Annotated in this window: 199 protein-coding genes and 1 other RNA gene (2 of these 200 only partly in view); 76 read left to right on the top strand and 124 right to left on the bottom strand. The window is 66.7% G+C overall.

Annotated features, from left to right (window positions below; translation table 11 throughout):
* The 3 genes in view from ACOQPE_RS13220 to ACOQPE_RS13230 are tightly spaced (at most 10 nt apart) and all read left to right on the top strand, a layout consistent with a single transcriptional unit that may run on beyond the window.
* A protein-coding gene (locus ACOQPE_RS13220; protein WP_420609357.1) for a dihydropteroate synthase crosses the window boundary here: on the top strand, positions 1 to 785 show its 3' portion. It extends 145 nt beyond the left edge of the window; the window shows 785 of its 930 coding nt (coding positions 146-930); its start codon lies off the left edge, out of view; it ends in the stop codon at positions 783 to 785.
* Between the two features lie 10 nt (positions 786 to 795).
* On the top strand, positions 796 to 2,937 hold the full coding sequence (locus tag ACOQPE_RS13225; RefSeq protein ID WP_420609358.1) for an ASKHA domain-containing protein: 2,142 nt from the start codon (positions 796 to 798) through the stop codon (positions 2,935 to 2,937).
* Entirely contained in the window at positions 2,934 to 4,466 is a 1,533-nt protein-coding gene (locus ACOQPE_RS13230; protein WP_420609359.1) for a trimethylamine methyltransferase family protein, read from the top strand. Before ACOQPE_RS13225 ends, ACOQPE_RS13230 begins: the two co-directional genes overlap by 4 nt.
* 34 nt (positions 4,467 to 4,500) lie before the next feature.
* Here ACOQPE_RS13230 and ACOQPE_RS13235 read toward each other — a convergent pair whose 3' ends face one another.
* From ACOQPE_RS13235 to ACOQPE_RS13260, 6 genes are all read right to left on the bottom strand, one after another.
* On the bottom strand, positions 4,501 to 7,680 hold the full coding sequence (locus ACOQPE_RS13235) for a cell wall-binding repeat-containing protein (RefSeq protein ID WP_420609360.1): 3,180 nt from the start codon (positions 7,678 to 7,680) through the stop codon (positions 4,501 to 4,503).
* Positions 7,681 to 7,745: 65 nt separating this feature from the next.
* Positions 7,746 to 8,570 carry an EamA family transporter gene (locus tag ACOQPE_RS13240; RefSeq protein WP_420609361.1) on the bottom strand — a complete coding sequence of 275 codons (825 nt, stop codon included), beginning with the start codon at positions 8,568 to 8,570 and terminating at the stop codon, positions 7,746 to 7,748.
* Between the two features lie 28 nt (positions 8,571 to 8,598).
* Positions 8,599 to 9,915 carry an MFS transporter gene (locus ACOQPE_RS13245; protein ID WP_420609362.1) on the bottom strand — a complete coding sequence of 439 codons (1,317 nt, stop codon included), beginning with the start codon at positions 9,913 to 9,915 and terminating at the stop codon, positions 8,599 to 8,601.
* A 93-nt stretch (positions 9,916 to 10,008) separates the two neighbouring features.
* Positions 10,009 to 10,950, bottom strand: coding sequence for a 2Fe-2S iron-sulfur cluster-binding protein (locus ACOQPE_RS13250; protein ID WP_420609363.1), 942 nt, complete (start codon positions 10,948 to 10,950; stop codon positions 10,009 to 10,011).
* Positions 10,947 to 12,731 carry an NADH-ubiquinone oxidoreductase-F iron-sulfur binding region domain-containing protein gene (locus ACOQPE_RS13255; protein WP_420609364.1) on the bottom strand — a complete coding sequence of 595 codons (1,785 nt, stop codon included), beginning with the start codon at positions 12,729 to 12,731 and terminating at the stop codon, positions 10,947 to 10,949. The genes ACOQPE_RS13250 and ACOQPE_RS13255 overlap by 4 nt, the downstream gene beginning before the upstream one ends.
* Complete coding sequence (locus tag ACOQPE_RS13260) at positions 12,724 to 14,739, bottom strand: molybdopterin oxidoreductase family protein (RefSeq protein WP_420609365.1); 2,016 nt, start codon at positions 14,737 to 14,739, stop codon at positions 12,724 to 12,726. Before ACOQPE_RS13260 ends, ACOQPE_RS13255 begins: the two co-directional genes overlap by 8 nt.
* A gap of 211 nt (positions 14,740 to 14,950) precedes the next feature.
* On the opposite strand from ACOQPE_RS13260, the gene ACOQPE_RS13265 reads away from it, so the two are divergent.
* Positions 14,951 to 15,706: an IclR family transcriptional regulator gene (locus ACOQPE_RS13265; protein WP_420609366.1), complete on the top strand. Its 756-nt coding sequence runs from the start codon at positions 14,951 to 14,953 to the stop codon at positions 15,704 to 15,706.
* 5 nt (positions 15,707 to 15,711) lie between these two features.
* Here the strand turns inward: ACOQPE_RS13265 and ACOQPE_RS13270 are convergent, their stop codons facing one another.
* Genes ACOQPE_RS13270 through ACOQPE_RS13280 form a run of 3 tightly spaced genes read right to left on the bottom strand, consistent with a single transcriptional unit; the run spans position 15,712 to position 20,073 of the window.
* Positions 15,712 to 16,761 carry an electron transfer flavoprotein subunit alpha/FixB family protein gene (locus tag ACOQPE_RS13270; protein ID WP_420609367.1) on the bottom strand — a complete coding sequence of 350 codons (1,050 nt, stop codon included), beginning with the start codon at positions 16,759 to 16,761 and terminating at the stop codon, positions 15,712 to 15,714.
* Entirely contained in the window at positions 16,758 to 17,522 is a 765-nt protein-coding gene (locus tag ACOQPE_RS13275) for an electron transfer flavoprotein subunit beta/FixA family protein (protein ID WP_420609368.1), read from the bottom strand. Before ACOQPE_RS13275 ends, ACOQPE_RS13270 begins: the two co-directional genes overlap by 4 nt.
* Before the next feature lie 28 nt (positions 17,523 to 17,550).
* Positions 17,551 to 20,073: an FAD-dependent oxidoreductase gene (locus ACOQPE_RS13280; protein ID WP_420609369.1), complete on the bottom strand. Its 2,523-nt coding sequence runs from the start codon at positions 20,071 to 20,073 to the stop codon at positions 17,551 to 17,553.
* 233 nt (positions 20,074 to 20,306) lie between these two features.
* On the opposite strand from ACOQPE_RS13280, the gene ACOQPE_RS13285 reads away from it, so the two are divergent.
* The 3 genes from ACOQPE_RS13285 to ACOQPE_RS13295 are packed head-to-tail and all read left to right on the top strand — an operon-like array spanning position 20,307 to position 23,578.
* Complete coding sequence (locus ACOQPE_RS13285; RefSeq protein WP_420609370.1) at positions 20,307 to 22,016, top strand: formate--tetrahydrofolate ligase; 1,710 nt, start codon at positions 20,307 to 20,309, stop codon at positions 22,014 to 22,016.
* Positions 22,017 to 22,028: 12 nt separating this feature from the next.
* Positions 22,029 to 22,889, top strand: a complete 861-nt coding sequence (locus ACOQPE_RS13290; protein ID WP_420609371.1) for a methylenetetrahydrofolate reductase — start codon at positions 22,029 to 22,031, stop codon at positions 22,887 to 22,889.
* On the top strand, positions 22,886 to 23,578 hold the full coding sequence (locus ACOQPE_RS13295; protein WP_420609372.1) for a hypothetical protein: 693 nt from the start codon (positions 22,886 to 22,888) through the stop codon (positions 23,576 to 23,578). Before ACOQPE_RS13290 ends, ACOQPE_RS13295 begins: the two co-directional genes overlap by 4 nt.
* On the opposite strand, the gene ACOQPE_RS13300 is transcribed toward ACOQPE_RS13295, so the two are convergent.
* The 4 genes from ACOQPE_RS13300 to ACOQPE_RS13315 all read right to left on the bottom strand — a co-directional run bounded on the left by ACOQPE_RS13300 (position 23,540) and on the right by ACOQPE_RS13315 (position 27,581).
* The gene (locus tag ACOQPE_RS13300; RefSeq protein WP_420609374.1) at positions 23,540 to 24,814 is read right to left on the bottom strand and encodes an MFS transporter; all 1,275 of its coding nucleotides are present in this window, start codon (positions 24,812 to 24,814) and stop codon (positions 23,540 to 23,542) included. The genes ACOQPE_RS13295 and ACOQPE_RS13300 overlap by 39 nt on opposite strands.
* A gap of 33 nt (positions 24,815 to 24,847) precedes the next feature.
* Positions 24,848 to 26,062 (bottom strand): NAD(P)-dependent oxidoreductase, encoded by a 1,215-nt coding sequence (locus tag ACOQPE_RS13305; protein ID WP_420609375.1) that lies wholly within the window; start codon positions 26,060 to 26,062, stop codon positions 24,848 to 24,850.
* 177 nt (positions 26,063 to 26,239) lie between these two features.
* Positions 26,240 to 27,199, bottom strand: a complete 960-nt coding sequence (gene denD, locus ACOQPE_RS13310; RefSeq protein ID WP_420609376.1) for a D-erythronate dehydrogenase — start codon at positions 27,197 to 27,199, stop codon at positions 26,240 to 26,242.
* Positions 27,200 to 27,257: 58 nt separating this feature from the next.
* Complete coding sequence (locus ACOQPE_RS13315; RefSeq protein ID WP_420609377.1) at positions 27,258 to 27,581, bottom strand: hypothetical protein; 324 nt, start codon at positions 27,579 to 27,581, stop codon at positions 27,258 to 27,260.
* A 139-nt stretch (positions 27,582 to 27,720) separates the two neighbouring features.
* On the opposite strand from ACOQPE_RS13315, the gene ACOQPE_RS13320 reads away from it, so the two are divergent.
* Positions 27,721 to 28,911 (top strand): CaiB/BaiF CoA transferase family protein, encoded by a 1,191-nt coding sequence (locus ACOQPE_RS13320; protein WP_420609378.1) that lies wholly within the window; start codon positions 27,721 to 27,723, stop codon positions 28,909 to 28,911.
* A 51-nt stretch (positions 28,912 to 28,962) separates the two neighbouring features.
* On the opposite strand, the gene ACOQPE_RS13325 is transcribed toward ACOQPE_RS13320, so the two are convergent.
* Positions 28,963 to 30,276: a dihydroorotase gene (locus tag ACOQPE_RS13325; RefSeq protein ID WP_420609379.1), complete on the bottom strand. Its 1,314-nt coding sequence runs from the start codon at positions 30,274 to 30,276 to the stop codon at positions 28,963 to 28,965.
* Positions 30,277 to 30,377: 101 nt separating this feature from the next.
* On the opposite strand from ACOQPE_RS13325, the gene ACOQPE_RS13330 reads away from it, so the two are divergent.
* Both ACOQPE_RS13330 and ACOQPE_RS13335 read left to right on the top strand, forming a co-directional pair.
* The gene (locus ACOQPE_RS13330) at positions 30,378 to 31,280 is read left to right on the top strand and encodes a phytanoyl-CoA dioxygenase family protein (RefSeq protein ID WP_420609380.1); all 903 of its coding nucleotides are present in this window, start codon (positions 30,378 to 30,380) and stop codon (positions 31,278 to 31,280) included.
* A gap of 42 nt (positions 31,281 to 31,322) precedes the next feature.
* Positions 31,323 to 32,897, top strand: coding sequence for a phosphotransferase family protein (locus ACOQPE_RS13335; RefSeq protein ID WP_420609381.1), 1,575 nt, complete (start codon positions 31,323 to 31,325; stop codon positions 32,895 to 32,897).
* Positions 32,898 to 32,919: 22 nt separating this feature from the next.
* Here ACOQPE_RS13335 and ACOQPE_RS13340 read toward each other — a convergent pair whose 3' ends face one another.
* From ACOQPE_RS13340 to ACOQPE_RS13355, 4 genes are all read right to left on the bottom strand, one after another.
* A complete protein-coding gene (locus ACOQPE_RS13340) occupies positions 32,920 to 33,345 on the bottom strand; it encodes a DUF1761 domain-containing protein (protein ID WP_420609382.1) in 426 nt (141 codons plus the stop codon).
* A 132-nt stretch (positions 33,346 to 33,477) separates the two neighbouring features.
* Entirely contained in the window at positions 33,478 to 34,413 is a 936-nt protein-coding gene (locus ACOQPE_RS13345) for a cache domain-containing protein (RefSeq protein WP_420609383.1), read from the bottom strand.
* A 63-nt stretch (positions 34,414 to 34,476) separates the two neighbouring features.
* Positions 34,477 to 35,199, bottom strand: coding sequence for a hypothetical protein (locus ACOQPE_RS13350; protein WP_420609384.1), 723 nt, complete (start codon positions 35,197 to 35,199; stop codon positions 34,477 to 34,479).
* A gap of 152 nt (positions 35,200 to 35,351) precedes the next feature.
* Positions 35,352 to 35,822, bottom strand: coding sequence for an SRPBCC family protein (locus tag ACOQPE_RS13355; RefSeq protein ID WP_420609385.1), 471 nt, complete (start codon positions 35,820 to 35,822; stop codon positions 35,352 to 35,354).
* Positions 35,823 to 35,987: 165 nt separating this feature from the next.
* Here ACOQPE_RS13355 and ACOQPE_RS13360 point away from each other — a divergent pair, with 165 nt between their 5' ends.
* Genes ACOQPE_RS13360 through ACOQPE_RS13375 form a run of 4 tightly spaced genes read left to right on the top strand, consistent with a single transcriptional unit; the run spans position 35,988 to position 40,318 of the window.
* Positions 35,988 to 36,887, top strand: a complete 900-nt coding sequence (locus tag ACOQPE_RS13360) for an SCO6745 family protein (RefSeq protein WP_420609386.1) — start codon at positions 35,988 to 35,990, stop codon at positions 36,885 to 36,887.
* A 45-nt stretch (positions 36,888 to 36,932) separates the two neighbouring features.
* Positions 36,933 to 38,666 carry a glutamine--tRNA ligase/YqeY domain fusion protein gene (locus tag ACOQPE_RS13365; protein WP_420609387.1) on the top strand — a complete coding sequence of 578 codons (1,734 nt, stop codon included), beginning with the start codon at positions 36,933 to 36,935 and terminating at the stop codon, positions 38,664 to 38,666.
* Positions 38,663 to 39,406 carry an SDR family oxidoreductase gene (locus ACOQPE_RS13370; protein ID WP_420609388.1) on the top strand — a complete coding sequence of 248 codons (744 nt, stop codon included), beginning with the start codon at positions 38,663 to 38,665 and terminating at the stop codon, positions 39,404 to 39,406. Before ACOQPE_RS13365 ends, ACOQPE_RS13370 begins: the two co-directional genes overlap by 4 nt.
* A gap of 24 nt (positions 39,407 to 39,430) precedes the next feature.
* On the top strand, positions 39,431 to 40,318 hold the full coding sequence (locus ACOQPE_RS13375; protein WP_420609389.1) for a TIGR03619 family F420-dependent LLM class oxidoreductase: 888 nt from the start codon (positions 39,431 to 39,433) through the stop codon (positions 40,316 to 40,318).
* Between the two features lie 184 nt (positions 40,319 to 40,502).
* Here ACOQPE_RS13375 and ACOQPE_RS13380 read toward each other — a convergent pair whose 3' ends face one another.
* From ACOQPE_RS13380 to ACOQPE_RS13405, 6 genes are all read right to left on the bottom strand, one after another.
* A complete protein-coding gene (locus tag ACOQPE_RS13380) occupies positions 40,503 to 41,714 on the bottom strand; it encodes a thiolase family protein (RefSeq protein WP_420609390.1) in 1,212 nt (403 codons plus the stop codon).
* A 72-nt stretch (positions 41,715 to 41,786) separates the two neighbouring features.
* Positions 41,787 to 42,176, bottom strand: a complete 390-nt coding sequence (locus ACOQPE_RS13385; RefSeq protein WP_420611396.1) for a Zn-ribbon domain-containing OB-fold protein — start codon at positions 42,174 to 42,176, stop codon at positions 41,787 to 41,789.
* A 165-nt stretch (positions 42,177 to 42,341) separates the two neighbouring features.
* A complete protein-coding gene (locus tag ACOQPE_RS13390) occupies positions 42,342 to 43,010 on the bottom strand; it encodes a nitroreductase family protein (RefSeq protein WP_420609391.1) in 669 nt (222 codons plus the stop codon).
* A gap of 46 nt (positions 43,011 to 43,056) precedes the next feature.
* Positions 43,057 to 43,722, bottom strand: coding sequence for a hypothetical protein (locus ACOQPE_RS13395; protein WP_420609392.1), 666 nt, complete (start codon positions 43,720 to 43,722; stop codon positions 43,057 to 43,059).
* Between the two features lie 97 nt (positions 43,723 to 43,819).
* The gene (locus tag ACOQPE_RS13400) at positions 43,820 to 44,344 is read right to left on the bottom strand and encodes a proteasome activator (RefSeq protein ID WP_420609393.1); all 525 of its coding nucleotides are present in this window, start codon (positions 44,342 to 44,344) and stop codon (positions 43,820 to 43,822) included.
* A gap of 74 nt (positions 44,345 to 44,418) precedes the next feature.
* Positions 44,419 to 45,555, bottom strand: a complete 1,137-nt coding sequence (locus ACOQPE_RS13405) for an alkaline phosphatase family protein (protein WP_420609394.1) — start codon at positions 45,553 to 45,555, stop codon at positions 44,419 to 44,421.
* A 48-nt stretch (positions 45,556 to 45,603) separates the two neighbouring features.
* Between ACOQPE_RS13405 and ACOQPE_RS13410 the strand changes: the two genes are divergently transcribed.
* Entirely contained in the window at positions 45,604 to 46,056 is a 453-nt protein-coding gene (locus ACOQPE_RS13410) for an RrF2 family transcriptional regulator (RefSeq protein WP_420609395.1), read from the top strand.
* A gap of 4 nt (positions 46,057 to 46,060) precedes the next feature.
* Here the strand turns inward: ACOQPE_RS13410 and ACOQPE_RS13415 are convergent, their stop codons facing one another.
* From ACOQPE_RS13415 to ACOQPE_RS13425, 3 genes are read right to left on the bottom strand one after another with little or no spacing between them, the layout of a single operon-like run.
* On the bottom strand, positions 46,061 to 47,011 hold the full coding sequence (locus ACOQPE_RS13415) for an RluA family pseudouridine synthase (protein WP_420609396.1): 951 nt from the start codon (positions 47,009 to 47,011) through the stop codon (positions 46,061 to 46,063).
* Positions 47,008 to 47,493 (bottom strand): signal peptidase II, encoded by a 486-nt coding sequence (gene lspA / locus ACOQPE_RS13420; RefSeq protein WP_420609397.1) that lies wholly within the window; start codon positions 47,491 to 47,493, stop codon positions 47,008 to 47,010. The genes ACOQPE_RS13415 and lspA overlap by 4 nt, the downstream gene beginning before the upstream one ends.
* Positions 47,494 to 47,539: 46 nt before the next feature.
* Complete coding sequence (locus tag ACOQPE_RS13425; RefSeq protein ID WP_420609398.1) at positions 47,540 to 48,136, bottom strand: TraR/DksA family transcriptional regulator; 597 nt, start codon at positions 48,134 to 48,136, stop codon at positions 47,540 to 47,542.
* Between the two features lie 109 nt (positions 48,137 to 48,245).
* Between ACOQPE_RS13425 and ileS the strand changes: the two genes are divergently transcribed.
* Positions 48,246 to 51,461: an isoleucine--tRNA ligase gene (gene ileS, locus ACOQPE_RS13430; RefSeq protein ID WP_420609399.1), complete on the top strand. Its 3,216-nt coding sequence runs from the start codon at positions 48,246 to 48,248 to the stop codon at positions 51,459 to 51,461.
* Here the strand turns inward: ileS and ACOQPE_RS13435 are convergent.
* The 21 genes from ACOQPE_RS13435 to ACOQPE_RS13535 all read right to left on the bottom strand — a co-directional run bounded on the left by ACOQPE_RS13435 (position 51,458) and on the right by ACOQPE_RS13535 (position 70,722).
* A complete protein-coding gene (locus ACOQPE_RS13435; RefSeq protein WP_420609400.1) occupies positions 51,458 to 52,162 on the bottom strand; it encodes a hypothetical protein in 705 nt (234 codons plus the stop codon). The two genes, ileS and ACOQPE_RS13435, sit on opposite strands and share 4 nt — an antisense overlap.
* Positions 52,163 to 52,183: 21 nt before the next feature.
* On the bottom strand, positions 52,184 to 52,438 hold the full coding sequence (locus tag ACOQPE_RS13440; RefSeq protein WP_323673199.1) for a YggT family protein: 255 nt from the start codon (positions 52,436 to 52,438) through the stop codon (positions 52,184 to 52,186).
* Between the two features lie 36 nt (positions 52,439 to 52,474).
* Positions 52,475 to 52,987: a cell division protein SepF gene (locus ACOQPE_RS13445; protein WP_420609401.1), complete on the bottom strand. Its 513-nt coding sequence runs from the start codon at positions 52,985 to 52,987 to the stop codon at positions 52,475 to 52,477.
* A 75-nt stretch (positions 52,988 to 53,062) separates the two neighbouring features.
* Positions 53,063 to 53,746 carry a YggS family pyridoxal phosphate-dependent enzyme gene (locus ACOQPE_RS13450; RefSeq protein ID WP_420609402.1) on the bottom strand — a complete coding sequence of 228 codons (684 nt, stop codon included), beginning with the start codon at positions 53,744 to 53,746 and terminating at the stop codon, positions 53,063 to 53,065.
* Positions 53,739 to 54,602 (bottom strand): laccase domain-containing protein, encoded by an 864-nt coding sequence (locus tag ACOQPE_RS13455; protein WP_420609403.1) that lies wholly within the window; start codon positions 54,600 to 54,602, stop codon positions 53,739 to 53,741. The genes ACOQPE_RS13450 and ACOQPE_RS13455 overlap by 8 nt, the downstream gene beginning before the upstream one ends.
* The gene (ftsZ, locus tag ACOQPE_RS13460; protein ID WP_323673195.1) at positions 54,532 to 55,608 is read right to left on the bottom strand and encodes a cell division protein FtsZ; all 1,077 of its coding nucleotides are present in this window, start codon (positions 55,606 to 55,608) and stop codon (positions 54,532 to 54,534) included. Before ftsZ ends, ACOQPE_RS13455 begins: the two co-directional genes overlap by 71 nt.
* Positions 55,609 to 55,739: 131 nt before the next feature.
* Positions 55,740 to 56,492 carry a cell division protein FtsQ/DivIB gene (locus ACOQPE_RS13465; RefSeq protein ID WP_420609404.1) on the bottom strand — a complete coding sequence of 251 codons (753 nt, stop codon included), beginning with the start codon at positions 56,490 to 56,492 and terminating at the stop codon, positions 55,740 to 55,742.
* A 3-nt stretch (positions 56,493 to 56,495) separates the two neighbouring features.
* Positions 56,496 to 57,443, bottom strand: a complete 948-nt coding sequence (gene murB, locus ACOQPE_RS13470; RefSeq protein ID WP_420609405.1) for a UDP-N-acetylmuramate dehydrogenase — start codon at positions 57,441 to 57,443, stop codon at positions 56,496 to 56,498.
* Positions 57,433 to 58,857, bottom strand: a complete 1,425-nt coding sequence (murC, locus tag ACOQPE_RS13475) for a UDP-N-acetylmuramate--L-alanine ligase (RefSeq protein WP_420609406.1) — start codon at positions 58,855 to 58,857, stop codon at positions 57,433 to 57,435. The genes murB and murC overlap by 11 nt, the downstream gene beginning before the upstream one ends.
* Complete coding sequence (locus ACOQPE_RS13480) at positions 58,854 to 60,044, bottom strand: UDP-N-acetylglucosamine--N-acetylmuramyl-(pentapeptide) pyrophosphoryl-undecaprenol N-acetylglucosamine transferase (protein ID WP_420609407.1); 1,191 nt, start codon at positions 60,042 to 60,044, stop codon at positions 58,854 to 58,856. The genes murC and ACOQPE_RS13480 overlap by 4 nt, the downstream gene beginning before the upstream one ends.
* A 3-nt stretch (positions 60,045 to 60,047) precedes the next feature.
* Positions 60,048 to 61,178, bottom strand: a complete 1,131-nt coding sequence (gene ftsW / locus ACOQPE_RS13485) for a putative lipid II flippase FtsW (protein ID WP_420609408.1) — start codon at positions 61,176 to 61,178, stop codon at positions 60,048 to 60,050.
* Positions 61,175 to 62,578 carry a UDP-N-acetylmuramoyl-L-alanine--D-glutamate ligase gene (gene murD / locus ACOQPE_RS13490; RefSeq protein ID WP_420609409.1) on the bottom strand — a complete coding sequence of 468 codons (1,404 nt, stop codon included), beginning with the start codon at positions 62,576 to 62,578 and terminating at the stop codon, positions 61,175 to 61,177. The genes ftsW and murD overlap by 4 nt, the downstream gene beginning before the upstream one ends.
* Positions 62,575 to 63,627: a phospho-N-acetylmuramoyl-pentapeptide-transferase gene (gene mraY, locus ACOQPE_RS13495; RefSeq protein ID WP_420609410.1), complete on the bottom strand. Its 1,053-nt coding sequence runs from the start codon at positions 63,625 to 63,627 to the stop codon at positions 62,575 to 62,577. The genes murD and mraY overlap by 4 nt, the downstream gene beginning before the upstream one ends.
* Positions 63,624 to 65,114: a UDP-N-acetylmuramoyl-L-alanyl-D-glutamate--2,6-diaminopimelate ligase gene (locus tag ACOQPE_RS13500; protein ID WP_420609411.1), complete on the bottom strand. Its 1,491-nt coding sequence runs from the start codon at positions 65,112 to 65,114 to the stop codon at positions 63,624 to 63,626. The genes mraY and ACOQPE_RS13500 overlap by 4 nt, the downstream gene beginning before the upstream one ends.
* Positions 65,107 to 66,738 carry a peptidoglycan D,D-transpeptidase FtsI family protein gene (locus tag ACOQPE_RS13505; protein ID WP_420609412.1) on the bottom strand — a complete coding sequence of 544 codons (1,632 nt, stop codon included), beginning with the start codon at positions 66,736 to 66,738 and terminating at the stop codon, positions 65,107 to 65,109. Before ACOQPE_RS13505 ends, ACOQPE_RS13500 begins: the two co-directional genes overlap by 8 nt.
* A gap of 268 nt (positions 66,739 to 67,006) precedes the next feature.
* Positions 67,007 to 67,459: a hypothetical protein gene (locus tag ACOQPE_RS13510; protein WP_420609413.1), complete on the bottom strand. Its 453-nt coding sequence runs from the start codon at positions 67,457 to 67,459 to the stop codon at positions 67,007 to 67,009.
* Between the two features lie 33 nt (positions 67,460 to 67,492).
* Entirely contained in the window at positions 67,493 to 68,443 is a 951-nt protein-coding gene (gene rsmH, locus ACOQPE_RS13515) for a 16S rRNA (cytosine(1402)-N(4))-methyltransferase RsmH (RefSeq protein WP_420609414.1), read from the bottom strand.
* Between the two features lie 2 nt (positions 68,444 to 68,445).
* The gene (locus ACOQPE_RS13520) at positions 68,446 to 68,892 is read right to left on the bottom strand and encodes a division/cell wall cluster transcriptional repressor MraZ (RefSeq protein ID WP_420609415.1); all 447 of its coding nucleotides are present in this window, start codon (positions 68,890 to 68,892) and stop codon (positions 68,446 to 68,448) included.
* A 160-nt stretch (positions 68,893 to 69,052) separates the two neighbouring features.
* Positions 69,053 to 69,649, bottom strand: a complete 597-nt coding sequence (locus tag ACOQPE_RS13525; RefSeq protein ID WP_420609416.1) for a lipoyl protein ligase domain-containing protein — start codon at positions 69,647 to 69,649, stop codon at positions 69,053 to 69,055.
* A 106-nt stretch (positions 69,650 to 69,755) separates the two neighbouring features.
* Positions 69,756 to 70,391, bottom strand: coding sequence for an HNH endonuclease (locus ACOQPE_RS13530; protein WP_420609417.1), 636 nt, complete (start codon positions 70,389 to 70,391; stop codon positions 69,756 to 69,758).
* A gap of 1 nt (position 70,392) precedes the next feature.
* Positions 70,393 to 70,722 carry a hypothetical protein gene (locus ACOQPE_RS13535; RefSeq protein ID WP_420609418.1) on the bottom strand — a complete coding sequence of 110 codons (330 nt, stop codon included), beginning with the start codon at positions 70,720 to 70,722 and terminating at the stop codon, positions 70,393 to 70,395.
* A gap of 269 nt (positions 70,723 to 70,991) precedes the next feature.
* Between ACOQPE_RS13535 and ACOQPE_RS13540 the strand changes: the two genes are divergently transcribed.
* From ACOQPE_RS13540 to ACOQPE_RS13550, 3 genes are read left to right on the top strand one after another with little or no spacing between them, the layout of a single operon-like run.
* Positions 70,992 to 71,972, top strand: a complete 981-nt coding sequence (locus ACOQPE_RS13540; protein ID WP_420609419.1) for an AAA family ATPase — start codon at positions 70,992 to 70,994, stop codon at positions 71,970 to 71,972.
* 13 nt (positions 71,973 to 71,985) lie between these two features.
* Positions 71,986 to 73,179: a DUF58 domain-containing protein gene (locus tag ACOQPE_RS13545; protein WP_420609420.1), complete on the top strand. Its 1,194-nt coding sequence runs from the start codon at positions 71,986 to 71,988 to the stop codon at positions 73,177 to 73,179.
* A 20-nt stretch (positions 73,180 to 73,199) separates the two neighbouring features.
* Positions 73,200 to 75,440 (top strand): transglutaminaseTgpA domain-containing protein, encoded by a 2,241-nt coding sequence (locus tag ACOQPE_RS13550; protein ID WP_420609421.1) that lies wholly within the window; start codon positions 73,200 to 73,202, stop codon positions 75,438 to 75,440.
* Here ACOQPE_RS13550 and ACOQPE_RS13555 read toward each other — a convergent pair.
* The 3 genes from ACOQPE_RS13555 to ACOQPE_RS13565 form a co-directional block, all read right to left on the bottom strand.
* Positions 75,437 to 75,814, bottom strand: a complete 378-nt coding sequence (locus tag ACOQPE_RS13555; protein ID WP_420609422.1) for a DUF3040 domain-containing protein — start codon at positions 75,812 to 75,814, stop codon at positions 75,437 to 75,439. The genes ACOQPE_RS13550 and ACOQPE_RS13555 overlap by 4 nt on opposite strands.
* 88 nt (positions 75,815 to 75,902) lie before the next feature.
* Positions 75,903 to 77,267 carry a DNA polymerase IV gene (dinB, locus tag ACOQPE_RS13560; RefSeq protein ID WP_420609423.1) on the bottom strand — a complete coding sequence of 455 codons (1,365 nt, stop codon included), beginning with the start codon at positions 77,265 to 77,267 and terminating at the stop codon, positions 75,903 to 75,905.
* Positions 77,264 to 77,770, bottom strand: a complete 507-nt coding sequence (locus ACOQPE_RS13565; RefSeq protein WP_420609424.1) for an NUDIX hydrolase — start codon at positions 77,768 to 77,770, stop codon at positions 77,264 to 77,266. Before ACOQPE_RS13565 ends, dinB begins: the two co-directional genes overlap by 4 nt.
* 150 nt (positions 77,771 to 77,920) lie before the next feature.
* Here ACOQPE_RS13565 and ACOQPE_RS13570 point away from each other — a divergent pair, with 150 nt between their 5' ends.
* From ACOQPE_RS13570 to ACOQPE_RS13585, 4 genes are all read left to right on the top strand, one after another.
* The gene (locus ACOQPE_RS13570; protein ID WP_420609425.1) at positions 77,921 to 78,232 is read left to right on the top strand and encodes a hypothetical protein; all 312 of its coding nucleotides are present in this window, start codon (positions 77,921 to 77,923) and stop codon (positions 78,230 to 78,232) included.
* Positions 78,229 to 78,909: a response regulator gene (locus tag ACOQPE_RS13575; RefSeq protein WP_420609426.1), complete on the top strand. Its 681-nt coding sequence runs from the start codon at positions 78,229 to 78,231 to the stop codon at positions 78,907 to 78,909. Before ACOQPE_RS13570 ends, ACOQPE_RS13575 begins: the two co-directional genes overlap by 4 nt.
* Before the next feature lie 120 nt (positions 78,910 to 79,029).
* Positions 79,030 to 80,445, top strand: a complete 1,416-nt coding sequence (locus tag ACOQPE_RS13580; RefSeq protein ID WP_420609427.1) for a sensor histidine kinase — start codon at positions 79,030 to 79,032, stop codon at positions 80,443 to 80,445.
* A gap of 44 nt (positions 80,446 to 80,489) precedes the next feature.
* Complete coding sequence (locus ACOQPE_RS13585; protein ID WP_420609428.1) at positions 80,490 to 81,107, top strand: GerMN domain-containing protein; 618 nt, start codon at positions 80,490 to 80,492, stop codon at positions 81,105 to 81,107.
* On the opposite strand, the gene ACOQPE_RS13590 is transcribed toward ACOQPE_RS13585, so the two are convergent.
* From ACOQPE_RS13590 to trkA, 3 genes are read right to left on the bottom strand one after another with little or no spacing between them, the layout of a single operon-like run.
* Positions 81,104 to 82,645 carry a TrkH family potassium uptake protein gene (locus ACOQPE_RS13590; RefSeq protein ID WP_420609429.1) on the bottom strand — a complete coding sequence of 514 codons (1,542 nt, stop codon included), beginning with the start codon at positions 82,643 to 82,645 and terminating at the stop codon, positions 81,104 to 81,106. The two genes, ACOQPE_RS13585 and ACOQPE_RS13590, sit on opposite strands and share 4 nt — an antisense overlap.
* Positions 82,642 to 84,318: a TrkH family potassium uptake protein gene (locus ACOQPE_RS13595; RefSeq protein ID WP_420609430.1), complete on the bottom strand. Its 1,677-nt coding sequence runs from the start codon at positions 84,316 to 84,318 to the stop codon at positions 82,642 to 82,644. The genes ACOQPE_RS13590 and ACOQPE_RS13595 overlap by 4 nt, the downstream gene beginning before the upstream one ends.
* Positions 84,315 to 85,658: a Trk system potassium transporter TrkA gene (trkA, locus tag ACOQPE_RS13600; protein ID WP_420609431.1), complete on the bottom strand. Its 1,344-nt coding sequence runs from the start codon at positions 85,656 to 85,658 to the stop codon at positions 84,315 to 84,317. Before trkA ends, ACOQPE_RS13595 begins: the two co-directional genes overlap by 4 nt.
* Before the next feature lie 59 nt (positions 85,659 to 85,717).
* Between trkA and ACOQPE_RS13605 the strand changes: the two genes are divergently transcribed.
* The gene (locus ACOQPE_RS13605) at positions 85,718 to 87,223 is read left to right on the top strand and encodes an FGGY family carbohydrate kinase (protein ID WP_420609432.1); all 1,506 of its coding nucleotides are present in this window, start codon (positions 85,718 to 85,720) and stop codon (positions 87,221 to 87,223) included.
* Between the two features lie 3 nt (positions 87,224 to 87,226).
* Here ACOQPE_RS13605 and ACOQPE_RS13610 read toward each other — a convergent pair whose 3' ends face one another.
* From ACOQPE_RS13610 to queG, 4 genes are all read right to left on the bottom strand, one after another.
* On the bottom strand, positions 87,227 to 88,411 hold the full coding sequence (locus ACOQPE_RS13610) for an aminotransferase class I/II-fold pyridoxal phosphate-dependent enzyme (RefSeq protein ID WP_420609433.1): 1,185 nt from the start codon (positions 88,409 to 88,411) through the stop codon (positions 87,227 to 87,229).
* 25 nt (positions 88,412 to 88,436) lie between these two features.
* Positions 88,437 to 88,889: an SRPBCC family protein gene (locus tag ACOQPE_RS13615; protein ID WP_420609434.1), complete on the bottom strand. Its 453-nt coding sequence runs from the start codon at positions 88,887 to 88,889 to the stop codon at positions 88,437 to 88,439.
* Between the two features lie 139 nt (positions 88,890 to 89,028).
* Positions 89,029 to 90,141 carry a glycosyltransferase family 4 protein gene (locus ACOQPE_RS13620; protein WP_420609435.1) on the bottom strand — a complete coding sequence of 371 codons (1,113 nt, stop codon included), beginning with the start codon at positions 90,139 to 90,141 and terminating at the stop codon, positions 89,029 to 89,031.
* On the bottom strand, positions 90,141 to 91,328 hold the full coding sequence (gene queG / locus ACOQPE_RS13625; RefSeq protein ID WP_420609436.1) for a tRNA epoxyqueuosine(34) reductase QueG: 1,188 nt from the start codon (positions 91,326 to 91,328) through the stop codon (positions 90,141 to 90,143). Before queG ends, ACOQPE_RS13620 begins: the two co-directional genes overlap by 1 nt.
* A 180-nt stretch (positions 91,329 to 91,508) precedes the next feature.
* Here queG and ACOQPE_RS13630 point away from each other — a divergent pair, with 180 nt between their 5' ends.
* Entirely contained in the window at positions 91,509 to 92,399 is an 891-nt protein-coding gene (locus tag ACOQPE_RS13630; RefSeq protein WP_420609437.1) for a serine/threonine-protein kinase, read from the top strand.
* Between the two features lie 3 nt (positions 92,400 to 92,402).
* Here ACOQPE_RS13630 and ACOQPE_RS13635 read toward each other — a convergent pair whose 3' ends face one another.
* Genes ACOQPE_RS13635 through ACOQPE_RS13645 form a run of 3 tightly spaced genes read right to left on the bottom strand, consistent with a single transcriptional unit; the run spans position 92,403 to position 94,054 of the window.
* A complete protein-coding gene (locus tag ACOQPE_RS13635; protein WP_420609438.1) occupies positions 92,403 to 92,636 on the bottom strand; it encodes a hypothetical protein in 234 nt (77 codons plus the stop codon).
* A gap of 1 nt (position 92,637) precedes the next feature.
* Positions 92,638 to 93,729 (bottom strand): anthranilate phosphoribosyltransferase, encoded by a 1,092-nt coding sequence (gene trpD, locus ACOQPE_RS13640; RefSeq protein ID WP_420609439.1) that lies wholly within the window; start codon positions 93,727 to 93,729, stop codon positions 92,638 to 92,640.
* 16 nt (positions 93,730 to 93,745) lie between these two features.
* On the bottom strand, positions 93,746 to 94,054 hold the full coding sequence (locus tag ACOQPE_RS13645) for a WhiB family transcriptional regulator (RefSeq protein WP_419915692.1): 309 nt from the start codon (positions 94,052 to 94,054) through the stop codon (positions 93,746 to 93,748).
* A gap of 170 nt (positions 94,055 to 94,224) precedes the next feature.
* On the opposite strand from ACOQPE_RS13645, the gene ACOQPE_RS13650 reads away from it, so the two are divergent.
* A complete protein-coding gene (locus tag ACOQPE_RS13650) occupies positions 94,225 to 94,647 on the top strand; it encodes a hypothetical protein (RefSeq protein WP_420609440.1) in 423 nt (140 codons plus the stop codon).
* Between the two features lie 46 nt (positions 94,648 to 94,693).
* An RNA gene (rnpB, locus tag ACOQPE_RS13655) (RNase P RNA component class A) lies at positions 94,694 to 95,081 on the top strand.
* Between the two features lie 11 nt (positions 95,082 to 95,092).
* Here the strand turns inward: rnpB and ACOQPE_RS13660 are convergent.
* From ACOQPE_RS13660 to ACOQPE_RS13675, 4 genes are read right to left on the bottom strand one after another with little or no spacing between them, the layout of a single operon-like run.
* Entirely contained in the window at positions 95,093 to 95,689 is a 597-nt protein-coding gene (locus ACOQPE_RS13660; RefSeq protein WP_420609441.1) for a histidine phosphatase family protein, read from the bottom strand.
* A 51-nt stretch (positions 95,690 to 95,740) separates the two neighbouring features.
* Entirely contained in the window at positions 95,741 to 96,265 is a 525-nt protein-coding gene (locus ACOQPE_RS13665) for a hypothetical protein (RefSeq protein ID WP_420609442.1), read from the bottom strand.
* A gap of 42 nt (positions 96,266 to 96,307) precedes the next feature.
* On the bottom strand, positions 96,308 to 97,093 hold the full coding sequence (locus ACOQPE_RS13670) for a zinc ribbon domain-containing protein (protein WP_420609443.1): 786 nt from the start codon (positions 97,091 to 97,093) through the stop codon (positions 96,308 to 96,310).
* A 34-nt stretch (positions 97,094 to 97,127) separates the two neighbouring features.
* Entirely contained in the window at positions 97,128 to 99,395 is a 2,268-nt protein-coding gene (locus ACOQPE_RS13675; protein WP_420609444.1) for a transglycosylase domain-containing protein, read from the bottom strand.
* Between the two features lie 89 nt (positions 99,396 to 99,484).
* On the opposite strand from ACOQPE_RS13675, the gene ACOQPE_RS13680 reads away from it, so the two are divergent.
* From ACOQPE_RS13680 to ACOQPE_RS13690, 3 genes are all read left to right on the top strand, one after another.
* On the top strand, positions 99,485 to 100,165 hold the full coding sequence (locus ACOQPE_RS13680; RefSeq protein WP_420609445.1) for a thiamine diphosphokinase: 681 nt from the start codon (positions 99,485 to 99,487) through the stop codon (positions 100,163 to 100,165).
* Positions 100,146 to 101,387 (top strand): hypothetical protein, encoded by a 1,242-nt coding sequence (locus ACOQPE_RS13685; RefSeq protein ID WP_420609446.1) that lies wholly within the window; start codon positions 100,146 to 100,148, stop codon positions 101,385 to 101,387. The genes ACOQPE_RS13680 and ACOQPE_RS13685 overlap by 20 nt, the downstream gene beginning before the upstream one ends.
* A gap of 367 nt (positions 101,388 to 101,754) precedes the next feature.
* On the top strand, positions 101,755 to 102,054 hold the full coding sequence (locus ACOQPE_RS13690) for a hypothetical protein (protein ID WP_420609448.1): 300 nt from the start codon (positions 101,755 to 101,757) through the stop codon (positions 102,052 to 102,054).
* 211 nt (positions 102,055 to 102,265) lie between these two features.
* Here the strand turns inward: ACOQPE_RS13690 and ACOQPE_RS13695 are convergent, their stop codons facing one another.
* The 7 genes from ACOQPE_RS13695 to ACOQPE_RS13725 form a co-directional block, all read right to left on the bottom strand.
* Positions 102,266 to 103,240 (bottom strand): hypothetical protein, encoded by a 975-nt coding sequence (locus tag ACOQPE_RS13695; RefSeq protein ID WP_420609449.1) that lies wholly within the window; start codon positions 103,238 to 103,240, stop codon positions 102,266 to 102,268.
* Positions 103,241 to 104,266: 1,026 nt separating this feature from the next.
* Positions 104,267 to 107,392, bottom strand: a complete 3,126-nt coding sequence (locus ACOQPE_RS13700; protein ID WP_420609450.1) for a type I restriction endonuclease subunit R — start codon at positions 107,390 to 107,392, stop codon at positions 104,267 to 104,269.
* The gene (locus ACOQPE_RS13705; RefSeq protein ID WP_420609451.1) at positions 107,392 to 108,528 is read right to left on the bottom strand and encodes a restriction endonuclease subunit S; all 1,137 of its coding nucleotides are present in this window, start codon (positions 108,526 to 108,528) and stop codon (positions 107,392 to 107,394) included. The genes ACOQPE_RS13700 and ACOQPE_RS13705 overlap by 1 nt, the downstream gene beginning before the upstream one ends.
* 235 nt (positions 108,529 to 108,763) lie before the next feature.
* Positions 108,764 to 109,117: a type II toxin-antitoxin system HicB family antitoxin gene (locus ACOQPE_RS13710; protein WP_420611397.1), complete on the bottom strand. Its 354-nt coding sequence runs from the start codon at positions 109,115 to 109,117 to the stop codon at positions 108,764 to 108,766.
* 15 nt (positions 109,118 to 109,132) lie between these two features.
* Positions 109,133 to 109,750 carry a DUF3226 domain-containing protein gene (locus ACOQPE_RS13715; RefSeq protein WP_420609452.1) on the bottom strand — a complete coding sequence of 206 codons (618 nt, stop codon included), beginning with the start codon at positions 109,748 to 109,750 and terminating at the stop codon, positions 109,133 to 109,135.
* An 8-nt stretch (positions 109,751 to 109,758) separates the two neighbouring features.
* On the bottom strand, positions 109,759 to 110,895 hold the full coding sequence (locus ACOQPE_RS13720; RefSeq protein WP_420609453.1) for an AAA family ATPase: 1,137 nt from the start codon (positions 110,893 to 110,895) through the stop codon (positions 109,759 to 109,761).
* Between the two features lie 168 nt (positions 110,896 to 111,063).
* Positions 111,064 to 113,172, bottom strand: a complete 2,109-nt coding sequence (locus tag ACOQPE_RS13725; RefSeq protein WP_420609454.1) for a type I restriction-modification system subunit M — start codon at positions 113,170 to 113,172, stop codon at positions 111,064 to 111,066.
* 180 nt (positions 113,173 to 113,352) lie between these two features.
* Between ACOQPE_RS13725 and ACOQPE_RS13730 the strand changes: the two genes are divergently transcribed.
* From ACOQPE_RS13730 to ACOQPE_RS13745, 4 genes are all read left to right on the top strand, one after another.
* Positions 113,353 to 113,598 (top strand): hypothetical protein, encoded by a 246-nt coding sequence (locus tag ACOQPE_RS13730; protein ID WP_420609455.1) that lies wholly within the window; start codon positions 113,353 to 113,355, stop codon positions 113,596 to 113,598.
* A 167-nt stretch (positions 113,599 to 113,765) separates the two neighbouring features.
* Complete coding sequence (locus ACOQPE_RS13735) at positions 113,766 to 114,569, top strand: hypothetical protein (RefSeq protein ID WP_420609456.1); 804 nt, start codon at positions 113,766 to 113,768, stop codon at positions 114,567 to 114,569.
* Positions 114,570 to 114,845: 276 nt separating this feature from the next.
* Entirely contained in the window at positions 114,846 to 116,894 is a 2,049-nt protein-coding gene (locus ACOQPE_RS13740; protein WP_420609457.1) for a GNAT family N-acetyltransferase, read from the top strand.
* Positions 116,887 to 117,324, top strand: coding sequence for an ASCH domain-containing protein (locus ACOQPE_RS13745; RefSeq protein WP_420609458.1), 438 nt, complete (start codon positions 116,887 to 116,889; stop codon positions 117,322 to 117,324). Before ACOQPE_RS13740 ends, ACOQPE_RS13745 begins: the two co-directional genes overlap by 8 nt.
* 43 nt (positions 117,325 to 117,367) lie before the next feature.
* On the opposite strand, the gene ACOQPE_RS13750 is transcribed toward ACOQPE_RS13745, so the two are convergent.
* The 5 genes from ACOQPE_RS13750 to ACOQPE_RS13770 form a co-directional block, all read right to left on the bottom strand.
* Positions 117,368 to 118,864, bottom strand: coding sequence for a glycoside hydrolase family 3 protein (locus ACOQPE_RS13750; protein ID WP_420609459.1), 1,497 nt, complete (start codon positions 118,862 to 118,864; stop codon positions 117,368 to 117,370).
* Between the two features lie 89 nt (positions 118,865 to 118,953).
* Entirely contained in the window at positions 118,954 to 121,032 is a 2,079-nt protein-coding gene (locus tag ACOQPE_RS13755) for a thioredoxin-like domain-containing protein (protein WP_420609460.1), read from the bottom strand.
* Between the two features lie 128 nt (positions 121,033 to 121,160).
* Positions 121,161 to 121,670 carry a CoA-binding protein gene (locus ACOQPE_RS13760; RefSeq protein ID WP_420609461.1) on the bottom strand — a complete coding sequence of 170 codons (510 nt, stop codon included), beginning with the start codon at positions 121,668 to 121,670 and terminating at the stop codon, positions 121,161 to 121,163.
* Complete coding sequence (locus ACOQPE_RS13765) at positions 121,667 to 122,956, bottom strand: O-acetylhomoserine aminocarboxypropyltransferase/cysteine synthase family protein (protein WP_420609462.1); 1,290 nt, start codon at positions 122,954 to 122,956, stop codon at positions 121,667 to 121,669. The genes ACOQPE_RS13760 and ACOQPE_RS13765 overlap by 4 nt, the downstream gene beginning before the upstream one ends.
* A gap of 180 nt (positions 122,957 to 123,136) precedes the next feature.
* Complete coding sequence (locus ACOQPE_RS13770) at positions 123,137 to 123,391, bottom strand: DUF6457 domain-containing protein (protein WP_420609463.1); 255 nt, start codon at positions 123,389 to 123,391, stop codon at positions 123,137 to 123,139.
* Positions 123,392 to 123,512: 121 nt separating this feature from the next.
* On the opposite strand from ACOQPE_RS13770, the gene ACOQPE_RS13775 reads away from it, so the two are divergent.
* Positions 123,513 to 124,202, top strand: coding sequence for a TIGR02453 family protein (locus ACOQPE_RS13775; protein ID WP_420609464.1), 690 nt, complete (start codon positions 123,513 to 123,515; stop codon positions 124,200 to 124,202).
* A gap of 25 nt (positions 124,203 to 124,227) precedes the next feature.
* Here the strand turns inward: ACOQPE_RS13775 and ACOQPE_RS13780 are convergent, their stop codons facing one another.
* The 3 genes from ACOQPE_RS13780 to ACOQPE_RS13790 all read right to left on the bottom strand — a co-directional run bounded on the left by ACOQPE_RS13780 (position 124,228) and on the right by ACOQPE_RS13790 (position 130,318).
* Positions 124,228 to 126,612 carry a molybdopterin-dependent oxidoreductase gene (locus ACOQPE_RS13780; protein ID WP_420609465.1) on the bottom strand — a complete coding sequence of 795 codons (2,385 nt, stop codon included), beginning with the start codon at positions 126,610 to 126,612 and terminating at the stop codon, positions 124,228 to 124,230.
* Positions 126,609 to 127,709 (bottom strand): LLM class flavin-dependent oxidoreductase, encoded by a 1,101-nt coding sequence (locus ACOQPE_RS13785; protein ID WP_420609466.1) that lies wholly within the window; start codon positions 127,707 to 127,709, stop codon positions 126,609 to 126,611. Before ACOQPE_RS13785 ends, ACOQPE_RS13780 begins: the two co-directional genes overlap by 4 nt.
* Before the next feature lie 95 nt (positions 127,710 to 127,804).
* Positions 127,805 to 130,318 (bottom strand): CoA transferase, encoded by a 2,514-nt coding sequence (locus ACOQPE_RS13790; RefSeq protein WP_420609467.1) that lies wholly within the window; start codon positions 130,316 to 130,318, stop codon positions 127,805 to 127,807.
* Positions 130,319 to 130,421: 103 nt separating this feature from the next.
* On the opposite strand from ACOQPE_RS13790, the gene ACOQPE_RS13795 reads away from it, so the two are divergent.
* The 3 genes from ACOQPE_RS13795 (at position 130,422) to ACOQPE_RS13805 (ending at position 135,236) form a co-directional block, all read left to right on the top strand.
* Positions 130,422 to 131,588, top strand: a complete 1,167-nt coding sequence (locus ACOQPE_RS13795; protein WP_420609468.1) for a hypothetical protein — start codon at positions 130,422 to 130,424, stop codon at positions 131,586 to 131,588.
* Between the two features lie 78 nt (positions 131,589 to 131,666).
* Entirely contained in the window at positions 131,667 to 133,289 is a 1,623-nt protein-coding gene (locus ACOQPE_RS13800; RefSeq protein WP_420609469.1) for a carboxyl transferase domain-containing protein, read from the top strand.
* A gap of 30 nt (positions 133,290 to 133,319) precedes the next feature.
* The gene (locus tag ACOQPE_RS13805; protein ID WP_420609470.1) at positions 133,320 to 135,236 is read left to right on the top strand and encodes an acetyl/propionyl/methylcrotonyl-CoA carboxylase subunit alpha; all 1,917 of its coding nucleotides are present in this window, start codon (positions 133,320 to 133,322) and stop codon (positions 135,234 to 135,236) included.
* Between the two features lie 40 nt (positions 135,237 to 135,276).
* On the opposite strand, the gene ACOQPE_RS13810 is transcribed toward ACOQPE_RS13805, so the two are convergent.
* Complete coding sequence (locus ACOQPE_RS13810) at positions 135,277 to 136,599, bottom strand: M24 family metallopeptidase (RefSeq protein WP_420609471.1); 1,323 nt, start codon at positions 136,597 to 136,599, stop codon at positions 135,277 to 135,279.
* Between the two features lie 179 nt (positions 136,600 to 136,778).
* Between ACOQPE_RS13810 and ACOQPE_RS13815 the strand changes: the two genes are divergently transcribed.
* Positions 136,779 to 137,684, top strand: coding sequence for an MOSC domain-containing protein (locus ACOQPE_RS13815; protein WP_420609472.1), 906 nt, complete (start codon positions 136,779 to 136,781; stop codon positions 137,682 to 137,684).
* An 18-nt stretch (positions 137,685 to 137,702) separates the two neighbouring features.
* Here ACOQPE_RS13815 and ACOQPE_RS13820 read toward each other — a convergent pair whose 3' ends face one another.
* On the bottom strand, positions 137,703 to 138,929 hold the full coding sequence (locus ACOQPE_RS13820) for a CaiB/BaiF CoA transferase family protein (protein WP_420609473.1): 1,227 nt from the start codon (positions 138,927 to 138,929) through the stop codon (positions 137,703 to 137,705).
* Positions 138,926 to 140,314, bottom strand: coding sequence for a CaiB/BaiF CoA transferase family protein (locus ACOQPE_RS13825; protein ID WP_420609474.1), 1,389 nt, complete (start codon positions 140,312 to 140,314; stop codon positions 138,926 to 138,928). The genes ACOQPE_RS13820 and ACOQPE_RS13825 overlap by 4 nt, the downstream gene beginning before the upstream one ends.
* Positions 140,315 to 140,568: 254 nt before the next feature.
* Between ACOQPE_RS13825 and ACOQPE_RS13830 the strand changes: the two genes are divergently transcribed.
* From ACOQPE_RS13830 to ACOQPE_RS13840, 3 genes are all read left to right on the top strand, one after another.
* Complete coding sequence (locus tag ACOQPE_RS13830; RefSeq protein ID WP_419915726.1) at positions 140,569 to 140,955, top strand: limonene-1,2-epoxide hydrolase family protein; 387 nt, start codon at positions 140,569 to 140,571, stop codon at positions 140,953 to 140,955.
* A 6-nt stretch (positions 140,956 to 140,961) separates the two neighbouring features.
* On the top strand, positions 140,962 to 141,741 hold the full coding sequence (locus ACOQPE_RS13835; RefSeq protein ID WP_420609475.1) for an SDR family NAD(P)-dependent oxidoreductase: 780 nt from the start codon (positions 140,962 to 140,964) through the stop codon (positions 141,739 to 141,741).
* Between the two features lie 171 nt (positions 141,742 to 141,912).
* Positions 141,913 to 143,661, top strand: coding sequence for an N-acyl-D-amino-acid deacylase family protein (locus tag ACOQPE_RS13840; protein ID WP_420609476.1), 1,749 nt, complete (start codon positions 141,913 to 141,915; stop codon positions 143,659 to 143,661).
* Between the two features lie 158 nt (positions 143,662 to 143,819).
* On the opposite strand, the gene ACOQPE_RS13845 is transcribed toward ACOQPE_RS13840, so the two are convergent.
* The gene (locus tag ACOQPE_RS13845; protein ID WP_420609477.1) at positions 143,820 to 145,091 is read right to left on the bottom strand and encodes a PLP-dependent aminotransferase family protein; all 1,272 of its coding nucleotides are present in this window, start codon (positions 145,089 to 145,091) and stop codon (positions 143,820 to 143,822) included.
* 39 nt (positions 145,092 to 145,130) lie between these two features.
* Positions 145,131 to 145,535 (bottom strand): nuclear transport factor 2 family protein, encoded by a 405-nt coding sequence (locus ACOQPE_RS13850; RefSeq protein WP_420609478.1) that lies wholly within the window; start codon positions 145,533 to 145,535, stop codon positions 145,131 to 145,133.
* Between the two features lie 188 nt (positions 145,536 to 145,723).
* Between ACOQPE_RS13850 and ACOQPE_RS13855 the strand changes: the two genes are divergently transcribed.
* Entirely contained in the window at positions 145,724 to 146,941 is a 1,218-nt protein-coding gene (locus ACOQPE_RS13855; RefSeq protein ID WP_420609479.1) for an ABC transporter ATP-binding protein, read from the top strand.
* Here ACOQPE_RS13855 and ACOQPE_RS13860 read toward each other — a convergent pair.
* On the bottom strand, positions 146,938 to 147,831 hold the full coding sequence (locus ACOQPE_RS13860; protein WP_420609480.1) for an LLM class flavin-dependent oxidoreductase: 894 nt from the start codon (positions 147,829 to 147,831) through the stop codon (positions 146,938 to 146,940). The genes ACOQPE_RS13855 and ACOQPE_RS13860 overlap by 4 nt on opposite strands.
* 135 nt (positions 147,832 to 147,966) lie before the next feature.
* On the opposite strand from ACOQPE_RS13860, the gene ACOQPE_RS13865 reads away from it, so the two are divergent.
* A complete protein-coding gene (locus ACOQPE_RS13865) occupies positions 147,967 to 148,161 on the top strand; it encodes a type II toxin-antitoxin system VapB family antitoxin (protein WP_419853587.1) in 195 nt (64 codons plus the stop codon).
* Entirely contained in the window at positions 148,158 to 148,547 is a 390-nt protein-coding gene (gene vapC, locus ACOQPE_RS13870) for a type II toxin-antitoxin system VapC family toxin (RefSeq protein WP_420609481.1), read from the top strand. Before ACOQPE_RS13865 ends, vapC begins: the two co-directional genes overlap by 4 nt.
* Positions 148,548 to 148,578: 31 nt before the next feature.
* Here the strand turns inward: vapC and ACOQPE_RS13875 are convergent, their stop codons facing one another.
* Both ACOQPE_RS13875 and ACOQPE_RS13880 read right to left on the bottom strand, forming a co-directional pair.
* The gene (locus ACOQPE_RS13875; protein ID WP_420609482.1) at positions 148,579 to 150,144 is read right to left on the bottom strand and encodes an acyl-CoA carboxylase subunit beta; all 1,566 of its coding nucleotides are present in this window, start codon (positions 150,142 to 150,144) and stop codon (positions 148,579 to 148,581) included.
* A gap of 106 nt (positions 150,145 to 150,250) precedes the next feature.
* The gene (locus ACOQPE_RS13880; RefSeq protein ID WP_420609483.1) at positions 150,251 to 150,691 is read right to left on the bottom strand and encodes a hypothetical protein; all 441 of its coding nucleotides are present in this window, start codon (positions 150,689 to 150,691) and stop codon (positions 150,251 to 150,253) included.
* 903 nt (positions 150,692 to 151,594) lie between these two features.
* On the opposite strand from ACOQPE_RS13880, the gene ACOQPE_RS13885 reads away from it, so the two are divergent.
* The 8 genes from ACOQPE_RS13885 to ACOQPE_RS13920 all read left to right on the top strand — a co-directional run bounded on the left by ACOQPE_RS13885 (position 151,595) and on the right by ACOQPE_RS13920 (position 161,879).
* A complete protein-coding gene (locus ACOQPE_RS13885; protein ID WP_420611398.1) occupies positions 151,595 to 152,686 on the top strand; it encodes an LLM class flavin-dependent oxidoreductase in 1,092 nt (363 codons plus the stop codon).
* 163 nt (positions 152,687 to 152,849) lie between these two features.
* Complete coding sequence (locus ACOQPE_RS13890) at positions 152,850 to 154,049, top strand: Rieske 2Fe-2S domain-containing protein (protein WP_420609484.1); 1,200 nt, start codon at positions 152,850 to 152,852, stop codon at positions 154,047 to 154,049.
* Positions 154,050 to 154,099: 50 nt separating this feature from the next.
* Entirely contained in the window at positions 154,100 to 154,609 is a 510-nt protein-coding gene (locus ACOQPE_RS13895; protein ID WP_420609485.1) for a cupin domain-containing protein, read from the top strand.
* Positions 154,610 to 154,633: 24 nt separating this feature from the next.
* Entirely contained in the window at positions 154,634 to 155,383 is a 750-nt protein-coding gene (locus tag ACOQPE_RS13900; protein ID WP_420609486.1) for a 3-oxoacyl-ACP reductase family protein, read from the top strand.
* Positions 155,380 to 157,050, top strand: a complete 1,671-nt coding sequence (locus ACOQPE_RS13905) for a thiamine pyrophosphate-binding protein (protein WP_420609487.1) — start codon at positions 155,380 to 155,382, stop codon at positions 157,048 to 157,050. Before ACOQPE_RS13900 ends, ACOQPE_RS13905 begins: the two co-directional genes overlap by 4 nt.
* Before the next feature lie 37 nt (positions 157,051 to 157,087).
* Positions 157,088 to 158,605, top strand: coding sequence for an FAD binding domain-containing protein (locus tag ACOQPE_RS13910; protein WP_420609488.1), 1,518 nt, complete (start codon positions 157,088 to 157,090; stop codon positions 158,603 to 158,605).
* Entirely contained in the window at positions 158,602 to 160,992 is a 2,391-nt protein-coding gene (locus tag ACOQPE_RS13915) for a xanthine dehydrogenase family protein molybdopterin-binding subunit (RefSeq protein ID WP_420609489.1), read from the top strand. Before ACOQPE_RS13910 ends, ACOQPE_RS13915 begins: the two co-directional genes overlap by 4 nt.
* Positions 160,989 to 161,879, top strand: a complete 891-nt coding sequence (locus ACOQPE_RS13920) for a VOC family protein (protein WP_420609490.1) — start codon at positions 160,989 to 160,991, stop codon at positions 161,877 to 161,879. Before ACOQPE_RS13915 ends, ACOQPE_RS13920 begins: the two co-directional genes overlap by 4 nt.
* A 29-nt stretch (positions 161,880 to 161,908) precedes the next feature.
* Here ACOQPE_RS13920 and ACOQPE_RS13925 read toward each other — a convergent pair whose 3' ends face one another.
* From ACOQPE_RS13925 to ACOQPE_RS13950, 6 genes are read right to left on the bottom strand one after another with little or no spacing between them, the layout of a single operon-like run.
* Positions 161,909 to 162,952 (bottom strand): CobW family GTP-binding protein, encoded by a 1,044-nt coding sequence (locus ACOQPE_RS13925; RefSeq protein ID WP_420609491.1) that lies wholly within the window; start codon positions 162,950 to 162,952, stop codon positions 161,909 to 161,911.
* A 5-nt stretch (positions 162,953 to 162,957) separates the two neighbouring features.
* A complete protein-coding gene (locus ACOQPE_RS13930; RefSeq protein WP_420609492.1) occupies positions 162,958 to 164,040 on the bottom strand; it encodes a DUF1295 domain-containing protein in 1,083 nt (360 codons plus the stop codon).
* On the bottom strand, positions 164,037 to 164,780 hold the full coding sequence (locus ACOQPE_RS13935) for an SDR family NAD(P)-dependent oxidoreductase (protein WP_420609493.1): 744 nt from the start codon (positions 164,778 to 164,780) through the stop codon (positions 164,037 to 164,039). Before ACOQPE_RS13935 ends, ACOQPE_RS13930 begins: the two co-directional genes overlap by 4 nt.
* 47 nt (positions 164,781 to 164,827) lie before the next feature.
* A complete protein-coding gene (locus ACOQPE_RS13940; RefSeq protein ID WP_420609494.1) occupies positions 164,828 to 166,489 on the bottom strand; it encodes an amidohydrolase in 1,662 nt (553 codons plus the stop codon).
* 43 nt (positions 166,490 to 166,532) lie between these two features.
* The gene (locus ACOQPE_RS13945) at positions 166,533 to 167,420 is read right to left on the bottom strand and encodes an LLM class F420-dependent oxidoreductase (protein WP_420609495.1); all 888 of its coding nucleotides are present in this window, start codon (positions 167,418 to 167,420) and stop codon (positions 166,533 to 166,535) included.
* 34 nt (positions 167,421 to 167,454) lie between these two features.
* Complete coding sequence (locus ACOQPE_RS13950; RefSeq protein ID WP_420609496.1) at positions 167,455 to 168,675, bottom strand: cytochrome P450; 1,221 nt, start codon at positions 168,673 to 168,675, stop codon at positions 167,455 to 167,457.
* Between the two features lie 238 nt (positions 168,676 to 168,913).
* On the opposite strand from ACOQPE_RS13950, the gene ACOQPE_RS13955 reads away from it, so the two are divergent.
* The 3 genes from ACOQPE_RS13955 (at position 168,914) to ACOQPE_RS13965 (ending at position 172,374) form a co-directional block, all read left to right on the top strand.
* A complete protein-coding gene (locus ACOQPE_RS13955; protein ID WP_420609497.1) occupies positions 168,914 to 170,086 on the top strand; it encodes an LLM class flavin-dependent oxidoreductase in 1,173 nt (390 codons plus the stop codon).
* Between the two features lie 76 nt (positions 170,087 to 170,162).
* Entirely contained in the window at positions 170,163 to 170,954 is a 792-nt protein-coding gene (locus tag ACOQPE_RS13960; protein ID WP_420609498.1) for an SDR family NAD(P)-dependent oxidoreductase, read from the top strand.
* A 181-nt stretch (positions 170,955 to 171,135) separates the two neighbouring features.
* The gene (locus ACOQPE_RS13965) at positions 171,136 to 172,374 is read left to right on the top strand and encodes an acyl-CoA dehydrogenase family protein (protein ID WP_419853607.1); all 1,239 of its coding nucleotides are present in this window, start codon (positions 171,136 to 171,138) and stop codon (positions 172,372 to 172,374) included.
* A 103-nt stretch (positions 172,375 to 172,477) separates the two neighbouring features.
* Here the strand turns inward: ACOQPE_RS13965 and ACOQPE_RS13970 are convergent, their stop codons facing one another.
* Positions 172,478 to 173,383, bottom strand: coding sequence for a nitroreductase family protein (locus tag ACOQPE_RS13970; RefSeq protein WP_420609499.1), 906 nt, complete (start codon positions 173,381 to 173,383; stop codon positions 172,478 to 172,480).
* Between the two features lie 67 nt (positions 173,384 to 173,450).
* Between ACOQPE_RS13970 and ACOQPE_RS13975 the strand changes: the two genes are divergently transcribed.
* From ACOQPE_RS13975 to ACOQPE_RS13985, 3 genes are all read left to right on the top strand, one after another.
* The gene (locus ACOQPE_RS13975) at positions 173,451 to 174,287 is read left to right on the top strand and encodes a phytanoyl-CoA dioxygenase family protein (RefSeq protein ID WP_420609500.1); all 837 of its coding nucleotides are present in this window, start codon (positions 173,451 to 173,453) and stop codon (positions 174,285 to 174,287) included.
* Between the two features lie 62 nt (positions 174,288 to 174,349).
* The gene (locus ACOQPE_RS13980) at positions 174,350 to 175,657 is read left to right on the top strand and encodes an aromatic ring-hydroxylating oxygenase subunit alpha (protein WP_420609501.1); all 1,308 of its coding nucleotides are present in this window, start codon (positions 174,350 to 174,352) and stop codon (positions 175,655 to 175,657) included.
* Between the two features lie 9 nt (positions 175,658 to 175,666).
* Positions 175,667 to 176,161 carry an aromatic-ring-hydroxylating dioxygenase subunit beta gene (locus ACOQPE_RS13985; RefSeq protein ID WP_420609502.1) on the top strand — a complete coding sequence of 165 codons (495 nt, stop codon included), beginning with the start codon at positions 175,667 to 175,669 and terminating at the stop codon, positions 176,159 to 176,161.
* A gap of 16 nt (positions 176,162 to 176,177) precedes the next feature.
* Here the strand turns inward: ACOQPE_RS13985 and ACOQPE_RS13990 are convergent, their stop codons facing one another.
* The 4 genes from ACOQPE_RS13990 to ACOQPE_RS14005 form a co-directional block, all read right to left on the bottom strand.
* Positions 176,178 to 176,954 (bottom strand): enoyl-CoA hydratase/isomerase family protein, encoded by a 777-nt coding sequence (locus ACOQPE_RS13990; protein WP_420609503.1) that lies wholly within the window; start codon positions 176,952 to 176,954, stop codon positions 176,178 to 176,180.
* 39 nt (positions 176,955 to 176,993) lie between these two features.
* Positions 176,994 to 178,160, bottom strand: a complete 1,167-nt coding sequence (locus ACOQPE_RS13995) for a diaminopropionate ammonia-lyase (RefSeq protein WP_420609504.1) — start codon at positions 178,158 to 178,160, stop codon at positions 176,994 to 176,996.
* Positions 178,161 to 178,200: 40 nt separating this feature from the next.
* Positions 178,201 to 179,250 carry an amidohydrolase family protein gene (locus tag ACOQPE_RS14000; protein ID WP_420609505.1) on the bottom strand — a complete coding sequence of 350 codons (1,050 nt, stop codon included), beginning with the start codon at positions 179,248 to 179,250 and terminating at the stop codon, positions 178,201 to 178,203.
* A gap of 89 nt (positions 179,251 to 179,339) precedes the next feature.
* Positions 179,340 to 180,275 (bottom strand): LLM class flavin-dependent oxidoreductase, encoded by a 936-nt coding sequence (locus tag ACOQPE_RS14005; RefSeq protein WP_420609506.1) that lies wholly within the window; start codon positions 180,273 to 180,275, stop codon positions 179,340 to 179,342.
* A 167-nt stretch (positions 180,276 to 180,442) separates the two neighbouring features.
* On the opposite strand from ACOQPE_RS14005, the gene ACOQPE_RS14010 reads away from it, so the two are divergent.
* From ACOQPE_RS14010 to ACOQPE_RS14020, 3 genes are all read left to right on the top strand, one after another.
* Positions 180,443 to 181,915 (top strand): 3-hydroxyacyl-CoA dehydrogenase NAD-binding domain-containing protein, encoded by a 1,473-nt coding sequence (locus ACOQPE_RS14010; RefSeq protein WP_420609507.1) that lies wholly within the window; start codon positions 180,443 to 180,445, stop codon positions 181,913 to 181,915.
* A gap of 66 nt (positions 181,916 to 181,981) precedes the next feature.
* Complete coding sequence (locus ACOQPE_RS14015; RefSeq protein WP_420609508.1) at positions 181,982 to 183,157, top strand: acyl-CoA dehydrogenase family protein; 1,176 nt, start codon at positions 181,982 to 181,984, stop codon at positions 183,155 to 183,157.
* A 6-nt stretch (positions 183,158 to 183,163) separates the two neighbouring features.
* Positions 183,164 to 185,230: an acetate--CoA ligase family protein gene (locus ACOQPE_RS14020; protein ID WP_420609509.1), complete on the top strand. Its 2,067-nt coding sequence runs from the start codon at positions 183,164 to 183,166 to the stop codon at positions 185,228 to 185,230.
* Between the two features lie 101 nt (positions 185,231 to 185,331).
* Here the strand turns inward: ACOQPE_RS14020 and ACOQPE_RS14025 are convergent, their stop codons facing one another.
* The 5 genes from ACOQPE_RS14025 to ACOQPE_RS14045 all read right to left on the bottom strand — a co-directional run bounded on the left by ACOQPE_RS14025 (position 185,332) and on the right by ACOQPE_RS14045 (position 191,609).
* Positions 185,332 to 187,923, bottom strand: a complete 2,592-nt coding sequence (locus ACOQPE_RS14025) for a molybdopterin cofactor-binding domain-containing protein (RefSeq protein WP_420609510.1) — start codon at positions 187,921 to 187,923, stop codon at positions 185,332 to 185,334.
* An 85-nt stretch (positions 187,924 to 188,008) separates the two neighbouring features.
* Entirely contained in the window at positions 188,009 to 188,935 is a 927-nt protein-coding gene (locus ACOQPE_RS14030; RefSeq protein ID WP_420609511.1) for an N-carbamoyl-D-amino-acid hydrolase, read from the bottom strand.
* Entirely contained in the window at positions 188,932 to 190,218 is a 1,287-nt protein-coding gene (locus tag ACOQPE_RS14035) for a Zn-dependent hydrolase (protein ID WP_420609512.1), read from the bottom strand. Before ACOQPE_RS14035 ends, ACOQPE_RS14030 begins: the two co-directional genes overlap by 4 nt.
* 237 nt (positions 190,219 to 190,455) lie before the next feature.
* Positions 190,456 to 191,346, bottom strand: a complete 891-nt coding sequence (locus ACOQPE_RS14040) for an IS3 family transposase (protein WP_420609513.1) — start codon at positions 191,344 to 191,346, stop codon at positions 190,456 to 190,458.
* Complete coding sequence (locus ACOQPE_RS14045; RefSeq protein ID WP_420609514.1) at positions 191,322 to 191,609, bottom strand: transposase; 288 nt, start codon at positions 191,607 to 191,609, stop codon at positions 191,322 to 191,324. The genes ACOQPE_RS14040 and ACOQPE_RS14045 overlap by 25 nt, the downstream gene beginning before the upstream one ends.
* Positions 191,610 to 191,685: 76 nt before the next feature.
* Between ACOQPE_RS14045 and ACOQPE_RS14050 the strand changes: the two genes are divergently transcribed.
* From ACOQPE_RS14050 to ACOQPE_RS14060, 3 genes are all read left to right on the top strand, one after another.
* A complete protein-coding gene (locus ACOQPE_RS14050; protein WP_420609515.1) occupies positions 191,686 to 196,086 on the top strand; it encodes a cell wall-binding repeat-containing protein in 4,401 nt (1,466 codons plus the stop codon).
* Between the two features lie 163 nt (positions 196,087 to 196,249).
* Positions 196,250 to 196,789: a hypothetical protein gene (locus tag ACOQPE_RS14055; RefSeq protein WP_420609516.1), complete on the top strand. Its 540-nt coding sequence runs from the start codon at positions 196,250 to 196,252 to the stop codon at positions 196,787 to 196,789.
* The gene (locus ACOQPE_RS14060) at positions 196,746 to 197,240 is read left to right on the top strand and encodes a nucleic acid-binding protein (RefSeq protein ID WP_420609517.1); all 495 of its coding nucleotides are present in this window, start codon (positions 196,746 to 196,748) and stop codon (positions 197,238 to 197,240) included. Before ACOQPE_RS14055 ends, ACOQPE_RS14060 begins: the two co-directional genes overlap by 44 nt.
* Before the next feature lie 15 nt (positions 197,241 to 197,255).
* Here the strand turns inward: ACOQPE_RS14060 and ACOQPE_RS14065 are convergent, their stop codons facing one another.
* Positions 197,256 to 198,827: a pyridoxal-phosphate dependent enzyme gene (locus ACOQPE_RS14065; RefSeq protein ID WP_420609518.1), complete on the bottom strand. Its 1,572-nt coding sequence runs from the start codon at positions 198,825 to 198,827 to the stop codon at positions 197,256 to 197,258.
* An 83-nt stretch (positions 198,828 to 198,910) separates the two neighbouring features.
* Between ACOQPE_RS14065 and ACOQPE_RS14070 the strand changes: the two genes are divergently transcribed.
* A complete protein-coding gene (locus tag ACOQPE_RS14070) occupies positions 198,911 to 199,906 on the top strand; it encodes an LLM class flavin-dependent oxidoreductase (protein ID WP_420609519.1) in 996 nt (331 codons plus the stop codon).
* A 12-nt stretch (positions 199,907 to 199,918) separates the two neighbouring features.
* On the opposite strand, the gene ACOQPE_RS14075 is transcribed toward ACOQPE_RS14070, so the two are convergent.
* Genes ACOQPE_RS14075 through ACOQPE_RS14085 form a run of 3 tightly spaced genes read right to left on the bottom strand, consistent with a single transcriptional unit; the run spans position 199,919 to position 202,367 of the window.
* A complete protein-coding gene (locus ACOQPE_RS14075) occupies positions 199,919 to 200,974 on the bottom strand; it encodes a phosphotransferase family protein (RefSeq protein ID WP_420609520.1) in 1,056 nt (351 codons plus the stop codon).
* Positions 200,971 to 201,399, bottom strand: a complete 429-nt coding sequence (locus ACOQPE_RS14080; RefSeq protein WP_420609521.1) for a hypothetical protein — start codon at positions 201,397 to 201,399, stop codon at positions 200,971 to 200,973. The genes ACOQPE_RS14075 and ACOQPE_RS14080 overlap by 4 nt, the downstream gene beginning before the upstream one ends.
* Entirely contained in the window at positions 201,396 to 202,367 is a 972-nt protein-coding gene (locus tag ACOQPE_RS14085) for a DUF7065 domain-containing protein (protein ID WP_420609522.1), read from the bottom strand. The genes ACOQPE_RS14080 and ACOQPE_RS14085 overlap by 4 nt, the downstream gene beginning before the upstream one ends.
* A gap of 93 nt (positions 202,368 to 202,460) precedes the next feature.
* Here ACOQPE_RS14085 and ACOQPE_RS14090 point away from each other — a divergent pair, with 93 nt between their 5' ends.
* The 4 genes from ACOQPE_RS14090 to ACOQPE_RS14105 are packed head-to-tail and all read left to right on the top strand — an operon-like array spanning position 202,461 to position 206,786.
* The gene (locus ACOQPE_RS14090; protein WP_419915787.1) at positions 202,461 to 203,333 is read left to right on the top strand and encodes a phytanoyl-CoA dioxygenase family protein; all 873 of its coding nucleotides are present in this window, start codon (positions 202,461 to 202,463) and stop codon (positions 203,331 to 203,333) included.
* Between the two features lie 53 nt (positions 203,334 to 203,386).
* A complete protein-coding gene (locus tag ACOQPE_RS14095; RefSeq protein ID WP_420609523.1) occupies positions 203,387 to 204,679 on the top strand; it encodes an aspartate aminotransferase family protein in 1,293 nt (430 codons plus the stop codon).
* A complete protein-coding gene (locus tag ACOQPE_RS14100; RefSeq protein WP_420609524.1) occupies positions 204,672 to 205,670 on the top strand; it encodes a phosphotransferase enzyme family protein in 999 nt (332 codons plus the stop codon). The genes ACOQPE_RS14095 and ACOQPE_RS14100 overlap by 8 nt, the downstream gene beginning before the upstream one ends.
* 45 nt (positions 205,671 to 205,715) lie before the next feature.
* On the top strand, positions 205,716 to 206,786 hold the full coding sequence (locus ACOQPE_RS14105) for a DUF917 domain-containing protein (RefSeq protein ID WP_420609525.1): 1,071 nt from the start codon (positions 205,716 to 205,718) through the stop codon (positions 206,784 to 206,786).
* A 48-nt stretch (positions 206,787 to 206,834) separates the two neighbouring features.
* Here the strand turns inward: ACOQPE_RS14105 and ACOQPE_RS14110 are convergent, their stop codons facing one another.
* From ACOQPE_RS14110 to ACOQPE_RS14160, 11 genes are all read right to left on the bottom strand, one after another.
* Positions 206,835 to 207,824 (bottom strand): LLM class flavin-dependent oxidoreductase, encoded by a 990-nt coding sequence (locus ACOQPE_RS14110; protein WP_420609526.1) that lies wholly within the window; start codon positions 207,822 to 207,824, stop codon positions 206,835 to 206,837.
* Positions 207,821 to 209,416: a hydantoinase/oxoprolinase N-terminal domain-containing protein gene (locus tag ACOQPE_RS14115; RefSeq protein ID WP_420611399.1), complete on the bottom strand. Its 1,596-nt coding sequence runs from the start codon at positions 209,414 to 209,416 to the stop codon at positions 207,821 to 207,823. The genes ACOQPE_RS14110 and ACOQPE_RS14115 overlap by 4 nt, the downstream gene beginning before the upstream one ends.
* A 29-nt stretch (positions 209,417 to 209,445) precedes the next feature.
* Entirely contained in the window at positions 209,446 to 211,722 is a 2,277-nt protein-coding gene (locus ACOQPE_RS14120) for a xanthine dehydrogenase family protein molybdopterin-binding subunit (protein WP_420609527.1), read from the bottom strand.
* On the bottom strand, positions 211,719 to 212,222 hold the full coding sequence (locus tag ACOQPE_RS14125) for a (2Fe-2S)-binding protein (protein ID WP_420609528.1): 504 nt from the start codon (positions 212,220 to 212,222) through the stop codon (positions 211,719 to 211,721). The genes ACOQPE_RS14120 and ACOQPE_RS14125 overlap by 4 nt, the downstream gene beginning before the upstream one ends.
* A complete protein-coding gene (locus tag ACOQPE_RS14130; protein WP_420609529.1) occupies positions 212,222 to 213,088 on the bottom strand; it encodes an FAD binding domain-containing protein in 867 nt (288 codons plus the stop codon). The genes ACOQPE_RS14125 and ACOQPE_RS14130 overlap by 1 nt, the downstream gene beginning before the upstream one ends.
* A complete protein-coding gene (locus tag ACOQPE_RS14135; RefSeq protein ID WP_420609530.1) occupies positions 213,085 to 215,166 on the bottom strand; it encodes a 4Fe-4S dicluster domain-containing protein in 2,082 nt (693 codons plus the stop codon). The genes ACOQPE_RS14130 and ACOQPE_RS14135 overlap by 4 nt, the downstream gene beginning before the upstream one ends.
* A gap of 116 nt (positions 215,167 to 215,282) precedes the next feature.
* Positions 215,283 to 215,966 (bottom strand): VOC family protein, encoded by a 684-nt coding sequence (locus ACOQPE_RS14140; RefSeq protein WP_420609531.1) that lies wholly within the window; start codon positions 215,964 to 215,966, stop codon positions 215,283 to 215,285.
* 90 nt (positions 215,967 to 216,056) lie between these two features.
* Positions 216,057 to 216,539 (bottom strand): nuclear transport factor 2 family protein, encoded by a 483-nt coding sequence (locus ACOQPE_RS14145; RefSeq protein ID WP_420609532.1) that lies wholly within the window; start codon positions 216,537 to 216,539, stop codon positions 216,057 to 216,059.
* A gap of 56 nt (positions 216,540 to 216,595) precedes the next feature.
* Positions 216,596 to 217,606, bottom strand: a complete 1,011-nt coding sequence (locus tag ACOQPE_RS14150; protein WP_420609533.1) for an LLM class flavin-dependent oxidoreductase — start codon at positions 217,604 to 217,606, stop codon at positions 216,596 to 216,598.
* Positions 217,607 to 217,660: 54 nt separating this feature from the next.
* Positions 217,661 to 218,845, bottom strand: a complete 1,185-nt coding sequence (locus ACOQPE_RS14155) for an NAD(P)/FAD-dependent oxidoreductase (protein WP_420611400.1) — start codon at positions 218,843 to 218,845, stop codon at positions 217,661 to 217,663.
* A 19-nt stretch (positions 218,846 to 218,864) separates the two neighbouring features.
* Positions 218,865 to 219,983: a zinc-binding dehydrogenase gene (locus ACOQPE_RS14160; RefSeq protein ID WP_420609534.1), complete on the bottom strand. Its 1,119-nt coding sequence runs from the start codon at positions 219,981 to 219,983 to the stop codon at positions 218,865 to 218,867.
* Positions 219,984 to 220,131: 148 nt separating this feature from the next.
* Here ACOQPE_RS14160 and ACOQPE_RS14165 point away from each other — a divergent pair, with 148 nt between their 5' ends.
* The 6 genes from ACOQPE_RS14165 (at position 220,132) to ACOQPE_RS14190 (ending at position 226,902) form a co-directional block, all read left to right on the top strand.
* Entirely contained in the window at positions 220,132 to 220,902 is a 771-nt protein-coding gene (locus ACOQPE_RS14165; protein WP_420609535.1) for a glucose 1-dehydrogenase, read from the top strand.
* A 115-nt stretch (positions 220,903 to 221,017) separates the two neighbouring features.
* Positions 221,018 to 223,369, top strand: coding sequence for a CoA transferase (locus ACOQPE_RS14170; RefSeq protein WP_420609536.1), 2,352 nt, complete (start codon positions 221,018 to 221,020; stop codon positions 223,367 to 223,369).
* The gene (locus tag ACOQPE_RS14175) at positions 223,366 to 223,881 is read left to right on the top strand and encodes an O-acetyl-ADP-ribose deacetylase (RefSeq protein WP_420609537.1); all 516 of its coding nucleotides are present in this window, start codon (positions 223,366 to 223,368) and stop codon (positions 223,879 to 223,881) included. The genes ACOQPE_RS14170 and ACOQPE_RS14175 overlap by 4 nt, the downstream gene beginning before the upstream one ends.
* Positions 223,882 to 223,952: 71 nt before the next feature.
* Positions 223,953 to 225,533, top strand: coding sequence for a copper resistance CopC/CopD family protein (locus tag ACOQPE_RS14180; protein WP_420609538.1), 1,581 nt, complete (start codon positions 223,953 to 223,955; stop codon positions 225,531 to 225,533).
* A gap of 44 nt (positions 225,534 to 225,577) precedes the next feature.
* Positions 225,578 to 225,979 (top strand): c-type cytochrome, encoded by a 402-nt coding sequence (locus tag ACOQPE_RS14185; protein ID WP_420609539.1) that lies wholly within the window; start codon positions 225,578 to 225,580, stop codon positions 225,977 to 225,979.
* Positions 225,980 to 226,089: 110 nt separating this feature from the next.
* On the top strand, positions 226,090 to 226,902 hold the full coding sequence (locus tag ACOQPE_RS14190) for an SDR family oxidoreductase (RefSeq protein WP_420609540.1): 813 nt from the start codon (positions 226,090 to 226,092) through the stop codon (positions 226,900 to 226,902).
* 125 nt (positions 226,903 to 227,027) lie between these two features.
* On the opposite strand, the gene ACOQPE_RS14195 is transcribed toward ACOQPE_RS14190, so the two are convergent.
* The 5 genes in view from ACOQPE_RS14195 to ACOQPE_RS14215 are tightly spaced (at most 18 nt apart) and all read right to left on the bottom strand, a layout consistent with a single transcriptional unit that may run on beyond the window.
* A complete protein-coding gene (locus tag ACOQPE_RS14195) occupies positions 227,028 to 228,071 on the bottom strand; it encodes an ester cyclase (protein ID WP_420609541.1) in 1,044 nt (347 codons plus the stop codon).
* Positions 228,068 to 228,208, bottom strand: coding sequence for a hypothetical protein (locus ACOQPE_RS14200; protein ID WP_420609542.1), 141 nt, complete (start codon positions 228,206 to 228,208; stop codon positions 228,068 to 228,070). The genes ACOQPE_RS14195 and ACOQPE_RS14200 overlap by 4 nt, the downstream gene beginning before the upstream one ends.
* Before the next feature lie 2 nt (positions 228,209 to 228,210).
* The gene (locus ACOQPE_RS14205) at positions 228,211 to 229,275 is read right to left on the bottom strand and encodes a nuclear transport factor 2 family protein (protein ID WP_420609543.1); all 1,065 of its coding nucleotides are present in this window, start codon (positions 229,273 to 229,275) and stop codon (positions 228,211 to 228,213) included.
* A gap of 3 nt (positions 229,276 to 229,278) precedes the next feature.
* A complete protein-coding gene (locus ACOQPE_RS14210) occupies positions 229,279 to 229,533 on the bottom strand; it encodes a trimethylamine methyltransferase family protein (RefSeq protein ID WP_420609544.1) in 255 nt (84 codons plus the stop codon).
* Between the two features lie 18 nt (positions 229,534 to 229,551).
* Positions 229,552 to 230,686, bottom strand: the final stretch of a protein-coding gene (locus ACOQPE_RS14215; RefSeq protein WP_420609545.1) for a bifunctional proline dehydrogenase/L-glutamate gamma-semialdehyde dehydrogenase. Its footprint extends 2,201 nt past the window's final position; only the last 1,135 of its 3,336 coding nucleotides appear in the window; the start codon falls outside the window, past its right edge; the stop codon is at positions 229,552 to 229,554.

Raw genomic sequence — 230,686 nt, forward strand, 5'->3', positions numbered from 1 at the left:
AAGCTGACGCACTGGCACAAGTGACGGCCGGCGCCCACATGCTCGATGTCAATGCCGGCGTGCCGCTCGCCGACGAGCCTGCACTGCTCGCAGCGGCGGTGAAGCTGGTGCAGTCGGTCACCGATGTTCCGCTCAGCATCGACTCGTCGATCATCGAGGCGCTCGAAGCTGGCGTAGACGCCTACGTGGGCAAGCCCCTCATCAACTCCGTGACCGGAGAGCCGGAGGTGATGGAGCGGGTGCTCCCGCTGGTGGCGCGGGCCGGGGCGGCAGTGGTCGCCATCTCCAACGACGAGACCGGCATCAGCGAGGACCCCGACGTCCGCTTCGACGTAGCGAAGCGGATTGTGAGCGCCGCAGCCGACTACGGCATTCCCACGGCAGACGTGGTGGTGGACCCGCTCGTGATGCCGATAGGCGCCATGGCCACGGCAGGACGGCAGGTATTCCACCTCGTGCGCCGGCTGCGTGACGAACTGGGCGTCAACACCACTTGCGGGGCCTCCAATGTGAGCTTCGGGCTGCCCAACCGGCACATCATCACCGGCACCTTCCTGGCTATGGCGATCGGTGCCGGGATGACATCGGCCATCATGAACCCGCTCCACGCCGATGTGAAGGCAGCAGTCATGGCTGGCGATGTCCTCGCTGGCAACGACGAGAACTGTGCGGCGTGGATCTCCGAGCACCGCGACCGCAGCGCAATGGGGGCCGACAGTGCTGCCAGCGCAGGGTCCGGCGAACGTCCCCGTCGACGGGGCGGACGTCGCGCGCGCACTGGTTAGGGGAGCCCCGATGCCGACGGGCTCGCTCACGTCCGCCGATGACCCGGAGCCGGTCAGGGTGGTGTTCACCCCCAGCGGGCGGGCGGGCGCAGTGAAGGCCGGTACCACTGTGCTGGATGCCGCTCGGGAGTTCGGCGTCGATCTCGACAGCGTGTGCGGCGGGCGTGGCATCTGCGGCCGGTGCCAGATCGTGCCCTCGGTGGGTTCGTTTCCCAAGTGGGCCATCACCGCTGGCCCCGAAGCGCTCAGCTCGCCAGGCGGCACCGAAGCCGCATACGAAGGCCGACGCCCGCTGGGTCCTTCCGCACGACTGGGCTGCCAAGCGCGTGTGCAGGCCGACGTCGTACTGGATGTGCCGCCGGAGAGCCAGCTGCACGGCCCCGTTGTGCGCAAGACAGTCGACGTGGGCGACATCGCGCTCGACCCGCTGGCGACGCTGCATGCCGTCACCGTGCCGCCGCCGACGCTCGACGAGCGTCGCGGGCTCGCCCAGGTCGTGATCGACTGCGTGGCCGACGAATGGGGCGTTCACCTGGCCGGCATCCTGCCGGGCGCACTCGCGGGGCTCCACGCATCGGTCGCTGCCGGCTCCCCCGACGACGCCGGCGGCCGGCTGGTGACGGTTGCCGTTCGCTGGAGCGGGCCAGAGCGGAGCGAGCGCACCGGCATGGTGGCAGCGGTCTGGCCGGGTGTCGCGACAGCGGCACTCGGCGTTGCGGTCGACATCGGCTCGACGACCATTGCTGGCCACCTGGTCGACCTGCACAGCGGTGACGTACTGGCTTCCGCTGGACGTATGAACTCGCAGATCCGACTGGGCGAGGACCTGATGAGCCGGGTGTCGTACGTGATGATGAACCCCGGCGGCGCCCAGGAACTCACTGCGCTCGTCCGAGACTCGCTCGCAGCGCTGATCACCGAGCTGTGCGCTGATGCCGGTGCTGAGCCAGACGCTGTGCTGGAGGTGGTGCTGGTCGGCAACCCGATCATGATCCACATCGCCCTCGGCATCGACCCGACCCCGCTCGGGCAGGCACCGTTCACCTTGGCGACCGACGCGGCCGTCGAGGTTGACGGGCCGGAGATGGACCTGCCGTGCCCATCGGCTCGCGTCTACGTTGCGCCAGCGATCGCCGGTCATGTGGGCGCGGACACTGCGGCGGCAGTGCTCGCTGGAGGGCCGTATCGCGACCAAGCCATCACCCTCCTGGTGGACGTGGGCACCAATGCCGAGATCGTGCTGGGCAACTCGGATGGCCTGTGGGCAGCGTCCAGCCCGACCGGGCCCGCATTCGAGGGCGCGCAGATCAGCTGCGGTCAGCGCGCAACGCCGGGAGCGATCGAGCGCGTGCGCATCGATCCGGCAACCTGGGCTCCCCGGGTGCGCGTCATCGGCTGCGACCTGTGGTCCGATGAGCCCGGCTTCGCGGAAGCAGTCGAACGGCGAGTCGCCGTAGGCGCTCGCAGTGCTGCCGCAGGTGTCACGGGGATCTGCGGCTCTGGGATCATCGAGGTCGTCGCCGAGATGTACCTCGCCGGGGTGCTGTCGTCCGATGGGGTCATCGCAGCGCCGCCGGGCGAGGGCGAGCGGGCGTCCCGTGTGACCTCCGATGGCAGGACGTCGTCGTTCGTGCTGTACGAGCCCCCCGAAGGTGCCGACGGACCCACCATCACCATCTCCCAGAACGATGTGCGGGCCATCCAGCTGGCAAAGGCGGCGCTGCGCGCCGGCATCGACCTGCTGTGCGAGCACGCTGCCATCGAGGCCCCCGACCGTGTGCTGCTCGCTGGAGCCTTCGGGGCGCACATCGATCCGGTACGGGCGATGGTGCTCGGGCTCATCGGCGACTGCGACCCGGATGAGGTGCGGTCGGTCGGCAACGCAGCAGGCACCGGCGCTGTACGTGCACTGCTGTCAGGGAGCCAGCGGGCCGAGATGGAGCGAGTGGTCCGCAGCATCCGCAAGATCGAGACTGCCACCGAGCCGAGGTTTCAGGAGCTCTTCGTGGCAGCCATGGCACTCCCCCATGCCACCGCACCCAGCCCGCTGCTCGCGACGGTGGTGGACCTGCCCCGCCCATCCCGTAGAACTTCGAGTCCCCACCACCGCAGCAGACGACGGCGAGCGGTCCCGATGAGCGAGGAAGCATGAGCGAGCGACGACGGCGAGGAGGCGGTCGAGCTGCCCGCCAGGCCCAACGAACGGCAGCCGACGTGGCTTTCAACACCCACGTGCAGCGGAGGCTGCCGCCGGTCAACGTGCTCGACGCCGAGGGCCTGGCCCAGATCGAGGAGAACGCCGAGACGATCCTGTCCGAGGTGGGGGTTGCCTTCCAGGGCTTCCCCCGGGCGCTCGAGCTCTGGCGTGACGCCGGCGCCGATGTTGATGGCGAGCTGGTTCGGTTCCCGCGCGGCATGTGCCGCGAGATCGTCCAGGCCACCGCGCCGGCCACCTATGTCCAGCACGCCCGTAACCCGGCTCGGTCGGTTCCGATCGGCGGTGACGCCACCGTGTTCGCCCCCAACTACGGCTCGCCGTTCGTCACTGACCTCGATGCCGGACGCCGGTATGCCACCCTCGGCGACTTCGAGCAGGTGGTGAAGCTGACCTGGATGCTCCCCCACCTTCACCACAGCGGCGGCACGGTCTGCGAGCCGGTGGACGTCCCGGTCAACAAGCGCCACCTCGACATGGTGTACGCGCACCTGCGCTACAGCGACAAGCCGCTGATGGGCTCGGTGACGGCAGCCCAGCGCGCAGCCGATTCGGTGGAACTCTGCCGCATCGCCTTCGGCGGCGATCTGAGCGATCGCACCGTGCTGACGAGCCTCATCAACGCCTCGTCACCGCTGCGCTGGGACGCCACCATGCTCGGCGCAGCCGAGGTGTACGCGCAGCACAACCAGGCGTGCGTGATCTCACCGTTCATCCTGGCCGGCGCCATGTCGCCGGTCACGGTGGCGGCGTTGGCCGCCCAGGCGCTGGCAGAGGCGCTGTCGGGCATGGCGTTCTGCCAGCTCGTGCGGCCAGGGGCCCCGGTGATCTTCGGCACGTTCGCATCCTCGATGTCGATGGCCACCGGTGCGCCTACGTTCGGCACGCCCGAGGCAGGTCTGGCGATCTACGTCATGGCCGAGCTGGCACGGCGTGTTGGGGTGCCGTTCCGCTCGGGCGGGCAGTTCACGTCGTCCAAGGCACCCGATGCACAAGCGGCCTACGAATCGGCATCCACGCTGCTGCCGACGATCGCTGCGGGGGTGAACTTTGTGCTCCACGCAGCGGGCTGGCTCGAAGGCGGCTTGACGTTGAGTTACGAGAAGCTGCTGATGGACGCCGACCAACTCGGGATGATGGAGGTGTACGCCCGGGGCGTGGACATGTCCGACAACGGCCAGGCTGTCGAGGCATTCACGACGAACCCCCACGGCGACCACTTCCTGGGCCACCCGCACACCCTGGCCAATTTCGAGACCGCCTTCTACCAATCATCCATCGCCGACAACAACAGCTTCGAGCAGTGGTCCGATGAGGGTTCGCTCGATGCGGCCCAGCGAGCCAACCGGTTGATGAAGCAGATGCTCGCCGACTACGAGCCGCCGCCCATCGACGATGCGATCGACGCCGAGCTGCGCGACTACATCGCCCGCCGCAAAGCTGAAGAGCCAGACGCCATCGTCTGAGAAAACTGGCGCCTCAGCTTGGAGAAATGACTGCTCAGCCGAGCTGCTGGATTCGCACCACGTAGTTGTCGCCGACTTCGGCCAACACTGCGATCCGGTATCCCCAGACGAACAGCTCGTCGCCGACGCCCAGCAAGGGCAACCGATCGATCTGATGACGCCCGTCGTCGTCGCCGATCTTGATGGGACGGTCAAATCTGGCGCCGTCGACGGTGTAGGCGAGCACGCCTTCGTTGGCGATTCGCGCCCACCGGTCGCGGTTTGCGCCGCGGCGGACCTCTAGGGCGATCACCCGAGTAGGGCCGACCGGCACGGCGACGAGGCGCACGTCATCCTCGTTCTGGCTCACCGGGCCGATGGAGTGCAGCGAGTCCTGCTCTTCGACGCACTCTGTCTGATCCGCGCCGAGCCAGCCCAGCTGGAAGCGACTCCACGCCAGCATCTCGTGGAAACGGATCCAGTCATCCACGAGGTAATGGTCGGAGGACAGCGCGGAGGTGCCGCTGAGGATCGGGTCGTGCTCGTCGAAGAAGTGGTACACGTCCAGGCCCATGATCCCGAAATCGAACGCGGCGAGCCGGTATCCGGACTTGCGGTCCGGTCGGGTCGGGGTCCCTGCCTGGCTGTACAGATCCGCGAGTCCGAACACGTGCAGGAGCTCATGCGCTGCGGCCCAGCCATTGGAGGTGATGGCCCGCCGCTGGGTCCGGCGCAAGACGTTCATGCGGAATGTCGGGATGCTCTCCCCGTCGACATCGATGATGCCGCCGGCTGTGGCTATAGAGAACTGATCGCTGGGGAACACCGTCATAACGGCATCGATGTTTGAGAAGTCCAATTTGCCTGCGGCCAGGTCAGCCGACAACTGGCTCGCCTCGACGCCGAGATATGTGTGGTGAACATGAGCAGCGTGGTTCTGGGGTGCCCGTAGCCATTCGTGCAAGACCTCGAATCGCAGGTCCAGACGGCCGCCGCTGGCCTCTTCGAGATACTCCTCCATGTAGGGCAGGCTCTCTGCTACCTCGCTGTGGGTGGAATGCATCGCTACAGCATCGGGAAAATCCACGAACAGCACGGCAACCCGCACGGTTCCCACTGCGGAAGGCGACCATGCTGGCAGCGGGAACCCTGCGGTGACGCCATTGCGACCATGGGGCTTGCAGTCGTGGGTCGTAGCGATCGACGTGCCTGCCGACCCGACCACGAAGACCTCATAGTGATGGGCGTCGCGCGTGTAGAAGGCGATGAGCTCGCCGTCCGGCGACCACGCGGGCGAATGCACGGTGCCGGGAATCTCGGCGACGGCCTGCTGGCCAGTTCCGTTGAGGCGAACTGTGCTGATGGTGCTGCTGTCGGCGTTGTGGGAAACGAAGACGAGGCGGTCTCCCCCAGGCGACCAGCTGATGCTGCTGTTGACCGTGCCGCCCAAGGTGCGCACATCGGATCCGTCGGCCGCCATGAGTGCAATCTCGCCTGAACGCACGAAGGCGATCGTGGTGCCGTCAGGCGACCAGGTCGGCGAGTAGTCCGACTGTGCGTAGTCGGTGAGCTCTCGGAGGTCGCCGCCGTCGGGGTCCATCGCCAGAATGGCCATGGAGTGCTCGCTGTCCTTGAAGCGCCGGAAGGCGATCGTGCGCCCGTCGGGCGACCATGCGGGGCTCCGATCGTGGTACGTGGCATCAGTGAGCTGCTTCTTACCGCTGCCGTCGACGTCGATCACCCAGATGCCTGCATCCCAAGCTGTGGTGGCGGAGGGCTCAAGCATGTAGGCGATCTTCGAGCCGTCGGCTGACCATGCTGGGTCATAGGCGCCGCCTGCGCTGTCGGTCACCAGTGCGCGAGGCTCGCTGCCGTCGACGCGAGCGATCCAGATGTGACCGCCACTGGAATAGGCGATGTGCTTACAGTCGGGCGACCATGCCGGATAGGAAGCGGGGTCAACGTTCAGAAGTCGCCGGGCGGGATCGTCGGCGTCGCCGCCGCAGGTACCGGGTGGCACTGCCGGCGCGCCGGTGCCGAAGACGGGTGCTCTTGGGTAGGAGATCTCGCTATCGGCCCTGGCGGCAGTGTCGACGGCGCGGCCGAGATAGGCCGACAGGGCTGCATCCGATATGGCCGCTTGGCCGCCGAACATCTGCAGGTCGACCGAGCGGATTCGCGCCTCCAGCGCGCCTGCGCGGGCAACGTCGAGGTAGCCGGCAGTCTCCGCGGGGATTCGGGCAGGTTCACCAAGCACCAGCGGCGCGCACAGCCGTGCCAGCAGGGGTCCGGCGCTGAAGGCATCGAACGGGACACGGGCACGAGCAATGCCGATGCTGCGGTAGCCGAAGCACTCGTTCGTTCCACTTGAGTACCGGCCGTGAGCCAATTCGGCCGCCTCGACGGCCGTGTCGAAGCCAGTCGCGCCGGCCAAGCGGGTCACATCGACGCCCAGATCGCGGATTGATGCTTCGACGGACTCGCTGAGGGCCGCCGTGCCGCCCATCAGCACAACGTGCTCCACCGGTGCCTGTCGCAGATACGACGCGACGCCGGGGTGCAGTTCGCCGGGCGTAGTGAGCAGCACCGGATGGTGTCCCCGTGCAGCTATAGGGCCGGCCACTAGGGCATCTGCGAACACCTCCCCGCTGGCCACAAACGCGGTCCGACCCTTGCCGGGCATCACACCGGCCCATCTGGAATCACCGTGGCGGCGTTGAAGGATGCCGCGGAGCTCGGTGGCCGTCGCGGTGGCCGCACCGTAGCGGTCGTCGCCGCTGATTCGTTTGACACTGATGCCGATGGCGCGGAGTCCATCAACGACCGCATCCCCTACACGCGCATCGGGACCGGCCGTGGGATCCCGTGAATCGATGACCAGGACATCGGACACGCCGTTTCGGGCGAGGAATTCCGCAGTGTCGGGCCGAAGCCGATCCGGTGGCGTCATGATGACCGGTGCATCGAGGGAGCCAGCCACTGACGCTGCGACGACGGCTTCGGGCCAACTGCGGCCAGATACCACGACGGCCCACTCCAAGGAGCCCCCTGCGTCGGCAGAGACCGCCTCAGCGACCTGCGACGACGTTGAATAACGATCGGCACCGCCGTGGCGGTCGATTGCCACAGTCGCCAACTCGGCATCGGCAGCCTGGGATGCTGCGACGGTGGGAAATCCGGCAATAGCGACCACGCAGGCCGCCACCGAAGCCAAGATCGACTGCGCTGCCCTCACGGCGCGACCGTAGCGTTGATTCTCGGTGCCGCCGATTGGCAGCGGTAACGGGCGACAACCTGCGCTTAGGTGGCGACGACGGCGGTGACACCCGCGACCGCGGCGACGATGCCGATGGACTGTCGCGCGTTGAGGGAATCCTGATAGGCGATCCGGCCGACGATGACGCTCATCACCGGGAACATCGATGCCCCAACCACGGTCGTAGGCGGGTCGAACCAGATGCCGACGATGTAGAAAATCGTCGCCGCGGCACTGGCCACACCCGTCAGCAACGCGAAGCCCATCACGTCGGGCGGGGGCAGTGCCGGGAGACCCCGCAGCGCGACCACAGCGGCCATGAGCCCCACTGAGGTCAGCCGCTGACCGAACCCAGGCCAAGCCCCCGAGCTTTCGGACAGGTCGACCAGCACGCTGAGCCCCACGCCGTACCCGAGGCCGGACAACGTTGCCCAGACCGTTCCGGCCCCGACGTGTTTGCCCCGAGTGCCTCCTGCTGTCACCAGGCCGAGCCCTCCGAAGGCAACGGCGGCGCCGATGATGCCGATGAGCGGCGGATCGTGGCCTCGCACCGCCGTGTAGGCGAACGGGATGACGGCTGACAGCGTTGCCACAATCGGTGCAGCGATCGCAGAGCCAGCCCGGTCGAGTGATGTGTAGTACAGCGCCAGGCCAGCGCCGAGCCCGAGGCCCGACACCAAGCCCCGCGTGAAGTCGTCTCCGGCGAACGCACTCGGAATGAACGGCAGGATCCCGAGCGATACGAGCGCTGCGGCGCCCTGGAACACGATCATCGCTGACAACACGTGACAACGGGTCACCACCCGGCGCCCGAACAGGTCGCTCGTGCCGATGCTCAACGACGTGAGCAGGCCGAACAGCGCTCCCATCAGCAGGCCCTTGCGCGCAAACGAGGTTTCACCGGCGGAGTCTCAGCAGGGCCGCCACGGCCGCTGAGGCTCGAGCAGGAATGGGCAGGAAGTTGCCTTGAGCATCGACGCTCGGTCCAGCCACCAGGACGATGCGTGCGGTCACGAGCAGCGCGATCAGCACATGCGCCGCAGCCATCACGAGGTAGAACGCATTCAGCGTCACCGACATCGCGAGCGCGGCCACCGTCGGTCCGATCAGGGCACCGACGCCGTTCATGCGCACGAGCACGGCGCTGGCGCTGGCGCGCTGCTCATCTCGCAGCCAGTCGTTGGTCTGCGCCACGGCCATGGAGTAGATGGGGTAGGCGAATGCTCCCATCAGAGCCATCACGGCGAGGCCTGCAACTGTGCGCTCGTCGAGTGCGAGCATCGCCAGACAGCCCGATGCCGCTGCAAGCGCAGCCAGCAGGATCACCAAGCGCCGAGGCACGCTGTCGGACAGGCGGCCAAGCGGGATCTGCCCGAACAGGCTGCCGATCATCGGCGCACCCACGAACAGCGCGACTTCGAAGGGCGTGAGCCCCCGGTTGGCGGCGTACACCGCTCCGAGACCCGAGATGGAGCCCAGCGCTCCGCCGACCAGGAATGCCACGATCACCCCGGTCGGCGCTGTTTGCAGCATCGCCCTCAGGCTGAGCGGCTCGGGCACGACCACTGGCGGGTTGGCCGAAGCCGACAGCGACATCGGAACCAGTGCCAGCGATACCAGCACCGAGGAGACGGCGAACAGGGTGAAACCGTTTACGTCGGCAGCCGTGACCAGGAACTGGCCGGTCGCGATCGAGCCCATGGTGACGACCATGTAGGTAGCGATCATCTGGCCGCGGTTGCGATTGGTGGCCAGCTCGTTCAGCCATGTCTCGGCTACCACCACCAGCGCTGCGAGGCACATGCCCCACACCAGCCGGCATGCGCCCCAGACCAACGGGGTCACGAAGACGGCCTGCACCAGCGTGACGCTGCTGCCCAGCGAGGCGAGTGCGGCGAAGACGCGCACATGACCCACTTGACGCAGCAGCCGCGGCGCCAGCGCTGCGCCCACCAGGAAGCCGGCAAAGTTCATGGCCATGACCAGCCCAGCCACTGTCGAGCTGAAGCCTTCGCTTTCGGCCCGTACGCCCAGCAGTGTGTTCTGGAGCCCATGGCCGGCCATGAGCAGCGTGATGCCGCCGAACAGCGCTGCGCTCCGGCTGAACCGGCCGGCGAGCGCCGGACCGCCGACGACCGGTGCGGCCTGATCGAGGTCGCTCGACTGCTGCTGTTGCTGCTGCTCGACGGCCAGTGTGCGTGCACGCCGCCGCACCCGTGCTCGCCGTGTCTGGCGTGCAGTGCTCGTTGCTCCGTCCTCGGAGGTCGGGGTCGGTTCAGGTGCTGGTGTCTGCGCCGACACCTGCGGCTAGTGCTCCGCTGCCGATGTTGTGGGGGGCTCGAACGCCGGCGCGTGCACGTACTGCCAGCCGAACCGGCCCTTGATGCACAGATGGCCGCTGGTCACCGAATGATCGGCAGGCGACGTGACCTTCACGATGCGCTCGTCCTGGACATGCAGTTCGAGATTGCACCCCACACCGCAGTAGGAGCACACCGTGCGGGTGACGGCTTGATCGTCGGGGCGCCACTCCCCCACGGCGCGCAAGTCGAACTCGGTGCGGAACTGCAAGGCGCCGGTGGGGCACACCGCCACGCAGTTGCCGCAGTACACGCACGCACTGTCGGGGAGCTCGGCGTCGTATTCGGTGCGGATGCGGGCATCGAAACCGCGTCCTGCCACTGCGATGGCGAAGGTGTGCTGGGCATCGTCGCCGCAGGCCTCGACGCACTTGTAGCAGAGCACGCAGCGGTCGTACGCACGGATGTACAGATCGTCCTGGATGCGCACAGGTTCGTCGACGCGCTCGGGCTCGGGGCGCAAGGGCAGATCACCGCCGCCGTCCGCCGAGCCCTCGTAGCGGGCAGGGTCGGCGCCGTAGGTTCGTGACCAGTCGGCAATCTCCGACGCCTGCGAGAGGTCATTTGCCGAACCGAGGAATTCCAGCACCATGCGCCGGCTGTGGCGCACTCGCTCGGAATCGGTGCTGATCTGCATCCCCGCCTCAGCCGGTCGTGAGCACGCCGGCACCAGCGTGCGAGACCCTTCGAGCTCCACGACACAGACACGGCAGACGTTCACCGGTGTGAGGTTGGGCGCCCAGCAGATGGTGGGCGTCTCGACGTCGGCTGCCGTGCAGGCCGCCAGGATCGTCTCCCCCTCGGGCACCGTCACCTCGCGCCCGTCGATGCTCAGCGTCACCAGTGCTGTCTCGGCTTCGGGACGGGGGTTCTCACCGGAACGAGTCATGACGCAGTGTCTCCTAGCAGACCCAACTGCATGGCGGAGAGCACTGCTGAGGCCGCTGTATGGCCGAGCCCGCAGATGGAAGCGTCGCCCATGGCGTCCGCGATGTCTCCGAGCAGCTCACGCTGAGGTTCCGTCGACCGTCCTGTGCGACGGATCTGCGTCACCAGCTCGTGCTGGCGGACCGTGCCCACGCGGCAGGGAACGCACTGGCCGCACGACTCGTCGCGGAAGAACTTGGCCAGTCGCTCGACTACGGCGCTCATGTCGGCAGTGTCGTTGAAGACCATCACCGGGCCTGAGCCGAGTGTCGTGCCCGCAGCCCGTGTGTCCTCCAGCGAGAGCTGCAGCTCCCCGGCGTCGGGCCCGACAAAGCTGCCCGCAGCACCGCCCAGCAGCACTGCGGCCAGCGTGCCCTGCGCACCCCCGGCCAGGCCCAGCAGCTCGCCCAGCGTCATCCCGAAGGGAGCTTCGTACAGCCCTGGCCGGCCGACGTGACCGGAGAGGCAGAACAGCTTTGTGCCCGGCGAGCCCTCGGTTCCCACGCTGCGGTACGCCTCAGGACCGATGCGCAGGATTTCGTTCACGTTGAGCAGCGTCTCAGGGTTGTTCACCACCGTGGGGCGGCCGAACAGCCCATGGGTAGTGGGGAATGGCGGCTTGTTGCGCGGCTCTCCCCGGAATCCTTCGAGCGAGTTGAACAGGGCCGTCTCCTCGCCGCAGATATAGGCGCCCGCACCCCTGCGTAGCTCGATGTCGAACGGTTGCCCGGATCCGGCCGCGTCATCGCCGAGCCAGCCGGCGCTGTGGGCCTGCGCGATGGCATACCGGAGGCGTTGGGTGGCCAGCGGGTACTCACCGCGTATGTAGATCCAGCCGTGCTCGGCGCCCACGGTCAGGCCGGCCACAGCGATGGACTCGATGATGGCCAAGGGCTCCAGCTCGCAGAGCAGCCGGTCTTTGAACGTTCCGGGCTCGGATTCGTCGATGTTGGCGACGACGTGCTTGGGACCTTCGCCGTCGGCCACCGCTCGCCACTTGATGCCTGTGGGAAAGGCGGCCCCGCCGCGCCCCGACAGCCCGGCTGCGGTCACCTGGGAGATGACTTCGTCGGTTCCGAGGCTCAGTGCTGCGTCGAGGGCTGCTCCCCCACCTCGCTCCCGGTACGCCTCCATCGACATGCTCTCGCTGTGGCCGGGGTCCCGTCCGATCATGTGCCGCAGCAGGCTGGGTGCTTCGGGCGCCGACGCCGTGACGCTCACGAGCAGCGAATCAGGACCGCTGCCGTCTGCGGGGACGCGATCAGGCTCGCGGCGGCCCTGGATGAACACCGCCGGCGCCCGTTCGCACTGCCCGAGGCAGGGACCTTCGTGCACGGCATGACCCTGTGAGCGCAAGTGTTCCGCCAGGGGTGCGGCACCTGCCAGCGCGCAGATGGGATCGACGCAGACATGGCGGACGCTGAGCTCGTGAGCGGGGGCTTCGGTGCGGAACATCTCGTAGAACGTGGCCACGCCGTAGGCCTCCGCCGGTGGCACGCCCAGCGTCCGGCCGACGAAGTTGAGGCCGCCCGGCGAGATCCACCCGGCCTCGCGCTGGAGAGCATGCAGCGCAGGCAGCAACTGGTGCCGCATCTGCTTTCGCCGTTGCATCCCTGCGCGCACGACACGCGGATGGGAGACGACAACGGCGCCGTCGCTCGCCTCGTCGACGCTGAGTGCAGCCAGCACCGCTCGTCGCTCCGATGCGGTGGGCTCCGCATCGGAGAAGTGCAGGTCAGCCACCAGCGCCACCTGCCGCTGCGGTGCCAGATGCGCGGTCGGCGACGGCTGGGCCGGATGTACCGCCAGCGGCAGCAGTGAGAGGCGGCAGCGGGTCGATGCGAACGGCGGCGGCCTTGAATTCCGCCGTGCCGCTGCGGGCATCCCAAGCGTCGTTCGTGAGCAGGTTCGCATCCACCAGCTCCGGGAAATGGAACGTCGTGAAGACCAAGCCTGTGGGAAGGCGATCGGTGACATGCACGTCCATGTCCACCGAGCCCCGGGGTGAGCTCACACGCACCGTGTCGCCTTCGACGATCCCGATATCCGACGCGTCGGCAGGGCTGATCTCGATGGCATCACCGGAGCGGATGGGCGAGGAATAGCCCGCAGACTGCGCGCCCGTGTTGTAGGAATCGAGCACCCGGCCAGTCGTCAGGCGCAGTGGGAACTGCTTGCTCAGTGCCTCTGCGGGAGGAAGATGCGTGACGGTCGAAAATGGTGCCGGCGCATGGCCGTCGAGGTCGGGTTCCCAGAGCCAGCCGTGCAGGAACTCGGTGCCGGGATGGTCGTCGTCTGGACAGGGCCACTGCAGGCCGCCGCTCGCCTCGAGACGCTCCCAGCTCATGCCGCCATGCAACGGCGACAGCGATCGCATCTCGTCCCATAACTCCTGCGCGGACGTGGCCGTCCACCGCGCGCCCATGTGCTGTGCCAACTCGCTGATGATGTGCACATCGTCGCGTGCGTCACCCTGGGGAGGCACCGCAGCACGCACCCGCTGGACACGGCGTTCGGAGGAGGTGACCGTTCCCTCGCTGGAGGACCAGCCCGCAGCCGCAGGCAGCACCACGTCAGCCATCCGTGCGGTACGCGTCAGCGAGATGTCCTGCACGACCAGCAGGTCCAGCCCTTCGAGCAGCTTGCGGGCGTGAGCCACGTTGGCTTCGGAATCGGCCGGGTTCTCCCCGATGACATAGAGGGCCCCTAGCTCGCCGTCTTCCATGGCTTCGAACATCGCGGTGAGGTGCTTTCCCGGGACGGGATTCAGCTCACAGCCCCAGGTGCTCTCGTAGCGAGCCCGGACCTGGGGGTCAGTGAGGAGCTGGAACCCGGGCAGTCGATCGGGCAGAGCACCCATGTCGCCGCCGCCCTGCACGTTGTTCTGGCCTCGCAGGGGCACCAGGCCCGAGCCGCGCCGGCCGACATGGCCGGTCAGCAGCGCCAGGTTGCACAGCGAGAGCACGTTCTCGACCGCCGTGTGGTGCTCGGTGATGCCCAGCGTCCACAGGATCTGCGCTCGGTCGGCCGTGGCATAACGGTGGGCCATCTCCGCGATGGCCTCTGCTGGCACGCCGGTCAGCCGCTCGCCCTCGGGGAGCGTGAACGGCTCTACCGATGCTGCGTAGGCATCGAACCCCGTCGTCGCATGATCGATGAACGACCGGTTGTGCATGCCCTGGGCGATGATCTCGCGAGCCACGGTGTTGGACAGCGCGATGTCTGTGCCCACGTCGAGGCCGAGCCACACGTCGGCAAACTCGGCCGAGGAGGTTCGGCGGGGATCCACTGCGTACATGGCAGCGCCGTTGTCAAGGCCACGCAGCAGGTGATGGAAGAAGATCGGATGGGCCTCACGGGCATTCGATCCCCACAGCAGGATGACATCAGTCTCGGTAATTTCCTGGTACGAGCACGTTCCGCCCCCGAGTCCGAACACTGTCGCCAGACCGACGACCGACGGAGCGTGTCAGGTGCGGTTACAGGAATCGATGTTGTTGGACTTCAGCACCGTCCGCATGAACTTCTGGGCTGCGTAGTTCATCTCGTTCGTACTCTTCGAGCACGAGAACATGCCGACGCCGCCGGCGCCATGCTGCTGGGTGGCCGCCCGCAGCCCCGATGCCGCACGGTCGAGCGCATCGTCCCAGCTCGCGGGGCGCAGGACGCCGCCGTCACGCACGAGAGGCGTGTCGAGCCGCGCGAGAGGTGCTTGGCGCCCCCCCGATCGTGCACTGTTCCCCCGCGGCATCGCCCCTCCTCGGTACGCCTGAGTGCCGTGATCCAGAATTCTATGCTGTCCTCGGACTCTTTACCGTGACTACAACAGTTTTACCCTGACTACAGATTTGCTGCCCCGTATTGGCAGTGTGGCGTTCCGTAGAGCAGAACAGTTCCACAATACGGCACAAAAATACCGTCAACCGACAGGTCCATGCTGCCCGCGGGCTACCGTGGAGCCGGTGCAGTCGATCTCTCGCGCGTTCGCTGTCTTGCGGGCATTGGCCGTGGGTCCACAGGGTGTCACCGACGTAGCCGATCACGTTGGGCTGCCGAAGAGCACGGTGGCCCGGCTGCTGACATCGCTCGAAGCAGTCGACGCCGTCGTCCAGGACGACGCAGGCGGCGATTACCGGCTCGGACAGGGACTCATCGACATCATCGGGGCTGCTGGTGCAGATCGGAGCCTGCTGGCCGCGGCACGCCCGCACCTGCACAGCCTGGTCAACCAGGTCGGCGAGACGGCCGGCGTGAGCGTTCGTGCAGATCGGACGGTGTACTACCTCGACCAGGTCGAGCCCGAGTCCGAAGTGCAAGTGCGCTCGTGGACGGGCGAGTACTGCCCGATGCACTTGGTGCCTTCGGGGCTCGTGTACTTGGCCCATCTCAGCCCCGAGGCACTCGATGAGTACGTGCGCGCTGGTCTTGAGGCGACGACTGCGAACAGCATGGTCGATGCCGATGCGCTGAAGACGCGGCTGAGCCAGGTTGCCAACGCCGGATACGTCTGGGTGTACGAGGAGTTCGCCATCGGGATCAACTCGGTAGCCGCGCCGGTATTGAACGAGGAGGGTGCAGTGGTAGCGGCCCTGCATGTTCACGGGCCCGCGTACCGATTCCCCGATCCGAACAGCACCCACGACATCGGCCTCGTGCTCATCGAGGCCGCATCGAACCTGGCGGAGCACCTGGCAGGACGGGCGCCCCTGCCGGTGTAGCCGGCTCAGCTCGAGCTGGGGCGGTCGCGGCGGCGCCGGATCTCGTCGCAGATCGCGGGCACGACTTCGTGCAGGTCAGCAATGACTGCGTAGCCCGCCTTGGTGACCATGTTGGCCTCAGGGTCGATGTTGATCGCCAGGATGTTCTTCGAACCCATGGCGCCGACCCAATGCTGGATCGCTCCCGAAATGCCGCAGGCAATGTAGATCTCTGGGGCGATCCGGGTGCCCGTCTGGCCGACTTGGTCTGCGTGCGAGCGCCAGCCGTTGTTCGTGACCGCTCGTGAGCATCCGACGCGGCCGCCGAGCAGGTCCGCTAGCTCTTCGAGCGGGGCGAATCCGTCTGCTGAGCCGACGCCTCGGCCGCCCGACACCACGACCGGCGCGGTGGACAGCGTGACGCCCTCGGCCAGCGTCACCCGATCGCGGACCAGGGTCTGCTGCACTTCAGGCCCAAGGTCGGGCTCGAAATCGGCAACAGCCGCTGGGACGGGACCGCCCTCGCACGGCTCGGCCTCGATGGAGTGCTGCGCAATAGTCAGCAGCGGCAAGGTCGAGGTGAGGGTCACGTCCTCGAGCAGCGAACCGCCCCACTGGATGCGAGTGATGTGCCACGCATCGCCGCCTGCGGGGCCGGACGGCGCATCGGCCAGCGAGCTTGCTGGCGACACGTTCACGCAGTTGGCCACAAGCGGCAGGTCGGTGCGGGCGGCGAGCTGGGCCATGGCCTCGGCACCACGATCGGTTCCCGCCGCCACGACGGCCACAGGCCCTGCAGCCTCGACGAACATCGCGAGCGCAGTGCCCCAGGCATCGGGTCCGTAGTCGGCCAGGAATGAATGGCGTCCGCAGTGCACCACAGCGGCGCCATAGTCGGCGCAGGCGGCAACGAGATCGGCGCCGTGCGCATCGAACAGGTCGCCGTCGCCCAGGATGACGGCTACGAGATCCGTGTTCAGGTCCGAGGCGAGCGAGCGGGCCGCAGTCAGGGCTTCCAGGGCACCGCCTGAGGGGACACCACGGTCGTGGTCGATCAGGACAGCGACGGCGCTCACAGCACCCCCAACTCGTCCAGCAGGTCCACCACAGCGGGTGCTGCAGCGGCACTGTCGCCGAGTTGCACGGTGGTGCTGGCACGCTCGGGCGGCCGGTGCAGCCGAACCCGTGACTGCCCGCCCGCATCAACATCGGCGGCGCAGTCGAGCACCTGGATCTGGGCCTTGCGCGAGGCGAGACGCCCTTTCATGGTCGGGTAGCGGGGCAGGTTGATGCCTTCCTTGACACCGAGCGCGCAGGGGGCCTCGAGCTCGTACACCTCGTAGCCGGCATCGGTCTCGCGGCGCGCGGTGAACCCTCGCTCATGGGGGTCGATGCCCTTGATGCCGTTCACGATCGGCCTCCCGAGCGCGTGCGCCACCCGGATGCCGACCTGGAAGTTGCCCCCGTCGGCAGATTCGTTGCCGAACAGGATCAGGTCGAACTGCCCACCGGCGGCCTCGAGCTCCCGCACAGCGGACGTGATGGCGACGGCCGTTCGCTGGGGATCCCAGTCGAGGCCGCCCTCGGCCATCACCAGGGCGAACTCGTTGCCGCCGACGCTGGCTGCATAGCGCAGCTGCTCAGTGGACGCCTCGGGACCCAGCGTGAGCACCACGACGGCATGGTCATCGCCGTCGAGCTGCTCCACGATCTGGGCGGCCTCCTCCACCGCGCATTCCTCGTGCGGGCTGGTGGTGAAGCCCAAATGGGCAGTATCGACCTGCTGGCCGTCATCGGTGACATTGATGCGTGAGCCGACGGCAGGCACTCGCTTCACGCACACCAGGATGCGCATCAGCGCGCCCTCAGGCCTTCATGCGGCTGTCGTGGGGATCGAACAGCGCGAGATTCGCACCCGTCGCCTCCACCGTCACCGGGTACTGCTCATGTTGATACATGACCGACAGCTCAGTGCCCGCTGCAGCCAACTCGGGCGGCAGGTAGGCCATTGCCAGGTAGGCACCGAGCGATGGTGCGTTGCCCGCGGTGGTGACGCGGCTGACCCTGCCATGCGAGTCGACAATCCGCTTCCCCGCCGGCGTTAGCACAGGCTCGTTGCCGGCCCCCATCGGGAAGCGGTCGTAGCCCTCGGCACAACGCAGGCTCTCGAAGCGCAGCACACAGAGCTGGGCTGCCAGCGGCGCCTCCCGGGCCGCCAGGTACGCCTCCTTGCCGATGAAATCGGCAGCTTTCACCCGGGGCCGGGCCAAGCCTGCCTCGACCGGGTTGTAATCGCTCTCGAGCTCGGCGCCCATGAGGCGGTAGCCCTTCTCGAGCCGTCCGGTGGTGCCATACACCCCCGCACCGACCGGCCGCAGGCTGTATTCCCGCCCGGCCTCGGCAATGGCGTCCCACAGCGCCAGCCCTGCGCTCGTAGGGCAGTAGATCTCGAAGCCCGCATCGCCGACGTAGGAGATGCGAAACATCTGCACCGGGATGCCCGAGAGCAACGCATCGCGCACCTGGCCGTAGCCGAAAGCCTCCTGGGACAGGTCGGTTTCGGTCAGCGTCTGCAGCAGCGCGATCGCATTGGGGCCCCACACGCCATAGGTAGCCAAGGCCTCGGTGCGGTTCTCGAAGTGCACGCCGTCGGCGGGCAGGTTGTGGCGGAACCAGTACTCGTCACGACCGCCGTCGAATGCACCGGTGGCAATGCGGAAGCGGTCCTCGGACAGGCGCACGATCGTGAGGTCGGACCGGAAGCCGCCGTCGGCGGTGAGCACCGGGGTATAGATCGAGCGGCCGACCGGCAGGTCGCACTTGTTGACCACCATCTTCTCGATATAGGGCACCACGCTTGGGCCCGACACCTCGAACACCTGGAACGGCGAGATGTCCACCAGCCCGCAGTGCTCCCGCAGGTGCAAGTGCTCGGCATCGGTGATGGGACTCCACCAGCGAGCATCCCACTCGTGGGTACGGCCCTCGATGCCGTAGCGGTCGACGAGGTCGGCATTCGATTCGTACCAGTGCGGTCGCTCCCAGCCGCCGGCCTCGAAGTAGAAGGCTCCGAGGTCATCGGTGCGGGCCTTGGCGGGTCCGCAGGTGAAGTTGCGGCGCGTCGCCCACTGCTCGCGTGGATGCACGATGCCGTAGGTCTTGTTGAAGTGCTCGTCGGCCCGGGTCTCGATGTGGATGACGTTGCGATCCTGGGGGTAGAAGCGCGTGACGTCCGAGCCGTGGGGATCGGTCATGCGGGGATAGCCGTAGGTCATCCATTCGGCCATCAGGCGCCCCACACCAGGACCTTCTTTGACCCACACCGCCGCCACCGACCACAGGTTCTCGACCTCCGGTGTCGGGCCCAAGACCGGGGAAGCATCGGGCGTCAGCGAGAGCAGGCCGTTGATGGCGTACTTGATCTCACCGTCGCCCAGGAACTCCATCAGCTCGATGGCCTGCTCGAGTTGTTCGTCGAAGTCATCGGGCGTGAACGGCATCTCGGTCGGGCTGAGAGCTGCTTCCTCGTTGGAAGGGATGTCCTCGACACGGTGCAGGATTGGCCGGTGGGCGTAGCTGCCCACCTCCATGGAGCCGGCCGACTGGCGCTCGTAGCAGAAGGTGTCCATGTCGCGCACGATCGGGTATGCCAGCTCCTGATTTGTCTCGACCAGCACGTCGAACGGGCCCACATCGACCATCTGGTGGACGGCGGGTGTGAGCGGGATGGTGGCTCCGGCCATCTGGGCGAGCTTGGGGCTCCATACGCCGCAGGCGATCGCCACGGTGTCGCATTCGATGCGGCCCCGATCGGTCACCACTGCGGAGACGCGGGGGCGGTTCGCTCCGGCCATGGTCTCGATGTCGAGCACTTCGGTGTTGGCGAAGGTCTGCAGGTGGCCGGCCTCGGTGGCCCGGCGGCGCATCTGCGTCCCCGTCTCCAGCGAGTCCACAGCCGAGACGCTGGGGGTATAGAAGCCGCCCAAGATGACATCGGAGTCGATGAACGGCACCATTTCGACGACCTCGTCCACCGTGAGCAGCTTCGACTCGATGCCCCAGCACGTCGCCGAGGTCATGCGGCGGCGAAACTCCTCCATGCGCTCGGGGCTGCGTGCCACTTCGATTCCGCCGCACGTGTTCTGCAGACCCAGTGCCTCGTACTGATGCTGGCTGTCAACCGTGAGATCGACGATTTCCTTGGAGTGATCGACGGGGAAGATGAAGTTCGATGCGTGGCCGGTGGATCCGCCCGGATTGGGCAGCGGGCCCTTGTCGAGGAGCACGATGTCGGTCCAGCCGAGATCGCTGAGATGGCCGACCAGGCAGTTGCCGACGATGCCTGCACCAATGACGACACAATCTGCCCGCGCCGGAAAGTCACTCATAACTCTCATCCCCCGCCATTGCTGGTCAACAGCATGCCGCAGCACCGCTGCCGCATATCGCTGCTATGGATCGATGCTGTTCTGTATGATGGAACAGTTCCGCTCAGCGGAACAGCAACTAGGGGAACAGTAGCCGAACGACCCGGCAATTGACGACATCGAACCAGTGGCGCAGCGAGGCCGCGAGGTTCTGGCAGGGTGTAGAGGGCTCAATTCGTGTGGGGGTGCACGGCATGGCAACGACAGGCGGATTTCCAAGTGATCTCGAGATTGCATCGGCTGCACAGATCCGGCCGCTGACCGAGATCGCGGACGAGGCGGGCATCCCGCTGGAATACCTCGAGCTGTACGGCTCCGGCGTGGCCAAGGTCAAGCTGGAGGCCGTCGAAGCGATGGCTGACCGGCCCCGCGGGCGCTACGTGGTGGTGACGGCCATCACCCCGACGCCGCTCGGCGAGGGCAAGACGACCACCACGGTTGGGCTCGGGCAGGCGTTCGGACACATCGGGCGAACCGCCACCATCGCCATCCGGCAGCCGTCGATGGGTCCCACCTTCGGCATCAAGGGCGGAGCGGCCGGCGGCGGCTACAGCCAGGTGGTGCCGATGGACCTGTTCAACCTGCATCTCACCGGCGACATGCACGCCGTCACCGCAGCGCACAATCTCTGCGCTGCCATGCTGGATGCGCACCTGTACCACGGCAATGAGGCCGGCTTCGATATTCACAACATCACCTGGCGCCGGGTGCTGGATGTCAACGACCGGGCCTTGCGGAACATCACCATCGGATTGGGCGGCCGCCTCGACGGCATCCCCCGCGAGTCGGGCTTCGACATCACCGCTGCCTCGGAGGTGATGGCGACACTTGCGCTGTGCACCTCCATGTCAGATCTGCGTGCTCGGCTCGGCCGCATCGTGCTCGGCTACACCAAAGGCGGCGAGCCGGTGACCGCCGAGGACATCGGCGCCGCCGGGTCGATGGCGGTGCTGCTGCGCGAAGCCATCAAACCCAACCTCATGCAGACCTTGGAAGGATCCCCGGCACTCGTGCACACGGGTCCCTTCGGCAACATCGCGACCGGGAATTCCTCGATCGTTGCCGACCAGATCGGTATCGGCACGTCCGACTTCCTGCTCACCGAGGCGGGCTTCGGTGCCGACATGGGTGCGGAGCGGTTCTTCAACATCAAGTGCAGGTACTCGGGTGTCTCGCCCGACGCGGCAGTGATCGTGGCGACCGTGCGTGGCCTCAAAGCTCATTCGGGCAAGCACCGGATCGTGGCCGGGCGACCGTTGCCGCCTGCCCTGCTCGAGGCCAACCCCGATGAGGTGCACGCCGGCGGCGACAACCTCCGCAAACAGCTCGAGAACGTGCGGATGCACGGTGTCTCGCCGGTGGTGGCGGTCAACCAGTTCCCTGGCGACCATGAGGCCGACCTTGCCGCCATCGCCGAGATCGCCGCCGAGTACGGGGCCCGCTCGGCCCGCTGCACTCACTTCGCCGACGGCGGCTCCGGCGCGGCTGGCCTTGCCGAAGCCGTGGCCGAGGCTGCCGAGGAGCCGACGGACTTCTCGGTGCTGTACCCCGATGACATGTCGCTGCGCGACAAGATCCGCGCCGTCGCGACCAACGTGTACGGCGCAGACGATGTGAGCTACACCGCCCGGGCGAACCGCGAGATCGACGGCTATGAGCGCAACGGCTTCGGCAACCTCCCGGTGTGCATCGCCAAGACCCACCTGTCCATCTCGTCGGATGCCTCGCTCAAAGGCGCCCCGACCGGCTGGACTCTGCCGGTGCGCGAAGTGCGGGCGTCGGTTGGTGCCGGGTTTGTGTATCCGATCTGCGGCGACATGCGCACGATGCCCGGGCTCGGACGTGACCCGGCAGCCCGTCACATCGACCTGGATGCCGACGGCGACATCGTCGGCCTGAGCTGAACGGAGCCGTTGTTGTTGAAAGATGCTTCTGGTCGCCGTCGACTGCTGCAGCACGCTCAGTGGGAGCTCATCCCGCTGCGCAATCTGGCAGAGCAGCTCCCGGACCTGCCTCCCCAGTCGCCGGTATCGGTGACGGCGTCGGCGTCCAAGACGCTCGAGGACACATTGGACCTCACTGCCGAGCTGTGTGCACTGGGCCATCGCCCGGTGCCCCATGTCGCAGCTCGCATGGTCGCCAGCCGTGATCACCTGGAGGAGCTGCTGGGTCGCATCGAAGCGATGGGCCTCAGCGAGATATTCCTGGTAGGCGGCGACGTCGCTTCCCCTGCCGGCCCATTCGACAGTGCCGTCGGGCTGCTCGAAGCGCTGCGCGAGGTCAATCACTCCCTCGTTCACATCGGCGTCACGTCCTACCCCGAAGGGCATGCGCTCATCACCGACGCCGTGCTGCATGAAGCGCTGCACGTCAAGCAGGTGCTGCTGGCCGAGGCGGGTATCGAGGGCCACGCAGCTACCCAGATGTGCTTTCACCCCAAGGCCATCCTGGAATGGCTGGCCGCCGAGCGCGACAGCGGATTCAACCTTCCCGTGCATCTCGGCATTCCCGGAGCGGTCGATCCGGCACGGCTGCTGCGGATCGGCACCCGGCTGGGAGTCGGCGCGTCCCTGCGCTACCTGCGCAAGAACACCGGGGCTGTGGCTCGCATGCTGCGCCCCGGGGGCTATGACCCGAGCGGGCTGGTCGATCGGATCGCCCCCCACGCGGAGCGGCTCGACATAGCCGGCCTGCACGTCTTCACCTTCAACGCGATCGCCGACACCGTCGCTTGGCGCGAGACAGCGCTCGCCGAGACCTCCTCACGCCGGAGGTGAGCACGAGCCGTCTGACGCTGCCGGCGGGGCTGCTCGCCGGGTTCGAGATAGCGCTGCTCGCAGCATTGGGCATCGCGCATCGCGTGTACTGGCAGGGTGGAGTCGGGGTCACGTATGTGGTCTTTGCCCTGTTCCTCTCGACCAATCTCGTGATCTGCTACTGGGAGATCTGCCTCTTCTTCCGGCGCGACTACATCGAGTCTCGGTCTGCCTACTGGCAGCAGCAACGGCTGCACACCGGCAAGAGCCCGGCACTCACGTTCCTCACGTCCAAGGTTCCGCTGCGGTCAGCGTTCTCTCCGACTGTCTGGGCCGACGTGTGGGCCAGCTATTCCGTGTACGACGGTTCGTATGCCGATCGCCGTACCTACGGATTCAACGTGGACGTGGGCAATGGCTTCATCACGGCCATACCCACGCTGATCTTGTATGCAGCGTTCACGACGGAATTCCTTTCGCCGCTTGCGGCAGGAATCCTCGGGATCATGTTCTTCTGGCAGTGGACGTATGCGACGTCGATCTATCTGGTGAGCTTCTTCATCGCGAAGCGCCACCGAGACATCAGCAGGCGCGAGGTGTACGGCATGATCCTGGCGTTGAATGCCACCTGGATCGTGGTCCCGCTGCTGGGGCTGTACGTCTCCATCCGCCTAGTTGTCGACGGCAGCTACGGCGCCATCGGCGGCTGACGGCGACTCCCCCCGTCGCGGTACCGGGCGGGAGGGGGCAGGCTCTTCGGAAATGCTGAAGTGGATTGCGGCTGCCGCGATACCGAGCGCGGCCGCCAGCCACCACCACAGGTCGTATGAGCCGGTGAGCTCGCGAATCTCGCCACCGCCCCAGGAACCGAGGAATGCGCCAACCTGGTGGGACAGGAAGACGAAGCCGAACAGGGTTCCGGCCCTGCGCACGCCGAATTGTCCCAGCACGATGCCCGAGGTCAAAGGCACGCTGGCCAGCCACACGATCCCCATCACGACGCCGAACCCGAGGGCCACCACGGGGGTCGGCGGCAGCAGCACCAAGCCGGCGAAGGCGAGCGCCCGGGTGCTGTACATGATGCTCAGCAGCCGGCTCTTCGCGAACCGCATGCCCAGCGCGCCGGCGGCAAACGCTCCCACGATGTTGAACAGGCCCACGAGCGACCACGACATGTTGGCGATTGCGGTCTCGAGGCCGGCATCGGTGAGCGTCTTGGGCAGGTGCACACCGATGAACGTGACGTGGAAGCCGCAGACGAAGAACGTGCAGTTCACCAGCAGGTAATCGCGATGGCGAGCGGCCCTCGCCAACGTCGTCCGGAGCGATTCGTCGTCGTCTGGCACCGCTTCGACGGCTTCGGCAGGTCCGGACTGGGTGCGCAGCGGCCGGACGAACAATCCGATGGACACCGTCACGACGGCCAGGACAGTCAGCGCACTGCGCCAGCCGAATGCGCTGATGACAGCACCGGTCAGCGGTACCAGCACGAAGTGCCCGAGCGAGCCGCAGGCCGTGGCCACGCCCAGCGCCATCGAGCGTCGTTGGGGGTCCACGAGCCGGCTCATCGACGACAGCACCACTGCAAACGACGCTGCTGACATGCCGAGCCCGACGATCACCCCGCCCCCGAGATGCAGCCCAGCGGGCCCGTTGGCTGCACCCATCACCAGCAGGCCGCCCGCATAGGCGATGGCCCCCACAACCAGCGTCCGCGCCGCGCCGAACCGGTCGGCGATGGCACCCGCGAGCGGTTGGCCCAGGCCCCACACGAGGTTCTGCAGGGCAACGGTCAGCCCGACCGTGCCGATGCCCACATCCAGCGCTTGGTCGATGGCGTCGGGGAACAGCCCCATCGTGGCCCGTACGCCCAGCGTCAGCGCAGTGATGATGCTGCCGGTGATCAGGATCGGCGCGATCGAAGTCTTGCCGGTCTCGGGGCGCACCGGATCAGGGTATGACTGGGGCCGAGTGCTCGCTCAGCGGGAGTTGATCAGCCGGACGCCGTATACCGCTTCCATCTCGCCTAGCTCGCCCAGCACCTTGCGTGACGGTCGGCGAGACACCCGGATGGTGGCCACCGCGGCGTGATGCTTGGGACCGGCCAGGATCTCATTGCGCATCTGCAGCACGTTGATGCCGCTGGCCCGCAAGGCCATGAGGATCCCCGCCAGCACGCCCACCTGATCGCGGTGACGGACCACGATGGTGCTGCGACCCAGCGGCCGCTCTGCACGGTTGACGCAATTGAGCACGTCGCCTGCCGTGAATGCCTCGAGCACCTCGACGACACCGTCGGCAATGTCCTCGGAGGCCTGGACCGTGGATGCGCCGACGTGATGGGTGCCGGTGACCCGAGGGTGCGACGCGAGCGGCGAGTGCCAGTCTGGGTCGGCACCGGGCGGTTCCCCACAGAACACATCGAGTCCTGCCCGCATCCCTCGCTCGTCGAGGGCGCGCAGCAACGCCCTCTCGTCCACGATCTCGCCGCGGGAGGTGTTGAGCAGGATCGCCCCGTCTGGCATCTTCGCCAGGAAGTCGGCATCGACGAGGCCGCACGTCTCAGGTGTGGCGGGCAAGTGCACCGAGACGATGTCGGCGCCTGCGAGCAGGCTGTCCCAATCGGGATGGATCTCGATCTCGAGCTGCTTCATCTCAGCCAGCAGGCCCGCAGAGCGATCCGAGCGATACAGCGCTGAGAGCTCGATGCCGAACGCCGCGGCGCGATGAGCGACCTCGATGCCAATGGCGCCCATGCCCACGATCGCCATCCGGCGGCCCTTCAGACCTGTGGCGCCCATGTACTGGGACTTGTTCCAGCGGCCTTCGTGCAGGTCAGAGGTGGCATCGGGGATCTGCCGGTCCACCGCCAGCAGCAAGCCCATGGTCAATTCGGCGACGGCTACGGCGTTCCGGCCCGGCACATTGCAGACGTAGATACCGTGCTTGCTGGCGCCGTCGCAGTCGATCGTGTCGGTGCCGGCGCCGGCGCGCAGCACCATGCTGAGCCGATCGGCGGCTTTGAACACCTTGCGCTTCACTTCGGTGCTGCGCACCACGACCACCTCGATGCCCTCGATGTGATCGGCCAGATCATCTGCCGTCAGCTCGGGCTTGACGATGCATTCGTGGCCCGCGGCCTCGAGCCGGCCCAAGCGTCCGGTGTCGATCTTGTCGGCAAACAGAATGCGCATCGGCGTCACCGCTAGGACAGAGTGTGCGGTCACAGCGCCGCCGCAGCAGCGGCCGGGACATATACCCGCATGTTCAGCCAGTGTGCCAAACACGCGACCCTGCGCGGTGCCACTGTTTCTCCCGCTCTTGTTCCCCATTCTCATGTGATGGGGCTCACGGGCCGCTCGGGCCCTGGCTCAGCCGGAGGCGACGTCGTCTTCGAGATAGGCGTGGATGATGGCGTCGTAGCTCTCATCGGGCGTGAAGCCCAGATCCAGAGCTCTCCGGGTATCGAATCGCTCCGGCCATCCAGAGACGATGTGCGCGATCGTCGGATCAGGCGACTCAACGATCAACGTTGCCGCTTCGGCGCCAGCGACACGAGTGAGGGCTTCGATCTGTTCGCCGACGGTCACCGACACCCCCGGCATGGTGAGGTTGCGCCGTGCTCCCAACGCCGCGCTGTCGAGTTCTGCGGCGTGGAGCATGTACCCGACTGCAGCACGGGGGCTGGCATGGCTATGGCGCACTTCCCTCGAAACGGGCAGCACCGCCGGGGTGCCAGCGAGCGGCTCGCGGATGATGCCGCTGAAGAATCCGGATGCGGCGGCATTGGGCAAACCCGGACGAACGCTGATGGTGGGAAGCCGGATGCCGATGCCATCGAAGAAGCCGCGGCGGGTGTAGTCGGCCAGCAGCGCCTCGGCGACCATCTTCTCCATGCCATAGGAGGTGAGCGGCGTCAGGTGGAAGTCATCGGGGATCGGATCGGGGAACGGTGCGCCGAACACCGCAATCGACGACGTGAACACGACCCGTGGCATCCCCTCGGCGAGGCGCAGCGCATCGAACAGCGCCCGGGTGCCGTCGACGTTGACCGCCATGCCCTTGTCAAAATCGGCCTCTGCTTCACCGGAGACGATGCCGGCAAGATGGAAGATCACATCCGGCACAGGTCGCAGCAACTCAGCGGCGACGCCGGGTTCGCAGATATCGGCGACGTGCGCGCTACAGATGCCGTCCTCGGTGGATGTCTCGACGATGTCGACGAGATCGATCCGGTCAATGGGGCTCCCACGCAGCGCGCCAACGTCCACCAGCCGCCCGGTCAGCTTCCGGCCCAGCATCCCTGCGGCCCCGGTGATCAGCACGTGCATCTGGCAAACCTCACTTTGGGCGTGTCTGAGACACTGCCGCCGTGCCGAACGTCGCGTGCTACAGCAGCTGCCCGATGTCGAGCACGAGCAGGATCACCAGCAGCACGATGATCCCGACGTTGAGGACGCTGACCGGCCACTTCCAGCGGTGATCGGAGTGCCAGTGCCGCTTGATGCTGGCGATGTTCGCCCACAGTGCAATCAGCGAGATCGGTATGCCCACCGCAGGCCCGACACCCGGCGCCAGCCCGATGAATGGCGCCACGAAGGGCAGGAGCACATATGCCAGCGTGCAGCGAATGGCCGAGATCAAGATGGAGAACCGCAGCGTGCGGGCGGATGCTTCGTCGAGCTCCGGAGCTGCAGCGGCGGCGTCGGTCACGGTCGCCCATTCTCGCAGCAGCGACCTGTGTTAGTGCACTGCGAACGGCCGGCGCGCCCGCCGACGTGCGGGTGCAACGGTGAGTGCTCAGTACGATCTTGGCCACTTGCTGGGAAGGCACTGAGATCAAGGGGAAACCATGGCCGGCGCACTCGATGGAGTAAGAGTTCTGGATCTGTCCACGCTGGTGCAAGGACCGCAGGCGGCAGCCATGCTGCACGGTCTCGGCGCCGAAGTGATCAAGATCGAGCTGCCCCAGGTCGGCGATGTGGGCCGCCACGTCGACGTCCTCGAGGACTACGGCCATTCGTCGGTCTATATCGCGTGCAACCGGGGCAAACGCTCGGTGACGCTCGACTTGCGTGTCGACGCGGGCAAGGAGGCCTTTCTGAAGCTGGTGGAAACCTCCGACGTGGTGCTGTCAAATTTCAAGCCCGGCACGCTCGACGAATGGGGCCTGGGCTATGACGACCTCGCAGCCGTGAACCCAGGCATCATCTGGGCGGCGGGGAGCTTCCTGGGTCCCTACGGGCCGGAGGCCGACCGCGAGGGTGCCGATATCGCTGGGCAAGCCTCCGGCGGAGTCATCGCCTCGAGCGGTTTCGACGGCGGACCGCTGTCCACCTATGGAGCGCTCGTCGCCGACCACTGCGGCGCGCAGAACCTGCAGACAGGCATCTTGGCGGCCCTGTACGCACGCGAGCGGACCGGCCGGGGCCAGCGGGTCGATGTGAGCCTTCTTGGCGGGCAGATCTGGCTGCAAGCCGTGGAATACACCCACTTGCTGCTGACCGGTGAGGAAGCAGGGCGGTCCAACGGCGGTCACCCCTTGGTGCACGCGTTGTATGGCGTGTTCCCCACGTCCGATGGCGCCATCGCCATGGCAGGTTGCCCGGAGCATCTGTGGCCGGGAATGTGCCGAGCCATTGAGCGACCCGACCTCGAAGACCATCCGCAATGGAATGCCTACTTCGTGCCACGGGAGGTGGCGCTGGAGCTGCGGGCGTTCTTCGTAGAGGTGTTTGCCACCCGCTCCACCGAGGAGTGGTCGAAGCGGCTCGAAGCCGAGGAGCAGCGGTTCTGTGCCGTCCGCAGCCATTCAGAGGTTGTGGCCAATGAGCAGCCGTACGTCAACGGCTACCTGGTCGAGGCCGACCATGACGAGTGGGGCACCCAGACCTGGGTGGGCTGCCCCATCACCATGTCGGACACGCCCACGCGACCTGGCATCGACGTGGCCGAGTTGGGCCAGCACACCGAAGAAGTACTGCTCGAAGCCGGCGTCGAATGGGACGATCTTGAGCGCTGGCGAGAAGCGGGCGCCTGGTAGCTGCAGAGTCCCCTGCCGCCTCCGTCGCTGGGGCATCTGTGCCCTATGCGGTCACGCGCAGAGGTCGTTGTTGGCTACGACGGGACGGCCAGCGAGCACCGTGTGACGAACGCGGCCGGTCAGTGTGCGGCCCGCCCAGGGCGAGTTGAGGCTGCGCGACTGGAGGTCGGCGGCGCGCACGATCCATGACTCGGTGGGGTCGAACACGGTGACGTTGGCGGGCGATCCCACTGCGATCGGCTGGCCGTGGTCGATGATGCCGGCGATGCGGGCGGGTGCGGTGGAGACCACCTCGACGAAACGCGCTGGTGTCATCTGGCCGGAGGCAACGAGCTCCGACCACACCACCGATGCCATCGTCTCCACCCCGATCATTCCTGGAGGGGCGTCGACCAGTGGCCGCTCCTTGAGCGACGGATGGTGGGGGGCGTGGTCGGTCGCAACAGCGTCGAGCGAGCCGTCGACGATGCCCCGGCGCAGTGCCGCAACATCGTTGGCCAGCCGCAGCGGCGGGTTCATCTTGCCCGTCGTGCCGAGCCGCTCGACGTCGTCCTCGCTGAGCACCAAGTGTTGAGGGGTGACCTCTGCTGTCACCGCCACGCCATCTCGTTTGGCCCGGGCCACCAGATACATGGCCGCGGCGACCGAGAGATGCAACACGTGGTAGCGACCTCCTGTCCGCCGGGCGAGCTCGATGTCCCGGTGGACCACCGAGACCTCTGCCTCGGCAGGCCGGCCGCGTAACCCAAGTCGCTCGGCCACAGCGCCGGCGTTGATGACTCCCCCGGCGACCATCGCAGGATTCTCCGCATGCTGGCTGATCACTGCACCGGGCAGCCGCACGGTCGCGGCCAAGGCGGCTTCCATCAGCGCGTCGTCAGCCACGCAGTCGCCGTCGTCGGTGAAGACGCGCACGCCTGCGTCATACAGTGCCGCCAGATCAGCGAGCCGCTCCCCCGCCCGCCCCTGGGTGATAGCCGCTGATGTCCGGATATCGCACGGCACACCGGCGGCCAGAGCGAGCACCTCGTTGACCATGTCGGGTGTGTCGATCGGCGGGTTGGTGTTGGGCATGATCACGCAGGCCGTCACACCGCCCATCGCTGCACCTGCTGCACCCGAATCCATGTCCTCGCTGTCGGTGGCGCCCGGCGTACGGAAGTGGACCTGGATGTCGACAAACCCGGGCATGATCCACGCATCCGACGCGTCCAGCGTTCGCCGCGCCGCCGGGGCCTGCCCGGCAGGCACTACCGCAGCGATGTGGCCTCCCTCAATGACCACATCGACGGATGCAGCGCCTGCGTCCTCGGATCCGGCCGGAGCGATCAGCCGACCCCCGGTGATCACCAGCTCTGCAGTCATCTGCTCACCCTAAGCAACCAGTCGTGACGGCGGGCGTTCCGCGATCACGCGTTCAGCTCTGCACACAGAATGGCGAGCGGATCGCCCGGTACGGTTTGGGCATGACTCTTGCCGATGTTGCTCCGCCTGCCAGCGATTTCATCTCGGACAGTCAGCGTGCCAGCTACGAGGCGAACGGCTACCTGTGCCTGCCGGGCTTCGTTGGGCCGGAATGGCTCGGCGAGCTGCGTGCTGTGACGGCGGAGTTCATCGACGCCAGCCGCTCAGAAACTGCCTCAGGCAAGGTCTTCGATCTCGAACCCACGCACACGTCCGATGCGCCCCGGCTGCGGCGGCTCATCTCACCGGTCGATCAGCACCCGACCTATGCGCGGTTCACCTTTGAAGGCCCCCCGGCGCAGCTTGCCTCGGCCCTGCTCGGCGGCCCGGTGCGCTACCACCACTCCAAGCTCAACTTCAAGTGGTCTGGCGGCGGCGAGGAAGTGAAGTGGCACCAGGACATCCAGTTCTGGCCGCACACTGACTTCACCCCGCTCACGATCGGCGTCTATCTCGAAGATGTCGATCCTGAGATGTCGCCGATGGGCGTGCTGCCCGGCAGCCACCGGGGTCCGCTGTTCGACCAGTACGCGCCCGACGGGAGCTGGGCGGGGTCGATGGCCGATGCCGATGTGGCAACCCTGGATCTGGACCAGATGGTGTACCTCGGCGGGCCGGCCGGCTCGGTCACCGTTCACAACTGCTGCATGATCCACGGCTCGCTGCCGAACAATTCGCCGCGGCCCCGGCCGTTGCTGCTGCAGACCTACTCGGCGGTCGACTCCTACCCGATCAGCCATATCGGCGCGAACGGCGTGCTGGGATCAAGCGGCGGCCGTATCTGCGGCGGCGAGGCGTCCCAGATGCTCACGATCGGCGGTCGCCAGATGCACGGTGCCCCCGACTGGTCCCGCAAGGGTCCGCCGACCATCTTCGGTTCCCAGCAGAAAGACGCTGACGGCTGAGCAGCGGAGTTTGCGCAGGCGAGATCACGAAGCTGGCAATCCGTGACGAGTGGCGAGCAACAGCACCCGGTGCCTGAGTTCTACTCGGCGCTCGATATCGCAGTACGTCGGGAGATAGCTGATTGCGCCGGCCTGGTCGAGGCCGAGCGGCTCAGCGGCGGGGCCAGCATGGAGACGTACCGGCTGCACTGCCGGCGCGCTTCGGACCCCCAGGCGACGTTCCAGATCTGCCTGCGCCGGGGACCTGGCGGCGAGGACCGCGAAGGAGACAACGTCACCGGAGTGGCCGCAGAGGCGCAGTGCATGACTGTCGCCCGCGCGGCCGGGGTGCCCGAGCCCGAGGTGCTGTACGTGCTGACGCCCGATGACGGCGTCGGCGCGGGGTTCCTGATGGAGTGGCTGGACGGCGTGACGCTCGGAGCCCGCATTGCCCGGCTGCCCGAGCTCGAGAACGCCCGCTCAATGTTGGCGTTCCAGTGCGGTCAGGAGATGGCGCGCATTCACCGCGTCGACGTGCACGCGACGGGACTCGCCCCGGTGCTTCGCCGTTTCGATCCGGCCGACTACTTGGCCGAGACATGGGATCGCTGCAAAGAGATGCCCACGCCGCAGCCGATGATCGACTTCGCCGCTCGCTGGCTGTCCGAGCAGCTCGCAGGGCGCGGAGCCGTCGATTTGACCCTGGTGCACAACGACTTCCGCAACGGCAACATCATGGTGGACGCCGATGTCGGCCTGATCGCTGTGCTCGACTGGGAGACCGCTCACATCGGCGACCCCATGCGCGACCTGGGGTGGATGTGCACCAACTCGTGGCGCTTCGGCCAGCGGCACCTGCCGGTCGGCGGCTTCGGACACTACGAGGACCTGTTTGCCGGCTATGAGAGCGTGGTCGGCCACCCCGTCGATCGGGATCGTGTGCAGTTCTGGGAGGTGTTCGGCTCGTTCTGGTGGGCGGTCGGCTGCCTGTCCATGGCGGATCGTTACCGGATGGGTTCCGACGCCACCGTCGAACGGCCAGGAATCGGCCGCCGCAGCTCGGAGTGCCAGCTCGACTGCGTCAACCTGATCATCCCGGGGTCGGTGGAGTTCCAGCCGTCCGTGCATGAATTGGGTTTGTTGGATCCTGACTTCGGCCGGCGGCCTCAAGGAACGTCGCCGCTCGGCGGTAGTCACACCAGTGCTCACGCGCACGCTGCCGCGGGAGATATGCCCCGCGTGGACGAGCTGCTCGAGAGCGTGCGCGACTTTCTGCACGGCGAGGTCCGTCAGGCCACCGAGGGACGCACGAACTTCCTGGCGCTCGTGGCAGGCAACTCGCTCGACATCGTGTTGCGAGAACGCCTGATCGGGCCGCAGCTGCACCGCTACGAGCTGGAGCGGCTCACTGCGCTGGTCGGCGACAGCGATTCGATGGCCAGCGGCCGCGCCGCTCCGGATGCACAGATCGCCGAGCAGGTCACGGCGTTGCGGTGGCGTCTCGTGCACGCACTGCGCGACGGCTCCATGCCGCTCAACGAGCCCGGGCTCGCCGACTACCTGCGCACCTCAGTCGCCCACCAGGTGGCGATCGACCAACCCAAGTACTCAGCGTTCCGCCACATCGCCACCCTGTGACGGCAGCGGGCGATGCCGGCGGTCAGCGCCAGAGGGCCAGCAGCACACCGATGACGCAATAGGAAATCAGCGGGTAGCCGGCGTTGATCGCCCACAGCCGCAGGCTGCGGCCCTCGAAGGCGTAGTTCACCGCGTGGGAGGTGAGCACGAAACCCACGCCTGCCAGCAGGCCGAGACCAAGCCCCTCGCCGAAGGTATCGGTATCGAGGCCTTGGCCCAGCAGCGCCAGCGCCAAGGTGAAGATGAACGCCAGCACGATCGCCAGCACGTAGGGGTACCACTGGCGTGGCGTGCCCTTCATTGCTTCCATGTCGTCGTCGGTCAGCCCGACTTCGGCCATCCACGGCTTGGCCAGCGTGCCGTACCACGCCGCACCGAGCACCTGGTTGAACACGATCGCCACGATGATCGCCCACCAGTTCAGGCTTCCCAGATCCATTGCGTCCATGTGCGTCCCCTCACGTCCTGGTTGCCGGCGACCGGCTCCCGCGCTGAGCCTAGGTCTCGGCATCTGCCCGCTCGTCCGACGGGGCCGGCGGCCGGGGCCTGTGAAGCGAGGCCGCAGCGAAGCAGCAGATTCTCAGCCGGTCGAGGCGTTCTGGTACCAGCCGCCGCCGATGAGCGTGCCGTCTACGTCGATGAGCCACATGCGCATGGTTTGGGGGCCCTTGGCGTTGACCGGGTTGTCTTTGGCGGTGATCCAGCCGCCTTCGGCCGTAGCCCTGTGCACTGCGGGCCCCAGCAGGTCCTCGATGTCGGTGCCGATGAGGCTGGGGTCGATATGGGCCAGGATCTCGCCATCGGGCGCTGCGAGGATCCCCGTGAAGAACCCGCCGAGTGCACCGGTCGCGTTGTAGTACTCCGCAGTAGGTGTGAGACCAGCGGCGATGCCCTCCGGATCGTTGGAGAACTCGAGGAAAGCTGCCAGGCCGCCGCTGCGAAAATGCTCGGCCGCTTCGGAGAAGAGCCGCGGCGCTAGCTCCTCGGTGTCGACGTACCAGCCCGAGCCGAACAGCAACCCGTCATGGCGGACCACCCAGGCGTTCTTGAACTCGAACACGTCTTCGTCGCCCAGCGTTTGCGTGGCTGGGTTGACATACACGTAGGGCACCCAGCGTCCTGCCTCGGTGGCGGCCAGCATCTCGGGGCCGAAGTTGTAGCCGTTGATGTCGGTGCCCATGGCACCCTTGACGTCCTGCCCGCGCCGGCCGGGGTCGTAGTGGCCGACCACGACATCGTTGCGGTCGATGACGAACACGTACCACTCGTTGTCGATGCTGGCCGGGTCGTTGTAATGGGTAAGCACGGCACCGAGTCCGTCGGTCTCGTAGCGGGCGATGGCCTGGTCGACGACGAACTGCGTGTAGGCCACTGGATCGGACTTCGACGGTGCCACAGTCTCATCGCCAGCGCTGCTGCCGTCACTGCCGGTGCAGCCGGCGATCAGCAACATCCCGGCGACTGCGACGGCGGCCACGGCCCGTGCGAGCCCGCTGGTCTTCAGATCAGCGCGCATCAACAGGGTGGTTCGGCGTTCCCATCGTTGTGCAGCGCCGCGTCCCACTCAAGCCGCGGAGCCCTACAAGCCGCCGGCCACGGTGCAGCTGGTGCTTGTGAGTTCGGGACGTGGGGACGTGTCAGGGACGTTCACAAACCCGGTGATGTTCCAGCTGCCCTGGGCGAGATCCGAAAACGTGGTCGAGAGCCCGCCTGCCGGCGAGTCGATCACACCGTCACCGTCGAAATCGATGTCTTGGAGCGAGGTGAGTTGCCCGACCCTCGGGTAGCCCGTCGAATGCTCCACGAATGTCTCCCAAGCGGTAGCGGTCGATGCTGCTGGCTCGTTCAGCGACGCCGTCACCGTGATCGAGGAGGCAGTCGTCGAACACGAGAGGCTTCCAGGCGAGTCCTCCTCGGGAGTCGTCGTCGTGGTCGTCGGCGTAGTGGCGACTGTGGTCGTTGGCGCAGCCGCTTGGGTAACTGTGCAAGTCGTTTCTCCGAACTTGATCCACGACCCATCGGTGGTCTGCTTCACCACCCACACGGTGTAGGTGCCCGTTGACAGCGACGAGAACGTCACTGAAGCGGTTCCAGAAGCGCTCCTCCACGCCACGATCTGTGATGAGCTGTCGCCCGCGGAGTTCTGCACGAAGGCCTCGTACTGGAAAACGTGGGTCTCGCCGGTCCACGACATCCCGAGCGAGCCCGCGCCCGCCGTACACGTCACGCTGCCGGATGCCTGCGCGCTCGTTGTCAAGAGCGTGCCGGTCACCAGTGCCACGAGAAGCGCAGAAGCCGCCACGCCTCGAAGAGCTCTCCGGGGCTGTGCTCGTGCAGCTCTGCTCATATGAACAGAGCATATGTGTTGTCACCCAGATACAGAGCCCACGTTGACCGGTCAGATGGCTGTCACATACTCGCGACCTCCCGGGCCATCCGGCCGCTCTCAGGAAGTTACGACTCGGCGGCTGCCTTGATGGCTGCGAGGGTTGCAGCCATGCCGGAACGTACGACATCAGCCCTCGCCGCCAACTGTTCGGCACTCAATGGCTGGAGCGTAGGCGGCAGGCTGAGCACATCCCAGATCTCCGTCAGCGATGTGCCGCCCGTGCCATTGGGCGCCATGCGGTAGGTCCAGCGCACATAGGGACCTTCAGGGTCCTGCGGGCGGGTCACCCACTCGAAGCACTCCGACGGCTGGGCCACGGTGACCGTGCAGGGCACACTCCACTCGCGGTCGCCGATTCGGTTGTGCCCTTCGAAGGTCGAGCCTTCAGCAGCAGGCGTATCGCTGGTCCAATCCGCCCCGACATTCTCCGGGCTCCACTCCCCCATCCGAGGCACGTCGGACACCAGGGCATAGACGGCATCGGGAGTGGCCGCGATGTCGACGCTTGCTTCGTGCTGCATTCCATGAACGGTCATGGGCGAAACCGTAGTTTCATCCGTCTGTATGGGCGCAGGAGTCGGCTACGGCCCCGACGAGGCACCGCGATGCAGCCCGCCGCGCCATACCATTGCGGCGACCGCGGCGGGCCGTATTGCCACCCGCTGCCGCCGATGCCGAGAGCTACGGAACGAGGAGCACAGATGGGCGAGATCCCCCGAACCGAGGACCGTCGCAGCCCGATCCGGCGGCTCGGGCGAACGGTTGAGCCGATTCACACCGTCGCTTACTACTCGCCTGAGATCTACGGCTTCAACGACGACGGTTTCAAGGGCTGGTGGCATGCGTACTTCGCGTACCGCTCGGCCCCCATGGGCAGGGTGAGCGCTGCGACCGTGACGTCGGTGTTCTACAACTTCGCCCCACGCATGGTGGAACGGGCGGTGCCGAGCTGCTGGGACATCATGGACCCCGACGCTGTCCGGGCTCGCCAGCTCGAACTCACGACGGCGGCGATGCAACGGGCCTTGGGCGAGTACCCGGATCAGGGCGAGATTGCCGCAGCCGCGTCTGCGCTGCGCAGCTTCGCAGGAGATCTGCCGACCGGGGCTCGACCGCTCTATGCAGGATGGGCAGCGGAGCCGTGGCCGGCCGACAGCACAGGCGGCGGCGATGTGATGGACCTTTGGCACGGCTGCACGCTGCTGCGAGAGTTCCGTTTCGACGGCCACAACATCGCGCTCGCCGCCGGCGATCTGGATCCCGTTGAATGCCACGTGATGATGACCACCGGCGGGCATGGCAACGGGGCCACGATCCAGAAGATCCGGGGCTGGAACGCCGACGAATGGGATGCCGCCTGCCAACGACTCATCGATCGCGGCTGGACCACGGCTGACGGCGAGCAGACTCCCGAAGGCAACGCTGCTCGCCGGGCGGTCGAGCACGACACTGACCGGCTGTCATTGGCCGCGGCCGATGCCTTGCCTCCGGATGATCTCGAGGCCCTGCTGGGACAGCTTGAGCGCATCATGGGCTACCTGGTCGAGACTGGCATCGTGGCGGGCGTCTGGCCGCCGCCGCACGTCACCGTTGCCGCCTGAGGACCTGTGTCTGACCGAGTCGGGACCTCCAGCGGGGCTGCCTCGTTGAGCGAGTCCTCCAACGGCGGTCGCGACTTCATTCGAGACCAAGTCGAGACGGACGTGGGTTCGCAGCGTTTCGCAGGCAGGGTTCAGACCCGCTTTCCGCCGGAACCGAACGGGTATCTCCACGTTGGCCACGCCAAGGCGATCTGCTTGGACTTCACGGTGGCCTCCGAATTCGGAGGCCGCTGCTTTCTGCGCTTTGACGACACGAACCCCGCAACCGAGAGTCCTGAGTACGTCGAGGCCATCGTCGACGACGTGAGGTGGCTGGGCTTCGAACCTGACGAGGTTCGCTTTGCCTCGGACTACTTCGAACAGCTCTACGCATGGGCGGAATACCTGATCGAGCGAGGCCTGGCCTACGTCGACGACCAGGACGCGGAAACCATTTCAGAGGGGCGCGGGGGCTTCGGACAGCCAGGCATCGAAAGCCCCTACCGGGATCGGGAAGCCCCCGAGAACCTGCGCCTGTTCCGGGAGATGGCCGCCGGTCAGCATCCCGAAGGCAGCAGGGTGCTGCGAGCCCGTGTCGACATGCAGCACGAGAACATGCAGATGCGTGACCCGGTGATGTACCGCATCCGCCACGAGCATCACTACCGCAGCGGTGACCGCTGGTGCATCTATCCCACCTACGACTGGGCACACGGCCAGAGCGACGCCATCGAAGGCGTCACACATTCGCTGTGCACGCTGGAATTCAGGGACAACCGGGCGCTGTACGACTGGTACTTGGAACACCTGCCCCTCGCCGAGCTGGGTCATCGGGGCGACCGCCCGCATCAGACTGAATTCGCCCGCCTCGAGTTGACCCACACGATCACCTCCAAGCGAATCCTTCGCCGTCTCGTGGAAGACAGTCATGTGGACGGCTGGGACGATCCCCGGCTGCCCACGCTGCGGGCCCTGCGCAGGCGCGGCTATCCCCCCTCGGCCATCCGGGACTTCTGCGGCTTCATCGGCGTGGCGCGTACCAACAGCCGGCACGCACCCGAGCTGCTCGAATCATTCGTGCGCACCGAGCTGAACGCCACCGCGCCTCGACGGATGGCCGTGCTGCGCCCGCTGAAGCTGGTGATCACCAACTGGCCGACCGACGATGACGGGGAGCCTCTCGTCGAGTACCGGGAAGCTGTCAACAACCCTGAGGATCCGTCGGCGGGCACCCGGCAGGTGCCCTTCAGCGGCACATTGTGGATCGAGCAGGACGATTTCCGGCTGGAACCACCGCCCAAGTACTTCCGACTGACGCCTGGGCGCGAGGTGCGACTGCGCGCCGGCTATTTCGTTCGCTGTACCGACGTGGTGACCGACCCCGATGGAAACGTCACCGAGGTTCGCTGCACCTATGACCCCGAGACCTCTGGCGGTCAGGCTCCAGACGGTCGCAAGGTCAAGGCGACGATCCACTGGGTCAGTGCCGACCACGCCGTGCCCATCGAGGCGGCACTGTACGAACGGCTCTTCCACACCGAGCTGCCAGGTGAGCGAACTGGTGATCCGCTCGACGACCTGCACCCGAACTCACGCGAACTCTGTGCCGGGGTCGCCGAACCCGCGATCGGCGACATCACGCCCGGCCACGTGGTGCAGTTCGAACGCCTCGGCTACTTCTGTGCCGACAGCTCAGGGCCGGACTGTCCCGGCGCACCGCTCTTCCACCGCACCGTCGGCCTGCGCGATGAGTGGGCCAATATCCAGAAGCGCCAACAACAGCAAGGAATACGACGATGAACAACGGCGTGGCCATCATCACCGGCGGCGGTACCGGCATCGGCCGGGCGTGTGCTCTCGCACTCTCGGACGCCGGCTGGAAGACAGTCGTGTGCGGCCGCCGCCGAGAACTGCTCGACGAGGTGGCGGCTCAATGCGCTGCTGACGCACTCGCCGTGACAGCGGATGTGTCGAATCCCTCTGACGTGGACGCCTTGTTCGCCGCCGCCGTCGAACAGTTCGGTCGTGTGGACCTGCTGTTCAACAACGCCGGCATGGGTACCCGCCCGGTGCCGGTGGACGAGCTGCCGATCGACGACTGGATCGCCACGGTCGGGGTGAACCTGACCGGTTCGTGGCTGTGCGCCCGCGCCGCGTTCGCGCAGATGAAGCGCCAGCAGCCCTCCGGCGGTCGCATCATCAACAACGGATCAGTGTCGGCACAGACGCCACGGCCGAACTCGTCGCCGTACACGGCAACGAAACATGCGATCACTGGGCTCACCAAGGCCCTGTCGCTGGAGGGACGGGATCACGGCATCACCGTCGGCCAGATCGACATCGGCAATGCCGAGTCGCCCCTGACGGCCCCGATGGCCACGGGCGTCCCCCAAGCCGACGGCAGCATCCGTGCCGAACCGCTCATGGACGTCGACGACGTAGCCCGTGCAGTGCTGTACATGGCGGAACTGCCCGCCGACACCAACGTGCTCACCATGACCGTGATGGCCAACAACATGCCCCTCGTCGGCCGCGGCTAACTCCTTTTTCCTAGGCTGCGCGGCATGAAGTTCGGATACCTGACAGGCAATCACCACGGCGGCATCGACCCAGGCGACCTGGCGCAAGAACTCGAAGAACGGGGCTTCGCATCGGTGTGGTACCCCGAGCACACCCACATCCCGACCTCCCGCGAGAGCCCTTATCCGAACGGCGGCCAGCTCCCCGGCACCTACTTCCACATGATGGACCCGTTCGTCTCCATCGGCGTCGCCGCTGCACGGACCAGCCAGATCACGCTCGGCACCGGCATCTGCCTCATCCTTCAGCACGACCTCATCGACCTCGCACGCACCGTCGCCAGCGCCGACGCTCTGGCCAGCGGCCGTGTGGTGCTGGGCGTCGGCGTCGGATGGAACAAGGAGGAACTAGCCGACCATCGCCCCGACATGCCCTTCAGCCGCCGCTACGGCGCCATGCGCGAGCGCATCGCTGCAATGCGCTCGATCTGGGCCGACGATCCCGTGCCTGCCTTCGAGGGCGAGTGGGACAGCTACAGCGAGTCGTGGATCTACCCAAAACCCACCAACGGCACCGTGCCCATCGCACTCGGCAACGCCGGCCCGCTGGGCATCCAGCATGCGGCGGAATACGCCGACGAATGGGCGCCCATCGACGTGGGGGTCATGAACACCACTGGCAAGCCCGACGTGCTCGGCGGCATCGAACGATTCCGCCGTCTCGCTGCCGAAGCGGGGCGCGAGAACGCCGACGACATCCCGATCACGCTCTACATCTGGGGCCGGCCCCGCATGGACCGGCTGGAGTCCTACGCCGAAGCCGGCGTCAGCCAGTTCATTCTCACGCCCGTCAACTTCGACCTGCCCTCAGCCGACGAAACCCTGCAGTACCTCGACGAACTCGCCCCCACCCTCGCCGCGTTCAAAAACTAGGTCTTGCTGGGGTGCTCGCCGGAGTACAGTGACCGAAGAGGCCAGCCTCAACCGGGTGGCCGAGTCTGAGATGGCGCTTCACCCGGAGAGGCTGGCCCTCTCGCGAGCGTAATGACGCCCTCACGCTGACACCCAGTGAATTTCGCTGGATTTCGCACAGGCCAGTGGGTCTGCTCGCATGGGGCTAGAGGCCGGAGCGCTCCAGGATGTGCACGCCGCAGCTGGAGCCGAGGCCGATCACGTGCGCCAGGCCGACCTTGGCGTCGGGCACCTGGCGGTCACCGGCCTCGCCACGGACGTGCGTGGCAACCTCGAACAGGTTGGCTACGCCGGTGGCGCCGATGGGGTGCCCCTTCGACAGCAGACCGCCCGACACGTTCACCGGGATCTCCCCGTCGCGCCACGGGCCGCCCTTGTCGATCCACTCGCCGGCGCCGCCGGGTTCGCACAGCCGCAGGTTGTCGTAGTGCCGCAACTCGGCGGTTGCGAAGCAGTCATGCAGCTCCACCAAGTCGAGATCGGCAGGATCCACGCCCGAATCCTCGTATGCCGCGTCAGCGGCGTTGCGAGTGAGCGTGTTGACATCAGGCTGCACCTGGCAACCCTCGGTCCAAGGATCTGAGGTGAGCACCGAAGCTGACACCTTGACCGCACGCCGCTGCTGTTCACGCGGCAGCGTCTTCAGCTTCTCGTCGGAGACCAGCACGACTGCTGCCGAGCCATCGCCGGTCGGGCAGCACATCAGCAGGGTGTTCGGGTAGGCGATCACCTCGGAACTCATGACCTCGTCGAGCGTGAACGCCTTGCGATATTGCGCCAGCGGGTTCAGCGTGGAGTGCTCGTGATTCTTCTGCGCCACTTTGGCGAACTGCTCGAAACCCACGCCGTCGTTCTCGTAGGCGTACTCCATGCCAGCCTGGGCAAACACGCCGGGCATCATGTTGGTGCCGAGACGCCCCTCGACGCCGACGACGGAGCCGAAGCGGCCCTTGCGCTCGAAGACCTGCTTGTCGGAGCGGGCAGCGCGATCGGCACCGAGCATGCCCATCTTGCCCATCTGCTCGACGCCGACCGCCAGGCCCATCTGGGCCTCGCCGGCCTTGATCGCCATCATCACCGTGCGGACCGCCGTCGCCCCCGTTGCGCAGGCGTTGGCCACGTTGTACACGGGAATGCCGGTCTGGCCGAGCTGCTTCTGGAGACGCTGGCCGACGCCGCCGTTGGCCTCGTACAGGCATCCGGCGGCGAGCACGTCCATCTCGGCCATGGTCACCCCGCCATCGTCGAGTGCACCGAGCGAGGCCTCAGCAGCTAGGTCGATGAGGTCTTTGTCGGCATAACGGCCGAACTTGGTCATGGAGGTGCCGAGAATCCACACCGGGTCTTGGTTGCTCATGGGTGCTCCCTATTCATGAGGCGGGTCTGTCGCTTGTCGGTTGGCAGGGTCGGGCGGGTGGGGAATGCAGGCTCAGGCCGCCTCGGGCTCGTAGCCGAAGGCGACGGCTTCGTTGCCGTCGTCGTCGGTGGCAGTGACGTAGGTGGCAAGGCGCACACGCATGCCGAGACTCACGTTGGAAGGCGTGGGTTCGATATTGATGATGTTGCTCTTGACTCGGCCGCCCCCGTCCAGATCGACGACAGCGGAGATATAGGGCGCCGGCACGCCCCGGGCAGCACGATGCACGATGGTGAAGGTCCGCACTGCGCCGGTGTTGGCGAGCCGCCCAGTCGAGAAGTCGCGTGCCCCGCAGGCGGCGCAGGCATTTCGCCGGTCGAAGTAGGTGGCCCCGCATGCATCGCAGACATAGGCGACCAGGTGCGGGTCGTCGCCGAGCTTGAGGTATTCCACCATCGCCATCTGCTTCGGCCCGATCTCATCTGGCGCAGTCTCATCGCCCACGTCAGTGTTCCTCCCGGGTCGGGATCGGCGCGGCCGACCGGTGTTCGATGACCGTTCCCGCAGCAACTTACCAGCGGCTCACCGGCAGACGCCTGTTCCTGAGGCTGAGCGGCAAGGCGGCACTCAACCGCCGGTCCAGCGGCCCCAGTGCACCAACGGGCGGTGGTCCGCTGCCGCCGCTTCGCCCGGCTCGTCGATGATCAGCGGGCGGCGGGGCCTGTCCTGACTCGCCGCCGGACCGCTGGACGCCTCGGCCACCCGATCGGGCCAGCCCAGTGCCACGACGCCGATCGGCTCGTGCGCCGGCGGCACACCGAGAGCCGCTGCCACGGCTGCAGCGTGTTCGAACATGCCGAAGAACAGCACCCCGAGACCTTCGTCGAGCGCGGCATACTGCAGCGCGAGCGCCGCGAACGCCGCATCCACAGTCCAGTACGGCGTCGACCAGGCCTCCGTGCCCGAGCCCAGTCCGGAGCGCTCCTTGTCGGGTTCGCCGTAGCGGTCGATGTACGCGTGCGGGTCGGCCCACAGCGTGATGAGAGCCGGGCAGGCCAGCAACCCGTCCCAGCGAAAGCGCTCGCGACGGTCCGGGGGCAGGGTGGTGTCCCAGTAACGAGCCGTCTCGCCAGGGCCGCGGAGCACAACAAAGTCGAAGCCCTGCGTGTTGCCGGCTGAAGGGACACGGCGGGCGGTATCGAGGATCCGCTCGAGCAGGCCGTCATCGATCCGATCCGGCAGGAAGTGCCGGGTCATCCTGCGGCGACGGGCGAGTTCGCTGAATCCAGAGTTCACCAGCGCACACTCCCCCCGCAGAGGCTGAGCCGATGAGCTGCGAGTGCTACAGCAGCTTCGCGAGATCTTCCCGGCTGGCCCAGCCGAAAGCGATCAGTGCATCGCCGTTGGCCGTATCGAAGCCGTCAAACAGGCCGATCATCGCCGGATCAAGCTTCTCAGGCCGCGGTGCCGTGTGGTTCAGCACGAATGAGGGCCCGCCGTCGCCATACACCTTGAACTCTCGCGCCTTGTATTCGCCCTGCACGTCGAAACGCTTGGCCAGGCGCCGCCCCCAGGCACGGTCCTCGCCGTTGGGCTCGTAGCCGGGGCGGGGCACCACCCGATCAAGCGGTTTGAAGGCCGTGAACGCGGCTGCGTCGGCCATCTGGCAGGCCACCAGCACGTCCTCGTCGGGGAAAGCCAGCACGGCGCGCCGCAGCTGGTCGGTCATCATCGCCCGCAGCGCACTGTCGCGGCGAGCCGAACGCCGTGTGGCGCCGGCGCCCATCAGCACCGTCGGGTCTCCGCCAACCCGCTCAAGCGTGCAGAAGCCGTACGCAGAGAGCTTGGCGCCATCTCGCACATGGGTGATGAGCACCCATGCATCGCGTTGCTTGGACAGGTGGCCGACGTCGAAGTGAACATTCTCGCCGGTAACCAGCTCGGCCATCTCGGAGATCTCAGCATCGCTGAGTGCCGTGCAGTCCTTTGTCTCAACCTCGAGCGCCATGTGATTCTCGCTCCCTGCGATGCTCGCTGGCCGATCCCCCGGTGCCGGCCAGCTGATTCCTTTGGCTATTGCATTGGTTATTGCATGCGGTGATTGCTCACAGATAGACACCGCCCCGACCCGCCGCAGGCGAGCTTTGGGGCTGCCCGCCGGCTTCGAGTGCATTGCTGCGCATCGTGCGCAACTGCCGCTCCGCCATCATCTGCTGCGCTGAGACAGCTGCTTGGATGCCGTGGAAGAGCCCTTCGAGCCATCCCACCAGCTGAGCCTGGGCGACCCGCAGCTCAGGACCCGACGGGATGTCCTCGTCGAACGGCTGCGCAATCCGATTCAGCTCGTCAGCGAGCGGTTCGGACAGTGCTGTTGCCAGTTCGTCAACCGACAGGTGATACACGTCGCGCATGCGATCGCGACCCGCTTCGTCGAGCTCCGCGTGGCGGACTTCTTCGAGCAGCTTGCGAATCATGCCGCCGATGCGCATGAGCTTCGCCGGTTCGGGAACGAAGGCCTCGTCGTCGATGTCGTCTTCCGTGAGTGGTCCGCTCTCCAGCAACTCGCCCTGTTCTGGGTCTGGAACTGGATGGCCGACCACCAGCAAAATGCTATCTGGCGAGAATTCCATCCCCGCCGGGCCGCAGTGCTCCCGGCCGCATAAATGCTGGGCACACGTTGACCCTGCACTGCCGCCTGGATTGTTTAGAGCTGCGCGAACGGCACCAGCATTTCCTCTGCGGTGAGGCCCCCGTGACGGCCGATGAGTGCGTGGTGGGGCTGGTCCTCGTCGGGCATGGTGAAAGCCTGCAGACCTCTGGGCACGAGCGCGACATCACCGAGCCGGCCCCTGGCGGTCTCGGTGACATGACGACCCAGCCACTGTTCGTCGAGTACCTGCTCGACAGGCGCGATCTCTGCAAAACCGGCGTAGCGCTCGCAGGCGGATGCGAGCTCGGATTCGGCCCCGGCACGGGCGTGCAGCCACAGCAGCCTGGCCTCGCCTGACCAGCCGTCGGTGAGTGCTACGACCTCGGGATCGACCATCACCGGAGGTTCGAGCACCTCGACGATGCCGTGATCGGCAGTGACGATAAGCGGCACCTCGGTGGGCAGGTCACTCCGCAAGGCGACAGCCAGACGCTCCGCCTCCGCGAGCGCGGAGTGGTAACGCTCGCCGAGGCCGAACTCGTGAGCGATCTTGTCGACGGTGTCGTAATAGGCGAAGACGAACCGGAGTCCCTCGTCGACGGCACCCCGCACCGCGGCGACAAATCCGGGCAGGTCGTGCCATCCCCAGAACGTTCCTCCTCGCAGGTGGGCACCGGTGAAGCCACTGTGGCGGAATTCGGCGCGCGTCACGACGGCCGTGGGCTGGCCGCAGAAGGGTGCGACGGGCTGTAGCTCGTCAGGCGGCAGCGCATCTCGCACATCCCGACCGCCGGCCCGCCAGCGAAGCGCATTGAGCAGCCCGAGAGGAGTCGCAATGCGGTAACCGACGAGTCCATGCTCACCTGGCGCTGCCCCGGTGGTCAGCGAGGTCATCGCCGTTGCGGTGGTACTGGGAGCAACAGTGGTGATCGGCGGCGCCGCGTCGCTGGCCGCAGCAAGCGACGGTGCGAGCGATCGATGGCGGCGCAACTGGTGCCAGCCGAGACCATCCACGACCAGCAGCACCACCGTGCGTGCTGCTGCAGCAGCATCGCTGACGAGGTCTGCTTCTACGCCGGCGCACAGAGCCGGAGCCGCAGCAGTGACGCAGCGGCCGTCATACGTCGGCAGCATGCGGTCGAGCGCTAATGGCTCGCTGTCGCCGCTGTGCTCGACGGCGTCGCTCTCCACGGTGCTGACCCTAGGAGGCTGAGCCGGTGCCGGGGCTACGCTGCCACCGTGGCGGTCTCGACGCGGGGAGACTACGCGAGCCGCGCGTTGCTGTCCCTAGCCCTCAACGACAACGGCCGGCCGACATCGGTGCGCGATATTGCGGAGCGCACAGGTCTGCCCCAGCCCTACCTGGAGCAGATCCTGCTGGCGCTCAAAGGGGCCGGTCTGGTTCGGTCCAAACGAGGTGTCGGCGGCGGCTACGTCATGGCTCGCGATCCAGCCGAGATCACGATCGGGATGATCATTCGGGCAGTCGACGGCCCGATCGCACTCGGCGATTTCGGCCAGCCTCATCAAGATGGTGCGTGCGACCACGAGGGACAGTGCGTCTTGCTGGCGATCTGGGACTCGGTCGGCCATCGCATGCGTGCCGAATTGGACTCCTACAGCCTCGCTGCAGTGGCCGAGGTCGCCCGGGGCCGCGCGCCGTGGCCCGGGACCACCGACTCAGCCTCTTGACGCTTCACTCCGCCGGGAAAGCCGACGGACCGGTACCGAAGCGCGTCAGCGCCTCGACGAAATCTTCGGGCATCGGGGCCTCGAAGCTCATGTCCGCACCGGTGACCGGGTGCTGGAAGGCCAACCGGATCGCGTGCAGCAGCGGGCGGCCGATGCCGAATGGATCCGGCACGCCGTAGGTCAGATCGCCGAGCAGCGGCAGCCCGATGCTGGCCAGATGCACGCGGATCTGGTGCGTCCGCCCCGTCTCGAGCCGGCAGCGGAGCAGCGAAGCCTCCGTCGGATGCACATAGGTCTCCACGACGCTGTAATGCGTCCGAGCCTCACGACCCTCGGAGGTCACGGCCATGAGCGTTCGATGCTCCCGATCCCGACCGATCGGCGCGTCGATCGTGCCCGTCGGCGAGGAAGGGTGGCCTCGTACGAGGCCTGCATAGGTCCTGCGAACCTGCCGATTCGAAAGTTGCTCGACGAGCACGTCATACGCCCGGGAAGTGCGTGCGCACACCAGGACCCCGCTGGTTCCCCGGTCGAGCCGGTGCACAATGCCAGGACGGCCGGGCTGGCCCACATCGGCCATGTCCGGATACCGCTCAACCAATGCGTCCGCGAGCGTGCCCGCCGCATGTCCGCTGCCGGGATGGGTGATTACTCCTGGCGGCTTGTCCACGACCACAACGTCGGCATCGTCGTACACGACATCAAACCGGACGATCTCACGACGTTGCCCCCGGATCGCTTCCGGCGCCTGCACTTCAGCCATTTCGACCGTCGAACCCGCGGCGACTCGTGCCGAGCTGGCCCGGGCCGGCTGCCCGTCAATCAGAACGGTCCCCTGCGCGACCATCCTGGCCGTGTCTGATCGAGAACGACCGGTGAGCAGCGAGAGCACTCGATCGATGCGCTCACCGGACAGCGACTCCGGTATCTCGAAGCGCTGGGGCCGATCGCTCACCCAGATGCCTCTCGGGCAGCCCTGGCCCGACGCCGGTCGCTTCGATACAGGTGGAACAGCACGATGACCAGCCCGACGGTAATGGAGGCATCAGCCACGTTGAATATCGGCCACCACTGCAGATCGATGAAGTCGACTACTGCGCCCCGTCCCCAGGCCGCGCCGCGAAAGACACGATCGGCGAGATTGCCCAGTGCTCCCCCGATGATCCCGCCAAGGGCCACCGTGGCCCAGCGTCCCTGCACACGACGGCGAGACGACCACAGCACGCCCACGATCACGATGGCCACAATCGCCAGCACCGGGCCGAGACCGCTCCCTGTCGAGAAGGCGAATCCGGTGTTGTGCACGAGTCGCAGGCGCAGCGTCCACACGAGATCGATGATCTGGTCGTCGAGCGCGGCAACGGCCCATGCCTTGGTGATCTGATCCAGGCACACAACCGCGCCGGAGGCGACGGCGATGTTGAGGTTGCGCGTCACACGGTCTCGCGGGGCTGACGGGCGGTTTGCAAACACCTGCTGCCGGTCAGGGCCGACGCCACGCCGGTCCGCTGCTCTTGACCTCCACGCGCATGGAAGCGTGCGGGATCGCTTCCAGGCGCTCCTTGGGGATCGGCTTGCCTGAGACGACGCAGATGCCATAGGTGCCGTCTTCGATTCGCGCCAAAGCCGCATCGATCTCGGCGATCTCCTCACGCTCACGAGCCGAGATCTGCAGCGCCCGATCGCGCTCCACGGCAATGGAGTCTCCCTCACCCGACTCCTCATCGAACTGAACATCGCCCGGCTCGCGTTCGCTCACAAGCTGCTCGGCCTCGGCCTCATATCGCTCAGCATGCTCGGTGTAGCGACGGCGCTCAGCCAGCAACGCTTGCCGTTGCTTTTCGAGAAATACGTCGCCGAAACGGGGCTTTGGAGCCTTGCGCCGGGGTGCGGCCTTCTTCGCAGGTGCCTTCTTGGCCGCGCTCGCCTTCTTCGCAGTGCTCTTCTTTGCTGCGGCCTTCTTCGCAGTGCCTGTCTTCCCTGCGGCAGTCTTGGCCTTTGAGGAATTCGCTGCCCGCTTCCGTGCGGGAGCCTTCTTCGCAGCAGCCTTACGGGCGGAAGCCTTCTTCGCAGTGGCCATGGCTCCTCCCCACAGAAGCGACGCGGCAGTCTAGGTCGCCGATTTCGACTGCGTTTGGCAGTTCGCAACTCCGTTGATTTCCCTGCCTCAGGGGTACCCTCGCTGTCTCGTGGGCTCAGGCGAGGCCCAGGAGGCGCTGGTGAAGCGAGAGCCGACCGACACCGTGTACCCACGTGTACCTGCCCAAGCAGACTTCCCGCAGATCGAGGAACGGATCCTCGCGCGCTGGCACGAGCAAGGCACCTTTGAGACGTCGATCGCGAACAGGTCCGCGGATGACGAGTTTGTCTTCTACGACGGTCCGCCCTTTGCGAACGGGCTGCCGCACCACGGCCACCTACTGACTGGCTACGTCAAGGACGTGGTCCCTCGGTACCAGACGATGCGTGGCCACCGCGTCAACCGGCGCTTTGGCTGGGACTGCCATGGCCTGCCTGCCGAGATGGAGACCGAGCGCGAGCTCGGCGTGAGCGGACGGGCTGCGATCACGGAATTCGGCATCGAACGCTTCAACGCCCAATGTCGTGATTCAGTGCTGCGATATACGGCGGAGTGGCGCAAGACCGTCACCCGCCAAGCACGATGGGTCGACTTCGACGACGACTACAAGACGATGGACCTGCCCTACATGGAATCGGTCATGTGGGCGTTCAAGCAGCTCTGGGACCGCGGTCTCGTCTATCAGGCGTTCCGGGTCATGCCCTACTCGTGGGGAGCGGAGACTCCGTTGTCAAATTTTGAAATCAGACTCGACGACGCCACGAGACCTCGCCAGGATCCTGCCATCACGGTCTGGTTCGAACTCGCCGACACCGATGAGCCGACCGGCGCAAGCAGCACAGCCGGCACAGGCGGTCCGTTGCGACTGCTCGCTTGGACGACAACGCCATGGACGCTGCCATCCAATCTCGCGGTTGCCGTCGGCGAGGAGATCGCCTATGCCGTGGTGCAATCGGAGGCGCTCGGTGCTGGCCGTTACGTCCTCGCGGCGGACTGCCTCGAGCAGTACGCCGCAGACCTCGAGCCGTGCACCGTCGTAGGCACGATGAGCGGCGCTGAGCTCGCTGGCCGCCGCTACTCGCCGATGTTCGAGTTCTTCGCTCATCGCACCGAGGCGTTCCGGGTGCTCGCCGGCGATTTTGTCGACACCACCGAAGGCACCGGCGTGGTTCACCTGGCGCCCGGCTTCGGCGAGGAGGATCAGCTTCTCTGCGAGGCCCACGGCATCGAGATCGCGGATGCAGTACCGGTGGATGACCGGGGCTGTTTCACCCAACCGGTCACGCCGTGGGCCGACCTCAACGTCTTCGAGGCAAACCCGCAGATCATCGCCGAGCTGAAGCGACGCGACAGGGTGCTGCGTCACGACAGCTACGAGCACAACTACCCGCACTGCTGGCGCACGGACACGCCGATCATCTACAAGGCCATCAGCTCGTGGTACGTGAGGGTCACCGAGATCTCCGATCTCCTGGCCGAGACCAACCAGCAGATCAACTGGGTGCCCGGCCATGTACGCGACGGCCGGTTCGGCCAATGGCTGGCAGGTGCCCGTGACTGGTCCATCAGTCGCAACCGATTCTGGGGCTCGCCCATCCCGATCTGGATGAGCGACGACCCTGACTGCCCCCGGATTGACGTCTACGGCAGTCTCGACGAGATCGAGGCCGACTTCGGCATTCGCCCGACGGATCTGCACCGGCCGTTCATCGACGAGCTGACACGCCCGAACCCCGACGACCCCACTGGCCGCTCGACCATGCGACGTGTGCCCGAGGTGCTCGACTGCTGGTTCGAATCGGGATCCATGCCCTTCGCCCAGGTGCACTACCCGTTCGAGAACAAGGAGTGGTTCGAGAGGAACTTCCCGGCTGACTTCATCGTGGAGTACATCAACCAGACCCGCGGGTGGTTCTACACGCTCCACGTTCTGGCGGGAGCGCTGTTCTCCCAGCCGGCGTTCCAGAACGTGATCTGCCATGGCGTGCTGCTGGCCGCCGACGGCAACAAGCTGTCCAAGCGGCTGCGGAACTACACCGAGCCCACCGACATCTTCGCCAACCAGGGCTCCGATGCGCTGCGGTGGTACCTCATGGCGACGAACATTGTCCGGGGCGGCGATACGCGCATTTCCGACAGCGGCATCGACGAGGTCGCCCGGCAGGTGCTGATCCCGATCTGGAACTCATACGCATTCTTCACGCTGTACGCGAATGCCGATGGCTACGAGGCCAAGGTACGAGCCGACTCTCCGCATGTGCTCGATCGCTACTTGCTGGCCAAGACCAGGGCCACGCTGGAATCAGTGACGAGAAGTTTCGACGCATACGATTTGCCGGGGGCCGCCGCCGAGCTGCAGTCATTCATCGACGCGCTCAACAACTGGTACATCCGCCGCAGCCGGACACGCTTTTGGGGCGAATTCACCCGCGTCCTGTCCGCCGAGGGCGGGACCACGGGCGAACCTGACGCCTTCGACACGCTGTACACGGTGCTGCGAATCTTTGCGGCCATGGCGGCCCCGCTGCTGCCAATGATCACCGAAGAGATCTACAGCGGGCTGACCGGCGGTGACAGCGTGCACCTGAGCGACTGGCCCGACCCTGAGACGCTCCCGCTGGATCCTGATCTTGTTGAGCGGATGGATGCCGTGCGCGCTGCGGCCTCCGCAGCGCTGCGAGTGCGCGAGGACGCCGGCTTGCGCGTCCGGCTGCCGCTGCACAGCGTGACCGTGGCTGGCGCCGGTGCCGAGCTGCTCGAACCGTTCGCGCAGCTTCTGGCCGAGGAGATCAACGTGCGGGAGGTGAAGCTCCGCAATGAGCTCGGCGACCTCGCAACCCATGTGCTGCGCCCAGACGGCTCGGTGCTGGGGCCGCGGTTGGGTGCCGCTGTTCAGGATGTCTTCGTGGCCGCTCGAACGGGCGACTGGAGCGTCACCGCCGAAGGCGGGGTGGCTGCCGGAAGCCACGAGCTGCGAGACGGCGAGTACCAGCTCGCTCTGCAACCTTCGGACCCGGCCACGACCTCGGTGCTGGAAGACCAGCAGCTGGTCGTGACGCTGGACGCCACGGTCACACCGGAGCTGGAGGCCGAAGGTGCAGCTCGCGATCTGATTCGCCACATCCAGCAAACGCGCAAGGAGCACGGTCTCGAAGTCACCGACCGCGTCAGTCTGACGATCCGCTGGAGTCCGCCGAATCTAGATGCGATCCGTGAGCATGAGCCATTGGTGGAAGCCGCCGTGTTGGCGGAGGAGATCCACTGGCTCGATGGCAGCGACGAGCCTGATCTCGATCTGGCGGTCTGCTCGCGGGCGGCTGTCTAAGCGGACAGGGGTTCCTTGCGGATCAGCGCATCGAGGAAGGGATCATCGAGTTCGTCGAGCTGGAGCGGTGCCCTATCCGCGTCGATCAGATCGCCGTCGGCTTCATCGGTGTCGTCGTCATCAGCGTCGTCCTGCGAGCCGGAACCGATCGATTCGTATGCGGCGTCAACCCGTTCGGCTGCGGCCAGCGGCGCGACGATCGACGGCATGGCCGCAGTATCCGGCCCGGAGCGCACAGAATCCGCACTCGGCTCCGGTTCGTGCAGCACATCCACATCGCTCGCGGCGCCAGCGTCGGAGCCGGTGCCGTCCTCGAACGGTTCATCGTCGATGTCCGGCTCTGCGACCTCGGTGACCTCGACGGTGTAACCCGCGTCAGCCAGCGTCCTCGATATCTCGGACCGTACGAGACCCGACAGCGCCTCGGTGAGGTCGTCGCTCGCCGTTTTGAACGCTTCGTCCAGTGCCTGGCTGCCTGCCGCCTGCAATGCGGCAAGTGCATCGGCAATCTGCGCCACCGTCTCGGGTGACAGCCGCACTTCCACGGGCTGTGCAGGCCCTCCCGATTCGACGCTGCTCATGCGCTGGTCGATCTCGGATACTTGCGCTGCGAGCGTCGCTAGCTGCGCACCGATCGTCTCGAGCAAGCCCTCGCCCTCGGTATCGGAGGGTTCGACGGGGGGAGAATCAGGGCTCGCCATGGCGCGGAATGTACCAGCGTCTCAGCATCCCAGCAGCATGCCCGCCACGAAGACCTGCAACCCGATGATCAGCACGATCGGTGACAGGTCGAGCGCCACCCGGCCGAGTCGCACTGCGGGCAGTGCTCGCCGCAGTGGACCCATGACAGGCTCAGTAATGCGCACCAGCCAAGTTCGCACCACCATGACTGGGCTCTCGGGAGCAAGCGGGATCCAGCTGAACAGCACACGCGCAAAGATGGCGAACACGTAGAGCGATATCAGCGTGCACAGCATCTCATCGCTCCGCTTGGTGGTCCGCGCCGGAGCGTCTCAGCGGCCGACGTCCTGCACGGAGGCGTCCTGTGCAGCAACTGCATGATGCTCGCTGTCGCTGACGACGACATTTGCCGGCACGAGCATGTACACGGCGTTTGCGACCTTGCGCATCTCGCCGTCGCGGGCGTAGCACAACCCGCTGGCGAAATCGAGGAGCCGGCGAGCGGTATCACGATCGAGCCCCTGCAAGTTCAAGATGATCGGTTGATCGCGCTTGAAGCGATCTCCGATCTGCTGTGCATCATCGAACATCCGCGGCATCAGCACGAACGGCTGTGCTGTCGATGTGGCGACGCTACGCACGGCCGACGTCGGTGCGGCCGGTGCAGCTTGTGGCGTCGCCGCCGCTGGTCGCTCAACCACGGTGACGCCGCTCTGGCCGGTCTGATCGGCGAACGCCTCAGCCGCGGGCATGTCGCCCGGCATAGCGCGTTCGGGAGGCGACGCATAGCTGTCATCCGGGCCCAAGCCCAGATAGCTCATTGCCTGCTTCATGAACGATGCCATGCAGAACCTCGGTGACAACAGTCCCGATCAGAAGACTGCCTCAGTCGGACAGGGTACCGACTTGTCAAGTTGCGGTCAGGCACCCCGCGCTGAGATATTTCGCGGCGGACGATTGCCGAACAGGGCAGTCCCGATGCGCACCATCGTCGAGCCGGCTCTGACCGCCGCCTCGAGATCCGCACTCATCCCCATGCAGCGGTGCTCGAGCTCATAGCGATCGGCGAACCGGGCCACCTCGCCGAAAGCCTTTTCGATCTCAGGCGGCGAACCCTGCGGACCAATGGCCATGCAACCCGCCACATCGAGCCCCTCCCGACGGGCGGCAGCCACCAGCGACGAGGCCTCGCCGGGCGGGCAACCGCCCTGCGTGGCACTGCCGCTGACGTCAAGCTGCACGAAGATGGCAGCACCCGGATCGTGGCGCGCTATTTCGGACACCAACCGCGCCCGGTCCACGCTCTGCCACACGTCTACCACTCCGGCCAGTTGCCGGACCTTGTTCGACTGCAACCGCCCAATGAAGTGGATCTCCAGTGCCGCCTTGGTCGCTGCGTCCACCTCGTTCCACTTGCCGTGCAGTTCCTGGGCGTAGTTCTCACCGATCATCGCCAAACCGGCATGAGCTGCAGCTTCGATTGCCGCGCTGTCGAAGCCCTTGGTCACCGCCATGATGCCGACGTGAGCAACATCGCCGCCGGCATCGGTTATCCGCTGCTTGACGCGCTCGGTGCGACGGCGGACCTCCTCGGCCTCAATCATCGATCAGCTCGCCTGCCGGCTCAGCCTCGAGGCCTACCAGCATCGCCGTCCGGCCCTGTTCGGCACGGGCTCGATGCGAAAAATAGCGCTCATCCGAAGCGGTGCAACGGCCGATCTCGCTGTCGATGACGGCCCCGTGCCGTCGCAGCTCCAGTCGCGTGGCCTCGCCGAGATCGAGCGACGGGGTGCCCCAGTGCGTCGTGCTCGACACCGAGGGCCCGAGTGCCGCGCTGGCAGCCTCCAGTTGATCGACGCCGAATTCGTACTGCAGCGGGCCGATGTGGGGCCCGACAATGGCTCGGGGGTGACGGATCCCGTGACGGCCGAGTTCGGCGAGGGTTGCCGAGATGACGCCGTCGAGCAGGCCTCGCCATCCTGCGTGGATGGCTGCGACCGCCGCACAGCCTGCTCTGTCGGTGCCGTACAGGGCAATCGGCACACAGTCGGCGGTTCTCACAGCCAGTGTCGCTCGTGGTATCGATGTCCACGCGGCGTCCGCGCAGGCACCCTGGTGCTCTCCTGGTCGTCCGACCTCAACAACTCGCGTGCCATGGACCTGCCGCAGGACGGTCACGTTGCCGGGGGCGGATCCGTCGATGGGAGCGCAGTCACCGTCGGAGCGCTCAGTGACCGAAATCCGCACCATGCTGTTACCACAGCGGCGGCGCAGCGTCAGCATCCGAAGTGCCCGCCGGTGTGGCGCGTCGAGCCGCGCAGCCTCGCTGGGAGGCCGCGACCGGCGTCGATGTACAGCAGTCTGGAGTGGTTGCGACGTAACCCAGGCGTCACCGCAGGAAGCTGGGCACGTCGAACGACTCGTCGTCCTCGTCGAGGTCACCGAATGGGTCAGCCACATCGCCGGACTCCTCCGAGGCTGCGTAGTCGCCCAGCGCAGCACCTCCAGAGCGACCCGGTCCGTATCGGTCGAAACCTGCAGCGATGACCGTTACACGGATCTCTTCCCCGAGTGAATCGTCGATGACCGTGCCGAAGATGATGTTGGCCTCGGCGTGCGCCACTTCGCGGATGACTTCTGCCGCTTCGTTGACTTCGAACAGCCCGAGCTCCGGCCCCGCGGCAATGTTCAGCAAGATGCCGCGAGCACCGTCGATGGATTCCTCGAGCAACGACGACGAGACGGCCTGTCGAGCCGCATTCTTGGAGCGGTTCTCGCCATGGGCACGGCCGATCCCCATCAGGGCGGTGCCGGCGCTCGACATGATTGCCTTGACGTCGGCGAAATCGGTATTGATGAGGCCCGGCGTGGTGATCAGCCCCGAGATGCCGGAAACGCCCTCGCGCAGCACGTCGTCGGCCATGCGGAAGGCATCGATGATCGACGTGTGCTCGCTTGCCACGGTCAGCAGCCGATCATTCGGGATCACGATCAGCGTGTCGACGCGCTCCTTCAGCCGCTCGATGCCCTGTTCGGCCTGGATCTGCCGACGTTTGCCTTCGAAGGCAAACGGGCGCGTGACCACCCCGATCGTCAGCGCTCCTACTTCCTTGGAGACCTCTGCCACCACCGGAGCGCCTCCGGTGCCGGTGCCGCCGCCTTCCCCGGCCGTGATGAACACCATGTCCGCACCCTGCAACGCTTCGGCGATCTCGTCACGGTGCTCTTCAGCAGCTCGCGTGCCGATTTCGGGATCGCTGCCGGCGCCGAGTCCGCGCGTCAGCTGACGGCCGATGTCCAGCTTGACGTCGGCGTCGCTCAACAGCAGGGCTTGGGCATCGGTATTGACGGCGATGAACTCGACCCCGCCCAAACCGAAATCGATCATGCGGTTGACGGCATTTGAGCCGCCGCCCCCGACGCCCACCACCTTGATGACTGCCACGTAGTTCTGTGGTGAGGCCACAGGGCTCCTTGCGTTCACTGGCCGGCCGCGACATCAGACGTGCCGCCGACGGGCACCTTCTACGGGAAAATAGCGCAATTGACGACAGTACTGATGCCTCTGTCGATCGGCAAGACCCTGCGCTCAGCCTCTTAGCCCGACGGGCGGAGCACCGGCAGGTGCGGAACCGACACATCCAAGATGGCATCGGAGGCCGTCATCTCTCCGATGATCGCAGCAATCGCGGCCGTTTTGGCCCCGATTGCCGACTCGTCTCCCAGCGCGACCTCCAGCACGAGATCTCCTGGCTGTTGCCGTACACGAGCGCGAATGTCCCCGCGCCTATCCCGCCACAGTGCGGCAATCTCGAACTCCGGCTGCCCGTGCGCTGCACCCAATGCGGCGAGCAGCGCATCCGCATCGCTTGCGAGGAAGGCACCCGGTTCGGGCGCAGCAGCAATGCCTGACAAGCGCGGAAGTTCGGGCACCACGGCGAGCGGTGATGTGAGGACGCGACCTTCGATGTCGATGAGTACCCAACTGCCGGGAGCGGCGAGTGCAATCGCCGCCGGGGTGCGCTCGATGACATCGACATCCACCGTTGCAGGCCATCGCCTTTGGACTCGGGCGTCGGCGACCCAGGGCAAGCTCTCAAGTGACCGTTCTGCTTCGCCGGCGTCGAGTGTTCCCATAAAATCTCCCGGACGGATATCGGCGGCTTCGTATGCCTCGTCATAACTCACGCGATGCAAACCGCTGAAATGGATCCGATCGACTTGGAAGGTGCCGGCCGCGAGAAAGATCGTCGCGACTGCTGCGGCAACCGCAGCAAGCGCCGCCACGATCAGCCACCGGCGCCGGCGCCGTCGTTGCTGCTCGGCAGGCTTCGTATCCTCCTCCGACATCGTTCAAGACGGTGTCGGGGCCGTCTCGAAGCCGACCATGCGGACTTCGGGTTGCAGCACGATGCCGGTCGACTCGGCGACACGGCGCCTGATTTCGGCCATGAGTGCGACGACATCTGCCGCCGTGCCGTCGGGATCCGACACAATGAAATTGGCGTGCAGGCGCGACACCTCGGCAGTGCCGATGCGCAGTCCCCGAAGACCCGTCTGGTCGATGTGAGCTCCTGCGGACTCGGCGGGCGGGTTCATGAAGACCGAACCGGAGTTCTGTCCGCCAGGCTGGTGCTCTCTGCGCCAGCGGACGATGTCCGCGATCTGATCGGTCACCTTCGACGAGGGAGCTCGCCGCCCACTCAGCCGGGCACGAACCACGACGTGACGGTTCTGGAGACCGCTGCTGCGGTAGTTCAGGTCGAGCGTGCTGACATCGCGGGTCGCTCCGGTCCCGGCTTCCAGATCGACGATGTCAGCGTCGATCAAGCACGACGCCATATCGCTGCCGTGCCCTCCCGCATTCATGCGCACGGCCCCGCCCACAGAACCCGGCACACCAACGGCCCATTCCAGGCCGCCGATGCCTGGCACAGCACACTGCCGCGCGAGCACCGGCAATGCCGCCGCTGCGCCAGCAGTGACCGTGGCGTTCGCACGATCGAATTCGATTTGGGCATAGGCATCGCCGAGAAAGAGTGCGATGCCCTCGAATCCCCGGTCTGCGACAAGCAGGTTCGATCCGCGTCCGACGATGAGTATCTCCAGCCCGGACGTTGCTGCGGCCTCTGCCGCGCGTTGCAGGTCGGACAGGCCATTTGCCACATAGGCCACCGCTGCCGGACCGCCGACTCTCGAAGTGGTCAATGCGCCCAGCGGGGCATTCACGCGAGCATCGTCGCCGAGCACGGTCGCAGCACGTCGAACTGCATCGGGATCTGACCACTGCTCAGGAAACATGCAGCATCTCATCTGCGAGCGTCGTCAGGTCGCCGGCGCCCAAGGTGAGGCACAGGTCGCCCGAACGCAGGCTGGTGCGTAGGTAGGAACGCAGTTCGGCCCGTCCCGGGAGGTAGGCCACCGACGCGTACGGATGGGAATCGAGCACGGCACCGAGCACCAGCTCGGTGGACACACCAGGCCGAGGCACCTCGCCGGCGGCGTAAATGTCGGTGAGGACCAGCTGGTCGGCATCAGCGAAGGAATCCGCAAAGTCCTGCCAGAGCGCTGCTGTCCGCGAGTAGCGATGCGGCTGGAACACGGCGACAATCCGCTTCCAGCCTCCGCTGCGGGCTGCGGCGATCGCAGCGGTTACCTCGGTGGGCAAGTGCGCATAGTCATCGATGAACGACACCCCATCACGCTCGCCGCGTCGCTCGAATCGTCTGGCCACGCCGGCAAATCGACCGAGGGCGTCGATCATCGGTGACGCCGCGGCTCCAAGCTCAAGTGCCGCCGCAAGAGCGCCGGCCGCATTCGCCACGTTGTGCAGCCCAGGCAGCGGCAGCTCGCAACGGCCGATCGACGTCGTGCCGCTGACCAATTCGAAGCCCGCACCGGTACGAGAGCTGTGCGCGCTGGTGATCCGGTAGTCGGCACCCGGAGCGCTTCCGTAGGTCACACAGCCGCCGACGCGCTCGGCTAGCGCGGCAGCCTGCTGGTCATCGGCACACACGATGCGTGGCCCTCCAGCACGGCTGACGAACTTCTCGAATGCAGCAGCGAGGTCGTCAAAACTGCCGTAATGGTCGAGGTGGTCAGGCTCAACGTTCGTCACGACCACCGCATCGGCACCCAGCTCCAGAAATGTCCCGTCAGACTCGTCTGCTTCGACAACGAACCACTCCCCCGCTGTGTCCCAGACGGCACCGGAGCCAATTTCGTTCACCTCGCCGCCCACGAGGAATGACGGGTGTTCACCGGCTGCGACCAGGCACAGTGCCAGCATTGACGAGGTGGTCGTCTTGCCATGGGTTCCGCCGACCGCCAGCGTCTGCTTGCACCGGCAGATCCCTGAGAGCAGCTCAGCTCGGCTGAGCACCGGAATGCCCCGGCGGCGGGCCTCGACGAGCTCTACATTGCCTTGGGGCACCGCACTCGAATGGGCCACGATGTCCGCCGAGCCGATGTTGGCGGCATCATGACCGATCACGACCCGGGCACCGTGAGCTGCGAGCCGCGTCATGCCGGGGCCTGCTCTCAGGTCGCTGCCGCTGACGGCGTGGCCCATCTCGGCGAGGACCAACCCGATGGCGTTCATGCCGGCGCCGCCGGCTCCCACCAGATGGATGGTGCGAGGCTCCCCAAGGTCGGGAGACTGACCCGACGGCTCCTGGGTCAGGGGCGCTGGTTCGACGGATGGCGACGTGGTCACGTTGTGTGCTTTCTCGGCCAACGATCCTCGTGTGCCACTGAGCCAGGAACCGCTGAACTGTGCTGTATCACGAGCTGCGCGACCCGCTGTGCCGAGTCTCGACGACCGAAGGTCGCCTCGGGGGGACGCTCCGGTCTGAGGGGATGCTGCAATTCCAGCATCTGCTCGAGCTCTGCGAGCATTCGCTGCCCGTCGAACTCGGCGTCGGCAACGACGCGTGCCGCGCCCGTGGCGGCCAGTTCCTCGGCGTTGCGACGTTGGTGGTCGTTGGTCGCTATCGGCAAAGGAACGAGCACCGCCGGCGTGCCGATGACCGACAGCTCCGCCACCGTCGATGCCCCGGCTCGGCAGATCGCGACGTCAGCCGCAGCCAGGGCGACAGGCAACTGTTCATCGAACGGCACGGCTCGGTACCAGTCCCGTACCCGCGAGCCATCGGGTCGCCGTGGCGGTGGCGGCGGACGCTCAGCCCAGTCGCGCTTGCCCACCACGTGATAGATGAACACGCCGTCGCGGTCCTGCAGTGACGCCAACGCTGTCCAGGTGGCCGTGTTGATCCGGAGCGAGCCCAGCGAACCGCCGAACACCACCACGACGGTTGCATCTGCGGGCCAGCCGAGCTGGGCGCGGGCCTCACCCGCTCCAAGCGCGGCTTCGACGACAGCCGGGCGCACGGGATTGCCGGTCACGACCTCCCTGTGCAACCCCGTCCCGCGTACGGGTACCGCCGCGGCGCGTGCGAACCGGCCCAGCAGGCGATTCGTTGCCGATGCAACTGCATTCTGCTCGGCGATCACCAATGGCACGCGCCAGATCACCGCTCCCACCGTCGCGGGAAGCGCGGCGTAGCCGCCCAGCGACAGCACCGCGGCTGGACGCCGCCGCCTCACGAGAGCGATGCCGCGCACCGTGGCCCATGCCAAGCTCGCTGCAGCACGCGCGTTCGTCAGGTTCACCCGGCGTGCAGTAAGGCCCCGACCTCCGAGCAAGGTCACACCGAAGCCGGCATCCGGCACGATCTGTGCATCGATGCCCCGGGCGCTGCCGACGAAATGGATTCCTTCCGCGGGCCAGCCGCGCTCGGTCAGCGCGGATGCCACCGCCAAGCCGGGCATCAGGTGCCCCGCGGTGCCGCCCCCTGCGATCAGGACGCTGGGGGCGTTCGGGGCGCTGCCGGGTGTGGCCACGGCTCAACCGGATCGCCGCGTCACATTCAGCAGCAGACCTGCGGCTGCTGCCGTCACCACCAGTGACGACCCGCCGAAGGACAGGAATGGCAGCGTCACACCGGTCACCGGCAGCAATCCAACCACACCGCCGACGTTCACCAGCGTCTGGAGCACGAACCAGATGGCAATGCCGGCTGCGAGCAGGGAACCGAACAGGTCGGGTGCCTTCTGGCTCGTCCGGAGCCCCCCGATGCCGACGACACCGAGCAGCGTCAGGAGCCCGAGGGCGCCCAGGAGGCCCATCTCCTCTCCGACGATGACAAATATGAAGTCTGTGGGGGCATTGGGCACCCAGCCCCATTTGGCCTGGCCTGCCCCCAGCCCGGTGCCGCGCAGCCCTCCCTGCGCCAGACCCACCAGGCTCTGGAATGTCTGGTAGCCGCTCTCGGAGCGTTCTGCGATCGGGTCCAGGAAGCCCGCGAGCCGCGCACGGCGGTACGGCGCCGCATACGCCAGCAACGGCGCCGCCACAGCGACCATGGCCGCGATTTTCGCTAGATCGCGGCCCGGCAGGCCGGCGACGAAGAGCATGCCGACCCCGATGCCCGCCAGGATGAGAGTGGTTCCCAAGTCAGGCTGCAGCAGTACCAGCGAGCATCCGGCGGTGAGCAGGAGCATCGCGGGCCGCAGGATCCGGTCGGGCCGCTCGATCTGGTCCTTGCGGGCGTCCAGAAAGGCGGCTAACGCCACGATGAGCGCCAGTTTCGCTATCTCCGATGGCTGAACGCTGAACTGGCCGATTTCAATCCAGCGCCGGGCACCGCCGGTGCGTTGGCCCACCGCCAGCACGATGACCAACAAGCTCACGCTCGCAGCTGCGAGGGGCAGTGCCATGCGGCGCCAGCGCCGGTAATCGACGCCAAGTGTGACGAGCAGCACGGCAACAGCAATCCCGACCGACCACAGGTGCCGGGTGAAGTATTGCAATGGACGGTCGGACGAATCGATTCCAGTCGCCGACGTGGCCGACAGCACCAGCACGACACCGGTGAGCAGCAACAGGAATACCGCAGACAGGAGGACGGCATAGCGCACCGACGGGCCTGAGTGGGCCCGTCCCGGTGAAGTGCGCGGAAGATCCAGCTTGCTCATTGCTTGTCTCCCGTCGGAGCGCATGGGTGCATGCGCTCGGCGAGGTCCGCCACGGCCGTGCTGAAGTGCTCACCCCGCTGGCCATAGCTCGAGTACCAGTCGAACGAAGCGCATCCGGGCGACAGCACCACGTCGCGGTCGGGTTGCGCCATCCGGTGGGCAGCCTCCACAGCCTCGGGCATCGACTCGGCGCGGACGAGTTCGATGTGGCCGCATGCAGGCCGGCTGAAGCAGTCGGCAACCTCGCCAGCGGCCTCACCGATCGCCACCACGCCGCGAACGTGTGCGGCAACGGCGGCAAGCTCCCCGAGATCGACGCCCTTGTTCCGGCCGCCCGCGATCAGCACCGCATCGGAGAAGCCGCGCAGCGCCGCCACCGTCGCGTGCGGTGCTGTGGCCTTGCTGTCATCGTAGAAGCTCACCTCTCCGATGCGCCCTGCGAATGCGAGCCGGTGAGGCAGGCCATCGAATGACCTCAACTCCGTCGCCACCGCCTCGGCGGATGCACCCATCTCCAGCGCAACAGCCGTTGCTGCCGCGGCATTCGACAAGTCATGGGGACGCCGTCGGGGCAAGTCCGCCGCCGTCACGATGCTGTCTCCATGCGCGACCAAGACACCGCGCTCGTAGTGCACATCGCACGGTGCCTCAAGTTGCTGGGGCGTCGCGAACGTCACACGCCGTGAACTGATCCCGGACGTCCACGGCTCAACATCGGCGTCGCCGAAGGGCACCACTGCGACGTCGTCGGGACCCTGCGCCGCCCAGATCCGGGCTTTGGACGCGGCGTAATCGCGCAGGTCAGGATGCCAGTCGAGATGATCGGGGGCCAGATTCAGCCATGCAGCGACAGCGGGAGCGAATCTGCGCGCTCGGTGCAGCCTGAAGGACGATGCCTCCACCACAAACGTGGAGACCTCACGGTCAATGGCGTCCACCAGGGCGATATCTGTATTGCCGGCACCGACAGCGGAGATTCCACTCCGGTTCAGCATTCGTTCTGTGAGCACCGTGACCGTCGTCTTGCCATTGGTGCCCGTAATCGCTGCGAGGGGTCGACTGTCCCACTGCGCAGCCAGATCCAGCTCGCTCAGCACCGGCACCCCGGCCGCATCGGCCAGCGTGTAGCTGAGGTGTCGCGGCGGCACCCCCGGAGCGGGCACCACGGCCGCGGCGCCCGAGACCAGGTTCTCGAGCAGGGTCGCATCGGTGGAGTCGTGGATCTCGCCGAATGCAGCATCTGCCTCGGTTCCCCGGGCCGCCGCCTCGCCTGGTCGGTCGTCCGCCGCGATCACCTCATGACCGCGCGCCGCGAGCGCAGAGACGACCGCTCGTCCGGTCACTCCCATGCCCACCACGACGACCGGCCCGTCTGCGGGCGTCAAGTCGGAGGCGCTCACAACGAACCTGCCGGGATTTCGACGAGGTCCAGGCTCAGAAAGTCTGCGTAGTACATGCCCAATGCCAGCGCGACGAGCAGGCTGTTCACCACCCAGAGACGGATGAGCACGGTGGTTTCCGGCCAACCGCCCAGCTCGAGGTGGTGGTGCATCGGCGCCATCCGGAACAAGCGGCGGCCGAAGAGCCGGAATGAACCCACCTGGATGATCACCGATGCGGTCTCGATGACGTAGAGGCCACCGATCACGGGGAGCAGGAGATCGACGTGCAACAGCATTGCGAGGCCCGCCATCGCAGTGCCGATGGCCAGCGAACCGGTATCGCCCATGAAGATCCGTGCCGGGGGCGCGTTCCACCAGAGGAATCCTGCACAGGCACCGGCCATGGCGGCGGCGACAATGGCGAGGTCCAGCGGGTGCTTGACGTCGTAGGAGATGGGATGACGGAATGCCCAGTACCCGACAACCACGAATGCCGCGAACGCCACTGCGGCAGCTCCGGCGGCGAGGCCGTCCAGGCCGTCTGTCAAGTTCACCGCGTTTGACGTACCGAGGACGATGATGACCGCCCACAGAACCCACACTGCGGCGGGAACCCGCAGCGCGTTGCCGTCCAGCCGTGTGAAGGCCACAGCGGTATCGAGGTTGACCCACCACGCCGATGCGACGGCGAAGCCGATGCCTACCGCGATCAGCCCGATCAGCTTGGCCCGCTTGTTCAATCCCAGATTGCGCTCGCGGCTCACCTTGATCCAGTCGTCGGCCAAGCCCACGAGGCCTGCGGCGCAGACGGCTGCCAGCAGCACGATGCCCGACCGCGTGATCACGGTCTCCGCCCGCAGATGGCTGACGACATACCCCACGACTGCCGCCACAACGACTGCGACACCACCCATCGTCGGCGTGCCCGCCTTGGTGATATGGCCACGGGGGCCATCGAGGCGGATGGGCTGGCCCACCCCGCGGGACTGCAGCCAGGGAATGAGGTAGCGAGTTCCTACGAGCGACACGAACATGGCAGAGCTGGCAGCGATCAGGAGCGCAATCATCGCTGTGCGCTCCCGCGCCGCCTCAGGTGTTCGGCAGCGACATCTGCGTCATCGAACGGTACGGAATGCCCTGCGCTCACCTGCGCGGTCTCGTGGCCCTTTCCGGCGACCACGATGACATCGCCGGCCTGAGCCTTCCTGACGGCGTACGAGATGGCGCTCGACCTGTCCAATTCGATGTGCAAGCCGTCCTTCGCATCATGCCGGCCGGCCGCGCCTGCGGCGATGTCGGCTGCGATCCGAGCAGGATCCTCGCTGCGAGGGTTGTCGGACGTCAGGACGAGCACATCGGCGTGGCGGTCCGCGGCAGCGCCCATGAGCGCCCGCTTCGACTGGTCCCTGTCGCCGCCCGCGCCGAACACCGCCCACAGGCGGCCGCCAGCGGCACCCAGCTCACGCGCGCTGGTCAATGCGGCAGCGAGTGCGTCCGGCTTGTGGGCGTAGTCGACCAAGACCGTGATGTCATCATCCGCGCCACTGACGGGCCACAGACGCCCCCGCACCGGGGGCACGGCAGCGACCGCTCCGGCAATCGCGTCATCATCGAAACCGAGGGCGCTGGCCGTTGCTGCTGCGGCCGCCACGTTCGCGACATTGAACCGGCCCAGCAGGCCGCAGTGCACGGATCGGCCGCGCCATCGGCCGCTGATTCCCGCTGTGTCCACCACGATTCGGTCGATATCGGAAGGCTGCCACTCGACGACTTCGGCGGTTGTGCCAGCGGCCATCGATGCCAGGCGGCGACCCCACGAATCGGCAACGTTCAGCACCGCTATCTCGCTGCGACCGTCGAAGAGGCGCGCCTTGGCGTCGAAGTAGTCCTCCATCGTCGCGTGGAAGTCGAGATGCTCGTGGCCGAGATTGGTGAACACACCCGCAGCGAAGCTGGCGCCATCGACCCTGCCCTGGGCGAGCGCATGAGATGACACCTCGAGCACGACCATCCCGGCTCCCGCATCAGCGGCCCGGCTGAGACGTCGGCACAGGTCCGGTGCCTCGGGCGTGGTGTGCGTTCCGTCCAGCGTGCCCATGACCTCACAAGTGGTACCGCATGCGCTCGCAATGGCGGCGATTGCGTGCGTGACCGTCGTCTTGCCCGCTGTCCCGGTGACGCCCACAACCGGGCAGCGGTGCCATGGCTGCCCCCACACCGCAGCTGACGCCAGCCCGAGTACCGCTCGCACGTCGGGCACGACGATCTGGGGCACGTCGACATCGAGGACCTGCGACACCAGCAACGCCGCAGCACCTGCATCCAACGCCTCAGCGGCGAAGCGATGACCGTCGTGGCGCTGCCCTACGACGCAGCCGAACAGCGCACCGGGCGTGACTGAGCGGCTGTCGTGTGTGATGCCGCGCACGAGTACCGCCAGTGCCGCCGCCTCGTCGCTGCGCTGGCGTGGAGGCAGCACACAGGTACCGCCGACCGCCGCAGCCAATTCCTCCAGCGGTATCGGCTCTGCCGGCGCGCTGCGCTGCTCAGGCATCGGGCGACACCTGAAGCATGCGCAAGGCATATTCGGCGACTTCCGCGAAGACTGGCGCGGCCACGATGGCGGCCCGGTATTCGTCCGGCTCGTCGAGTACGACGACGACGGTGAGCTCGGGACGATCAGCAGGGAGGAACCCTGCGAAGGAACTGGTGTACGCCTCGGCGGAGTAGCCGCCATCAGGGCTGGGCTTTTGCGCTGTGCCAGTCTTGCCGGCCACCTGGTAGCCGTCGATGGCGGCTCGCTTGCCGGTTCCCGAGCGGACGACTTCGGCCAGGATGGCCTGCATCTGCTGCGCGGTCTGCTCGGACAGGACCCGGCGTGTCGGGACTCGATCAGCCGGTCGCAGTGCACCGTTGCTGCCCACGCTGCCCAGCACGAGGCGCGGCGTGACGTACACACCGTCGTTGGCGATGGCGTTGTACGCAGCGGCGAGCTGTATCGCAGTGATCGCGATGCCTTGGCCGAACGCGATCGTGGCAAGGTCGGTGCCGCGCCACTGGTTCGCTGCACGCAAGATGCCACGGCTCTCGCCGGGCAGCGCCGGAGCCTCGTCGGCACCAGTCAGGCGGCCGAAGCCGAATGATCGCAGCGAACGCTGCATTTCGGAAGCGCCGATCCGCTCCGCAAGCCTGATCGTGCCGATGTTCGACGAATGAACGAGGATCTCCGAGGTCGTCATCTGGTCGCTGGGCTTGGAGTAGGGCTCGATGAACTCCTTGTCAGCGAACGTGTACCTCGCCGGTGTCGAGTGCAACTCGACCGGCGTGGTGAGCCCTGCTTCCAGCGCTGTGGCGATGGTGAAGCTCTTCGCGACCGATCCGGGCTCGAAGGCATCGGTGTACGCGGGGTTGTAGGCCACTGGCCTGACCTCGCCGGTCTCGGGGTCGCGGGCGACCGCCGCCAGCGCCAGCACGTCGCCGGTATCGGTCTGCATCACCACCACCATGCCGCCCTCGGCGCTGGTCGCACGGACCGCTTCGCTGACGGACCGCTCCGCCACCCATTGCATCTGGGTATGCAGCGTGAGCACCACATCGTCGCCATGGCTGACGGGCTCGAACAGCTCGGTTCCTCTCGGCAGCGGCATGCCGCTCTGGGCGATCCGGGCGACCTCACGTCCATCGGTGCCGTCGAGCACTTCGGTGAATTGCTTCTCGGCGCCCCCCAGCGGGTTCTGATCGATGTCGGTGGCGCCGAGCAACCCGCGGGCGAAATCCTCGCCGTTGGGCCGCAGTCTCGACGACTCCCCGCGTACGCCGACACCGGCAAGCTGCAGCTCCTGCACCGCCAGCCCGTCTTCGGGGCTCACTTGGCGCGCCACGTACACGAAATGCCGGTCGCTCGCCAGCCGTTCCGCGATGACGTCGGCATCGACATCCAGCACCGACGCCAATATGGCAGCCGTCTGGTACGGATCGGTCACCAGACGGGGGTCGGCCCAGATCGTGGGCAGGTTGTCCGACACCGCGAGCAGGTTCAGGTTCCGGTCGAGGATCGCCCCGCGCACCGATTCGAGCTCCCACTGTGCCGTGCCCTGACGTTCGCCCAAGGCGGCGTAGGTCTCGCGGTCGAGCACCTGCACTTGCACCAGGCGAGCACCCAGGACGGCCAGCGCCACCGTGCTCGCAATGATCAGCAGCAGCGCCCGCCGGCGCGGCGGCCCGGCGCGAGCCGTGCGCTGGCGCGGTCGTCGGTCGGACTGCTCTGCAGCAGGCTTCGACCTCGGTCCTCCAGGCGTTGTCTTCGGTCCTGACGAGGGGTGCCACCGGCGCGGGGTCGCCGCATCAGAGCGTCGGGTTGCCGTTCGTGGCGTCGGCGATCGCAGCCCCGGCGGGGCACCCATCGACGGGTGCCATGGCGCCGGAGCTGTATGGCGCTCGGAGTGCTCAAGAACGTCGGTCATGCGCTGTGGACGCGTCGGTCAGCAGCGTCTTGATCGAGAGCCAGTCTCCGCCTTCATGGATGCTTCGCTGCGGCGGGTCGACGGCGGCAATATGCCGCGGCTCGATCCGCACATCGATCGGATCCGTCGCGCTCACCAGGCCGAGCGCCCCCACCCCCATCAGTTCGATCTCAGCAGGACCATGGAGCGTCTGGAGTTCGTAGCGAAGGTCGATCAAGCGCTCCCGTTCCGCAGCAATCTCCGCTTCCAGCTCTGACAGCCGGTACTGGCCCGCAGCCAGCATCGAATGGAACACCGCAAGCCCGGCGAGCACGGTGATCGCAGCAACCGCCAGCAGCGCTGTGACGCCGACGAGACGCAGCCCTACGGCGCGCCGCGCCGATACCAATGCCGGCGGTGCATCCGCGACAGTGAAGTGGGCAGTGGCGAGGGCCATCGGGCGATGTCTCGTTCTCTGGCGCCGCCGAGATCAGCGACGCGCAGGCTCGAGGCGCTCCGCAGCGCGCATCACGGCACTGGCGGCGCGCGAGTTCCGCTCGATCTCAGCGGCGCTGGGCCGGGTGACCTTGCGACGCAGCAGGCGAACCGTGGGTGCCGCTCCGCAGATGCACGGCAATGTCGATGGGCATTCGCACACCCCGTCGGCTGCTTCTCGCAGAATGATCTTCACGATGCTGTCTTCTCCTGAGTGATAGGCGAGCGTTGCGAGGCGCCCACGTGGTTGCAGGCGCGCGAGCGCCGCTCGCATTGCGGGTTCGATGAGGTTCAGTTCGTCGTTCACTTCGATGCGGATCGCCGCGAACGTGCGCATCGCCGGATGGCGACGGCCGCGCCGCGCTGCGGCCGGCACGGCAGCCTTGACGACGTCGGCCAGTTGGCCGGTGGTGTGCAGCGGTCTGGCGGCCACAATCGCTGCGGCGATGCGCTGGGCGTAACGCTCGTCTGCGTGGCGCCTCAACAGATCTCGCAGTTCAACGAGCTCATAGGTATTGACGACATATGCGGCATCGAGATCCGAGCGGGAGTCCATGCGCATGTCCAGCGGGGCGTCGTGGCGGTGGGAGAAACCGCGCTCACCCGAATCCAGTTGATGGCTGCTGACGCCGAAGTCGAACAGAACACCGGTGAGCGGGACTCCAGCAGCCGCGTCGACCAGCTCGCCGAGGCGGTCAAACCGCTCGCAGCGCAGCGTGACTCGATCCCCGAAGTCCGCGAGCCGTTCCTGTGCTGCTGCGATTGCCTCGGGATCGCGATCGATGCCGAGCAGCTGCCGCTCCGGATGCTGCCGCAGGAGCATCTCGGCGTGACCGCCTCCCCCCAAGGTCGCGTCGACGAATAATCCGCCGGCGACGGGTGCGAAGACTTCGGCGATCTCGTCAACCATGACGGGTTCGTGGAAGGAACGGGCAGCGGTGGACACGCTCACGCCTGCTCCGCTGCCTCGATGCCGCTCTCGGGTGCCGCCAGGAGCGATTCGCCCTGGGCGTTCATCTCGTGCCAGCGCCCCGCGTCCCAGATCTCGACTTCATCGATCGCGCCGATCACGATGCACTCGCGCTGCAGGCCGGCAAAGCGGCGCAGCTCCTCGGGAACCGCTATCCGGCCCTGCTTGTCCGGCAAGACCCGGGCAGCGCCAGCTCCGAATGAGCGCTTGGCTGCGCGCCCGTGCGGACCCCCAGATTGGGACCGCTCCGACATCTGGCCGGCGATCTCGCCGAATCGGTCTGGCGTCATCAGTGCGAGGCAGCCCTCGCTGTGCTTGATCAGGAAGCCGGACGGCTCAAATGCGCTGCGGAAGCTCGCCGGGAGCACGATGCGGCCCTTCGCATCGAGCGAGTGCTCGTGCTGACCGACGAACAGACTCTCCACCGCAGGGCCTCCGCAGCTTCGGAATGGGTACCTGGCCTGCGTGGGCATCTCTGCCCCTGCACACCACTTTGCACCACTTTATGGGGAAAACACCCACCCTGTCCACCCCCGATGTGTTGCGCGCACCCGCTGCTCTGTCCCGCGGGACGCTTGGCTGGCGCTAGTCAGCGTCGTGTGCGGCGATGAAACTCACCATTTGCTTGGCGATTTCGTCGGATGAGGCTGTGATGCCGAGGTCGGCCCAGCCGACTGCTCGGCTGTGGACGCGGGTGGCGGCAGCGGAATCCAGGACAGTCTCGAGGGGGCCGAGCTCGAAGCGGTTGTAGGCAATGCACTGGAAACGGCTGCCTTCACGGGAGCGGCGCTGGGAGATGCCGATGAGCTTCCGGCCGTTCACCAGCACCTCACCTGGGCCGAGCGACGCAAAACACACCAGACCGTCGGACGGCCCCGCTTCATATGGGCCGGGATGCACGCTGGCTGGTATGCCGACATCGGCGAAAGCCGTGGCGAGTGTGCGACCCAGCCAGTGAAAGGCCTTGCTGATATCTGCATGCCAGAGCGGATCACCAGCGGGCACGAACACATCCACCCACGCGCTTGTCTCAGGATCCAGCCACACCAGGCCCCCACCGCTGCGCCGCCGGACGAGATCAGTCCGTATGCCGCCGAAGGGGTCGGCGCTTGCAGAACCCAGGATCAGTGCAGGTGCGACCGGGCGCAACCACGAGATGCGGCGTCGGCCGTCGCGCGGCATCGGGCGTGCGTGCAGCAGTTCAGCGCTTGCGTGCCATTCTTCGCGTACCCACGCGGCCACAGGCACACGATGGCAGACAGCCGTCTGCTCCTTCGCACCGCGCGGTTCAGACGAGCTGAGGCCGTAGATCGCTGAGGTAGTCGGTCCACTCGGTGGGAGTATCGCTGCGCATTGCCGCCACGACGGCCAGAGGCTCGGGGGCATAGGGAGTCTGGCGCAGCCTGTACCGGCCCTCTGACAGCAACGAGTCTCCCTTGCCCACGTTGCAAGCCCGGCAGCAGGCCACCACGTTCTCCCACGTGTGTTCCCCACCGCGGCTGCGCGGGTGGACATGGTCGATGCATTCGGCCCGGTTCCCGCAGTACTGGCAGCGGTAAGCATCGCGCGCGAACACGGCCCGCCGGTGGAGCGGGGCACGCCTCCGGTAGGGCGCTCGTGCGTGATACGTCAACCGCACGACTGAGGGCACAGACATCGTCAAGCGAGGCGAGCGAATGCTGCCGGGCCTGGTGTGAACGACATCGGCCTTGCCCGCCAGCACCAGCAGCAGGGCGCGCCGCACGGTCGTGATCGACAGGGGCTGGTAGGTGACATTGAGCACCAGTGTCCGTTCCGACAGCACGCCGCGGGGCCGCGAGACCTTCCCATCACGAATGACCGCATGGCCGTTGGCCGCACCATTCCCGTTGACGGCATCGGCGACTGCATGGGGCGCGTACGCGACCGTTCGAACGGAAGTCATGTCACGGCCTCAGCGGCGCCGGCTCAGGATCACGGGCTTCATGCGATGGGTGCACCGCAGTGGCGGCAGGCCAGTGTCGGCACCATTCCAGCCATTGGATCAGATCAGTGGGTTCGGCGGCCGCACGGCTGTCAGAACCGACGGCGGTCAACAGCCGGAATCGCACATAGTCGCGGTGAGGCACTGGCAGGAACGGCGGGCGAATCCACCAGCGCGATGGGATCAGCCGCAGCATGGCTCGCCCAGCGGTGAGCCACAGCCGCGGGCGCATTGCCACGGCCGCGAGCGCTGCCCCGATGCGGGGGCCGCGTGGAGTCCGTGAACTGCGCACCGGGCCACCCTAGAGGCTGAGCACCGGGCCTCAGCGGCCCGTGAGCCCAATCACATGAGCATGCGAACAAGAGCGGAAAGTGCAGTGCGAAGCCGTGGCCCGAGCGGCCCGTGAGCCCAATCGCATGAGTATGGGGAACAAGAGCGGGAAGCAATCGGTGACGCAGCGGGGACGACGGTGAAGTGATGCTGAGTAGCCTCACAGCGTTCTCCGAGTCCCGGCCGAGATGCCAGCTACACGGAATCTTCTAGCCCCGAAAGCCAGACACCGTGCGCAATCACACTCCCCCGCAAACGCACGTGGCCGATGCCGAGACATTCCGGCAGACGTTCGAGCGCATCACTGCGAACGTGGAGCGGGTCATTCGAGGCAAGCCCGACGCGGTTGGGCTCTCGCTGCTGTGCTTGCTGTGCGATGGACACCTGCTGATCGAAGACGTGCCGGGGGTCGGCAAGACCAGCCTCGCCAAATCGCTCGCAGCCTCGATTGACGCACCGTTCGGCCGTATCCAATTCACCCCGGACGTGCTGCCATCGGACGTCATCGGCGTCAATGTCTGGGATGAGCGCGAGCGCACATTCGAATTCCGTCCCGGAGCGCTCTTCTCCAGCATCGTGCTGGTCGACGAGATCAACCGGGCGTCGCCAAAGACGCAGGCGGCACTGCTCGAAGCAATGCAGGAACGCCAGGTCACGACCGACCGCACGACACGGCCGCTCGGTCAGCCGTTCATGGTGATCGCCACACAGAATCCGATCGAGCACGAGGGCACCTACCCGTTGCCCGAGTCTCAGCTCGACCGGTTCCTGATGCGCGTGAGCATCGGCTACCCGGATGCGGATTCTGCCGTCGAGGTGCTCGATCTCCACGACGGCACCACGGAGATCACGCTTGAGCCGGTTGCCACTGCCAGCGAGGTGTTGGCGATGGCCCGTACCGTCACCGAAGTCCACGTAGCTCCCGTGCTGCGCCGCTACATCGTCGCCGTCGCCGATGCTTCTCGACAGCGCGGCACGATCACGCTGGGCATCAGCCCGCGAGCCACGCTCGACCTGCAGCGAGTGGCACAAGCGCGCGCACTCGCCGCCGGCCGCAACTACGTGGTGCCCGACGATGTGAAGGCCGTCGCTGAACCAGTGCTCGGTCACAGGATCCGCTTGAGCGCCGATGCGCAACTGCAGGGCTTGACCGCCCAGACAGCCCTGCGCGACGTCTTCGACGCTGTCGCTGTCCCCACCGCCGCCGGCTAAGGGGCTGAGCCGAGTGCTGACGCGGCGGGGCTGGTCCGTCGGGATCGGCGCAGCAGCCGCTGCCGGAGCCGGTCGGCTGTTCGGCATGGGCGAGCTCTTGGTGCTCGCATTGGCGGGGATCGCACTGATCTCGGGGTCGGTGGTGTGGACCCGGACGCGCCGGATCCGCCTCAGGATCCAGCGTTCGGTCCAGCCTGCGCGCGTCCATGCCGGTGGCAAGGCACGAGTGCAACTCGTCCTCACCAACTTGGGCGGCCACGCCCCCGTGCTCCAGCTCACCGATCCGGTGACCGGCACGCTCGGCGCACGCTTGGGGGTCGGCCCGCTGCTCGCCGCCGAGCGTCTGAGCACGTCGTACCTCCTGCCGACTCAACGCCGGGGCCGCTTGGAGATCGGACCAGCGGAGGTCGATGTCGTCGATCCGCTCGGCTTGGCCCGCACCTCCATCGGCGAAGGCCCGCGGACGATGCTGGTCGTCTATCCGGCAACGCAGACGCTGGTGCCGCCTCGCCTGGCTCGCGGGCCTGAACCGTTGGGACTTGCAGCGGACGTTCACACCTTGCAGCGCATCGGCGAGGATTTCTACGCCCTGCGCGACTACACCGCCGGCGACGATGTCCGCCGCATCCATTGGCCCTCGACAGCGCGTCTCGGCCGTCCCATGGTGCGCGAAGACGAAGTGCCCCGCCGGAGCCGGGTCACGGTGGTGCTTGACACTCGCAGCACCGCTTTTAACGCTGAACCGCTCGCCGACGGGCACTTCGAGCTGGCTGTATCTGCTGCCGCGAGCGTCGTGCTCGCCAGCGCCACCCGGCATGACCCGCTGCGACTGCTGACGGTGGCGGGCGCAGACACCGGCTTCGTGACCTCGGGGGAAGGCTTGGCGCAGCTGTTCGATCATCTCGCCGACGTCTCCACATCGGCGCAGGGATCGCTGCGCAGCACGCTTGCGGCAGCCGCGGCGACGGCCGTCGGCGCAGTGGTCGTGGTGCTTGGGGGCACCGCATTCGATGCGGCGCGAGATGCAGAAGCAATCTCGGCGGCGGGGTCGCGCACTTCGTCCATGACCGTCATCCGGGTGTGCAGACCCGGTGATCCCCTGCCGGCGGGCGGCCCGGGAGTTGTCGACATCAGCACGCTCGCCGAGCTGGGACCCAAGTGGGCCGCTGCGCAGACGTCGTCCCAGGCGAACGCGGTGCGCACATGAGAGGGCGCAGCCTGTGGCAGGTGGAGGTCTCGCTCTGGTTGCTCACGCTGCTCTCGGTTCTCACCGCTCGCCGCCTGTTCGACGCTTGGGATTATGCGCCGCTGTGGCTCATCATGGCGTTGGGCGGCCACGCCTCGGCTGCGGTCACACGTCGGCAGCGCTGGCCCCTTGCGGCAGCTGCGACGGCATCAGCGGTAATGCTGATCATCGTCGAGGGACTGGCCCTGTACTCCAACACGCTCTGGCTGCGCTTGCTGCCCACCGCCGAGACGCTGCGGCAAGCGGCAGCCGACGTGGCCGCTGCCTGGGACGCCTTCGGCATCGTAGAAGCGCCGACGCCGGCCACCGCAGGCTTCCTGCTGGTCGGCGGTGCCGTCATCTGGCTCGCGGCCTTTGCCGCCGATGCACTGGCACTGCGTGCGCGCTCGGTAGGCCAAGGGTTGCTTCCCGCCTTCTGCGTGCTCGCCTTCGTGGGGGCATTGGGCACCGATGCATGGCGAGTCCGCAGTGCCGCCGCGATGGTCGTCGGTGCGGCAGCGTTCGTGGCCGCACACGGCATCCAGCACACCGGGGACCGGACATCGGTGGGCGCGTCCGAACGGCGGCGTGCAACCGTGCCCATGCGCACGGCACTGCGCTTGGGCATCCCCGCCGCGCTCGTTGCTGCGCTGCTGGTGCCCTTGCTGCCAGGCAGCGACGCTCCGGCGATCGTCTCCTGGAAGGACCTCGATGGCAGCGCCCCTGCGTCGAGGGTGACGATCAGCCCTCTGGTCAATGCCCAAGGCCGCCTGGTGGGCACCTCGGGTGCCGAGTTGTTCCGGGTTGAGGCAGATGCGCCTGCGTACTGGCGGGTTTCGGGCCTCAGCCGTTTCGACGGGACCTTCTGGGGATCCGAGCAGCTCTACGGGGATGCGTCCCGGCACTTGGACGGGCGAACCAGCGACGAGTTGCTCACTCAGCAGTTCACGATCGGGGCGCTCGACAGCATCTGGCTGCCGGCCGCATACGAACCGGTCGCCTACGACGGCCCCGAGGCACTGTACGACCCGGAGACGGGCACCCTAGTCACCGAGCACAGCAGCGAGTTGGAATCGGGCATGACCTACACGGTCAGCTCGAGCGTCGACGTTCCCTCGATCGCAGGGCTCGTGGCCGCCAGCGGAGACGTGCCCGCGGACATCGCCGAGAAGTACTTGGCCTTGCCAGACGGCTTCAACCGGCGCGTGAGTGGCCTCGCTGCAGACATCACAGCCGACGCTTCCGGCCCGTACGCGAAGGCCCTGGCGCTGCAGAACTTCTTTCTCGAGAACTTCGTCTACGCCTTGAGAGTGCCCAGCGGGCACGACACCGAACGCATGGAACAGTTCCTGTTCGAAGAACGGCGCGGCTATTGCGAGCAATTCGCTGGTACCTATGCCGCGATGGCCCGGGCCATCGGCTTGCCGTCGCGCGTCGCGGTCGGTTTCACGCCCGGCGAACTGATCGACGGCGTCTACGTGGTCAGGGGCGAGCACTATCACGCGTGGCCCGAGGTCTGGATTGCAGGACGCTGGGTGTACTTCGAGCCAACCCCGGGGCGGGGTGCCCCCGGAGCTGTCGTCTATACCGGTGTGGCGCCCCAGCAAGTGGTGCCAGGCGATCCTGAGGCGGCCGGCGAAGCGGGCTCGGGGTTCATCGGCGAACTGGGCCTCGAAGATCTGGAAGGCCTGTCAGGCGATCTCGAAGGCTTCGTTGACGTCCTCGACTTCGAGGGCTCGCAGGCGCCGACAGGAAGCTGGTCGGAGTGGCTCGTCGTTCCGTTCTATGCGGTGCTGGCAGTCGGAATCGGCTGGCTCATCATCGTGCCGTCGGCCGTGCGAGTTCGCCGGGCGCTGCACCATCGCCGCGCCCGTCACAATGCACGCGCCGCAATCGGTGCCGCATGGGATGACGTAGCTGAGACGCTCTTCAACCTCGGCATCGACCGGCGTGCGGTCGAGACGCACGCCGAATTCGCCGATCGCGTCGATCGCCGGCTGCGCATCGATTCGGGCGAGCTGCGCTCGTTGGCGACTGCCGCTCAGGAGGCGGCGTACGCGGCTGAGCCCCCGCCTCCGCAGACGGTCGCCGAGGCCAGGCTGGACGCACAGCATCTCGAAGCGCGCATCCGATCTGCACGCAGCCGCTGGGATCGCATCGGGACTGCATGCCGACCTTCCGCGCTGACAGCAGGGCCCCGTTCGCGCCGCCGGCACCGAGCAGCCGTCAACGGCAGGGTTTAGCTGGGGTCGTTGCGGAAGCGGCGCCGCATGCGGTCGCCGAAGGAATCCGGATTGGAGGGCCGCGACCGCTTGGCGATCGAATCCGAGACTTTCTCGAGTCCCAGCCTGCCCATCTTGCGCACGTTGCGCTCAATCACCACTGCGCTGGCAAACACCACCAGGAAGGCGACGAACGACAGCGCGAAGTGCACCTGCAGACCCAAGCCGATGCCGACCAGCCCCAAGATGCCTCCGAGCACTGCCCAGCGGATGTTGCGCAGCGCGTGGCGAGTCAGCGTGGTTTCCGACACCTCCCGCGCGAACTCGGGATCGGTGTCGTAGAAGTCCTTCTCGATCTCGAGCAGGATGCGTTGTTCGTCTTCCGAAAGCGGCACGCACAGGCTCCAAATGCTGTATTGCCGATGTTGCTGCCAGTGTAGGACCGCGCTTGGCCCTACTTCCACGCACCCCCAGGGAATGTGTTCAGCGGCCCCAGCGACGCTCGCCTGGCGTGCCGTCACGCAGAGCTGCTGAGCCATGGGCGATCACAGTGCGGCCGAAACGGTTTCGGATGGCATCAAGGGCAACTGCCAGCCGGAGATCGAGCTCGGTGTCGCCCGTCGGTCCCCGAATTGTCTCGTCGCCGCACTCAGTCTGGGCATCGGGCGGAAGGTTCAAGTCGAGTGCCATCTGATGAGGCTGCGCCGGGGCCGCCTCGCGCTCGTCGGCTGACCTTGTCGCAGACTCCGTTTCTGCAGACGCCGTTTCTTCCAGGTTCGATACGGCAACTCCCAGCAAGCGGATTCCGCCGTGAAGATCCAGCGAGCCAATTAGCTCCTGCGCAACGTGGGCAAGCGCATGTCCGGTCTGGATCGGCTCGGGGAGCGTGTGTGCTCGCGTCCGCAACGAGAAGTCGGGATGCTTGACCTTTACGGTCACGGTCCGCCCCGACAGCCCGTTGGCGCGCAGGCGTGATGCGACGGCGTCCGCGAGGCGCACCGCTTCGCTGCGGACGCGATCGGCACCGGTCAGATCGGTCTCGAACGTCTGCTCGTGGCTCACCGAACGCGGGAGTCCGCCCCGATGGACCGGCCGGTCGTCGATTCCCCGCGCCAGCGCTGCGAGATGCGCTCCGTGCGCGGCACCGACAGTCGAAACCAGCCGCTCCAGCGGCACAGCCGCCAGGTCGCCCACGGTAGAGACGTTGATCTCATTCAGCCGGCGGAGCGTCACGGGGCCGACCCCCCACAGCGCCTCCACACGATGAGCCTGAAGGAAATCCAATTCATCCGCAACACTGACCACACAGACGCCGAGCCCCGGCCGGGGTCCATCAGGGTGCACGGCCGGCTTGGCCGCGACCGACGCGAGCTTTGCCAGCGTCTTGTTCGACGCAACGCCGACAGAACATTCCAGGGCCACCGCTTCCCGTACGGCGTTGCGCAAGTGCCAGGCGATCTCCGACGATGAACCAAACAACCGGTGGGCACCGGAGACATCCAGGAAGGCCTCATCCAGCGCAATGGGCTCCACGTGGGGGGTGACCGACTCGAAGACCTCCGCGATCGCCGATGAGGCTTCGATGTAGCCGGAGAAGTCGGAGGTGACGACGACTGCGGACGGGCAGAGGCGGCGTGCCTGCGCGGTCGGCATGGCTGCGTGCACGCCTGCTGCCCGCGCTTCGTAGCTCGCGGATGCAACAACACCTCTCCTGCCGGATCCCCCGACAATCACGGGACGCCCGATCAGCGATGGATCGCGCATGCGTTCGACTTCCACGTAGAACGCGTCCATGTCGACATGAAGGATCGGCAGCTCGCCGGGCGGTCGACGCTGTGGCTGGCTCATGAGGTGGCCGGCGTCACCACCAATCCGTCGCGATGGTCCCCGGTCACCGTGTACCGGAACACATGGCCTCGCGGAGCACTGCCTGCGAGGTACATCAGCAACGGCTCAGCCATCCATGCGTACTGGCCGGTGAGCAGATCTTCGAGTTCGCCGACGCGTACCCACTGGGCATCGAAGACGATGCCGTCGGGATCGGCGACATCCAGATCGCCGCTCCAGTGCTGGGCTTCGTGAACCTCCACTGTCAGGAACCAGCCGGGTCCGCCGCTTCCATCTGCCTCAACGATGTACAGCGGGCCGTCCCAGGCCGATACCTGCAGGCCAGTTTCTTCGGCTACCTCACGCGTCAATGCTCCGAGCACCGTCTCGCCCGGATCGACCACACCGCCCGGCGTGCTCCAGTCGGTGCTGCCGTTGCGCCGCCGGTTGTTGACCATGAGCACGGCATCACCATGCGCGAGGATGCCGCCGGCGACAGCCCATCGATGCACGTCAGGCGGCATTGGCGCAGTCTGCCACGCAGGAGGCTGAGCCCAATGGCGAAGCCGTGGCCCGAGCGGCCCGTGAGCCCGTATCGAATGGAGACAGGGAACATGAGCGGGAAGGACAGGCGATTGACGACGCACCCGACGCCTGGCCGTACCATGGCGCAGGTGAGCATGCACGACGGCGGCGACGGCATTGGGCTCACTGCGGCGCCTACCGCGCTGCCGTCGGTGCTGGCCAGGGCCTTGGCCTTCGGTGCGATTGTCGTTGCGGCTGTCTGCGGCGGCCTCGCGGGCTATGCGACGAGTGCTCTGCAGTGCAGCGGGGGATGCGTCGGCCCGGCGCTGGGCGGAACGGCGATCGGCGCCCTCGCCGCCGCTGCTGGGGTGGCTGCGCTCGCGGCCCTCGTGCTGCGCTCCATGAGCGAGTGGGCCGACCAAGCCTCGGTACAGCTCCGCAAGAAAGGAGCACGGCGTTGACCACCAACGTCCTCGCAGTCGAAGACGACGAACGGATCCGCACAGCGCTGCGCCTCGCACTGGAGGACGAAGGCTGGCAGGTCAGCGAGGCCGAGTCGTGCGAGGAGGCCCTCGAGCGATTCACACCCGAGAGCACCGATGTCGTGCTCGTCGACATCATGCTGCCCGGTCTCGACGGGTTCGAGCTGTGCCGCTCCATCAGGCGGATCAGCCATGTGCCGATCATCATGGTGACCGCTCGCGACGACACCCACGATGTCGTTGCAGGACTCGAGGCCGGAGCCGACGACTACCTCACCAAGCCCTTCGCCCCGAAGGAGTTGTCGGCGCGCATCAGGGCCCTGCTGCGGCGCAGCCGGACCGTGGACGGCAGTGGTCTGCCACGAACCGTCGGCGACCTCGATATCTACCCCGACGAGGGCGTCGTGACGAAGAGCGGCGACGAGTTGCACCTGACCAAGACGGAGTTCCGGCTGCTCTGCGAACTGTCCGACAATCCCGGCAAGGTGATGAGTCGCGAGCAGCTGCTCGAACGAGTCTGGGGCTACGACTACTTCGGCGACGGTCGGCTGGTGGATGTGCATGTCCGCCGGCTGCGCCTCAAGATCGAGGACGATCCAGCCAGCCCGCGCTACGTCGCAACAGCTCGCGGCCTGGGTTACAAGCTCAGAGGCTGAGCCGAATGGCGAAGCCGTGGCCCGTGAGCCCGTATCGAATGAAGACGGGGAACAAGAGCGGGAAGCAATGGCCGCCACGACGGAAGACCTGCCAATCCGCGTGCCCCTTGAGGACGTGACATGAGGCTGCGCTGGCCGCGGCCCCTGCGCCGGTTGCCGCTTCGCGCTCGCGTCGTCGGTGCGTTCACTCTGGGAGCGTTGCTGGCGGCGTTCCTGCTCGTGGTGATGACCTACAGCCTCTCCCGAGGCTCAATGCTGGGTCTGCGCCAAGACTCCTCTGAGGCTCAGTTCTTCGCAAACGCCACCCAGGTGCAGGGCTCGCTGCGCGCAGAGAGTCCTGACTTCGCGGTGCTGCTCGAATCGCTCCCGAGCCTCAGCGGCAGCCGTTCCATTGTCCGAACCGGGCCCGACATCTGGCGGTCGCCGTCCCTCGTGCCCAGCGACCTTCCTGATGAGCTCGTGGAGGCAGTCGAGCGATCCGATCAGGCCCACGCGATGCGGTACCGGCTCGACGGTGTCCCCCAGCTCGCGTTGGGTTTGCGGCTGCGCCCGGCTGCGGTATCGCAGCTCAGCGAGACGCTCTACTTCGAGGTCGTCCCCCTCTCCGAGATCGAGGCCACGCTTGCCAGCTTGCGCCTGATTCTGGGTGTCGGAGCGGCCCTGACGGTGCTGATCGGTGTTGCCGTCGGGGCCTGGGCCGGCGGGCGACTGCTGCGGCCGCTCGCAACCGTGTCCGACGCTGCGAACTCGATCGCGCACGGTCGATTCGACACGCGAGTTGAACGCAGCGACGATCCTGACCTCGCCGTGATCGTCGAGTCGTTCAACGACATGGCCGACGCCATGGAGCGCCGCATTGCACGCGACGCGAGATTCGCGTCCGATGTGAGCCATGAGCTGCGATCGCCGCTGCAGACCCTGCGAAGTTCGATCGACTATCTGAACGGCCACCGCGATGAGCTGTCCGCTCAAGGAGCAACGGCACTGGACCTGCTCGCAGCCGAAGTCGACAGATTCCAGCAGCTCGTGCAGGACCTCTTGGAGATCTCCCGACCCGACGCCGACGGATCGGTCTTCGAGCGCGGTCTCGTCAACATCACAGAGCTGGTCCAGCATCGCGTCGGCACACTCGGGCCCGATGTAGAGATGAACATCAGCGCTGCTGCCACGGATGCTGTGGTGATCGGCGACAAGCGAGGGCTCGCACAGGTCTTTGACAACCTGCTCCGCAATGCCGAAAAGCACGGAGGCGGTGTCACCCGGGTGGGGATTTCACGGCCCGGCAACCTGGTGCGTGTCGCCGTCGAGGACGACGGGCCGGGCGTCACGCCCTCCGAGCGTGATCTGGTTTTTGAGCGCTTTACACGCGGCACCGCGGCGCGCAAGCGAGGCGCGGGCACTGGTGCCGGTCTCGGTCTGGCCCTGGTGTACGAGCACACCCGGCGTCACGGCGGCTCAGTGCGTGTCGAGTCACGACCTGACGGCGAGCGCGGCGCCCGCTTCGTGGTCGAGCTTCCCATTGCGGGGCACCGGTGAGACGGCCCCGTTGCAAGCGGAGCAGGCGCATGCCCAGGAGGCCCGTGCTGAGGCGCGTCTGCGCGCCGATGATGTGCGCGCTCGCGGCCGCTGCGTGCGGTCTGCCCACCGATGAAGCTCCCACTCACATCGAAGTGCCGGCAGGCGTGTTTCCCGACCGGAACGAACCGGTGGTCGGTGCGGAACCCGACACGCCCACGACGTCCTTGCACGCTGTCTATTTCCTGCGTGACGGATTGCTCGTGGAGCTACAGCGGCCCCTCGCTGCGCCTGTCTTCCTCGATGCTCCGCTCAACAACCTGTTGGCTGGTCCGACACCGACCGAAGCCGAGAACGGCCTGGAATCAGCGATCCCGGCTGGCACCGAAGTCGTGGACGTGCAACTCCTGCGCAACAACGTCGTGTCGATCCACCTCAACGAGGTCTTCTTCGAAGTAGAGGGAGCGCAGCGAGTACGCGCAGTGGCGCAGCTCGTGCTCACCGCCTCGGCGCTCGCACGTGACAGCCAGGGCGTGTTGTTCTTTCTCGACGGGGTGGCACAATCGCTTCCCGACGGCGCCGGCACGATTGCGCAAGTGCGGCCAGGTGAACTGCCCCGCGTGCTGCGGGTTGACGACTTCAGCGAGCTGATGCCGCTGACCCCGCTGCGCTCAGTTTCCTAACGAACCGGTCGGCGTGTGAGCCGGCGGGGTCCGCGTGTGGCCGTCAGTCGCTGGTAGCGCGAGCGGGTGCCGACACGCACCGCTGCCACGAACATCAGCATCGTGGGGAACACCTCGAGCCGGCCGAACAGCATGAGCACCATCATCACCGGCCGCGATGCACGTTCGAACGCAAGCGCTGAACTGGTCGGCCCGGCCTCGCCCAGCGCGGGGCCCACCGTGCCGATGGCGGAAACGGCACCGGAGAATCCCGTCTCGAGATCGTTGCCCAGGGCAGTCATCAGTACGCCGCCCGCCAGAGCAAGGCCCAGATACAGCAGCACAAAGCCCAGAGCCCGGGCCGCGACGTCCTCGGCCACGGTGGTGTCGCCAAGGCGCATCGGCAGCACAGCCCTGCGGTGGCGAGCGCGGATGACCTCCCGGATCGCGTAGCGGGCCACGATTTGCAGCCGCAGCACTTTGATGCCGCCCGCGGTCGAGCCTGTCATGCCGCCGATCACGAACAGGGCCAGCAGCACCAGTTGCGCCGAGGGTGTCCAGAATTGCTCGTGCGCATAATCAGTGAGGCCGTAGCCAGTATTCGACCCCAGCGAGGCTGCGTAGAACGCCGCCTCCCGGAGGTTGTCGCCGAGACTGAGCTTGCCTGAATTCAGCACCAGCAGGGCAATGGCGGCACCGCCGATGAGCGCTAGATACCAGCGCAACTCCGAATAGCTCCGGCGCTGTGACTTGGTGCGCGTGATCACGTGCCAATGGATCGAGAAGCTCGCGCCGCAGGTGATCATGCCGACGATGAGCACCAACTCGACAGCCACCGAGTCGAAGAAGGCAATCGATGCCGAGTGCGTCGAGAAGCCTCCGGTTGCCACGGTGGTGAATGCATGCGTTACCGCGTCGAACAGGCTGGTTCCCGCTGCCAGCAGGGCGAGCGCCACCGCCAGCGTGAACGCCCCGTACAGCATCCACAGCCGGCGGGCCGTGGCGGCGATCCGCGGCGTGAAGCGATCAGCTGTCGGGCCGGGTGCCTCGTTGGCGATCAGTTCCAAGCCGCCCACCTTCAGTGCGGGCAGCACGCTCACTGCAAGCACGATCAAGCCCATGCCGCCGAACCATTGAGTCAGGCTGCGGAAGAAGAGGACGCCGTGGGGAACCCCGTCGATGTCAGCCAGGATCGTGGCGCCGGTGCAGGTGAATCCGGAAATGGACTCGAACAGCGCGTTGTCGGCCTCGCCCCATCCGATCACGCCGCTGAACAGGTACGGCATCGTGCCGGCTATCGAGACTGCCAGCCATGCCCATGCCACCGAGGCAAACGCCAGCGGGGAATCTGCCCGATCCGACGCCGTAGTGCTGCGGTTCATGGCGCTGCCCACGCCTGCGGTGATTGCTGCCGAAGTTCCCAGCGCGAGCGCACCTCCGCCGCCGTCGATGAGCGCGACCACGGCGGAGAGCGCCATACCGATCCCCACGAACATCAGTGCCACCCCACTGATGTGCACGGGGGTGGATTCGAAGCGTCGTTGCCCCAGCCCGCTCATCGCACTCTCACTCCGTGAGGCCTGCGCCGACGCCACTGCCCATGTCGAACTGCAGCCACCGCCGGATAGGCAGCGACGCTCAGCGCCACAGCCGCGGCGGTCACCGACATGCGCCCGCACATCATGAGCAGCCCGGCCGTGATGCGACCCAGCCAGTTGACCGCGTCGAGGTGGCCGGTCGATCCCTCGACGGCCAGGTGCCCGGTCGAGTCCGCGGCGGCCATCGCAGGCCCGACGTTCGACAGCGTGGACACGGCGTAGGTCAGCGCATCGACGATGTTCAGCCCGCTGGCGCCCAGAACGATGGAGGCAGGGATGATCAGCAGCGCTGCCAGCAGCAGCTCGCCGGTGATGCGGCCGATCGTCGTTTCGGAGATGGTCGAACGGCCCAGGCGCAGCCGTTCGGTGAGCGACGGGTAGATGGCTCGACGCAGTTCCCGTCCGATGAAAGACGCCAGTGTCAGCAGTCGCACCACCTTGAATCCGCCGGCCATCGACGCGCTCATGCCGCCGATCAGCATGAGGACCATCAGGACCGCCTGGCTGCCGATCGACAGCTCAACGAGCGATGTGGTCTGGAAGCCGGTGGTCGAGATCACCGACACCACCGCAAACAACGACTCACGGATGTGTTCGCCGCCGAAGATGTGCGTCCAGCCGACGCCGTCGCGTGGCAACAGCGCCACCGCCACCGTGGCGAAGATGATCAGCGTGATGTACAGCCGGAATTCGTAGCTGCGAATGAACCGGGCCGGGTCACGGCGCCGGATCGCCAGGAACATGAGCGGCAGGCTCACACCTCCAGCCGCCATGCCGAAGATCGCCACCCATTCGATGGCTGCCGAGTCGAACGCGCCTAGGGAGGCCGCCTGCGTGGAGAAGCCGCCTGTCGAGGCCGTGGTCAGCGCATGCAGCCCGCTCTGCAGCAGCGGCATGCCGGCGAGTGCAAATCCGATCGCAACCAACACCGTGAGCGCGCCGTACAGCAGCAGGAGGCGACCCATCGTGCCGGCGCTGCGGGGAGCCAGCCTGCGAGCCGACCGGGTCGCCACTCCGCCGTCCGTGTCCAAGCCGCCGACGCCGAGATGGGGCAGCACGCGGACGAGCACCACGATGAATGCTGCCCCGCCCAGCCACTGCCCCACTGCTCGCAGTGCCAGCATCCCGCCGCCGAGGTCGGATCCTGCAATGGTGGTGCTGTTGGTGCCGGTGACCGTCGCCGCTGCTTCGGCAAATGCGGTTGCCAACGCACCGGGCTCCACTGCGCCGGTCGCGAGATGCGCAACGGCAACGGCGGCCACCGCTGCAGATGATCCGAGCACCAGTGCCGTCAAGGTCTGGCGCTCGGTGATGCGCCGCTCGAACCGGCACAGGCGCAACAGTCCCAGGGCGAACACCGCGACGGCAGCGCCGGCAAGCAGCAGCGGGACGGCATCTGTGCCGGACTCGCCGCTCGCAGCAACCCGTCCCCCGAACAGCCAGTCGAATACCGCGCACATCGCAAACACCGGCGAGGCTGCGGCCAGCACTACCAAAGCCGTGATGGCAAGTGTCGACTCGTACGGTCCGCGTGCCCACCTGTGCAGCAGGCCGTCGGCGCCTCGCACCGCTCGCACCACCAAACGGCGAAGCCTCTCGCGCTCCCGAGCCCGGCGTGCCGGACGGGGTGTCACCGAAAGGCCTGCTTGACCTCGTCCACGCAGTCAGGCGTCACAAAGGCGACCACGTGGTCCCGCGCCCTCAGCTCGCTCCGGCCCCGGGCAATGCGGGCCTTGCCGTCCCGCACGATCGCTGCGAGCAGCATCTGGCCAGGAAGGTGAAGTTCGCGCACGAACGAGCCGTCGGCGCTTGAACCCGCACCCACTTCGAATTCGAGTACTTCGACGTCGCCTTCGAGGAAGGTCGCCACGGCAGTGACGTCTCCCCGCACCATCCGCAGGACCATGTTGGCGCTGGCCGTGCGGGGTGACAGCGCCGCGTCGATGCCCACCTGCTCCAGCAACGGCAGCAAGGACAGGCGATGCACGACGGCGATGGTCTCGGTAGCCCCTTCAGACTTGGCATACAGGCAGGCCAGGACGTTGGCATCGTCTTCTCCGGTCACGGCCACCACAGCGTCGAAGGTGCCGACGCCCTCGCGCGCGAGCACGTCGATATCGGTGATGTCGCCATGCAGCACGAGTGCGCCGGCGTGGCGTTCGCTCAGCTCGAGACAGCGTTCGTGGTGCTGCTCGATGATGACGACTTCAATGTGACGCTCGAGCAGCCGACCGGCCAGCACGCCGGCCGTGCGCCCCCCGCCCAGGATCATGACGCGGCGCACGTCTGAGCGGCTCAGCCCCATGATCTCCATGAGCTCACGTCGCCCCTGGCGCCGGCACACCACTCTGAGCAAGTCGTGCGGCTGCAGCGTGGTTTCGCGGCGCATGACGGTGACCTCGCCGTCGCGCGACAGTGCGCCGAAGATGAAGTCCCATTCCGGCTCGTAGTACGCGCCGATCTCGGCCATGGTCTTGCCGACCAGCGGGGCATCTTCCGCCAGGCGTGCGCCCACCACCAGCACTTCGCCGTTCGCGAGCTCGTTGATGTCGGACACGCCGTGGTACACGAGCAAGTCCATGATGGCGTCGGCGGTCTGCTCATCGGGGTCGAGCACCAGGTCGACGCCGATTGCGTTTCGCAGGCTGCGACCCGGCGCGCCGCGCAAGTCGCCGTCCTGCAGCCGTGCGACGGTCGCTGGCACGCCTGCCTGCTTCGCCTGCATGCACACGAGCAGGTTGACCTCGTCGGAATCGGTGACGGCCACTACGACCTCAGCGCGTTCGAGGCCGGCTTCTGCCAGCACGCTGGGGTTGGTGCCGCTCCCGTTCACGGTGAGCAGGTCGACCTCGGAGGCCAGCGCGTCGAGACGCCGCGAGTGCTGGTCGATGACGATGACGTCGTTGCCCTCACGGCTGAGGCGTCCGGCGATGTAGCTTCCGACCTCGCCGGCCCCCACCACGAGAATCCTCACAATGGGCGACCCTACTTCGGGCCACTGGAAAGCGAAGTCATCATGACGCGGGAGGCGCCATGGCGCTGGTGATAGCAATCGATGCCGGTACCACCGGTGTGCGCTCGATGGCGGTGGACGAGACCGGCGGCGAGGTGGCGTACGCCTACCGGCCGTTCCCCCAGCACTATCCGAGCCCCGGCCTGGTGGAGCACGACCCGAACGAGATCTGGGATGCCACGGTAGCCACCCTCGACGAACTCTGCTCCAGCCTCCGTGCGCTCGAAGACGGGCAGATGCCCACAGTGGCAGCGATCGGCATCACCAACCAGCGCGAGACCGTCGTGGCGTGGGATCGTCGCTCATCGCAGCCGCTTGCACGGGCTCTCGTCTGGCAGGACGTACGCACGGCGTCGCGCTGCGAGGAGCTGCAGGCCGCCGGTCACCTGCCAGAAGTGCGGCAACGGACCGGCCTCGTGCTCAGCCCCTATTTCAGCGGCACCAAGGCTGAGTGGCTCTTGCGTGATGGCGGTGTTTCGGCAAGTGCAGCTCTGGCTCTGGGGACCGTCGACAGCTGGCTGATGTGGAAGCTCAGCGGCGGCACCGAGTTCGTCACCGACCCGACGAATGCCTCGCGCACGTTGCTCTATGACATCAACGAGGGCGATTGGTCGGAGCCGATGTGCGACCTGCTCTCTGTGCCGATGCAGGCGCTAGCGGAGATACGCCCGTCAGCCGGGCAGTTCTGCCTCACTGCGGACACCACGGCGTTGGGACCGGGCATCGCCGTCAGCGGTGTCGCAGGAGACCAACAGGCTGCGCTGTTCGGACAGGGCTGTCACGACGTCGGGATGGCCAAGAACACCTACGGAACAGGTTCGTTCGTCTTGATGAACGTCGGAGGCGAGTGTCCCGAACCGGTCGACGGGCTGCTCACAACCGTGGCCTGGGATCTGGGGTCCGGACCGACGTTCGCGCTCGAAGGGTCGATCTTCGCAACGGGCTCCGCCGTGAGTTGGCTCACCGACATCCTGCACGGTGCCACCGACGCCGCAGCGATCGAGGAGCTGGCGAGAAGCGTGCCCGACAGCGCTGGTGTGGTCGTAGTGCCGGCATTCGCCGGCCTCGGCAGCCCGTGGTGGGATCCAACAGCCCGCGGGGCGATCATGGGTCTGACGTTCGCGTCCACGCCGGCACACATCGCTCGAGCCACGATCGAGTCCATGGCACTGCAGACCCGCGACGTCGTCCAGACGATGAGTGCCGCCGCCGGGCGCGAGATCGCCGAGCTCAGGATCGACGGCGGAGCTGCGGTGAACAACCTGCTGTGCAGCATCCAGGCCGACCAGCTGGGCGCGCCGGTGAGCCGGCCGATCGTGACCGAGACCACCGCCCTGGGTGCGGCGATGCTGGCCGGGCTAGCGGGAGGCGTGTGGACCTCGCCGGTCGAGGCAGCGTCGGTGTGGCGGCTGGACCGGCGTTTCGAGCCCTCAGGCGATCAGGCCGACTCCGATCGGCTTCATGGGCTCTGGCGACGAGCACTCGAACGGACGCTGCGCTGGTCGCCGGACGAAGGCAGCGAGTAGCCCTCAGTCGGGTTGTGTCAGTTGGTCGAGAGCACCGCGGAGCTGGCTGATGGCCTGGCGGATCCGATGCTCGTTCTCGACCAGCGCGAATCGCACGTGGCCTTCGCCGCCCGGGCCGAACCCGACCCCTGGCGACAGCGCCACGTTCGCTTCGTTCACGAGCAGCTTGCAGAAGTCGACCGATCCCATATGCCGGTAAGGCTCGGGGATCTCGGCCCAGGCGAACATGGTGCCCTTCGGCGGCGCGAGGTCCCAGCCGATGCGGCTCAGCCCGCGCACCAGAACGTCGCGCCGGTTGCGGTAGGTGTCGCGTATCTCGTTGGGATAGTCCTGATCCTCGTTCATGACCACCGTCGCCGCGATCTGAATCGGCTGGAACGTGCCGTAGTCGAGATAGCTCTTGAGCTTGGCGAGTGCCGCTATCACCTGGGCGTTGCCCAGGCAGAACGCAACCCGCCAGCCCGCCATCGAGAACGATTTCGTGAGGCTGTAGAACTCGACGGCTACGTCCTTCGCACCCTCGGCCTGCAGGATCGACGGCGGTTCGTAGCCGTCGAAACCCAGATCCGCGTAGGCAAAATCGTGAACGAGCAGTACCTCGCGTTCACGCGCGAAATCCACGATGCGCTGCATGAACTCCAGATCCACGCAGGCGGTCGTGGGGTTGTGCGGGAATGACAGCACGATCACTCGCGGCCGCGGCCAGGAGTACTCGAAACGCTCCACCAAGCGCTCGAAGAAGGTGTCGCCGGTGTCGAGCGGCACCTCTCGCACGCTGGCGCCCGTGAAGAGCGGGCCGAAGATATGGATCGGATACGACGGCGCCGGCACCAAGCAGGCGTCGCCGGGCGCCAGCAAGGTCCACATCAAGTGCGAGAAGCCCTCCTTCGCGCCGATCGTGTTGATGATCTCGGTATCGGGATCGAGCTCGACGTTCCATTTGCGCCGGTACAGGTCTCCGACCGCCGCACGCAGCTTCGGGATGCCCCGGCTGGCCGAATACCGGTGGTTGCGGGCGTTGAGAGCAGCCTCCGCCAGCTTCTTCACGGCACGCTCGGGCGACGGCAGGTCAGGATTGCCGAAGCCCAGGTCGATGACGTCGGCACCAGCGCGGCGACGCTCGATCTTCAGCGCGTCGATGATGGTGAATACATACGGCGGCAGGCCACCGATCCGGCGGAATTCCATGGCGCTGGCAGCGACCCTCGGGGCCCTAGCTCGCGGGACCCGACTCGAGACGCGCCGCGAAGTCGGCCAGGGCGATGTGAGCGATGCGTCGTTCCGCGCGGCGCTTGACGAAACCGGGAAGCGGCACTGCCAGTTCCAAGGCGAGCTGGTAGAGCACCTCGGTGCGGCCAGGCTCTGTCGCCGGGTTGAACTCGTACCTGCCGTCGAGCTGCTTGACGACATCACCGTCGACGAGCTTCCACGAGAGGCGGTGGGGTGCCCCGCCATGGTCGTAGGCAAGGGTGTACCTCGCAGACCTTCCGAGTGCCTCCACGCGGAACGATGCCTGCGCCGTTCGCCCGTCCGGATCGCTCTCGATCACCGTCGCCGAAGAGACGTCGGTTGCCCATTCGGGATACCGCTCGATATCGGAGATGAGCGCGTAGCAGTCCTCAGGCGACGCGGTCACGACCGTGGTCATCGTCATCTCGTCGATCATCGTTGCGTTCTGTGTCCTGTGTGCTGGGTCCGGTGTCCTGATTGTTTCCATTGTCTCAGGATCACAGCCGGCAGTGGCTCATATTCGCAGCATCTTCACGGTTCTGACATCCGCAGTTCGCGCTGCCGGGATGTGCCACTCAGGACAGGGCGGCCTCGAGCCTGGTTGCCAGCCCGTCGTAGGAGAACCGCAGTTCCGACTCTCGGCGCGCCGCAGCTCCCATAGCTGCCCGTCCGCGCTCTGAGGACAACAGGTCATCGATGGCGGTCGCGACTTCGCCTGGGTCCGCGGGCCGTTCCACCACCAGCCCGGTCCGGCCGTGGGCTACCGCTTCATGGCTGCCGCCTGATCGACCGGCGACCGCAGGAACGCCGCATGCGGCGGCCTCGACGAACACGATGCCGAAGCCCTCCTGCTCAAGTCCCGCCCACCTGCTGCGGCACGGCGCTGCGAAGACGTCGCCCATGGCAATGAACAGGGGCACGTCGCCATCGCTGATGCGGCCCGAAAAGACGACCGGGACGCCGAGGCGCCCCGCAACCCGCTCCAGCCGCCGCCGGTCGCGCCCGGCACCTGCAATCGCCAACTGCAATCCGGGATGTTTCGACCTCAGACGCGATACGGCCTCGATGACTGCATCGAAACCCTTACGCGGGACCAACCTGCTCAGACAGACAACCAGCGGTCCGGGATCCAGGCCGAACTTGTGGCGGGCACGCAGCCGGGCCTCGGTTGCGAGAGGCACAAACCGGTCGGTATCAACCCCAGGCGGCACCTCGGTGACGGGCAACTCACGAGATGCGCATCGTTCCGCCTCCCCAGCCGCGTACCCGCCGGCTGAGATCACCAGCGACGCATCTCGAAGCACCCGTGACAGCACAGCAGACAGCCCGGGCAATCGTGCCGGCACCGTCACCTCCGCGCCATGGAGCACCACGCCGTAGGGAACGCCAAGCCATGGGCCCAGCGCCCCGAGTGGCAAGGCCGGATCGAGCAGCACGATCTCGGCGCCGACCTCGTTGGCCAGGCCTCGGATCCGTTTGGCCAAGCCCGGATGCGGCAGCAGCACACGATCCCGGGTTCTCACAATCCGCATGGGTTGAGCGGCATCAAACGCGGCGGCGCCGCTGTGCGGCGTAGTGAGCACCGTGGTGGCCTCAGGCGGCAGGCGGCGCCATAGCTCCCAGAGGTAGCTCTGGATGCCGCCGACCTTCGGCGGGAAATCGTTGGTGACCAAGAGGTGACGGCGCATCAGCCCGCTATTTGTCTCCGAGGCACCGGTCTGGCGAGTTCGGCCGCCACCAGACCGTCCGGGTCGTGATTTCCGAGCCCAGCGGATCGCGCCTCGGCGACCAGCTCGTCCCGCCCCAGCCGGCGCGCCGCCCACACCGCATGCGCTGCGACCACGTCCGACGCTGACGAGAGCGACTTGCGCAGTATCTCCTCGACAGCGGGCGAACCAGGATCGCCCACGTTGCCGAGCACAACGAGGGCATTGCGTCGGAGGTACTCGGAACGCCGCCTGGGGATGTACCAGTGCCCGAATGCGGCCATAAGGTCGTCGTCGGTCATCCTGAGCAATTCGGCGACATCAACAGAACCACCACGGGCAGCACCGTCGCTGCGCAGGCTGAGTTCGACGCGCTGACCGCGCGCCGGAGGAACTGCGGTGTCGTTGAAGGGGCAGACGTTCTGGCAGTCGTCGCAGCCGTAGAGACGATCGCCAAGGGCGATGCGGTATTCAGGCGGGAAGATGCCAGGCGCCTGGACCAGCCACGCCAAGCATCGGTTTGCGTCGAGCACACTCGCTGTGTCCAGCGCGCCCGTCGGGCAGGCCGTCTGGCAGTGACGGCAGGTGCCACAGCCATCCGACAGGTCCTCGTCTGAGGGCGGCAGCTCGGCAGTGGTGACCACCGAACCCAGCACTGTCCACGAGCCAAGCTCTCGCGACAGCAGCATGGTGTTGTGACCCAGCCATCCCAGTCCGGCGCGGGCTGCAGCGGCTCGATCGACCAAGCGGTTGTCATCACAGACGGCAACGGCCTCGAAGCCGTTGCGTTGCAGGACCTCGCAGATTTGCTCGAGGCCTGACCGCAACGCCCCGTAGGCATCGCTCGCCACATATGCCGCCACGGTCCCGCTGCCGCCAGCGGCGGTCGCTGGCCCCTCAGGCGTGTGGGGATTCGGCGGTTCGTAGTTGCGGGCGCACACCACGATGCTGCGAGCGCCGGTCAGGATGTTCGCGGGAGTCGTCGAGCGCTCGGGCCGCCCGTAGGTGAACCACATGCCGGCGTGCAGGCCAGCGGCCTTTCGCTCTTCGATCGCTTGCCGCGCCTGTGTGAACGGCGCTGTGTTCGTCACGCCGACCGCATCGAGGCCTGCGCTCGTGGCAGCGCGCTGGATCTGCTCGAGCAGCAACCGGTTCGCGCCCGTAGTCATTGTCCAAGTGTGCCGTCGCCGATTGGCGCGACGTTCCATTGCGTCACGTCTTGCTTCCCGCTCTTGTTCCCCATGCTCATGCCATTGGGCTCACGGGCCGCTCGGGCCCCGGCTTCGCCATTCGGCTCAGCCTCTGCGTCGTTTTATGCTGGAAGCGGCGCTCGAGCCGCGGCCGGTGCAATGTACGAAGACCAAATTGACGTCTGGGTTGGCCGCCAATACGGCCCGTACAAGATCACCGGGGTGTTAGGCCGCGGCACTGTGGCGCACTGCTACCGGGCAACGACGCTGAGGGGCGACGAAGTCGGGCTCAAGGTGCTGACACCGTTCGCCGAGGCACGGGCGGAGATCCGCTCGCTCTTCGAGCAGGAATACGAGCTCATGGCGCGGCTGGGCCATCCGAACGTCCTCGCCGTCCACGGGGCCGGCGTCATCGGCGGCGCCCACTTCATGGAGATGGAGATCGTGGAGGGCGAGACCTTGGCCGACCGGTGCGGCAGCCGCCACCCGCCGAGCCTTGCCGAGAGCATCGCCATTGTCCAGCAGATCTGCGCAGCGCTCGACCACGTCCACGAGCACCGGATCGTTCATCGCGACGTCAAGCCGTCGAACATCATGCTCGATGCTCAACCCGACGGCGGCGATCGGGCGGTGCTCTTCGACTTCGGCTTGGCGCACGACCTCGATGGGCCCCCGTCTCCGCCGGGTCGCGTCTACGGGTCACCCATGTACCTGTCGCCCGAACAGGCACTGGCGCAGCCGGTGGACGCTCGCACCGACATCTACGGATTGGGGTCGACGCTGTACGTGCTCGCCGTGGGCGCAGCGCCGTTCTACGGCGAACGAAACGACCTGCTGCACGCACATGTCCGCACGCCGCCGCCAGACCCCGCCGAGCGGGGCGTGTCCACCGAGCTTTCCGAGATCATCCTGACTGCTATGGCCAAGGCCCCCGAAAAACGCTTCGCAAGCGGAGCCGACCTTGCTGCCGCTCTGGCAACGGTCGAGATCCCAGTGCACGAGAACGAACGCCGCAAAGGCCTCCTACGCCGACTCACCAGCCGAACCTGAGGCTCAAACACCGTGCCGATAGCGCTCGACAACCTCAGCTTTGTCGATTCCGTACACCAGGACCGTCTCCGCCGGTCCCTCATCGAAGGCCACGATCGCCATCACTCGCCGATCCCCCGGGCGAACCCCAACAACCGTGCCGGTCGTGCCGACCAGTGAGGCACGGCGGTCATCGGAGGTGCTTGCCAAGCGGATGATGTCACCGACGCCGAATGGCAAGGAGAGTCCGACAACCACGTCAAGAGGCTGAGCTGGCGGCCAGCTCATTCGTGAGCCTGACGGCCGCCTCGAGCTTTGCCGCAGCACGTCCGTCGGCCACGGCGTCACGTGCCATCTCGAAGCCTTCGGCAAAGTTCTCTGCCAGCCCGGCGACGACCAAGCCGGCACCGGCGTTCAGCTCCACGATCTGAGCTCGGGGCCCGGTCTCGTCCCCCGAGACGATCGCTTGCAGGATCTCCGCATTCCGTTGCGGGCCTCCGCCCCACAGCTCCGCTCGATTGACGCGCTCCAGCCCGATTGATGTCGGATCGAACTGGTACTCGTTCACGATCTCGCCATCGCGCACTTCGTAGATGCGCGTGAGATCAGTCAAAGTGATCTCGTCCAGCCGGTCGGCGCCGTGCACGACCAGTGATCGCTCCGAGCCCCGGGCTGCGAGCACGCCGGCGACCCGTGGTGCCATGACCGGATCGCTCACGCCCAGCACCTGCCGTTTCACGCGCGCCGGGTTGGACAGCGGCCCGAGAAAGTTGAACGTCGTCGGCACGCCGAGCTCACTGCGCACGGGTCCTGCAAATCGCATTGCCGGATGGAACTTCTTCGCGAAAGCAAATCCCAAACCGATGTCCGAAATGCAACGTTCTACGTCTGGTCCATCGAGGTCGATCACCAGGCCGAGCGCCCCGAGAGTGTCGAACGAACCTGACGATGATGTGGCTGCCACGGATCCGTGCTTGCAGATCACGGCCCCGGCTGCAGCGGCCACGAAAGCCGCCATGGTGGACACGCTGAGCGCGTGCCGCTGCCGGACCGGCGCCCCGCCGCTGCCCACGATGTCGATGGCGCCATCGGGAGCCTTCAGCGGAACAGCCGCATCGTGCATGGCATCCACGAGGCCCGTGAGCTCGGGGACCGAACCGCCCTTCATGCCCAGGGCAATGATGAAACCAGCCAGCTGGGCGTCAGTAGCACGCTCGCTGAGAATGCTGCCCAGCGCCGCCCGGGCTACCTCGGGGCTCAAGTCGATGCCCGCGACCAAGTCCGTGAGGACTGCCTTCCAACCGCCGTAGTGCTCGAGGGGGTGAGCCTCGTCAGTGTCAGCCTGTCCCATTAGTTCGAGCAGGCCATCAGTTCGATGCTGCAGCCGCCTGCGCGTTGCGGGCGCGTGCAGCTGCGCGGCGGCGGCGCCGGATGATGCGCACACGCTCAGCCGCGGTCTGCCCACCCCAGACGCCCTCCTTCTCCCGCACTGCGATGGCGTATTCCAAGCACTCGCCAGACACGGCACACGCTGCACACACCGCTTTCGCCTCGAAAGCGGCCTCGTCATCGCCGTCGCTGTCGGGCGGGTAGAAGATTTCAGCTTCGAGACCCCGGCACGCAGCATGACGCTGCCAGGCGAGCAGATCCGTGGAGAGCCCACCGTGCTGGTCCATGACAACTCGGATGGGGTCAGAAGCGGTTGAACGTGGGCTCGCGGTCCGCGTAGCGGAGGGGGCCGGTGCTGTGACAGGAGGCATCTGACGCGCAATCTTGCCGATGCGCTGCTGTTTGTCAAGACCTTATTGAGCGTTCAGTATGGAGCGTCATGCGCAGTCTGTTGCAAGTGTTCGGTCGAACTGTCGAGCGACGGGCGGTCATCGGCGGCGCGCTGGTGTCCACCGGAACAGCGCTGGTGGTGGGTGTCGTGGCCGGGACCTGGGTGGCGGAACGAACTGCAGCGGCGTACGCCGTCAACGGATTGCTGTTCGCGGGCATGATCGCCGGAGGCGCGGTAGCTGCGGCCAGGGCAACGGAACACCAACTGCTGTCTGCCGTCCTCAGTTCGGGCCCGGTGATGGTCCTCGCCGTGGTGGTGCAGTTGATCCGCAGGTTCGGCTCCGGCGACGCGGCGGCACCGCTCGGCCTCCCGCTCGTCATGCTGCTGGCAGCGTCGCTGGCCACGCTGGGCGGCATCTTGGCCGGTATCGCCCAGCGGCGACGGCGGTCGCTGCTGGATGTCGACAAGCCGCGTCGCCGCCGGCCCTGACCGGGCAATTCGCTGCTTCGCCTCTGACTAGCATTCGAGCCTGCGGTGAGTCGGCCGGGTGGCCGCGGATTGAGCTGCTTCGGCGGTCCGCAGCGCGCGGAGCAGTACGAAAGGCGCAATTCGAGGAAGGTCGGGACTCCACAGGGCAGGGAGCTGGCTCGCAACCAGGCGCTGCGAGGCGACGGAAAGTGCAGCAGAGAGCAGACCGCCGATGGGCCGGGCCCGGTGCCCGGTCACAGGCAAGGGTGAAACGGTGCGGTAAGAGCGCACCATCGCCGGGGGCGACTCCGGCGGATCGGCAAACCCCTCCCGGAGCAAGGCCAAGCAGGGATCGGGCGGCCCGTCCGATGATCCCGGGTAGGCCGCTCAGATGGATGGCCACCCCGACGGCAGCAGCCGACGGACAGAATCCCGCCTACAGGCCGACTCACCGCCCCTGCCCAGCTCAGGTGCTGAGGTGGGATGTGTCGTTGAAGGTGCTCAGCCTCGGCACCGGTCCCCGGAAACCGATGCTGGTGATCTGTGCCTGTGACACATGCAGTTGCCAGGAGATCTCGTCGGCGGTCCCCAGCGCCCATCGCACTGCCGATTTGATCGGCGAGACATGAGTGAAGACGGCAACGTTCCGGTCTGCGGCCACAGCGGTCAGCTCATCGCAGGCCGCGTTGACGCGGCTGTTGAGCTGCGCCAGCGATTCGCCTCCGGGCGGTGCGAACCCGGTGTCGGCCCGCCAGCGCTGCCAGTCGGAGGCTCGTATCTCGGCGATGGGCAGTTCGTCCCACTCGCCGTAGTCGAGCTCGGCCCAGCGCTCGTCGACGGAGATGTCCAGGCCCGTGAGTTCTGCGGTGGCTTGGGCAGTCTGATGTGCCCGCAGCAGCGGTGAGGAGATGATCCGGTCGGGTCGCCGGTCGGGTCGGGAGAGTGCTGCGGCGATCTGGTTCGCCTGCTGCACACCAACTTCGTCGAGTTCGTTGTCGACGCGTCCCTGCAGCAGGCCCGCCGCGTTGGCCCCCGTGCGCCCGTGGCGCACGATGATCAGCACGGCCGCCCGTACCGCACGACGATCAACATCGGCGTCCGTGGCTCATGTGGGTCATGAAGAACCGTCTCCGCCTGCTTTGCGTCGGTATTGCGGCCCTGCACGGTAGGCCAAGTGGCCGGTGCGTACGAAGTCAGCTCGTGCCGTCAAGTCGTGTGCCATGCCGGAGGAACGCCAGACCCACCAGCAGCCCACTAGGCCTGCGAGCTCCATCACGCAGATCAACCAGATGCCCCGCGTGGCCAGCGGCAGCGTTGCATCGGCGGCATCGCCACCGAAGGGCCACCAGAACAGTGCAGGCTGCGTCCACGCACCGTCGAACACCTGATGCCAGAAAACACCGATCGGCAACGCCAGCCACCTGCGTCGCGCGCGTCGGCGTCCGACCGTCAGCAGCATCACCGCAACAAGGCCGCACACCGGCAACGCCAGCGAGTGAGCCAGCGGTGTGCCGCCAGTAGCGGCGTGCAGCACATCGGGCAGGAGCGCTCCCGCCACGATGAGCCGATGATCGATCGCAGGATCCCCGAAGCACCAGCGCATCGCCACGAGCGAGGTCGCCACGAACCACAGCAGCATCAGCCCGGCCCCCTGCGCCAGTGCACCGGCGGATCCAAGAGCTCAGCGGACGAGCAGCGCCCCGCAATGGGGGCACTCGGCGAGTTCGTTGGGATCGAGGTTGGTGATGCGTTCGTATTCGACCGAAGGAATTTCGAGATGGCACGCACTGCAGGTGAGGCCGATGAGTCGGCCGAGCACGGGTGTGCCCCGAGCGGAAGCCCGGCGGCCTTCGTAGATCGACACCAGCGCGGGATCGGCTGAGGCCACGAGCGCCGCCCGCTCGTCAAGCACCTCGTCGCGTTCGCTGCCCGCCGCGCTCTCCGCGGCCCCGATTGCAGCGTCGACGGTGGCCATCCGCTCACTGGCCTCAGACTGGCGTCGTCCGAGGTCGGCGCGGGCTGCACTGAGCGGCTCCAGCTCCTCCATCAGCTCCAAGATCTGATCCTCGATCTCGATTTGGTGCCGCCCGAGGGCGTCTGCCTCGGCCGTGAGCGCTTCGGCTTCCTTGGGCGAGGTGAGGTGACTGTCGTAGAGCCGCTCGGAGTTGTGAGCGCGCTTGGACTCGATGCGCGCAACCTCGTCTTCATCCCTGCGTTGCCGACGCTCCAGATCTGCGATCTGGGTGTCGAGCACCTTCGCCTCCGATGCCAGCATGCCGAGTTCGGCTTCGATGCCGGCCCGAGTCTCGCGCTCGGGCAGGTTCTGGACGTGATGGGTGATCTGGTCGAGACGTACGTCGAGGTCGCTGATCTGGGCAAGAAGTTCGAGCGGGCTCGCTGCGGGCTCGCCGTCCCTCGGCGCGGCGTCCGACCCAGCGGCGCCGCTCCCTACAGTGTCTGGTGGCATTGCTGGCGGTCCGTCGAGTGAACGTGCATCGGGCTCAGGTTTGGTCCTCTTCAGTGCTGTCCTCGCCACTGTCCTCACCGGTGTCATCTGATCCGTCGGGCGGCAGCGACTCGTCAGTATCGCCCACCGGTTCGGTCGCCCGCGCCTTGAGCTCGGTGGCGATCTGGGTACAGCGGAGCCATTCGAACCTCGAGCCGCCGTCGGCCTCGGGCACGGCGACCTTGCACAGCGCGTCCGGCAAGGGCTCGAACTCGTTGTCGTCGGTCGGGCGGACCATGCTGCATGGCAGATCGAACTCCAACGGGGGTTCCGTCGGCGACACCGCTACGGCGACCGAGCAGGTATCCCCCGACAGGAAGAGGTACTGGCTGGCCCGTGGCGGCGGCGGCGCGGGCGCAAACACTCGCAATGGCTCGTCCTCCAGCGCCCGCCCCATGTAGGCCGACCAAATGCGCGCCGGGATCCAACCGCCGGTTGCGCGCCGTTCCTGAATCTCGCCCATCGGCACCTGCTCGTCGGGGTGGCCCATCCACACGGCGGTCGACATGTGCGGCGTGAAGCCCACGAACCAGGCATCGTGGAATTGCTGGGTGGTCCCCGTTTTGCCCGCCGAGACCTGGCCGCTCTCAAGCATTGATCTCGTGCCGGTGCCGGTTCGCACGTTCTCTTCCAGCACCGACGTCACCCAGTCGGCCGTGGTTTGCGACACCACCCGCCTGCCGTGCGGCACATGCTCGTAGAGCACCTCCCCGAAGTTGTTCTCGATGCGAGTGACATAGAACGGCTCCATCCGCACGCCGCCATTGGCGAACGTGCCGTACGCCACAGCCTGCTCAAGCGGGGTGATCTCCTGCGCGCCCAGCGAGATGGAGGGGTACGGCAGGTAGCTGTCCGCGTCTGATCGGCCAATCAGCCGGTTCGCCATCCCGACCACCTCGTCCAGACCAGTGACCAGACCCAGCCGGACGAAGGCACAGTTCGAGCTGGCCGTTGCCTGTTCCTCCAGCGTGGCCACGCGACCGGGACTGTTGGCAAAGTTGCTCACCTCGTAGTCGTCGAGGGGCGGATTGGGGAACACGCACGGACCCTGACCGCTGATGGTGTCGAACGGGTACAGACCGGCCCGTTCAATCGCCGCAGCGAGCACATACGTCTTGAACGACGATCCTGGCTGGCGCCGCCCTTGGGTGGCGAGGTTGAACTCCGAGTCGCTGAAGGCCGGGCCGCCGATGAACGCATGCACTGCCCCGGTCGTCGGATCCACGCTGACGATCGACACCTCGAATTCGCCCGTGCCTTCCGGCAGGACTTCTGCCACCGATGTGCGCATGGCCCGCTGCAGCTCGGGACGCAGCGTTGTCCATACCCGCAAACCCCCGCCGAACACCTGGCTGAAACGAGCTTGGTAGGTATCCCCGAGGGCCGGGTTTGCCAGCAGCGACCGTCGCACTTCCACCAGGAAGTAATCACGCCGGAGCGCAACGTCGGTACGGCGCGGTGACAGGTTCCGGCTCGGCAGCGGTCTCCGCTCGAAGGCATCTCGCTGGGCCTCGGTGATGATCTCCGCGTCAACGGCCTGCTGCAGCGATCTGCTGCGGCGCCGCGTCATCGTGTCGATGTTCTGGTCGAACCCGTCAAACAAGCCGGGACTGCGAATCAGGCTCGCGAGGAAAGCTGCATCGCCGACGTCGAGCGCCGAGACGTCCTTGCCGAAGTAGGTCTCGGCCCCGGCCTGCAGGCCGTACGCCCCGTTCCCGAGATACACCTCGTTGACGTAGAACTCGAGGATCTCCTCCTTGGTGAAGTCCTCCTCGAGTCGGGCGGCGATGACCGCCTCGCGAATCTTGCGGTTGAAGCTGCGCTCGCTGCCCACCACACGCAGCTTCACGATCTGCTGGGTGATCGTGGAGCCACCCGATGCAATGCCGCCAGCGGACACGTTCGAGACCAGGGCGCGTGCCGTCGCCCGCAGGTCCACGCCGTTGTGAAGCCAGAACTTGCTGTCCTCCACCGCCACGATCGTGGCAATCACGTCATCGGGCACCTGGTCCAGCGTGATGATCTCGCGGTCGACGTCGTTCACCAGGATGCCGATCGGATTGCCGTCGGAGTCGAAGACCTGGGTTCGCTGGGCACCGGGACGCAGATCGATGGTGATGTGATCTCGGTCTCGTTCGACCGCATCGAGCGTGCGCGCTGCGTGCGGTGCCGAGGCGCGGGCACCGATTGTCACGACGGCCGCGCAGACCGCGATCATCACGGCCAGCAGGGGCAGCCGGGCGAGCCGGCGGGCGAGATCCACGTTGAACTGCAAGGTACCGGGCAGAGCCGTGTGCCTATGTGCGCCCGCTATGACATCTGCCCCTCGCAGCTTGGGGTCACACTGGTGTTGTGAGCGACGATGGGAGGGATCTGGATGCCGGTTGCGTTTGGATCATTGACGGGGGGCCTGTGGCGCCTCGACGGCTCCCGCCGGGCGAGCCGTCTTGCGTCATCGCGGTCGACCGTGGCTTGGCGTACACGCTGCGGCTGGGACTGCGGCCTCACGTAGTGGTCGGCGACTTCGACTCCGTTGACGCCACGATGCTCCAGAGAACTCGCGAGCAGTGGCCTGACCTGGTGGTCCAGCGACACGACCGCCACAAGGCGCACAGCGACCTGGACTTGGCGCTGAGCTTTGCCTGGGGCCTGGACCCCACCGAGATCGCGCTAGCCGGCGGTGGCGGCGGCAGGCTCGACCACCTCATGGTCTCGGCAACGATGCTGGCCAGGCCGCGGTATGCCGCTCTCCCGCTGACTGCCTACATCGGTGCGAGCATCGTGCGGGCGGCAACCGCAGGCATGGACATGAAACTGCCCGCCGACGACGGGAACTTGCTGACGCTGCTGGCAGTGGGCGGTACCGCCAGCCTGGACACAAGCGGGCTGCGGTGGAACCTGACCGGGGCGACGCCGCTGGCGAGCGCGGCAACGCTCGGCCTGAGCAACGAACTCACTGAACCTGAGGCCCACGTCAAGGTCCAAGCCGGCACTGTGCTGGCGATACAGACACATGGCAAGTCGCTTCCCTGAGCGGGCGCGGCGACGTGCTCGGCATGCCCGGGCTCTTGCCGCTGCCGTGTGTGCGGTCGCCGTCGTGGCCGCCGGGTGTGCAGAGACGGGGCAGGGATCCGCAGCGGTACGCATCCTGACTCATCGTGACTTTCACCTGCCTGCCGACGCTCTGGAAGCGTTCACCGAGGAGACGGGTATCGAGATTGTGGTGTTCCGGGAGGACACGCCCGACGATGTGATCGATCTGCTCGAACGCAGCCGGGCGCACCCGGTCGCAGACGTGGTTGTCGGCGTCGACACGTTGGACCTTCAACACGTCATCGACAGCGGGCTCACCGAACCGTACGTGCCGCTTGCGCCCGGTCCGCTGGTCGAGGATCTGGCGGTTGGCGATCATGCGATGACGCCGATCAGCTACATCGACGCCTGCCTCAACTACCTGCCGTCGTTCTACGTGGTACCAGAACGGCGCATCGATGAGCTGCCAGACGCCGAGCTCCTGCCGCCGCCGGTGCCCAGCGGTCTGGCCGCGCTCTGGGACCCGGCTCATGGAGGCACCGCAGTGATCCCGGATGCGGCAACGAGCAGGATGGGCGTGTACCTGCTGGTGGCGCTCGAGCGACTGCATCCCGAGCGCGGCGGCGACGAGGCCACCCCGTGGCCCCAGGTGCTCGACCAGATGCTGAGGTGGAACGTCGAACTGTCCCCCAGTTGGGAGATTGCGACGTTCGAGCGTTTCGCCGGCGGGGAGCCGCCCCCAGAACGGCCGATCAGCCAGGACGAGCCGGATCCGGTGACGTTGCAGTCGCTGCGCGGACGCCTGCCGATGACTTGGGGCACAACCGGTCTGCCGTCGGTGTACGCCGAGTATCAACCCGGCCTGCCCCCATCACTGGACATAGCGGTGGTAACCGATGACTGCGTCCGGATCGGGTTCTATGCGGGGGTGGTAGCGGGAGCGCAGAACGCTTCACTCGGGGGTCGGCTCATCGACGCCATGGGTGAGCCCCTGTTCCAGTTCGGCATCAGCGACCGCTTCGGTTCGAGACCGGCCCGCAGCGACATTGTCAGCACGCCCGAGTGGAACGAGTTCGGAGTGACAGTGCATCCGTACCGGCCCGATCCTGCCTATGTCGGTGCCCACTGGAAGGAGTGGCAGCTCACCTGGAGCCAGGTGGTCCGCAACTTCGAAACCGGTCCTCCGCCCCCCGAGCCCGAAGTAACCGTCACCCTGCCCTAGCCCCGATCTCCCGCAGGGCCGGGGTGGCCGTCCTACGCGCCGCTGCGTCTTCGATGCCGCTATAGCGCTAGAGCTGGACTCGCCTCTTCGGCAACACTTCGGTCCGGGTTCCATTGGAACCCGCTTTGCTGGGGATCTCTGTCGAGGTCCAGCTGGGACTCCCACTTGGGGGTCCCATTTATTCGTTTGGCAGGGAATGCCGCCAAACCTATGGTCGGCAACGTGTCGAGCCGTTGCGTTGCATTTGTCGATGTGGGCTACCTGCGCGCACAACCTCACGCGAACCGACAACTAACGGGCAGCCGCTCCACTGCGGCGTCCGGGAGTGCTGATGCATCGTGCGTCAGTTCAGTAGCGTCCGTGTCCTGTGGGAGAGCGAGCGTCGTGGCCTCGGACCGGTGAAGTGCTTGCCGACGGCAGGGTGGCCCTGCATGTCGGCCACATCTGGACTGACATGCACCGCGGCGAGGACATCGGTGAGGTCATCTGGCAGAGTCGAGGCCGTCGGCACTCCCGCGCGTTGACCCGCCAACAGTGTCTCAATGCGCTCCGGTTGGCAGAAGACGATGTCCCCAATGCAAGTCTCAGCACCAGCGAACGCGAGGCGGCTGGCCGCATCATCCGCAAAGTGCATCAGTGCCTGCGGGCGCTAGGCGGGCGTCGATGAAATCGCGCGGCGGTCGGCGCTGACGCGGTGCCGCTGACGACGTTCGTCGGAGGTGAGCGTCGCATGTCGCCGTCGCCGCTGCCAGCTCCGTCCAGCGGGACCCGGTTGTCGGTCCCGTTGCGCTGATCAGAGATCCGTGTCAGCCACGGTGACCTTACCCATGGGCATCCTATGGCGAACCTGGACCTGCAGTGTCTCCGTGGGCTATTCCTCAGTCCGTTTGGGACAACTCCGTGAACAGGGGCAGAGACGACTCTTCGACGATCGTGGATTCCGCGTCACGCAGATTCGAGGGTGAATACACGTCCGGTGGTAGTGCGAATCGCGTGAATTCGCTGGCGAATCCGTAACGGCATCGAGCGATGCTCCACAGGGCCTTGAGCATGAGATGTACGAGGACGATCGTTCCCATCGCTTCTCGCGGCCGAATCCACCTGGTGACCATGTGCCAGCGGCGCTCGCCGTCGCCCACAGCCTCATGGGTCAGGTGAGTCAGGCTGTCGCCTTCGCCCCACCTGCTGTGAGTGGCTTCGCTTGACCCGATGTCGAGGACCGCCGATCCAGGAATCGCAGTCAAGCCATGCTTGGTGGAGTTGTACGACTTCGCCTGCCCGAGCCACGCACTCGCAAAGTCCTGAAGGAATCCGGCGAGATTGTCGGCGGCCTCGCGCGCTTCCACCGGGGAATCTGCCGGCACGCGATCCGTGGCGAGAAACAACTGAGCACAGTCGCGTACCAGTTCTTCTCGATCCCCCTTGACGATCGTCCGCTTGACCGCCTTCTTGTAGCCGCGGAAGTTCGTCTGACGCGAGATCTCCAGCCAGGGGCACGGCGGGATGCCCCTGTGCGCCATGAACAACCGCAAGAGAGTCTCGATCGCCAAGTGCTTCAGAGCGTGTAACTCGATCCTCGTGTAGTGGTCGACGATGCGCTGATTTTGATCGCCAAGTGCTTCCTCATCGTGTTCGTCGCTGGTCTCGTGGAGCGAGATGCGAACGCCGTGGAATTCTGTGCCCTGAGCGATGAGGTCCAAGAAACCGTCTGTCTCGGCACCTATGGCCGCCAGCGCGTACATGCGGGCCAAGATGTAATCGGCGGGTCCTTCCGCTTGGTAGTAGGTGCCATTGATCTTCGAGGGTTCAACGGGTTCGTCATGCTCGAAGTGCATCTGCACAACCCGGCTCATTTCATGCCTCCTCGGTTGAGCGCAGACTGATGCGACCGATGACGTCACCTGCAGTTGCCATGGCAGGTGAAAGATACACGCGTTCGTGCAGTTGGCTTGGAGATGAATGGGCGCTCTCCCCGACGCAACCGTCGCAGTTGGTCCCGTTGGGGATGCCACCCCACGGCTGTTCTACCGCCACAACTCTGCTCGACAAGATTTACCGAGCTGCTCGCCGAACGGGCCGTCAAGCACTGGCGCACCTGGTCCTACCGGCCCCAGACCAACGGCAAAGCAGAGCGGTTCAACCGCACGTTGGCCGACGAGTTTCGCCCGGGTGTTCAGATCAGAAGCCGACCGCAGAGCCCGCTTGGCCCGCTGGGTCCACGACTACAACTGCCACCGACACCACACTGCCGTCGACGGGCTGCCCGCATCCAGCGCACGCAATCTCGCGAGCCATCAACTAGCCGCAGGATGTTTCTGCGAACAGCATCACCAGTGCACTGATCCATGCGGGCACCGCTACGCCAACTAGGGCCGCTATCCCTATGGCACGTGTGACGAATACCGGCAATCCGCTCGCGAGCCGCTCAACGGTGCGGTCAGCTTCCCTGTCGGATGCGAACGTCCGCGCTTGGCGCCACTCCTTCGTGAAACGACCACACGACGTAAGTACCTCAGTCCAACCATCAGACGCACCACGGACTTTCTCCCCGTATCGGCCGACGGGGTTGCGCGCCACTTTGTACTTCAAGCCGGCGGGCAGGTAGCTGTCGTTGGGCATTGGCCCATATTCGGCTTCAAGCTCCTCGTCATGGAGGGGCCACGCTTCGTGGTAGACGGCAACGAAGTAGCGGTACTTGTGCCGGTCCGCTCGTCTGGGCTTGACTCCTTCGCCTCCACAGGCCACGCAGCTGTCGTTGTGCATATCGACTCAGAGAGTTTCGACGAGACGCCCGTCGAGTCCGGCGACACCGAAGCGCAGCACGTCGAGCGCATCGAGTCTGGCCTTGCGGAGACCGAGGTCTTCAAGGGCGGCGAGCATCACTTCACCGACGGGACTTCTTGTTGGTCAGCGTGGGCGGTGGCGAAGATTTCGTTGAGGAGGCCTATTTCTACGATTTCGCCGAAGTCTTGTTCTTCGAGGCAGCGGTTGACGAATTTGTCGTTGCCGGCGAGGCGGTTGAGCATGAGGTCTCGGAGGCGTTGGCGCTCGGCAAGGATGAACTTGTCGAGGTCGTTGGCTCGGGCTGTGGCGAGCATCTCGCCGGCCTGCAAGGCGTCGTTCTGGATTTGTTCGAGGAAGAGGCGGTCGCTGTCGTCGAAGTTGGTGCCGAACTGCTGGTTGAGGCGGTCGATGATCTGTGACAGCGGCTCTTTGTCTTCCTCGACGTTGCCGGTGCCGACGGCTGTGGGGCTGGTCACGGTGGTGTCGGCGCCGTCGAGGCTGATCGCGCCGCTAGAGATCTTCTGGATGCGGTAGTACTCCAGCTCCACGTCGTCGCCGAGGTGGACAGGTTCAGGGCTGTCGCCGGTGTGCAGCTTGGGCAGCAACTTGCGGCCGTAGGAGTAGAGCCGTTCGAGGTCGCAGTCGCCGTAGGGGATGATCTGGCTCAGGAACGTGTACAGCGACACGTACGCGCTGAGCCGGTCCCCGAACTCGTGCTGCGCTTCGTCGTCGAGCGCCTTGAAGCGGTCCACTGCGGGCTGCTGGGTGGCTTCGATGCGGACGTGGTCGCTGGGCCGCTGCTTGTGCAGGGGCAGGTAGAACACCGCGGCGAACTTGTCGACCTCGTCCTGCAGGTACACCTGTGCCTCGTTCAGCTCGTAGGCGAGGCTGTCGAGCTGGTAGGGGTCGGACCGCTCGCGCAGCTCCGTCACGCCGTAGTACGGGGCAAACGCTGCGGCGATGTCGGCGGGCGAGTTCACGAAGTCGAGCACGAACGGCGGTTGTTTGCCGACTGCGATCCGGTTGAGCCGCGACAGCGTTTGCACGGCGTGCACGCCCGACAGGGGCTTGTCGACGTACATGGCCTGCAGCAGCGGCTGGTCGAACCCGGTCTGGTACTTCTCGGCCACCAGCAGGATCTGATAGTCCGGCGACGCGAACCGGCCCGGCAGCGCCGATTCGCTGATCGGCTTGCCGGTCACGACGTCGGTGTTCATCTTCGGCTCGGTGTACTCCGCACCCGTGTCGGGGTCCACGACTGTGCCGCTGAACGCCACCAGCGGTCGCACGTCGTCGTAGCCGCGGGCGTCGATGTAGCCGCCGAGCGCGTTCATGTACCGCACGGCATGCAGCCGCGACCCCGCCACCACCATCGCCTTGGCTCGGCCGCCCATGGCGTGCATCACCTGGTTGCGGAAGTGCTCCACGATGATCTCGGTCTTCTGGCCCACGTTGTGCTCGTGCAGCGTCACGAACTTGTTGAGCTTCGTGGCAGTGCGGCGCTTGGGGAACTCGTCGTCGCTCTCAGCGGTGTTGACCAGCTTGAAGTACGTGTCGTAATCGGTGTAGTTGCCCAGCACGTCCAGGATGAAGCCCTCCTCGATCGCCTGGCGCATGCTGTAGGTGTGGAACGGCACCGGCACGCCGTCGGGATCGCCCGGCGCCGGGCGGCCGAACAGCTCCAATGTCTTGCCCTTCGGCGTGGCCGTGAACGCGAAGAAGCTCAGGTTCGGCTGTGGGCCGCGTGACTCCACGATCGCATTCAGGCTGTCCTGCCAATCCAACGAGCCGCCGCCGTCTTCATCGAATGCGTCGTCGCCGGCCGGCGAACCCGCGCCCAGCAGCTGCTTCATCTGCAGCGCCGTGTCGCCGGTCTGGCTCGAGTGGGCCTCGTCCACGATGATCGCGTAGCGCCGCGACGCCAGCTCCTTCGCCCACTCGCCGGCCTGCGCGCTCTCTGCCTCGCTCGGACGCTCCGCCGACTCGGCCCCAGCGATCCGGTACAGATTCCGCATCACGTTCGGGAACTTCTGCAACGTCGTGACGACGATCTTGGTGCCGTCCACCAGCGCTCTGGTGAGCTGCTCGCCGTCGTCGTCGATGGCCTGCACGACACCCTGGGTGTGCTCGATCTGGGTGATCGCGCCCTGCAGCTGAGCGTCGAGCACCCGCCGGTCAGTGATCACCAGCACGCAGTCGAACACCTTGGCGTCGCTGTCGGTGTGCAGGCTCGACAGGCGGTGCGCCAGCCACGAGATCGAGTTCGTCTTGCCGCTGCCCGCCGAATGCTGCACCAAATAGTTCCGGCCCGCCCTCTCGGCGCGGGCCGACTCCACCAGCAGGCTCACCGAATCGAGTTGGTGGTAGCGGGGGAACACCAGCGTCTCGGTCCGCACGGTGCGGGCACCCTTGCCGTCGACAACCTTCTCCTCGCGGCGCTCGGTGAACATGTACGAGCCGACAATGTCCAAGAACCGGTCCCGCTCCAGCACCTCGCCCCAGAAATACCCGGTGCGATACCCCGACCGATGCGCCGGATTGCCCTTGCCGCACTCCACCGAGCCCGGAGCGCTGCCACGATTGAACGGCAAGAACCGCGTGTCGCCCTTCGCGAGCCGCGTCGTCATGTGCACCTCGTCGGGGTCCGCGGCGAAATGCACCAGCGCCCGCTTGCCGAACCGGAACAACGGCGCGCTCGGCTCCCGATCCGTGCGGTACTGGCTGACCGCGTGCTGCCACGACTGACCCGTCATCGGGTTCTTCAACTCGCACGTCGCCACCGGCACCCCGTTCAACGTGAACAGCAAATCGACCGTGTCGCCTTTGCCCGGATGGCAACGGGCCTGCCGCGTCACCGTGAGCTCGTTGTTCGCGAACTGAGCGAGCGCGTCGGGGTTCAGGCCGTGCGCCGGCTTGAAGTACGCCAGCCGAAACGTCTTACCCACGAACCTGAATCCGTGACGCAGCACCTCCAACGTGCCCTTCGTGTCCAGCTCCTTGCACAGCCGCTCCACGAGCCGACCTTCGAGCTGCGCGCCCTGAGACTGCTCGACCTCGGCCCACAGCTCCGGCTGAGTCGAACGCAAGAACGCCAGAACACGATCAGGGAACAACGCCTGGTCCACATCCCACTCGGCGGCATCGACCGATACCCAGCCAACATCGGCGAGCATCGACTCCACCGTCGACTCGAACGCCTGCTCCGTCGTCTGAGCCGACATCACACACCGCCCCGAGAATCGACCGCCGATCTCCGCACGTCGATCTTGCCGGTCACCGCAGCCGAGACAAGCGCCATGCGGTACTCCCCCAGGCGTTCGATTGCATCACGCACAGCTGACGCCATCCGTTTGACGCGATCTTCAATATCGGCGACATAGGCAACTATGGCCTGCTGCTCGTTCATGGGAGGAACCACCGTCACCAGCGACAGAAAATGCTGTGGATAGAGCCGGAGCCTCGACGACCAGATGCCTCGGGATTCGGAAGTCATGCCGACCACGTACCGCCGCGACCGGTATGCCATGTCGAGAAACTCCGGAAGCACGAATTGCGAATCCGGCACATAAACGTTGTATGACGGACTCACCAAACCAGCTTCGCTCGCCGTGCCCGCGGCCCCCATCCACGCCCACATGGTGTTAATGACCAGATCGCCCCGGAGGCATCGCTTGTATCCCTCCAGCGTCTCCGCCATGAACATTCCGACATCCGGCTTCTCGGACCGGCGAGTCACGCCCGTGAGGTGCGAGACCGTCAAGAGCTCCCCATCGCCATCGTCCGATCGCTCATCTCGCTCATCAAACAGTCGTCGGTTCTCGACCACGTCCCAATGCTCCGGCACCTTCCCGAGCCATTCCACCCCCGAATCCTTCAGCGGCGGCGCCGGGTCCAGTCCCGCGGCCTCCGCAGCATCCGGCGGCAGCCCGCGCGTCACCGTCCGTGTGATCAGCGCCACCCGGTACTCACCGAGCCGTTCGATCAGCAACTCCTGCTTCGAAATCAACTCGTCGACCCGGGCCGTCTCACGGTCGAGGTAGGCGGTTATGGATACCTGTTCGTTTCGTGGCGGCACCAAGACCCGGACATTGCCGATGAACTCCCAGTTCGCCCGTGGCATCTTGGCGCCATAGGTGGACGAGTCGACCGCCGAGACGAACTCATCCGACAGCAGCACGTACCGCAGGAACTCCGGCGTGAATTCGACGGCACGCAAGACCAAGAACTCGGTTGAGCAGATGCCGCCGAAGCCCGGCCGCACAGCCTTGGCCAAGTATGGGCGGAGCTTTCCGAAGAGCACATCGTCAGCGTCGAAGACGTTCGCTGTGCCGTCCGGTGTTTGGTCGCCCAGTCCCATCAACCGTCCCGTATGGGGGACGACATTTTCCAGCCCGACATACGATGAGGCTTCAATCTCCTCGGGCTCTACCTTCACATCTGACCTCTGAACGCAGTGCGAAAGCCGCTTCGACGGCCAACGCCGGGAGAACTCGCCTGCGTACCCCTGCCGAGCGCGACCGTCGGCAACGCGTGCCTCGCTCATTGGGCGACCTCGGCATCTTGGGCCGGGGCGATGCGGCCGCCCTGCGAGCTCACGCAGTCGCCGCGGCGAGGGCCGCATGAGGTGCCGGGATCTCGACTTCGACGGTTTGGAACCATGTCCAGAGCGTTGACGGGACTTCGCCGAACTCGGCCAACCACTCCGCCTCATGGTCGATGACGGCTTGGCAGTGGTAGGCGATGGCGTCGTCGATGGACATCGTGGGCATCGGTATGGGGTCGCCATGCTCGATCGTCGCCTCGATGTGGAAGGTGAGCGCTTCGCGGATCATCGCGAGCATCTCGTCTGGAGTGGCGGCGGTGCTGATGCAACCCGGAACGTCTGGCCCACACGCGCCGTAGTTGCTCGGGTACTGCTCAATGACAACCGCGTAGGTCAGCTTCATCACAACGGCACGCGGCTACTGGAAGACACGTCGCAGCCAGTCTACGAACGACCTTGCGGCGGGCTGTTCGAGATCGAAGGCGCCCGCGCTGATCGAGGTGCCCAAGCGACCACCGTCGGTGCGGACAGCCAGCCATGCGTGAAGTCTGGCCTTGGCCGGCTTGCTGAGTTGATCGCCCGGAACCTGTTCGACGTACTGCTGAGCGAGCCGCCACACATCGTCTCCAGCCGGGATGAGTGCCGCTAGGAAGTCTTCGAGCTCCCCCGATGCTTGGTTGTCGGGCATGAGCCAGACGCCCACCTTGGGTACTCCGGCTGTGCTGGACGGCACGACGGTACCGGGCGGATCTGGTGCCAGCGGGAGCCGGATATCAGCCAGCATGAGGGCATCCCTAACACTCTGCCATCGCGCCGCGGTGTCAGAGTTCGCATCGACGACGATGCCCAACGCAGTGCGGCCGGGAGCCTTCGCATGCGCTTCGATCTCTTCTCTGATCTGAGCGGTGCCGCCAAGCTGCTCGATGTCGAAGTCCACCGCCCCCTGCGTCTGCTCATGGAGGTGCCTGATGACGTGCTCGTCGTCTGCGCCTTCGACGAGCAGCAGGCGCGGCCCAGCAGGCCGAGAGGCAGCCACGGCGGGGACTACCTGATCTCGATACCTCGCTCCGCGGCAACTCGGAGCGTGTCCTCGCTGTACTCGACTGCCCGGAGGTCACCATCGTCACCACGCTCAAGACGAATCGCGACGCCCTCGGATTGCTCGTCTTCGCTCGCAGCACGAGCGAATCCTTCAACACAGTCCCAGCTGTGAGTCGTCGCAAGCACTTGGACGTCGTTGTCGCGAGCGGCTTGGAACACCAAGCGCCAGTAGTCAGTCTGCAGCGAGTGGTGGATTCCGTTCTCGGCTTCGTCAATCAGGAGAAACCCGCCAGCCGCACTAGAAAATGCGATTGTCAAGCCAAACAGCCGAGCGGCACCGTCACCAAGGCTGCGGAGGGGGACCCGTTCACCATCTGCGAGGCCGACCACGATCCGTCGGTCACGGGTTCGCGCTGAACCAGCCACAGCAGCAATGCGAACGATGGTGCCAGCACATGCGAGCTGCAACGCACCAAGCGCCAGTTCCTCTCTTGGCCCGGCTGCGAGATCATCCCAGTGCGCGGCCGCCTGACGGTTGCTCGGCAGGCCCGGTCCCAGAGCCACGCACGCGACGCTGTCCGGCCACTCCAATCCTGGGAACAAATGGCGTGATCGTCGCCCAGACAGGATCAGCGGCTCGTAGGCCGGGTCGAGCTTGTCGAATACCGGTACGAACTGCTGGTGCTGCCCAAAGGCAATCTGCAGAATCGGACTGTCAAATGGTCCACTGCGGGATTCAAACGGCAGCAACTGGTCTCTTGAGATCTTGTCGGGGGCAACAATCGTCACGCAAACGCGCGCTTCACCACTCTCGGGACCCACAGCAAAGCTGCTGTGCATCTCTGGGTGGCGCCCGCTGAACAGCGCCTCGAACACCGGGCGCTCGTCCCAGCCGTCGTCGTCGTCGGGCCACGTCTCAAGTTCTTCGTGGCGCGCGAGGATCTCGTGAAGAGCGAACAGGCTTCCCCTCTCGGCGTAGAGACGGACAGCATCGAGGACCGTCGTCTTGCCGACGCCGTTGCGGCCCGTGAGCAAAGTGACACGCCCGAGGCGTTCCACATCCAAGCGGGGGATGCCGCGAAAGCCCCGAATCGACAGCGAAGGCAAATGCAGGCCGTCGGTCGTCATCTGTTCAGACATGTCCCACCTGCCGGCCAGGTTGCAAGCCTGAGCGTATCGCGCCTCCCATCTCGTCCCCGATGGCGATCCATGACCGACTGCCGTCATTCGCCGCGCTGGAAGATCAGCTTCGCCGTCGAATATGTCGCTGCGACCGTCGACCGCGGCCGTTGGCGACGGCGAGCCTTGTCAGGTGGTGACTTCGACGAGGAGTTGGGCGATTTCGGTTTCGAGGGTTCGTAGGTCGGCTTCGATCTCGTCGAGCGGGCGGGGCGGCTCGTACACGTAGAAGTGACGGTTGAACGGGATCTCGTAGCCGATCTTGGTCTTGGCGTCGTCCACCCAGGCGTCGGGGACGTGCGGGAGGACTTCGCTATCCATGTAGGCGTCGATGTCTTCGCTGAGGGGCACGGTCTCGGTGTCACGCAGGCTGGTGTCGGGCTCGGGGTGGCCGTCGGGGCCTTCGCACGGCGGGGCGTCGGGGTCGCGTTCGCCGAGCACTGACAGGACGGCTTTGCGCTCGGGCGCAGTGAGCTTCAGGCGGTGCGCTTCGGCAGCGGCGCGCAGGCGGGCGATGAACACGTCCCGGTCGGTGAGCACTGCGCCGCCAGTGGTCTCGGCGAGGGTGGCGAGCGCGTCGCGTATGGCCTGCTGGCGGGCCTGGCCATTGGCGACTTCGGCATCATGGGCAGCGCCGGCCTGCTTCTTGCTCTTGGCGAGGTTCGCGAACGCCTTCTCGTCTTCGAGACGGGCAATGCGCTCGGGCACTGCGGCGAAGTTCAGTCGCAGCGGCCGTTCGACGGTGATCTTGCGGTAGCCGAAGTCGTCGTTGTTGAACACCTTGCTGACCACTCGGGGCCGGGTGCGCGGCTCATGGGTGACGGGGTCTTCGTCGGTGATGTCGCGTGTCTCACCGTCTTCGAAGCTGCCGTGGATGCGGGTCAGGTCGGCGATCTGGTCGGCTGACAGCTCGTTGCGCTTGTTGCCGAGGTTGCGACGCATCTTCACGTAGAACTCGCGGGCGTCGATGAGCTGCACCTTGCCGCAGCGATGTGCCTCTTTGCGATTGGTCAGCACCCAGATATAGGTGGAGATGCCGGTGTTGTAGAACAGCTGATCGGGCAGGGCGACGATCGCTTCGAGCCAGTCGTTCTCGATGATCCAGCGGCGGATGTCGCTCTCGCCGCTGCCCGCGTCGCCGGTGAACAGCGGCGACCCGTTGAACACGATCGCGATGCGGCTGCCGCCCGAGTCCTCAGCGGCCACCGGCTGCATCTTGGACAGCATGTGCTGTAAGAACAGCAACGACCCGTCATTGATGCGCGGCAGGCCCGCCCCGAACCGGCCCGCTAAGCCGAACGTGTCGCGTTCACGCTCGACTGCCTGCTTCTGCTGCTTCCACTCCACTCCGAACGGCGGGTTGGCCAGCATGTAGTCGAACGTCCACGGCGTATCGTCGTGGCGAAGCCGAAAATGGTCGTCGGTGAACGAATCGCCCAGCATGACCCGGGCCTTCTCGTCGCTCTTGATGAGCATGTCGGCCTGACATACCGCCCACGACTCGTCGTTGATGTCCTGGCCGAACAGGTGCGGGCGGGCCTCGGCGTTGTGATCCCGCAGGAACCGCTCAGCGACCGTCAGCATGCCGCCGGTGCCGCACGCAGGGTCATAGATGGTCTTGACCACATGGGCCTTGCCCAGGTCGGGCTCGGGCGACAGCAGCAGGCTGACCATCAGGCGGATCACCTCGCGAGGTGTGAAGTGTTCCCCCGCTTCCTCGTTGGACTGCTCGGCGCCGATGCGGATCAGCTCTTCGAACACGTACCCCATCTGCACGTTGTCCACACGCTCAGGCGACAGGTCGAGGCTGGCGAAGCGCTGCACCACCTGGAACAGCAGATCCTTCTCGTCCATGCGGTCGATCTGAGTGCCGAAATCGAAGCGCTCCATGACATCGCGCACATTCGGCGAATACGCTCCGACGTACGCGTTCAGGTTCGCAGCGATCTGGTTCGGATCGTCGAGCAGGCGGGCGAAATCGAACGGGGACGTGTTGTAGAACGAGCGCTGCGCAGCCACCGTGAGCAGTTGATGACGCACATTCTCGGTCTGGCCGGCATGCCGCCCGGTGGCAGCCAACACATCGTCCTTCGTATCAGCCAGCACACAATCGAAACGCCGCAGCACCGTGAGCGGCAGAATCACCTTGCGATACTCGTTGCGCTTATAGGGGCCGCGCAGCAGGTTGCAGATACTCCAGATGAAGTTCGCCAACTCACTGTGCGTCTGAGCGTTCACCCGATCCCCCGACCGCGCCGCAGTAGGGCTTGTGCCAGCCCCGCCCGACGGCGACTGTAGCGAGCCGAAGCGTGACGACCTAAGCGGCCGAGCGGATAGATGCGGGGTCGGGGTGGGTGACCGTGAAGCGGCTTTTGGGCGGCATGTGTCGGACACCACGTTGCGGTCCAGACGCCACGAGTGCGAGGCCGTCCCGATCATGAGTCCACCCGTGTTGTCGTCACTGCCAGCAACATCCCCGGCAGCAAGGTCCGGGACGTCTTCAAGGTTGCGGTGAGCGCGCTGGTAGCGACCGGCGCCACCGCCATGGTGCAACTCGAAGTCAGTGCGTGCCATCCCGAAGGAATTCCGCACGACACGCTCGACCTGACCGTCAAGGAAGGTCTGCGTCAGCTCAATGCCGATCACGGTCTGACCACGGGCTAGTGCGCAAAATCGCTACTGAGCAGACGACGGTGCTGAGACAGCAGCCGAACAATTCGGCCAAGTCGTTGAAGCGCTGAAATACCTGGCCTCGACCCCGCAGAATCCTTGTAGCAGTAGGCACCCGCTCTTCAGAGACTCCCCTTGCAAGGTTATGTACGCATCCCTCTGTGAGCAGGATCAAGATGGTGCCGATGAAGGACATCAAGGAGCAATTCGAGTTTGTCGATGATCCTGACGCCCCCGAGCGCGCCAAAGGGAACTCGGCGTTGAGGATCGCTCTGGATTGGCTACGCCCGCGCAACTGGCATGGCAGCGGGCTAACTCCCGACCAAGTACTGCCGATCGCTTCCGAGAGTGGCATCCCGGTCGCTTGGGTGCCGCCTCAATCGGTTCTGTTGGAGCTTGCGGCGGCCGAGCCACAGCAGCGGGTAGCTGTGCTCATGGCGAGCGAACATGTTGTGCTCGACCATTGCAAACTCGTTTTTGCGGAATGTGACGATGCGGAGTTGCGCGACCCCCAGATGCTGGCCGGACGAGCAGTGCGGGCATTTGAGGACAGCCACCACGAAGCGGCAATGGCGCTTGCTGTGGCGGTGGCTGAACAGCCAGCGATCTGGGCGTCGGAACGTCGCGTCCTGTCATTCTTCAGCGATGACGAGCGGAAGGCCTACGAGAAGGCAGTCAAATCGAAGTATTCGCTCGCGCAAAGTGAACTCAAGGTGCTGGAGACTGAACGGGCTCGATTTCGCACGGGGGTCCCACGCCGAGCCTTGTTGTCGCCCATCCCGAAGTTCTTCCAAGCGTTCTATCCAGAGCAGGGCCATGCTGTTCCAGAAACCGCCTCGCGGCATGCAACCGTCCACCAGCCGACGGTCGAACACCTGACGCGGGAGAACTCGCTTCTGGCGATCATGCTGTGCGTTTCGCTACTTCGAGAGCAGCAAGCATGGATCGACGAGGTCCGGGACTAGGCGATCGACTTCGGCGTCGGTGCTGCCAAGGCTTGGCGGCGAGACGGCGGTTGTCGGTCCGTGTGACACCCCAGTCACACAATTGTTCTCGTGTTGAGAGACCGAACTGAGACATCCCGGCCCGTCCGAGCAGGCACAGCGGGCAGGCATTGCTCAGTGCATTTCTTGCTGCGCGCGCAACTGTTTCGGAACGCGAAACCCTTCTAGGAATTCGTTGGCCGGATGCCACAATGCACCTCGCAATTGCTGGGTTGTAGAGCTGGACGAGGCGGTGTCATGGCGCGGGACGTGAAGGTTGAGCGGGTTGAGGCCTCCGGGGCGGATTACGACCGGGTCGTTGAGCTCGGGGATGCGAACAGCGCGACGCTCGGGCAGCTGCCGTATGCCGTGTTTGAGGAAGCCGCGGCATCAAGATGTCTGCTGGCGGCCAAGCTGCGTGGCGAGGTCGTCGGCTATGCGCTGTTCGCTCTGCGCAAGCGACGCCATGAAGTCTCACTGACGCATTTGTGCGTGCGGGACGACATGCGGAACACGGGGGCGGCACGTCGCTTGGTGGAGGAGATCGTTCGCATTCATCGGGACCGCCTAGGCATCCGACTGAGCTGCCGGGTCGACTACGCCGCTCATCACATGTGGCCGCGGCTCGGATTCGAGGAATGGGGCCGCAGGCCCGGGCGCAGCCAGGCCGGGCACATGCTGGCGGTGTGGTGGCGGCCAATTGCCGACCTGTCGCTGTTCGGCTCGCTCGCACAAATACCCGCACCAGCGCACGACGACGATCTCATCTTGGCGGTGCTCGATACCAACGTCGTACGCGATGTGAGCGAGGGTCGTGACGAAGATGCGTCTCATGGGCTCACGGCCGATTGGATGAGCGATCATGCCGAACTAGTGGTCACGGCACAAGTGTCTCGCGAGCTTCGCGACTCAGGTGGGTTGGCCCACGCTGATCCGTCAGGTGAGTCGCATCACGGGTTCCGGGAACTCGACACTGCAGCATCTGGCGTCGATACTCGGTACACGGCGCTGCGTGAGGCCAGTGACCTAGGCGCCCAGCAAGATGCCGACCTGATGGTGATCGCCGAGACGGCAGCGGGCGATGCGACCCACTTGGTCACCAGAGACGCGGCGCTACTGCGCTCTGCCTACGAGATCGAGCGTCTCGTGGGAGTGACAGTGCTCAGCCCAGCCGATTTCTTGCTCTCGATACAGGCCGGGAGCGCTGACGGGTTCGAACCGCAGTTCATCAAAACCTCTGACTTTGCGATCCAGCGGCGGAGCAGCGTGCCGGCCGACGCGGTGCTTGCCCGGTTCACCAACCAAGCGTGGCATGAACGAGCTGCCGAGTTGCGTGAGCGCATCGCCGACGCGGTTGGCAAGCCCGACGGCCGCTTCGAGGAAGTCACCGCAGACGGCACGACGTGGGCACTCGCGGCCCACTGCGTGGATGGGGACGCGTTGCGGGTGGGCGCGTTGCGGTCTCTGGCGGACAGCAGGGCATACAGCGTGCTCCGCCAGCTCATCCACTGGGTTCGGCAGCGCGCCGTGGCCGACGAAGCGGCTCGCATCGAGATCACCGATGCCGTGGGCCAAACAGTTGGCAGGGCACTGCGAGACGAGGGATTCGTCAACGCCGGCGGCTTGTGGAGGGTCGAGGTGTCTCGCCTCGTTGTCGGAGGCGGCGATGCGCTACCCGGTGACCTCAAGCTTCCCGATGTCGAGGCCGATCAGCTGTCACCGGCGCTGATCAGCCGCATCGAGATGGAGCGCTGGCCCTTGAAGCTGTTCACAGGCGCTGTACCTTGCTTTGTCGTACCGGTCTGGCCGAGTTACGGCCGGACGCTCCTCGGCTATCGGGAAGCGCAGATGACGCTCGTCGAAACCGCTCCCGAAGCGGCCACCGCACGGGAGAACGCCTACTACATGGGCCGACGGCCCGGGCTTCCTGCGCCGGCGCGAATTCTGTGGTGGATCACCGGCGGGGGCCCCGAGGCAGGAATTCGGGCGATGTCGTGGCTCGACGGTGTGGACACCGGCACGCCGGAGCGTCTGCACCGCAGGTACTCAAGGCGTGGGGTGTTCGACCTCGATCAAGTTCGCGAGGCTGCGACAAGCGGCACCGGTGGCTCACCCGCGGCGACTGTGCTGCTGTTCAGCCGGACAGACGTATTCGACCAGCCTGTCAGCGCCGAGCGTGCTCGCGAACTCGGACCCGACATCTGGGAGCAGGGCTTCGCGAACACGACGCGTTCTGTCAGCGAGCGCACTGCCGAGGCGCTGTACCGCGAGGGCATGGGGTTGCCTCAACCCGGCACCGATGCCTGAACGCTTATTCGATCCTGCACGGGCACTGGTGCTGTCGCTCAAGCCACGATTCGCCGAGGCGATTCTGGACGGCACCAAGACGATCGAGGTGCGGCGCATCATGCCGCGCATCACCGTGCCAACGCTGGCACTGCTGTACGCATCGGGTGCCATACGGGCGCTCGTAGGCACCTGCGTGGTTCGCAGCGTCGCCCGCTACCCCACCGAGGAGCTGTGGCAGCAGCACGGCGCCCACACCGCGCTGTCACGCGCCGAGTTCAACACCTACCTCGTGGGCAGAGATAGCGGCGTGGCGCTGCTGCTGGAACACCCCAAACCGCTGGCCGTTCCGATCCCACTACACACTCTCCGGCAGGCACACGGCTTCCGTCCGCCTCAGAGTCTCGCCTACGTGAACCACGCCCAGCGCAAGCGCCTACTGGCGGCCTAGACGGTTTCTTCGAGAGGTCGGGTCCACAGCCACTCTTCTTGGCCTAGCGGCCGACCAGCGTCGGGTCGTACAACACCTGGCGGCCGAGGCCGTCACGGCCGACGAGTGTGCATGCGTAGACGCCTTTGGCTCGGAACACGTTGGTTGCCGCGGCGTCGATGCGATCCAGGCTCAATCGCCCCTGCGCGACTGCTGTGGTGATCTCTGCAAAGGCTGCATCGGCATCCTCCAGGCCGCCGACGAGCGCAAGATCTGCGCCTGCACTCACTGCCAGCAGCGCCGCTTCGCTCACCGACCACTGGCTGCGGATTGCCCCCATGACCAGCGAGTCGGTCACGATCAGTCCCGAGTGGCCGAGTTCGTTCCGCAACACCCCGTCGATCGCAGCCGGTGACAGCGAGGCAGGCATCCCCCCGGTCAAGCCGGGGACGTTCAGATGCCCCACCATGACCGCCGCGTCGGTGGCCCCGACGACGGCCGCAAAGGGGATCAGGTCGCGCTGGCGCAGTTCGTCGAGAGGGGCCGTGGACGCCAGTTGATCGTGGGTGTCCGCAGTGGCAGCGCCGTGGCCCGGGAAGTGCTTCACCACCGGCACGACGCCACCGGCGCTGAGACCCTCCACTGTCGCCATGCCGTACTCGGTGACGGTGGCCGGGTCGTTGCCGAATGAACGGTCCCCGATGCCCTCTCCTGCACCGACATCGATGACCGGCGCGAAGTTCATGGTGAATCCGAGTTGGTACATCTTGCGAGCGTGATCCGCGGCCACCTCAGCTACCTCGGCGGGCGACCTGGCAGTCTGGGCCGCTGCCGAGGGCAAGCGCCCCACCACCGCGGCGAGCCGCTGCACCCGACCGCCTTCCTCGTCGACGGCGAATATCAACGGGATACGACCCGCAAAATCCTGCAGCTCAGCGATGCGGCGCCAGACATGCTCGGTCACCGGCCCTTGCACCAAGATGCCGCCGATCCGACGGTCACGTGCCTCCTCGACAGCGAATCCGAGCGAGCGCTCGCCGAGGGCCGTCATGATCGTCTGCCCGATCCGCACCGGCAGCGGCAACTCGCTGGTGCACCACCGATCGACATCGGTCCACCACGCACCCGAAAGCAACTGACGGACCGCCACTCCCGAGAGCCAACCCAAGGGCCGCTCCTCCCCCGTCAAGACCGTCGGTCCCGGATCGCCGATGGCCACCTCCGAGTCGTCCGCGAGCTGCAACCAGACGCCGAGTGCCCCGGGCGCCCCGAGACGGGCGCCGACAACCTGGGTGGTCAATTGAGGCAGCTCGCTCACGATCGGCAGGATCGATGTGCCGACCGGTTCGATCGTGCCGTCGACACCGATCACCCAGTAGCCGATCCCGCCGGGACCGCGCAGCACCGCCACCACCCGGGGCGGGGACGGCTCGCCCTCAGAATCTCCAGATTCGGCATCGGGCACAACGGTGACGAGCGGAGGGGTTTCTGACTCGCTGGATGTCTGTGCAGCTGCGTCAGGCAGGACCGCGAACCAGCCGGCTGCGGTCAGCAGCACCATTGTCGCCGAGGCGATCCGCCTGATCCGTGATCGCCCGTACCGCCGCAACGCGCGCAGACGCGGCTCGGACGAGTGGCCGCCCTCGGGCGTCAACCCGTTCCCAGGCGTTGTTCCAGCTCCTCGGCAGACAACAGTTGGTGCGGCAAGTAGATGCTGCTCCCACCGGCGGAGTCCACCTCGATCGGCGCAGTGAAGTTCACATCCCGAATGAGACAGAAAGTCTCATCGACGGCCGGGCAATAGAACACCACCGCGGTAGCCGTCAGCACCGCGGTGCCGCTGTCCGCGCCGATCGTGCCCGTCAGCCGGACTGGCATTTCGGGGCCCCGGGCCTCGTAGCGAGCCGTGTCCCGAGGAGCCAGCAGGTCGCCCTCAGCTGACCATTCGAACTCGAACAGCCCGTCGGTGTTGAACTTGTATCCCTCTGGCACCTTGAGATCCAGGACGATCTCGACAGTGCCAGGAGAGACTCGTTGGGGCAGCAGCACGACGTGGTCGTCAATCACGCCGGCCATCGTCACCGTGGCGATTTCCAGATTCGAAAGCGCCAGCGTGGTCAGCTCGCCGGTGGCGAGATCCAACGTACGAATGCGGTGATTGTTGGTATCGGCGACGTAGAGCGTGTCGGTCGTCGCACTGAGCCCGCTCGGCTCAGCCAGCAGCGCGTCGGTGCCGAAGCCATCCTGCAGTCCCGGCGTGCCGCCACCCACCAGCACCGATGATGTCTGCGTGTCGAGGTCGAGCACCTTGATCCGGTGGTTGTAGGTGTCTGCGACGTACAGCAGCCCGGCGCCCTGCGCACCCGGCACGAACTCGATACCCACGGCGTGCTGCAGCAGTGTGTCGTCGAAACTGCCCACTTCATCGCCCCACACGAACAGGTGCTTGCCGACCAGCGTGTCGAGCTGCCCGTCGAGGCCGAGCGAGACCTGCCGTACCGCGCTGGCTTCCGGATCGGTGAAGTAGAGCACGCCGTACCCAGCCGCAAGCCCGGAGGGCTGCGAGAGCGTGGCGGCGAAGCGGTGGCCGTCATCGAGGCCCTCGGCGCCCGTTCCGGCGAAGAAGTCGAGCACCCCGCTGGCGGTGTTCATGAGCCAGAGTTGATGACGACCGGCCCCCGCGATGTACAGCACTTCGCCTTCGAGGTGCAGGTCCCACGGCGAGGCGATGGCGGTCTGTGCAGCCGGTCCAGCCTGGAACACAGTGACCGGTTCGCCGGTCCCAGCGACGGTGGTCACCTCGCGGGCGCGCAGATCAGCGGCCCGGATCAGATGGTTCTCACGGTCGGCGATGTACAGGGTGTTGCCGTCACGCGCCAGGGCCATGCCCTGCGGGCGCCGGAACGACGCTTCGGCAAAACCGCCGTCGGCCCGACCTTCGGCGCCTGTGCCGATCACGTCGACCAGCTCGCCGTCGAGGGTGGCCACGAGCACCCGGTGACGGCCCGTGTCGGCGATGAAGAGCCGGTCGCCAGCCTCGTCGGCCAGCACCTTGCCGGGGAAGCTCAGCACGGTCGGCAGCGCCGGCTCGATCTCGAGGAGCTCACCGAGCGGCGTCGGATCGATGAGGCCGTTGTGGCCGTACTCATCGGCCATGACGCCGATGGCGGGTGCCAGCCGTTCGTATACGCCCTCGCCGGCGATGGGACCCAGCACCCGGCCCAATGGGTCGATAGCGACAACGGTCGGCCAAGCGTTGATGCCGTACGCCCGGCGCAGCAGTTCTTGATCGTCGTTCACGATCGGGTGTCGGCGGCCGTACCGGATCGATGCCTCCCGCACAGCTTCGGACTCGCGCTCACTGGGGAATTTGGCCCAGTGCACCGCGATCACCACCACCTCGTCGGGATACTCCTGCTCCAGCCGGTGAAGATCGGGGATGATGTGGATGCAGTTGATGCAGCCCTGGGTCCAGAAGTCGAGCAGCACGATCTTGCCGCGCAGGTCGCCGCTCATCGACAGCGGCCGGCTCACGTTGAACCAGTCGTAGCCGGCCGGGAACTCTGGGGCCGCCGGGCCGCCTTCGAACGTCAGCTCGACCGGTTCGGCGGCAGAGTCCGCGCTGTCTGCGGCGCCATCAGTTGTCACGACCTGGTCGTCGTCGGGCGTGGCCGCGGCCGCCTGTGCAGGATCAGTGTCGGCCGCAGCCGCCTCACTCGACGCGGTCACCGGTTCGACCACCTCGGTTGAAGAGCAGGCGGCCGCGAGCAGGAGTGCCGCTAGCAGGCCAAGGCCGTGTCTCCGTCGCCGGCCGGTCCCCCGCTCGGATGCTCGCATCGGTACCGGCCTGTCGCCGGCTAGCGACTGCCCACGGTGCGACGCGAGTCCACGACGCCTGTGTCGAACCCGGCAAGGTGCAGGCCGCCGTGGAATCGGGCGTGCTCGATCTTGAGGCAGCGATCCATCACCACGTCGAGACCTGCGTCGTTGGCCAGCTTGGCGGCCTCAGGGCTCCACAGTCCGAGCTGCACCCAGAATGCCTGCGCCCCGATGTCAATGGCCTCGGCTGCCACACCGGGCAGGTCGGCCGGTCGCCGGAACACATCCACGAGATCGGGCACCACCGGCAGATCGGCGAGGCTCGGATAGCACGGCTGGCCGAGGATCTCGTTGACCACAGGGTTCACGAAGTACACATCGAAGTCGGTGCTCGAGCTGAGCAGGTACGTCGCTACGAAGTTCGACGGCCGCGCCGGATTGGCCGAGACACCTACCATCGCCACTGTCTCGGTTCGCCTGATGAGGTCCAAGCGCTCGGCGGCACTGGGTTCCGTCCAGCCGTCGACCGGTTCATGGGTGATGGTCATGCGGGCACCGCCTTCGCGAGGGCTTGGTCGAGGTCCCAGAGAATGTCGTCGAGGTCTTCAAGGCCGACCGACAGCCGGATCATGTCGGCACCCACGCCGCCGGCTGCAAGCGCTTCGTCCGACAGCTGCTGATGGGTGGTCGACGCTGGGTGGATGACCAGCGTGCGTGCATCGCCGACGTTCGCCAGGTGGCTGATCATCTGCAGTGCCTCGATGAAATCCGAACCTGCCTGACGGCCGCCCTTCACGCCGAAGGTGAAGATGGCACCAGGCCCTTGAGGCATGTACCGGCGGGCAAGATCCCGGTAAGGCGAAGATTCGAGACCGGCGTAGCTGATCCAGCTCACCCCGCGATGGGCCTCGAGGTGCTCCGCGACCGCCTGCGCGTTCGCCACATGCTCATCCATGCGCTGGGGCAGCGTCTCAAGCCCCTGCAGCAGCAGGAACGCATTCATCGGCGACATGGCGGCACCGATGTCACGCAGCTGCTCCACCCGAAGCTTGGTGCAAAAGGCGTACTCGCCGAAGTTCTCCCAGAATCGGAGGTCGTTGTAGCTGGCCACGGGTTCGGTCATGTTCGGAAAGCGCCCGCTGCCCCAGTCGAAGCGGCCCGACTCGCTCACCACGCCGCCAATGGAGTTGCCGTGCCCGCCGATGAACTTGGTGGCCGAGTGCAGCACGATGTCGGCGCCGTGTTCCATCGGTCGGCAGAGGTACGGCGTGGCGAACGTGGCGTCGACCACCAACGGCAGCCCGTGCGCGTGCGCCACCTCGGCGATGCCGGCCAAGTCCGGAACGGAGCCTGAGGGATTGCCGACGATCTCGGTGTAACAGAACTTCGTGCGCTCATCGATGGCCGCCGCGTACGCATCGACGCTGTCACCGTCGACGAATCTGGCGTCGATGCCGAAGCGGCCCAGCGTCACGTCGAACATCGTGTGAGTGCCGCCATACAGCGCAGTCGACGTGACCAGGTTGTCGCCGGCGCTGCAGAGCGCGGCCGCAGTGAGGAATTCCGCTGCCATTCCCGAGGCTGCCGCGACAGCGCCGATGGCGCCTTCGAGGCTTGCCATCCGCTCCTCGAAGGCGTTGACGGTGGGATTCGAGATGCGGGTGTAGATCGTGCCGTACTTCTGCAGTGCGAACAGGTCTGCCGCATCTGCCGTGTCCTCGAACACGAAGCTCGTGGATTGATAGACCGGGACTGCGCGTGCCCCGGTCGTCGGGTCGGGCCGACCGCCTGCGTGCAATGCGCGAGTGCGGAACCCGAACTGGTGATCGCTCATCTACCGCAGCCTACGACGGGCGCCCTGCGGGCCGAGGTCGCCGCTGTGGAAACTGCAGGAAGCCTCCTAGAGGCTGCGCGGATAGGCGAACCTTCTCGTCGTCGCACCTGTCGTATCCCGCTCTTGTTCGCTACGCTCACGGGCCGCTCGGGCCACGGCTTCGCCTACCGGCTCAGCCTCCTAGCCGGCCCGGCTCTCGACGTACTGCCGAGCACGTTCGAGAGCCTCCTCAGGGTGCACGCCGGCAACGCCGGCCATCCAGCAAGCGATGGGGGCTGCGATCCGCTCGGAGTCGTGTGCAGCGGCGCCGGCCAGGTTCAGCAGCGCGTCGGTGACAACCGCATCAGGCGCAGGCGCGCCGATCACTGCGGCAAAGCCCGCCAGCCACTCCTGCGCCGTCGTGTCCGGCGGTCCGGAACCCGTCTCATCGCTCATCGCCACAGCGTACGTTTGGCCGGTCGCATCAGTGCGGGCAGTGCACACTCGCCCCCCTCCAGCGGATCGCTACGGTGCGAACGCGGCAGGCGCCACAAGAGTCTGAGCCGAAAGGACACCGATGAGCGACGACGAGGGCATTTTCGGACCCGAGCTGTTCGAGTTTCTGGAAGAACTCGAAGCGAACAACAATCGGGAGTGGTTCAACGAGAACCGTGAGCGCTACGAGGAGGAAGTCCGCGAGCCTGCATTCGACTTCATCCGGGCCATGGGCGCACTGCTGGGCGAGATCTCACCGCACATGACCGCACGGGACACGAAGGTCGGAGGCTCGCTGATGCGCGTCTTCCGCGACACGCGCTTCTCCGCCGACAAGACGCCTTATAAGACCAACGTGGGCATCCAGTTCCGCCATGTACGGGGCGGCGATGTGCATGCGCCCGGCTACTACGTGCACCTGGACACCGAGAACTGTTTCTTCGGCGCTGGCAGCTGGATGCCGGATCGGGATGCGCTGGCGGCCTACCGGGTTGCCATCGACGAGCGATCTGCGGCGTGGATCCGGGCCCGGGACACCTGCCAGTCCGGCGGCTGGCGCATGGAAGGCGAGCGGCTCAAGCGCTCGCCCCGTGACTGGTCTGCCGATCACCCGATGATCGAGGATCTCAAACGCAAGAGCTTCATCGCCGTGCGCGACTTCGACCACGGCGTGGCGCTCAAGCCGGAGTTCCCGTCAGTGATCACAGCATGGTGCAACGAGAGTCGACCGCTGATGGCATTTCTCTGCGGGGCCGTGGGGCTGGATTTCTGAGCCGGCCTCGGCGTCGCCATTCCGCTCAGTCTCTGAGCGGGACGATTTCCGGCGGCAGATACGACTCCACCGGAGGCGGTTCGCCGTCGTACCGTTCAACCTCGACGAGACACGTGTGTGCCGACGGTCCTTGCGCCAGTCGGCTGGTCCCGACGTCGGCGGTCAGCGTGTTGGGGTTGCCGGCACGGCAGGTGCCGTCAGGTGCAGGGTCGTACCAAGCACCGGTCGACAGCTGAATTGCTTCGGGCATAACGGCATCGTCGACAACAGCGCCAGCCAGGCACGCGCCACGATCGTTGTAGAGCCGTACGACGTCACCGTCAGCGATGCCGCGGGCCCCGGCAGTGACCGGGTGCATGCGCGCCGGCTCGCGGCCCGCCACCTTCGTCGCCTGGCTGGGAGCGGCATGGTCGTACTGGCTGTGCAGTCGCGACCGAGGCTGGTTCGACACCAAGTGCAATGGCCAACGATCGCTTCGCGCGCCGCCCAGCCGTTCGAACGGCTCCATCCAGGCCGGGTGCGGCGGGCAGTCGTCGTAGCCGTAGCCGGCGATCGCCTCGCTCCACAGCTCGATCCGCCCGCTCGGTGTGCGCAGCGGCTTGGTGGCCGGGTCGGCGCGGAACGCCTCGAGATAGACCTGCGTGGGTTCCCCCATCAGCGCCTTGCCAGGGGCCATCGCGTAGCCCTCGGCACGAAACTCCTCATAGGTCGGGGCCTGCGGATCGGCGGCACGGTGAATCTCGTAGATGACCTCGATCCACTCGTCGGCCGTACGTCCCTCGGTGAACTGTTCCCCGAACCCCAGGCGCTCGGCCAAGCGAGCGAAGATCCAGTAGTCGTCGCGGGAGTCCCCCACCGGTTCGGCCACCGCGGCCATGGCGATCAGCATCGTCTCGGCGCCGCCGATGTCGTTGCGTTCGAGCGGCGTCGTGGCCGGCAGCACGATGTCGGCCCGCCGGGCGACCGGTGACCAGAACGGCTCTTGCACCACGATCGTCTCGGGTCGCTGCCACGCCCGCATCATTCGGTTCAGGTCCTGGTGGTGATGGAAGGGGTTGCCGCCCGACCAGTACACGAGCCGGATATCGGGAAAGCGCCCCCTGCGGCCGTCGAAGTCGTAGGGCTCAAGTGGCCGTTCCAGCATCTCGGTGATACGCGAGACGGCAATGGTGGGAGGGCCTGGCTGGCGCATCGGCACCGGCAGGCCCGGAATGCGCGCCCGCGTCTGCCCCGCACCGGTGTTGCCCTGGGTGCCGAAGCTGAAGGCGTATCCCCCGCCGGGCAGGCCGACCTGGCCGAGCACGCACGCCAGGGCCAGCGCCATCCAGTACGGCTGCTCGCCATGGTGGGCCCGCTGGGTGGACAGGGAGAGGTTAACGAGCGTGCGCTTGGCGGCCATCTCGTGCGCCAGCGAGACGATGTCATCGGCGTCGATGCCGGTCACCTCTGCCGCCCACTGTGCCGACTTGGGCGTGTCGTAGTCGACAGCGCCGGCCCACGGCGCGGGACCGCGCCAGTCGCCACAGGCCGCTGCGAGACCCTCGCCCAATATGTGAGCGCGCAGCCGGTCCCAGCCGTGACAGTGGCTCGCCAGGAAATCCTCATCGGCGAGTCCGTCAGTGATGAGCGTGTGGATGATCCCCGCCATCAGCGCGACGTCGGTACCGGGCCGGATGGGGAGCCAGCGTGCGTCGGCCGATTTGTCGAAGTCGTCACGCAGCGGTCCGACGTTGACGAACTGCACCCCTGCCTTGCTCGCACGAGCCACCCAGTCGTTGTGATGGTGCGGTCCTTGACCGCCGTAGGTCACGTGGCTGTTGCTGGCACGCATGCCGCCGAAGCAGACGAACAGCTCGGTGTGCTCGCAGATCACCGACCACGAGGTCTGCCGTGCCAGACCGGCGTGATAGCCCGTACCGACCATGTACGGGAAGATCGCCTCGGCAGCGGCCGATGAGTACGTGCCCTTCTGGTCGGTACAGCCGCCGAAGAAGCGCATGAAGCGGTGCTGCTGGCTCGACGCCAGACCGAATCGCCCTGCCGAACCCCACCCGTAGGAACCGCCGAAGATCGATGCATTGCCGTGGTTGTCGCGCACCCGCGTCAACTCAGCGGCCACCAGGTCGAGTGCTGTGTCCCAATCGACCTCGACGAACGGATCCTCGCCGCGCAGGTGAGTGGCCGCACCGGGCCCGCCTGCCAGCCACGACTGCCGCACGGCAGGCCGCATCACCCGGTTCTCCGCGAAGTGGCGCAGCGACTTCCCCAGGTGGGACGGCTCGGGGTCAGTGGGATGGCCGCGCACCGTCACCACTTCGCCGTCGCGCGAGTCGACCAGGAACGACCCGAAGTGTGTGCCCATGGCCGTCGTGCGCACGTCGGGCGCCGTTGCGCCGCCCTGCCTGCTCATGGGACGGAGACCGAGACGTCCGAGATGGCGGGCTCTGCCATCTCGTCCCGCACCGCTGCGTCGACTGCCCGCCGCTGCCATGCCTGCATCGTCAGTTCGAGGCTCTCGATGCGCTCGGGCAGACCGAAGGTGGCGGTGTGCACCATCAGCTCGGCTGCACCGGTCTCGGCAGCGAGTTGCTCCAACCCGGCAACCGCCTCGTCGGGATCGCCGACCACGGAGTTGCCGGGCATGGCGGCTGCGCGCTCCCATTCGGGATGAGCCTGAGCCTCCTCGGGCGAGTACAGCGGCCAGAAGCGACCGGTGCGGATGCCCCAGCGTCGCAGCCGTCCCGGTGCCGACAGATAGCGGGCACGCTCCGCGTCTTCAGCCACCACCGTCGCCACGCTCACGATGACGTACGGCTCATCGAGCACGGCCGACGGTTCGAACCGCTGCCGGTACAGCTCGACGGCTTGGGCCGTTCCGCCGCCGCCGAAGTGGTTCGCAAAGGCGAACGGCAGCCCGAGATACCCAGCGAGCTGCGCCGAGTAGCCGCTCGAACCCAGCAACACCACCTGTGGCATGGTCTCAGCGGCCGGCGTGGCGGCGAAGTCGGACCACGGGCCGTCAGTAGTACGCGCATCGCCCAGATAGCCCATCAGGTCGATGAGATTGGACGGGAAGTCATCAACCTGCCACGGGTCAGCCACGGCCCCGTCCGCGGGCGAGCCGCCCGAGCGCACGGCGGCCGCGCTGAGCCTGTCACTGCCGGGCGCCCGGCCGATTCCGAGGTCGATGCGGCCCGGATGCAGTGCCTCGAGCATGGCGAACTGCTCAGCGATGACTGCTGGGCTGTGATTGGGCAGCATCACCCCGCCCGAACCGAGCTTGATCTGGGCGGTCTGCGCGGCCAGGTGCGCAATCAGCACGGCCGGAGACGTGCTCGCCACCGTGTCCATGTTGTGATGCTCAGCGACCCAGAACCGCCGGTACCCCAGCCGGTCTGCAGCCCGAGCCAGTTCAGCGGTCTCTGCCAGCGCCTGCGCACTGGTCGCCCCGTGCGACACCGTCGCCAGATCCAGCACCCCCAACGGCAGGGGTTCCGCAGCACTCACGGCGTCAGGCTAAGAGGCTGAGCCCCGGGCCCGAGCGGCCCGTGAGCGAAGCGAACAAGAGCGGGAAGCACAGGGCGAAGCCGTGGCCCGAGGTGTCAGCCCAGCGCGCCGGCTGCCGCGGCTTCTGCGATCTCGTCATCGCTGAGGCCCAGTTCGCCGCTGAGCACGTCGTAGGTGTGCTGCCCGATCATGGGCGCCGCAAACCTCGGTCCATGGTCGTACCCGGCGATCTTGTACTGGTGGCCCGAATAGGGCACTTTCCCCATCCGGGGATGCTCCAGCCACCGATGGAAGCCGCGGTGCGCATACTGCGGGTCGGCCAGCAGGTCGCTGCTGCGCTGCACCATGCCTGCTGCGATCCCGGCGTCGAGCAGTTGCCGTTCCAGCGTGGCGGCATCCTGATCGGCGGTCCACTGGGCGATCTCGTCGTCGATCGCATCGTGGGCCGCGAGGCGCCCTGCCACCGTGGACAGCTCATGTGCGAGGGCCCACTGCGGAGCATCCATGAGCTTCACCAGTGCTGTCCATTGCTCATCGTCGGCGATGGTGATCGCGCACCACCGGTCCTCCCCCGCACACCGGTACACCCCCTGCGGGGCCATGTCGGGGTCGCGATTGCCCATGCGGGTGGCCACGGTGCCGCTTTCCCCGTAGTCCGCCAGCTCGGGAGCCAGGAACTGCAAGCCGCACTCGAGCTGCGCTGCTTCGATGACGCAGCCCTCGCCGGTTCGGCGACGGCGATCCAGCGCCGCCAGCAGTGTGGTGGTGATGATCCGCGGGGAGATGGTGTCGGTGTAGGCGAGGTAGGGGCCGTCGGGCGGCAGATCGGGCCAACCCACGACCGGGTAGAAGCCCGCGATGGCGGCCGCGTGATAGCCGAATCCGCCGAGCGCCGACATCGGCCCGCCGCTGGCCAGCAGTGATGTGTGCACCACGATTGCCTTCGGGTTCAGCTCGGCGATCAGTTCGTCGCTGGCGATGGTGCGCGCAAAGGTGCCCGGTGTCCATGCTTCCACCACCACATCTGCCCACGCGATCATCCGGCGGGCGATGTCGACGCCAGCAGCCGTCTTGAGATCGATGTCGATGCTCAGCTTCGACGTGTTGAACGTGCCGAAGAAGTGGGCCATGTCGATATCGATGACGTCGTCTTTGAACGGCGGGTTCGCTCGCAGGCCGTCGAGCCGCGAGCTGGATTCGATCCGCACCACGGTCGCGCCGTGATCGGCGAGCGCCTTCGCCGTGATGGGCCCCACGCCGATCCAGCTGAAGTCCGCGACGCGCAGGCCAGCGAAAGGCAGATCGGCATCACCCACGCTCCACGCTGTCGGTTGAGCGGGCGCCGCGGCCAGCGAATCGCGATCGGCGCTGACCTCAGCGAGTTGCTCCCTGATCTCGGCGCCGTGCTCGTCGAGGCGTGGTGGCTGCCGCTTCGTGCCGACGCGGACACCGTCGATGGTCGCAGGACCGCCGGGAAGCTCGACTCCCGCCGCGTCGCCCTCTTGGATTGACCGCCAGAAGTCGCGCACGCGCAGATGCTCGAACTCGACAAGGTCGGCCACGGTGTGGACTGGCGCAATCGTCTCCTTCAACACCATCGAACGCTGCAGGAGGACGCCGTTCGTGTGCCGCTCGCACAGCCCCACCATCGCCTGGTAGAGCTCGTCGAACGTCCGGCTGATCGGTTCGCCGGCCGCGGCACGCAGGTCGTAGGTGTCCCACTCCTCGGCTCGCCAGCTCTCGTCTGCGAGGCCTTCTTCGATGTACCAGTCGAGCAGCCGACCCGTCGCCACGCCCCGGGCGACACCGATCGCCCAGCCGTCCTGGGTGCGGTAGCGCATCTCGAGCGGCACAGCCAGCTGCGCGACCGTGCCCGAGCGCTTGAAGTCGCGCCCGCAGATCGCGTGGGTCTCCATGGCATTGAGCAGCGTCCAGGTCATCGCCGCCTGGGCCGACACGCCGACGTGCTGTGCCGAACCGGTGACACGCATGCGGGCTTGGGCCATGAGCGCCGCCGCGGCGGATTCTGCACCCGCATGACGCCACGCCTGTGCGATCGAGGCCTTCACGGGCGCCCGTTCGAAGATCCCCTGCATGTTCGCCGGCCCGCCGAGGGCCGCCAGCGACAGCTCCGAGGCCGGGTCGCCGCTGCGAGGTCCGTCGAGTCCGAACGGAGTGACCTGAACATGAACGATCCGCTCGTTCAGCGCTGCGAGGTCGTCGTGGCCGTACCCGGCGGCAGCCAGCGCCCCCGGCACACCCGACTCGTAGATGAAGTCGCCGTGGGTGACCAAGCCCTCGAACACTTGCCGGTCGTCGGGGTCGTCCAAGTCCAGCAAGATGGAGCGCTTGTTGGAGTTGTACGCGCAGAACTGCCAGCTGCGCAGGTCGCCCGTGGGTGTCTGCTGCGACCTCAGCGGCAGCGCCGCCCGGCCCGCAGTGCCGCCGGGCGGTTCGACCTTGATCACATCGGCGCCGAGCTCGCCCAGCAACCACGGCCCGAATTCGCCGCGGTGATCGGTGAGATCCAGAACGGTCATGCCCGCAAGCGGCGTGGATGCCGTGTGCTGGGAGGCTTCGAGTGCCGTCATGTGGGTCCCTGAACTCACGCTCGTGATGTGTCTGGCGCTGCGCCGGAACGAGTCCTGCGCAGTGCGGGCCGGTACGACGATACGCAGGCGCTCGCTGTTGCGCGGCGGTTAGCTTGCCCAGATGGCCGACAGCCCGTCGCCGTGGCGGCACCCGCCTCCGTCCGAACTCACCGACGAGTTGCTGGCGCGGGTTCGTGCCAGCGGCCAGCAGAGCGACGCCGAGCGCAACCCCGACGCCGAGATCATCGCCGAGTTGGGGCAGCTCGGCCTCATGCGATTGCTGGTGCCCTCCGAGCTCGGAGGCGGTGGGCGCCGTCCCGCCGAGTTCATCGAGTTCAGCCGTCGAGTTGCCTACGAGCACCCGTCAACGGGCTGGGTGGCCATGACCTGCAATGAGGAAGCCGAGATCTTTGCCGCCTACCTCGAGCCCGACACGGTGACTGGGTTCTACGCGACCAACCCAGGCGCAGTCATCGCCGGTTCCGGGGTGCCCAAGGGAGTGGCACGGCCTGCAGACGGCGGCTGGGTCGTGGACGGCCGGTGGCCGTTCGTCAGCGGATGCACCGCCGCCGACTGGTGGATCCTGGCCAACATCGTCGACGGCACCCGGCCGAGGAACTTGTGCTTCGTGCTCATTCCGGCCGATGCGGCCTTGATCGACGACACCTGGCACACGGTGGGCCTGCGGGGCACCGGCAGCCACGACGTCGTGCTGAATGAGCACTTCGTGCCCGATGAGCGGGCCTCGGTCGTCGAGAATTACTCGCTGCCCAAGCCCAACGAGCACCCCTACTACCGCCTGCCGTCGGGATTGCGATTCCCGTTCCCCAAGACCGGTGTGGCATCGGGCATCGCGGATCGGGCGATCGACGAGTTCGCAGCCCTGGCCACGGCCAAGACCCCGCTGTACAACCGCTCGGCGCTGGCCAATCGGCCCGACGCCCAGGCGGCCATGGCCCGCGCCGCCGCACTCGCCGGTGCCGGCCGGGCATTCGTTGCCGAGGTGCTGTCGGAGATCTGGGAGACCGCTTCTGCCTGCGGCAACGTGACGCCGGCGCAGCATGCCCGTGCGCGCCTCGCGTGCTCATGGAGCGTGCAGAACTGCATCGCTGCAGTGGAGACGCTGGTGACGGCCACTGGCAGCACCGCCAATTACACCTCGTCGCCGCTCGGCGGCTTGCTGAACGACGTGAGGGCCGTCGCCGGCCACTTCATGGTCGGCAGCTACCAGATGGACACCGCCGGCCGCGTACTCCTCGGCCTCGACTCAAACGATCCCAACTTCTAGGAGAAGGGGACGCGCACCGGCGCGCCCCGTACGATCTTCGGCGACGGAAACGCCCCGGCTGAGGGACACCGCCCGCAGATGAGACAGTTCGAGAGCCGTATCGATACTGGCAGCAGCGAGTTCGAGAAGAACGCGGCTGCCTATGCCGACTTGCTCGCGACGCTGCGGGATCGCCAGCAGTTCGCAATCTCGGGCGGTGCGGGCCGCGAGCGCTCCATCGAGCGCCATCACAGCCGCGGCAAGATCCTGCCGCGAGACCGCATCGATCTGGTGTGCGACGCCGACACGCCGTTCTTGGAGCTCTCCACGCTCGCGGGATGGGACATGTACGACAACAGCGCTCCCGGCGCCGGCATCGTCACCGGTATCGGCGTGGTCCATGGGGTGCCGTGGATGTTCATCGCCAACGACGCCACGGTGAAGGGCGGCTCGCTGCTGCCGATCAGCATCAAGAAGCACGTGAGAGCCCAGGACATTGCTGCCGAGAACGGCCTCGGCGTCGTCTACCTGGTGGACTCGGGCGGCGCGTTCCTGCCGCTGCAGGACGACATCTTCCCCGACAAGGACCATTTCGGCGGGAGCTTCTACCGCCAGGCTCGCCTGTCCGCCCAGGGTTTGCCGCAGATCTCGGTGGTCCTCGGCGGCTGCACTGCCGGCGGGGCGTATGTGCCGGCGCTGAGCGACGAAGTCATCATGGTGTCGGGCATCGGGCGCATCTACCTCGGCGGCCCGCCGATCGTGAAGGCTGCCCTCGGCGAGATCATCGAGCCCGACGACCTGGGCGGGGCAGCGCTGCACACGCGCATCTCGGGTGTGTCCGACTACATGGCGCCCGATGAGCGGTCTGCCTACGGCAAGCTCCGGGAGCTGTGCGCAGCCGCCAACCAGCGAGCTGTCGATCATCGTGAGAACTGGCTGTCGTGGACCGAGCCGGGATCGCCGCATTTCGATCCGGACGAGATCTACGGCGTGATATCCGCCGACGACCGCATCGGCTTCGACGCCCGCGAGATCGTCGCCCGGCTCGTCGACGGCTCCCGCTACGGCGAGTTCAAGCCCGAATGGGGCGAGCACATCACCTGCGGCTTCGCCCGTATCTGGGGCTTCCAAGTCGGCATCATCGCCAACAACGGGATCATCTTCTCCTCCGACGCATTGAAGGCCACGCACTTCATCGAGCTCTGCGAGCAGCGCCGGGTGCCGCTGCTGTTCCTGCAGAACACGACGGGCTACATGGTGGGCAGCGACTCTGAAGCGGCGGGCATCGCCAAGCACGGAGCGAAGATGGTCTCCGCAGTCGCCAACGCCACTGTGCCCCGCTACACGGTGCTCATCGGAGGCTCCTACGGCGCCGGCAACTACGGCATGTGCGGGCGGGGCTTCAACCCCCGATTCCTGTTCGCCTGGCCGAACAGCCGCATCGCCACGATGTCGGCCGAGACTGCCCAGACCGTGCTGGTGGACATCCGGCTGGCCGGTATGCGCGGCACCGAGACCACCGACGAGGAGATCGCCGCCATGCGAGCCGAGGTGGCCGACCAGTACGAGCGTCAGAGCGACCCGTACTACGCCACTGCCCGCCTGTGGGACGACGGGCTCATCGACCCCGCCGATACCCGCGACACGCTCGGTCTGTGCCTCGCGCTGGCGGCACGCCAGGATGCCCCGGCTCCCGGCAGCGGCATCGTCTACCGGATGTAGCCCAGCTGCATCGGCACGAGGATCCATGACGTGAAGCTGCTGGTAGCCAACCGCGCAGAGATCGCGAGCCGGGTATTCGCCACCGCCCGTCGGCTGGGTTGGCGCACGGTGGCCGTATGGGCCGAGCCGGACCGGGAGGCTCCGTTCGTCGCAGAGGCAGATGAGAGCTGTTGCATCGGCCCCGCTGCACTGGACCGCTCGTACCTCAATGCCGATGCGATCTTGGCGGCCGCGCACGAGACCGGCGCAGATGCCGTGCATCCCGGCTATGGCTTTCTCTCCGAGAACACAGCCTTCGCCCAAGCGGTGATCGAGGCGGGCCTGGTCTGGATCGGACCGCATCCGGAGGCCATCGCTCAGATGGGAGCCAAGATCGAAGCACGTGCCCTGGCCGAAGCAGCCGGGGTGCCGACGATTCCGGGCGCGAGCGGCGGCGACCTGGCGGCTGCTGCGGATCAGATCGGATTCCCGGTGCTGGTCAAGGCTTCGGCCGGCGGCGGCGGCAAGGGCATCCGGATCGTGCATTCGGCTGGCGACTTCGACGCTGCGCTGGGTGAGGCACGCACCGAGGCGCTGCGCTCCTTCGGCGACGATCGCGTCATCGTCGAGCGCTACATCTCCCGGCCCCGGCACGTCGAGGTGCAGGTGGTCGGCGACCGGCACGGCAGCGTCATCCATCTCGGCACGCGCGACTGCTCGTCGCAGCGCCGCTACCAGAAGCTGATCGAGGAAGCCCCGGCGCCGAACCTGCCTGCCGCCATTCGCGACGGCCTGCACGAGGCCGCCGTGGCGCTGGCCCGGCACATCGGTTACGACAACGCGGGCACGGTGGAGTTCATCGTCGATGCCGCCAGCGGCGAGTTCTTCTTCTTGGAGATGAACACCCGCCTGCAGGTGGAGCATCCCGTCACGGAGGCGATCACGGGACTCGATCTCGTGGAGCTGCAACTGCGGGCGGCCACCGGCCAGCCTCTGGGCCTGAGCCAAGCAGATGTGGCGTTCACCGGACACAGCATCGAGGCCCGCATCAACGCCGAGGATCCGTACGACGGCTTCAGCCCGCGGGCGGGTCCGGTTCGCCACCTGTCGGTGCCTGACGGCGTGCGCTGGGATGCATCAGTCGCCGAGGGTTCCGAGGTCACTCCCTACTACGACCCGCTCATCGCCAAGCTGATCGTCACGCGCCCCGACCGGGCATCGGCGCTGGATGCCCTGCGCGATGCGCTCGATGAGCTCGTCGTGGGGCCGGTTCCTGCCAATGCCGGTTTCCTGCGATGGCTGACCGACATGCCCGCGCTGCGAAGCGGTGAGATGACCACCAACGTCATCGACGCACTCGGGCCCGCAGAGATGGGCGAGCCTCCGTCGAGCGACGACGCTGCACCGGCAGCAGCGGCGGCATGGATGGCACGGCTGAGGAGCCGGCGGACCGCGGAGACTGCCAGCCCGTGGTCGGCGCTGGGATCCTTCCGCCTCACCGAGCACCGAGCCGAGGCAGCAGTGCTGCTGCGTGACAGCGCAGGCGAGCTGCACGAAGTGGCCGCTGGGGCGCTGAACGGCGCCGGCACCGAAGCTCTCGCCACGGCCAGCAGCGCCGACGCCAGTTCGGTGGCGGTCAACATCGCCGGGCACACCGTCACCTTCGAAGTGCCCGACCGGTCCGACGCGTGGGCACCCACCGCGACCGACGACACGGGCTCCGTCGACGCAGTCGCGGCACCGTTCCCCGCCGTGGTCGTCGAGGTGCCCGTCGTCATCGGCGATGTGGTGGCCGCCGGCGACGTGGTCGTGGTGGTGGAAGCCATGAAGATGCTCCACTCGCTGGCGGCGCACGGGGCCGGCACAGTCGCAGAGGTCCGCTGCAGCACCGGCGATGCCGTCGAAGCCAACCAACTCCTCGTCACCTTCGAGCAGCACGAGCGCGAGCTGCCGGCGGATCCGAGCTGACAGCCCGCCACAGAGGACGTGACTCGACAGGTTCAACCAGCTAGACGAGCCCGAGCGGGAGCGTCGTCAGTACCTCATTGCCGGTCTCGGTGATCAGCACCTGTTCTTCCAGCTTCACGCCCTCGCCGCCGGACCGAGCGCCGATGAAGGCCTCTACGCACATCACCATGCCCGGTTCGAGCACGCCGTCGTAGCCGACGGCATCCCACTTGTGCCGGTGGTAGATGGCCGGGTACTCGTCGCACAGCCCGACCCCGTGGGAGATGACCGTGTAGCCGCGGTAGCTGTCGGGGTCGGGATACCACGCCTTCTCGGTGATCTCGCGCAGGGTCGCCCCGGGCTGATGCAGTTCGGTGTTGCGATGGATCTGCTCGACGGCGAGCGACCAGCAGTCCTGTTGTGCCGACGTTGGGGCGCCGCCCCCGCAGCGCCATGTGCGCGACATATCGACGCACATTCCATACGCACCCACCAAGTCCGTGTCGAAACCCATCAGCTCCCCAGCCTGCACCCGACGGCTGCTGGCCTCGTGGTACCAGGGATTCGTGCGCGGCCCAGACGACAGCAGCCTGGTCTCGACCCACTCCCCGTAGCGCCGCAGGCTCCCCGCCCACAGCTCCGCCCACAGATCGAGTTCGCTCACCCCCGGCTCGAATATGTCGTACATCTCGCCAATGGCAGATTCGCATGCGTGGATGGCGCAGCGCATGGCGGCGAGGTCGTCGGGACCCTTCACCGCACGTGCCAATTCCATAATCGGACCCGCGCTCACCAGCTCGATGCCGCGGGATTCCAGAGCGCGAGACCCCGTGAGATCCAGCTGGTCCACCGCCAGCCGTCGTGTTCCTCGGGCCACTTCAGCCAGCAGATCCGCTGTCTCCGACGCCCAGCGCCCGGCAATCTCCTCTGCCCTCGGTCCCGCCTTGAAGTAGATGTACGACGTCCCGGGCCGGATCTCGTCGACTGCTTCTGAGTGCGCATCCAAGAACTCCCCATCGGAAAACTCGAACACGACCACAGGGCCCTCTGTCGCGACGAATGCATACCGGACGGCGTTGTGCATGGTCCACAGCGACATGTTCGTGGTGTCGGTGGCGTAGCGGATGTTCAGCGGGTCATACAGCAGTGCCGCATCGCAGTCTGCGCCGCGCAACTGCTCGCGGACTCGTTCCAGCCGGTACCGGCGCAGCGCCGAGCGGTCCGGAAGCTGCAGCCCCGCAGCCACCCACTCGGCCTCCAGATCGGCACCCGGGCCCAGCGCGTGCATGTTGAGGTCGGTGTGGTCCAGAAACCACTCCGGGGGTTCGGCCCGGCCGACGCCGATCTTGGGTTTGTGACGGCGTCCGAACCCCTGCAGTGCCATGACCGCTCGCCCCTCCCAAGGTCTGCACAGCCCCGCTGTGAGGCCGAGACACTGATGCGCGGCGAGCCTACGACAACGGGCACTCGCCAACCTTCTCGCTGACGAACCAGTTGTTCCCCGCTCTTGTTCGCTGCGCTCACGGGCCGCTCGGGCCACGGCTTCGCCTCTAGGGTCTGGGAATGACCGCAGAAGGACATGACGGCGAGGCCGCCGGCACGCTCACCGGGATCACCATTCACCCCATCAAGGGCTGCCGCCGCGTCGAGCTCGATTCGGCCCTGGTCACGGCAACCGGGCTCGAAGGCGACCGTGCATGGCAGGTGGTGACCGCCACCAACGACACCGACGCACTCGGGGAAGCGGTCACCCAACGTCGAAACGCAGCGCTCGCCACCGTCGCCCCCGTACCGATCGACGGCGGCCTGACGATCAGCGCACCCGGCATGGGCACGATCGACGTGAAACGTCCCGACGCCAATGACACCACCGTCCTTGCCTTGATCGGCGACGAAGTGGCGTGCGCAGATGCAGGAGACGAGGCGGCCGAGTTCTTCAGCGAGGTGCTCAGCTTCCCGGCCAGACTCGCAGCGTTCACCCCTGAGTCATTCCGTCCGATGCGGCTGTTCCGGGGACGCCCCACCGGTTTCGCTGACGCCGCCCCAGTGCTCGTGGCCAATACGGCGTCCCTTGACGATCTGGTGGCACGAGCCTCGGAGCCGTTCGGCATCGAGCGTTTCCGGGCGAACCTCATCGTGACCAATGACGAACCTTGGTCCGAGGACACTTGGACCGAGTTCTCGATCGGCCCTGCCGAGCTCAGCGCTCGCGTGGTGTGGCCCCGCTGTGCCGTCCCCCAGATCGATCAGGACACCGGCGAGCGCCATCGCGAGCCCGCCCTCGTGCTGCGCAAGCACCGCTGGTGCTCGGTCGCGGAAGGCTTCTCGCCAGGCATGCGAGGGATGCTGGAAGGCAACGCCATGTTCGGCGTCGCGTGCACCATCGATCCCGAAGGCGTTGTGGTCTCGGTGGGCGATCCGGTCACTGTCTCAGCCACGGGTCCGCCCCTGCTCGACCCGCCCCGCTGAGGGCTCTAGGGCCTGCCGCTAGGTCAGCTCGATGAGCACCTCGTCAGTGTGCTCGCCCAGCATCGGTGCCCGCTGCCACGCCCACCAGTCGCCGTTGGTGCTGAACGGCGAACCCGGCACGGTGTAGGTGCCGAGCACCGGGTGCTCCTCGGGTCGCCACCACTCCACGGCTTCGAGATGCGGGTCGTGACGCAGATCGCCGACGGTGTTGACCGGGGTGATCGGGATGCGCCGTCGCTGGCCCTCCACGAACAACTCCTGCTTGGTGAAGCGGGTGGTGAGTTCCTCGACCCACGCGTCCACGGCCTCCAACGCCTCACGGCGCACCACGATGTCGATGAAGATCTCGTCGAGGATGCCCTCGTTGCCGGTCAGCTCGTGCACCCACTGCGCTACCGCGTTCCAGTGAGCCGGCTGGATCGCGATGATCGCCACGTAGCCGTCCGACGCGGGGTACATGCCCATCGGGCTGGTGACTGGGCGGCGGTTGCCGGCCCGGGGCCGAGGCACCTGGTCGTCGAGGTACAGCGGCACACCGGTCTCGGGCGACAGCCACAGTCCCACTTCCTGCAGCGACAGGTCGATGGTCTGGCCGAGCGCTGGCTCACCCGCCGCTGCCGCCAAGTTGCGTGCGCGCACCGACATCATCGAGCCGATCACCGCATGCAGCGAAGCTCCGTGCATCAGCACGCCGATCTCGCCGGCTGGCGCCAGTGGGGGGCCATGCGGGAAGCCCACGGTGGACGCCAAGCCGCACGATGCCCAGGCGACAAGATTCGACGAACGCCAGTGACGTCGCGGCCCGGTCATCCCGAACGGCGTGATCGAGACCCACGTCAGGTGCGGGTACCGCTCGACGATGCCGGAGATACCTAGCCCTGCCTCGCCAACATCCGCCAGCCATGAGTAGCCCTCTTGTGCTGCGGGCATCGCGTCGTCGAGCACCACGTCTGCGCTGGCAATGAGTTGCACGAGCGCGTCGACGTCGTTCAGATCGGTCGGGTCCAGCACCACGCTGCGTTTCGACGCCGCGTAGTACGCCCACCACAGGCTGGCCTCGGGGCCTTCGTGACCCGGCGCCAGCGGCGGCATGTTGCGGATGGGACTTCCCCCAGGGGGTTCCACGCAGATCACGTCGGCGCCAAGTGCCGCCCAGACGCGGGTGCCGTACGCGCCCGACAGCCCGGTCAGGTCGAGCACCCGCACGCCGCTCCATGGCCCGTGGCCTTGCTGTGCGGGGCTCATTGAGCGCCGCCCGTGACGTTGCCTTCGGCGTCGTAGAACTCCGCTATCCCGACCGATTCGTACCAGCGGTCGAACGGCCGCTCCAGCACGACCTCAGGTCGGGCATCGACGAACGCCGTCCCGTCCGCGACCATCTGGTCCACATCGTCGTGCGCATAGCCGATCTCGGTGAGGACGTCGACGGTGTCGCCACCCATGTTGGGGCCGGCGCGGGTGACGTATGGGGGCGTCTCGCTCATGCGCACCGGGTTGCGAACGAACAGGTCGCGACCCAGTCGTGGACTCGGGGCGATCGAGTACGGACGCCGGTCGTGCACCTGGGGATCGGCCAGCACGCCCGTGTGGTTCAGCACCTCGTATGCCGCAATGCCCAGCGCCTGCAGCTCCGCAGCGGCTTGCTGGGAGCTGCGGCGGCTCGTCCAGGCCGACAGTTCGGCATCGATCGCATCGTGGTTGGCGATGCGATCGGCCAGCGTGGCGTGCGGGTAGGTCGACAACGCCGCCTGATCAACGGCGTCGTGCGCAGGAACATCAGACCATTCGGCCAAACCCGCCAGCGCTTCCCATGCCTCGTCATCGGGCACCTCGACAGCGATCCACCGATCGTCGCCCGCACATGGGTAGATCCCCGCCGGTGCCGCCCACGACACCCGATTGCCATTTCTGAACGGCTCGGGCACGCCGAGGTCCTGGCCCACCAAGTACGGCCCCAGGAACGACACCGTGGTCTCGAGCTGGCTGATGTCGAGGAACCGGCCCTCCCCGGTGCGGTCCCGTTCGTGCAAAGCCGTGACAATCGCCAGCATGGTGTGCAGCCCGCCCATGTAGTCGGGCGGGGCGATGGAGGGAATGCCGGCGGGTTCCTCGTACGGGAAGCCGGTGAGCGCATCCCATCCCACGAGCGGTGCCTGATTGGGGCCGAAGGCTCGGAAGGGGTAGTACGGCTTGTCGGGGTCCACTCCGAACCCGGTCATACCGGCGTAGATGATGTCGGGGCACACCTGCTTGACGGACTCGTAGTCGAGTCCCAGCTCGGCGATGCCCGGCGCTGCGAAGTTCGTCAGGAACACGTCGCACGTGGCCAGCAGGCGTTTCGCAGCCTCGAGCGCCTCCGGCTGTTTCAGCTCGAGGCCAACCGAGCGCTTGCCGGCCGACATCTCGGGCACGTAGGGGCCGGTGTCGCAAAAGACATCCGCGAGCTCAGGATCGCGAGCCCATGCCGAGCCGAACGCTCGCGCCACATCGGGATAGCTGTGGGCCTCCACCTTGAACACCTCGGCCCCGTGATGCGCCATGGCCTTGCCGCAGCACGGCGCTGCCACCGCAATGCTGATCTCGAAGACCCGGATCCCTGCAAGCGGTCTGCGGTCAGCGCTCGCCGTCATCGATGACACCTCATGTGCTCCGATCCCATAGCCCGGTGACCTTAGAGGATGCGCGGATTGACGGAACCTGCCGTCGCGTCACCCGATGTTTCCCGCTCTTGTTCGCTGCGCTCACGGGCCGCTCGGGCCACGGCTTCGCCATTCAGCTCAGCCTCTTGGTCGCAGCGCGGCAGGCGGCCCTCTCCCCGTGCTAGGACAAGATCCCGGCGGCGGGATCCGCTCGCCGCCAGGCCAAGCCGGAGGGTTGCCCCGACATGACTGATTCCGCCGATTCACCGACCGAGGTCGTCGGCAAGTTCATCGCCTGCATCGAAGCGAAGGACCTCGACGGGGCGGCCGCCCACGTCTCCGACGACGTCTATTACGACAACGTGCCGGTGGGCGACATGACTGGCCCCGACGCCATGAAGGAGTTCCTGAGCGGCCTGACGAAGGGCGACGGGCCCGTGGAGTTCGAGGTCGTCCGCCAGACGGCCACCGGCAACACCGTGATGAACGAACGGGTCGACCGCTTCCACACCGGCTCCGGCCGGCTGATCGAGCTGCCGGTGATGGGGATCTTCGAAGTCAACGACGGCCTGATCACCTTCTGGCGGGACTACTTCGACAACGGCATGTTCATGCGCCAGATCAAGGGCTGAAACCGCGTGGCCTACCAGTACGAGGGATTCGACCTCACTGGCAAAGTCGCTGTCATCACCGGCGGCAACGGCGGCATCGGGCTGGGCTACGCCCGCGGCGTCGCGGCTGCCGGTGCCGACGTCAGCATCTGGGGCACGAATCCCGACAAGAACGCGGCGGCCGAGGCCGAGCTGCGCGAGATCAACCCATCCGCCAGTGCCCTTCGCTGCGATGTCTCCGACCAAGAACAGGTCGAGGAGTCCATGGCAGCGGTGGTCGAACGCTACGGGCGTGTCGATGCCTGCTTCCCGAATGCCGGCATCGGCACGCAGAACCAGAAGGGCTTCCACGAGCACTCCAATGAGGACTGGTTCAGCGTCATCGACGTGAACCTGCACGGCGTGTTTTTCACGCTTCGCGCCGCCACCCGGCAGATGATCGCCCAAGGCGAAGGCGGCAGCCTGGTGCTCACCTCGAGCGGCACGGCGATCCAGGGCGCTGCTCGGGGGCAGGCCTACGCAGCCACCAAAGGCGCCATGCTGGCAATGATGATGGGCCTCTCGGTCGAGATGGCCCGCTACAAGATCAACGCCAACGCTGTCATCCCGGGCTGGATCGATACCGCCATGACCGAGCGGCTGTTCACCTGGGACAAGTTCGTCGACAACGTGATGCCGCGCATTCCGATGCGCCGGTGGGGCGTGCCAGACGACTTCGGTGCCATCGCGGTGTACCTGATGAGCGATGCAGCACGCTGGCACACCGGCGACGTCATCAAGATCGACGGCGGTTTCAGCATCTTCTGACGCTTCATACGGCCCCCGCGCAACCCCAGTGCGGCCAATGATTTACGAAGCTGTGTTAGGTTTTTTCTCACGGGGATTCCGGCTCGCGCCGTCCGAACATCCGCGCTGTCCCACAGCGATGCGGCATTCGGTGCCCGAGCGAGCTGGGCGCTGAGTCACGAGGGGGACATCGTGGAGGAATACGACATTCACATCAAGGACGGCACGATCGTCGACGGGACACGCGTGCCGAGCTTTCGTGGAGACCTGTGGATATCCGACGGGCGTATCGCCCAGATCGGCGGCCGTCCCGACAAGCCTTCCAAGGAAGTCATCGATGCGGGGGGCTGCATCGTGGCCCCGGGCACCATCGACCTGCACACCCACTACGACGCGCAGATCCGCTGGGATCCCTACTGCTCCATCTCGAGCTGGCACGGGGTGACCTCGGTGGTGCTCGGCAACTGCGGCTTCGGCTTCGCTCCCTGCAAGCCCGACTTCCGCGAGCGGTCGATGCTCACCATGGTGCGCACCGAGGCGATCCCGCTGGCGGCGATGCAGGAGGGCATGCTGCCGAAGTGGGATTGGGAGACCATCCCGGAGTATCTCGACTCGCTGGACCGCACGCCGAAGGGCGTCAACGTGCTGCAGTACATGCCGACGGCGTCGCTGATGATCTACGTGATGGGCCTCGAAGCGGCAAAGACCCGTCCGGCCAACAACGCGGAGCGCAAGGAGATGCAGCGCCTGCTGCACGAGGGCATGGACGCCGGCCTGTGCGGCTTTTCCATCCAGCGTCTCGGGCCCAACTCCACCCAGGCCGACTTCGACGGCTCGCCGATGGTCACCGACACCATGATCGACGACGACATCTTCGTGCTGGCAGAGGTGCTGCGCGAGCGCGACGAGGGCTTCATCCAGCTCACGCAGGCCACGAGCCCCGACGTCAACAATCCGGAGGATCTCGACTTCAAGCGGCTGCTGGCCGAGGTGAGCGGGCGACCGATCATCGACAACGTGGTGCCGGTGAGCCAGCGCAACCCGCGGGTGCACGAGGAACGGCTCGAATGGCTCGAACAGGCCCACAACGACGGGCTGCGCATCTTCGGCCAGGGTGCCTCCATCCGCACGGGCTTCGCCTTCTCGCTCGACGAGTGGAACCTGTACGACTCGAGCCCGGCGTGGCGCGAAGCAACTACGGGATCGCTCGAGGACAAGATCCGCAAGATGAAAGACCCTGCCGTGCGGGATCGGCTGCGTGCCGAGACCGACGAGGCGGCGACGCTGTTCGCGAACACGCAGGGCGCGGTCGGCGGGCCGCCCCGCAAGCTGGTCGTGCAGGGCGTGGCGCGACGTCAAGACCTGCAGAAGTACGTGGGCAAGTCGCTGGGCGAGATCGCCGAGATGGAAGGCAAGCACTACATCGACGTGATGCTGGACCTGTCGCTCGAGACCGATCTGAAGACGGAGTTCCTGGGCGAGGGCCCCGAATTCAACGTGGACCACATGTCGGCGGTGTACACCGACTCGCCGTACACGATTCCCGGCGTGTCCGACGGCGGCGCGCACACCAAGTTCTTCACCGGCGGTGCGTGGACGACCGACTTCCTGGCGTGGATCGTGCGTGACGAGCAGCGGCTGACGGTCGAGGAGGCGCACTACCGGATGTCGGCGCTTGCAGCGCACGCTGCCGGATTCCAGGACCGCGGTGTGCTGAAGGAAGGCGCCCCGGCCGACGTGCTCGTCTACGACATGGACGAACTGGCCATCGATCCTGAGTGGATCGGCGAGGCCGTCTACGACCTGCCCGGCGGCGAGTGGCGCCGCGTGCAGCGTGCGCATGGCTACCGGCACATCCTGGTGAACGGTGTCGAAACGTTCCAAGACGGCGAATGCACCGGGGCAACCCCCGGCAAGCTCCTGCGTCACGGCCGCGGCTAGAGCTTCTGTGCCGCCCGGCGGGGCGGGTCCTGTCACCACTGTGTTCCCTGCACGGGCGCAAGCGCACGCGCGCCCCGCAGTCCTCGCAAGCTGCGGGCTGCGGGGGCCCCGTTCGGTGCCACCCACCCCGCCTACCTTGGCGCAGTGGTAGTGCGCGACTAAGTCGTGGCGATGACTTGGGCGAGGGCGGCGACGCCTTCTTGGATGTCGTCGTGGGAGAGGCTGCCGAAGCACAGGCGCATCCGACGGGCTCCCCATTGGGGGTCTACTGACCAGGCTGCGCCTTCGTTGAACTGGATGCCTCGCTTGGCCGCTGGCGCCAGATAGCTCGACGTGTCGGTGCCGGCTGGGAACGTGAGCCATACGAAGATGCCGCCCTTGGGGTCGGTCACCTGCACCGGTCCGCCGAGCTTGATCGCCACTTGTGACAGCGCACCCATGTGGGTGTTCACGGCGTGGCGCATCACCGCACATTTCTCTCGCAGCGTTTCCCGCAGCTGGGTTACGTGGTCGTCAAAGTGGGCTGCTGCGTACTCGGCGAGCACGAGCTGTTCGATTGCCCCGGTGCCAGCGTCGTCCTTGAGGGCCATGAGCTGGCGCACGATGGGCACGTCGCCCACGATGTAGCCGACGCGGAGCGCAGGCGCGATCGACTTCGAGAACGAGCCGCAGTAGATCACCGCGCTCGGCCCCTCCGATTCGGCGCAGTCCAGCCCACGCAGTGTCGGCGGGCGCTCGCCGGTCCACTGGAGATCGGAATAGCACTCGTCCTCGAAGATCGGCACGCCGAAGTGCCGAGCGATGGCCAGGATCTCCCGCCGGCGCTCGATCGGCATCACCGAACCTGTGGGGTTCTGGACCGTCGGGATGGTGTAGATGAATCGGGGCGGCGTGCCGGCTGCAGCCAGCTCGTCGAGCAGGCCGGCGAGTCGTTCCGGAACGATCCCGTTGTCGTCGAGCTCGACACCGACGCATCTGGCTCCTCGCCGGGCGACCTTCGAGATCATCCCCCCGTACGTCGCCTCTTCGGCGACCACGACGTCCCCCGGGCGCAGGAACGCTGCGTTGACCAGATCGAGCGCCTGCAGCGAACCGGACACCACCAGCACCTGCTCGCTGCTCGTCGGCATGTGCGCATTCGCATCCAGCGATCCGGCGACGAACGTACGCAGCCCCTCGAAGCCCTGCGGATTGCCCCCGAGGTTGTAGGTGGCGAGTTCGGAGCCATGCTTCGTCAGCACTGACATGGCCGCCTCGGTCAGGCCGCCCACCGGCACACTCGGCGAGTCGTTGTTCCCGCCGACAAAGCTGAAGCGCGGGATCGGCGTCCATGCCCCTGCCGGCCCTGGCAGGCCCTCGGCCATCTTGGCTGCCATGTCGAATGCGCTCGCGGGCGCGTTGCCGTTCGGTAGGCCGGACTGCGGCACCATGTTCTCTCCAGTAATGCTCGGCTGTTTCGGCAGGCTCGGCTAGGCGTCCGAGACCACTACTCGCTTCGCGAACAGCCACTGGCCGTCGACCTTGCGCACGACGTCGTCGTAGTGCCCGACCAGCAGGATCCTGCCACCGTCAGGCAGCGGCTTGACCATTTGCAAATGGCTGAACACAGTGGCCTCGGATCCGTCTCCGTCAGCCACGACGTTGGTCACCCAGTGCTGCGCAGAAGCGAACTCTGCGTACTGCTCTTCGGTCGAGTACGCGGCAGCGAACGCCCGTAGCTCGTCCCGGCCGTTGAAGGTGCCGACGATCCCGATGAACTGCCCGTCGGGAGCGAACGTATTGGCGTACCCGTCGGCATCGCCGGTGTCGATCGCCTTGTTGTAGCGGGAGATGAGGTCCCGGATCTCTACTCGATCATCATTCGTCAGCGCCACAGCTCGCCCCCCGTGCTCTGCCGGCTTGTTGGCGTCAACCTACTGCGGCACGGGTCGCGTAGCTCTGGCCCTCCGGGCGTCGGCTCCTTTGGGCGTTAGCTATGCCTACTGAACTGCAGCAGGCATCGTCACTATTCAGCATTCGGTCATCTGGATACGTGCCGAGTCCCCTGCTTATACTTCGATTGGTGCGCACGGTCCGGGCATTTCGGTCAAGGCGAGACCGGCGGTACGCCGACCCGGCGGCGCCGGACGATCTGGCCCGGAACGGCCGAAATCGGCACTGGCCGGGGGCACGCTCCATCATCCTCGATGGCGTCACCCACTCGTACAGCCAGGCCCACAGAGTCAGTTCCCCCGAGGGCCTCGATCCCGCCGACGAAATCGCCCAGGGCAGCTATTCGGTATACGACCTGTCGCTGCGTGTCGAGCCCGGCGAGTCGGTCGCGCTGCTCGGCCCCAGCGGTTGCGGCAAGACCACGTTGCTGCGCCTGATCGCAGGCCTCGAACGTCCCCTGGCTGGCACCATTCAGCTCGGCGAGAGGTTCGTCTCGGGACCGCCGGGGCGAGGCGGTTCCTGGGTGGCTCCCGAGTCGCGCCGTGTCGGGATGGTGTTCCAGGACTGGGCGCTGTTCCCGCATCTCACCGTGGGCCGGAATGTCGGCTACGGGCTCGAACGGTCGACACGAACGCCGGGCCGTATCGCCGAAGCACTCGACCTAGTGGGTCTGTCCGGGTTTGCCGAACGCATGCCCTCCACGCTGTCGGGCGGGCAGCAGCAGCGTGTCGCGCTGGCGCGAGCGCTGGCGCCCCGCCCTGGTGTGCTCTTGCTGGACGAGCCCTTCTCCAATCTCGACTCATCGCTGCGCGAGGACGTTCGCAGCGAGGTCCGGCGGCTGCTCATCGAACTGGGCATCACGGCCGTCTTCGTGACCCACGACCAGGACGAGGCCTTTGTGGTCGGCGACCGCGTGGGCGTGCTCTGCGAGGGCCGTCTCGCGCAGGTCGACACACCCGATGGCCTCTACCGCCGACCTGTCGACCCGTTCGTGGCCGACTTTGTGGGCACAGCGTCATGGGTGCGCTGCGGCGCCTCGGATGGCTTCGCGCTCACCCCGCTCGGACGCCTCCCTCTCAGCAACGCCGCCGGCGAGAGCGGCAACGGGACGGCATCGCACGGCGCTGCGCGAACTGTCGACGTGATGCTGCGCCCGGAGCAGCTCAGCTTGGCCCAGGGCACCACAGCCGAAGTCGAACTGGTGGAGTTCTACGGGCACGACTCGATGGTCGTGGCGAATCTCGACGGCACTCAACTGCGCGTGCGCTGCGGACCCGATCCCGAAGTGCGTCGTGGCGACTCGGTCGCTGTCGAGTTCACCGGCACCAGCGTCGTTGCATTCGCTTAGCCGCTACCCGCACGCAGCGGGGAGATGACCTGCTCGGCGAAGCGGTGGGCTGGCTCGGCGCTGTCGGGGTTTCCGAAGTCGAGCACGAAGTGCCGGATTCCCACTTCCACCAGCGAAGCCAGGAATTCGGCGTACTCGGCCGCCTCGCCATCGGTGGTGGGCAGTGCCCGTTCGACGGTGGTCGACATCTCCAGTTCCGCCGGATCGCGTCCGAGCCGCTCGAGTTCATCCAGCACGATGCCGCACTTGCGTCTCAGCGCTTCGAGATCCCGCCTCCACGGCGTGTTCCAGATGTCGGCATGGCGGGCGGCAACCTTCAGGCCGATCTGCTCTCCCGAGGCGCCGATGCAGATCGGCGGCGGCACGTCCGGCAAGGGAGGCGCCGCTGCGCCGTCGATGCTGTAGTGCTGACCCTCGAAGCTGGGGTCATCCTGCGTCCACATCAGCCGGCAGATCGTGACCACCTCTTCGAGCTGTGCGAATCGCACCTTCGGTGAGGGGAACTCGTAGCCGTACGCCTCGTACTCGTCGCCCCGCCAACCGGCCCCGATGCCCAAGATGAACCGGTTGCCCGACAGGTACTGCAGTGTCGCCGCCATCTTGGCTGTCAAGGCCGGCGGCCGGTAGCCGTGCCCGAGCACGTGGTGGCACAGCTGCACATCGGGCAGGCGAGCCGCACACCAAGTGATGGTGGTCCAGGCCTCGAGAAACGGATCGGTCTTGGCGTCGAACCCGTAGAAGTGATCGGCGATCCACAGCGAGTCGAAGTGCCCGATCACCTCGGGCAGGAGCCACTCCACCTGGTCGGCCACGATCGGCCGGTGATCGCTCCACCGGTTGCCGATGCACGGCGACAGCCACCCAAACCTGAGCCCATTCCCCGAAGTCACGGCGTCACGCTAACCGTGCGACTGGTCCGAGCTCTTCGGGTGATGTGTAGAATTGGGAGAAATATACACATCGGGATCTGGGGCGCACATCGACAAGTATCCGGGCGTCGGCATTCGGGCAACGGGAAGGCAGCGATGCGTACCAACATCGAAATCGACGACGAACTCATGGACGCAGCCATGAGCGATGGCAGCTTTCGCACCAAGCGAGCAGCTGTGGAGGCTGGACTTCGCCTGCTGATCCGAACGAGATCACAGGGACGCATACGCAGTCTGAGAGGCAAGCTGGCGTGGGAAGGCTCGCTTGACGAGATGCGAATCGACCGATGATCGTGGTCGATTCATCCGTCTGGGTCGACTACTTCAACGGCATCGAAACTTCCCAGTCCGACCTGCTGGACGAGCTGCTGGGAGCGCAGCCGGTCCTCACCGGCGACTTGATCCTGGCGGAGGTGCTCCAAGGGTTCCGAAACGATGCTCACATGCGCCGCGCCCAAGAGACCATGGACGCCCTTTTCTACGAGTCGATGGTGGGACGCCACATCGCCATCGCCAGTGCGCTCAACTACCGGAAACTGCGCGCCAGAGGCATCACTGCACGCAAGACCATCGACATGCTGATTGCCACGTTCTGCATCGAGAACGGTCACCAGTTGCTGCACGCAGACCGTGACTTCGACCCAATGGCCGAACACCTCGGACTGCAGGTGCTCTGACTGGCATCTCCGGCGCCACCCGATGGTGGGATCAGGGGCGGACGGCGCGCTTGTTGGGGCGACGGGCGAGTTCCTCGAGCACCGGCTGGGCCAGCTTCACGAACGTGCAGGCCAGGCGCCGGGTCTCGCGTGGATCGATGAGGTCTACGACATCGCCGTGCATCGCTGCTTTGAACGGCGAACGGAGCCGCAGCAGTCGCTCCTCGATCATCTCTCGATGCGCCTCCGGATCGGGCGCCGCGTCGATCTCGCGCCGGTATGCCGCCGCGACACCGCCCTCGATCGGGATGCCGCCCCACTCCCCCGCGGGCCAACCGAACCGCAGGTTGAGCGCATGCGGCAGGCCGATGCTGTTGGGCGCATCGGCAGCCACGCCGTAGGACTTGCGCACGTTGAACTCCACCTTGGGCACGCTCGCCTCCGCTGAAGCAATCAGTGCCCGCACGCCCCGGCGCATCGTGGCCTTGCGCTCAGCAGCAGAGCCCAGCATGAACCCGGGCATGTCCAAGAAGATCAGCATCGGCAGGTTGAATGCGTCGCACAGGTCCACGAAGTGCGCGTACTTGTCGGCGCCGTCGCCGTCCATGGCGCCGGCCAGCCGCATCGGATCGCTGCCGACGACGCCCACGCTGTAGCCGTCGAGCCGGGCGAACCCAGTGATGATCGCTCCGGCGTAGTGGCGGCGCATCTCGAAGAACTCGCCGTTGTCGACGACGTGGCGGATGAGCGCCCGAGCGTCGTAGCCCGCCCGCCGGTTCGTGGGGATGATGTTCAACAGCTCCTCGGGCCGGCGATCGGGCGGGTCACCCGTGTCGACCCGAGGTGCCACCCCCGAGGTGGTGTTGGGCAAGTACGAGAGGAACTGCCTGATCTGGTCGAACGCGTCCTCCTCGCTCTCGGCCACGTTGTCGACCTGGCCGCTCTCGTACACGTGCATCCGGTAGCCGCCGAGTTCCTCCTTCGACAGCGTCTCACCGGTAGCCCGCTGCACCACCGGCGGACCTGACGGGAAGATCTGCGACTGGCCCTTCACCATCACCGTGAAGTGAGACATGAGCGCCGCAGCAGCGGGCCAGCCCGCGACCGAACCCATGATCCCCGCAGCCACCGGCACCTTGGTCAGCATCTCCACGCCTTGCCACCACATATCGCCCTCCGGCAGCGCCATCTGGCCCGACTCTTCGTCAGACCGTGAGCTGTGCCCGACGCCCTCGCGCAGCTGCACATACGGGATGCCGTAAGTGATGGCCAGCGGCTGGGCGAACTGGTGGGGGATCTTGTGCACGTTGTGCGGGCTGCCGCCGGAGATAGTGAAATCGTCGCCGCCGATCGCCACGGGCCGCCCGTCGAGCTCGGCGAGGCCCATCACGTAGCCACCCGGCGTGAAGCCAATGATGTTGCCCTCGTCGTCGTACTCCGGTCCGCCCATGAGCCCACCCATCTCGATGAACGAGCCCGGGTCGGCCATCTTGGCAATGCGTTCGCGCACGGTGTACCGACCGCCCTGGTGCTGGCGGTCGATGCGTTCCGGGCCACCCATCTCGGCAGCCAGCTCCTTGAGGTACGCGATCTCGGCGATCGCGTCCTCCCAGGACATTCCCGGTTTCCACGTCTCCCGATCCGGATCAATTGGCATTCGCTCGCCCGTTCCCTCAGCCTTTCGCTTTCATCCCTGAAGCAACCACCATTGATCTCACCAAGGGTTATTCATCGATCCATTCCAGAACACAGATTGGATGGCTTGATCCTGTGCTGTACGGGTCCATACTGCCTCCCTCCTCCGAGACGCCCCATACAAACTCACCGTCGTTTAGGGGAATGGGATTACGCGCGTCTCGGCGATCCTGGAACTGGCCGAGCGACCATTCTCTCTTTGCATTCCCACCGATAACGACAAACACACAAGCCAGCGACGAATCCTCGGACCATTGCCAAGTTCCTGCTCTGATGCCGACGCCGACTTCACATGAAACGTCAGGCAACTGGTTCTTGCGCTCCATCACCCAATCAAGCTTCTTTGCCGGAACAGGAGCGTTGTGTGCATTGCAAGCAGCCGAGTCAAAGGACACACCTCCGCATGCAAATGTCGATACAATCAACAACGCAGATAGGACAATCAGGTAGAATTGTCGTTCAATTCTCATGGTCGCTTCAATATATTGAATCAATTGCTGCTAAAGGACGGCAGTTGATCGAGCAAGGCCAACGGCCTTCTTGGTCCTATGCACGACATTATGCGTCGCTGCCACTGGCCCCTACGCCATTCTCTGTGTGGCTCATCACGTCGGACCCAATAACCGTGTCGCTGCGACGAATCTAACTACTGTAGCCAAAACTCTCACATACCTCCTCCCGGAAGGTTCTATACACTTCCCCCCAAGACAGCTGCTTGGGGTTTCGTTATCCATCCGTAGAGCGTCACTTCTTCCTCAAGACCGGCTTCGTTCAAGATCGTGGTGATGCCTATCGGACCCCATACTCCAGCTACTGGCGCTCTGAGCAATATCGGTACAAGTATTTCGAAGACCCGTACAGGACACTTGCTCGGGACGCGCGGTTCAGGGTCATACGGGCTGTTACAGGCATACCCCGAACCGAACTGATAATGTTCATGTGTCCCACAGACGGGGGCTTGCTGGCCTACCGGAGCCTCATCCTGGCCGGACAATGGATCGATGGCATCGGTATCATTTCCGTCCGGTAGCGACGGATCCGTAGCCGGTCCGTCGTTCTCGTCGGTATCAGTCTCTGGTGCGGTCGCCTGGCTCGGCGGGTTTGACTCAGTACCCACCAACTCCTTGTCTGGCACCAAGCCCTCGTCCACACCTGTCTCGGCACCTGCTGGTGACGAGAATGTGAGTGCGAGCAGCGAAGCGCAGAGCCCCGCGACGAGAATCGAAACAAAAGACTGGCGAAGACATTTCACCGGAGCACCATAGCGCTCGAAGAACCCGTCAACTGGCAAGTCGGCTGGTTCCGCGCTGCTGGGCTACCCTGCCCAGCGGTTGACCTCAGTGCGAGGCGGCCGCCAGCAAATGGAGTTGACGATGGAATTGGGACTGTTCACCATGCCGAGCCACCCGCCCGAGCGCGACCTGCGCGAGGGCTGGGAATGGGATCTGCAGGTCATCGAGTGGGCCGATGAGTTCGGCTTCGGCGAAGCCTGGATCGGCGAGCACCATGCGGCCAAGTGGGAGCCGCATCCTGCACCGGATCTGCTGACCCTCGCAGCACTGCAGCGCACGAAGAACATCCGCATCGGCCCCGGCGGCTTCCTGATGCCCTACTACCACCCTGCCGAACTGGCCAACCGCATCTCGCTGCTCGACCACATCTCCGAGGGGCGGCTCAACTTCGGTGTCGCAGCCAGCGGACTGCCGAGCGACTGGGAGATGTTCGGCGTGGACGGCATGGCCGGCGAGAACCGCGAGATGACCCAGGAATCGGTCGAGTTCATCCTGAACCTCTGGAGCCAGGAGCCCGGCTGGACCCACGACGGCAAGCACTGGAAGGGCTCGGTGCCTCACGGCATGCCCGACATGGACCTCGTGCATCACCTTCGCCCGCTGCAGCAGCCGCATCCGCCGATCGGGGTGGCAGGCCTCAACTCGCCGTCGCCGACGCTGGAGATGGCGGGTGAAAAGGGCTGGATTCCGCTGAGCCTCAACCTGAACCCGCAGTACGTCAGCGGGCACTGGGACTCCTACGAGGCCGGTGCTCGCCGGGCCGGCCGGGAGGTCAGCCGCAGCGATTGGCGGATGGTCCGCGAAGTCTTCGTCGCTCCAACCGATGAGGAGGCCTGGGAGCTGTCCTACGGCGGGATGATGGGCCGGATGATGACCGAGTACTTCATCCCGCTGCTCGGCGCCTTCGACTTCCACAAGTTCCTCATCGACGAGCGCAACCCGCCTGCGGACGGTGTCGTCACCGTGGAGTACTGCGCCCGCAACAACTGGTTCGTGGGATCACCCGAGACCGTCGCTGCGTCGATCGAGAAGGTCTATGCCGACGTCGGAGGGTTCGGCCACCTGCTGCTGTTCTGCTTCGACTACTCCGAGGCACCCGAGGCCTGGCGCCGCTCGATGGACTTGCTGGCCAACGACGTCATGCCGCGGGTGGCACACCTCACCGGAGACTGAACCCGCGCAGGCAGGTGCGCCCGCTGCGGAGGCGGCGGCAGGACCCTCAGCGACCAGCGATCCAGCAGGTCGCAACGTCGCTGAGTCTCCTGCCGCCGCCTCCGCTAAGACATCTGTGCCTCACCGCTTGAGTCCTCAGTCACCGCGAATACAGTGGCAAGCCATGGTGTCGGCACCGCGGGCGGCCACTTCGCCAGCGCTTCGGACGCTTCGAACGGAGGCCGAGGCGCTGGTTGAGCTCGGCCGGCGTCGCCTTTCCCAGTATTCGGGTATCGGTGCGCGGCGTGCGGCCCGACGGCCGCCGATCTGGCCGCCGACCCCAGAACTGCCCAAGGGCGACCCCCGTCTCGGACTGCGGGATCGCTGGTACCTGCTGGGTGTGGCCGATCTGGTCGGCAGCCAGCCGGTGCCGACACGTCTGCTCGGCGAGGACTTGGTGGCGTGGCGCGACGGTGACGGCGCGGTGCGACTCATGGCCGACCTCTGTCCGCACCGGGGCGCTCGGCTGTCCGTCGGCGATGTCGTCGGCGGCCAGTTGCAGTGCGCGTATCACCACTGGCGGTTCGACGGCGATGGCCAGTGCATATCGGTGCCGTCCCAGGGTGGCGCCTGCTCGCTGGCGGAGCGCACCCGCGTCAGCGTGAGCTATCCCGTCCGTGAGCAGGCCGGCTATCTGTGGGCATGGATCGGCGAGAACGTGCCTGCGCCGCTCAAGCTCCCGGCCGAGTTCACCGACGAGCGCTACTCGACGTTCCCCGAAACCGTGGAATGGGGCGCCAATTGGATGCTGGCGCTCGAGAACCTCGTGGATCTGATGCATGCCCCCTTCCTGCATGCCCGCTCGATCACCCTCAATGAGGGGATCACCAACGACCGTGTGGTGGTCGACGATCACGACGACGGCTTCGAGGTCCGCCGCCGGGATCAGACAGGCACCAACTTCGACTGGATCGACATCCACACCGGCGAGCTTGCGTACGTCCGCTTGGACATCCCGCTGCCGCCCAGTGCCGGGCCGGGTCCGCCGCTGCGGATCCTGGGATTCCTGACCCCGCGTGACAATGCAGCGACGCTCGTGCACTTTCCCCGATTCCGTGCGGTGTCGGGCCGCGAGCGTCGTATCTGGCGGACGCTGTACCGGCTGCGCCTGCGCGGCACCCACCTGCACGTGCTCAATCAAGACAAGGAGATGCTGGAGGGCCTGCGCACCGTCGAGGAAGCCCGCCGCGACGAGCACCTCGCCCAGGCTGACCGGCCCGTGGTGCACCTGCGCCGGGCGCTCGAGCCGGCCTTCACCGAGCAACGGCAGCGTTTCGGCCTCGACGAGCCGACGCCCCCGGAACCCCTTGCTCTGGCTGACTGATGCCGGGCCTCACGTAACCTGCGACCGCCGACCACCACAGGACACCAACGATGACCCAGACCGCCGCCGAAGCTGCCGAGCTGGAGGCTCGGATCGACGACATGTGCGCCATGCGCGACAGCCGGCGCGAGGACTGGGACACTTTGGCGTTTCAGACGAAAGCAGACCCGCAGTACCGGCGCGCGCAGATCCGCTACATCGGCTCGGGCGGCACCGGCAACCACGAGGGTGACGACCGGGCGCTGGCCGCCGAGCACTTCACCTTCTCCAACATGCTGCTGCCGCCGGGCGCCGAAGGCCCTGAGCACACCCACCACGACGTGGAGGAAGCGTTCTTCGTGCTCGAAGGCGAGCTCGAGGTAACAATCCACGACGGCGATGACTCCGCCAGCCGGCTGCTCGGCTACCGCGATCTCATCAAGATCCCGGCGGGCACTGCTCGATCGCTGCGCAATGTGGGCGAAACAGACGCTCTGTTCGTCGTCATGCTGGGTGCATCGAAGCCCCAGCTGCCCACCTATCCCCCGCACTCCCCCATGGCGGGGATCACGCGGGACTGAATCGTCAGCGCGACCGGCTCCAGCATGAGCCTGCACGGTCGCCGCGTCGTCGTCACCGGCGCTGGGCGCGGGCTTGGCGAGGCCATGGCGCATGCGATTGCCGCCGATGGCGGATCGGTCGTGGTGGCCGAGCTGGTGCCCGAGCGCGGCGAGCAGGTCGTGAGCGACATCAGGGCCGCCGGCGGTGCTGCCGAGTTCGTACCGACCGATGTGAGCGACGAGTCGTCGGTCGCTGATCTTGCCGCTCATGTCTCGGGTAGCGGCGGGCTCTGGGGCGTCGTGAACAACGCCGGCCTGGCCGACGCCGTGGGCGGCAAGACGTTCTGGGACATCACGCCTGAGGAGTGGGATCGGATTCACGCCACCAATGCCCGGGGGCCGTGGCTGGTGAGTCGGGCGCTCGCCCCGCAGATGATCGGCGCAGGCGAAGGCCGGATCGTCAACATCGCGTCGGATGCGGCGCTGTACGGCTCGCCCCGGCTGGCGCACTACATCGCCTCGAAGGGAGCGCTCATTGCGCTGACACGGGCCATGGCACGCGAACTGGGCGACCACGGCATCACCGTGAACGCTGTGGCACCAGGGCTGACACAAGGGCCGTCGGCCGAGAGGATCCCCGCGGAGCGTCATGCTCTGTACGCCGCCAACCGGGCCATCAACCGACCCCAGCAGCCGGAGGACGTGACTGGCGCAGTCACGTTCCTGCTCTCGGACGACGCCGGCTATATCACCGGTCAGACCATCGTCGTCGACGGCGGCTTCGTGATGTCATGAATGACGGACCCGCTCGCAACGGCGGCGACTTGCTCGTCGAGGTGCTGAGGACACTCGACGTCGAGGCTGCGTTCGGCGTGGTGAGCGTGCACAACCTGCCGCTGGTCGATGCCCTGACGCATCAGCTGCGATGGGTGCCCACCCGCAGCGAGGCAGCAGCCGTCAATGCCGCCGACGGGTACGCCCGTGCGAACCGTACGCCCGGGTGCGCGGTGACCTCCACCGGCACCGGCGCAGCAAATGCAGCCGGTGCACTTGTCGAGGCCCTGACCGCGGGCTCGCCGGTGATGCATGTCACCGGCCAGATTCCCAGCGAATACATGGGGCGCGGCCGTGGCGTGATCCATGAGACCCGGGACCAGCTCGGGCTGCTGCAGGCCTGCTCGGTGTCGGCGGCAACTGTCGGAGCAGATGCGCATTCCGATTTCGCTGCAGCTGCCGGTCGCTTGGGCTGCCACCCGCGCGGCCCGGTCAGCCTGGAATGGCCGATCGACCTGCAGTACAGCGAAACGGTCCCGTTCGAGTCGTCTGCGGGTGGCGCGACAGCGCACTCGTCAGGTTCGGCTGAAGTGCCCGGACCTGACCATGCCGCGCTGGACCGCGCCGCCGAACTCATCGCTGCTGCGGAACGGCCGCTGGTGTGGGCAGGCGGCGGTGCGGTCGGCAGCGGGGAGCAGATCGACGATTTGCTGCGACACACCGGCGCTGGCCTGTTCACCTCCAACGCAGGCCGCGGCGTGCTGCCCGAGACCGATGCACGGGTCATCGGCAACTTCGCGGCCTCGGCGGCAGGCGCCGAATTGCTCGGCCAAGCCGACCTGCTGATCTCGGTCGGCACGCATTTCCGCTCCAATGAAACCCGCAGCTACCGCCTCGCTGTGCCTCCGTTGCACGTCCAGATCGACGTCGACGCTGCAGCGGTCGGGCGGGTGTATCCGACCGATGTCGGGATCGTGGGCGAAGCCGGCGTCGTGCTCGATGCGCTCAGTCGGCGACTGGCGGGTGGAGCGGCAGCAGCGCAGCCTGCGTGGAGCGCAGCCGTCGCCGCGGCCCGAACCCGATGCCGGGCGCAGCTGCGCCGCGACATCGGGCCGTATTCGAAGATCTGCGACATTATGACGAGCGTGCTCAGCGATGGGGCGCCCCGTGTCCGCGACATCACCATCCCGAACAGCTCGTGGGGCAACCGCCTGCTGCCGATCATCGATCCCGCCACCAACGTGGTGCCCCGCGGCGGCGGCATCGGTCAGGCTGTGGGCATGTCGATCGGCACCGCGGTAGCCCGTCCCACCGAGCCGACCATGGTGATGGTCGGCGACGGCGGTCTTGCGCCGCAGCTCGGCGAGCTGGCCACACTCGCCCAGGAGAGCCTGCCGGTGACGGTCGTAGTCTTCGACGACGGTGGCTATGGCGTGCTGCGCAATACCCAGGACCAGCACCTCGGCCGACGCTCAGGCGTCGACCTGCTGGCCCCTGATCTTGCTTCGGCAGCAACGGCATTCGACATGGGCTATTCCGATGCGTTAACGCCTGACGACTTCGCCCGTGCGTTCGAGGCAGCCATGAATGCGGGAAGCCCGCAGTTGATCCGGGTGGACTGCGAGGCACTCGGACCGATGCCGGTGCCGTTCGTGCCTCCAGTTGAGATGCCCGCGGCGGACCGATGACGACTCCTGCAACCAGCCGACATCGAGGCAGGCTGCGATGACCGTCGAGCCAGAAGCCGCGCAGGATTCGTCATCGAGCGGGCTGATCTCGCGTAGCCACCTGGGCATCGAGCCGTTCACGCTGTTTCGGCCGGAGTCGCTGGCCGACGCAGCGGCCAGCGTGGCCAACGGAGCGTGGGCACATGCAGGCGGCATCGACGTTGCCCAGCGTCTGCGGCACGGTGAATCGACCGAGTCCGTGGTACGGCTGGGCGGGCTCGAAGCTCTCACCGAGATCTCGCTGCATGACGGCGCGCTGTTCATCGGGGCGGCGGTCACGCACGCCCGCATCGAGTCCGACGCTCTGGTGCTTGCCCATCGGCCTGACCTGGCTGCCACGTGGCGGACGATCGGCAACGTGCGCATTCGCACCGCCGGCACCGTCGGCGGCAATCTCATGTCGCTTGACACCGGCTACGACTCGGCACCGATCCTGGCAGCAGCTGGCGCCTCGCTGATTTTCCTTGATTCCGGCGGCACCGAGCAGCGCTGCTCGGTGGCCGATCGGGCCGCGGGCAGGCTGCTGGTGGGCTGCGAGGTGCCGCTTGAAGGCCGTGTCGTGTACGACCGATCGCTCAAGCCGGTCGCCTCGGTGGCCGTCGGCGATCGGTACGCCGCCATCGGCTGCGCGTATCGCAACGTCGAGATCATCGAACTCGAGTTCGATGCCAACAGCGCTGACGGAGCCGACGGTGCCCACGGCACCGGTGGCAGGGTCGATCTCGACGCCGTGCGTGCCGCATTGGACTCGCTCGGCGAGCCGCTGGATGACGCCAACGCCTCGTCCGGATACCGGCGCCGCGTGATCGAGGTACTCATCGAGCGCTGCGTGCAAGTGCACGCAGCAGGCGCGCCAGCGAGCCCCGGCCATGACGCCGGACAACTGTCGCCCGGCGACGATCCCCAGCGTGAGAGCGCTGCGCCGACAGGGCAACCCGGCCAAGCGAGAACACGACGAGGCGACGGCCAGGTGGCCGGCAACGCCGGCTCGCTGGATCTCGAGATGCAGCTGAACGGCAGCCCCTTCGAGGCTGCTGCGCCGGTCTCGGAGATGCTGGTTGACACGATCCGCTCCCGGGCTGGCCTCAGTGCAACCCGTGTCGGCTGCGATCAGGCAGTCTGCGGCGCCTGCACGGTGCTGGTCGACGGTCTGCCCACGGCGTCATGCTCCACGTTCGCCTGGCAGGCCGCCGGGCGCGACATCCACACGATCGAAGCGGCCAACGAATCCCCAGGCGTCAAGCCGACCGGGAGCCTTCCCGCCGTCATGCGAGAGGTGCAGCAGGCATTCGCCGAGACCAGCGCATTCCAGTGCGGCTACTGCACACCTGGCCTGATCCTGACCTCCAGCTCCCTGCTGGCGCACCATCCGGATCCCGACCGCAGCACGATCGTGGACTGGCTCGACTCGAATGTGTGCCGCTGCACCGGCTACCTGATGGTGATCGAAGCCGTCGAGGCAGCGGGGGCCGCACTGCGTGACCGGTCCGACACACTCCGGGTACCGGCGACATGACCCGGTCGGACGCGTCGCTGAAGGTCACCGGCACCGCGCCGTACGCCGTCGACGTGGCGCTGTCGGGGATGTTGCACGCGAAGGTGCTCCGCTCGCCCCACGCCCATGCGCTCGTCACCCGCATCGACACCGCCGCCGCCGAGCAGGCCCCCGGTGTGCGGGCCGTGCTCACCCGCCGTGACCTGCTCGACGGCGAGCACCGTGACCGGTGGGCCGCCGCTGACCTCCAGCACCGTCCATCGGATGCGCCGCTCGTCGCCGCGCACAGCTACGGCTACTTCATCAAGGATCAGCCGATCCTTGCGCTCGACCGCGTGCGCTGCATCGGCGACCCGGTGGTCGCCATCGCCGCCGAGACCGAGCTCGATGCGACCCGGGCGCTCTCGCTGGTGCAGGTCACCTACGAGCCGCTGCCGGCGGTCACTAACTTCGACGAAGCGCTCGCAGATGGGGCGCCGGAGATTTTCCCCGAAGCGCCGCTGGGGATGACGCCCGCCTACGGCCAGGGTGCAAGCGGAGGCGCCCGGCCGCGGTCCAATGTCTGCTACCGCTTCGGTTACGAGACCGGCGATCCTGAGACATTCGACGGCTGCGACCACGTCTTCACGGACGTCTTCGCTTTCGACGGCCGCCAGCAGCATCTCCACCTCGAACCCTTCGTGGCCGTGGCCAGGTGGTCGGCGCAGGTGACCAGCGACGACAGCCGGTTGGAGCTGTGGTCGAGCTGCCAGAACCCGTTCCCGGTTCGCAAGGAGATGGCTCGCCTGCTGGGCATCGGCGAGCAGCGGGTACGCATGCACGTCGGCTTTCTCGGCGGCGGTTTCGGGGCCAAGAACGGCTGCAAGACCGAGCCCATTGCAGCACTGCTGGCGCTCAAGGCCAGCGCGCCGGTGCGCTATTGCCTGACGCTCGACGAGGGCTTCTGGACGATGCGCCAGCACAATGCCCGCCTGACGCTTCGCACCGGCGTCATGGCCGACGGCACGCTGGTGGCGCGCGATGCCGAGGTGCTGCTCGATGCCGGCGCGTATGCAGACGCCAGCCCGCTCGTGGCCGAGAAGGCTGGCTACCGGGTCGCAGGGCCATACCGCTGGCAGCACATCCGCTCGGTCACCGATGCGGTGCTCACCAACACCACTCCGGCCGGCCCATTCCGGGGCTTCGGAGGCACACAAGCCAACTTCGCCTGCGAGAGCCAGATCGACATGATCGCTGAACGGCTCGGCATGGATCCGGTGGAGCTGCGCCGCCGCAACCTGATCGGGCTGGGCGAGTCGTACGTGCCGGGCGAATCAGCCATGGACTCCGATCTCGTCGAGGGGCTCGAGCTGGTGGCGTCGCACATTGGGATGGACAGCCCTCGTCCGGCGGGGCGAGGTCGCGGTGTCGCGGTGGGTTTCAAGGACTCGGGCGGGGTGAACAAACCGGCACAGGCCCGGGTGAAGGTGGCCACTTCGGGCGACGCCTGGGTGCAGTGCGGCACCGTCGAGATGGGCCAAGGCGCACAGACCGCCCTGCGAGAGGTGGCCGCTCGCATTCTCCGGCTGCCACGGTCTCGCGTGCATTGGTCCGACATCGACACCGACCACACCCCGTTCGACCAGGGCACCAACGCATCGTCGGCGATCTCGGTGATGGGCCAGGCCGTTCAGAAGGCCGCCGAGGCCGCGCGGCTGCGGGTTCTGCTCTTCGCCAAGACAGAGCTCGGCGTACCGCTGGAGCGTCTCGATTTCGCGGACGGCTTCATCCACGTGACTACCGAGACTGGCAGCGGAGGCGAAGATCGCAGCGACGACAGGAATGGGCCTGAGCCCCGTCCTCTGGCACCGATGGTGATGGGCGTCTACGGCGGCACCGGCTACGAGTTCACCGGCGAGGGATTCTTCAAGGCACCCACCGAGAGCCGGGCCCCGCTGGAGTCGCCGTGCGTGTCGTGGGAGTACGGCTGGGGCGCCGCGGAGGTGTCGGTAGACGCCGAGACCGGCGCAGTGACGGTGCACCGGTTGGTTGTCTCGGGCGATGCAGGCACGGTGTTGCACGAGGGCGCCTGCCGGGGCCAGGACGAGGGCGCGGCGATCATGGGGCTCGGCGGTGCCCTGTTCGAGACCATGCGCTTCGACGGCTCCGCGCTGACCAACGGCAGGCTCGTCGACTACCGGGTGCCACGGGCCAGCGACCTTCCAGCGGAGTTCGTGTCGATCACCCAGGAGCAGGGCCACGGCCCGGGACCGTTCGGCTCGAAAGGCCTCGGCGAGGGAGCGATGCTGCCGATCGCATCGGCCATCGCGAACGCTGTCGCCGATGCCACGAGCGTCCGTGTCACCTCCATGCCGCTGACGCCCGAAACCGTGCTCGCCGCGCTCGACGAAACGAGGACTGAGCGATGAGTTCAGCGTCGTGGGCGGTCACTCACCTCCGTCACATTTCGCTGCGCTGCGCGGCGTTCGACGAGAGCGTCGACTACTACTCAGGGCCTTGGGGCCTGCAGCGGCTCGCTGATTCCGATGATGGCACCGCCGTGCTGCGGGCAGCAGGCCCGGAGCATCACGTGCTCGAACTGCAGCGAACAGATCGCAATGGCATCGACCACATCGGCCTCGGACTCGCCGACGACCGGGCCGTCGACGCTGCGGCAGCCGGGCTGGCAGAACGCAACGTGGCACTGCTGAGCGAGCCCGCCGAGTTGGATCGTGCTGGCGGCGGCTATGGATTCCGGATCGCGGACCCAGAAGGGCGTGTTGTCGAGCTGGCTGCCCGCACGGAGGCGGTCAGACCGCTCGACACCGGTGCCGCGCCAGTCAAGCTCGCGCATGTCGTGCTCAATACCGCAGACATCGAAGCGCTGTGCACCTGGTGGTGCGACGTGCTGGGTTTCCGGGTGAGCGACTGGAGCGAGCGCCAGATGGTGTTCCTGCGCTGCAACACCGACCATCACTCCATCGCGTTCAACCGGGCCGAGTGGGCCTCGCTCAATCACGTGGCGTATGAGGTCTCATCGCTGGACGCCTACATGGCATCGCTGGGGCGGCTCAATCGGGCGGGTCACACCGTGGGCTGGGGTCCCGGACGCCACGGGCCGGGCAACAACGCTTTCGGCTACTTCGTCGACCCCGCCGGCACCGTTCCCGAGATCACCGCCGAAGTCCAGCAAGTCGACGAGGCGACGTGGGCGCCGCGTACCTGGCCCCGCACGCCCGAGCTGTCCGACCGCTGGGGCACGGCTGGACCTCCCTCTCCCGAGATGCGCCAGCACATGGCCGGAGCGCCCGAATAGCCGACACTTCTGCTGAGTTGGCTGCTCAGCTAACCGAGCTGCTGCAGGGAAGCGGCTGCGCCGTCGACGGTTTCCTGGGAACTGCAAATCAGCACGATCGCCGGGTCGTGCGTGCTGGCGGCAGGCACGATGCGCCAGCTCCGGCCCACGGCCTGCACCTCGTGGCAGCCTCCGTCAGAGCTGGGGAACCAGCCTTTCGCCCGCATCAGGCCCGGCGGCGACGATTCGAACCAGCGCGCCACTTCAGCCGCCTCCCACGGCCTTGCTGGCGTCACGACCGCAGTCGCCACCTCGAAAGGGTGCTCTCCTGCGTCGGATGGGAAGGTCGCGCCTCGCAAGGCAGCGCCGAGCAGCAGCCGGGGGTCGATGCGTCCGTGAGCCGCAGGAACGACCATCCGGCCCGGCGCAAGCAGGCTGAGTTGATCCGTCAACCCTGCAGCCTCGTCGCCGCCTGCCAGATCCACCTTTGACAGCACCACCAGGTGAGCCACATCGATCTGACGACGCACGGCGGGTCCGACGCGCGGGTCGCTCAGCTGGGAAGCCAGTTGCTGCGCATCCACCACGGCAACAACACCGTCCAGCGTGCAGCCTGCGGCCCCCTCGACGGCCAGCGCCAGCGTGGCGGGATCGGCGACTCCGCTGGCTTCCACCACGATGGCATCGCTCGTCTGGGCGCCTGCCAGCCCTTCCAGCGTCTCGGCAAGATCGTCTACCAGTGCGCAGCACGCGCATCCGTTCGTGAGCTCGACCCGGTCGGGCGTTCGTGACGCGACATGCAGCCCCTCGAGAGCAGCAGCGTCGATGTTGACAGGCCCGATGTCATTCACCACGGCAGCGATGCGCAGCCCAGCCGGCTCAGTCAGCAGCCGGCGCAGCACCGTGGTCTTGCCGCTGCCAAGGAAACCCGTCAGAACCGTGACGCCGACGGCTTCTGCACCGCCGTCGCCGGGCTGTCGCCGCGCCGCTGCGATCGAGCCGACGGTGGCCTGCCACGCAGCGTCGAATTCGTCGATGCCCCCGGGCTGCGCTCGCAGAGGCCCCCGATCGCCCGAGTTCGTCTCGGCGTTCATGTGCCTCAGTAGATCCGGGGCACGATGCGCCACGGCACCTGACTGCGGTACCGCTGCCACAATTCGCCGTACTTGGCGGCGCAGCGCCGGTCATCATCACGTTCACGCGGCACCAGCAGCGCCACGTAGTACAGCGGGTACAGCCACGGCCAGACCACGGCAGGCCGCCCCAAGGCCAGCGCTAGCCCGGTCGCCATGGCGATCTCGCCCAAGTAGTTGACGTGCCGGGACAAGCCCCAGAAGCCGCTGGCGAGCAGGCTGCGTTCGCCGTCGGACAGCGCCCGGGGCGCCAGTCCCAGGAATGACCGCTCGGGATCTCGCTTGAAGCTGTACTTCTGCATGTTCGATCCGCGCGCCAGCGTCCATCCGAACAGGAATACGACGGCAGCCACGACTGTCAGCCAGACGGGCGCCTGCGGGTTGGGGCGATCAGCCACCGCCCACAGCCCGACGGCATAGAAGTACGGGTACCAGCACAAGCAGCCCCACACGAGTTTGAACCCCACCCGTTCCGCGAAGAGGTCATACGTGTAGAGGTGGACGTGTTCGAAGAACAAGTAGTCGCACACGAACCAGCTGAACAGCACCACATACAGCACGACCCCCGGTGACACGTCATCGGGGTACGTCTCGAAGTGGTGGGCGGCGAACGAGAGAAGGTTGAGCTCGAGCAGCGTCGCGCCCGCCAGGTACAAGTACATCTTGGCGTCGGCTCGGCCCCTAAATGGCTGCGGGTTGGCCTGGCGTCCCAGGTACAGCTCGGCGAGCAGCCGCTTTCCCCCGGGCGGTGCCCGCAGCACCTCTGCAGCCGATGCCAGCAGCCCCAGCGTCACCGCACCTGCGGCCCCCGACCAGCGGTGGTGCCACAACCAGTCCCACTCCATAACGCCGCTGGCACAGCCGACGCACCAGAGCGCCACGGTGACCGCAAACACCAGCAGGCCGTTGATGCGGTAGCTCAGTGCTTCGCCGCTGCGTTCATGGCGTGCGTAGCCGGTCACGCGCCGCGCCGGAAGCACGAGGTGCAGCACGCCGATGACGGCAAAGGCGGCCCACGGGGCGAAGAAGCCCGCCAGGAAGTCGATCACGTCACGTCTCCCGTGCTCCTGCCGATGACGCGCACGGCGCTGCGGCGGCTCAGCAGCCGCCCCATGAGCACCGCTGTCATGCGGTTGACGGTTCCCGGCACGAAGCGAGGCCCCCGGCCGAGCGCGTCGAGGGTCCGGCGGGCAGCCTCCTGCGGGCTCAGCATGCCGGGCACCTTCTTGCCGAAGTTCTTCAGATACCCCGGTGTAGGCATGGCCCCGGCGCAGCAAGCGACGACATCGATGCCGTGCGACCGCAGCTCGTACCACAGGCTCTCGGCGAGGTGGGTGTTGAAGGCCTTGCTCGCTGCATAGACGGCGATGTGAGGCGTGCCCTGCAGGCCCGACAGCGAGGACATCAGCACTACGGCTCCCCTGCCCCGATCGCACATCGCCGGTACCAACGCCCGCACTGCCAGCATCGGGCCGCGCACGTTGACATCCACCGCTTCGGTGATCCCGGGTTCGGAATTGTCCAGGAACGGGCCCAACGGCGCGAACGCCGCGTTGTAGATCACGACTCCCACGTCCAGGCCGCTGGCTGCGCTCGCAAGCTGCTCGACGAAGGCCGGATCAGCCAGATCGGCCACCACGCAGCGAACCTCGATGCCGTGCCTTCCCGTGAGTTCTTCGGCTACTTCGGCGAGCAGGTGGCCCCGGCGTGCCAACAGCACCAAGTTCATGCCCCGGGCCGCCAGCTCGGCTGCGAACGCTGCCCCCAGTCCCTCCGAGGCACCGGCCACCACCGCCCACGTCCCGTATCTGTCCGGCAGGGAGCGGGGGCGTCGCCTCACGAGGTGGGCTCGCCCGCGAGCACCGTGTTGACCACACCGATGTCTCGCAGTGACATCGGGTCGACCTCGTAGGGATCGTCGTCGAGCACGGTGAAGTCGGCCAGCTTGCCGGCCTCGATCGATCCCAGCCGGTCGTCGCGGGCCAGCACGTGAGCTGCGTCGATGGTGACCGCACGCAGCGCCCGATCCACCGAGATCCGCTCCCCCGGCGCCATCACGGTCTCGCCGTCGGCGCCTACCCGGTTGACGGCGCACCACACGGCCAGCAGCGGCGACAGCGGTGTCACCACGAGGTTGAAGTCGCTGTGCAGCGCGAACGTGGCGCCGGCCCGCTCCAGCGAGCCCAGCCGGGCCGTGGCCTCGCTGCGGTCCGGGCCGAAGCCGTGATCGGCATGCAGCTGCGCACGGAAGTGCACGAAGTAGATGTTCACGCTGGCCAGCCCGCCGAGCGCTGCGAGACGCTTCGCCTGCGCCGGTGTCGAGATGCAGTAGTGCTCGATCGTGAAGCGATGGTCGAAGCGCGGCTGTTCGGCCTGCAGCGCAGCGAGCGTGTCGAGTGTCATGTCGACCGTGCGGTCGCCGTTGGCGTGCGAGTGGATCTGCACCCCCGCCTGCCAGAACGGTCGCATCCGCTCCACCATGTCCTCCCAGGGCACCTCACCGGTGTGGGCCGTGTCTTCGTCGAGGTATCCGGGCGAGTTCATCACCAGCGTCATCGACGGGTACGAGCCGTCGTTCACGTACTTCACACCGTGGGTGTTGAGCCGGTCGTCGCCCTCGGCCCGCTTGCTGGCCAGGAAGTCGAGCATTTCGGCGCCGTAGCTGCGCACGAGTTTCGGCTCGAAGGGAATCATGTAGATGCGCAGCGGGAACGTGCCCTCGGCGATCGCCGCCGCATGGTCGTCCCACTCGGGCTCGAACCCGTCGGCCATGCCCCACACCAGATCCGCCGTGGTGGTGACCCCGGCGGCACGGGCCACGGCTCCCATGCGATCGATGGCAGCCCGGCCGGTGCCCGGCCCGAAGATCGACGCCGCAACGGGCCGGTTGGCCCGCGCCGTCGCCTCGGTCTCCACGAACCAGCCGTTCAGCCGGCCGTCGGGATAGCGGCCCAGGCCGTGACCGATCGAGTCGTCGTCCACGCCGATCAGCTCGAGCATCGGCGAGTTCGCGTACACGATGTGCGGCGCGTAAGCGCAGACCCATAGCGGCACGGTGTCGGAGATCCGGTCGAGCATGTCGCGGTCGAGGTGGCCTTCCTGGCTGGCGGGGTCGTAGCCCCAGGCCGTCAGCGGCTCGCTGGGGTCGGCATGCTCGGCGGCCAACGCCCGAAGCTGGTGCAGCACGGCGTCACGGCTCGGCAGCCCCTTGCGTATCCCGGTCGGCGAGGCCGAGTCGATGGGCCCGACGTAGTGCAGCCCCATGTAGGTGCCGCTCAGCCGCAGATGGGTGTGCGGGTCGATGAATCCCGGAAAGATGACCTTGTCGGCGTAGCGGTCGTCGACGTCGTAGGGGTAACGCCGCAGCCACGGCTGCATCGACTCCATCGAGCCCACCGACACGATGCGTCCGTCTGCAACGGCGACGGCGCTGCCATGGGGCCTGCCGGGGTCCATCGTGTGGATCCGGGCCGCCGGGTACACCGTGATGTGCTCCATGCGCTACCCCGCTCGTGTTGTGAGCTTCCCGCCCGGTTCTAGTTCAGCGCACCGACGAGATGAAGGTCTCCAGTGCTGCGATGTGCTCGGCCGTGTTCTGCAAGTTGGCAGCCGGATTGCCGCCCCACTCGCACGTCGTGCTCTGGCAGTTGATCGAGAAGTGACTGAAGCCCGCAGCCCGGGCGCCGTCGACGAGTGCCGTCCAGCGGTCCGCTCCGATGCCGTAGTTGGCCTCGCCCTCCAGCGCGAACCGATCCGGGTCGCGCCCTTGGTTGGCAAGCAGCTCCCGCAGCCGGTCGGCCAGTGCGATGGTGTCGGGCCCCGAGTCGCCGAAGGTGAAGCCGTCGCCCAGGCGAGCAGCGCGCCGCAGGGCCGCCGGGGTGTAACCGCCGAACCAGATCGGGATGCGCCTTGGGGGCCGGGGCTGGATGCCGGCCCGGTCGATGCGGTGAAACTCGCTCGTGTAGTCGATGACGTCGTTGTCCCACAGCGCGCGGATCACGGCGATCTGGTCGTCCAGCAGCGCACCGCGCCGGTCCCAGTCGGCGCCGAGCGACTCGTATTCGACGTAGTTCCAGCCAGAGCCCACGCCCAGCCGGAAGCGCCCGCCCGACAGCAGGTCGACTTCGGCCGCCTGCTTGGCCACAAGTGCAGCCTGACGCTGCGGCAGGATGATGATGCCGGTCTCGAACTCGATGGTGCTGGTGACGCCGGCCAGGTAGCCGAAGAGCACGAACGGCTCGTGGAAGTCGTCGCGCTCGGTGTATGGACCCCAGAAGGCCGGCTCTCGCCCGGCATGCTCGGCGCCGAGCACATGGTCGTAGGTGACGATGTGGGAGTAGCCGAGCGATTCGGCGGCCTGCGCCCAGTCGCGCAGGGCGAGCGGGTCCGAGCCGATCTCGCACGTCGGCAGGACGGCACCGAGTTTCATGGGCCGAACTTCATGGACTTGTTGCTTCGCCGGGTCAGTCCAGGATCCGGATGGGCACGCTGCGGGGGCCGCGGATCGGACCCACCGACCACTTCACCTCATCGGGCTCGACGGCCAGCTCGAAGTTCGGGTAGCGCTCCAGCCAAGCAGTGAGCCCCACTCGCAGCTCCATGCGCGCCAAGTTCGAGCCCAGGCACCGGTGTACTCCCACCCCGAACGCCATGTGCCGGTTGTTCTGGCGGTCCAGGATCAACTCGTCGGGATTCTCGAAGTAGTCCGGGTCGCGATTCGCCGACGGGTACGACAGCAGCACCCGGCGGCCGCCCGACACTGGACAGCCCGCGATGTCGGCGTCCTCTGTGATGTACCGGGCAATCGTGACCGGGCTGTAGAAGCGCAGGAACTCCTCAATGGCCGTGGGCATCAACTCCGGTTCGTTCACCAGCCGCTTGAGGTCGTCCGGGTGCGAACCGAGATGGAACAACATGGAACCCAGCGTCGACCACGTCGTGTCGATGCCGCCGAGCATCAGCACGAACAGCGCGCCGATGCGCTCCTTGCGCCCGAACGGGCGGGTGCTGCCGTCGCCCAGCTCAGCTTCGGCGTTCAGCACCATGGTCACCAGGTCTTCGGGCGCGTCGTCGCCCATTGCTTCACGATCCGCCAGTTGGGCCGCGAAGAACTGCTGCACTTCGCTGGCGGCTTTGCGGGCGATGTCCAGGTCGATCTGGCCCTCCTTGAGCATCCCGTCCACCCATTGCCGGAATGTCGGACCCATCTCTGCTGAGACCCCGAACAGGTGGCCCATGACCTCGACGGGCAGCAGTTGTGCGAAGTCGAGGGCGCCGTCCACCAGCTTGCGATCGCCGACGTCGTCCAGCAGTCGTTCGGCCATGGCGACAACCGTCGGCTCCAGCTCGTCGGTGGCCTTCGGGCTGAAGGACGGCAGCAGCGGCCGGCGCACCGGGCCGTGCTCGGGCGGATCCAGCGTGATCGGGGACAGGTCGAGCTTGATGTTGTCGGGATGATTGGTGTTGACCGCGGTGATGCAATTCGAGAACGTGTCGGTAGCACGGGCGGTCTCGACGATGTCGTCGTGACGGGTCACCAGGTACGCGCCGTAGAACCGCTCGGTCTGGGCGACTGGGCAGCGCTCTCGCAGGTCAGCCAGGATCTCAGGTCCCTTCGCGGCCCACTCCTCGCTGAGATGGTCAAAATCTGTCGCCCAGTCGGTGACAGGTGGTCGTTCTGACATGTCGGTCGGCGCTCCACTCCTGGCAACTGCCGCGGATTCGTGACGGTACGCACGGACGCAGCCAGCGATCCGCACGGGTATCGATGGTATTCCGCTCGCGGTTCCCTGCGCCGGAGTTCCCGGGCGACGGTCACTGCGTACAGCTCCTGCGTAAGCGCGGCACGACGCGCGGCACTGCATCGGGTCGGCACGACGCAGGGCCGCAGCGTCGATTCGGCACGGCGCGTACCGTGGAGGCGTGCCGCTCGATGTCATCGGGATGATCGGCGTGTCGCCGCCCAAGGACGACTCGACTGTGCACGTCATCGAGGGCGGGCTGTCTCGCCAGTTCCTCGAGGACTTCAGCCGTGCGCACGACGAGGCCGGCTTCGACCTAGTGCTGGTGGGCTACACCTCCACCTCGGCCGACGGATGGTCGGTCGCCACCCACGCAGCCTCGGTGACCGAGCGGCTCGGCTACCTCGTGGCACACCGGCCGGGCTTCGTGGCCCCCACGCTGGCGGCGCGCAAGGCGGCCACATTCGACCAGCTCAGTGGCGGGCGCTTCGCACTGCACATCATCGCCGGGGCCAGCGACAAGGACAATCAGCGCGACGGCGACTACCTGCCGAAGGCCGAGCGCTATGCCCGTGCCGGCGAGTACATCGACGTGATGCGCCGCACCTGGACCTCAACCGAGCCCTTCGACCACGACGGGCCGTACTACCGGTTCAGCAACGTGCGTGCAGATGTCCAGCCGCTGCAGCAGCCGTCGCCGCCCGTCTTCTTCGGGGGCTCCAGCGAAGAAGCGCTGGAGATGGGAGCGCAGCGCTGCGACGTGTACGCCATCTACGCGGAGCCACGCGCCGCGGTGGCCGAGCGGTTCGACGACTTCCGCCGCCGGGCCGCTTCCTACGGGCGCACGCCGCGTTTCTCGATCAGCGTCCGACCCATCCTCGGCGACACCGAAGGCGAGGCCTGGGACCGGGCTCATCGCATCTTGAGTGGCATCGAGGCCGCCGGCACCGACAAGCTGACTGTGGCAGGCAGTCACCGAGGCAAGCCGTACGACCACGGCGGCGAGCGGATGCTGGGCTATGCCGCCGCGAGCGACGTACACGACGAGCGACTGTGGCTCAAGATCGCCGCAGCCACCGGCGCTCCCGGCAACACCTCGTGCCTCGTCGGCACGCCTGAGCAAGTGGCCGACGCAATCCTGCGCTACTACCGGCTCGGCATACCGGCTGACGGCGGTGTGAGCGATATGGGCTACGTGCTGATCCGAGGCTTTGACCCCTTCAACGACGCCGTCGACTTCGGCCGCGAGCTGATCCCCCGGATCAAGGCGGGAGTAGCCGAGCTCGATGCGGCTTCGAGCCCCAGCAAGGACGCCGACAACCCCGGCGAGACTGCCCTGGCCGCTGCCGACTGAGACTTCGGCCGCAACATCGACCCCGCCACCCACGAAGTCGTCGAACAACGAGAACATCTGACCTCGGGAGAACGCAATGCTGGACATGGACCTGTCAGGACGAGTGGCGCTGGTGACCGGCGCCAGCAAGGGAATCGGCGAAGCCGCCGTGCGGCTGCTGGCCGACCACGGAGCATTGGTGGCGTTCTGCGCGAGAGGCAGCGAAGCTGTGGAGTCGCTGGCCTCCTATTCGCCCCCATCGGGCACCGGCGCGGTTCGGGGATACACCGCCGACATGGCCGATGCCGATTCCACACAGCAGTTCCTGGATGCCGCAACTGCCGATGCGGGCCCAGCAGACATCCTGGTCAATAACGTCGGCGCATCGCCGTCGCGCAACTTCTTGTTCATGTCTGACGACGACTGGAGCGATCTGCACCAGCTCAACCTGATGTCAGCGGTGAGATGCACCCGGCACTGCTTGCCCCACATGCGCAAGCAGAAATGGGGACGGGTCGTGATGGTGGCGACAGGTGCCGCATTCTCACCCAACCCTGCCCTCATCGACTACGCCGCAACCAAGGCTGCGATGGTCGCGACGGCCAAAGCGCTGGCCACCAAGTACGGCGCCGACAACGTGCTCACCAACACCATCATCCCCGGCCTGATCCGTACCGATATGTGGGAACGAGCTGCGGCGGAGATCGCCGAGGCCAACGACACCGATGCCGAGGCCATCTTCGCCCGCAACTCCACCGGTGTGCCCCAAGGCCGCTACGGCACACCTGAAGAGGTTGCCTCCGGGATCGTGTTCCTGGCCAGCAATGCCGCCAACTACATCAACGGCAGCTGCCTGACCATCGATGGCGGCGTCGCCAGTTACATCTGACCTTCCACAACTTGATCTGCCGCGGCGTGCCGCGCCCGTGGGCCACACCCGCTGTTGCCGCCGCCCGGCCGCGGCTCTGAAACGTCGCACGTCCGCGGGCTAGCTTTCGGGGCGCAGTGGCGCCCGCTCACCGAAGGGTGCCGACCTCGCCCCACCTCACCGACGAAACGGGAGCACCGACATGGCGCACGCCTACACCGACAAGGGCCTCGAGATGCAGGAGGCCGTCAAGTCGTTCATGGACGATCACATCTATCCCAACGAGGAGGAGTACAACGAGCAGTACGAAGAGCTCGTAGCCGCCGGGCAGGTGCACGCCACCCCGGCGATCATGGAGAAGCTCAAGGCGGCGGCGCGCGAACGCGGCCTGTGGAACCTGTTCATCCCCCACCTCGACCCGCAGGCGCCCGGCACCAAGCTCTCCAACCTCGACTACTCGCCGATCTCCGAAGAACTCGGCAAGGTGTCGTTCAGCTCCGAGGCGCTGAACTGCGCGGCACCTGACACCGGCAACATGGAGATTCTGAACCTGTACGGCTCCGAGCGGGTCAAGCAGCAGTACCTGGCACCGCTGCTGGAGGGAGAGTTCCGCTCGACCTTTTCCATGACCGAGCCCGAGGTTGCCAGCTCGGATGCCTCCAACATCCGCCTGCGGATCGACAAGGACGGCGACGAGTACGTGCTGAACGGGCGCAAGTGGTTCTCCTCGAACGCGCTGCGGCCCGAGTGCAAAGTGCTCATCGTGATGGGCAAGAACGACCCCGACGGCCCGCGCCATCGCCAGCAGTCGATGATCGTGGTGCCCCGCGACGCAGAAGGCATCACGGTGGAACGCGACCCGCTGGTGTTCGGCTACCACCACCGGGGCGGTCATCCCGAGTTGGTGTACGAGAACGTGCGCGTGCCCGAGGACCACATCCTCGGAGGCGAGGGCGAGGGATTCGCCATCAGCCAGGCCCGGCTAGGCCCCGGACGCATCCACCACTGCATGCGCTCGATCGGCGTAGCCGAACGGGCACTCGAGTACATGTGCAAGCGGGCGCTCGAACGCCACACCTTCGGCAAGTCGGTTGCCCAGCAAGGCCTCATCCAAGACTGGATCGCCGAAGCACGCATCGAGATCGACCAGGCCCGCGAGTATGTGCTGCATGTGGCACATCTGATGGACACCATCGGCAACAAGGCCGCCGCGCAGGAGATCTCCGGCATCAAGGTGGTGGTGCCCAACATGGCGCTGAAGATCATCGATCGGGCCATCCAGGTGCACGGCGCCGGCGGCGTCACCCAGTTCTTCCCGCTGGCCGAGATGTACGCCCAGATGCGGACGCTGCGGATCGCTGACGGCCCCGACGAGGTCCACAAGATGACTATCGCCCGCCGCGAACTCCGCCGCCACGACCCCGACTTCCGGATGTCGTAAGACTTCCGGAACATCAAACACAGCCGGATGAGCTAGCTCATCCGAAACATCAGACACAGCAGGATGTCCTAGGACATCCTGAACATCAGATACGGCGGATGAGCTAGCTCTTGAGCTGCTGAGCGAGCGCGCCGAGCGTTTGCCGAACCTCGGCCAGCGTCGCCGATGGGTCGCCGCCAGCATCGACCGGGGCGTGCAGGCGCAACCGACTGCCGCCGGGCACCTGCTCGACGTCGAAACGCCAGCGCTCGGGTGGCGAGTCGAGCGATTCGATGGCGGTCCGAACGGCGTCAGGCTTGGCCTTGAGATCGATCTCATCGACGACGCCCGGTCCGCTGGGTGTCTTGGTCCGGCCGTAGCGATCGAAATAGGCGATGTCGGCGGCCGGGTAGCGCCGCGACGTCGGTTTGAAGTCGGTGCCGATCGTGTAGGCCACCGGGAACAGGCAGATCTGCGTCACGTGGTCTGGTAGTTCCAGCAATTCGGCGACCGCGGGCGCCTCGTTGAGGTACATCGTGGTCCACACGGTCCCCAGGCCTCGGCTCCGCAGCGCGACCATGAAGCTCCACGCCGACTGGATCACTGAGTCGAAGAGCCCGGGCCGTCCGCTGCCGTCATGGCGCCCGAGAATCGTGGGGATGACGAGCGCCGGCGTCCTGGCGATGTTCTCGCCGAGATGACGTGCACCAGCCATCAACCGTTCGTTCTGGTGGCCGCTGCCCTCCAGCCGCTTCGCTGTCTTGATCACCCAATCGACGCCCGCCGACAGGTACAGCTCGGCCATCCGATCCTTGGTCTGCTGATCCCTGATGATCATCCAACGACGGCTGCCGTTGTTCCCCCCGGTCGGCGCCTGCTCGGCCACGTCGATGCAGTCGAGGATGGTCTGGTCATCGACCTCCCGGTCGAAGTCGAGACGCTGGCGCACGCCTCGGGTCGTCATCAGCGCATGGTCCACGATCGCCTGGTAGCCGGGCGTGCCCGGTGCAAATGCCGGCTCAGCCGTCATGTCACTTCGATCCCTTCGTGATGCGCCCTTCGAGAGTACGGCGACGTGCCGGAACTAGCTTGGGAAGATGCTCGCGGCCGGCGATGTGGCATCGTTCGAGGCTGACGGCTTCGTCACGGTTGACTCGTTGATCGAACCCGACCTGATCGAGCCGCTCAGGGAGCGGTTCGAGCGGCTGTTCTGCGGCGACTTCGAGACCGGCATCTCCCCAGATGAGGTCAACTGGCTCTCGGGCCGCGACGATCCGACGCTGACACGGCAGATCTGCAACGGTTGGAAGGCTGACCGGCTGATTGCCTCGACGGTGCTCGACGCCAGGTTCGGCGAGGCCGTGGCCACGCTGGCCGGCTGGCCTGGTGCCCGCATCATCCAGGACAACGTGCTGTGGAAGCCTCCCGGCGCCCGTTCTGTCGGTTTCCATCGAGACAACGCCTACCTGGCCTGGTACAGGCCGACCGAGATGTTCTCGTGCTGGATCGCGTTGGACGACACGGCGGCTTGTGGGGGCACCATGGAGATCGCACGGGGATCACACCGCTGGCCCACCGGCGGCGATCAGATGGGCGAGTTCCACGCGCCTGAGGACTATCGAGCGACCGTCACTGCTGCGGCGGATGCCGCGCGTGCTGAACTCGACATTGCTCCGGTGGAAGTGCCCGCCGGGGGCGGATCGTTCCATCACGGCTGGACTTGGCACGGGTCGGGGCCGAATGAGTCCGATCGGCACCGGCGTGCGCTCGTGCTGCACTGCGCCTCCAGCGAGGCCCGGTTCGACCGGGCTGGCTTCGGCGAGGGCAACGGCCCGATCTACGCCCGCTATGCGCGGCTCGCCGACGACGAGATGGACGAGAACCACTTCCCCATCCTGTGGCGGCGCGACGGCTACCGCACACCCGGCATTTAGCTGGTATCAGCGGCCACTGGGCGTGAGCGCCTAGCGTTCGATGACACCGAGGGGGAACATCGATGGCACTGACCGTGCAGAACTCGACGGCATCGAACGAATACCGATACCTCGTGCAGGACGACCGCATCCACGGCAGCCTCTACACCGATCCCACGGTGTTCGCCGACGAGATGCAGCGCATCTTCACCGACGGCTGGGTCTTCGTGGGCCACGAATCGGAGGTTCCCGAGGTCGGCGACTGGGTCTCCCGGCGCCTCGGCACTGAGCCGGTGCTCATGGTGCGCAACCGTGACGGTGCGATCAGCGTCGTGGCAAATCGCTGCGCGCACCGCGGCACCACGCTCTGCCCGCAGAACGACGGCAACAACCGCAACTTCCGCTGCGCCTACCACGGCTGGACCTACGACCTCGACGGCACGCTGCTCGGTGTGCCTGGGCCCAAGGGCTTCCACAAGGACACCGCCGATCTGGGGCTCGATCGACCCGGGCAGGTCGACGACTACCGGGGCTTCGTGTTCGCCAACCGCAGCGGCACCGCCGGGCCGCTCAGCGACCATCTCGGCGCAGGCGGCACTGATCTCATCGATCGCACTTCCAATATGTCGCCCACCGGCAGGGTCCGCCTCTCGGCCGGCTGGATCGGCCAGCGGATCGACTCGAACTGGAAGATGTGGCCCGAGAGCGACCACGACGGCTACCACCTCAACTTCACGCACGCCTCGATGGCCCGGGCCGTTCCCGACACCTACTACGACGAGATCGTGATGACCGGCGAGGAGGCCTCAGAGTCGGCCACCCGCGCCTACGACGGCGGCCATCTCGAACTCGACTTCCGCCGCAGCTACACCGCTGAATTGGCGTGGCTCGGCACCACACGCGAGAAGGTTGCCGACTACTGCGAAGCTCTCGAGGGGTCCTATGGCCCCGAGAAGGCCAAGACGATCATGTGGGACGGCCCGCCGCACGCGCTGGTGTTCCCGAACCTGTTCCTGGCCGAGATGAACATCGCCCGGATCGAACCGGTCTCGCCGGGCGTCACGGTGCACCGTCACACTCCCCTGCTGGTCGAGGGCACCGATGAGAGTGTCAACCGGCGGCTCGTGCTGCAGTCCGAAGCGGCGATGGGCCCTGCATCGTTCTTCCTCACCGACGATGCCGTGATCGCCGAACGCATGCACCGGGCCTTCGAGGGCGCCGCTGCCGGCGAGGACGGCTGGGTGGACCTCAGCCGGGGCCTCGAACGAGAGCACATCGAAGACGGCCAGCGCTGGAGCGACATCACCGACGAAACCACCAATCGCGGCTTCTGGCACCACTACCGCGAGGTCATGGCCGGCGCAGCGGGCGGCCGGCACAACGGCACCTGAGCCACTGCAATGGCCGTAGTCGACGAACCAACGCGTCGCGACATCGAGGCGTTCGTGTATCTCGAAGCTCGGCTCGCGGACGAATCCCGCTACGACGACTGGGAAGCGCTGGTCACCGACGACATGCACTACTGGGTGCCATTCGGCCCGGGTGACTACGAGCCCGGCACCCGGGTCAGCTACATCAACGACAACCGGGCCCGCCTGGGCACCCGTATCCGGCAGCTCGCCACCGGCGTTCATCACGCACAGGACCCGCCGTCATCGATGCGCCGGGTGGTGTCGAACATCGAGATCCTGAGCGCGGAAGGCGACGAATTCGAGGTGGGCAGCAACTTCGTGCTCTACGAGCACGCCGTGCAGGCCACGGGCCACCTGCGCCTCTGGGCGGGCCGGGCGACGCACCGCTTGCGGCGCACAGCCGACGGACTGCGCATGGCGAGCAAGAAGGTGGAGCTGGTGAACTCCACTTCGCCGCTGCCGAACCTGCCCTTCATCATCTGAGCAGCGCCACGACTGGCTAGTCGAACTTGGGTGGTCGCTTCTCCACGAACGCCCGCTGGGCTTCCCGGGCGTCGCTGCTGTGGAACGTCTCGCCTTCCAGGCTCAGCGACAGCGGCAGGATCTGTGCGGACATCTGCCGGATCCAGTTGTTGATCGGCACCTTCGAGGCGCTGATGGCCTTCTGCGGGCCAGCGGCGAGCTGGTCGGCTTTCTCGACTGCCGTGTCGAGAATCGCGTCATCGTCCACCAGGAAGTTGACGAGCCCCATGTCGTAGAGCATCTGGCCGGTGACCCGCTCGCCGGTCATGAGATGCCACTTGGCCCGGTTGACCCCCATCAGCAGCGGCCAGATCACCTGGCCGCCGTCGCCCGCGCCGATGCCCATGTTGACGTGCGTGTCGGCAAACACCGAGCCGTGCCCCGCCACGACGACATCGCACAACAGGGCGATGTTGGCACCGAGTCCCATGGCATAGCCCTGCACGGCGGAGATGATCGGCTTGCGCAGCTCGAGCAGGTGATCGACGATCTGGCGCCCCTCTTCGAAGCTGACTGCCGGCCCGCCGGTGTCGCTGAAGTCGCCCCCCGCACAGAACGCACGGCCCGAACCGGCGAGCACCACGACCTTCACGTCGTCGTCGGTCTGGGCGTCACGGGTGAAGCTGGCCATCTCGTGGTGCATCTGGCCGTTCACGGCGTTGAGCCGTTCTGGGCGGTTCAGCGTGACCACGGCGACGCCGTTGTCGCGCTTGTCGATGAGCATTGCCTGATAGTTCGCTTGATCCAGCGGCATGACGAGCCTCCCCCGTGTTTCAGGCCACTTGGCTGGCGCTCAACGTACTGCGGATAGCACCCGGCCAACCTGGGTGTGTGGGCGGCCGACGATGCGTTCGTAGTTCGCTGGGTCGGTGGCGCCTTCGGTCACCATGACCAGCACGGTGGCGCTTGCGGGGTCGTCCAGCGCCGCTGAGCCCTGCTCATCGGCCAGGAGTGCTCGCACGCCAGCCAGCGAGGCGCTGCCGGTCTCGCCAGCGACGACTTGAGAATCGGCCAGGTCCCCCATGGCAGCACCGGCTGCGTCGCTGTTCACCGACACGCACCAGTCGACGCCGCTCGCCATCATCGGCCACGCCAGCGGCGAGGGCACCCCGCAGTTGAGGCCGACCATGATCGACCGGTGCGGACCGGGGGTCTCGGTGATCTCCCCGTTGATTGTCGACATCTGCACGCAGTTGGCGTCGTCGGGCTCCACCGACACCAGCACCGGCCGGTGCTTCCCGCTGCGGTAGTGGGTGACGGCGGCAGCCATGAAAGCGCCGACACCCACGGGGACCGCAACCAGATCTGGTTGGTCGATGCCGTTGGCAGCGAGCGCGTCGTCGACCTCGGCGAAGATCGTCGTGTAGCCCTCGGCAACGTTGGCGGGGATCGTCTCGTACCCCGGCCACGAGGTGTCCGACACGACCAGGCAGCGATCACCGGCCATCTCTGCGCTCTGTTCTATGGCGTCGTCGTAGGTGCCGTCCACGACGGTCACCGTCGCGCTCTCGCCCTCGATCGCGGCGATGCGAGCCTCCGAGGTGCCGTCGGGTACCAGGATGTGCGCGTCGAAGCCCAGCAGGCGTGCCATGAAGGCGACCGCTCGCCCGTGGTTGCCATCGGTGGCAGCCGCCAGCGTCATCGGCCGCAGGTGCGCCAGGCTGGCCGCCAGCTCGTTGATGTTGGCCCACGGCGGGGGCTCATCGCCGATGTGCTCGCAGACGGCGCGGTATGAAGCCCACGAAGCACCCAGAATCTTGAATGAGGGCAGGCCCATGCGCTGCGTCTCGGCTTTCACGAGCACCCGCCCCACGCCCAGGCTGTCGGCCAGCCGGGGAGCATCGATGACCAGTGTCGGCGCATACGCAGGCAGCCGGCGGTGAAACGCCATCACCTCAGGCGACACTGCCGGCCAGTCGCGCCCGTCGAACAGCGGGTTCCGGTTCACCATCGCACCCATTGCTGACCTCCCCAATCCAGTGTTTCCGTCGAGCTCGGTCTCAGTCGAGCTCGTCGAGCGCCGCGAACAGCCGCTGGGCCTGCTCGGCCGCCTTGGCCCGCACTTCGGCGGCGTCGACACGCGTCGCGATGCCGCCGGCCAGCACCTGCTCACCGTCGATCGTGATGTCGAGCGGATGCACGCCGGGCGTGTAGGCGAGATGCCACGGATCGGCGCTGGGGTACGACCAGCGCACCGTGTCGCTGCGGGCGTCAGGCATCAGCTCCCAGCCTTCTGCGAGCCACTCCCACGGCGGGTCGGGCGATGCGGTGACGTCGTGCTCTCGTAGCCGGGCATAGGCCACCCTGAACTCATCGAGCATGTCTGCGCCGATGCCGTCGGTGCCGAGCGCGATGGGGTTCGATTCAGCGAACCGGCTGGGATCGGCGTAGCCGACTGCGTTGTTCATGTTGGAGCGCGGGTTGTGCACGATCGTCCCCGCGAGGCCGTGGTCGGTGGGCAGGTGCACACCATGGATGAGCAGCCAGCGTTCGTCACAGAGACCGGCCAGCCGCGCTGCGGCATCCGCATCAGGAGGTCCTTCGGCTACGTGGATGTGCACGCCCACGTCGTACCGGCGAGCCAAGTCGGCGGCTGCGGCCAGCGTGTCATCGGTGCAGGTGAACGACGCATGGACCCCGACGCACCCCTGGCCGCCAGCGGCCAGGTAGCGCTCGTTCTCTGCGAGGCCGCGCCTGGCACCGTCGGCGCCGTGACGGTCGGTGACGCCGTAGCAACAGCTCACCCGCACGCCGACCTCGGCGCAGGCCGTTGCGATGACGTCGAGCGAGCCGTCAATTGCGTTGGGCGATTCGTGATGATCGACAATGGCCGTGCAGCCCGACTCCAGAGCTTCCAACGCACCCAGCTTCGCCGACCACTCCAGCATCTCGAGGTCGAGCGCCCGATCCAGCCTCCACCAGACCAACTCGAGGATTTCGGCAAAGCCCCCTGGCGTGCGTGGCGGTGCAGGCATGCCCCTGGCCAGCGCCGAATAGAGGTGATGATGCGAGCACACCAGTCCCGGCGTCGTCGCACCCCCCTCGCTCACGGCTGCGAGCGTAACCCCAGCCCCAGTACCGATTGAGCAGCTTCCGCTGAGCCCGAACGGAACCATTCAGGCCGAAGAGCGTGGTTCCTCTACTGACGGAGTTCGAAGAGCAGCTCGACGAGGCGGTCGAGCTGGGCGTCGACATCGGGCGAGGCCAACCGGATGCAAATGTGCTCGCAGCCAGCGTCGATGTAGCTCTGCAGCCAGCCAGCGACCACGGCCGGCGAGCCCGAGTGGGTGCCCATGACCCGCCGCAGCACCTCGATCTCCACGCCGTAGTAGAGCTTCGAATGCTCGGCCACCTCGGCGGCTGCGGTTTCCGGCTCGCCGATGTTGACTGTCAGGTACGCCGCCGCCGTGATCGAATCCGGGTCACGGCCTGCTTCGGCCGCGTGGCTGCGCACGGTGGCGAGCTGCTCTGCAAAGGCGCCCACCACCGGGGCCGTGGGGAACCAGCCGTCGAAGTGCTGGCCTGCGCGTTCCAGACCACGAGGGCCCGAGCCGCCCAACCACAGGCGTGGCCCGCCCTCGGTTGCGCAGACCGGCTGCAGCCGCTGTTGGGTCGATGTGCCGTCGGCGCGCCAGAGCTCACGGGCACCGTGGACCACGTCCATCATCCGAGTGCCTCGCCGGCCGAAGTCGGTGCCGACCAGATCAAAATCGGCGTTGACCTCCGTTCCGGGCGGGCCTGCGCCGACGCCCAGGATCAGCCTGCCGCCCGACAGCGCATCCACCGTGGCGGCCTGCTGGGCAAGCTGGGCCGCGTTGCGCATCGAGGCCAGCAGCACCGCCGTGCCGAGATCGATGCGCTCGGTGGCCGTCGCTACGCCCGCCAGCACCGAGAGCGGCTCCGCTCTCGGCTTGGCGAGCAAGGAGTCGCCGATCCACACGGCGTCGAAACCAAGCTCTTCCGCTCGCACGGCCCACTCGACAAGTCGGCGGGGATCGCCGTCGTGCGGCGGATACATCGCCAGCTCTCGCGAGGGCAGCAGCAGGCCGAAGGTGACTGATCCAGGTGAGGTCATGGCGAGCACTCTGCCACCTCGCGCCACGTACAGCCTCCACCACATGCAGGGACTCCCCAGGGGCCTGCACAAGAAACAGGGTGACTCGCCAGGGCACGCAACCTAGTTTGGGGTTGTCGGGGGAGGGCGCTGCTGTGGTGAAGAACAGTCGGCGAACCATCGGGCTCGTGGGCACTGGCGTCATCGGCGCCGGCTGGGCGGTGCGCGTCTTGGCACGGGGCCATGACGTCGTGGCGTGGGATCCGGGTGACGGTGCTGAGATGCGGCTGCGGTCGGCCATCGAGCGGGCATGGCCGTCAGCGGCTGACCTGGGACTGTTTCCCGATGCCGATCCCGACAGGCTGCGTTGGGCGTCGAGCGCGCAAGAGGTGGCCGCCTCAGCCGATTTTGTGCAAGAGAGCGCCCCAGAGATCGAATCGTTGAAGCAGTCGTTGCTGGCCGAAGTGGACGCTGCGGCTGATCCCGGCACGCCAATCGCAAGCAGCTCGTCGGGGCTGCTGCCCAGCAAGCTGGCGGAACCGCTCGCTCATCCCGAGCGGCTCGTGATCGGCCATCCGTTCAACCCCGTGTACCTGCTGCCGCTGGTCGAGGTAGTGCGGGGCGAGGCCACCAGCGACGAGACACTGGCCGCGGCCTTGGAGCACTACGACGATCTGGTGATGCACCCGCTGGTCGTGCGCAACGAGATCGAGGGCTACCTCTCTGACCGCCTCCAAGAAGCCCTGTGGCGCGAGAACCTGCACTTGGTGAACGACGGCGTCGCCACTACTGCGGAGCTCGACGACGCCATCGTCTACGGCCCAGGTCTGCGCTGGGCAGCCATGGGCACAAATCTCACGTTCCACCTCGCTGGAGGAGACGGCGGCATGCGCCACATGCTGAGCCAGTTCGGCCCGGCACTGGCGTTGCCGTGGACACGGCTGGAGGCTCCCGAGCTGACCCCCGAGCTGATCGAGGCGATGGCCGCCGGCTGCGAGGACCAAGCTGGCCCACAGTCGATTGCCGAACTCGAACGGCTGCGCGACGACGGCCTGCTGGCAGTGATGAGGGCGCTTCGGCCCAGCGGCTTGGGTGCAGGCCGTCTGATGGCGGAGCGGGAAGCTCGCATTCTGGTGGCCGCGAATGCACAGCATCGACAGTGGTCGCCGAGCAGCAAAGTGGCTGCTCCCCTGAGCCTCTACTCGACCGTCGTGATGCCCGACTGGGTGGACTACAACGGCCACATGACCGAGTGGGCGTTCCTGACCGCGTTCGGCTGGGCGGCTGATGCCCTGTTCCGCTATATCGGGATCGACGAGGCCTACCGCGCCGCCGGCCACTCGTACTACACAGCCGAGACCCACCTGACTCATCTGCGCGAAGCGTCGGCAGGCGAGCCGCTGCGGATCACCACCCAAGTGCTGGGCAGCGACGCCAAGCGCCTGCACATCTTCCACGCGATGTACAGGTGCGACGGGCATCAGCACGATGAGGTGCTGTGCGTCGGCGAGCAGATGCTGGTTCATGTCGACACGGCCGCCGGGCGCAGTGCTCCGTTGGCAGACGGCCCAGCAGCGGCGGTTGCGGCCATCACCGCAGCACACGCATCGATGCCGACGCCGCCGCAGGCCGGCAGCCGCATGGCACTGCTTCCCACGTAGCACTGCACTGACCACTCCGCCGACGCGCTTGCCCGTAGCGTCACAACAGCCAGGACAGCAACACCTATGGATTTCTCGATCGACGACACCCAGCAGATGGTGGTCGACACCGTGCGCACCTTCACCATGCGCGAACTCGTGCCGCATGAGGACGAGGTGGAGCGCTCCGGTCAGGTTCCGCCCGACCTGGTGGAGCAGATACGCAACAGGGCCGTCGATGCCGGCCTCTACGCCGCCAACATGCCCGTCGAGCTCGGCGGCGGGGGGCTCGACGACTTGACGCTCACCATGGCCGAGCGGGCTTTCGGCTGGACGTCCTACGCCCTGCAGTACATCGTGGCCCGCCCCTCCAACATCTTGCGGGCCTGCACCGGTGATCAGATCTCGGAATACCTCGTGCCCACCGTGCGAGGCGAACGGGTGGAGTGCTTGGCCATGAGCGAGCCCGACGCCGGCTCTGACCTGCGCGGCATGTCCTGCCGGGCCGAGCGCGACGGAGACGAATTCGTGGTGAACGGCACCAAGCACTTCATCAGCCACGCCGACCTGGCCGACTATGTGATCCTGTTCGCGACCACGGGCATCGATGCCCCAGACGCGAAGACCCCAGGCCGCAGTCCGCGCAAGCTGATCTCGGCTCTGCTGGTCGACTTCGACACCCCCGGCGTCGAACGGGTGCCCGGCTACAACTGCGTGTCAAACCGGGGCTACCACAACCTCATCCTGAACTTTGACAACGCCCGGGTGCCGGCGAGCAAACTGCTCGGCGAGGAACATCGAGGCTTCGACGTTGCCAACGAGTGGCTCGGAAGCACCCGCCTGCAGGTGGCCGCTGTGTGCCTGGGGCGCGCCGACCGGGCACTGTCGGTGGCACTCGACTGGGCCGCCACGCGTGAGCAGTTCGGTCAACGGATCGGGCGATTCCAAGGCGTGTCGTTCAAGCTGGCCGACATGCGCCTCCGCCTCGCCCAAGCCGAGATGATGACCTACCGGGCCGCGTGGCTCTCCGAGCGGGCCGAGATGACCGACGCCGACGCCGCCATGGCCAAGCTGTCGGCCACCGAGATGCTGCAGTTCGTGTCGGATGAGGCCATACAGATCCTCGGCGGCATGGGGCTGATGGACGAGCTTCCGCTGGAGCGAATCTGGCGCGACGCCCGGGTCGATCGCATCTGGGACGGCACCAGCGAGATCCAGCGCCACATCGTGTCTCGCGACATGCTGCGGCCCCTCGGCTGCTGAACCGCCATGACTGGTCGGTTGGATCGGCTGTTGCGGCCACGGTCGCTGGCATTCGTCGGAGGCGCCGCCGCCGAATGGTCAATTGACGCCTGCCGGGCATTCGGCTTCGCAGGCGAGATGTGGGGGGTCAACCCTCGCCGCATCCTGAGCGACCTGCCCACGGTCGCCTCGGTCGCCGAGCTGCCCGAAGGCATCGACGCCGCTTTCGTCGGCGTCGACCACGACGCCACGATCGACACCGTGCGCCAGCTCTCCGAGGCCGGCGTGGGCGTCGCCGTCTGTCACGCCTCGGGGTTTGCCGAGGTCGGCGCGGCCGGCAAGGTCCGCCAAGTCGAGCTGGTCGAAGCAGCGGGCGCGATGGCCGTGCTGGGCCCCAACTGCTTTGGACTGCTTTCAGCGCCGACCGGTGCCGCCCTGTGGCCGGGCGTCCACGGCTTGGTTCGCCGCCCCCGAGGAGTGGCGCTGCTGAGCCAGAGCGGGAACATCGCCGTGAATCTGACCATGAGTCGTCGCGGCCTCGACGTGGCCTGGGTCATCAGCCTGGGAAACCAAGCCGACGTGGGGATCTCAGAAGCGTTCGAGGCAGTGGTCGTCGACGAGGCCACAACCGGCGTGGGCCTGTGCATAGAAGGGCTGAACGACGTCGAGCGCTTTGTCGAGGCCGCGGCAGTGGCTCGCCGACGACGCCTTCCGGTGGTGGCCCTGAAGGTCGGCGCCTCGCCGTCGTCGAGTGCGATCGCGGTCACCCACACCGCCTCGTTGGTGGGCGACAACGCTGCCTACGAAGCTTTGTTTCGGAAGGTGGGCATCCACCGTGTCCATGCCGTCGACGAGTTGGCCGACACTCTGGCCACCCTGTCCGCCGTCGGCCCCCTGCGGGGCAACCGGATGGTGTCATTGAGCTGCTCGGGCGGCGAGGCAGCGCTGGTGGCCGACCGCAGCCACGGGCGCAACCTGAGCTTTCCGCAGTTCGCACCCGACCACGCCGCCCGCGTGGCATCTGCGCTGGATGGCCGTGTGGCGATCACCAACCCACTCGACTATCACACGTACATCTGGGGCGATCCGGACAGGCTGAGTCGCTGTTTCGAATCTGTCCTGGGCGCCGACGCGACAGGCGGTGGATCTGGCGAGGCGCCGTTCGACGCCGCCATGCTGGTGCTGGACTTCCCCGCCGAGGGGCTGGATCGCTCGAGCTGGTGGCCGACGATGCAGGCGTTCGCCACGGCCTGCGCCAACGGCGGCACTCCCGGCGTCGTGGCGGCGTCGCTGGCGGAGAACCTGCCCGACGAGGTGCGCTCCCAAGCCGCCGGATGGGGGCTGGCTGCCTGCGGCGACATCGACAACGCGCTGTCTGCGTTGGAGGCGGCCGCCGCATGGGGGCGCCATCTCGACCGCACAGAACCCGGGGCGGGCTTGCTGGTGGTGAAGGCTCGTGAGGCTCCCCTCGGCACATCGGTTCTGCCTGAGCACGAGGCCAAGCCGCGTCTGGCGGCGGCGGGCATCGAGGTGCCGATGGGTCGGCTGGTCGAGCCCCAGCAGGCTGTGGCTGCCGCGGATGAGATCGGCTACCCAGTCGTTGTCAAGACCGTCGGTGCAGCACACAAGAGCGATGCCGGTGGCGTCGTGGTCGGGCTCGCCGATGCCGCCTCGGTTGCCGCAGCTGCTGAGCGGGATGCCGTCGGAGGCAGAGCGGTGATGGTGGAGTCGTGCATCACTGACGTGGTGGCCGAGCTGTTGGTCAGCGTGCGCTCATCACCGCCGGTGGGCATGATGCTGACGGTGAGCGCCGGCGGCACGCTGACCGAGGTGCTTGACGACACAGCTTCCCTGCTGTTGCCTGCGGCGGACGACACCCTTGAAGCGCTTCGCAGTCTGCGGCTGTGGCCTGTCCTCGCCGGCTACCGGGGTCGTCCGGCCGGGGCCGTCGATGCCGTGGTCAACACGGTCAGACTGCTGGAAACGCTGGTGCGCGACGATCACCGCCTCATCGAAATCGAAATCAACCCGCTGCTCGTCACCCCGCACACCGCGGTGGCAGCCGATGCCCTGATGGTGGTCGCAAATGATTGATCAAACCCCCACGCCAACCCCTGAGCAGACAGAGCAGGCAGCGCGTTGAGGCCAGTGCTCGCGCGTCCGTGTCCAGGAACGTCGCCAGTGATCGAAGCGGGCTAGATCCAGGCGTCCGCCCGCTCGCGGTTGGACGGGTTGCGCATCGGCAGCTCGTTGTGCCAGACGCCCTCGTGCTCGCGCAGCGCAGCCGCCACTGCGCCGGCTGTGGGCACGAGACCGATCTCGCCGACGCCCTTGATGCCGTAGGGAGCACCGGGCTGCGGCGACTCCACCAGGATTACATCGACGTCGGGCATGTCCTTGGGCCGGATGATCGCGAGGCTGCGCAGCGTGGAATTGAGCGGCCGCCCGTCGGCGTCGGCAGGAAAGCCCTCGCTGAGTGCGTAGCCGAGGCCCATGTGCACACTGCCCTCAATCTGGCCCTCGCAGAGCACCGGGTTCACAGCTCGGCCGACGTCGTGAGCAGCGATGACTCGCTCCACGTCGCCGGAATCGGGGTCGAGAATGACGACCTGCGCGGCGTAGCCGAACGTCGAATGGATGACCGGGTGCTCCAAACCCTCCGACAGCGAGTTCGTCCAGTCCACCCGGTACTCACCCTCGTAGTCCGTCTCGGGCCGGCAACCGTCGGCGAGTGCAGCACGGCACGCATCGGCCACTGCGCCGGCGCCCATGAGCGTGCCTCGGCTGCCAGTGGTCTGGCCGGCGCCGAGTTCGCGTGTGGAATCCACGATCACTCGCACCGCTGCGGGGTCGACACCGAGTTCCTCCACGGCGACCTGCAGCGCGACCGTGTGCACGCCCTGGCCCATCTCGGTCCAGCAGTGACGTACCTCGACGGTGCCGTCGTCACAGAAGCGCACGATGGCCTTGGCGATCTCCTTGAAACCGTTCCCGAGGCCGGAGTTCTTCAGCCCCAGCCCGATCCCGACCGGCTTGCCGGCGGCGCGGGCCGCCTCGTAGGGCTCGCGCACAGCGTCGAGGCACGCCTGGGCACCCAGGCAGCCGTCGTCCATGATCTGGCCGGGTCCCCACACTCCGCCGGGCACCACCACGTTGCGCTCACGCATCTCGAACCCGCTGATGCCCACCGTTTCGGCCAGCCGGTCCATCACGCCTTCCATGGCGAACTGTGCCTGATTGGCGCCGAACCCCCGGAACGCGCCGCACACCGGGTTGTTGGTGCGCACCGCGACCGACTCGACATCCACCGCCGGCACCAGGTACGGCCCGGTGGCATGCCCGGCCGATCGCTCCAGCACCTTCATTCCCACCGAGGCGTAGGGACCCGAGTCGCCGAACATGCGCGCCCGTACCGCAGTGAGCTTGCCGTCGGCGTCGCAGCCGACCTCATACGTCATGCGGATGGGGTGCCGCTTGGGGTGCATGAGGAGCGACTCCTCACGCGACAGGGTGATCCGCACCGGACGACCCGTCAGCCATGCCGCCAACGCCGTATGGGCCTGGTTCGACATGTCCTCTTTGCCGCCGAATGCTCCACCGTTCGAGACCAGCTCAGTCGTCACCACCGACGGGTCCAGCGCGAGCACCGCTGCTATGTCGTTGCGGTCGTCCCAGATTCCCTGGCCGCCGGTGTACACGTGCAGCCCGGCGGCGACCCCGTTGGCCGGCGTGGGCACGGCAAGCGTCGATTCGGGCTCGAGATAGGCGTGCTCGATGCGCTGGGTTTGGAATGTCTCAGTCACGACATGCGCGGAGGCGGCCAGCGCAGCGTCGACGTCGCCACGGGAGTAGGTGGAGCGAGACAGGATGTTGCCGTCGAGCTCCCAGACGGCATCGATGTCGCTGTCTTTCACGCGCACCGGGTCGGTCATGGGATCAAGGACGTCGTAGGACACCTCGATCAGCTCTGCAGCACGTCGCGCCGCAGGCCGGTTGTCGGCCACCACGATGGCGAGCACGTCGCCCAGGTAGGAGGTGCGCCCGCCGACCGGGATCATCACCGGCCAGTCCTTGTGGATCAGGCCCACTCGCAGCACGCCGGGGATGTCGGCTGCAGTGAACACCGCCTGCGCGCCGGGCACGGCCTCGGCTGCGCCGGTGTCGATGGCCAGCACGTCAGCCCGGGCATGGTCGGCGAAGCGCAGCGCACCGTGCAGCATCCCAGCCGGATACATGTCGTCGATGTAGGGACGGCTGCCCAGTGTCAGCTCGCGGGCCTCGTAACGCACGCCCGAGCTTCCGACGCCCTTGGGCGGCAGCGCCACCGGCACCTCTCCCGCCGCCAGCGATTCCACCGCGTCGAGGATCTTGGTGTAGCCAGTGCAGCGGCATAGGTGCCCGCCCAGGTGACGGCTGGCTTCCTCACGTGTCAGCGCCGAGCCCTTGCGGTCGAGCAGGGCCTTGAGCCGCACCACGATGCCCGGCGTGCAGAAACCGCACTGCAGGGCTCCGTGCGCCGCGAACGTGTTCGCCATCGCATCCAGCTCGGCTTCGTCGAAGCCCTCGACCGTGGTGATCTCGGTGCCGGCTGAGCGTTCGAGGCTGGTCTGGCAGGCCACCCGGGCCTTGCCGTCCACCAGCACCGTGCAGCAGCCGCACTGACCCGACGGAGCGCAACCGTCCTTGGGCGAGATGATCCCCAGCTCATCTCGCAATGCCGCCAGCAGGTGCTCGTGATCGCTCGCGACGGTGACCGGCGTGCCGTTCAGCACGAACTCGGTGGTCATTGGAATCCTCGTCTCCGGGACCTCGTTGTCCCCTCCCCGCCGGCCATTGTCGCACCACTGCGGGGCAACTCACACCACCGGGTCGCTACGGCGGCGGGATCACGCCCTTCTGCTGGCCGATCAGCTGGTAGGTCTCGGGTCGGCGGTAGCGGTCGAAGTTGAACAGGGTGTTCTTGTAGTGCGAGCACCAGTCGAGGTCGCACTGGGCAGTGATCAGCTCGTCGCCGTCGGTGACCGCCTGGGCCACGATCTGGCCCGACGGGGCGATCACCGCCGAATGCGCGAGCGATTCCACGCCCTCTTCGGTTCCGCCCTTGGCCACGCCGACCACCCAGGTGCCGTTCTGGTAGGCGCCAGCCTGCATGACGAGGTGATTGTGAAAAGCCTGCAGCGGATCCTGTGTCGGGTCGGGGGCATAGAACAGCGGCGTGTTGTAGCCGATGAAGATCATCTCCACGCCCTGCAGTCCCATCACCCGGTAGGTCTCGGGCCAGCGGCGGTCATTGCACAGGGCGATGCCCATCACGCCGCCGAAAGCTCGCCACACGCTGAATCCTTCGTCGGACTCCTCGAAGTAACGACGCTCCAGGTGCTGGAAGGGACGCTGGGGCTCGTGCTCTTCATGCCCCGGAATGTGCACCTTGCGGTACTTGGCCACGAGGCAGCCGTCTCGGTCAACCAAGATCGCCGTGTTGAAGCGATGGCCGTCTGGCGTCAGCTCGGCATAGCCCAGGTGGAAGCCGATGCCGAGCCGCTTGGCCTCGTCGAAGAGCGGCTGGGTCTCCGCCGACGGCATCTCGGTCTCGAAGTATGCGAGCAGCTCGGGCGAGTCATCCGGGAAGTACCAGCGCGGGAAGAACGTGGTGAGCGCCAGCTCTGGGAACACCACGACGTCGCAGCCTCGATCCGCCGCCTGATGCAGCAAGGCGATCAGCCGCTCCACGACCTTGGCGCGGGTCTCGTAGCGGGCGATGGGCCCGAGCTGCGCGGCTCCCACGTTGATCAGTCTCACGCTGGTGCCCCGCCTGCGGTCAGCTCGCCGTCGATGTCGCCGCTGGCCAGTCGCCACACGACGTCAGCGAGCAGATTCGCACCCGCCTCGATGTCCTCAGGTGCCGTGTATTCGGCCGGGTTGTGGCTGACCCCGTCGAAGCTGGGTACGAAGATCATCGCTGTCGGGCAGACACGAGCCAGCATCTGTGCGTCGTGTCCTGCGCCAGACGGCATGCGACGGTGCGTCAGGCCCGCCTCGGTCGCGCAGCGCTCGACGAGGTCGATGACCGCTGGGTGGAACTCGACCGGTTCGAAGCGGGCGGTGCGTCGCATCGATGCGTCGAGGTGTTCCTCCTCCGCATTGCGACGCACGATCTCGTCGAGTCGGGATTCCGCGTGCTGGAGCATCGGTTCGGAGGTGTTACGCAAGTCGACGGTCATCACCGCCGAGCCAGCGATGACGTTGACCAAGTTCGGCACCAGCGAGATGGAGCCGACGGTGCCGACCTGCGAGTCGCCGATGTTGTGCGCCATATCGCGCACCTCGCCGGCGATGCGGCATGCAGCGAGCCCTGCGTCGCGCCGCAGCGGCATCGGCGTGGTGCCGGCGTGGTTCGACTGGCCGCCGAGCGTGACCTCGGTCCACGAGATGCCCTGCACGCCTTCCACCACGCCGATCTGGGTTTCGTGGAATTCCAGCACCGGGCCCTGCTCGATGTGCAGCTCCATGTAGGCGTAGGGCACTGTGCCAGGCACAGGCGCGGCACCGCGATAACCGATGCGATCCAGCTCGTCGCCCACCGCGATGCCGTCGCGGTCGGTGATCTCCAGGGCTTCCTCGAGGGCCATGCCGCCCACGTAGGCGAGGCTGCCGAGCATGTCGGGCGCGAATCGGCTTCCTTCCTCGTCGGTGAAATAGGCCACCGACAGGGGGCGAGCCGGCATCTGACCGCTCGCCAGCACCGACTCGATGACCTCCAGCCCGGCCAGCACGCCGAGATTGCCGTCGTAGCGGCCGCCGGTGGCCACCGTGTCGATGTGGCTGCCCATCATCACCGAGTCGGCAATGCGTCCCGGCTCCGTGCAGGCCACGACATTGCCCAGGCCGTCGATGGTGACATCGAGCCCCAGGTCTGCCATCCACGTGCCGACCAAATCGCGCCCGGCCCGGTCCTCGTCGGTGAGCGCCAGCCGGCAGTTGCCTTGCGTTCCCTCGATGGCACCGATCTGAGCGAGCTCGTCCAGGCGACGCATCAAGCGCTCACCGTCAATCTGCGGTGCATCCCCGTTCGATTCGCTCACAGCGCCATTTTCTCACCACGCAACCGGTTTCGGCGGCCAGGTTCGACAGCGCTGCACAACGAGCCGGACCGACCCTCGAAGCGCCCCGGGTCCTCATCGCCGGAAACCGGCTCGGTCACCGGTGAGACAGTGCCGTATATGTGCCGTCGTCATGAGATGCTGAACGCAGAGCGGTTATTGTCCCGCTAGTTGCAGTTGCACCGTTTGTGGGCTTCCCCCCAAATTTGGGAGGGTCGGTCAGTCGTTGTTGGCTTGTTCGTAGTCGATGGGGCTGGTCATGTCGAGGGTGCTGTGCAGCCGTCGGGGGTTGTACCAGTCGGTGATCCATCTGGCGATGTCGCGTCTGGCTTGGCGGCGTGTGGCCCAGTGTCGCTTGTGGATGAGTTCGTGGGTGAGAGTCGAGAAGAACGACTCGGCTGGGGCGTTGTCCAAAGCGCAGCCGACCCGTCCGGTGGAGCGGGTGATGCCGAGATTCTCGCAGGCCAGGGCGAAGTCGCCGGCGGTGTACTGGGTGCCCTTGTCGCTGTGGAAGATCACCCCGGCGACGTCGCCGCCTCGGGTGGCGACGGCCATCTCGACGGCGGCCTGGGCGAGCTCGGCTGTGGGATGGGAGTTCGAGGTCGCGAACCCCACGATGCGCCTCGAGTACAGGTCCATGACCGCGGCGAGGTGCACTTTGCCCTCGCCGGTGGGGATCTCTTTGAAGTCCCCCACCCAGCGCCGGTCGGCCGCGTCGGCGGTGAAGTCGCGTCCGATCAGGTCCTCGGGGGCGGCGTCGCGGTCGTCTGTGCGGGAGCGACGGCGCTTGGTGGGGCGTGCGACCAGGCCCTGGCGGGCCATGGAGGCCTCCACGGACTTCTTCGACACAGCCCGCCCCGCTCGGCGCAGCTGCACCCGCACCCTGGGGGACCCGTAGGTCCCACCGGAGTCCTCGAAGCAGCGCTTCACCGCTGCGTCGAGATCGGCCCGCCGCGCCTCGATGCCCGACGGCGGCCCGTGGCGCCACCGGTAGAACCACGACTCGCCCACCCCCAGCGCCCGGCACGCGACCGCGTGGGGGATGCCGTGATCGGTCCTCTGGGAAGCCACAAACCGCGCCAGGGTCACCTTGTCGCCTCGTTCACCCACAGGACCACGGATCGTTTGAGCACGTCGCGCTCCATCTCCAGCTCAGCGCAGCGGCGCCGCAGCCGGACCAGCTCGGCACGCTCGTCAGCGTCCAGAACGCCCTCCCCGCCAGCCTGACGCTCCGCTTTGACCCAGTTGCCCAAAGTGCCCGCGTGAATCCCAAGATCGCGGGCGACCACAGCGATCGGCTTGCCTGTCTCTGTCACGATCCTCACCGCACCCGCGCGGAACTCCGGATCGAACCTTCTTCTTGTCTCTGGCACAGCTCCCCTTCCTCAAAGAGCATGCCTCCCAGATTCCGGGGGAAGCCCATTTGTGCATTGCGATGCAGGAGGGCATGTGTCTCGTTGTCGTCGAGTAGTGCCGCACTGCCGGCTGGGGCGTGTGGTGCGTGCTGCGGCCTGTGTACTGCTCGCTGCGTCGCTACTCGCGCTGACCCCTTCACCCCAAGCGTCTGCGAACGTAGCGGAGGCCAAGCCCACGCTGGCGGTAGCGCTGGGATCGTCGCTGCCCGATGTGGGCGTAGCGGCGTCGCTGGCCGCGGCCGGGTCTGTTGACGCGGTGATCTTCAGCGAGTCGCCCGGATCGCTCGGCAACGCAGCGGCACGGCTGGTGAGCTCACAGCAACCCGCCAAGGTGCTGATCGTGGGCGGAGCCTCCGCGGTCAGCGACGCTGTGGAGACCGAACTGCGGCGCATCGCTCAGGGAGTGACCTTCGAGCGGCTCGCAGGCACGAACCGCATTCACACCGCCGCCCTGGCCGCCAGCCGCGTGCTCGCCGAACTCGACGACGGCCGCGACCTGTCGGTCATCATCGCCAACGGTTGGTCATTGCCCGACGTGGGCGCTGCCGCCTCTGCGGTGGCCGCAGGACTCGCCGACGCTGTGCTTTACACCGGCCGCGACTCGCTGGGAGACCACACTGCGCAGGCACTGCGCCGTTTCGAGCCCTCCGACATCTTGATCTCGGGCGGATCCGCCGCAGTGAGCGCCACCACACAGACTGCCGCAAAGGTCGCCGCCAACGGCGCCAACGCACGCCGCATCGGCGGCGCCACGCGCACCCACACCGCAGCGCTCGTCGCCCAGAGCGCCTACCCCGACCCAAGCGCCACGCCCGACGCGATCATTCTCGCTGACGGCTGGTCGCTGCCCGACGTCGGCATCGCCGCATCGCTCGCAGCAGCGCTCGGCAACGCCGCCGTCATCTACACCACCGGCCGCGGTATCGATACTGCCAGCGCTGACTTCGTGGGCCTGCGACAGCCGACGGACCTGTACTTCGTCGGTACCCAAGGCGACACAGCCGCCGCTACCAGCATCGGTCAGATCTTCCCCGCCAACAAGCTCACCGTCGTCACCAGCCCCACCGCATCCGCCTACATCGCACTCGGCCTGGAGCCGCCCGCCGAACTCGACACCCCATCCCACGACATCGCACGCGCCGAAGCTCAGATGGTGCAACTGGTGAACGGCTTGCGCACCAGCGTCGGCCTTCACACGCTCCAGCAGCACCCCAGCGTCGCGGCAGTGGCTCGGCGCTGGTCGGCGTCCATGCTGGAACGCGACGACTTCCGGCACAACACTGCGTTCGCCTCCCAATACCCCGCCGGCAGTGTCGTGTCTGCGGAGAACATCGCGAAGGTGCCCTACGACGGAGACCTGCCCGCATCCGTCGCGGAGGCATTCCAAGGATTCTCCGACAGTCCCAGCCACTACGCCAACATGATCCACAGGGGCCTCGGCCACATCGGCGTCGGCATCGCCGTCGGCAACGGCTATGTCTGGGTGACGCAGAACTTCGCGTGCTACCCGCCAGCCGGCAGCCCTGCTTGTCCTGGCGGCTCAGGCGGCTCTACGGGTCAACCGGTGAGCACGTACCCGAGCGGTTACAAATTCTGGAGCGTCACTGCGGGCGACAGGCACACCTGCGCGCTCTACGGGCGGTGGGAAGCCAGCTCGATCATCTGCTGGGGCGACAGCAGCGACGGCAAGCTGAACGCCCCCGACGGAGACTTCACCGCCATCGCCGCCGGCTTCGACCACACCTGCGCCATACGCACCGACACGACGATCGCCTGCTGGGGCGCCGACGACGCTGACCAGTCCGCGGCGCCGAAACAGTCGGGATTCAGCTGGCGGGTGATCGGCGCGGGACACAAGCACGCGTGCGCCTTCGACGGGAGTGCACCGACCTGCTGGGGAAGCGGGCGCGCGTCCCGGGCCTTCGAATCGCTTCCACTCACAGATCGAGGCGTCAGCGGCGGCGATCAGCATTACTGCGGGCTCATCCACCAGTATGAGATCGTCTGTGCCGGCGACAACAGCCATGGGCAGCTTGATGCGCCGAGCGGCACCTATGACTTCATCGCTGCCGGCTCGGATCACTCGTGTGCGGTTCGGCACTGGCGGCCCTCCGAGACCGGTGCCGGCGACGGAGTAGACGGCAAGATCGTCTGCTGGGGCGCCAACAGTCACGGCCAACTCGATGTCCCCAACCCTGTCCCTGGTGCAAATGCTCGTGTGGCGGCCGGCGAGGCGCATTCGTGTGCTACCGGATGGTCCTTGGTGCAAGGCGTCCATCAGCCGATCACCTGTTGGGGATCGAATACCCACGGTCAGCTTCAGGTTCCGCCGGAAGCCGGCCGTCGCAGCTTCGTAGAGATCGGCGCCGGCTCTCGCCATACGTGCGCGATCGATGCAATCGGTCACGGGATCGTGTGCTGGGGCGACAACGCGCACGGCCAGGCCGACGCTCCCGCACTGCCGCCACCGTCGGGCAGCGCCAGCACACCGGCAGGCGGCGCAGTACTGGCTCACTCGGCGGAGTTTGCGTCGCTCGTGCAGAACCTGACCCCTGCGGCGCCTCAACTGTCTGAGTTCGACACGACGATCGACGCGCCAGGCGGACCCTTCACACATGTGGCGCCCGGGCCGGCTTCAGTCTGCGGCCTGAGAGCAGATGGTTCCCTCGACTGCTGGTGGGACGACGGCGAACTGGTGACTTCCGTGCCGCCCGGCAGCTTCTCGTCGTTCGACGCCGACGGGCCCAAGGGATGCGCGATACGCCGGCTCGACGGCTCGCTCGTCTGCTGGGGGAGTGACGAACTCGACGACGCCAGCCCCACCGGCACCTTCCGCGAGGTCTCCGTCTCGCCCCTGCATGGGCGAATCGCATGCGCGATCCGGACGAACGGCAGGCTGGTGTGCTGGGACGGCAATCCCTGGGGCAGGGTCTCGAAGATCGTCGACCCCGTGAACCATGGCAACGGCGAGTATTCCGGCACCGCAACCTATGTCGACGTCAGCGTCGGCAACGAGACCGCATGTGCCGTTCGCGCAGACGGCACGCTCGACTGCTGGGGCTGGCTCATCTGGGGCAGCCAGCAACGCCCGGAACACCCCGACGAAGTACAAGCCGTCTCGGTGGGCCTCGAAGGCGACATCTGCGCGCTCAAGCGGGACGACTCCGTCGTCTGCATCACTCACAACCCGCGTACCCCAGCAAATCCTGCCGCCTGGCGAGCTGAGTGGAAAGAAGCCCCGAAAGGCAGCTATCGCTCGGTGTCGGTGGGCACCGGTTACGCCTGCGCCGTCACCACTGCCGGTGCCGCTCGCTGCTGGCGTACCGACGAGGAACCCCGCTACGACGACTATCCGCGATCGACCTACGGCCGACATCCGGAGAATTTCAGCCCGCCGAGCGGCACTTTCACCAGCGTCACCGCTTCTCGGGCAATCGTCAGGCCTCGAACCTGCGGCATTCGAGCGGACGGGTCCATCACCTGCTGGGGCAGCGAGGGATCGGCCTCGGCAAGCTTGGATGCCACGGTCAAGTCATTCGCGTCTGGCGAAGACTTCGGTTGCGCCCTGCGTCACGACGGCACGATTTCGTGCTGGGGCGCCAACTGGTTCGGCCAGACCGACGCTCCCGCTGGGAGCTTCACGTCAGTGTCGGCCGGGGAGTACCACGCATGCGCGATCCGAGCCGACAAGACCGTGGCATGTTGGGGACAAAACGTTGATGGGCGAACCAATGCGCCCAATGGAGCATTCGATCAGGTTGTGGCCGCTGCGTTCCATTCATGCGGGCTGCGCACTGACGGGACGGTGACGTGCTGGGGCAGCAACAATATCCACGCACTGAACGCGCCTACCGGCACGTTCACCAAGATTGTTGCAAACCGCTTTGCGGTTGACGGGCGTGGCTTTGACCTCGGGACCACCTGCGGGCTCAGAGCCGACGGGACGGTGACCTGCTGGGGCGGAACGTTCGAGGCCGGCCGTATCGGATCGGCCGCGTCCGGGTTGCCGGAGGCATCGTCCGCGACGCCGCTTGCCGACTTCGATCTGTCGCCGGGCTACTGGTGCGCAGTCCGCACCGACGGCATCGTCCAGTGCGAAGGCTTCAACTGCGGGTCGCAGTTCTTCGCCCCTGCCCCTCAGCACCACTGCTACACCGACGAAAACAGTCGAGTGCTGTGCGAAGCACCTTCAGGTGATCCATTCGCGCACACAACCATCACTCGTTTCGGCGCCTGCGCCTCTACCGACGACGGCCGATGGACCTGCTTCGGCGAAGGCGTGCACGAGATCTGGCCGCCCGGCGGTGCACATGACATCTCACCACGCGGCAGCATGGGCTGCGCGAAGCGCCCCGACGGAACCTGGACCTGCAGCGGAACCCTGCGTCGAGCGGTATGGGATCCCTTCGACCGCGAGACCTACACGCTCCCCTGAGTCCGAACGATCTGGCACGCCTTCATAGAACTCGGGTCGCCACAATCGCCCGAACGGCAATCTGCCCGCTTGTGAGATGCGCGCTGCAGCCAGTGCCGCAGGCGAGCGACTTGCAGAGCACCAAATTTGTGACATCTATATATCCAATGTCTAAACTGTCGGCATGCCCGACATGATCAGACCGAGGCGGGAACTGTGCGCTGCCGATTTCACTGGCGATGCCCATGCCGCCAAGTATCACGGCGAGATGGGCCGGCATCCTGAGGCGTACCTGCGTCTGTTCTCGCTTCTCAATGACCCCGCGAACGAGCAGCGGTTGATCGACGCCGAGATGCACGGGCTGCCTGCGCTCTGCGGCGTGGCGCGCTTCATCGAGGCCGACCCGATCATCAAGGGGCTGATCTCGAACGGCACAACCGCCGTGCGCTCACGTCAGACCATCGGTGTCGCTGTCAAACTCAAGATGGCGAAACTCGGGTGGCGCGGCACCGGCCGCAAGGGCGTGGTCAGGGGTGCCCGCCATTTCGCAAAGGCCGAGCACTTCGTACGTCGAGAGACAACGAGCGTCGATGCCCCATCGCGGGCGCTCGCCGCGCTCGATGCCATCGCTGCCGTCGGCAGCGACGAGGAGCGCGAGGAGACGGCTCAAATTCTGATGGATGCACTCGCCGACAGCCGGCGCGCCGAAGGACGTCCGTTCTGACATGATCATCGTGCTCGACAGCGGCCCGCTCGGGCTGCTCAGCAACCCGACGCCACGAGGGTCCGGCCGCGACGCTTGGGAGTGGGTGCGGGCGCACGCGTCCGCCGGCGCCGACGTCGTGCTTCCCGAGATTGCCGATTACGAGGTCCGACGTGAGCTGGTCCGTTCAGGACGGGCTGCTGGAGTTACCCGACTCGACGAGCTCTGCGCCGGCTTGAACTACGCGCCGCTGTCGACGCCAGTCATGCGCGACGCAGCGTCACTGTGGGCCGAAGCACGTAATCGCGGGTACCCGACTGCACATCAAGCAGCGCTGGATGGCGACGTCCTGCTCGCAGCCCAAGCCCGCAGTGTGGCCACCGCAGACCCCGCCCGACTGGTCGTCGTCGCAACCACGAACGTCGCACACCTCGAGCGCTTCGTCGACGCCAAACACTGGACAGACATCTAGTGTCGAACAGGCAACTCACACGAAGGTGGCGGCGACCTCGTCATTGAGTTCGTCGATCATGTCGTCCCAGAGGCGGGGCAGCCCTCTCAGCGAATCCCAGAAGGCTTGGTCGCGGCGTGCCTCGAAGTCGTTCAAGGGGACACCCTGCTGCTCGACCCAGGTGTAATAGCCGAGATTGAAGATCCGGTCGCGACCCCGGTCGGACAGCACTTCGATGTGGGGGGCATCGTCGCTGTGGGCTTCGGGCGTCAGGTGACGCTCGATGATGCCGCGGGCGGCGCCGGCGTCGAAGCTGCCCCCATGGCGTTCTGCGAGGTGGCGTTCCCGCTCGGAGAAGTACATCTCGAAACCGTCGGTCGCCACTGTCATGACCACGTCGTCGGGCCCGAGACCCAGCTCGTTGGCCGCACGGGCTGCGGCGAGGGAGTTGCAGATCGACGAGTAGCCGAAATGCCCGAGTTCGTCGAGCACCCACGATGCTGCACCCAGGTGCTCGCGCAGGGCGTCCCGGCCCGCTTCTGTGTTGAACACCAGCCCGAGCCCGTCGGTCGCATGGTCGCTGACGCCGACGATCACATCGGTATTCATGACGTTGTGGATGAGCGGGATGTGCTTGTCGCCGATGCCCTGAATGTTGTGCTCGCCGTAGCCGTTGTAGAGCATGGTCGGGCATTCGAGTGCCTCGACCGCCACGATCTGGGCGCCGTGGGCATCCTTGAGCCGGTCGCCTGCGCCGAGCGTGCCCGCGGAGCCGCTCGCAGCCACGAACGCGGCCAGATTCAGCTCGCTGCCTCCAGCTGATTGCTGTTGCAGGTGTTCGAATACCGCCAGGAGCGCGGCGCCGGTGACCTCGTAGTGCCCGATGTGGTTCGAGAACTCGCTGAACTGGTTCAGGATGAAGTTGCCGGGATCCTGGGACAGTTCTGCGCAGGCGTCGTAGATCTCCTTGACGTTGCTCTCCGAGCCGGGGGTGCGGATCACGTCTGCAGGGTCGGCGATCCAACGCTCCAGCCACTCGAAGCGCTCACGACTCATGTTCTCGGGCAGCACGGCCACCCCGCGGCACGCCATGATCCGGCTGATCGCCACGCCGCCACGTGCGTAGTTGCCAGTGGACGGCCACACCGCCCGGTGCCGGGTGGGGTCGAATTGGCCCGAGACCACCCGCGGCGCGAGGCAGGAATACGCAGCCAGCACCTTGTGCGCGCCGATCATGGGGAACCGGTTGCCGAACAGCACCACGACCTTCGCCGGCGTGCCGGTCAGCTCGCTCGGCAGCACCACATGCTCGGGCACGTCGGTGCGCCCGCTGGCTCCGTCGTTGAACCAGTGCACCCGGAACAGGTTGAGGGGATCGGCGAAGTCGGGGTCGACGTCGGCAAGCGCGGTGCCTACGTCGGGGTCGATGAGCGTCGGGTCGGCCAGCTCGGCGAAGGTCGGCAGCCGGATGCCCTGCTCCCGGAATCGCTCCACCACATGTGCCCGGCCTTGCGGATCGGTGACCTCTGTGGCGAGCTGGGCCGTGTAGCTGGCGGGAAATGCCTCAGCAGCAACGGGGGCCCGATTGGACGCAGTGTGGTTGGCCATACCGAACCGAGGCTATGTTCCGCGAGCGGCGCACTGATGCGCGCAGGGCGACGCCGGCAAAGCGCACGGGAGGACGTGAACCGATGACAACACCACGAAATGCGCTGTACCTGCAGGACGCTCACACCATCACCGAGGCGATGGGCTTCACGCAGTACGCGGAGGAACGCGGCTTCGAGGCCGTCTGGCAGGCCGACTCACGGCTCGTGCGCGAGGCCAGCGTGCCTATGGCCGCCTTCGCTGCCACGACGTCGCGCATCAAGGTGGGCGCAGGCGTCATCGACATCTGGTCCCGCAACCCGGCTCGCCTGGCATCGATGTTCTCCACGCTCGACGACCTCGCGCCGGGCCGCATCATTTGCGGGCTCGGCGCCTGGTGGGACCCATTAGCCGCCAAAGTCGGCATCAGCCGTGCCCGGCCGCTGGGAGCAATGCGCGAGATCACCACGGTGGTGCGGGCGTTGCTCGCCAACGAGAACGTCACCTTCCACGGCGACCACGTCCACCTCGACGACGTCGAGCTCGACTACGTGTACCAGGAGCGGCGGCCGAAGGACGTGCCGATCTACATCGGTGCGACGGGCATGAAGATGATGGAGCTGACCGGCGAGATCGCCGACGGCGTCGTGCTCAACTACCTGGTCTCGCCCGACTACAACAGCCGGGCCATGGACGCTCTCGACCGCGGTGCCTCCGCTGCTGGGCGAAACGTCGACGACTTGGACCGGCCGCAGCTCGTGGTGTGCTCGGTGCATGAGGACCGGGGCACGGCGCTCGACATGGCCCGCAACATGGTCACCCAGTACCTGGGCCAGCAGCCGCACATCATGAAGGCGTCGGGCGTGCCTGATTCGCTGCTGGACGAGGTGGGCAAGGTGCTCACCTGGCCTGCCACCGCCGAACAGGTCGAGGCCGCATCACGCCTGGTGCCCGACGACATCGTGCAGATGCTCACTGCCTCAGGCACGCCCGCAGAGGCCCGTGAAGCGGTCGAGGGCTACCTCGCCACCGGCGCCACCTGCCCGATCCTGTACCCGCTGGGCGACGTACACGCCATGATCGACGCATTCGCTGCCTGAGCCCGGGTCCGTCTAGTAGCCGAGTTCCGTAGCGGCGCGTTCGAGCGCCACGGTGACCGACCAGTGCGTGCGGGCCAGTCGCAGGTCGCTGTTGGAACCGTCGGCATACAAGCCCGCGGCGCTCATCCAGAAGGCCGCCGAGCGCATGGCGTAGAGCAGTTGGTAGTACGCACAGCGCTCCTCGTCGATGTCAATGCCGGTGGCCTGCTGGTACCGCTCGAAAAACCGGTCCCGCGGCACCACGTTCGAGAGCAGCTCGGTGCCCTCACGGTTGAGCTCGGTGAGCACGTAGGCCACGTCGTACATCGGATCGCCGATGACCTGCAGCTCCCAGTCGAGGACCGCCGACACCTGATCGTCATGGATCAGCACATTCCCGGTCCGGTAGGCGCCGTGCACGAGGGTGAGATGCTCAGTGTCCGGCGCGTGATGACGCAGCCAGCCGATCAAATCGGCGAGGATCGGGTGGCCCGGGTGGCCTGACTCGTCGATGAGTGCCTCCCACTTGGCAATCTCACGCAAAGCGAAATCGCCGCCTCCCGACGGCACGCCCAGAAAGCCGAGGCCCGCGGCCCGCCAGTCGACATTGTGCACTGCGGCGAGCGCATCGGTGAAGCTGGCGGGCAGCACGCCCCGCTCGGCCGCCGCGGCGTAGTAGTCGCGGCCGGCACGGCGCCAGGGGCTCGGGCATTCGCCGGGTACCCGTTCCATCACGATGGCGGGGGCGCCAAGAACCGCTGGGTCGGGTTCGTACCAGTACGCACGCGGCGCTGGTACATCCGTCGCTTCGAGACTCTTCAGCACCCGGAACTGCTCGCCCAGATCGGATTCCTGCCGCAGCAGAGCGTTGCCCGGGTCGCGTCGCAGGCAGAGCGCCTGGCGCTGCTCGCCAGCGCCGTCGGACCACACCGCCTCGAACAGCCAGGTCTCGTGTGACCAACCCACAGCGATGCGCTCCAAGTCGCCGATGGCCACAGGTCCCGAAACCTCCAGCCGGTCGGCGAGGTAGTCGCTGAGAACACCGGCCAGCTGGGCGTCGGCGGGAACCGCGGCATCAGTCGCGCTCACCCGGCGATCTCCATGCGCCGGTCGATATCGCGGCGCAGCACTCGGCGGATCGCGTCGAGCGCTGCGACGGCGACCGGACCACCAGGACCCCAGCGATACAGGGCCTCCACCAGAGAGCCCAACGACATCACGCTCAGGTCGTCCCGCAAACGTGCCAGCGAGGCGCGGACATCATCAGGAACCGCCGGCGATGACGTCTGCTCGCCTCCGACTAGCTCATCCAAGACCGAAATCAGCTGTGCTATGTCGGCGGTTTCCGCGGCCCGGTGCCGCTCTCCCAGCGCGGCCTCGCGTGCAAGTCGCTCCAGGATCACACCAGCCATGTGGGTCTGTGTGCGCTGGTATTCGTCGCCGACCGCCGGCGCGATCTCGCGACGCATCTGAACGGCCAGGCGCTTCATCAGCACATGGCTCTCGAAGCTCATCTGCCGCCGCCGAGCGACCAATCGCCGCTGCGCTTGGCTGCAGCGAAGCGATGGGTGGGCCACATGTCCTGATCCTCGCCCCACCACTCGCCGATCCCGTCGACCTCCCAGCGGATCAGGCTGTTGATGTCGATGAAGCTGTGGCGGTTGATGATGATCCGGCTCACCGGGCTGCCGGTCGCCACGAAGCGCTCGCCGGCGGAATCGACGGCATCGATGCGAATCTCGGAAATCCAGCCATCGGGGCTCCGGCGGACTATGCGCTCGCCGTCGACGAGGCTCGCCTGCGCATCGCCCTGCTGCACGAACCCATACGCGACACGGTCGACCCCGTCTCGGGTGTTGGTGACCGCCAGGAACCCCGAACCGTCGTCTCCAGCGCCGGTGACGTAGGCCGCCTGGCGGGGACGGTCCTCGGGTCGTCGACCCCACGTGCGATCGCGCATCGACCAGCAGTCGATGTCGATGTCCTCGCCGTTGAGCTGGATCTGGCCGGTGACCCGTGCGATCTGGTCGAAGTGCGCCGAGGGGCCGAATGTCGAGCCTCCCGCCGTCAGCGGCCGCGGCGCCAGCACGGCCTCGAAACGCAGATCGGCGCTGAAGCGTCCAGGGTCGTCGTAGGCGAGCCGGTACGCCATCGTCGGAATCTCGACCTTGACGCTGACGCCATTCGGCAGCGTCGCATTGCGAAGATCGAGCTCGGGCGGCAGGTGCAGCGCCGTGAGATTGGAGCTGTACAGCACCTCCCAGGGCAGGTGTGCGGTGTCGTCCCACACCCAGGCGCCGCCCGAGATCGTGCCGATGTTGTGGCGAGCCAGCGTGTAGAGCCAGCCTCCGAGCCGCCGTTCCCGGTGATGGAACGAGAACCAGGCCGTCTCGGTGAACCACCAGTCGTCGCCTCGCAGATCGGCGTGGAAACCGTCGTCCTCGGGAGTGAAGACCGGGATGCTGCCGGATGGCTGGCTCACGGGCCGCAGCGTAGAACGACCAGCCGGTGCAGGACCGTGTGCGGGAGCAACGCCGCACCTGTACGTGATTGCGCCAGCGCGTACTGTTGCGGCATGGCTGAGCTTGCGCGTTTCAACCTGGACACGCCGGACGAGGAAATCGTCGAGGTCGTGCGAATCGACGGCGGCGCGATCATCGAGGACGCCATCGATGTCGACATGCTGAACCGGCTCGAGGCCGAGCTGCGGCCGTGGATCGACCGAACCCCAGGCGGGCTCGACAACTTCTCCGGTCACAACACGACCCGCACCGGGGCGCTGGTCGCACGCTCGCCCGCGTGCCGTGAGTTGGTGATGCACCCGAAGGTCATCGACATGGCCAACCGGTTCCTCGGCCCCTACACCAACAAGATCCAGCTGCACCTGACCCAGGTCATCAACATCAAGCCCGGCCAGGGCACCCAGCCGCTGCACCGCGACCGGGACGCATGGGGCGGCTACGTCCCCAGGGAGATTGATCCGCAGTTCAACACCATGTGGGCGCTCAGCGACTTCACACCCGCCAACGGCGGCACTCGCATCGTTCCGGGCAGCCCCGGATGGGATCCCGAGCGCAGGGCCGACGACGATGAGAAAACTCAGGCCGCCATGGGGGCCGGATCGGTGCTGCTGTACTCGGGCTCGGTGATCCACGGCGGCGGTGAGAACCGCAGCGATGCCGAACGTACCGGCATCAACATCACCTACACGCTCGGCTGGCTGCGCACCGAGGAGAACCAGTTCCTCTCGTGCCCGCCGAGCATCGCCAAAGACCTCGATCCCGATCTGGCAGATCTGATGGGCTACTCGATGGGCAACTATGCGCTCGGCTACTACTCCGACCCCGACGGCATGCCCGGACCGGTTGACCTGCTCACTCCGGAGATAGTGCTCGGCCGCAAGCCGACCTCGAAGCACGACAACTCCGCATTGATCGTCGGCAACTGAGTCGCCCTGCACCGGTTCAGCCAACTGCCGCATCAACACGCATCACCGTTTCGATGAGCGCGCCGGCTGCCAGAAAGCTGCTTGAGCGCCGGGAACAGGCGCTGGGCGCCGGCGCGCAGCTGTTCTATACCGAGCCCCTGCACATCGTGCGGGGCGACGGCGTCGAGCTCTTCGACGCCGACGGCCGCCGTTACATCGACATGTACAACAACGTGCCCTGCGTGGGCCACGGCAACACTCGGGTGGCCGAGGCGATGGCCGCCCAGCAGGCCACGCTGAACGTACACAGCCGGTACCTGCACGAGAGCATCGTGAGCTTCGCCGAGCGCCTGGTGGCGCTGCATCACGACGGCATCGAGAGCGCAGTCATCAGCTGCACAGGCACCGAGGCCGTCGAAGTGGCCATGAACATGGCCCGCATCGCGACCGGGCGCCGGGGGGTCATCGCCACCGACGCCACGTACCACGGCAATACCGAGACGGTCATCGCGCTGCGGCTGGCGGCGTCGCAGCCCGAGGAGCATCCCGAGGTGGCGACCTTCCCGTTTCCGCAGCACTTGCGGCCGATCCGGGACGGGCTCGATGGCCCAGCTCTGGCCGACGCCTACCTCGACGAGCTGGCCGCCGCCATCGGGCGGCTGAAGTCCTCCGGTGCGGGCGTAGCCGCCGTCATCCTGTGCTCGATCCAGGCCAACGAGGGCCTGCCGGACATCCCCGGCAGCTTCATGGCGCAGGCCGCGCAGTTGGTGCGCGAGGCCGGAGGCCTCGTGATCGCCGACGAAGTGCAAGCCGGCTACTGCCGCACGGGTCGCTGGTGGGGATATGAGGTCACCGGCTTCGAGCCCGACATTGCGGTCATGGGCAAACCCATGGGCAACGGGCTGCCGCTGGCGGCGACCGTTGCCAGCCGGCAGTTGGTGGAAGGCTTCCGGGGCGCCACCCGCTACTTCAACACCTACGGCGCGAGCCCGCTCCAAGCCGCAGTCGGCCACGCCGTCATCGACGAAATCGAAGACCGGGGGCTGGCCGCCAGCGTCGCAGAGCTTGGCTTCGGTTTGAAGGCTGCGCTGACCGAACGGGCCGAGCGACACGAGTGGATCGCCGATGTCCGCGGCCATGGGCTGTTCATCGGTGTGGAGATGGTGGAGCGCGGCGGCAACCTCGTGCCAGACCGGTCCCGAGCAGTCGAGATCACCGACCGGCTGAAAGAGCGTGGCGTCCTAGCTTCGAACGCCGGCGCATTCGCCAACGTGCTGAAGCTCCGCCCGCCGCTCGTGCTGCAGCAGTCGCACGCAGAGGAGTTCCTGTCAGCCTTCGACGCAGTCATCGACGACATCGATGGATAGCCGCTGGCTCAGCGCGGCACATCAAGCGCTCGAAGCGTTCGGCATGGAAGCGAGCCACCTCGAGTTAGTCGGAGTCAGCGAGAACATCACCTTCCGGGCTGTCGAAGCCGGTTCCCGGCAGGCCTATGTGCTGCGATTGCACCGGCCCGGCTACCACACAGCAGCTGAGCTCGACTCCGAGCGTGTCTGGCTGGCAGCGCTGCGCGACTCGGGCATCTACGTGCCCACGCCGATCTGCGCCCCCGACGGTCGCTACTTCGTGCCCGTGGAAACCGGACCCAGCGAGATCCGCAACGCCGGACTCAATCTGTGGGTTGACGGAGAGATCGTGGGCGTGCTGCTGACCCAGCCCGGAGGCACGAACGAAGCACTCTCGGAGATATCGGAGTCGTTCGGCCAACTCGGTGGACTGATGGCAGCTATGCACAACCAGGCGACAGCCTGGACGCCCCCCTCGTCGTTCAGCCGTCACCGCTTGGACCGCGATGGCCTGCTCGGCGATGCCCCCTTCTGGGGGCCGTTCTGGGAACACCCCAGGCTGACTGCCGGCGAGCGCGACCTTCTGATGGCCGCCCGTGACGCCTGCCGGACGACACTGGACCGGTACGGCGAGCCTGAGCGGACGTTCAGCATGATCCACGCCGACCTGCACCTGGCGAACTTGCTGTTGTCAGACGGTCAGCTCTCAGTCATCGACTTCGATGACGCCGGGTTCGGCTGGCACCAGTACGACATCGCCGTGGCAATGTTCCATTCGCGGGCCGCCCCCGACTTCGAGACGGCTGCGACGGAGTTCTTGAACGGCTACCGAGATGTGCGGGCCATCAGCGACGACGATCTGGCCTTGGTGCCGTTGTTTGAGCTGATTCGAGGCATGGCCATCATCGGCTGGAAAGCCCAGCGGCCGGAGGTGGAATGGCCCGACGGTCAACTCGAGCAGCTGCTGAGCGGAGTGCTGGGCGGCTGCCGGCGTCTGCTCGACGGGGGCTAGCGTCGGCGGTTGCTGTGCTGGTGGGCCGGGGGCAGGAGGGGTGCCGTGTGGGAGATCACTGAGCCCGATCTCGCACCGATCGCCTTGGGGGCTGCGGTGCTGGGCACCGGCGGCGGCGGGAATCCCTATCTCGGCAGGCTGCGGGTGCTGCAGGTGATGCGAACCGGTGGTCGGGTACGGGTCATCGAACCTGACGAGATTGCCGACGACGACCTGCTGGTGGCTGTCGGCGGCATGGGCTCGCCGATGGTCAGCCACGAGAAGCTCGCAGGCGGCGACGAGGAGACCGTGGCCGCCCGGGCGCTCGAAGGCCACCTGGGGCGGAAGTTCGACGCGATCGCGCCATTCGAGATGGGCGGCAGCAACTCGATGGTGCCGATGGTGGTGGCAGCCGCAATGGACATCCCCATCGTGAACGGCGACGGCATGGGGCGGGCCTTCCCCGAGTTGCAGATGATCACGTACCTCATCTACGGCGGCAGCCCCTACCCCGCCGCCATTGCCGATGAGCGAGGCAACCAGGTGATCATCTCAGACGTGCTGGATGCCAAGTGGCTCGAGCGCATCGCCCGGGCTGCGACGGTCGAGATGGGAGCACACACCGGGCTGGCGTCGGCCGTGATGGACGGTGCGTACTGCCGCCGCTCGATCATTCCCCACACGCTGCGCCTCGCCAGCGAGATCGGCCATGCCGTACACCGTGCGCGCGATGTCAAGGACGATCCCTCTGAAGCGATCCTGGGTGTCGCCGGAGGGAAGCGATACCTGCGCGGCAAGGTGACCGACGTGCACCGCCGCAACGCGGCCGGATTCGCACGAGGACAGATGACTGTGGCCGGCATCGGCGACGATGCCGGGCGCACCATCCGCATCGACTTCCAGAACGAGAACCTCGCCATCTACGAACACGACGTGCCCCAGGTGATGGTGCCCGACCTCATCACGCTGGTCACCACCGATACCGGCGAGCCGATCACCACCGAACTGCTGCGATTCGGCGTGCGCGCCGACGTGCTGGTGCTGCCCGCGCCCGACCTGCTGCGCACACCCGAGGCACTGGCCGTCGTCGGCCCCCACGCCTTCGGCATCGACGCCGAGTACCAGCCCGCAGTCTGAGGAGCCACATGCGAGCGCCGGCGAAGCCTTGGCGCTCGCACGAGCAACTCAGACGTGGGGCAGCACTTCGCTCGCGGTGAGGTCGATGGTCTCCGAGAGCCGGTCGGTCGCGATGGGAGCCAGCGCCACCGAATCGGCACCCCCAGCCAGCAACGCCCCGATCTTGGCGGTGCATTCTTCGGGGGTGCCGGCGACCGTCAGGTCGGCGACCCACTGGTCGGGCATGCCGTCTCGCACGGCCTCGTAGCCGCCGTGGTCGATCAGTACCTGTAGCTCGTCGGAGATCCCGTACACGTCGGTGAGGGCATTGGGGCCATGCTGGCGGTAGAAGGCCAGCGATGCCCGTGCCGAGTCACGAGCTGCCTGGCCGTCTTCGTCCACGGCGTACAGCGCGAACACAGTGATCGGGTGAGGATCGGTGCGGCCGGCGATCTCGCGACCCTCGTCTATGCGCTCGGAGGCCCACTCCACGTAGCGCAGGCTCGAGCACACCGACAGGATCGTTCCGTCAGCGATCTCGCCGCCCAGCCGCAGCATGTTCGGCCCTGACACGCCGAGGCGGACAGGCATCGGCGGTCCCGTCTCGGGAAAGGTGAGCTTGACGTTGTCGAAGTCGAACAGGCCGCCGTGCCGGTCCAGCGTGTCGCCGCCGAGCAGCGCCTTGACCGCCGTCACGCACTCCCGGACAGCCTGCAGCGGCGAACGGGGATGCAGGCCCATCTGGCGTACCCATGCCGGCACTCCTAGGCCCACACCTGCGATCAGCCGCCTGGGCGACGAGCGGCTCAGCGTGGCCAGCTCCATCGCCAGCACCGAGGGATGGCGGGCCACCGCCGACACCACACCCAGGCCCACGGTGATCTCGCTCGTGGCCCCGAGCACCACGGAGGCACCGGAGATGCCGCCCGTGAAGAAATAGTCCTCCGCAAGCCAGATCTCGTCGAAGCCGCTGTCCTCGGCCTGCGTGGCAGCCCCAGCGATGTCCTCGGGGGCGATCGCGCTGCCCAAGATGAGGCCGATCTTGCCTTGTGTGCTCATGGGCCACCTCCCCCGCCGGATATGCCGTTGCCCGCAGCGAGGTCACCGACTGCCTTCACGCGGATCCGTATGGCGTTCGACGGCAGGTATGTGAGGGGGATCTCATCGATGTCGGTGATCTCGACGGTGGCCGCGTCGGCGCCCGCGTCAACCGCGCGCTGGGACGTGACCGAACGGGCCTCGGCCATTGCCTCGTCGCGGGTCATCGACGCCATCGAGTACACCCGGTCGGTCTCGGCGCCGACCTGGGCGATGGCTGCGCCGATCGCGCTGGCAACCGAGAAATAGTCGGGTCGTATCGTTTCCGACGCTCCCGCCAAGCCGTCACGCACCAGCACTCCCCCGCCGCCCACCACCACGACCGGTACCGGGTCGGCCGACGTCTTCATCTGTTCGACTGCGGTGGCCAGCATGTCCTGCATGCATTCGACCGCATCGCCCACCAGCCCAGCGTCGACGTCGCTGACCGTCGCGCGGTCGCCGATGTCGGCCATGCCGGCTGCAGCGGCGATGTCCGTAGCGGTCAGCTCGTCGCCGCCGAACACCAGCGCCCGGTCGGTGAGCTCGTAGCCGACGCTGTCGGGCCCCACTGTCACGTCGGCGCCATCTCCGTCGGCGCCATTGCCGGAGCGCACCAGACTCCCGCCGCCGAGTCCCAGCGAGAGCACGTCGGGCATCCGGAAGTTCGTGCGCACTCCCGCGACCGAGACCGCCGTCGAGGCCTCTCGGGGGAAGCCGTGCACCAGCACGCCCACATCAGACGTCGTGCCCCCCACGTCGATGACCACCCCGTCCCGGATGCCGCTCAGGAATGCCGCTCCCCGCATCGAGTTGGTGGGGCCCGAGGCGAATGTGGCCACCGGGTAGCGGCGAGCAAAGTCGGCGCTCATCAGGGTGCCGTCGTTCTGGCTGACGTGCAGCGGGCAGTCGAGGCCAAGCTCGACCAGCGCCCCGATCAGCCCGGACACGGTGCGCTCGGCGAGCGGTCGCAGGCACGCATTCACGACCGCAGCGTTCTCACGCTCGAGCAGCCCCAGTCGGCCGATCTCGCTGGACAGGCTGATGTCGAGTTCCGGTGCCTCGTCAGCCAGGACATCACGGGTCTCGGCTTCGAAGCTGTCGTCGACGGGCGAGAAGACTGAGGCCACCGCCACCGAGTTCACGCCCTTCGAGACGATGTCCTGCGCTGCAGCCCGCAGCTCGTCGTGATCGATGGGGCTGATCAGCCGCCCGTCGAATTCGTGGCCGCCGTGGCAGAGATAGACGTGGTCGCCGAGCACGGCCCGCAGCCGCTCGGGCCAGTCGATGAACGGCGGCAGTCCCCGCGTGGCGGGGAGCCCGAGCCGCACGACGGCAGTGGGCACGAGGCGGCGTCCCTCCACCAGGGCGTTGGTGAAGTGCGTCGTGCCGATCATGACCGCACCGATCGCTTCGGGCGACGCGCCGCAGTCGTCGAGCACAGCCCGGACAGCTGTCACGATGCCGTCGGTCACCTCAGGTGTCGTGACAGCCTTGGACCACCCCACCACCTCGCTGCCAGACATGGCGACCGCGTCGGTGTTGGTGCCGCCCACGTCTACACCGATCCGCAACCTTCCAGGCGCCGCCGGCTGCGGTGAACTCACGATTCAGCCTCCAGGGCCTCCAGCACCGCTTCGGGTGTGATCGGCAATGTGTCGAACGGCACGCCGATGGCATCGGAGACGGCATTGGCCACCGCAGCCGCCACCGGGACGATCGGGGGCTCGGCGGCGCCCTTCGCACCGTACGGCCCGGCAGGGTCGGCGTGTTCCATCACGATCATCTCCACCTTCGGGACATCTTCCGCCAGCGGCAAGCCGTGTGCCTTGAATGTGCGCTGGACATAACGACCGTGATCGAGATCTACACGCTCGCTCAACGCGAAGCCCAAGCCCTGAGCAACGCCGCCCTGGATCTGCCCCGCGATGGCGTCGGGGTGAATGGCCCGGCCGACCTCCTGGCACACCACGTAGCGCTCGACGGTGACCCGGCCGGTGACCACGTCGACGCTCACCTCGGCCTGGTGCAGGTGGTAGGTGGGCGTCGGCCATCCCTTGATCAGCATGCCGGTGGCGCACGCCGGGTCGTGCGGAGGCGTCGGCGTGACATACGAAGCGCCCGTAGTGATTGGCCCGTCAGACCAGGTGGCCGCCTGCGCGACCGCACCGAGCGTCAGGCTGGCAGCGGGCACCCCCGCAACCGTCACGACACCGTCGTCGATCGTCAAGTCTTCGGGGGCCGCTTCCAGCATCTGGCTCGCCCGGTCCAGCACTTGGCTGCGAACCTCGGCTGAAGCATCAGCGATGGCCCGGCCGACAACGTGGGTGGTGCGGCTGCCTTGCGACCCGGCGTCGTAGCCGGTGGCGTCCGTGTCGGGCATGGTGATCGTCACAGCGTCAGCAGCAAGACCGAGCGTCTCGGCCGCGATCTGCCGCAAACCAGTGGCCACGGCGCCCGAGCCGTTCTCGGTCGCCGAAGTGATCACCGTGGCGGTGCCGTCCTCGTTGAGCTTCACCGTGGCGTGGCCGGGCATTGGATTGGTCAGCCACACCGCCGCCGCCTGCCCGACGCCTCGCAGCTCGCCTGTGCCCGCGCCCTGCCAGGGCGCTAGCTCATCGACTCGGTCGAAGGCTTCTCGCAGGATCGAGATCTCTTCGAGCGGCTGGCCGTTGCGCATCAGATCGCCGTCACGGGCTAGCGATGCCAACCGGAACTCCCGGCGATCCCGATCCAGGGCGTCGGCAACGGCGTCTATGTGCCGCTCGTTGGCGAACACCAGCCACGGCCCATTCACCCCCCGGTAGGCACCGGTCGGAGCGGTGTTCGTGTAGACGTTGCGGGTGCGGATGCGCGCAGTGCCCACCCTGTAGATCGAGCCGAAGACGAACATCGGGATGGCCGATAGCGCCGGGCCGTTGTTGGCGTAGGCACCGCTGTCAGAGACGATCTCGACGTCGGTGGCCAGGATCGTGCCGTCGCCGCTCACCGCAGAGCGGATTGAGACCAGCGCATTGGCCCGGCAAGGTGCCACGAGGCGCTCTTCGAGTGCAGCGTGCTGCATGCGCACCGGACGCCGGTAGCGGCGAGCCAGCAGCGCGGCAAAGGCCTCAAGGCTGACATCAAGCTTGGCGCCGAAGCCTCCGCCGATGTGATGGCCGACCACGCGCACTGCCGAAGGCGCCACGCCCAGCATCTGGGCGACACGGTCTCTCAGCCGGAACGGGTACTGGTGGGACACCTCGATGACGTAGCGGCCCGACTCGTAGGACGCGAGCGCCATCTTGGGCTCCAGATGCGCCTGGTACTGCCGGGGCGTGCGGTACGTGCCCTCCACGACGAGGTCGGCGGCCGCGAACGCCTCGTCCAGGTCTCCCGGGTCGTGGACCACTTCGGCTACCACGTTGCCGTCACGCCCAATGTCAGCGCCGCCAGTCACGGCAAAGCGGTTCCAATCGGGGTGGACCAGCCGCACACCCGGCGCCAGTGCCTGTTCGGGCGTCGATACGGGCTCGGTCGGTTCGATGTCGATGTCAACCGCCTGAGCGCCCGCGTCGGCCGCGGCACGGTTGTCCGCCACCACGATCGCCACCGGTTCGCCTTCGTAAGCCACATAGTCGGCCGCCAGGAAGGGAATGTCGTTCACGATGACACCGGTGCGCCCATCGGGAACATCGGCAGCTGTCAGCACATCCAGCACGCCGTCGACCTTGAGTGCCGGTCCCGAGTCGATCGAGCGGATGCGGCCCGCCGCAACCGGAGACCTCGAGATCGACGCCCACAGCATCCCCGGCCTTGCAAGGTCGGCACCGAAGACCGCCTCGCCACGAAGCTTCGCGTCGGCATCGCTCCGGGCGGGATTGGACCCGAGCAGACTCACGATGTTGCCGCCCGGATCATCAACTGGGCGGCGTCGAGCGCCGCTTCCACTATCTGCTGGTACCCGGTGCAGCGGCAGATGGTGCCTGCGAGTGCTCGGCGGACATCGGCCTCGGAAGGGTCCGGAGTGTCCTCCAGCAAGGCTGTCAGCACCATCAGCACGCCAGGCGTGCAATAGCCGCACTGGACGGCGGCATGGCTGACGAAGGCTTGCTGCAGTGCAGTGAGCTCCCCCGTCCCGGCGAGCCCTTCGACCGTGAGAACCGTCCGGCCGTTCGTCGAACCGGCGGCCAATATGCACGAAGCCACCGGAGCGCCGTCCATCAGCACGGTGCAGGCACCGCATTCGCCCTCACAGCATGCTTCCTTCGGTCCGAGGAGCGAGAGGCGCTCCCGCAGCATGCTGAGCAGAGTCTCCCCCGCACCTACGTCGAGTTGGTGGCGCCGCTCATTCACGATGAGCCGGATGGAGACGGATTGCTCGCCCGCGGCGCCAGGCATCAGCTTCCCACCCCGGAGATCCCTGCGACACATCGCTCCGCCAACCGGCTCAGCAGTCTGGGGAGCACCCGCCGCCTGTACTCAGCCGCTCTTGCCCGTTCGGGCGCTGCGGCACTCGCGAGCTCTGCGCCGGCGTCGGTGCAATCGAGACGACCGTCGACAAGCTGGGTGCCCACGACTGCAGCTTCTGCGCTCGGCACTCTGTGCGGCGGCCGGGTTCCGCCGCACACAGCGATTCGAGCATCGTTGACGACGCCGGTCGGCGTCACCGACAGCCGGAGCGCCAAGCCCACCACCGCAAGGTCCATGGCACTGCGGTGGCCCACCTTCACGTATCCCTCGGCGCTGCGCTCTCCGAGCGGCTCCGCCTCGATGGCCCGCAGCAGTTCGGTCGGCCGCAGGGCCGTCGCGCCGGGCCCCTCGAGGAACTCCTCCAGCCCGATGCGCCGACGGCCCGATTTCGACACCAGCATCAGCTGCGCATCGGCGACGAGCAGCGCGGGCAACGTGTCGGCTGTTGCCGCCGCTGAGCAGATGTTGCCGCCCAGCGTGGCCACCGTCTGGGTCTGCCACGCTCCGACCGCCGCAGCCGCCTGCGCCAGCGCCGGGTGCCGCATCGCGACGAGCGACGCTGTGGCAAGCCTGCGCAAGGTGACCAACGTGCCGATGCTGGTGACGCCGCCGACCTCCGAGACGCCCTGCAATCCGTCGATCCCGCTGATGTCGATCAGCGCAGCCGGAGGCTGCTCACCTCGCAGGTACTGCGGCATCACGTCGGTTCCGCCCGCCAGGATGCGGCCCTCGGTGCCCCAGCGGCTCAGCTCGTCGACCGCCTCGGCGACACTGCGAACCCTGCAGAACCTCACTGGCCGACGCGCTCCCGTGCTGCCCCGGGTGACTCGGCCTCCTGCGACGCTGCAATGCCGGCTTCACGATCCAGCGGGAACGGTGCCATCCCGTCCGGGCCGGGTGGGGCCATCTCCGGCGGGAACATCGCGAAGCCCGATTCGTCTCGCGGCTTGCGCTCGAGATTGAGACCCCGCGTGTTCGCACCCTTCGGCGGCTCGACCGGCGTGTCCTCAAGCACCTCGATGTCCACCCACCACTTCTTCGCCGGGTTGATCTCGCCGCGGCCCAGCTTGTCGTCGAGGCGGGCGATCCACGAGCGGGCGAACGGCAGCTTCATCGCCGCCCACTGGAACGGGCGCTCGGCCAGCACTCCTTCGACGTTGTACGGGCACGTCTTCATGCAGCGCCCGCAGGCCGAGCCACGCATGTTGGTGATCCGGTAACGGGCGCAACGGTCGACGTCGGGCTTCCACATCTCGTACCCGTTGAACATCACCTTGTCGCCGAAGCGGATGGCGCCGACGGGGCACTCGCGGGCGCACTTGGTGCACTTGGTGCAGAAGTCCTGCAGCCCGAAGTCGATCGGCCGGTCCGGCGTGAGCGGCATGTCGGTGGTGATGGCGCCCGACTTGAACCGTGGTCCCACGAACGGGTTCAGCACCAGCTCGCCGATGCGTGACAGCTCCCCGATGCCCGCCGACAGCAGCAGCGGTATGTGGTTGATCTCGTCGTCGGCGGCGGTATGTGCCTGCGCGTCGTAGCCGAGCCGGCGGATCTGGGCGGCGATCGCATTGGCGATGATCGACGCCCGCAGGTAGGCCCGCATCGACTGCGCGCCGCTGATCCAGTCGTCGCCCGAAGCGCCTTCCATGGTCTCGAAGCCCTGATCGAGCACGAACACGATGGCGTTGCGGTGCAGCTTCTCGATAGGAGAGCCGTCGGGGCGGTGGGAATACCAGGCATATTCGGGCGCCTCGCATACACCGGTCATGTCTGCGCCGATGAAGTGGCCCAGCGCCTTGACCGCATCGGCGTTCGCTGCCGGGTCGTCCGCACCCGGGCCGACCTCGGGGGCAGCCTCGCCCCGCTGCAGCGGAACCAACCGCCGCAACATCTCTTGCGAGGCGATGCCATGCGGCGCCTTGCGGATGAAGCGAGCCACCTCCTTGCGCGGGCGAGGGCCCAGGTCGCCGGCGCCGGCCCGCACGAAGAAGTTGTGCCGCGCCGCAGGTCGCGTGACCTCTTCGGGTATGACCAGCGTGGTCGGCTCGTCGACCCGCTTCACCTTCTCCATCGGGTAGCGGCCGAGGTGCCACGGCCGGTGCCGCCCGTCCAGACGGCTCCACCCCGGCCGGGTGCCACCCCAGCCCAGCCAGTGCCGGAGGGAGATGCGCAGGTTCTGCACGACATTGCGCGGCGCGAGCGGGCCGTCGGGAGTGAGTTCCAGATTCGTCGTGACCACCGCAATGGCGAACCCCCGCTTCAGGAAGGGATGTCCGAGCCCGCGGCGATCTGTCTCAAGCACCCCAGCTTCGACGCCGATCCGGAAGCGATCCACATCTGAGGCTGCTGCAGTGTGTGCGGTGGCCCCATATCCGAGTGTGCCCAGATACCGAGTGAGCACAGTGGCGATTTCCGTGGCACGCAGGTCGGCGTTGTCCTGTTCAGAACCGGCGATCCAGTCATATCCCGGCTCGCCTGGCCGGATGGGTCGCCCCAGCCCCACGACGATCGCGATGGCACTGCGGTGCCCTTCGATCGGTTCAGCAGTCCAGCTCTGCCGCGACGGCTCGCAGATGCCAGCGAGGTCGGCATCGAGGAAGAAGCAATACCCGCGCATGTTGTCCACCGCAGCTTGTGCACTCGGCATCGGTGCCGGCGCCGCCAGCACATCCGCTGTCCGGCATGCTGTGAAGACGTCAACGATGTCGCCGAAAACGCCAGCCACGCCCCACTCTCCCGGTGAGGCTGGTGCGGGCGGCGGGTCGGGCATTTCCTTCCTCACATCGAACGCCCCGGGCGCGAGCCGGGGCAGCAGCTCGGTGGGCAGCGGACCGGCCGCCGCGGCTCGTTTGCGGTGCGAGAACAGGCGCATGCTGCAGCCTTCCCTCAGTCAGGCGCGCCCGCACTGGAGCACTCAACGGCTCCGGCGCTTGCGGCTCGGCTGCGTGTCAATCATGCCGCCGACACTCGCTCTGCGTCGTGCAGTGCTCAGCCGGCGGGGACCGGGGGCGTGGTCTCGCTCATCCGGTCCCACACCACCTGATCGGGCAGGCTCATCACCGTGTCGTAGTGGTCTTCGGGCATCAGCCGCGGCATGCCGGTATCCCCCGACGGCTGAGGCACGGGCTCGACCGGGCGGCTGTATTCCGCCGGGTACTTCAACTGCTCCAGTTCGGCCGCAGAGATCCCGCACAGGTCCTGGACTTCAGGGTCCACCCACTGCTCGACGGGGATGGCCGACCCGCATGCCACCTCGAGCGCCAGTCCCTCTGGACCCGCGAAATAGATCGACTGGATGAAGCCGTGGTCGATCGGGCCGAACACCTGCACGCCGCGATCGCGGATGCGGTCACGCAGTGCCATCAGATCCTCGAAGGTGTCCACGTTGAACGCCACGTGCTGCATCGTGCCGGCAGTCACGGGCTCGCCCGGCCCACCTGCGTGAGTGACACCGAGCTCGATGTCCTTGGCGTTGTCCGGGTGCTGGACGAATGCCACATAGCTGTCGGGCGCCAGCTCCACGAAGCCGTGATACGTCCCGTCCACGCCGTGCATCCAGTAGAGCGCCTTGAGCGGAAGCCCCAGCACATCGCACCAGAACTCCAGCTGGCCCTTCATGTCGCGGGTGGAAAGCGCGAGATGGTTCACACCATTGGGATGCAATGCGGTCATTCGAATGGCTCCCTCTTCGCTTGCGACTATATGCCTCGGCCAGCCCTCACTTCGAACCTGAGTGCGTTCGCAAATCTGGCCGTGCAGCCGTCACGACCCGGGTGAGGAAGCCTGCTCTGCGCCGGCAGCGAGCGCCTCTTTGTGCCGTTCGTAACTCCCCACCATCTCCAAGAACCGCTCTGGGTTGTAGATGTCCTCTTCGTAGCTCCACAGGCCGTCGCCTGCGTACTTGAGGAGCGAGAAGTTGTACTCCCGATGGTCAGAACCATCGCCGGGGTCGGCCATGCGGTTCCAGATCTGGCACACCACCCAGCCACGTTCCTCATCGATGATGTACCACTCGATGGGGAACTCGATCATCTCCGATCCCGGCCACTCGCTCATCTGGGACTGGATCCACTCGTAGATGGCCTCGCGTCCGACCATCGTGCCGAAGAAGTGCTCGACGTAGGTTGCGTCCTCGGTGAAGCGATCGGCCCAGTCGCGCCAGTCGCCGGTCTGGCCCGCCTTCTTGCTGGCCGCCTGATAGGTGGCAAGCGCTTCGGTGATCTCGGCTCGGCTCCATTGGCTCATCGTTCGTCATCCTCGGTTGCTGGTCGGCGCAGAGCGAAATGTAAGTGAGAACGCAGTCATGACGTCGCCAGCGGGGCAATCACCTGCTCGGCGAAGAGGTCGAACGAGCGGTCCACCTCGTATGCCGAGAGGTCGCCCCAGGCGAAGACGCCGACGAAATAGTCCGTGCCGGCTTCTTCGGCGAACTGCTCGCAGTGTTCACGCACGGTCTCGGGCGAGCCCACGACCACGGCTTGGAATTGTTTGGCCTTGTCGTAGTCGCCGCCGAGGGTCGGGTCGTTGGGCGGGGTCATCTCGTAGCGCCTGAACAACCGGGTCAGGTGCTCGGTGAACGCGGCCCAGGTACGGCGACCGATCTCGTCAGCCTCAGCATCGGTAGGTGCCACGATCAGCCGGCGCAGCCCGCCGATCATCGGCGAGTGATGCCTGCCGATGCCGCCCGCGCCGAGGAGTTCGTGGTAGCGGGCCGTGCTGGCGGCCACGGCGGCCAGCGGTCCGGCGGTCATGGTGCGCACGCCCATCTCGGCGGCTGTCTCGAGCTGCCCGGGTCGCCACAGCGGCGGGTAGGGCCTCTGGTAGGGCTCGAATTCGATCGGCACGTCACGGAACTCGTAGAACTGGCCCTCGAAACTGAAGCTCCCCGCGGTCTGCATGGCGGCCAGGATCAGCTCCAGCGACTCGTCTGTCTGCGCGACGGCATCGTCAGGGTCCAGACCCCACAGCAGGTGCTCGGGAACGCTGATGCCCTTGCCGAAGCCGAACTCCAGCCGACCCTCGGAGAGCTGGTCGAGCATGCACAGCTCTTCGGCCAGCCGGATCGGGTGGTAGAAGGGCAGCAGGTGCACCAGCGAGCAGATGCGGATGCTGCTGGTGCGCTCGATGGCGGCGGCCAGGAACACGTTGATGCTGGGGGCGGCGTCGAGCGGGATCAGGTGGTGCTCAGACTTGTGCCACCCCCACACGCCGGCTTGCTCGGCCCTAGCGAGCAGGTCCAGCCGGTGCCGGTAGAGCTCGTGCCAGGGCACATCGCCCGGCTGCTCGAGCTGATCGAAGATGCCGAACCGCACGGGGCGAGAGTAGTGCTGTGCCGCCAGCGCCATCGGGGCCGCAACAACGGCGACTCAGATGATGGCGCTCTCCACGAAGGGCCGGTTCTCCACGATGCGCCGGTAGCCCAACGGCGTGAGGTCGAGCGTGCGGTACTCGCCGTAGGCAATCCACTCCGACACCGCCCGGCCGATCGCTGGCGACTGCTGCATCCCGTGCCCGGAGAACCCGTTGGCAAAGATGAAGTTCCCGATCTCATGGTGCGGTCCGACCACCACGTTGTGGTCGAGCGTGTTGTAGGCGTAATGACCGGCCCACTGGCTGGTGACCTTGAGGCGCTCGAAGGCAGGCACGCGATGGGCCAGCACCGGCCACACCTTGTCCTCGAAGATGTCGTGGTCCATGGCGAAATCGTCGTAGTCGACTGCCGGATCAACGTCGGGCGTGCAGCCGCACATGTAGGCATCGCCGTCGCTGCGCATGTGGACGCCGCTCGGATCGATGGTCAGCGGCAGGGCGCGGTCGAGCGGCTCGGCCGCATCGAAGATGAACGTGTACCGCTTGCGCGGTTCCACCGGCAAGGTCGCGCCGGCCATACGGGCCACTTCGACTGCGCGCGGCCCAGCGGCGTTCACCAGGGTTCCGCAGCCGACTTCGCGCCCCGATGCCAGCAGTGCCGAGGTCACACGTCCAGCTGAGATGACGAGATCGACAACTTCGTCGGTGATGTAGGTGACGCCGTTCTGGCGTGCCTTGCGGCGCCACCAGTCGAACATGGTGCCCGAGTCGAAGTAGCCCTCGTCAGTCAGGTTGTGGCTGCCGCAGAGGATGTCGTCGACGTTGTAGAAGGGGTAGTCGGCCTTGATCTCGGCCGGGCTCATGATGCGCGTGCCAGAGCCCAGCCCGGCCTGGATGGCATGATTGCGGCGCAGCGCGTCGGCGAAGCGCTCATCGGCGGCGAGGTACATGTAGCCGAAGTGGTGGGTGAAGATGTCGGGGATCTCGGGATCGCCGCCGAGGCGTTCCCGGAATTTCCGCACGAATTCGGCGCTGAAGCGCGAGATCTGCACGTTGAGCGGGTTTGAGAACTGTTGACGCATGCAGCTGTTGGTGTGGGTGGTGGATGCATTCGCGTAGGTCGGGTCCCGCTCCACCACCAGCACCGATCCGTCGAAGCCGTCGCTGGCCGACAGCGCCCAGGCGATCGACGACCCCATCACCGCCCCGCCCACGATCACCACGTCATAACTGTCTTGCATCGCCACGGTGATTGGTGCGTCAGGAGTGGGGAGTGATCAGGTACTTCTCGCCAGTGGCCTGGCGGGCGTAAACAGCGGCTTCGGCCGGATTCAGGGCATTGCGAAGGCTGACCTGCTTGGTGTAGTTGCTCGAGAACGTGGTGGTGAGTTCGTCCGCTACACGCTGCCGTAGCTGCTGACCCCGCTCAGCGCCGACCTTGGCCAAGAAGTTGGGCAACAAGAAGCCTCCGACGCCCCAGGCCATGCCGTAGCTGCGCGTCAACTCGGTGGTGGACCGGTCGAGGCCGCCGTAGATGTACACCTGCTTGTGAATGGTCGAGCCGTAGCGGCTGTAGGGCGCAGACGGGTCTTTGCTGGCAGCGGCTTCCATAGCAATGAGGATCTGGTTCGCCAGCCGACCGCCGCCTGTCGCGTCGAACGCCACCGTGGCTTTGGTAGCCACCAGTGCCGCCACGAGGTCGTCGTTGAAGCTGTCCTGGCTGGAGTCGCAGACATGCTGCGCGCCCAGCGATCTCAACAGATCGGCCTGGGCGGGGCGGCGCACGATGTTGACCAAGCCGACTTGTTCGGCCTGGCAGATCTTCACCAGCATCTGGCCCAGATTGGATGCCGCGGCGGTATGCACGATGGCCGAGTGGCCGTCGGATCGCATGGTGTCCACCATGGCCAACGCGGTCAGCGGGTTCACGAAGCACGATGCCGCTTCGACGGCCGTGGTGCCGTCGTGCAGCACCAGGCAATGCACTGCGGGCATAGCCCGGAACTCGCTGTACATCGCACCGCCGAGCGCTGCCACGGTCTTGCCGACCAGTGCCTGCGCTTGGGGATCCGATCCTGCTGCTACCACCACGCCGGCGCCTTCATTGCCGCATGGCAGCGATTGTCCAATGCGACCGCTGAGCCCGCGCAGGGACGCCGGTGGCACGGTGGCCGTGATGGTCGGCCGGCCGTCGATGGTGGCCCCTTCAATGGTCGAAGCATCCGCACCGGCCAGCATCACGCCGAGATCGGAAGGGTTGATCGGCGTGGCCTCGATTCGGATCAGCACGTCGCCGGGGGCCAACGCCGGCACATCCACCTCTACAAGGCCGAGCGAGACCTGACCGCTACTGGACACCCTGGACTGCATCTGGAGCATGAGCGCAGGCTATGCACACCGCTTCGCTGCCGGTTCTTGGTGCAAAAATGTTCGCTCGGCGAGCCTTCTTGCACCAATTTGCGCCGTGATCGCAAGCGTTGGTGGAGACAGCAGCTACCGGACCTACCGGCGATGGGAGTTCAGGGCCATGAGACTGCAGGGCAGGGTGGCACTAATTACGGGAGCCGGCAGCGGGATCGGACGCGCCACGGCGCTGCGGTTCGCCGCCGAAGGGGCGCGCATCGTGGCGGTGGACATTTCCGACTCGAACGAAGAGACGGTGGCTGAAGTCAAGGCCGGCGGTGGTGAGGCAATTGGCGTCCGCGCCGACGTTGCTGTCGAGTCGGATGTGGCCGCTGCGTTCAACGAAACCGAGTCGGTCTTCGGCGGACTCGACGTGGCGTTCAACAACGCAGGGATCATGCTCGACGATGACACCGATGCCGTCGCCACCGGCGAAGAAACCATCGACCGTACCTTCGACGTCAACGTGAAGGGGGTGCTGTACGGCTGCAAGTACGCCGTAGAGGCAATGCGGCGGCGAGGAGGCGGTTCGATCATCAACACCGCCTCGTTCGTGGCCTCAGTGGGCGCGGCTACCCCGCAGATCGCCTACACCGCCTCCAAGGGCGCAGTGCTGGCGCTGACGCGCGAGCTGGCGGTCGTTCATGCCCGGGAGAACATCCGCGTCAATGCACTCTCCCCCGGTCCGCTGCGCACCGAGCTGCTGATGTCGTTTCTCGACACGCCGGAGAAGCGCCAGCGCCGCCTCGTGCACGTGCCGATGGGACGCTTCGGCGAGGCAGATGAGATGGCGTCGGCGGCCTTGTTCCTCGCTTCGGACGACGCGTCGTATATGACCGGCGCCGATCTGCATGTCGACGGAGGCCTCACCGCCGCGTACGTCACGCCCGAATAGCGCCGGGGCGGGCGACGCTCGCATCTCATCGAGCCGGCGGGCGTGGCGAAAGTAGTGTCCGGGCCACAGAGCGGCGGAACAGTGGCCGCCGCACGGTCAACAGATCGGGGGCGGGATGCTTGGTCCGTATCGGGTGCTGGATCTGACAGACGAGCGCTGCTGGTTCGCGGGCAACCTGCTGGCCCAGCTCGGCGCCGATGTGGTGATGGTGGAACCTCCGGGCGGTTGGCCACGGGGATACGCGCATGACGCCTACAACCGCGGCAAGCGCTCCGTGGCAGCGGCCGACGCCGATGAGGTGGCCGCTCTGGCAGCCGCCGCGGACGTAGTGCTCCACAACGACGCGACCCCATTCGACGTCGATCTGGATGCGCTGCGAGAGGCCAATGCGCAGCTCATCACGGTGCACATCACACCGTGGGGCGAGACCGGCCCGAAAGTCGGCTGGAGCGCCACGGATCTGACGCTGTTCGCCTCCAGCGGCCAGCTGGCGGTGACCGGCGACAGCGACCGCCCGCCGGTGCGCATCAGCATTCCCCAAGCCTGGCTGCATGCCAGCGCGCAGGCCGCCGTCGCGGCGACCGTGGCGTTGGAGCATCGTGCCCGCAGCGGCCGCGGCCAGCACGTCGATCTGTCGGCGCAGCAGGCCGTCTGCGAGACCGCCCTGTCGGCCATCCTCTACGCCCCGGCGGGCCTCGAAGAGGTGCAGCGGGAAGCGGGCGGGGTGCGCTTCGGCAACCTGATGCTGCGCACGATCTACCCATGCAAGGACGGTTACATGATCGTCACCGTCGCCTTCGGGCCGATGATCGGGCCGATGGTGCAGCGGTTCCTGGCCTGGATGCACTCCGAGGGCTTCTGCGACGACGACATGCTGAACAAGGACTGGGTGAACTTCGCCCTGCTCTTGCAGAGTGGCGAGGAGAGTATCGGCGTCATCGAGCAGCTAATGGAGAACATCGCCGCCTTCTGCCTGACTAAGACGAAAGCCGAGATGATCGAACGCGGCCTGCAGGATTCGCTGCTGGTGTGCCCGGTCAACACCTTGGGTGATGTGCTCGACAGCCCGCAGCTCGCGGCTCGTGACTTCTGGGATGAGGTCGACGGCCTCCGGCTTCCGGGGCGCTTCGTGCTCGCCCAAGGCACGCCGCTTGCCCCGCTCGGCCTGGCCCCGGATGCGGGTGAGCACACTGCCGAGGTGGCGAGCGAGTGGACCGGTGCCCCATCGCAGCTCTCGCCCACCGAGACGTTGCCCGACGGCGCCTCTGCGGATCGGCCCCTGGCCGGGCTCAAGGTCGCAGATCTCGCCTGGGTGGCGGCAGCCCCGCTCGCCACGAAGATCCTCGCCCACTGGGGCGCCACGGTGGTGCGGGTCGAGACCCAGAACCGGCCCTGCCTGTTGCGGGGCGCGTTGGGCCATCGCGACGATGTGCCCGATCAGGAGAATGCCATCGCCTGGCATTCCACCAATGCCAACAAGAAGACGATCTCGCTCGACTTGTCCAAGCCCGAGGCTCGTGAGGTTGTGCGTGATCTGGCCGCCTGGGCAGATGTGGTCGTCGAGTCGTTCACCCCGGGCACGATGGCGGCCTGGGGCTTGGGCTACGACGATCTCCGGGAGCTCAATCCGGATCTCGTGATGGTCTCGAGCTGCGTGATGGGTCAGACAGGCCCCTTCCGGGAGTTCGCGGGCTTCGGCAACATGGCGGCATCGATTGCCGGGTTCTTCGACATCACCGGCTGGGAGGATCGGGGGCCAGCCGGTCCGTACTTGGCCTACACCGACTACTGCTCGCCGCGCTTCACCGTGTGCGCGCTGCTCGCCGCGCTCGACCACCGCCGCAGAACTGGTGAGGGCCAGCACCTGGATTTCTCCCAGATGGAAGCAGCCGTACACCTGCTGGCACCCGCGATCGCCGAGATGCAGGCCACCGGGGAAATGCGCAGCCGCCGCGGCAACGCCGACGACGAGATGGTGCCCCACGGCGTGTACCCGACTATGGGCGACGACGAGTGGATCGCCATCGCCGCCGATGGCGACGAATCATGGCGTTCGCTGGCCATAGAGATGCGTCGGGAAGATCTCGCCGAACTGGACAACGCTGCCCGGCGAGAGCGTCAAGCAGAGCTGGACGAGATCGTGACCGCTTTCACGTCCCGCCAGAACGGGCCCGGCCTCACGCACCGCCTGCAAGCGCATGGCATCGCCGCGCACCACGTGCAGAATTCCGGCGCCTGCCTCAACGACCCGCAGCTCGCCCATCGCGGCCACTTCCAGTGGGCGCCGCACGGCTACGCACGCCGGACTGTCGTCGACGCGATCCCGTACACGCTGTCTGCTGCGCACAACGGCTTTTCCTGGGCGGGCCCCACCTACGGCGAGCATGCGATGGAGATCTTGGAAGATCTGCTCGGTTACGACGCCGACCGCATCGCGGAGCTGGCCGTGGCCGAGGCACTCGAATGAGCAGCGATCGGCCGTCGCCGCAGTTGGAGCTGGCTGTCGGCGACATCACGCTCGAGCAGGTCGACGCGATTGTGAACGCGGCCAATGAGACGCTGCTGGGAGGGGGCGGCGTCGACGGTGCCATCCACCGCGCTGCCGGGCCCGAGCTACTTGAGCACTGCCGGATACTCGGCGGCTGCCCGACCGGTCAGGCCAAGGTCACGCCCGGCTTCAGGCTGGTTGCCCGCTGGGTCATACACACGGTCGGGCCGATCTGGCACGGCGGTGACCGGGGCGAATCCGAGCTGCTTGCGTCTTGCTACCGGGAATCGCTGGCCAGAGCAGACGAGGTCGACGCCCGCTCGGTCGCCTTCCCGGCAATCTCGACCGGCGTGTACGGCTACCCCATTGCGCCTGCCACTCAGATCGCCGTCGAGACTGTCCGCAGCACACCGACCACCGTCGAATTGGTCCGATTCGTCTGTTTCAACGACGAGGCACTGAGCGCCTACGAGGCGGCGCTGGCAGATTGACCGCGGAGTGACATCGCATTCTGCGAGCATTCACAGACGGTTGCCAGATTCCCGGACAAGACTCGGTCGTTGTGAGCCTGAGATCGCGCTGCTCGACAGCGCTCATGCTGGCCTTGGCCGTCAGCGCTGTGCTCATCGTGACGACAGCGGCGCCAGTTGCCGCCCATACCGGCCTGGAGTCTTCGCAACCATCTGACGGGCAGGTCGTCGTTGAGCCAATCGCAAGCATCTCGCTGACCTTCAATCGCCCGGTCGAGCCAGCAGGCGACGGGTTCACTGTGTCCCAAGGACAAGGCCCCCAATTCCTGCCTGACTCGCTGAGCTCAACCGACAATCGGGTGTGGCGGTTGCACTTCGATACGCCGCTGGGCAACGGCGTCTATGAGGTTTCGTGGCGGGTGACGGCGGAGGATGGCCACGTCGTCGAGGGCATGTTCGGATTCACCGTCGATGTTCCTCAGGTCGAGTCCCTGACCACGGCACCGTCGGACTCGACCGCAGACTCAACAGCGGGTTCCCCTGATGGCACTGCCGCACGAGCAGATGCCGCCGAGGAGCTGCCGGCGGAGACTCCCGAGTCGGACACCATCCAATCGGGTCCGCCGGCGTCCGTCACCACACTTCGAGCAGGCGACGGGACACGGTCGGCGGCCACAACGACGCCCTCATCCTCGGCGACATCGGGCGCCACAGCGCCTGCGGAATCGAGTGCTGCATCTGAGGGCAACTCGCCACGCCTGGCGCCGAGCAACTCGGGAGCCGCGGGCGCTGATCAGTTCGCTGAGGCTCCGCGAATCGTGGGCCTGCTCGCGACGCTGGCCATCGTCGGCGGGCTCGCGTTCGCGTCGTTCATCGTGCGCGATGAGCCATCGGAGCGAGCCCGAGTGCATCGCGCACTGTTCATCAGCGGAATCGCGCTCGTCGCCGCGGCCGTGGCCGCTGCGCTGTCCCAAGCGGTGGTGATCGAAGACGACTGGAGTGCGGTCGTGTCGGTGGATGCGATCAGCGACGTACTCGCTGCGCCCTTCGGCATCGCCGTGGGCTTGCGCGTGCTCGGCGGCCTCATGGTGCTTGCCCTAGCTTGCCTGGATGCTGCAGATAGCAGCCGGATCCGATACCGCGTTCTCGGCCTCATTGGCGCGGCGCTGGTGATCGTCTCGTATTCCTTCGACGGTCACACGGTCACTGAGGGGCCGAGACTGCTGCACGCCGCGGCCAACGCGACTCATGTGACTGCTGCCGCTGTGTGGAGCGGAGGACTGGTGTTGCTCGCCGACTTGCTCCGACGCCGTCGCCGTGACGCCGGGTTGGTCGGGCCGTTGATGCATTTCTCGCAGTTGGCGTCCGTGTCGCTCGTGCTTGCCGGTGTCGCCGGCACCGTCATGGCGCTGCTCGTGATGGATCGATTCGCCGACCTATGGTCAACGGGGTGGGGTCGTCTGCTGATCGCAAAAGTCGCCCTTGTGGCCTTGGCCGCCGTGATCGGTGGGCGCAACCGCTGGGTGCACATGCCAGCAGCGGCGCGGCACGTCAGCTTGCAAGCGCAGCCCTTGGTTCAACAGCGCCTGTTCAGGGCCGTGAGCATCGAAGCCGCCGTCCTGGTGGCGGCTGGCGTCGTCACCGCGTTCCTGGTCGGAGCGTCCGCCCTGTGACCCGTTTCAGAACCGCGCTCCCATGGGCAGCAACCATGGTGGCCGTGTGCGCGATCGCCTTCGCGTGCGCTGCCGATTCCGACGATGCGGGCGACGCATCGTCCGCCGAGCCGGCACCCACGGTCACGTCCGACGCACCTGCGCCCCCGACGACGGCTGCTGCCTTTGTGGTTCCCGACGGCGCTGCGGTGTACCAGCAGTACTGCGCGGAGTGCCATGGTGTCGACCTGCGCGGCACCGACAAGGGTCCCTCGCAGCTCTCGATCATCTACGAGCCCAACCACCACGGCGATTACGCATATCGGGTGGCCATCCGTGAAGGAACTCGGGAACACCACTGGTGGTACGGCGACATGCCGCCCGTGGAGGGCATCACCGATCTTGAGATCGAGAAGGTGATCAGCTACATCCGTGCCGAGCAGGAGCGCCTCGGCTTCGAACAATGAGCCGACATCACTGCTGCGGGGCCGGGACTCGACAGGCTTCGTGGGCCTAATCTCACGCCACTCGGCCGAGCCGAGTGCTCGCACGTGCGACAACGAACGGAGACAACAACATGTCCAAGCGGATCCTGCTCACTGGAGCCTCGACGGGAATCGGGAATGCAACCCTGCAGCGTCTCGTCGCTGCCGGTCACGAGGTCGTGAACCTCGACATCAAGGACGCTCCTGACGGCGCTGCTGAACACCATCACTGCGACCTGTCGGACCCGGCTTCGATCGAGAGCGTGGTAGCCGGTCTTGACGGCACATTCGACGGTTTGGGCAACATCGCCGGCGTGGCGGGAAGCATGGGCGCCGAGCTGGTGCTGCGAGTGAATGTGTACGGGCTGCGGCACATCACCGAGACGCTGCTGGCTGCAGGCAAGTTCAACGATGGAGCGTCGATCGTGAACATCGCATCGCTTGCCGGGATGGTGTGGGATCGGCACCGCGATCGCATCGCGGAGCTCGATGCAGCCGAGGACTTCGCTGCAGGTATCGAGGTCGCGCAGTCCTATGAGCGGGGAGGACCCGCTGCCTACACGCTGTCGAAGGAATGGGTGGTGTCGTACACCAAGCATCTGGCGGGACAGGTGCTCGACCGAGGCATCCGCGTCAACTCGGTCAGCCCCGGCCCGGTGGACACTCCCCTGTTCCCGTACTTCGAGCAGGACACGGGCGTCGAGCAGATGGCATGGCTGAACGAACGGGTCGGCAGGCTCGGCACGCCCCAGGACGAAGCCGAGGTGGTGACCTGGCTGCTGGTCGGCGATTCGGGCTGGGTCAACGGCGTGGACCTGCCGGTGGACGGCGGCCTCTCGGCCGGCATGACCGTGGGATGGGCCAACCCCAAGGACTCGCCTGCCTCACGTTCACGCCGCACCTGACCGCGCCTCGTCTGGCCTTCGCCCCGAGCGAGGTCGCGAGTCGAGCTGCAAGGTTGCCTCGACAATCGTCCGAGGTGATTGCCGCAACACACGGGTCGTGAGCAAGCGTGAGCGTTCCGACTTGGCTACCTAGCAGCGAGTTCGGACATGCGAGCAAGCACATCGACACCGATCTGGTCGTAGACGTGCAGCAAGTCGATGAGCACCCAGTTCTCCCGGATCTTGCGCTCGACCGAGCCATCGGGCAACTCGCGGCGCTCGACGCGCCAGAAATCCAAGCTGCGCATCGTGATCTGCTGGCCAGAAGCTGCGATGCCAAGCCAACCATCGCCCGTCAGCGTCATGGCCATGCCCGGCCATCCGGTGACACCTACATATGCACCGTCACCGAAGAAGTGCCCGTCGCCGGCATAGCCGCCACGGCGATCCGGCATCGCCCGAAGGAAGGGGATCTGGTGGAAGCGCCGGAACCCCTCGACACCGCGGCCGGTGCCGATGCCGTGCGGCCCGTACCAGTTGAATTTGGGATGCCACCAGTGCTCCAGGCGCATCACCTCAACGGGTTCACGTGGATGGCGACCCATGTCGGAGAGCATGCCGACCACATGATCGACACTGGCCTGCGATTCCGCTTCGTCGCGCGGCCCTCCGGTGATCCCGTCCCCGGTCGCTGGGGATGGCACCAACCAGTCGCGCCCGAGGCTCGGCGTCATCGGCCAGACGCCCGCATGCATCATGACTTCCGGCACGTCCCAAACGGCCTGCATCTCGAGAATCTGACGACCCTCGAACCGGAAGAACTCGTGGTAGCGCATCGCTACCGGCCGGCCGGTGGCCGGGATGCCCAGCCACGAACCGCTGAAGGTTCCCATGTATGAGCCGGCGCAACCAACCCAGTGCTGGCCGCCAGAGTCGGCACCAGCAATGACGATGTAATCCCGCCGTTCGAGATCCGGCCACGCTGCTGCGAGCGGCGCCAATGCCACGTTGTAAAGGCCGTCAGGGCCGTCGAGATCTTCGAAGGGATGGGTGAGGTGCACCGCCGCGCCGTCGGCGAACACACCACGCAGGGCCGCCTGCACCTTCGTCGCGTCGTAGTCGTAAAGAGCCGCTCGCAGTGGCGACAGCAACACCTGGAGGCTGCGATGCGGATCGTCGGCCGAGTTCATGAGTTGATGGCGAGGTGGCTCTGGCGGTCGAAGAAATGCAGATTCTGGACATCCACATTGACCCGTATCCGGTCACCCACCCGTTCGAAGCCATTCGGATAGACCTTGCTCAGATCATTCAGTGTCACTGTTGCCATGGTCAGAACTCCTCGATGCCTAGGAGCTGGCGCATCCGTTCCAGGGGCCGCAGCCCTTGTTGGGCGAGCCAGTGCAGCAGGTCGATGAAGACCCAGTTGTCGGCCAGCTTGTCGCCCTCGCGCCGGTACACGTCCACCACGCGCATCTCTGCCGGTCCGCTGGCCGGCAGTCCCAGGTACCCGCCTCGCGGGCGGTTGGTGAGATTCGCCCAGCCGAACCAGGCGGCATAGCGGCCTTCGGCTATGCGGGCCACGTGGCCGTGGAACTCCTTGTCGCCCAATCCGAACCGGAATGGGTAGGAGTGCTGCTGCTGGTAACGGTCGATGGTGTACGACGATCCGATGCCGTCAGGCCCGATCCACAGCATGTCGGGGTGCCAGCAGCGTGCGAGCACCTCACGGGGCATTCGGTCTGAGCCCTGGTCGCGTGCGACCCGGTTTGCCTCGCCAAGGTCGCCTGCCATGCGCCCGACAAGTTCCAGAGTTGCCGCGGTTTCGTCGGGGTCCTGCGGTTCGGTCAGCACACCGTCCGCGGTGCGGGGACCGAAGTAGATGCCGGGCTGCCCGGTGGTCGGCGGCAGCGGGTACTGGCCTGCTTGGCGCATGACCGCTACCAGATCCAAGAACAGAGCCGACTCAGCGATGAGGTCGCCGTCGACCCGGCTGAACTCGACATAGCGGATCGGCGTCGCGCGGCGGGTCGGGGGGATGTCAAGCCAAGCGGCGTCGAACAGGCCGAGGAAGTGCCCCATGGAGCAGACCCAGGTGGTGGCGCCCCCGTCGGCATCGTTGTCGCCGGCCAGGAACACGTCCACGCGTCGCTGCAGTGGCGCCATCGCGGCGCGCAGCGGCGCCCAGAACACGTCAGCCACCGATTCTGCGCCGTGCTGCTCATAGAAGGGGTGCATCCCCCGCCACAGGAAACCCTCGGTCACGCTCGACGCCAGCACGTCGGTGATGTCACCTGCGGACGCGCCATCGTGACCGGGCCGACGCGCCAGCACACTGTCGAGACTTCGGTGATACTCCAGGACGACGGACTTTGCGCGCTGCAGGTGCTCGGCCATCGCTCAACCCTTCACGGCGCCGGCGCCGAGGCCCTTCACCAAGTGCTTCCGGAACAGGATGATAACGATCACGATCGGCAGCGTGATCGAGACCGCCGCCGCAGTACCACCGAGGCGGACCTGCGTGTGCTGAACACCGAAGAAATGTCCGCCGGGTCCGACCTCGCCGATCGTCTCGACCGCGAGCGTGGCGTCGTCGACGACAAATGGCAGGAGCCAGGTGGCGACCATGTTGATCAGGTCGGCATCAAGGACCATCTTCTCACCCGGCCTTCATCACCTGCGAACCTGGTGGGACAGGAGGTTGCCGTACCGGTGCGTCGTCTGGCTGACCGACTGTTCCCTCAGGTAGTGGAGCAGCTCGAGACGGCCGTTCGCCAGCACCGGGTCGTCGGCAACCTGGATCCCGAGGTCGTTGGCCGTGTCCCGGATGATCGGGGCGAGCGTCCCGATCACCCGCACCATGTCGGGCGGGGAACAGTCAAGCTGGGCAGCGAACTCGTCAGTTGTCTGGTCGGCCACGGTCGAGAGTGTGACGTCGACCCCGCAACGCTCAGCCGCGGCCAGCACCCGCTGGAGCGCGATTTCGCGGCACGGGTCCTCGACGCGGACCGCGACGCGTTCGAGGGGGCGGTAGCGAAAGCGGTTCGATTCGCAGAACAGGCCGGTCGGGTCGTGCTCCACGCCGAACTCTTCGGCCCAGGCAGCTGCATCGCTCTCGACTGCACCCCTCAGCCACGCTTGATCCTCCACGGCCGGGGCCATGGGAGACCATCGGCCGAGCTGTGCGACGTAGTTCGGCCCGCCAGCCTTGGCCCAGGGCCCGATAGTCGAGCGCTTCCATCCGCCGAAGGGTTGCCGCTGGACGATCGCACCGGTCGTTCCCCGGTTCACGTAGGCGTTGCCGACTTCCACGTTGTCGAGCCAGTAGTCGATCTCGGCTCGGTCCAGGCTGTGGAGACCACCGGTGAGCCCGAATTCGGTGCCGTTTTGGATCCGGACTGCGTCTTCAAGGCTGTCGGCGTGGATGAGTCCGAGCACGGGGCCGAAGCACTCGGTTTGGTGGAACCACGAGCCGGGCTGGACGTTCTCTCTGACGCCGGGCGTCCAGAAGCCCTTCGCCGTGCGCCGCGGCTCGACCAGCCACCGCTCTCCGGTGTCGAGCTTGGTGAGGGCGCGCAGCAGCTTGCCGGTGGGTTCGACGATGGTTGGTCCGACGGTGGTGGCGAGGTCGGTGGGAGGGCCGACGCGGAGGCTCGACGTCGCGTCGATCAGTTGGCGGCGGAACCGCTCGGAGTCGTAGACGTTCCCGACGCAGATGGCCAGGCTGGCCGCCGAGCACTTCTGCCCGGCATGGCCGAATGCCGAGTCGACGAGGTCAGCGACCGCGAGGTCGAGATCGGCGTTGGGC

This window comes from Candidatus Poriferisodalis sp. (assembly GCF_965219595.1).
Classification (GTDB): Bacteria; Actinomycetota; Acidimicrobiia; order Acidimicrobiales; family Poriferisodalaceae; genus Poriferisodalis.

Bases quoted from the DNA above. Each gene is read 5' to 3' on its own strand.
- ACOQPE_RS13225 (WP_420609358.1), top strand. From the start codon at position 796: ATGCCGACGGGCTCGCTCACGTCCGCCGATGACCCGGAGCCGGTCAGG.
- ACOQPE_RS13230 (WP_420609359.1), top strand. From the start codon at position 2,934: ATGAGCGAGCGACGACGGCGAGGAGGCGGTCGAGCTGCCCGCCAGGCC.
- ACOQPE_RS13240 (WP_420609361.1), bottom strand. From the start codon at position 8,570: ATGGGAGCGCTGTTCGGCCTGCTCACGTCGTTGAGCATCGGCACGAGC.
- ACOQPE_RS13250 (WP_420609363.1), bottom strand. From the start codon at position 10,950: ATGACTCGTTCCGGTGAGAACCCCCGTCCCGAAGCCGAGACAGCACTG.
- ACOQPE_RS13280 (WP_420609369.1), bottom strand. From the start codon at position 20,073: ATGAGTGACTTTCCGGCGCGGGCAGATTGTGTCGTCATTGGTGCAGGC.
- ACOQPE_RS13285 (WP_420609370.1), top strand. From the start codon at position 20,307: ATGGCAACGACAGGCGGATTTCCAAGTGATCTCGAGATTGCATCGGCT.
- ACOQPE_RS13305 (WP_420609375.1), bottom strand. From the start codon at position 26,062: ATGCGCATTCTGTTTGCCGACAAGATCGACACCGGACGCTTGGGCCGG.
- denD (WP_420609376.1), bottom strand. From the start codon at position 27,199: ATGCACGTGCTGATCACCGGGGCCGCAGGGATGCTGGGCCGGAAGCTG.
- ACOQPE_RS13320 (WP_420609378.1), top strand. From the start codon at position 27,721: ATGGCCGGCGCACTCGATGGAGTAAGAGTTCTGGATCTGTCCACGCTG.
- ACOQPE_RS13325 (WP_420609379.1), bottom strand. From the start codon at position 30,276: ATGACTGCAGAGCTGGTGATCACCGGGGGTCGGCTGATCGCTCCGGCC.
- ACOQPE_RS13330 (WP_420609380.1), top strand. From the start codon at position 30,378: ATGACTCTTGCCGATGTTGCTCCGCCTGCCAGCGATTTCATCTCGGAC.
- ACOQPE_RS13340 (WP_420609382.1), bottom strand. From the start codon at position 33,345: ATGGACGCAATGGATCTGGGAAGCCTGAACTGGTGGGCGATCATCGTG.
- ACOQPE_RS13345 (WP_420609383.1), bottom strand. From the start codon at position 34,413: ATGCGCGCTGATCTGAAGACCAGCGGGCTCGCACGGGCCGTGGCCGCC.
- ACOQPE_RS13355 (WP_420609385.1), bottom strand. From the start codon at position 35,822: ATGACCGTTCATGGAATGCAGCACGAAGCAAGCGTCGACATCGCGGCC.
- ACOQPE_RS13360 (WP_420609386.1), top strand. From the start codon at position 35,988: ATGGGCGAGATCCCCCGAACCGAGGACCGTCGCAGCCCGATCCGGCGG.
- ACOQPE_RS13370 (WP_420609388.1), top strand. From the start codon at position 38,663: ATGAACAACGGCGTGGCCATCATCACCGGCGGCGGTACCGGCATCGGC.
- ACOQPE_RS13375 (WP_420609389.1), top strand. From the start codon at position 39,431: ATGAAGTTCGGATACCTGACAGGCAATCACCACGGCGGCATCGACCCA.
- ACOQPE_RS13380 (WP_420609390.1), bottom strand. From the start codon at position 41,714: ATGAGCAACCAAGACCCGGTGTGGATTCTCGGCACCTCCATGACCAAG.
- ACOQPE_RS13385 (WP_420611396.1), bottom strand. From the start codon at position 42,176: ATGGCGATGGTGGAATACCTCAAGCTCGGCGACGACCCGCACCTGGTC.
- ACOQPE_RS13395 (WP_420609392.1), bottom strand. From the start codon at position 43,722: ATGGCGCTCGAGGTTGAGACAAAGGACTGCACGGCACTCAGCGATGCT.
- ACOQPE_RS13400 (WP_420609393.1), bottom strand. From the start codon at position 44,344: ATGGAATTCTCGCCAGATAGCATTTTGCTGGTGGTCGGCCATCCAGTT.
- ACOQPE_RS13425 (WP_420609398.1), bottom strand. From the start codon at position 48,136: ATGGCCACTGCGAAGAAGGCTTCCGCCCGTAAGGCTGCTGCGAAGAAG.
- ACOQPE_RS13435 (WP_420609400.1), bottom strand. From the start codon at position 52,162: ATGGCGAGCCCTGATTCTCCCCCCGTCGAACCCTCCGATACCGAGGGC.
- ACOQPE_RS13440 (WP_323673199.1), bottom strand. From the start codon at position 52,438: ATGCTGTGCACGCTGATATCGCTCTACGTGTTCGCCATCTTTGCGCGT.
- ACOQPE_RS13445 (WP_420609401.1), bottom strand. From the start codon at position 52,987: ATGGCATCGTTCATGAAGCAGGCAATGAGCTATCTGGGCTTGGGCCCG.
- ACOQPE_RS13450 (WP_420609402.1), bottom strand. From the start codon at position 53,746: ATGATTGAGGCCGAGGAGGTCCGCCGTCGCACCGAGCGCGTCAAGCAG.
- ACOQPE_RS13455 (WP_420609403.1), bottom strand. From the start codon at position 54,602: ATGTGGCTGACCCATTCGGTGACCTCGACGAGGACGACGAGTCGTTCG.
- ACOQPE_RS13465 (WP_420609404.1), bottom strand. From the start codon at position 56,492: ATGTCGGAGGAGGATACGAAGCCTGCCGAGCAGCAACGACGGCGCCGG.
- murB (WP_420609405.1), bottom strand. From the start codon at position 57,443: ATGTTTCCTGAGCAGTGGTCAGATCCCGATGCAGTTCGACGTGCTGCG.
- ftsW (WP_420609408.1), bottom strand. From the start codon at position 61,178: ATGAGCAAGCTGGATCTTCCGCGCACTTCACCGGGACGGGCCCACTCA.
- mraY (WP_420609410.1), bottom strand. From the start codon at position 63,627: ATGATTGCGCTCCTGATCGCTGCCAGCTCTGCCATGTTCGTGTCGCTC.
- ACOQPE_RS13500 (WP_420609411.1), bottom strand. From the start codon at position 65,114: ATGCCTGAGCAGCGCAGCGCGCCGGCAGAGCCGATACCGCTGGAGGAA.
- ACOQPE_RS13510 (WP_420609413.1), bottom strand. From the start codon at position 67,459: ATGGCCCTCGCCACTGCCCACTTCACTGTCGCGGATGCACCGCCGGCA.
- ACOQPE_RS13525 (WP_420609416.1), bottom strand. From the start codon at position 69,649: ATGCCGCGCGACGGCCGACGCCGCATCTCGTGGTTGCGCCCGGTCGCA.
- ACOQPE_RS13530 (WP_420609417.1), bottom strand. From the start codon at position 70,391: ATGACTTCCGTTCGAACGGTCGCGTACGCGCCCCATGCAGTCGCCGAT.
- dinB (WP_420609423.1), bottom strand. From the start codon at position 77,267: ATGAGCCAGCCACAGCGTCGACCGCCCGGCGAGCTGCCGATCCTTCAT.
- ACOQPE_RS13565 (WP_420609424.1), bottom strand. From the start codon at position 77,770: ATGCCGCCTGACGTGCATCGATGGGCTGTCGCCGGCGGCATCCTCGCG.
- ACOQPE_RS13580 (WP_420609427.1), top strand. From the start codon at position 79,030: ATGAGGCTGCGCTGGCCGCGGCCCCTGCGCCGGTTGCCGCTTCGCGCT.
- ACOQPE_RS13590 (WP_420609429.1), bottom strand. From the start codon at position 82,645: ATGAGCGGGCTGGGGCAACGACGCTTCGAATCCACCCCCGTGCACATC.
- ACOQPE_RS13605 (WP_420609432.1), top strand. From the start codon at position 85,718: ATGGCGCTGGTGATAGCAATCGATGCCGGTACCACCGGTGTGCGCTCG.
- ACOQPE_RS13610 (WP_420609433.1), bottom strand. From the start codon at position 88,411: ATGGAATTCCGCCGGATCGGTGGCCTGCCGCCGTATGTATTCACCATC.
- ACOQPE_RS13615 (WP_420609434.1), bottom strand. From the start codon at position 88,889: ATGATCGACGAGATGACGATGACCACGGTCGTGACCGCGTCGCCTGAG.
- ACOQPE_RS13620 (WP_420609435.1), bottom strand. From the start codon at position 90,141: ATGCGCCGTCACCTCTTGGTCACCAACGATTTCCCGCCGAAGGTCGGC.
- queG (WP_420609436.1), bottom strand. From the start codon at position 91,328: ATGACTACGGGCGCGAACCGGTTGCTGCTCGAGCAGATCCAGCGCGCT.
- ACOQPE_RS13630 (WP_420609437.1), top strand. From the start codon at position 91,509: ATGTACGAAGACCAAATTGACGTCTGGGTTGGCCGCCAATACGGCCCG.
- trpD (WP_420609439.1), bottom strand. From the start codon at position 93,729: ATGGGACAGGCTGACACTGACGAGGCTCACCCCCTCGAGCACTACGGC.
- ACOQPE_RS13645 (WP_419915692.1), bottom strand. From the start codon at position 94,054: ATGGACCAGCACGGTGGGCTCTCCACGGATCTGCTCGCCTGGCAGCGT.
- ACOQPE_RS13665 (WP_420609442.1), bottom strand. From the start codon at position 96,265: ATGCTGCTGTGGTTCGTGGCGACCTCGCTCGTGGCGATGCGCTGGTGC.
- ACOQPE_RS13670 (WP_420609443.1), bottom strand. From the start codon at position 97,093: ATGCCACCAGACACTGTAGGGAGCGGCGCCGCTGGGTCGGACGCCGCG.
- ACOQPE_RS13685 (WP_420609446.1), top strand. From the start codon at position 100,146: ATGGCAAGTCGCTTCCCTGAGCGGGCGCGGCGACGTGCTCGGCATGCC.
- ACOQPE_RS13695 (WP_420609449.1), bottom strand. From the start codon at position 103,240: ATGAGCCGGGTTGTGCAGATGCACTTCGAGCATGACGAACCCGTTGAA.
- ACOQPE_RS13700 (WP_420609450.1), bottom strand. From the start codon at position 107,392: ATGTCGGCTCAGACGACGGAGCAGGCGTTCGAGTCGACGGTGGAGTCG.
- ACOQPE_RS13705 (WP_420609451.1), bottom strand. From the start codon at position 108,528: ATGGGACTGGGCGACCAAACACCGGACGGCACAGCGAACGTCTTCGAC.
- ACOQPE_RS13710 (WP_420611397.1), bottom strand. From the start codon at position 109,117: ATGAAGCTGACCTACGCGGTTGTCATTGAGCAGTACCCGAGCAACTAC.
- ACOQPE_RS13720 (WP_420609453.1), bottom strand. From the start codon at position 110,895: ATGTCTGAACAGATGACGACCGACGGCCTGCATTTGCCTTCGCTGTCG.
- ACOQPE_RS13740 (WP_420609457.1), top strand. From the start codon at position 114,846: ATGGCGCGGGACGTGAAGGTTGAGCGGGTTGAGGCCTCCGGGGCGGAT.
- ACOQPE_RS13745 (WP_420609458.1), top strand. From the start codon at position 116,887: ATGCCTGAACGCTTATTCGATCCTGCACGGGCACTGGTGCTGTCGCTC.
- ACOQPE_RS13750 (WP_420609459.1), bottom strand. From the start codon at position 118,864: ATGGTGCTGCTGACCGCAGCCGGCTGGTTCGCGGTCCTGCCTGACGCA.
- ACOQPE_RS13760 (WP_420609461.1), bottom strand. From the start codon at position 121,670: ATGACCATCACCCATGAACCGGTCGACGGCTGGACGGAACCCAGTGCC.
- ACOQPE_RS13765 (WP_420609462.1), bottom strand. From the start codon at position 122,956: ATGAGCGATCACCAGTTCGGGTTCCGCACTCGCGCATTGCACGCAGGC.
- ACOQPE_RS13770 (WP_420609463.1), bottom strand. From the start codon at position 123,391: ATGAGCGATGAGACGGGTTCCGGACCGCCGGACACGACGGCGCAGGAG.
- ACOQPE_RS13775 (WP_420609464.1), top strand. From the start codon at position 123,513: ATGAGCGACGACGAGGGCATTTTCGGACCCGAGCTGTTCGAGTTTCTG.
- ACOQPE_RS13780 (WP_420609465.1), bottom strand. From the start codon at position 126,612: ATGAGCAGGCAGGGCGGCGCAACGGCGCCCGACGTGCGCACGACGGCC.
- ACOQPE_RS13795 (WP_420609468.1), top strand. From the start codon at position 130,422: ATGGCCGACAGCCCGTCGCCGTGGCGGCACCCGCCTCCGTCCGAACTC.
- ACOQPE_RS13800 (WP_420609469.1), top strand. From the start codon at position 131,667: ATGAGACAGTTCGAGAGCCGTATCGATACTGGCAGCAGCGAGTTCGAG.
- ACOQPE_RS13810 (WP_420609471.1), bottom strand. From the start codon at position 136,599: ATGGCACTGCAGGGGTTCGGACGCCGTCACAAACCCAAGATCGGCGTC.
- ACOQPE_RS13815 (WP_420609472.1), top strand. From the start codon at position 136,779: ATGACCGCAGAAGGACATGACGGCGAGGCCGCCGGCACGCTCACCGGG.
- ACOQPE_RS13820 (WP_420609473.1), bottom strand. From the start codon at position 138,929: ATGAGCCCCGCACAGCAAGGCCACGGGCCATGGAGCGGCGTGCGGGTG.
- ACOQPE_RS13825 (WP_420609474.1), bottom strand. From the start codon at position 140,314: ATGACGGCGAGCGCTGACCGCAGACCGCTTGCAGGGATCCGGGTCTTC.
- ACOQPE_RS13830 (WP_419915726.1), top strand. From the start codon at position 140,569: ATGACTGATTCCGCCGATTCACCGACCGAGGTCGTCGGCAAGTTCATC.
- ACOQPE_RS13845 (WP_420609477.1), bottom strand. From the start codon at position 145,091: ATGGTGCCGCAGTCCGGCCTACCGAACGGCAACGCGCCCGCGAGCGCA.
- ACOQPE_RS13865 (WP_419853587.1), top strand. From the start codon at position 147,967: ATGCGTACCAACATCGAAATCGACGACGAACTCATGGACGCAGCCATG.
- vapC (WP_420609481.1), top strand. From the start codon at position 148,158: ATGATCGTGGTCGATTCATCCGTCTGGGTCGACTACTTCAACGGCATC.
- ACOQPE_RS13875 (WP_420609482.1), bottom strand. From the start codon at position 150,144: ATGTCCTGGGAGGACGCGATCGCCGAGATCGCGTACCTCAAGGAGCTG.
- ACOQPE_RS13880 (WP_420609483.1), bottom strand. From the start codon at position 150,691: ATGAGAATTGAACGACAATTCTACCTGATTGTCCTATCTGCGTTGTTG.
- ACOQPE_RS13885 (WP_420611398.1), top strand. From the start codon at position 151,595: ATGGAATTGGGACTGTTCACCATGCCGAGCCACCCGCCCGAGCGCGAC.
- ACOQPE_RS13890 (WP_420609484.1), top strand. From the start codon at position 152,850: ATGGTGTCGGCACCGCGGGCGGCCACTTCGCCAGCGCTTCGGACGCTT.
- ACOQPE_RS13895 (WP_420609485.1), top strand. From the start codon at position 154,100: ATGACCCAGACCGCCGCCGAAGCTGCCGAGCTGGAGGCTCGGATCGAC.
- ACOQPE_RS13900 (WP_420609486.1), top strand. From the start codon at position 154,634: ATGAGCCTGCACGGTCGCCGCGTCGTCGTCACCGGCGCTGGGCGCGGG.
- ACOQPE_RS13905 (WP_420609487.1), top strand. From the start codon at position 155,380: ATGAATGACGGACCCGCTCGCAACGGCGGCGACTTGCTCGTCGAGGTG.
- ACOQPE_RS13910 (WP_420609488.1), top strand. From the start codon at position 157,088: ATGACCGTCGAGCCAGAAGCCGCGCAGGATTCGTCATCGAGCGGGCTG.
- ACOQPE_RS13915 (WP_420609489.1), top strand. From the start codon at position 158,602: ATGACCCGGTCGGACGCGTCGCTGAAGGTCACCGGCACCGCGCCGTAC.
- ACOQPE_RS13920 (WP_420609490.1), top strand. From the start codon at position 160,989: ATGAGTTCAGCGTCGTGGGCGGTCACTCACCTCCGTCACATTTCGCTG.
- ACOQPE_RS13925 (WP_420609491.1), bottom strand. From the start codon at position 162,952: ATGAACGCCGAGACGAACTCGGGCGATCGGGGGCCTCTGCGAGCGCAG.
- ACOQPE_RS13940 (WP_420609494.1), bottom strand. From the start codon at position 166,489: ATGGAGCACATCACGGTGTACCCGGCGGCCCGGATCCACACGATGGAC.
- ACOQPE_RS13945 (WP_420609495.1), bottom strand. From the start codon at position 167,420: ATGAAACTCGGTGCCGTCCTGCCGACGTGCGAGATCGGCTCGGACCCG.
- ACOQPE_RS13950 (WP_420609496.1), bottom strand. From the start codon at position 168,675: ATGTCAGAACGACCACCTGTCACCGACTGGGCGACAGATTTTGACCAT.
- ACOQPE_RS13960 (WP_420609498.1), top strand. From the start codon at position 170,163: ATGCTGGACATGGACCTGTCAGGACGAGTGGCGCTGGTGACCGGCGCC.
- ACOQPE_RS13965 (WP_419853607.1), top strand. From the start codon at position 171,136: ATGGCGCACGCCTACACCGACAAGGGCCTCGAGATGCAGGAGGCCGTC.
- ACOQPE_RS13970 (WP_420609499.1), bottom strand. From the start codon at position 173,383: ATGACGGCTGAGCCGGCATTTGCACCGGGCACGCCCGGCTACCAGGCG.
- ACOQPE_RS13975 (WP_420609500.1), top strand. From the start codon at position 173,451: ATGCTCGCGGCCGGCGATGTGGCATCGTTCGAGGCTGACGGCTTCGTC.
- ACOQPE_RS13980 (WP_420609501.1), top strand. From the start codon at position 174,350: ATGGCACTGACCGTGCAGAACTCGACGGCATCGAACGAATACCGATAC.
- ACOQPE_RS13985 (WP_420609502.1), top strand. From the start codon at position 175,667: ATGGCCGTAGTCGACGAACCAACGCGTCGCGACATCGAGGCGTTCGTG.
- ACOQPE_RS13990 (WP_420609503.1), bottom strand. From the start codon at position 176,954: ATGCCGCTGGATCAAGCGAACTATCAGGCAATGCTCATCGACAAGCGC.
- ACOQPE_RS13995 (WP_420609504.1), bottom strand. From the start codon at position 178,160: ATGGGTGCGATGGTGAACCGGAACCCGCTGTTCGACGGGCGCGACTGG.
- ACOQPE_RS14005 (WP_420609506.1), bottom strand. From the start codon at position 180,275: ATGACCTCACCTGGATCAGTCACCTTCGGCCTGCTGCTGCCCTCGCGA.
- ACOQPE_RS14015 (WP_420609508.1), top strand. From the start codon at position 181,982: ATGGATTTCTCGATCGACGACACCCAGCAGATGGTGGTCGACACCGTG.
- ACOQPE_RS14020 (WP_420609509.1), top strand. From the start codon at position 183,164: ATGACTGGTCGGTTGGATCGGCTGTTGCGGCCACGGTCGCTGGCATTC.
- ACOQPE_RS14025 (WP_420609510.1), bottom strand. From the start codon at position 187,923: ATGACCACCGAGTTCGTGCTGAACGGCACGCCGGTCACCGTCGCGAGC.
- ACOQPE_RS14055 (WP_420609516.1), top strand. From the start codon at position 196,250: ATGCCCGACATGATCAGACCGAGGCGGGAACTGTGCGCTGCCGATTTC.
- ACOQPE_RS14060 (WP_420609517.1), top strand. From the start codon at position 196,746: ATGCACTCGCCGACAGCCGGCGCGCCGAAGGACGTCCGTTCTGACATG.
- ACOQPE_RS14065 (WP_420609518.1), bottom strand. From the start codon at position 198,827: ATGGCCAACCACACTGCGTCCAATCGGGCCCCCGTTGCTGCTGAGGCA.
- ACOQPE_RS14070 (WP_420609519.1), top strand. From the start codon at position 198,911: ATGACAACACCACGAAATGCGCTGTACCTGCAGGACGCTCACACCATC.
- ACOQPE_RS14080 (WP_420609521.1), bottom strand. From the start codon at position 201,399: ATGAGCTTCGAGAGCCATGTGCTGATGAAGCGCCTGGCCGTTCAGATG.
- ACOQPE_RS14090 (WP_419915787.1), top strand. From the start codon at position 202,461: ATGGCTGAGCTTGCGCGTTTCAACCTGGACACGCCGGACGAGGAAATC.
- ACOQPE_RS14095 (WP_420609523.1), top strand. From the start codon at position 203,387: ATGAGCGCGCCGGCTGCCAGAAAGCTGCTTGAGCGCCGGGAACAGGCG.
- ACOQPE_RS14100 (WP_420609524.1), top strand. From the start codon at position 204,672: ATGGATAGCCGCTGGCTCAGCGCGGCACATCAAGCGCTCGAAGCGTTC.
- ACOQPE_RS14110 (WP_420609526.1), bottom strand. From the start codon at position 207,824: ATGAGCACACAAGGCAAGATCGGCCTCATCTTGGGCAGCGCGATCGCC.
- ACOQPE_RS14125 (WP_420609528.1), bottom strand. From the start codon at position 212,222: ATGCCTGGCGCCGCGGGCGAGCAATCCGTCTCCATCCGGCTCATCGTG.
- ACOQPE_RS14135 (WP_420609530.1), bottom strand. From the start codon at position 215,166: ATGCGCCTGTTCTCGCACCGCAAACGAGCCGCGGCGGCCGGTCCGCTG.
- ACOQPE_RS14140 (WP_420609531.1), bottom strand. From the start codon at position 215,966: ATGACCGCATTGCATCCCAATGGTGTGAACCATCTCGCGCTTTCCACC.
- ACOQPE_RS14145 (WP_420609532.1), bottom strand. From the start codon at position 216,539: ATGAGCCAATGGAGCCGAGCCGAGATCACCGAAGCGCTTGCCACCTAT.
- ACOQPE_RS14155 (WP_420611400.1), bottom strand. From the start codon at position 218,845: ATGCAAGACAGTTATGACGTGGTGATCGTGGGCGGGGCGGTGATGGGG.
- ACOQPE_RS14160 (WP_420609534.1), bottom strand. From the start codon at position 219,983: ATGCTCCAGATGCAGTCCAGGGTGTCCAGTAGCGGTCAGGTCTCGCTC.
- ACOQPE_RS14165 (WP_420609535.1), top strand. From the start codon at position 220,132: ATGAGACTGCAGGGCAGGGTGGCACTAATTACGGGAGCCGGCAGCGGG.
- ACOQPE_RS14170 (WP_420609536.1), top strand. From the start codon at position 221,018: ATGCTTGGTCCGTATCGGGTGCTGGATCTGACAGACGAGCGCTGCTGG.
- ACOQPE_RS14175 (WP_420609537.1), top strand. From the start codon at position 223,366: ATGAGCAGCGATCGGCCGTCGCCGCAGTTGGAGCTGGCTGTCGGCGAC.
- ACOQPE_RS14190 (WP_420609540.1), top strand. From the start codon at position 226,090: ATGTCCAAGCGGATCCTGCTCACTGGAGCCTCGACGGGAATCGGGAAT.
- ACOQPE_RS14195 (WP_420609541.1), bottom strand. From the start codon at position 228,071: ATGAACTCGGCCGACGATCCGCATCGCAGCCTCCAGGTGTTGCTGTCG.
- ACOQPE_RS14200 (WP_420609542.1), bottom strand. From the start codon at position 228,208: ATGGCAACAGTGACACTGAATGATCTGAGCAAGGTCTATCCGAATGGC.
- ACOQPE_RS14205 (WP_420609543.1), bottom strand. From the start codon at position 229,275: ATGGCCGAGCACCTGCAGCGCGCAAAGTCCGTCGTCCTGGAGTATCAC.
- ACOQPE_RS14210 (WP_420609544.1), bottom strand. From the start codon at position 229,533: ATGGTCCTTGATGCCGACCTGATCAACATGGTCGCCACCTGGCTCCTG.